The organism is Methylobacterium sp. 391_Methyba4, assembly GCF_029691625.1.
GTDB lineage: Bacteria > Pseudomonadota > Alphaproteobacteria > Rhizobiales > Beijerinckiaceae > Methylobacterium > Methylobacterium fujisawaense.
The window spans coordinates 6,157,734-6,382,278 of sequence record NZ_CP121475.1 but is presented as its reverse complement, the minus strand read 5'-3'; the positions used below and the strand labels follow the sequence as shown (position 1 = coordinate 6,382,278).

The 224,545-nt window shown below is 70.2% G+C and carries 213 protein-coding genes, 1 tRNA gene and 1 other RNA gene (2 of these 215 only partly in view); 115 read left to right on the top strand and 100 right to left on the bottom strand.

The window, feature by feature from the left end; all coding sequences use genetic code 11:
* Positions 1–538 carry the 3' portion of a class I SAM-dependent methyltransferase gene (locus tag P9K36_RS30130; protein WP_043760473.1) on the top strand. It extends 239 nt beyond the left edge of the window, so the window shows 538 of its 777 coding nt (coding positions 240–777); its start codon lies off the left edge, out of view; it ends in the stop codon at positions 536–538.
* An 88-nt stretch (positions 539–626) separates the two neighbouring features.
* Complete coding sequence (locus P9K36_RS30125; RefSeq protein ID WP_043760471.1) at positions 627–1,913, top strand: hemolysin family protein; 1,287 nt, start codon at positions 627–629, stop codon at positions 1,911–1,913.
* 1 nt (position 1,914) lies between these two features.
* On the opposite strand, the gene P9K36_RS30120 is transcribed toward P9K36_RS30125, so the two are convergent.
* Positions 1,915–3,255 carry a glutamate--tRNA ligase gene (locus P9K36_RS30120; RefSeq protein WP_043760469.1) on the bottom strand — a complete coding sequence of 447 codons (1,341 nt, stop codon included), beginning with the start codon at positions 3,253–3,255 and terminating at the stop codon, positions 1,915–1,917.
* Between the two features lie 148 nt (positions 3,256–3,403).
* On the opposite strand from P9K36_RS30120, the gene P9K36_RS30115 reads away from it, so the two are divergent.
* Positions 3,404–4,681 (top strand): FAD-binding oxidoreductase, encoded by a 1,278-nt coding sequence (locus P9K36_RS30115; protein WP_043760467.1) that lies wholly within the window; start codon positions 3,404–3,406, stop codon positions 4,679–4,681.
* 14 nt (positions 4,682–4,695) lie between these two features.
* Here the strand turns inward: P9K36_RS30115 and P9K36_RS30110 are convergent, their stop codons facing one another.
* The gene (locus P9K36_RS30110) at positions 4,696–5,166 is read right to left on the bottom strand and encodes a hypothetical protein (RefSeq protein ID WP_043760465.1); all 471 of its coding nucleotides are present in this window, start codon (positions 5,164–5,166) and stop codon (positions 4,696–4,698) included.
* Complete coding sequence (locus tag P9K36_RS30105) at positions 5,163–5,354, bottom strand: hypothetical protein (RefSeq protein ID WP_236953027.1); 192 nt, start codon at positions 5,352–5,354, stop codon at positions 5,163–5,165. The genes P9K36_RS30110 and P9K36_RS30105 overlap by 4 nt, the downstream gene beginning before the upstream one ends.
* 421 nt (positions 5,355–5,775) lie before the next feature.
* Here P9K36_RS30105 and P9K36_RS30100 point away from each other — a divergent pair, with 421 nt between their 5' ends.
* The 3 genes from P9K36_RS30100 to P9K36_RS30090 are packed head-to-tail and all read left to right on the top strand — an operon-like array spanning position 5,776 to position 8,748.
* Complete coding sequence (locus P9K36_RS30100; RefSeq protein ID WP_078947025.1) at positions 5,776–6,423, top strand: TadE/TadG family type IV pilus assembly protein; 648 nt, start codon at positions 5,776–5,778, stop codon at positions 6,421–6,423.
* Positions 6,402–7,067, top strand: a complete 666-nt coding sequence (locus P9K36_RS30095) for a TadE/TadG family type IV pilus assembly protein (protein WP_043760461.1) — start codon at positions 6,402–6,404, stop codon at positions 7,065–7,067. Before P9K36_RS30100 ends, P9K36_RS30095 begins: the two co-directional genes overlap by 22 nt.
* Complete coding sequence (locus P9K36_RS30090; protein WP_278306328.1) at positions 7,039–8,748, top strand: TadE/TadG family type IV pilus assembly protein; 1,710 nt, start codon at positions 7,039–7,041, stop codon at positions 8,746–8,748. The genes P9K36_RS30095 and P9K36_RS30090 overlap by 29 nt, the downstream gene beginning before the upstream one ends.
* Positions 8,749–8,796: 48 nt before the next feature.
* Here the strand turns inward: P9K36_RS30090 and dksA are convergent, their stop codons facing one another.
* The 4 genes from dksA to P9K36_RS30070 form a co-directional block, all read right to left on the bottom strand.
* The gene (gene dksA / locus P9K36_RS30085) at positions 8,797–9,216 is read right to left on the bottom strand and encodes an RNA polymerase-binding protein DksA (RefSeq protein ID WP_012322444.1); all 420 of its coding nucleotides are present in this window, start codon (positions 9,214–9,216) and stop codon (positions 8,797–8,799) included.
* 182 nt (positions 9,217–9,398) lie between these two features.
* Positions 9,399–10,406, bottom strand: coding sequence for a hypothetical protein (locus tag P9K36_RS30080; RefSeq protein WP_278306327.1), 1,008 nt, complete (start codon positions 10,404–10,406; stop codon positions 9,399–9,401).
* Positions 10,407–10,408: 2 nt separating this feature from the next.
* The gene (locus P9K36_RS30075; protein ID WP_043381714.1) at positions 10,409–11,782 is read right to left on the bottom strand and encodes an MBOAT family O-acyltransferase; all 1,374 of its coding nucleotides are present in this window, start codon (positions 11,780–11,782) and stop codon (positions 10,409–10,411) included.
* A gap of 237 nt (positions 11,783–12,019) precedes the next feature.
* Positions 12,020–13,267 (bottom strand): Hsp70 family protein, encoded by a 1,248-nt coding sequence (locus tag P9K36_RS30070; RefSeq protein WP_278306326.1) that lies wholly within the window; start codon positions 13,265–13,267, stop codon positions 12,020–12,022.
* 155 nt (positions 13,268–13,422) lie between these two features.
* Between P9K36_RS30070 and P9K36_RS30065 the strand changes: the two genes are divergently transcribed.
* Positions 13,423–14,919: an ATP-binding protein gene (locus tag P9K36_RS30065; protein WP_043381719.1), complete on the top strand. Its 1,497-nt coding sequence runs from the start codon at positions 13,423–13,425 to the stop codon at positions 14,917–14,919.
* 109 nt (positions 14,920–15,028) lie between these two features.
* Here P9K36_RS30065 and P9K36_RS30060 read toward each other — a convergent pair whose 3' ends face one another.
* A complete protein-coding gene (locus P9K36_RS30060) occupies positions 15,029–15,457 on the bottom strand; it encodes a flagellar assembly protein FliX (RefSeq protein ID WP_043760456.1) in 429 nt (142 codons plus the stop codon).
* 242 nt (positions 15,458–15,699) lie between these two features.
* Between P9K36_RS30060 and P9K36_RS30055 the strand changes: the two genes are divergently transcribed.
* The 3 genes from P9K36_RS30055 to P9K36_RS30045 are packed head-to-tail and all read left to right on the top strand — an operon-like array spanning position 15,700 to position 17,678.
* Positions 15,700–16,836, top strand: coding sequence for a flagellar basal body P-ring protein FlgI (locus P9K36_RS30055; protein ID WP_043352227.1), 1,137 nt, complete (start codon positions 15,700–15,702; stop codon positions 16,834–16,836).
* A gap of 25 nt (positions 16,837–16,861) precedes the next feature.
* Positions 16,862–17,218: a rod-binding protein gene (locus P9K36_RS30050; RefSeq protein WP_043352229.1), complete on the top strand. Its 357-nt coding sequence runs from the start codon at positions 16,862–16,864 to the stop codon at positions 17,216–17,218.
* On the top strand, positions 17,205–17,678 hold the full coding sequence (locus P9K36_RS30045) for a hypothetical protein (protein ID WP_043352231.1): 474 nt from the start codon (positions 17,205–17,207) through the stop codon (positions 17,676–17,678). Before P9K36_RS30050 ends, P9K36_RS30045 begins: the two co-directional genes overlap by 14 nt.
* An 8-nt stretch (positions 17,679–17,686) precedes the next feature.
* Here the strand turns inward: P9K36_RS30045 and P9K36_RS30040 are convergent, their stop codons facing one another.
* The 5 genes from P9K36_RS30040 to P9K36_RS30020 all read right to left on the bottom strand — a co-directional run bounded on the left by P9K36_RS30040 (position 17,687) and on the right by P9K36_RS30020 (position 23,187).
* The gene (locus P9K36_RS30040; protein WP_043760453.1) at positions 17,687–18,022 is read right to left on the bottom strand and encodes a hypothetical protein; all 336 of its coding nucleotides are present in this window, start codon (positions 18,020–18,022) and stop codon (positions 17,687–17,689) included.
* 1 nt (position 18,023) lies between these two features.
* Positions 18,024–18,284, bottom strand: coding sequence for a hypothetical protein (locus P9K36_RS30035; protein ID WP_043352235.1), 261 nt, complete (start codon positions 18,282–18,284; stop codon positions 18,024–18,026).
* A gap of 151 nt (positions 18,285–18,435) precedes the next feature.
* A complete protein-coding gene (locus P9K36_RS30030; RefSeq protein WP_043760451.1) occupies positions 18,436–20,031 on the bottom strand; it encodes a flagellin in 1,596 nt (531 codons plus the stop codon).
* 2 nt (positions 20,032–20,033) lie between these two features.
* On the bottom strand, positions 20,034–21,890 hold the full coding sequence (flgK, locus tag P9K36_RS30025) for a flagellar hook-associated protein FlgK (protein WP_043760449.1): 1,857 nt from the start codon (positions 21,888–21,890) through the stop codon (positions 20,034–20,036).
* Positions 21,891–21,924: 34 nt separating this feature from the next.
* On the bottom strand, positions 21,925–23,187 hold the full coding sequence (locus P9K36_RS30020) for a flagellar hook-basal body complex protein (protein WP_043352240.1): 1,263 nt from the start codon (positions 23,185–23,187) through the stop codon (positions 21,925–21,927).
* Between the two features lie 298 nt (positions 23,188–23,485).
* Here P9K36_RS30020 and P9K36_RS30015 point away from each other — a divergent pair, with 298 nt between their 5' ends.
* Both P9K36_RS30015 and P9K36_RS30010 read left to right on the top strand, forming a co-directional pair.
* Complete coding sequence (locus P9K36_RS30015; RefSeq protein WP_043352241.1) at positions 23,486–23,953, top strand: BLUF domain-containing protein; 468 nt, start codon at positions 23,486–23,488, stop codon at positions 23,951–23,953.
* A gap of 9 nt (positions 23,954–23,962) precedes the next feature.
* Positions 23,963–24,421 (top strand): response regulator, encoded by a 459-nt coding sequence (locus P9K36_RS30010; protein ID WP_043352244.1) that lies wholly within the window; start codon positions 23,963–23,965, stop codon positions 24,419–24,421.
* A gap of 132 nt (positions 24,422–24,553) precedes the next feature.
* Here P9K36_RS30010 and P9K36_RS30005 read toward each other — a convergent pair whose 3' ends face one another.
* Positions 24,554–26,167: a peptide chain release factor 3 gene (locus tag P9K36_RS30005; protein ID WP_043381739.1), complete on the bottom strand. Its 1,614-nt coding sequence runs from the start codon at positions 26,165–26,167 to the stop codon at positions 24,554–24,556.
* A gap of 185 nt (positions 26,168–26,352) precedes the next feature.
* On the opposite strand from P9K36_RS30005, the gene P9K36_RS30000 reads away from it, so the two are divergent.
* Positions 26,353–27,882, top strand: a complete 1,530-nt coding sequence (locus tag P9K36_RS30000; protein WP_278306325.1) for a DUF1800 domain-containing protein — start codon at positions 26,353–26,355, stop codon at positions 27,880–27,882.
* Entirely contained in the window at positions 27,879–29,066 is a 1,188-nt protein-coding gene (locus tag P9K36_RS29995; RefSeq protein ID WP_043381744.1) for a DUF1501 domain-containing protein, read from the top strand. Before P9K36_RS30000 ends, P9K36_RS29995 begins: the two co-directional genes overlap by 4 nt.
* Positions 29,067–29,325: 259 nt before the next feature.
* Here the strand turns inward: P9K36_RS29995 and P9K36_RS29990 are convergent, their stop codons facing one another.
* Complete coding sequence (locus tag P9K36_RS29990; RefSeq protein WP_043760444.1) at positions 29,326–30,372, bottom strand: low specificity L-threonine aldolase; 1,047 nt, start codon at positions 30,370–30,372, stop codon at positions 29,326–29,328.
* A 222-nt stretch (positions 30,373–30,594) separates the two neighbouring features.
* Here P9K36_RS29990 and rpsU point away from each other — a divergent pair, with 222 nt between their 5' ends.
* Entirely contained in the window at positions 30,595–30,930 is a 336-nt protein-coding gene (rpsU, locus tag P9K36_RS29985) for a 30S ribosomal protein S21 (RefSeq protein WP_043381746.1), read from the top strand.
* Between the two features lie 245 nt (positions 30,931–31,175).
* On the opposite strand, the gene P9K36_RS29980 is transcribed toward rpsU, so the two are convergent.
* Entirely contained in the window at positions 31,176–31,568 is a 393-nt protein-coding gene (locus P9K36_RS29980; protein ID WP_043381749.1) for a response regulator, read from the bottom strand.
* A gap of 321 nt (positions 31,569–31,889) precedes the next feature.
* Between P9K36_RS29980 and P9K36_RS29975 the strand changes: the two genes are divergently transcribed.
* Together P9K36_RS29975 and P9K36_RS29970 are read left to right on the top strand one after the other, a co-directional pair.
* The gene (locus P9K36_RS29975; protein WP_043353480.1) at positions 31,890–32,675 is read left to right on the top strand and encodes a class II glutamine amidotransferase; all 786 of its coding nucleotides are present in this window, start codon (positions 31,890–31,892) and stop codon (positions 32,673–32,675) included.
* Positions 32,676–32,776: 101 nt separating this feature from the next.
* Entirely contained in the window at positions 32,777–34,210 is a 1,434-nt protein-coding gene (locus P9K36_RS29970; RefSeq protein WP_043760438.1) for an NAD-dependent succinate-semialdehyde dehydrogenase, read from the top strand.
* A gap of 44 nt (positions 34,211–34,254) precedes the next feature.
* Here P9K36_RS29970 and P9K36_RS29965 read toward each other — a convergent pair whose 3' ends face one another.
* Positions 34,255–34,461: a SlyX family protein gene (locus P9K36_RS29965; protein WP_043353476.1), complete on the bottom strand. Its 207-nt coding sequence runs from the start codon at positions 34,459–34,461 to the stop codon at positions 34,255–34,257.
* 380 nt (positions 34,462–34,841) lie between these two features.
* On the opposite strand from P9K36_RS29965, the gene P9K36_RS29960 reads away from it, so the two are divergent.
* A complete protein-coding gene (locus P9K36_RS29960; RefSeq protein ID WP_278306324.1) occupies positions 34,842–36,317 on the top strand; it encodes a PAS domain-containing methyl-accepting chemotaxis protein in 1,476 nt (491 codons plus the stop codon).
* A 16-nt stretch (positions 36,318–36,333) separates the two neighbouring features.
* Here the strand turns inward: P9K36_RS29960 and P9K36_RS29955 are convergent, their stop codons facing one another.
* From P9K36_RS29955 to P9K36_RS29945, 3 genes are all read right to left on the bottom strand, one after another.
* On the bottom strand, positions 36,334–37,488 hold the full coding sequence (locus P9K36_RS29955) for a GGDEF domain-containing protein (RefSeq protein WP_043760433.1): 1,155 nt from the start codon (positions 37,486–37,488) through the stop codon (positions 36,334–36,336).
* A gap of 184 nt (positions 37,489–37,672) precedes the next feature.
* The gene (locus P9K36_RS29950) at positions 37,673–41,740 is read right to left on the bottom strand and encodes a Pls/PosA family non-ribosomal peptide synthetase (RefSeq protein ID WP_278306323.1); all 4,068 of its coding nucleotides are present in this window, start codon (positions 41,738–41,740) and stop codon (positions 37,673–37,675) included.
* Positions 41,741–41,851: 111 nt separating this feature from the next.
* On the bottom strand, positions 41,852–42,439 hold the full coding sequence (locus P9K36_RS29945; RefSeq protein WP_274926200.1) for a histidine phosphatase family protein: 588 nt from the start codon (positions 42,437–42,439) through the stop codon (positions 41,852–41,854).
* Between the two features lie 96 nt (positions 42,440–42,535).
* On the opposite strand from P9K36_RS29945, the gene P9K36_RS29940 reads away from it, so the two are divergent.
* Positions 42,536–43,528 carry a polyphosphate kinase 2 family protein gene (locus tag P9K36_RS29940; protein WP_075381404.1) on the top strand — a complete coding sequence of 331 codons (993 nt, stop codon included), beginning with the start codon at positions 42,536–42,538 and terminating at the stop codon, positions 43,526–43,528.
* Positions 43,529–43,544: 16 nt separating this feature from the next.
* Complete coding sequence (locus P9K36_RS29935) at positions 43,545–44,699, top strand: AAA family ATPase (protein WP_278306322.1); 1,155 nt, start codon at positions 43,545–43,547, stop codon at positions 44,697–44,699.
* A 69-nt stretch (positions 44,700–44,768) separates the two neighbouring features.
* Here the strand turns inward: P9K36_RS29935 and fabI are convergent, their stop codons facing one another.
* Positions 44,769–45,593, bottom strand: a complete 825-nt coding sequence (fabI, locus tag P9K36_RS29930; protein ID WP_043381765.1) for an enoyl-ACP reductase FabI — start codon at positions 45,591–45,593, stop codon at positions 44,769–44,771.
* Between the two features lie 130 nt (positions 45,594–45,723).
* On the bottom strand, positions 45,724–46,653 hold the full coding sequence (locus P9K36_RS29925; RefSeq protein ID WP_043381768.1) for a J domain-containing protein: 930 nt from the start codon (positions 46,651–46,653) through the stop codon (positions 45,724–45,726).
* A 240-nt stretch (positions 46,654–46,893) separates the two neighbouring features.
* Between P9K36_RS29925 and P9K36_RS29920 the strand changes: the two genes are divergently transcribed.
* Genes P9K36_RS29920 through P9K36_RS29905 form a run of 4 tightly spaced genes read left to right on the top strand, consistent with a single transcriptional unit; the run spans position 46,894 to position 50,169 of the window.
* Positions 46,894–47,277, top strand: a complete 384-nt coding sequence (locus tag P9K36_RS29920; protein ID WP_043354164.1) for a VOC family protein — start codon at positions 46,894–46,896, stop codon at positions 47,275–47,277.
* Complete coding sequence (locus P9K36_RS29915; RefSeq protein ID WP_043760427.1) at positions 47,277–48,341, top strand: iron ABC transporter substrate-binding protein; 1,065 nt, start codon at positions 47,277–47,279, stop codon at positions 48,339–48,341. The genes P9K36_RS29920 and P9K36_RS29915 overlap by 1 nt, the downstream gene beginning before the upstream one ends.
* Positions 48,338–49,396 (top strand): iron ABC transporter permease, encoded by a 1,059-nt coding sequence (locus P9K36_RS29910; RefSeq protein ID WP_043760426.1) that lies wholly within the window; start codon positions 48,338–48,340, stop codon positions 49,394–49,396. The genes P9K36_RS29915 and P9K36_RS29910 overlap by 4 nt, the downstream gene beginning before the upstream one ends.
* On the top strand, positions 49,396–50,169 hold the full coding sequence (locus tag P9K36_RS29905) for an ABC transporter ATP-binding protein (RefSeq protein WP_043354159.1): 774 nt from the start codon (positions 49,396–49,398) through the stop codon (positions 50,167–50,169). Before P9K36_RS29910 ends, P9K36_RS29905 begins: the two co-directional genes overlap by 1 nt.
* Positions 50,170–50,184: 15 nt before the next feature.
* On the opposite strand, the gene P9K36_RS29900 is transcribed toward P9K36_RS29905, so the two are convergent.
* Together P9K36_RS29900 and P9K36_RS29895 are read right to left on the bottom strand one after the other, a co-directional pair.
* The gene (locus P9K36_RS29900) at positions 50,185–50,967 is read right to left on the bottom strand and encodes a Crp/Fnr family transcriptional regulator (RefSeq protein WP_278306321.1); all 783 of its coding nucleotides are present in this window, start codon (positions 50,965–50,967) and stop codon (positions 50,185–50,187) included.
* A 133-nt stretch (positions 50,968–51,100) separates the two neighbouring features.
* A complete protein-coding gene (locus P9K36_RS29895) occupies positions 51,101–51,985 on the bottom strand; it encodes a GH25 family lysozyme (protein WP_051044925.1) in 885 nt (294 codons plus the stop codon).
* Positions 51,986–52,187: 202 nt separating this feature from the next.
* On the opposite strand from P9K36_RS29895, the gene P9K36_RS29890 reads away from it, so the two are divergent.
* Positions 52,188–52,631, top strand: a complete 444-nt coding sequence (locus tag P9K36_RS29890; RefSeq protein ID WP_043354156.1) for a DUF488 domain-containing protein — start codon at positions 52,188–52,190, stop codon at positions 52,629–52,631.
* A 7-nt stretch (positions 52,632–52,638) separates the two neighbouring features.
* Here the strand turns inward: P9K36_RS29890 and P9K36_RS29885 are convergent, their stop codons facing one another.
* The 4 genes from P9K36_RS29885 to P9K36_RS29870 form a co-directional block, all read right to left on the bottom strand.
* The gene (locus tag P9K36_RS29885) at positions 52,639–53,013 is read right to left on the bottom strand and encodes a catalase (RefSeq protein WP_278306320.1); all 375 of its coding nucleotides are present in this window, start codon (positions 53,011–53,013) and stop codon (positions 52,639–52,641) included.
* 48 nt (positions 53,014–53,061) lie between these two features.
* A complete protein-coding gene (locus P9K36_RS29880; RefSeq protein WP_075381396.1) occupies positions 53,062–53,286 on the bottom strand; it encodes a hypothetical protein in 225 nt (74 codons plus the stop codon).
* A gap of 113 nt (positions 53,287–53,399) precedes the next feature.
* Positions 53,400–54,317, bottom strand: a complete 918-nt coding sequence (locus P9K36_RS29875) for a DNA-binding response regulator (RefSeq protein WP_043381778.1) — start codon at positions 54,315–54,317, stop codon at positions 53,400–53,402.
* Positions 54,310–57,684 (bottom strand): ATP-binding protein, encoded by a 3,375-nt coding sequence (locus P9K36_RS29870; RefSeq protein ID WP_043354168.1) that lies wholly within the window; start codon positions 57,682–57,684, stop codon positions 54,310–54,312. Before P9K36_RS29870 ends, P9K36_RS29875 begins: the two co-directional genes overlap by 8 nt.
* A 285-nt stretch (positions 57,685–57,969) precedes the next feature.
* On the opposite strand from P9K36_RS29870, the gene urtA reads away from it, so the two are divergent.
* The 10 genes from urtA to P9K36_RS29820 all read left to right on the top strand — a co-directional run bounded on the left by urtA (position 57,970) and on the right by P9K36_RS29820 (position 67,867).
* Positions 57,970–59,238, top strand: a complete 1,269-nt coding sequence (gene urtA / locus P9K36_RS29865) for an urea ABC transporter substrate-binding protein (RefSeq protein WP_043381780.1) — start codon at positions 57,970–57,972, stop codon at positions 59,236–59,238.
* Positions 59,239–59,472: 234 nt separating this feature from the next.
* Positions 59,473–60,399 carry an urea ABC transporter permease subunit UrtB gene (urtB, locus tag P9K36_RS29860; RefSeq protein WP_111473195.1) on the top strand — a complete coding sequence of 309 codons (927 nt, stop codon included), beginning with the start codon at positions 59,473–59,475 and terminating at the stop codon, positions 60,397–60,399.
* 13 nt (positions 60,400–60,412) lie between these two features.
* On the top strand, positions 60,413–61,585 hold the full coding sequence (urtC, locus tag P9K36_RS29855) for an urea ABC transporter permease subunit UrtC (RefSeq protein ID WP_043353440.1): 1,173 nt from the start codon (positions 60,413–60,415) through the stop codon (positions 61,583–61,585).
* Between the two features lie 7 nt (positions 61,586–61,592).
* Positions 61,593–62,378: an urea ABC transporter ATP-binding protein UrtD gene (gene urtD, locus P9K36_RS29850; protein WP_043353438.1), complete on the top strand. Its 786-nt coding sequence runs from the start codon at positions 61,593–61,595 to the stop codon at positions 62,376–62,378.
* A 2-nt stretch (positions 62,379–62,380) separates the two neighbouring features.
* A complete protein-coding gene (urtE, locus tag P9K36_RS29845; protein ID WP_164706332.1) occupies positions 62,381–63,145 on the top strand; it encodes an urea ABC transporter ATP-binding subunit UrtE in 765 nt (254 codons plus the stop codon).
* Between the two features lie 10 nt (positions 63,146–63,155).
* Complete coding sequence (locus P9K36_RS29840) at positions 63,156–64,175, top strand: alpha/beta fold hydrolase (protein WP_043353435.1); 1,020 nt, start codon at positions 63,156–63,158, stop codon at positions 64,173–64,175.
* Positions 64,176–64,237: 62 nt separating this feature from the next.
* Positions 64,238–65,467 carry a formamidase gene (fmdA, locus tag P9K36_RS29835; protein ID WP_043353434.1) on the top strand — a complete coding sequence of 410 codons (1,230 nt, stop codon included), beginning with the start codon at positions 64,238–64,240 and terminating at the stop codon, positions 65,465–65,467.
* 200 nt (positions 65,468–65,667) lie between these two features.
* Complete coding sequence (locus P9K36_RS29830) at positions 65,668–65,985, top strand: zinc ribbon domain-containing protein (protein WP_043353431.1); 318 nt, start codon at positions 65,668–65,670, stop codon at positions 65,983–65,985.
* A 230-nt stretch (positions 65,986–66,215) separates the two neighbouring features.
* Positions 66,216–67,271 carry an aliphatic amidase gene (locus P9K36_RS29825; protein ID WP_278306319.1) on the top strand — a complete coding sequence of 352 codons (1,056 nt, stop codon included), beginning with the start codon at positions 66,216–66,218 and terminating at the stop codon, positions 67,269–67,271.
* Between the two features lie 26 nt (positions 67,272–67,297).
* On the top strand, positions 67,298–67,867 hold the full coding sequence (locus P9K36_RS29820) for a peptidase S14 (RefSeq protein WP_278306318.1): 570 nt from the start codon (positions 67,298–67,300) through the stop codon (positions 67,865–67,867).
* Positions 67,868–67,957: 90 nt separating this feature from the next.
* Here the strand turns inward: P9K36_RS29820 and P9K36_RS29815 are convergent, their stop codons facing one another.
* Positions 67,958–69,919 (bottom strand): cytochrome C oxidase Cbb3, encoded by a 1,962-nt coding sequence (locus P9K36_RS29815; protein WP_278306317.1) that lies wholly within the window; start codon positions 69,917–69,919, stop codon positions 67,958–67,960.
* Positions 69,920–70,054: 135 nt separating this feature from the next.
* Positions 70,055–70,807 carry an SDR family oxidoreductase gene (locus tag P9K36_RS29810; protein ID WP_043387002.1) on the bottom strand — a complete coding sequence of 251 codons (753 nt, stop codon included), beginning with the start codon at positions 70,805–70,807 and terminating at the stop codon, positions 70,055–70,057.
* Positions 70,808–70,918: 111 nt separating this feature from the next.
* Here P9K36_RS29810 and P9K36_RS29805 point away from each other — a divergent pair, with 111 nt between their 5' ends.
* Positions 70,919–71,812 carry a LysR substrate-binding domain-containing protein gene (locus tag P9K36_RS29805; protein ID WP_043760413.1) on the top strand — a complete coding sequence of 298 codons (894 nt, stop codon included), beginning with the start codon at positions 70,919–70,921 and terminating at the stop codon, positions 71,810–71,812.
* Between the two features lie 229 nt (positions 71,813–72,041).
* Here P9K36_RS29805 and P9K36_RS29800 read toward each other — a convergent pair whose 3' ends face one another.
* Both P9K36_RS29800 and P9K36_RS29795 read right to left on the bottom strand, forming a co-directional pair.
* On the bottom strand, positions 72,042–72,983 hold the full coding sequence (locus tag P9K36_RS29800) for a glyoxylate/hydroxypyruvate reductase A (RefSeq protein ID WP_274926210.1): 942 nt from the start codon (positions 72,981–72,983) through the stop codon (positions 72,042–72,044).
* A 115-nt stretch (positions 72,984–73,098) separates the two neighbouring features.
* Positions 73,099–73,383, bottom strand: coding sequence for a hypothetical protein (locus P9K36_RS29795; protein ID WP_278306314.1), 285 nt, complete (start codon positions 73,381–73,383; stop codon positions 73,099–73,101).
* 159 nt (positions 73,384–73,542) lie between these two features.
* On the opposite strand from P9K36_RS29795, the gene P9K36_RS29790 reads away from it, so the two are divergent.
* Positions 73,543–75,015 (top strand): MFS transporter, encoded by a 1,473-nt coding sequence (locus P9K36_RS29790; protein WP_043349334.1) that lies wholly within the window; start codon positions 73,543–73,545, stop codon positions 75,013–75,015.
* Between the two features lie 85 nt (positions 75,016–75,100).
* On the opposite strand, the gene P9K36_RS29785 is transcribed toward P9K36_RS29790, so the two are convergent.
* The 3 genes from P9K36_RS29785 to otsB all read right to left on the bottom strand — a co-directional run bounded on the left by P9K36_RS29785 (position 75,101) and on the right by otsB (position 77,440).
* Positions 75,101–76,102, bottom strand: a complete 1,002-nt coding sequence (locus P9K36_RS29785; protein ID WP_043349337.1) for a glucokinase — start codon at positions 76,100–76,102, stop codon at positions 75,101–75,103.
* A gap of 118 nt (positions 76,103–76,220) precedes the next feature.
* The gene (locus tag P9K36_RS29780; protein ID WP_043760408.1) at positions 76,221–76,625 is read right to left on the bottom strand and encodes a DUF4260 domain-containing protein; all 405 of its coding nucleotides are present in this window, start codon (positions 76,623–76,625) and stop codon (positions 76,221–76,223) included.
* Between the two features lie 71 nt (positions 76,626–76,696).
* Entirely contained in the window at positions 76,697–77,440 is a 744-nt protein-coding gene (gene otsB, locus P9K36_RS29775; protein WP_043349341.1) for a trehalose-phosphatase, read from the bottom strand.
* A 114-nt stretch (positions 77,441–77,554) separates the two neighbouring features.
* Here otsB and P9K36_RS29770 point away from each other — a divergent pair, with 114 nt between their 5' ends.
* Together P9K36_RS29770 and P9K36_RS29765 are read left to right on the top strand one after the other, a co-directional pair.
* Positions 77,555–78,064, top strand: a complete 510-nt coding sequence (locus tag P9K36_RS29770; protein ID WP_043760405.1) for a DUF427 domain-containing protein — start codon at positions 77,555–77,557, stop codon at positions 78,062–78,064.
* Positions 78,065–78,115: 51 nt separating this feature from the next.
* A complete protein-coding gene (locus P9K36_RS29765; RefSeq protein ID WP_043760403.1) occupies positions 78,116–79,339 on the top strand; it encodes a serine hydrolase domain-containing protein in 1,224 nt (407 codons plus the stop codon).
* A 13-nt stretch (positions 79,340–79,352) separates the two neighbouring features.
* On the opposite strand, the gene P9K36_RS29760 is transcribed toward P9K36_RS29765, so the two are convergent.
* The 4 genes from P9K36_RS29760 to P9K36_RS29745 all read right to left on the bottom strand — a co-directional run bounded on the left by P9K36_RS29760 (position 79,353) and on the right by P9K36_RS29745 (position 82,899).
* Entirely contained in the window at positions 79,353–79,967 is a 615-nt protein-coding gene (locus tag P9K36_RS29760; RefSeq protein WP_043349347.1) for a DUF2147 domain-containing protein, read from the bottom strand.
* 899 nt (positions 79,968–80,866) lie between these two features.
* Positions 80,867–81,076 (bottom strand): hypothetical protein, encoded by a 210-nt coding sequence (locus P9K36_RS29755; protein ID WP_043386991.1) that lies wholly within the window; start codon positions 81,074–81,076, stop codon positions 80,867–80,869.
* A 412-nt stretch (positions 81,077–81,488) separates the two neighbouring features.
* Positions 81,489–81,689: a glycine zipper 2TM domain containing protein gene (locus P9K36_RS29750; RefSeq protein WP_043349362.1), complete on the bottom strand. Its 201-nt coding sequence runs from the start codon at positions 81,687–81,689 to the stop codon at positions 81,489–81,491.
* Positions 81,690–81,795: 106 nt separating this feature from the next.
* A complete protein-coding gene (locus P9K36_RS29745; RefSeq protein ID WP_043760402.1) occupies positions 81,796–82,899 on the bottom strand; it encodes a helix-turn-helix transcriptional regulator in 1,104 nt (367 codons plus the stop codon).
* A gap of 447 nt (positions 82,900–83,346) precedes the next feature.
* On the opposite strand from P9K36_RS29745, the gene P9K36_RS29740 reads away from it, so the two are divergent.
* From P9K36_RS29740 to P9K36_RS29720, 5 genes are read left to right on the top strand one after another with little or no spacing between them, the layout of a single operon-like run.
* A complete protein-coding gene (locus P9K36_RS29740) occupies positions 83,347–84,501 on the top strand; it encodes a polysaccharide biosynthesis/export family protein (RefSeq protein ID WP_043760400.1) in 1,155 nt (384 codons plus the stop codon).
* Complete coding sequence (locus tag P9K36_RS29735) at positions 84,498–86,030, top strand: Wzz/FepE/Etk N-terminal domain-containing protein (RefSeq protein WP_278306313.1); 1,533 nt, start codon at positions 84,498–84,500, stop codon at positions 86,028–86,030. Before P9K36_RS29740 ends, P9K36_RS29735 begins: the two co-directional genes overlap by 4 nt.
* Positions 86,027–86,668, top strand: a complete 642-nt coding sequence (locus P9K36_RS29730) for a CpsD/CapB family tyrosine-protein kinase (RefSeq protein ID WP_053610503.1) — start codon at positions 86,027–86,029, stop codon at positions 86,666–86,668. The genes P9K36_RS29735 and P9K36_RS29730 overlap by 4 nt, the downstream gene beginning before the upstream one ends.
* The gene (locus tag P9K36_RS29725; protein WP_236961719.1) at positions 86,665–88,305 is read left to right on the top strand and encodes an O-antigen ligase family protein; all 1,641 of its coding nucleotides are present in this window, start codon (positions 86,665–86,667) and stop codon (positions 88,303–88,305) included. Before P9K36_RS29730 ends, P9K36_RS29725 begins: the two co-directional genes overlap by 4 nt.
* Positions 88,302–89,234, top strand: coding sequence for a glycosyltransferase family 2 protein (locus P9K36_RS29720; RefSeq protein ID WP_043354821.1), 933 nt, complete (start codon positions 88,302–88,304; stop codon positions 89,232–89,234). Before P9K36_RS29725 ends, P9K36_RS29720 begins: the two co-directional genes overlap by 4 nt.
* Positions 89,235–89,246: 12 nt before the next feature.
* Here P9K36_RS29720 and P9K36_RS29715 read toward each other — a convergent pair whose 3' ends face one another.
* On the bottom strand, positions 89,247–89,984 hold the full coding sequence (locus P9K36_RS29715) for a class I SAM-dependent methyltransferase (RefSeq protein ID WP_043354823.1): 738 nt from the start codon (positions 89,982–89,984) through the stop codon (positions 89,247–89,249).
* 72 nt (positions 89,985–90,056) lie between these two features.
* On the opposite strand from P9K36_RS29715, the gene P9K36_RS29710 reads away from it, so the two are divergent.
* Positions 90,057–91,199, top strand: a complete 1,143-nt coding sequence (locus P9K36_RS29710; RefSeq protein ID WP_043387006.1) for a DUF1972 domain-containing protein — start codon at positions 90,057–90,059, stop codon at positions 91,197–91,199.
* Positions 91,200–91,227: 28 nt separating this feature from the next.
* Here P9K36_RS29710 and P9K36_RS29705 read toward each other — a convergent pair whose 3' ends face one another.
* Positions 91,228–91,830, bottom strand: coding sequence for a serine acetyltransferase (locus P9K36_RS29705; RefSeq protein ID WP_043386983.1), 603 nt, complete (start codon positions 91,828–91,830; stop codon positions 91,228–91,230).
* Positions 91,827–92,348 carry a serine acetyltransferase gene (locus tag P9K36_RS29700; protein WP_236961721.1) on the bottom strand — a complete coding sequence of 174 codons (522 nt, stop codon included), beginning with the start codon at positions 92,346–92,348 and terminating at the stop codon, positions 91,827–91,829. The genes P9K36_RS29705 and P9K36_RS29700 overlap by 4 nt, the downstream gene beginning before the upstream one ends.
* A gap of 211 nt (positions 92,349–92,559) precedes the next feature.
* On the opposite strand from P9K36_RS29700, the gene P9K36_RS29695 reads away from it, so the two are divergent.
* Genes P9K36_RS29695 through P9K36_RS29680 form a run of 4 tightly spaced genes read left to right on the top strand, consistent with a single transcriptional unit; the run spans position 92,560 to position 97,484 of the window.
* Positions 92,560–94,038, top strand: a complete 1,479-nt coding sequence (locus tag P9K36_RS29695; protein ID WP_278306312.1) for a polysaccharide biosynthesis C-terminal domain-containing protein — start codon at positions 92,560–92,562, stop codon at positions 94,036–94,038.
* A complete protein-coding gene (locus P9K36_RS29690; RefSeq protein ID WP_043760388.1) occupies positions 94,035–94,976 on the top strand; it encodes a glycosyltransferase family A protein in 942 nt (313 codons plus the stop codon). The genes P9K36_RS29695 and P9K36_RS29690 overlap by 4 nt, the downstream gene beginning before the upstream one ends.
* Positions 94,973–96,355 carry a right-handed parallel beta-helix repeat-containing protein gene (locus P9K36_RS29685; protein WP_278306311.1) on the top strand — a complete coding sequence of 461 codons (1,383 nt, stop codon included), beginning with the start codon at positions 94,973–94,975 and terminating at the stop codon, positions 96,353–96,355. Before P9K36_RS29690 ends, P9K36_RS29685 begins: the two co-directional genes overlap by 4 nt.
* Before the next feature lies 1 nt (position 96,356).
* Entirely contained in the window at positions 96,357–97,484 is a 1,128-nt protein-coding gene (locus P9K36_RS29680; RefSeq protein ID WP_043760383.1) for a glycosyltransferase family 1 protein, read from the top strand.
* Between the two features lie 24 nt (positions 97,485–97,508).
* Here the strand turns inward: P9K36_RS29680 and P9K36_RS29675 are convergent, their stop codons facing one another.
* On the bottom strand, positions 97,509–98,822 hold the full coding sequence (locus tag P9K36_RS29675) for an MFS transporter (protein ID WP_043760381.1): 1,314 nt from the start codon (positions 98,820–98,822) through the stop codon (positions 97,509–97,511).
* Positions 98,823–99,002: 180 nt separating this feature from the next.
* Here P9K36_RS29675 and P9K36_RS29670 point away from each other — a divergent pair, with 180 nt between their 5' ends.
* Positions 99,003–100,154, top strand: a complete 1,152-nt coding sequence (locus tag P9K36_RS29670; protein ID WP_043386967.1) for a dimethylmenaquinone methyltransferase — start codon at positions 99,003–99,005, stop codon at positions 100,152–100,154.
* 53 nt (positions 100,155–100,207) lie between these two features.
* On the opposite strand, the gene lptB is transcribed toward P9K36_RS29670, so the two are convergent.
* The 9 genes from lptB to P9K36_RS29625 all read right to left on the bottom strand — a co-directional run bounded on the left by lptB (position 100,208) and on the right by P9K36_RS29625 (position 111,200).
* Positions 100,208–101,002: an LPS export ABC transporter ATP-binding protein gene (gene lptB / locus P9K36_RS29665; RefSeq protein ID WP_085987650.1), complete on the bottom strand. Its 795-nt coding sequence runs from the start codon at positions 101,000–101,002 to the stop codon at positions 100,208–100,210.
* Positions 101,003–101,067: 65 nt separating this feature from the next.
* Positions 101,068–101,727: an LptA/OstA family protein gene (locus P9K36_RS29660; RefSeq protein ID WP_043386965.1), complete on the bottom strand. Its 660-nt coding sequence runs from the start codon at positions 101,725–101,727 to the stop codon at positions 101,068–101,070.
* Positions 101,724–102,443: an LPS export ABC transporter periplasmic protein LptC gene (gene lptC / locus P9K36_RS29655; RefSeq protein ID WP_043350977.1), complete on the bottom strand. Its 720-nt coding sequence runs from the start codon at positions 102,441–102,443 to the stop codon at positions 101,724–101,726. Before lptC ends, P9K36_RS29660 begins: the two co-directional genes overlap by 4 nt.
* Before the next feature lie 229 nt (positions 102,444–102,672).
* Complete coding sequence (gene htpG / locus P9K36_RS29650; RefSeq protein ID WP_043350981.1) at positions 102,673–104,505, bottom strand: molecular chaperone HtpG; 1,833 nt, start codon at positions 104,503–104,505, stop codon at positions 102,673–102,675.
* A 165-nt stretch (positions 104,506–104,670) separates the two neighbouring features.
* The gene (locus tag P9K36_RS29645) at positions 104,671–106,554 is read right to left on the bottom strand and encodes a KUP/HAK/KT family potassium transporter (protein ID WP_278307332.1); all 1,884 of its coding nucleotides are present in this window, start codon (positions 106,552–106,554) and stop codon (positions 104,671–104,673) included.
* A 278-nt stretch (positions 106,555–106,832) separates the two neighbouring features.
* Positions 106,833–107,705, bottom strand: coding sequence for a carboxylating nicotinate-nucleotide diphosphorylase (gene nadC, locus P9K36_RS29640; RefSeq protein WP_043760378.1), 873 nt, complete (start codon positions 107,703–107,705; stop codon positions 106,833–106,835).
* Complete coding sequence (locus P9K36_RS29635) at positions 107,702–109,225, bottom strand: L-aspartate oxidase (protein ID WP_043760376.1); 1,524 nt, start codon at positions 109,223–109,225, stop codon at positions 107,702–107,704. Before P9K36_RS29635 ends, nadC begins: the two co-directional genes overlap by 4 nt.
* Positions 109,222–110,238: a quinolinate synthase NadA gene (gene nadA, locus P9K36_RS29630; protein ID WP_043387528.1), complete on the bottom strand. Its 1,017-nt coding sequence runs from the start codon at positions 110,236–110,238 to the stop codon at positions 109,222–109,224. The genes P9K36_RS29635 and nadA overlap by 4 nt, the downstream gene beginning before the upstream one ends.
* 137 nt (positions 110,239–110,375) lie before the next feature.
* On the bottom strand, positions 110,376–111,200 hold the full coding sequence (locus tag P9K36_RS29625; protein ID WP_043760373.1) for an aldo/keto reductase: 825 nt from the start codon (positions 111,198–111,200) through the stop codon (positions 110,376–110,378).
* Between the two features lie 313 nt (positions 111,201–111,513).
* On the opposite strand from P9K36_RS29625, the gene paoA reads away from it, so the two are divergent.
* From paoA to P9K36_RS29605, 4 genes are all read left to right on the top strand, one after another.
* A complete protein-coding gene (gene paoA, locus P9K36_RS29620; RefSeq protein WP_043760372.1) occupies positions 111,514–112,164 on the top strand; it encodes an aldehyde dehydrogenase iron-sulfur subunit PaoA in 651 nt (216 codons plus the stop codon).
* 10 nt (positions 112,165–112,174) lie between these two features.
* Entirely contained in the window at positions 112,175–113,149 is a 975-nt protein-coding gene (locus P9K36_RS29615) for a xanthine dehydrogenase family protein subunit M (protein ID WP_043760371.1), read from the top strand.
* A gap of 24 nt (positions 113,150–113,173) precedes the next feature.
* Positions 113,174–115,396, top strand: coding sequence for a xanthine dehydrogenase family protein molybdopterin-binding subunit (locus tag P9K36_RS29610; RefSeq protein WP_043760369.1), 2,223 nt, complete (start codon positions 113,174–113,176; stop codon positions 115,394–115,396).
* Between the two features lie 88 nt (positions 115,397–115,484).
* The gene (locus P9K36_RS29605; protein ID WP_043760367.1) at positions 115,485–117,026 is read left to right on the top strand and encodes an AMP-binding protein; all 1,542 of its coding nucleotides are present in this window, start codon (positions 115,485–115,487) and stop codon (positions 117,024–117,026) included.
* A gap of 126 nt (positions 117,027–117,152) precedes the next feature.
* Here P9K36_RS29605 and mgtE read toward each other — a convergent pair whose 3' ends face one another.
* The gene (mgtE, locus tag P9K36_RS29600) at positions 117,153–118,523 is read right to left on the bottom strand and encodes a magnesium transporter (RefSeq protein ID WP_043760365.1); all 1,371 of its coding nucleotides are present in this window, start codon (positions 118,521–118,523) and stop codon (positions 117,153–117,155) included.
* A 435-nt stretch (positions 118,524–118,958) separates the two neighbouring features.
* Between mgtE and pqqA (P9K36_RS29595) the strand changes: the two genes are divergently transcribed.
* The 3 genes from pqqA (P9K36_RS29595) (at position 118,959) to P9K36_RS29585 (ending at position 120,330) form a co-directional block, all read left to right on the top strand.
* Positions 118,959–119,048 carry a pyrroloquinoline quinone precursor peptide PqqA gene (gene pqqA, locus P9K36_RS29595; RefSeq protein WP_007559223.1) on the top strand — a complete coding sequence of 30 codons (90 nt, stop codon included), beginning with the start codon at positions 118,959–118,961 and terminating at the stop codon, positions 119,046–119,048.
* Positions 119,049–119,128: 80 nt separating this feature from the next.
* Positions 119,129–119,218: a pyrroloquinoline quinone precursor peptide PqqA gene (pqqA, locus tag P9K36_RS29590; RefSeq protein WP_007559225.1), complete on the top strand. Its 90-nt coding sequence runs from the start codon at positions 119,129–119,131 to the stop codon at positions 119,216–119,218.
* A gap of 158 nt (positions 119,219–119,376) precedes the next feature.
* Entirely contained in the window at positions 119,377–120,330 is a 954-nt protein-coding gene (locus P9K36_RS29585) for a class I SAM-dependent methyltransferase (protein WP_075381371.1), read from the top strand.
* 4 nt (positions 120,331–120,334) lie between these two features.
* Here the strand turns inward: P9K36_RS29585 and P9K36_RS29580 are convergent, their stop codons facing one another.
* Together P9K36_RS29580 and P9K36_RS29575 are read right to left on the bottom strand one after the other, a co-directional pair.
* The gene (locus P9K36_RS29580; RefSeq protein WP_182591180.1) at positions 120,335–121,582 is read right to left on the bottom strand and encodes a nucleoside transporter C-terminal domain-containing protein; all 1,248 of its coding nucleotides are present in this window, start codon (positions 121,580–121,582) and stop codon (positions 120,335–120,337) included.
* 57 nt (positions 121,583–121,639) lie between these two features.
* On the bottom strand, positions 121,640–122,302 hold the full coding sequence (locus tag P9K36_RS29575; RefSeq protein WP_051044742.1) for a TetR/AcrR family transcriptional regulator: 663 nt from the start codon (positions 122,300–122,302) through the stop codon (positions 121,640–121,642).
* Positions 122,303–122,401: 99 nt separating this feature from the next.
* Between P9K36_RS29575 and P9K36_RS29570 the strand changes: the two genes are divergently transcribed.
* The 3 genes from P9K36_RS29570 to P9K36_RS29560 are packed head-to-tail and all read left to right on the top strand — an operon-like array spanning position 122,402 to position 125,626.
* Positions 122,402–123,247, top strand: a complete 846-nt coding sequence (locus P9K36_RS29570) for an SDR family oxidoreductase (protein ID WP_278306310.1) — start codon at positions 122,402–122,404, stop codon at positions 123,245–123,247.
* Between the two features lies 1 nt (position 123,248).
* Entirely contained in the window at positions 123,249–124,151 is a 903-nt protein-coding gene (locus P9K36_RS29565) for an alpha/beta hydrolase (protein WP_043387506.1), read from the top strand.
* A complete protein-coding gene (locus P9K36_RS29560) occupies positions 124,148–125,626 on the top strand; it encodes an NAD(P)/FAD-dependent oxidoreductase (protein ID WP_278306309.1) in 1,479 nt (492 codons plus the stop codon). The genes P9K36_RS29565 and P9K36_RS29560 overlap by 4 nt, the downstream gene beginning before the upstream one ends.
* Positions 125,627–125,704: 78 nt before the next feature.
* On the opposite strand, the gene P9K36_RS29555 is transcribed toward P9K36_RS29560, so the two are convergent.
* Entirely contained in the window at positions 125,705–126,358 is a 654-nt protein-coding gene (locus P9K36_RS29555) for a protein-L-isoaspartate O-methyltransferase (RefSeq protein ID WP_043349657.1), read from the bottom strand.
* Between the two features lie 317 nt (positions 126,359–126,675).
* On the opposite strand from P9K36_RS29555, the gene P9K36_RS29550 reads away from it, so the two are divergent.
* Together P9K36_RS29550 and P9K36_RS29545 are read left to right on the top strand one after the other, a co-directional pair.
* Positions 126,676–127,950: a PQQ-dependent sugar dehydrogenase gene (locus P9K36_RS29550; protein ID WP_278306308.1), complete on the top strand. Its 1,275-nt coding sequence runs from the start codon at positions 126,676–126,678 to the stop codon at positions 127,948–127,950.
* Positions 127,950–128,540: a c-type cytochrome gene (locus tag P9K36_RS29545; protein WP_043760359.1), complete on the top strand. Its 591-nt coding sequence runs from the start codon at positions 127,950–127,952 to the stop codon at positions 128,538–128,540. The genes P9K36_RS29550 and P9K36_RS29545 overlap by 1 nt, the downstream gene beginning before the upstream one ends.
* 171 nt (positions 128,541–128,711) lie before the next feature.
* On the opposite strand, the gene P9K36_RS29540 is transcribed toward P9K36_RS29545, so the two are convergent.
* The gene (locus P9K36_RS29540) at positions 128,712–129,482 is read right to left on the bottom strand and encodes an MOSC N-terminal beta barrel domain-containing protein (RefSeq protein WP_043760358.1); all 771 of its coding nucleotides are present in this window, start codon (positions 129,480–129,482) and stop codon (positions 128,712–128,714) included.
* Between the two features lie 199 nt (positions 129,483–129,681).
* Here P9K36_RS29540 and clpB point away from each other — a divergent pair, with 199 nt between their 5' ends.
* The 3 genes from clpB (at position 129,682) to P9K36_RS29525 (ending at position 135,053) form a co-directional block, all read left to right on the top strand.
* Entirely contained in the window at positions 129,682–132,318 is a 2,637-nt protein-coding gene (gene clpB / locus P9K36_RS29535) for an ATP-dependent chaperone ClpB (RefSeq protein WP_043760357.1), read from the top strand.
* 185 nt (positions 132,319–132,503) lie between these two features.
* The gene (locus P9K36_RS29530) at positions 132,504–132,848 is read left to right on the top strand and encodes a hypothetical protein (protein WP_043760356.1); all 345 of its coding nucleotides are present in this window, start codon (positions 132,504–132,506) and stop codon (positions 132,846–132,848) included.
* A gap of 258 nt (positions 132,849–133,106) precedes the next feature.
* A complete protein-coding gene (locus tag P9K36_RS29525) occupies positions 133,107–135,053 on the top strand; it encodes a DUF4139 domain-containing protein (protein ID WP_236961723.1) in 1,947 nt (648 codons plus the stop codon).
* 92 nt (positions 135,054–135,145) lie between these two features.
* On the opposite strand, the gene P9K36_RS29520 is transcribed toward P9K36_RS29525, so the two are convergent.
* The 4 genes from P9K36_RS29520 to P9K36_RS29505 all read right to left on the bottom strand — a co-directional run bounded on the left by P9K36_RS29520 (position 135,146) and on the right by P9K36_RS29505 (position 138,384).
* Complete coding sequence (locus tag P9K36_RS29520) at positions 135,146–136,039, bottom strand: inositol monophosphatase family protein (RefSeq protein WP_043760354.1); 894 nt, start codon at positions 136,037–136,039, stop codon at positions 135,146–135,148.
* The gene (locus P9K36_RS29515; protein WP_078947354.1) at positions 136,036–136,611 is read right to left on the bottom strand and encodes an NUDIX domain-containing protein; all 576 of its coding nucleotides are present in this window, start codon (positions 136,609–136,611) and stop codon (positions 136,036–136,038) included. The genes P9K36_RS29520 and P9K36_RS29515 overlap by 4 nt, the downstream gene beginning before the upstream one ends.
* Before the next feature lie 7 nt (positions 136,612–136,618).
* Positions 136,619–137,326: a glutathione binding-like protein gene (locus P9K36_RS29510; RefSeq protein ID WP_043760353.1), complete on the bottom strand. Its 708-nt coding sequence runs from the start codon at positions 137,324–137,326 to the stop codon at positions 136,619–136,621.
* A 107-nt stretch (positions 137,327–137,433) separates the two neighbouring features.
* Entirely contained in the window at positions 137,434–138,384 is a 951-nt protein-coding gene (locus P9K36_RS29505; RefSeq protein WP_043387050.1) for an SMP-30/gluconolactonase/LRE family protein, read from the bottom strand.
* 352 nt (positions 138,385–138,736) lie between these two features.
* Between P9K36_RS29505 and P9K36_RS29500 the strand changes: the two genes are divergently transcribed.
* Both P9K36_RS29500 and P9K36_RS29495 read left to right on the top strand, forming a co-directional pair.
* Positions 138,737–138,813: transfer RNA gene (locus P9K36_RS29500), tRNA-Pro, on the top strand.
* Between the two features lie 25 nt (positions 138,814–138,838).
* Positions 138,839–139,150, top strand: a complete 312-nt coding sequence (locus tag P9K36_RS29495; RefSeq protein ID WP_043761734.1) for an ETC complex I subunit — start codon at positions 138,839–138,841, stop codon at positions 139,148–139,150.
* A gap of 16 nt (positions 139,151–139,166) precedes the next feature.
* Here the strand turns inward: P9K36_RS29495 and P9K36_RS29490 are convergent, their stop codons facing one another.
* Both P9K36_RS29490 and P9K36_RS29485 read right to left on the bottom strand, forming a co-directional pair.
* Positions 139,167–139,625: a nucleoside deaminase gene (locus P9K36_RS29490; RefSeq protein WP_043760352.1), complete on the bottom strand. Its 459-nt coding sequence runs from the start codon at positions 139,623–139,625 to the stop codon at positions 139,167–139,169.
* A 64-nt stretch (positions 139,626–139,689) separates the two neighbouring features.
* Positions 139,690–140,757: a spore photoproduct lyase family protein gene (locus P9K36_RS29485; protein ID WP_043760351.1), complete on the bottom strand. Its 1,068-nt coding sequence runs from the start codon at positions 140,755–140,757 to the stop codon at positions 139,690–139,692.
* A gap of 306 nt (positions 140,758–141,063) precedes the next feature.
* Here P9K36_RS29485 and P9K36_RS29480 point away from each other — a divergent pair, with 306 nt between their 5' ends.
* Positions 141,064–142,977, top strand: a complete 1,914-nt coding sequence (locus P9K36_RS29480; RefSeq protein ID WP_278306307.1) for an EAL domain-containing protein — start codon at positions 141,064–141,066, stop codon at positions 142,975–142,977.
* A gap of 33 nt (positions 142,978–143,010) precedes the next feature.
* Here P9K36_RS29480 and P9K36_RS29475 read toward each other — a convergent pair whose 3' ends face one another.
* The gene (locus P9K36_RS29475; protein WP_043355250.1) at positions 143,011–143,235 is read right to left on the bottom strand and encodes a hypothetical protein; all 225 of its coding nucleotides are present in this window, start codon (positions 143,233–143,235) and stop codon (positions 143,011–143,013) included.
* Positions 143,236–144,079: 844 nt separating this feature from the next.
* On the opposite strand from P9K36_RS29475, the gene P9K36_RS29470 reads away from it, so the two are divergent.
* The 3 genes from P9K36_RS29470 to P9K36_RS29460 all read left to right on the top strand — a co-directional run bounded on the left by P9K36_RS29470 (position 144,080) and on the right by P9K36_RS29460 (position 149,228).
* Positions 144,080–145,669, top strand: coding sequence for a TolC family outer membrane protein (locus P9K36_RS29470; protein WP_051045025.1), 1,590 nt, complete (start codon positions 144,080–144,082; stop codon positions 145,667–145,669).
* Between the two features lie 197 nt (positions 145,670–145,866).
* Positions 145,867–146,397, top strand: a complete 531-nt coding sequence (locus tag P9K36_RS29465) for a DUF2497 domain-containing protein (RefSeq protein WP_043760350.1) — start codon at positions 145,867–145,869, stop codon at positions 146,395–146,397.
* A gap of 113 nt (positions 146,398–146,510) precedes the next feature.
* The gene (locus P9K36_RS29460) at positions 146,511–149,228 is read left to right on the top strand and encodes a valine--tRNA ligase (protein WP_043760349.1); all 2,718 of its coding nucleotides are present in this window, start codon (positions 146,511–146,513) and stop codon (positions 149,226–149,228) included.
* A gap of 85 nt (positions 149,229–149,313) precedes the next feature.
* Here P9K36_RS29460 and P9K36_RS29455 read toward each other — a convergent pair whose 3' ends face one another.
* Positions 149,314–149,679: a hypothetical protein gene (locus tag P9K36_RS29455; RefSeq protein WP_052083777.1), complete on the bottom strand. Its 366-nt coding sequence runs from the start codon at positions 149,677–149,679 to the stop codon at positions 149,314–149,316.
* 328 nt (positions 149,680–150,007) lie between these two features.
* On the opposite strand from P9K36_RS29455, the gene P9K36_RS29450 reads away from it, so the two are divergent.
* Entirely contained in the window at positions 150,008–151,534 is a 1,527-nt protein-coding gene (locus P9K36_RS29450) for a Do family serine endopeptidase (RefSeq protein WP_043355239.1), read from the top strand.
* A 177-nt stretch (positions 151,535–151,711) separates the two neighbouring features.
* On the opposite strand, the gene P9K36_RS29445 is transcribed toward P9K36_RS29450, so the two are convergent.
* The 6 genes from P9K36_RS29445 to hpnA form a co-directional block, all read right to left on the bottom strand.
* Positions 151,712–152,410, bottom strand: a complete 699-nt coding sequence (locus P9K36_RS29445) for a phosphorylase (RefSeq protein WP_043760348.1) — start codon at positions 152,408–152,410, stop codon at positions 151,712–151,714.
* Between the two features lie 222 nt (positions 152,411–152,632).
* Positions 152,633–154,630, bottom strand: a complete 1,998-nt coding sequence (shc, locus tag P9K36_RS29440) for a squalene--hopene cyclase (protein ID WP_043387030.1) — start codon at positions 154,628–154,630, stop codon at positions 152,633–152,635.
* Between the two features lie 42 nt (positions 154,631–154,672).
* The gene (hpnE, locus tag P9K36_RS29435) at positions 154,673–155,974 is read right to left on the bottom strand and encodes a hydroxysqualene dehydroxylase HpnE (RefSeq protein WP_278306306.1); all 1,302 of its coding nucleotides are present in this window, start codon (positions 155,972–155,974) and stop codon (positions 154,673–154,675) included.
* Positions 155,974–156,825, bottom strand: coding sequence for a presqualene diphosphate synthase HpnD (hpnD, locus tag P9K36_RS29430; RefSeq protein WP_043760347.1), 852 nt, complete (start codon positions 156,823–156,825; stop codon positions 155,974–155,976). The genes hpnE and hpnD overlap by 1 nt, the downstream gene beginning before the upstream one ends.
* Entirely contained in the window at positions 156,822–157,718 is an 897-nt protein-coding gene (hpnC, locus tag P9K36_RS29425) for a squalene synthase HpnC (RefSeq protein ID WP_043760346.1), read from the bottom strand. Before hpnC ends, hpnD begins: the two co-directional genes overlap by 4 nt.
* Entirely contained in the window at positions 157,715–158,743 is a 1,029-nt protein-coding gene (hpnA, locus tag P9K36_RS29420) for a hopanoid-associated sugar epimerase (protein ID WP_043346872.1), read from the bottom strand. The genes hpnC and hpnA overlap by 4 nt, the downstream gene beginning before the upstream one ends.
* A gap of 528 nt (positions 158,744–159,271) precedes the next feature.
* On the opposite strand from hpnA, the gene rpsF reads away from it, so the two are divergent.
* The 12 genes from rpsF (at position 159,272) to P9K36_RS29360 (ending at position 168,780) form a co-directional block, all read left to right on the top strand.
* Positions 159,272–159,733, top strand: a complete 462-nt coding sequence (gene rpsF / locus P9K36_RS29415; protein ID WP_020090632.1) for a 30S ribosomal protein S6 — start codon at positions 159,272–159,274, stop codon at positions 159,731–159,733.
* Between the two features lie 3 nt (positions 159,734–159,736).
* Positions 159,737–159,988, top strand: coding sequence for a 30S ribosomal protein S18 (gene rpsR, locus P9K36_RS29410; RefSeq protein WP_007561044.1), 252 nt, complete (start codon positions 159,737–159,739; stop codon positions 159,986–159,988).
* A gap of 127 nt (positions 159,989–160,115) precedes the next feature.
* On the top strand, positions 160,116–161,195 hold the full coding sequence (locus P9K36_RS29405; protein ID WP_278306305.1) for a DUF2232 domain-containing protein: 1,080 nt from the start codon (positions 160,116–160,118) through the stop codon (positions 161,193–161,195).
* A gap of 41 nt (positions 161,196–161,236) precedes the next feature.
* Positions 161,237–161,809, top strand: coding sequence for a 50S ribosomal protein L9 (rplI, locus tag P9K36_RS29400; protein WP_043346875.1), 573 nt, complete (start codon positions 161,237–161,239; stop codon positions 161,807–161,809).
* 372 nt (positions 161,810–162,181) lie between these two features.
* Entirely contained in the window at positions 162,182–163,669 is a 1,488-nt protein-coding gene (locus tag P9K36_RS29395; RefSeq protein WP_043346877.1) for a replicative DNA helicase, read from the top strand.
* A gap of 132 nt (positions 163,670–163,801) precedes the next feature.
* Positions 163,802–164,251, top strand: a complete 450-nt coding sequence (locus tag P9K36_RS29390; RefSeq protein WP_043760345.1) for a cupin — start codon at positions 163,802–163,804, stop codon at positions 164,249–164,251.
* Between the two features lie 10 nt (positions 164,252–164,261).
* Positions 164,262–165,164 (top strand): SMP-30/gluconolactonase/LRE family protein, encoded by a 903-nt coding sequence (locus P9K36_RS29385; protein ID WP_111473211.1) that lies wholly within the window; start codon positions 164,262–164,264, stop codon positions 165,162–165,164.
* A 5-nt stretch (positions 165,165–165,169) separates the two neighbouring features.
* The gene (locus P9K36_RS29380) at positions 165,170–166,057 is read left to right on the top strand and encodes a VOC family protein (protein WP_236961728.1); all 888 of its coding nucleotides are present in this window, start codon (positions 165,170–165,172) and stop codon (positions 166,055–166,057) included.
* 74 nt (positions 166,058–166,131) lie between these two features.
* Positions 166,132–166,365, top strand: coding sequence for a type II toxin-antitoxin system prevent-host-death family antitoxin (locus P9K36_RS29375; protein ID WP_043346886.1), 234 nt, complete (start codon positions 166,132–166,134; stop codon positions 166,363–166,365).
* Positions 166,362–166,745: a type II toxin-antitoxin system VapC family toxin gene (locus P9K36_RS29370; RefSeq protein WP_043760341.1), complete on the top strand. Its 384-nt coding sequence runs from the start codon at positions 166,362–166,364 to the stop codon at positions 166,743–166,745. Before P9K36_RS29375 ends, P9K36_RS29370 begins: the two co-directional genes overlap by 4 nt.
* A 62-nt stretch (positions 166,746–166,807) precedes the next feature.
* The gene (gene lgt, locus P9K36_RS29365) at positions 166,808–167,713 is read left to right on the top strand and encodes a prolipoprotein diacylglyceryl transferase (protein ID WP_043346904.1); all 906 of its coding nucleotides are present in this window, start codon (positions 166,808–166,810) and stop codon (positions 167,711–167,713) included.
* Positions 167,710–168,780, top strand: a complete 1,071-nt coding sequence (locus P9K36_RS29360) for an SAM-dependent methyltransferase (RefSeq protein ID WP_043760340.1) — start codon at positions 167,710–167,712, stop codon at positions 168,778–168,780. The genes lgt and P9K36_RS29360 overlap by 4 nt, the downstream gene beginning before the upstream one ends.
* A gap of 43 nt (positions 168,781–168,823) precedes the next feature.
* On the opposite strand, the gene P9K36_RS29355 is transcribed toward P9K36_RS29360, so the two are convergent.
* Positions 168,824–169,015 (bottom strand): hypothetical protein, encoded by a 192-nt coding sequence (locus tag P9K36_RS29355; RefSeq protein ID WP_043346894.1) that lies wholly within the window; start codon positions 169,013–169,015, stop codon positions 168,824–168,826.
* A gap of 144 nt (positions 169,016–169,159) precedes the next feature.
* Here P9K36_RS29355 and pgeF point away from each other — a divergent pair, with 144 nt between their 5' ends.
* The 3 genes from pgeF to P9K36_RS29340 all read left to right on the top strand — a co-directional run bounded on the left by pgeF (position 169,160) and on the right by P9K36_RS29340 (position 172,014).
* On the top strand, positions 169,160–169,930 hold the full coding sequence (gene pgeF, locus P9K36_RS29350; protein ID WP_043346897.1) for a peptidoglycan editing factor PgeF: 771 nt from the start codon (positions 169,160–169,162) through the stop codon (positions 169,928–169,930).
* Positions 169,931–170,199: 269 nt separating this feature from the next.
* Positions 170,200–171,039 (top strand): porin family protein, encoded by an 840-nt coding sequence (locus P9K36_RS29345; RefSeq protein WP_043760339.1) that lies wholly within the window; start codon positions 170,200–170,202, stop codon positions 171,037–171,039.
* Between the two features lie 198 nt (positions 171,040–171,237).
* Complete coding sequence (locus tag P9K36_RS29340; RefSeq protein ID WP_043346900.1) at positions 171,238–172,014, top strand: DUF2076 domain-containing protein; 777 nt, start codon at positions 171,238–171,240, stop codon at positions 172,012–172,014.
* Between the two features lie 112 nt (positions 172,015–172,126).
* Here the strand turns inward: P9K36_RS29340 and P9K36_RS29335 are convergent, their stop codons facing one another.
* Entirely contained in the window at positions 172,127–172,942 is an 816-nt protein-coding gene (locus P9K36_RS29335; RefSeq protein WP_278306303.1) for a L,D-transpeptidase, read from the bottom strand.
* 278 nt (positions 172,943–173,220) lie between these two features.
* Here P9K36_RS29335 and P9K36_RS29330 point away from each other — a divergent pair, with 278 nt between their 5' ends.
* The 5 genes from P9K36_RS29330 to P9K36_RS29310 all read left to right on the top strand — a co-directional run bounded on the left by P9K36_RS29330 (position 173,221) and on the right by P9K36_RS29310 (position 177,499).
* Positions 173,221–173,937: a protein phosphatase CheZ gene (locus tag P9K36_RS29330; RefSeq protein WP_043382723.1), complete on the top strand. Its 717-nt coding sequence runs from the start codon at positions 173,221–173,223 to the stop codon at positions 173,935–173,937.
* Between the two features lie 73 nt (positions 173,938–174,010).
* Positions 174,011–176,071 (top strand): excinuclease ABC subunit UvrC, encoded by a 2,061-nt coding sequence (uvrC, locus tag P9K36_RS29325; RefSeq protein WP_043382720.1) that lies wholly within the window; start codon positions 174,011–174,013, stop codon positions 176,069–176,071.
* A gap of 73 nt (positions 176,072–176,144) precedes the next feature.
* Positions 176,145–176,744 carry a CDP-diacylglycerol--glycerol-3-phosphate 3-phosphatidyltransferase gene (gene pgsA, locus P9K36_RS29320; RefSeq protein WP_043355549.1) on the top strand — a complete coding sequence of 200 codons (600 nt, stop codon included), beginning with the start codon at positions 176,145–176,147 and terminating at the stop codon, positions 176,742–176,744.
* A gap of 54 nt (positions 176,745–176,798) precedes the next feature.
* Complete coding sequence (gene moaD / locus P9K36_RS29315) at positions 176,799–177,050, top strand: molybdopterin converting factor subunit 1 (RefSeq protein ID WP_043355564.1); 252 nt, start codon at positions 176,799–176,801, stop codon at positions 177,048–177,050.
* A 218-nt stretch (positions 177,051–177,268) separates the two neighbouring features.
* The gene (locus P9K36_RS29310) at positions 177,269–177,499 is read left to right on the top strand and encodes a hypothetical protein (protein WP_043355551.1); all 231 of its coding nucleotides are present in this window, start codon (positions 177,269–177,271) and stop codon (positions 177,497–177,499) included.
* Between the two features lie 120 nt (positions 177,500–177,619).
* Here the strand turns inward: P9K36_RS29310 and P9K36_RS29305 are convergent, their stop codons facing one another.
* Positions 177,620–178,396 carry an SDR family oxidoreductase gene (locus P9K36_RS29305; protein ID WP_278306302.1) on the bottom strand — a complete coding sequence of 259 codons (777 nt, stop codon included), beginning with the start codon at positions 178,394–178,396 and terminating at the stop codon, positions 177,620–177,622.
* A 150-nt stretch (positions 178,397–178,546) separates the two neighbouring features.
* Here P9K36_RS29305 and P9K36_RS29300 point away from each other — a divergent pair, with 150 nt between their 5' ends.
* Positions 178,547–178,960, top strand: a complete 414-nt coding sequence (locus P9K36_RS29300; RefSeq protein ID WP_043355555.1) for a flagellar biosynthesis repressor FlbT — start codon at positions 178,547–178,549, stop codon at positions 178,958–178,960.
* A gap of 13 nt (positions 178,961–178,973) precedes the next feature.
* Here P9K36_RS29300 and flaF read toward each other — a convergent pair whose 3' ends face one another.
* The gene (gene flaF, locus P9K36_RS29295; RefSeq protein ID WP_043355557.1) at positions 178,974–179,345 is read right to left on the bottom strand and encodes a flagellar biosynthesis regulator FlaF; all 372 of its coding nucleotides are present in this window, start codon (positions 179,343–179,345) and stop codon (positions 178,974–178,976) included.
* A 168-nt stretch (positions 179,346–179,513) separates the two neighbouring features.
* On the opposite strand from flaF, the gene P9K36_RS29290 reads away from it, so the two are divergent.
* Positions 179,514–179,759 (top strand): hypothetical protein, encoded by a 246-nt coding sequence (locus tag P9K36_RS29290; protein ID WP_043355558.1) that lies wholly within the window; start codon positions 179,514–179,516, stop codon positions 179,757–179,759.
* On the opposite strand, the gene P9K36_RS29285 is transcribed toward P9K36_RS29290, so the two are convergent.
* The 3 genes from P9K36_RS29285 to P9K36_RS29275 form a co-directional block, all read right to left on the bottom strand.
* A complete protein-coding gene (locus P9K36_RS29285; RefSeq protein WP_139231596.1) occupies positions 179,760–179,981 on the bottom strand; it encodes a hypothetical protein in 222 nt (73 codons plus the stop codon).
* A 4-nt stretch (positions 179,982–179,985) separates the two neighbouring features.
* Positions 179,986–180,309 carry a hypothetical protein gene (locus tag P9K36_RS29280; protein WP_078947352.1) on the bottom strand — a complete coding sequence of 108 codons (324 nt, stop codon included), beginning with the start codon at positions 180,307–180,309 and terminating at the stop codon, positions 179,986–179,988.
* 129 nt (positions 180,310–180,438) lie between these two features.
* Entirely contained in the window at positions 180,439–180,948 is a 510-nt protein-coding gene (locus P9K36_RS29275) for a metallophosphoesterase (protein ID WP_053611129.1), read from the bottom strand.
* Positions 180,949–181,106: 158 nt separating this feature from the next.
* On the opposite strand from P9K36_RS29275, the gene P9K36_RS29270 reads away from it, so the two are divergent.
* From P9K36_RS29270 to P9K36_RS29245, 6 genes are all read left to right on the top strand, one after another.
* Positions 181,107–181,826 carry a cytochrome c biogenesis protein CcdA gene (locus P9K36_RS29270; protein WP_053611128.1) on the top strand — a complete coding sequence of 240 codons (720 nt, stop codon included), beginning with the start codon at positions 181,107–181,109 and terminating at the stop codon, positions 181,824–181,826.
* Between the two features lie 39 nt (positions 181,827–181,865).
* The gene (selD, locus tag P9K36_RS29265) at positions 181,866–182,912 is read left to right on the top strand and encodes a selenide, water dikinase SelD (protein WP_043760332.1); all 1,047 of its coding nucleotides are present in this window, start codon (positions 181,866–181,868) and stop codon (positions 182,910–182,912) included.
* Between the two features lie 104 nt (positions 182,913–183,016).
* On the top strand, positions 183,017–185,029 hold the full coding sequence (locus P9K36_RS29260; protein WP_100794128.1) for a glycosyltransferase: 2,013 nt from the start codon (positions 183,017–183,019) through the stop codon (positions 185,027–185,029).
* The gene (locus P9K36_RS29255; protein WP_043382703.1) at positions 185,026–186,138 is read left to right on the top strand and encodes a glycosyltransferase; all 1,113 of its coding nucleotides are present in this window, start codon (positions 185,026–185,028) and stop codon (positions 186,136–186,138) included. The genes P9K36_RS29260 and P9K36_RS29255 overlap by 4 nt, the downstream gene beginning before the upstream one ends.
* Positions 186,139–186,418: 280 nt before the next feature.
* Positions 186,419–187,894, top strand: a complete 1,476-nt coding sequence (locus P9K36_RS29250) for a GumC family protein (protein WP_278306301.1) — start codon at positions 186,419–186,421, stop codon at positions 187,892–187,894.
* A gap of 10 nt (positions 187,895–187,904) precedes the next feature.
* Positions 187,905–188,750 (top strand): WecB/TagA/CpsF family glycosyltransferase, encoded by an 846-nt coding sequence (locus P9K36_RS29245; RefSeq protein WP_236961732.1) that lies wholly within the window; start codon positions 187,905–187,907, stop codon positions 188,748–188,750.
* Between the two features lie 2 nt (positions 188,751–188,752).
* On the opposite strand, the gene P9K36_RS29240 is transcribed toward P9K36_RS29245, so the two are convergent.
* The 5 genes from P9K36_RS29240 to P9K36_RS29220 form a co-directional block, all read right to left on the bottom strand.
* Positions 188,753–189,328: an NUDIX hydrolase gene (locus P9K36_RS29240; protein WP_043382695.1), complete on the bottom strand. Its 576-nt coding sequence runs from the start codon at positions 189,326–189,328 to the stop codon at positions 188,753–188,755.
* 38 nt (positions 189,329–189,366) lie between these two features.
* Complete coding sequence (locus P9K36_RS29235) at positions 189,367–189,624, bottom strand: sulfurtransferase TusA family protein (protein WP_278306300.1); 258 nt, start codon at positions 189,622–189,624, stop codon at positions 189,367–189,369.
* Positions 189,625–189,753: 129 nt separating this feature from the next.
* Positions 189,754–190,101 (bottom strand): hypothetical protein, encoded by a 348-nt coding sequence (locus tag P9K36_RS29230; protein WP_278306299.1) that lies wholly within the window; start codon positions 190,099–190,101, stop codon positions 189,754–189,756.
* Between the two features lie 97 nt (positions 190,102–190,198).
* Positions 190,199–191,566: a glutamate--cysteine ligase gene (locus P9K36_RS29225; RefSeq protein ID WP_043353108.1), complete on the bottom strand. Its 1,368-nt coding sequence runs from the start codon at positions 191,564–191,566 to the stop codon at positions 190,199–190,201.
* Positions 191,567–191,860: 294 nt separating this feature from the next.
* Complete coding sequence (locus tag P9K36_RS29220; protein WP_278306298.1) at positions 191,861–192,613, bottom strand: 16S rRNA (uracil(1498)-N(3))-methyltransferase; 753 nt, start codon at positions 192,611–192,613, stop codon at positions 191,861–191,863.
* A gap of 220 nt (positions 192,614–192,833) precedes the next feature.
* On the opposite strand from P9K36_RS29220, the gene P9K36_RS29215 reads away from it, so the two are divergent.
* Together P9K36_RS29215 and ubiA are read left to right on the top strand one after the other, a co-directional pair.
* The gene (locus tag P9K36_RS29215; RefSeq protein WP_043353104.1) at positions 192,834–193,313 is read left to right on the top strand and encodes a hypothetical protein; all 480 of its coding nucleotides are present in this window, start codon (positions 192,834–192,836) and stop codon (positions 193,311–193,313) included.
* Between the two features lie 88 nt (positions 193,314–193,401).
* Positions 193,402–194,349: a 4-hydroxybenzoate octaprenyltransferase gene (gene ubiA, locus P9K36_RS29210; protein WP_043353102.1), complete on the top strand. Its 948-nt coding sequence runs from the start codon at positions 193,402–193,404 to the stop codon at positions 194,347–194,349.
* 15 nt (positions 194,350–194,364) lie between these two features.
* On the opposite strand, the gene P9K36_RS29205 is transcribed toward ubiA, so the two are convergent.
* On the bottom strand, positions 194,365–194,820 hold the full coding sequence (locus tag P9K36_RS29205; protein WP_043382683.1) for a DUF6101 family protein: 456 nt from the start codon (positions 194,818–194,820) through the stop codon (positions 194,365–194,367).
* 421 nt (positions 194,821–195,241) lie between these two features.
* On the opposite strand from P9K36_RS29205, the gene P9K36_RS29200 reads away from it, so the two are divergent.
* Entirely contained in the window at positions 195,242–196,057 is an 816-nt protein-coding gene (locus tag P9K36_RS29200; RefSeq protein WP_111473212.1) for a 3'(2'),5'-bisphosphate nucleotidase CysQ, read from the top strand.
* A gap of 35 nt (positions 196,058–196,092) precedes the next feature.
* Here P9K36_RS29200 and P9K36_RS29195 read toward each other — a convergent pair whose 3' ends face one another.
* Complete coding sequence (locus P9K36_RS29195; RefSeq protein ID WP_043353097.1) at positions 196,093–196,329, bottom strand: hypothetical protein; 237 nt, start codon at positions 196,327–196,329, stop codon at positions 196,093–196,095.
* 217 nt (positions 196,330–196,546) lie between these two features.
* Positions 196,547–196,756 carry a cold-shock protein gene (locus tag P9K36_RS29190; protein ID WP_010682786.1) on the bottom strand — a complete coding sequence of 70 codons (210 nt, stop codon included), beginning with the start codon at positions 196,754–196,756 and terminating at the stop codon, positions 196,547–196,549.
* 317 nt (positions 196,757–197,073) lie between these two features.
* On the opposite strand from P9K36_RS29190, the gene P9K36_RS29185 reads away from it, so the two are divergent.
* Positions 197,074–197,463 (top strand): hypothetical protein, encoded by a 390-nt coding sequence (locus tag P9K36_RS29185; RefSeq protein ID WP_043353095.1) that lies wholly within the window; start codon positions 197,074–197,076, stop codon positions 197,461–197,463.
* A 7-nt stretch (positions 197,464–197,470) separates the two neighbouring features.
* Here the strand turns inward: P9K36_RS29185 and P9K36_RS29180 are convergent, their stop codons facing one another.
* Positions 197,471–197,674, bottom strand: coding sequence for a hypothetical protein (locus P9K36_RS29180; protein WP_043353093.1), 204 nt, complete (start codon positions 197,672–197,674; stop codon positions 197,471–197,473).
* A gap of 166 nt (positions 197,675–197,840) precedes the next feature.
* Here P9K36_RS29180 and P9K36_RS29175 point away from each other — a divergent pair, with 166 nt between their 5' ends.
* Positions 197,841–198,419 carry a type 1 glutamine amidotransferase domain-containing protein gene (locus P9K36_RS29175; protein ID WP_043382680.1) on the top strand — a complete coding sequence of 193 codons (579 nt, stop codon included), beginning with the start codon at positions 197,841–197,843 and terminating at the stop codon, positions 198,417–198,419.
* Between the two features lie 36 nt (positions 198,420–198,455).
* Here P9K36_RS29175 and P9K36_RS29170 read toward each other — a convergent pair whose 3' ends face one another.
* Together P9K36_RS29170 and P9K36_RS29165 are read right to left on the bottom strand one after the other, a co-directional pair.
* Positions 198,456–200,111: a calcineurin-like phosphoesterase family protein gene (locus P9K36_RS29170; protein WP_278306297.1), complete on the bottom strand. Its 1,656-nt coding sequence runs from the start codon at positions 200,109–200,111 to the stop codon at positions 198,456–198,458.
* Positions 200,112–200,326: 215 nt separating this feature from the next.
* Entirely contained in the window at positions 200,327–201,625 is a 1,299-nt protein-coding gene (locus P9K36_RS29165) for a L,D-transpeptidase family protein (RefSeq protein WP_043760317.1), read from the bottom strand.
* 229 nt (positions 201,626–201,854) lie between these two features.
* Between P9K36_RS29165 and P9K36_RS29160 the strand changes: the two genes are divergently transcribed.
* From P9K36_RS29160 to P9K36_RS29140, 5 genes are all read left to right on the top strand, one after another.
* Positions 201,855–202,232, top strand: coding sequence for a hypothetical protein (locus tag P9K36_RS29160; protein WP_043760315.1), 378 nt, complete (start codon positions 201,855–201,857; stop codon positions 202,230–202,232).
* Between the two features lie 42 nt (positions 202,233–202,274).
* Positions 202,275–203,249: a DUF1775 domain-containing protein gene (locus P9K36_RS29155; RefSeq protein ID WP_043760313.1), complete on the top strand. Its 975-nt coding sequence runs from the start codon at positions 202,275–202,277 to the stop codon at positions 203,247–203,249.
* Between the two features lie 145 nt (positions 203,250–203,394).
* Complete coding sequence (locus tag P9K36_RS29150; protein WP_043353080.1) at positions 203,395–203,727, top strand: DUF2946 family protein; 333 nt, start codon at positions 203,395–203,397, stop codon at positions 203,725–203,727.
* Between the two features lie 44 nt (positions 203,728–203,771).
* Complete coding sequence (locus tag P9K36_RS29145) at positions 203,772–205,910, top strand: TonB-dependent receptor (RefSeq protein WP_043760309.1); 2,139 nt, start codon at positions 203,772–203,774, stop codon at positions 205,908–205,910.
* A gap of 195 nt (positions 205,911–206,105) precedes the next feature.
* Positions 206,106–206,636 carry a DUF1465 family protein gene (locus P9K36_RS29140; protein WP_043353077.1) on the top strand — a complete coding sequence of 177 codons (531 nt, stop codon included), beginning with the start codon at positions 206,106–206,108 and terminating at the stop codon, positions 206,634–206,636.
* Between the two features lie 12 nt (positions 206,637–206,648).
* Here the strand turns inward: P9K36_RS29140 and P9K36_RS29135 are convergent, their stop codons facing one another.
* Both P9K36_RS29135 and rpmE read right to left on the bottom strand, forming a co-directional pair.
* Positions 206,649–208,010: a diguanylate cyclase gene (locus P9K36_RS29135; protein ID WP_278306296.1), complete on the bottom strand. Its 1,362-nt coding sequence runs from the start codon at positions 208,008–208,010 to the stop codon at positions 206,649–206,651.
* 298 nt (positions 208,011–208,308) lie between these two features.
* Positions 208,309–208,557, bottom strand: coding sequence for a 50S ribosomal protein L31 (gene rpmE, locus P9K36_RS29130; RefSeq protein WP_012322259.1), 249 nt, complete (start codon positions 208,555–208,557; stop codon positions 208,309–208,311).
* Positions 208,558–208,797: 240 nt separating this feature from the next.
* Between rpmE and P9K36_RS29125 the strand changes: the two genes are divergently transcribed.
* Positions 208,798–210,642, top strand: coding sequence for an ABC transporter transmembrane domain-containing protein (locus P9K36_RS29125; protein ID WP_278306295.1), 1,845 nt, complete (start codon positions 208,798–208,800; stop codon positions 210,640–210,642).
* A gap of 40 nt (positions 210,643–210,682) precedes the next feature.
* Here P9K36_RS29125 and P9K36_RS29120 read toward each other — a convergent pair whose 3' ends face one another.
* The 7 genes from P9K36_RS29120 to P9K36_RS29090 form a co-directional block, all read right to left on the bottom strand.
* A complete protein-coding gene (locus P9K36_RS29120; protein WP_278306294.1) occupies positions 210,683–211,198 on the bottom strand; it encodes a methyl-accepting chemotaxis protein in 516 nt (171 codons plus the stop codon).
* A 280-nt stretch (positions 211,199–211,478) separates the two neighbouring features.
* Positions 211,479–212,492: a peptidoglycan -binding protein gene (locus P9K36_RS29115; RefSeq protein ID WP_043352140.1), complete on the bottom strand. Its 1,014-nt coding sequence runs from the start codon at positions 212,490–212,492 to the stop codon at positions 211,479–211,481.
* Complete coding sequence (locus P9K36_RS29110) at positions 212,492–213,472, bottom strand: MotA/TolQ/ExbB proton channel family protein (RefSeq protein ID WP_043382654.1); 981 nt, start codon at positions 213,470–213,472, stop codon at positions 212,492–212,494. Before P9K36_RS29110 ends, P9K36_RS29115 begins: the two co-directional genes overlap by 1 nt.
* A gap of 206 nt (positions 213,473–213,678) precedes the next feature.
* Positions 213,679–214,497: a TIGR00282 family metallophosphoesterase gene (locus P9K36_RS29105; protein WP_043382652.1), complete on the bottom strand. Its 819-nt coding sequence runs from the start codon at positions 214,495–214,497 to the stop codon at positions 213,679–213,681.
* Positions 214,498–214,500: 3 nt separating this feature from the next.
* The gene (locus P9K36_RS29100; RefSeq protein ID WP_043760307.1) at positions 214,501–215,118 is read right to left on the bottom strand and encodes a 5-formyltetrahydrofolate cyclo-ligase; all 618 of its coding nucleotides are present in this window, start codon (positions 215,116–215,118) and stop codon (positions 214,501–214,503) included.
* A non-coding RNA gene (gene ssrS, locus P9K36_RS29095) (6S RNA) lies at positions 215,108–215,264 on the bottom strand. The genes P9K36_RS29100 and ssrS overlap by 11 nt, the downstream gene beginning before the upstream one ends.
* A gap of 69 nt (positions 215,265–215,333) precedes the next feature.
* Positions 215,334–215,588: a hypothetical protein gene (locus P9K36_RS29090; protein WP_043760305.1), complete on the bottom strand. Its 255-nt coding sequence runs from the start codon at positions 215,586–215,588 to the stop codon at positions 215,334–215,336.
* Positions 215,589–216,030: 442 nt separating this feature from the next.
* Between P9K36_RS29090 and P9K36_RS29085 the strand changes: the two genes are divergently transcribed.
* Together P9K36_RS29085 and P9K36_RS29080 are read left to right on the top strand one after the other, a co-directional pair.
* On the top strand, positions 216,031–218,136 hold the full coding sequence (locus P9K36_RS29085; RefSeq protein ID WP_043760303.1) for an exopolysaccharide transport family protein: 2,106 nt from the start codon (positions 216,031–216,033) through the stop codon (positions 218,134–218,136).
* Positions 218,133–219,437, top strand: coding sequence for a VpsF family polysaccharide biosynthesis protein (locus tag P9K36_RS29080; protein ID WP_043760301.1), 1,305 nt, complete (start codon positions 218,133–218,135; stop codon positions 219,435–219,437). Before P9K36_RS29085 ends, P9K36_RS29080 begins: the two co-directional genes overlap by 4 nt.
* A gap of 34 nt (positions 219,438–219,471) precedes the next feature.
* On the opposite strand, the gene P9K36_RS29075 is transcribed toward P9K36_RS29080, so the two are convergent.
* Together P9K36_RS29075 and P9K36_RS29070 are read right to left on the bottom strand one after the other, a co-directional pair.
* Positions 219,472–220,713 (bottom strand): cellulase family glycosylhydrolase, encoded by a 1,242-nt coding sequence (locus P9K36_RS29075; RefSeq protein ID WP_043382637.1) that lies wholly within the window; start codon positions 220,711–220,713, stop codon positions 219,472–219,474.
* A complete protein-coding gene (locus P9K36_RS29070) occupies positions 220,707–221,888 on the bottom strand; it encodes a DUF1972 domain-containing protein (protein ID WP_043760299.1) in 1,182 nt (393 codons plus the stop codon). Before P9K36_RS29070 ends, P9K36_RS29075 begins: the two co-directional genes overlap by 7 nt.
* Positions 221,889–221,994: 106 nt before the next feature.
* Between P9K36_RS29070 and P9K36_RS29065 the strand changes: the two genes are divergently transcribed.
* Together P9K36_RS29065 and P9K36_RS29060 are read left to right on the top strand one after the other, a co-directional pair.
* On the top strand, positions 221,995–223,260 hold the full coding sequence (locus P9K36_RS29065; RefSeq protein WP_100794055.1) for a glycosyltransferase family 4 protein: 1,266 nt from the start codon (positions 221,995–221,997) through the stop codon (positions 223,258–223,260).
* 308 nt (positions 223,261–223,568) lie between these two features.
* Positions 223,569–224,545, top strand: partial view of a GNAT family N-acetyltransferase gene (locus tag P9K36_RS29060; RefSeq protein WP_043352155.1) — the 5' portion only. It continues 22 nt past the right edge of the window; only the first 977 of its 999 coding nucleotides appear in the window; its start codon is at positions 223,569–223,571; the stop codon falls past the right edge of the window.

The window sequence follows — 224,545 nt, the reverse complement described above, 5'->3', positions numbered from 1 at the left end:
AGCGGTCTCCGCCGAGGCGTCCCGGCGGGGTCTCGACCGGATCGAAACCCGGCAGGGCGGCGCCGAGACCCTGCCCTTCCCGGACGCGATCTTCGACGCGGTGCTGACCCGCTACAGCGCCCACCACTGGCGCGACGTCCCGGCGGCGCTGGCCGAGGCGCGGCGGGTGCTGCGGGCAGACGGCCTGCTCGTCGTCAGCGATATCGTCGCTCCGGAGGATCCGCTGCTCGACACGCACCTGCAGGCCGTGGAGCTGCTGCGCGACCCCTCGCACGTGCGCGACTACCGGGTTTCGGAATGGCGCGCCCTTTTGGAAGCGGCCGGGTTCGAGCCCGGCGCCGTGATGGCGAGCCGGCCGCGCATGGACTTCGCCAGCTGGATCGCCCGGATGCGCACGCCGGAGATCCATGTCGCGGCGATCCGCGCCCTTCAGGCTACGGCGCCCGCCGAAATCACCGCCCATTTCGGCATCGAGGCCGATGGCAGCTTCCTGCTCGACGCCGCACTGATCGAGGCGACCCCGAGGCTTGGCCGTTGAACGGTCGCGGACACATCCCCATGTTGCAGGACCGCGCCACCAGAGGAAGCCGTCCCCGCCCAGCGGGGTCCCGGCTCAATGATCCGGTCTGATCGAGCTCCTCGTCGTCGTCCTGCTGATCGCGCTCAACGGCGTCTTCTCGCTGTCGGAGCTGGCCCTGGTCTCGGCTCGCAAGAGCCGGCTGCGCGCCTTGGCCGAGGAGCGCCGCGCCGGCGCGAAGGCCGCCCTCGCGCTGGCCGAGGAGCCGGGGCGGTTTCTGTCCACCGTTCAGATCGGCATCACGCTGATCGGCATCCTCTCCGGCGTGGTCTCGGGCGCGGCTCTGGGCGACCGCCTCGCCCTGATTCTGATCGATCTGGGCTTGGGCAAGGGCTGGGCCGACACATTGGGCTACACCCTGGTGATCGGCGTGATCACCTACCTGTCGGTGATCATCGGCGAACTGGTCCCCAAGCACCTCGCCTTGCGCAACCCCGAACGGATCGCCTGCATGGTGGCGCCCGGCATGCGGGTGGTCTCGCGCGCGGCTCTGCCGGCCGTGTGGCTCCTCGACGCTTCGACGCGGGCGGTGTTCCGGCTGATCGGCCAGGAGACAGAAAGCGCGAGCGCGGTGACCGAGGAGGAGATCCGTAGTCTCGTGGCCGAGGCCGAGACCGCGGGCGTCATCGAGGGCGACGAGCGGGCGATGATCTCCGGGGTCCTGCGCCTCGGCGACCGTCTGGTGCGCGGCGTCATGACTCCGCGCACCGACGTGACCTGGATCGATCTCGCCGATGATCCGGAGACCGTCCGGGCACGCATTTTCGCCAGCCCCTATGCCCGTCTGCCCGTCGCCGATGGCGGCCCCGACGCGATGATCGGCGTGCTTCAGCTGCGCGACCTGATCGGCCCCTTGTCGCGGGGGGAGCCCCTCGACCTGCGCGCGCAGGTCCGCGCGGCCCCGGTGCTTCCGGACACGCTCGATGCCCTCGACGCCCTGGATACGCTGCGCCGGGCCTCGGTGCCCATGGCCCTGGTGCACGACGAGTATGGACATTTCGACGGGCTCGTGACCCCGGCCGACATCCTCGATGCCATCGCCGGGGCGTTCCTGTCGGAGGATACGGAGCCGGACGCGGTACCCCGCCCGGACGGGTCCTGGCTGATCGCGGGTTCGATGCCGGTCGATGAACTGACCGACCGGCTGGGCCTGCGTCTCCCGCCCTCGCGCGACTATGCGACGGTCGCCGGCCTGGTCATCGCGGTGCTCCAGCACCTACCGGAGACGGGCGAGACCTGCGACATCGCCGGCTGGCGGTTCGAGGTCGTGGATCTCGACGGCCGGCGCGTCGACAAGTTGCTCGCGAGCCGTCTCGCCGAAACCGAGGCGTCGTAGCTCAAGCGGTCTCGCCGGACAGACGCCGCGCCGCGCGTGCCCGTCCGATCAGCGGCAGCAGACCCGCGAGGTCCGGGCCGTGCTCCAGCCCGGTCAGCGCGAGGCGGAGCGGCATGAACAGGCCCCTCCCCTTCGCGCCGGTCCGGCTTCGGATCTCCGTCGTCCACGCTTTCCAGGTGTCCGGGCCGTATGGCTCCGGGGGCAGGGTCTCGCAAGCGGCCGAGATCACGGCCGGCTCGGTGAGGACAGGCTCGACCGGGCCGGCGACGACGCGCCACCAATCGGCCGCCTCGGGGACACGGCCGAGATTGGCCCGGACCGCCAGCCAGAAGGCTTCGGCCCGATCCGCCGGAATCCCGAGATCGGCGAGGCGCGCGGCCGCCTCCGCGTACGGCATGGCGTGGATCAGTCGGGCGTTGAGGCCGTCGAGTTCCGCCGGATCGAACCGGGCGGGCGCCCGCGAGATCTCGCCGAGGTCGACGAGACGCGCGAGGGTGTCGAGATCCGGGACAGCCCGCACGGATTCGGCCGAGCCGGTGAGCACGGCCAGCGAGCGGACCGCCGCGGGCTCGTAGCCGGCCTCGCGCAGGCCCCGCAGCGACAGGTGGCCGAGGCGTTTTGACAGCCCTTCCCCGTCGGCGGTCGTCAGCAGGTTGTGGTGGCCGAAGACCGGGACGGTAGCGCCCAGGGCCTCGAAGATCTGCACCTGCACGCCGGTGTTGGTGACGTGATCCTCGCCGCGGATGACGTGGGTGACGCCGAGATCGGCGTCGTCCACCACCGACGGCAGCGTGTAGAGATAGCTGGCATCGGCGCGGATCAGGACCGGGTCCGACAGGGACGCGCAGTCGACATGGGCCGGACCGCGGACGAGATCGTCCCAGGTGACGGTCCGCGCCTCCAGAAGGAAGCGCCAATGCGGGCGGCGGCCCTCGGCCTCGAACGCCGCGCGCTCCTCGGCGGTGAGCCGCAAAGCCGCCCGGTCGTAGATCGGCGGCTGGCCGCGTCCGAGCTGGCGTTTGCGGCGGCGCTCCAGCTCCTCCGGCGTCTCGTAGCAGGGATAGAGCCGGCCCGCTGCGCGGAGGCGGTCGGCGGCAGCGTCATGCTGCGCCTTGCGGGCGCTCTGCTTCGCGAACAGATCGGGCACGATGCCGAGCCACGCGAGATCCTCGGCGATCGCCTCGGCGAAGGCTTCCGTGGAGCGCTCCGCGTCGGTGTCGTCGAGCCGCAGCAGGAAGCGCCCCCCGGTCCGGCGGGCGTACAGGGCGTTGAGCAGGGCCGGCCGGGCGTTGCCGATATGGAGGTAGCCGGTCGGTGACGGTGCGAAGCGGACGAGAGTCATGGACCGCTCTGTAGCCGATCTCTGCGGGAATGTGCGCGGGACTTCATGACGGCCCCGGACCGATGCACCGCTCTGCGGAGTCCCGCTACCCAGGAGGCGGAAAACCCGTCAGAAGGGCGCGCGTGGTGCGGTGCGGGATATGAGCGGCATGGCGACGGACGGGACGGCCGACATCGTGGTGGTCGGCGGCGGGATGGTCGGCCTCGCCAGCGCCATCGCGCTGAAGGATCGCGGCCTCGACGTGGTCCTGTGCGATCCCGGCGAGGCCCGAGCCCGGACCTCCTACGGCAATGCCGGCGTGGTCAGCCGCGGCTCGATCCTGCCGATGTCGAGCCCCGCCCTTTGGGGCAAGCTCCCGGCCTACCTGCGCAACGCCGATTGCGGCCTGCGCCTGCACTACGCGCATCTCCCGCGGATCATCCCCTACACGGCGCATTTCCTGGCGGCCGCCCGCGCATCCCGGTGGCGCCGCGCGGCAGCGGCGCTGCTCCCCCTGACGACCGCCGCCTATCCGGCCCATGAGCGGCTGGCCGCCCGGGCGGGGACCGGCGACCGGCTCCAGCGGACCGGCTGGATCAAGGCCTATCGCACGGAGGCGGCCTTCGCGGCCGCGGCCCTGGAGCGGGAGATCCTGGCGAGCCACGGCGTCGCCTTCGAGATCCTCGATACGGCGGCCCTGCGCGCCCTCGAGCCGGCCCTGGTGCGGCCCTACGCGCGGGGGATGCTGCTGACCGAGACCGGCTCGGTGCGCGAGCCCGGCCGTCTCATCGAGGCCTGCGAAGCCCTGTTCGACGCTCTCGGCGGTCGCCGCCTGCGCAGCCACGTCGCCCGCTTGGCGCCCGAGGCGGGCGGGTGGCGCATCGATCACGACAGCGGCACGGTGCAGGCCCGCCAGGTCGTCCTGGCGGCCGGCGCCGCCTCGGGAGCGATCGCCCGGACCCTCGGCTATCGCTTCGCGGTGGCGGCCGAGCGCGGCTACCATCGTCACTACGCCCTGCATCCGGACAGCCCGCCGCTGACCCGGCCAGTCCTCGACACGGGGGCCGGCTCCATCCTGTCGCCGATGGGCGACCACCGGGTGCGGGTCCTGTCCGGCGTGGAACTCAACGCCCGCCGCGCCGCACCCGATCATACCCAGATCGAGGCGGCATCCCGGGAAGCGGCCGGAACGCTCCGGCTCGGCGGGCCCCTGGACAACGCGCCGTGGCTCGGCTCCCGCCCATCGACGCCCGACGGGATGCCGGTCATCGGCCGGGCACCGCGTCACACCGGCCTGCTGTTCGCCTTCGGCCACGGCCATATCGGGCTGTCCACCGGGCCGATCACCGGCGAGATCGTCGCCGATCTCGCCACCGGCCGCACGCCGGCGGTGCCGGTGGCCGCCTTCGCGCCGGAGCGGCTTCTGCGCTGGCCACGCCTGCTCTGACGGCGCTCCCGCTCTCAGCGCCAGTCGTAGGGGTTGTAGGGCTCGAGCGCAGCCTGGACCTTCCGCAGGACGTCCGGCTGCCGCTGGAGATCGGCCTCCCGGGCCAAAGCCCGGAGGAACGCCTGCGGGCCATGCTCCAGATCCCGCGCCAAGCCGTTGTAGCGGTCGGCGGGCTCGACATGGGGGGGATTCACCGCGACGCGGTACGCGAGGCCGCAATTTGGCGGGTCGATCCCGAGCCGATAGCAGATCCGCACCCGGGCGAAGGGCACGTCAGGGCGATAATCGACCCGGTACCCGCCGAACCGGAAGGCACCTCCGGTCACGCGCTCGGCATAGGCCAGCGTCCGCGCCACCGTGGTGAAGCCGGCGGTGCGCCGGTCACGCACGAGGTCGATCGCCGCGCGCTCCGTCGGGACGAAGGGCTGTGCACAGGCGGTACCGGACACCAGCACGGCCAGGAGAGCGGGAACGACGAATCTCATGGCTTCTTCATGCAGACCGCGACGGGCTCGGCATCCTTGGCCGCCTTGGCGGTCATGTCGAGGCAGCCGACGGTGGATATACCGTCCGTCTGTGTCACGGACGGCAAAACCGCCATGCCCCGGCAATAGGCACCGATCAATTCCTCGTCACGACGACAGGCCACATCCAGGCGCACTTGGCTGCTCATCGACGGCCCCGGCGGACCGGGCGGCCCGGCCGGACCCGTCTCGCCCGTGGGACCGCGTGCCCCGGTCGCTCCGTTCAGGCCCGCAGGCCCCGCTGGCCCCGGAGGCCCCCGGTCACCCGTCGCACCCGGAGGTCCTGCCGGCCCCGGCTTCGGCGCGTCACAGGCGCCGAGCGCGAGCGCCATCGCGCCGAGCAGGAGCGCGGTCGGTGGGCCTCTCATGCGGGTCTCCGGTGGGGCTTGCGCAGAGGGAACTTGGTGCGCAAGCCAATCGGGTCAACGGCGCCTCGTCGATCGCCCGCATCGATACAACCAAAAGTAGTAGTCCCTGGATAAACCAGCTCTCGCCGATCGAATTAAGAGTTTTGCAAAATCTTGGCCTCACATCGACTTGTATGGCCATGTCTGACTGATCTGCTTGCTCATGAACGCCCGAAGACACTTCAGCGCGCGGAGCAAAGCGACGTCAGGTTGTCTGCTGAAGAGCCTGGGGCGTGACGCCAGCGGCGCGGCCGCGGTGGAATTCGCCCTCGTGGCGCTGCCCTTTCTCGCGCTGTGCGGCGCGGTCATCCAGATCGCCTTCCAGATCTGGGCGACGCAGAACTTTGATCGCGCCCTGCAGAACGCGGTCCGGACGATCTTCACCGGCCAGTTCCAGCTCGACACGGCGGGTCAGACCGATCCGGCGATCCTGCTCGCGGCCCTGAAGACCCGGATGTGCGGTCCGGCCAGCACGCCCGTCGCCACGGTCTTCAATTGCCAGAACGTCAAGATCGACGTCGCGACGGCGAGCAGCTTCGCGAATGCCACCGCTGCCAAGCCGATCGATACCGCGACGGGTACGTGGAACACCAGCTTCGGCAGCAACTACAAATGCGCTTCGCCGGGGACGATCGTGATCGTCACCGCGGCGGTGCCGTTCCCGACCTTCTTCAACCTGATGGGTCTGAACACGCGGCAATTCACCAGCGGCTCCGCAGCGGGATCGAGCCTTCTGACCTCCACCGCGGTGTTCCGGACCGAGCCCTACCAGATCGTCGGAGGGAGCCCATGCCCGTCGTCTCCGTCCTAGCCCGCCAGGCAGCGCGGCTGCGGCGCGACGGGCGTGGCGGCGCGATGGTCGAGTTCGCCGTCATCCTGCCGCTCCTGCTCGCGATCTGGGCCGGCATGACCGAGGTGGCGCACGCCATCGACGAGTGGCGCAAGCTCACGCAGCTCGCCCGCACCGTGGCGGATCTGACGGCGCAGGGCGACACGCAGAACCCGATCAGCCCCACCTTGATGAACGACATCATCGCCTCCGCCACGGCGGTGATGCGCCCGTTCGATACGTCGAAGGTCACGATCGTGGTCAGCGCCATGGGCGTCGACCTGAAGAACCCGAGCCCGGTTCCGCTGGTCTGCTCCAGCGTCGCCAACGCCAACGCCACCGCGCGCAGCCCCGGATCCGCGGCCGACCTCACCGTCCCGGACGGCTACCTGACGCCGGGGATGCGCTACGTCCAGGCGGAAGTCACCATCAGCTACGCGCCGATGATCGGCAGCACCCTGGTCAAGCTCGCCAAGGGCGTCAGCGGCACGATCACATTCAAGAGCAGTGCGCCTTGGCCGACCCGCGGCGGAAAGGCCTACGGCGCCAACACGTACACCGAGGTCGTCCTTCCGGACACCAAACACGCGAATTGCGATGGCACAGTGGTTAATCGTGCGTCCTGACAGCGCGCCCAAGCCGCGGCGACCCCGGTTCTTCCACGATCGCGGCGGCAACGTCGCGCTGCTGTTCGCGTTCCTCAGCGTGCCGATGCTGATGCTCGGCGGCGCGGCGATCGATTACGGGTTCGCCACACGGCTGGAGACGAAGCTGCAGGCCGCGACCGATGCCACCGCCCTGCTCCTCTGCCAGACGCCGCTCGCCACGCCGCAGGCCGACCTCAACACCCTCGCCGTGACGACCATGACCGGCGCCATGGGGACCGCGAACCTCGTGGTCGATCCTCTGGCCATCACCAACAACCCCCGCAAGATCACCCTGACCACGCACAAGCTGTCGACGACCTTCTTCGGCGCGCTCACCGGCACCAAGCGGATCAATCCGGGCGCCGTGGCGCAATGCGCCACCCCGCTTCCGAAGACCTTCGAGATCGCGCTGGTGCTGGACAATACCGGTTCGATGGCGGAATCGAGCGGCGGCCAGTCGAAGCTCAAGGCCGTGCAGTCGGCTGCGGCGAACTTCGTGGACTACGTCTACACCAGCGCGGCCTTCTCCAGCGCGACCAAGATCGCGATCGTGCCCTTCGCCGGCGCCGTGGCGGTCGATCCGACGGCCTACCGCTACGCCTCCTGGATCGATCTGAACGGCATATCGAGCTACCACTGGACCAATATTGTCCAGTCGCCCCCCGCGCCGTTCAAGAGCCGCTTCGACGTCTTCGCCAAACTGCAGGCCGTCAACCGCGCCTGGGGCTGGGCCGGGTGCCTCGAAACGCTGTCGTACCCGCTTAACGTGCAGGACGGCGCGCCAACCGCCTCGAACAAGGATTCCTACTACGTGCCCCTCCTGGCACCGGACGAGCCGGGGGATGCCAGTGCGCAGGTCGCTCCCTTCCCAGTCGGCAGCCAGAATCCGACGGCCTACAGCTACAACAGCTACCTCGACGACCGCACCGGCGGCAGCTGCCAGAACAGCAATTCCTACACGACGGCGCTCGGACAGTCGTGCAAGTACGTCAACCCGACGGACGCCGTGTCCGCCTCTCCCCTCGGCATCCCGAACGGTCCGAATTTCGGCTGCACGACTCAACCGCTTCAACGGCTGACCAACAACACATCGACCCTGAAGACCCTCATCAGCAACATGGCGCCGCTGGGATCGACCAATATCCATGAAGGGTTCATGTGGGGCTGGCGCACGCTCTCGCCCAACAGCGTCTTCGCCGACGGACAGCCCTACGCGTCGAGCACGAACAGCTCGAACGCGTCGACGATCAACAAGGTCATCATCCTGATGACGGACGGCACCAACAGCTGGAGCGCCAATCCGTACGCGCCGACCGGATCGCTCTATTTTGCGGCCGCCTACTTCAAGAACGCCAACGGCACGACACCCAATCCGCGCATGCCGCCGAAATACCAGAACATCGCGGACGCGAACACGGCCCGCTCCGCCCTCGACGCCCTGACGGCCGAGGCGTGCAGCAACGCCAAGGCGGTGAACATCTCGATCTACACGATCGGATTCAGCATTCCGTCCGACCCGATCGACGCGGCGGGTCAGACCCTGTTGAAGAACTGCGCCTCGTCGGCCGACCAATACTTCCTCGCCAACACGTCGGACGACCTGATCAAGGCCTTCCAGACGATCCAGGCGAGCATCGGCGCGCTGCGCCTGACGCAGTAGACCGCCCGGTCGGAAAAAGCGGCGCCCCGGCGTTGAGCCGGACCGCGCTCAGTCGTCGCGGTAGACCCGCTCGCGGCGCTCGTGCCGCTCCTGGGCTTCGAGCGACAGGGTGGCGATCGGCCGCGCGTCGAGCCGGCGCAGGGAGATCGGCTCGCCGGTCTCCTCGCAGAAGCCGTAGGACCCGTCCTCGATCCGGGCGAGAGCCGCGTCGATCTTGCCGGTGAGCTTCCGCTGCCGGTCCCGCGCCCGGAGCTCGATCGCCCGGTCCGTCTCGGACGAGGCGCGGTCGGCGAGGTCGGGATGGTTCTCGTTCTCGCTCTGGAGCGCCACCAGCGTATCCTGCGCCTCGCGCAGGATGTCGTTCTTCCAGCTCAGCAGCTTGCGCCGAAAGTATTCGCGCTGCCGGTCATTCATGAAGGGCTCGTCGTCGGACGGGACGTAGCCGTCCTCCAGCTGCACCTTCGCCATGCGTCACCCTCGCTGGATGGTAAACCGCCCACCAGGGGATGGCCGGTGTGCGGCGATAACGTGAGGTGCCGTATAGTCGAGGTGCCTCAGCGCTACAACGCACACAGATGCAGGGGTTGTAACCGGCTGTCACTGCATCGCCGCGTGCGGCAAACAGGCCACGGTACAGATCTTTTACGCTGTCATCGGGTCCGCAGCCGTACGATCGCGGCGGCGATTTCAGCGGTGAGGCTTCGGGCGAGCGGCAGCCTGTAATGGGTCTGATCGAAGAACTGGTCCGGATCTGCCGCCGCGGACCGGCCGTCGCGCCAGTCGACCACCGTGCTCAGGGCGTGCTGCGCGAGCACCGCGCGCACTTCGGCCCGGCAGGCGGCCTCGGCCCGCGCCCGAGGGCTGCCGGGCGGCGGCTCGGCCCGCGCGTAGACCGGGGGAAAGACCACCACGACCGGCGTCCCCGCCGGGATACGGGCCAGCTCGGTGCGCAGCCGCGCTGCGATCGGGAACGGGCCGCCATGATGCGGCTCCGGCTCGGGTCCGACCGGCTTTTCCAGGGCCGCCTTCTTGGCCGGATCGACGCCGAAGCCCTGGCTCAGGTAGTTGCGCTCGTAATCCCACCAGCCGTCGGCCGCGGCGGTCTTGTGGCGCGGATTCAGGAGCCAGCCGAGGCGGTTGACCGTCTCCTGCGCGGCCGAGAAGCGGATGAGCCCCCTCAGATAGGCGGGCCAGTCGCCCACGAGCCAGTAGGGGAATCCATGCTCGCTCGGAAAGGCGGGGTCGTCCGCGCACCAGAATGCGTCGGCCGAGAGCACGATCGCGTCGGGACTCGCATGGTGCTTCAGATACCAGCCGAGCAGGGCGAACTGCTCGGAGGGACCGGTGGCCGGCACCGAGAGCTGCAGGAACGGAATGCCGGTGAGCCGCGTCAGGGCTGCCGGCTCGATCAGCTGGATATGCGAATTGCCGATCACCACGCCTGAATAGGCCGGATCGCGCCCGCGCATGGCCGAGGCGGTGCGGGGTCCCTGCGGCCGCACGGCGCCCCGGGACAGCAGCGTCGAGCGTCCGGTATCGTAGGGGTCGACCAAGACCGCGAGGGCCAGATAGCCTGCGAACAGGCCGACCATCGACAGCGCCAGGGTGCGGGCGAAGGCACGCCAGTCCCGGTCGGTGGTGGGGGGAGCGGGCGCCATCCTCAGAACTGGAAGTAGATGAACTCGTAGTTCGCATCGTCGCCGATCTTCAGCAGGACGAGCACGAACAGCAGCGCGAAGCCGCAGGCGAGGAGCCGCCGCGGCGGCAGGCGGTGCACCGCAGTCCAGGCGGTGGGCCCGACCGTGGCGACCAGGGCGGCGATGGCGATGGTGCGCCACTTGAAGCCCGAGCCTCTGGGCGCCAGCCCGAACAGGCCCTTGAAGATCACGAGGGCCGCCTCGAAGCTCGTCGCCCGGAACAGCACCCAGGTGAGCACGACGAACAGGCTGGTGAGCGCCCAGCCGAGGGGCGCGGGGATCGCGATCCGGGCGCGGCGCGCCAGCACCCCGGCCCCGAGGCCGATCCCGTGGAGCGCCCCCCAGGCGAGGAAGGTCAGGCCCGCCCCATGCCAGAGGCCGCCCAGCGTCATGGTGGCGGCGAGCGCCCCGACCTGCCGCGGCAGCCCGCGGCGGTTCCCGCCCATCGGCACGTAGAGGTAGTCGCGCAGGAAGCGCGACAGGGTCATGTGCCAACGCCGCCAGAAGTCGCGCAGGGAGGTGGCGCGGTAGGGCGCGTCGAAATTCTGGGGCAGGACGAGGCCGAACAGCAGCGCGATGCCCAGCGCCATGTCGGTGTAGCCGGAGAAGTCGAAATAGATCTGGAAGGTGAAGCCCAGCGTCGCCTGCCACGCCTCCACCACCGTGACGGCCTTGCCGGCGGCGGCGGCCTGGAACACGGGATTCACGTATTCCGCGAGCGGATCGCCGAGGAACACCTTCTTGGCCAGCCCCACCGTGAGCAGCATCAGCCCGCGGGCGAAGCGCTCGGCGGCGTCGGGCCGCGCGTAGGGCGCCTCGTCGAACTGGTGCATGATCTCGCTCCAGCGCACGAGCGGGCCGGCGAGAACCTGCGGGAAGAAGGCGATGTAGAGGGCGTATTTCACGAGCCCGAAGCTCGGCGCGCGGCCGGCCCGCAGGTCGGCGAGATACATGATGTGGTGGAAGGTGAAGAACGAGATGCCGAGCGGCAGGGCGAGGCCGAGCCGCTGCGCCTCCAGGCCGGGGATCAGGTTGGCGAGATCGGCTGCGAAATCGAGGTACTTGAACACCCCCAGGAGGGCGAGGTTGGCGGCGATGGCGACCGGGATCAGCCATCGGCCGGGCCTGTGCCGATAGAGACGGGCCACGCACCAGTTCGCCAGGATCGAGCCGGCGAGCAGCGGCACGAACCGGACATCCCACCAGCCGTAGAACACGAAGGACAGGCCGACCAGGAGCGGCAGCCGCCACCCGGGCGCGGCGCGCGCCACCAGCCCGTGCAGGATCAGCGCGGCCGGCAGGAAGGCGAGGAGGAAGACGAAGGAGTTGAACAGCATCGGGCGAGGCGGCGCGGAGGAGCCCGGATGGGCCGCCGTTGTCTCCGAGCGGAAGGGACCGCCTTGTCGGGGATCAGGGCCGGCCCGTCAATCGCAGCCGCGCGGTCGCGGCCATTCGGCAGCGCGGCGCTGCAGCGACCCCGTCTCCGGTCGAAGCGCCCCGGGTGATGCAGCCCTCTAGGTCATCCGGGCGACGCCGAGTGCCTGAGGGCCGGGCGACGTCACCCGGGTGCGGCTTCACGCTCCGCGACGGGCCGCCTCGATGGTCAGGCCGAGCCCTACCGAACCGAACGTGTCCCCCTCCACCACCCGGGCGGCGGGCAGCGCGGCCGTAAGCGCGGCGCGCAGATGCGGCAGGCCGGTGGACCCGCCGGTCAGGAACAGGGCGTCGACCCGGTCGGCCGGCAATTCCGCCTGCGCGAGGCAGCGCGCGATCCGGGCCGCCACGGCCCGCGCGAGGTCACCGGTCTGGGACGACAGGGTCGCGCGATCCACCGGCACGGAGAGGCCGCGCTCCAGAAGGCCGAGATCGAGCACCGTCGCATCCTGCTCGGAGGCCGCGATCTTGGCGCCTTCCACCGCTCCGGCCAGGGCGTGACCGCGCTCCCCCTCCACCGCCTCGCGCAGCCGCGCGAGCAGGTCGGGCCGGGCGCCGTCGCGGATCACCTCGTCGATCTCCCGCAGGGTCTTCTGATTGTAGAGACGGTTGATCGCCGACCACGTGGCGAGGTCGTGGTAATAGGCGTTCGGCACCGCGAGGTCGCCCCGGCGCATCGGGCTTCCGAGGCCGAGGAGCGGCATCACCGTGCCGAGGCTGAGCTGACGGTCGAAATCGGTGCCGCCGATCCGCACGCCGTCATTGGCCAGGATGTCGCCGGCCCGGTCCGGCCGCCCCCGGCGCTCCGGCGCGAGGCGCACGATCGAGAAATCCGACGTGCCGCCGCCGATATCGGCGACCAGCGCGATCTCCTCGGACCGGACCTGCCGCTCGTAGTCGAGGGCGGCCGCGATCGGCTCGTACTGGAACGAGACCTCCCGGAAGCCGACGTCGCGGGCAATGTCCCGCAGCGTGTCTTCGGCCCGGCGGTCCGCCTCCGGATCGCCATCGACGAAGTGGACCGGGCGGCCATGGACCACGCTGTCGAGGCTCTGGCCGCAGGCGGCCTCGGCGCGCTCCTTCACGGCCGTGAGATAGCGGGCGATGACGTCGCGCAGGCGCAGCCGCTGGCGGCCGACCGGTGTGGCCTCATCCATGAGCGGGGTGCCGAGGACGGATTTCAGGCCGCGCATCATCCGGCCGGACCGGCCCTCGACATAGGCCGCCGTCGCGGCCCGGCCGATGATGGGCTCCCGGCCGAGTTCGAAGAAGATCGCGCTGGGGATCGTCCGGTGCGCGCCTTCCAGGGGCAGCAGCGTCGGTCCGTCCGGGCCGTTATGCCCGAGGGTGGTGTTCGACGTACCGAAATCGAGGCCGCAGGCCGCCATCGTGTCGTAGATCCGGGTTCGTTCTGGGAGGCCGGTGGCCGTACAGGGCCGCGGCGTCCGGGTCCAGGCCGGGCGCGGCACGGCTGGTATGGCGGGAAGCGTGGACAGCGCGACGGCGGCGCACCCGGATCCGTCGGGCCGTGCTATGAGGCCTTATGCGTTCCGACATCGATCTCGGCCTGACCGGCGAGCGCCCCGCGCTCCTCGACCTCACCGAACTGCTCGCCACGCGGCTTCTGGTCCAGGGCAATTCGGGGTCCGGCAAATCGCATTTGCTGCGGCGGCTGCTGGAGCAGAGCGCCGGCCTCGTGCAGCAGGCGATCATCGACCCCGAAGGCGATTTCGCCAGCCTCGCCGACCGCTACGGTCACGTGGTGGTCGAGGCGGACGGCGACGACGTCGCCCTGCAGCGCATCGCTGCCCGGGTGCGGACCCACCGGGTCTCGGTGGTGCTGTCGTTGGAAAATCTCGACGCCGACGGGCAGATGCGGGCCGCTGCGGCCTTCCTGGGCGGCCTGTTCGATGCCGACCGCGACCATTGGTACCCGATGCTGGTGGCCGTCGACGAGGCGCAGCTCTTCGCCCCAGCGGCGGCCGGCGAGGTCTCGGACGAGGCCCGGCGCCTCTCGCTCGGCGCGATGACCAACCTCATGTGCCGCGGCCGCAAGCGCGGCCTCGCCGGCATCATCGCGACGCAGCGCCTCGCCAAGCTCGCCAAGAACGTCGCGGCCGAGGCCTCGAACTTCCTGATGGGCCGGACCTTCCTCGACATCGACATGGCCCGCGCCGCCGACCTGCTCGGCCTGGAGCGCCGGCAGGCCGAGACGTTCCGCGATCTACCGCGCGGGCATTTCGTGGCCCTCGGCCCGGCCCTGTCGCGGCGCCCGCTGACCATCGCGGTCGGACCGACCCAGACCGTGAGCCGGAGCTCCTCGCCGGTCCTCGTCCCCCTGCCCGACGCCCTGGAAGACGCCCGCGCGCTGATCCTCACGGCAAGCCCGGAGGAGATCGTGGCGCCGTTGGCCCCGCGCCCGAAGCCGCGCCCCACCCCGGCGCCGGACGTGCTCGTCCAGCTCGCCAATTACCGGCCGCCGGTGCCCGCCGAGGAGCCGGAAGAGGAGCCCATGGACCCGGAGGCTCGCGAGGCGGCCCTCGCCGAGGTTCTGGCCTCCGTGCTGGCAGATGCCGACGCCGCCGCCTGCACGCCCGCGACGCTCTATCAGGACTTCACCGTCCGCTGCCGCATCCGCCGACTGCGGGGCGACACGATGGGCCTGCCCGAGTTCAAGCGGCGACTCGCCGTGGCGCGGGCCGAGGCCGGGGGCGCGGTGGCGGACAATTCCGGCTGGGAGCAGGCCCAGGCGATCGCGGCGAGCCTGCCGGACGATCTCGCCGGCCTGTTCCTGGTGGTCGCCCGGGCCGCCATCGAGGGTGCCCCCTGCCCGACCGACACCATGCTGGCCGAGGCCTACGGCACCAGTTCGGGCGGCCGGGCGCGGCGGATGCTGGCCTATCTCGAGGAGCGCGGCGCCATCGTCACCCGCAAGGACCTGCGCGGCGCGCCGATCATCGCGGTGCCGGATCTCGGCGTCGAGACCGGACCGGGCGAGCCGCAGATGCTGCCGGCGGGACCGAAGCGGCGGGTGGTTTAGCCGGGCCGGGCTCGCGTCCGACGCAAAAGCTATCGCGCACGCCGCGAAGCGGCGCGCGGTGCCGCCGGCCGGCGTGCCGCTGTCCGCGCCGACGGTCGCGGACGCCCGGTCAGACGCCCCGGGCCATCTCCAGCTTGGCGAGTTCCACCGCGGCCCGCAGCTCGATCTCGGCCATCAGGCCGTCCAGCCGCGGATCTCCCGACAGGCCCGCGCGCTCGTTCAGCCGGCCGGCGATGGCGCGCAGCTCCTGCGGTGCGACGCGGCCACCGAGAAGCGCCGCCTTCAGTCGGTCGAGACCATCGAGAAGGTCGTGGCCGCGCTGGGCCGAGCGCCGCCGCCGCTCCTGGGGTGTATCGGCCTCGGACTGGAGAAGCAGGACCGCGTCCAGCCCGGCCAGCGTCGCGGCGGCTGCCGGCGCACCGGCCCCCGTCCCGGGAGCCGGGGCCGCACCGAGGCTGAAGCCGGCGCCCCCCTCGGGCTTCCGGGGAGCCGCGACGCCGCCGGCACTCTGGATCGGCTGGCGAGTCTCGACACGCATGATCCGGTTCGCGTTGCTCCAAGCGCCCCCGCGCAGGACCCGAAACTCGGCCCCTAGGGTTAAGCGCGGGTAAACGAGGCGGCAGAAGCTGCCGGGTCGGCAGGTTCGGTCCCGGTGCGCCGGAACGCGCCGCCGGGGACCCGGAGCGAAAAATACCATTCCTTCAAAGCCTTGCCGCACCGGCTCGACTGGCACGGCCCTGGCAGGATGGCGGCAGGTCCGTTCTTGGTCGAAAATCCGGCATGCGCCCGCGTCACGCGTTCTGTCCCCTCCGGTTTCTGCTCGGTGTCGTCGCGGGCGCCCTGCTGCTCGCCGCCCTGCCCGGGCCGGCGCTGGCCCTGTCGCGCGTCAAGGACCTCGCCTCCATCGAGGGCGTCCGCCAGAACCAGCTCGTCGGCTACGGGATCGTGGTCGGCCTCAACGGCACCGGCGACACGCTCAACAACATCCCGTTCACCAAGCAGTCGCTGCAGGCGATGCTGGAGCGCCTCGGCGTCAACACCCGCGGCGCCACGATGCGGACGCAGAACCTCGCCGCCGTGATGGTGACGGCGAGCCTGCCGCCCTTCGCCGCGCAGGGCACGCGGATCGACGTGACGGTCTCGTCTCTGGGCGACGCCAAGTCCCTCCAGGGCGGCACCCTGCTGGTGACGCCGCTCCTCGGCGCCGACGGCGAGGTCTACGCCCTGGCGCAGGGATCGGTGGCGATCGCGGGATTCTCGGCCGAGGGCGATGCCGCCAAGATCACCCGGGGCGTGCCGACGAACGGCAGGATCTCCAACGGCGCCAATATCGAGCGCGAGATCGCCTTCAAGCTGAACGACGCACGCGCGCTGCGGCTCTCCCTGCGCAATCCCGACTTCACGACCTCGAAGCGGATCGCCGCCGCGATCAACGACTTCATGGGCGCCGACACCGCCGAGCCCACCGACCCGGCAACCGTCACGATCCAGATCCCGACCCGCTACAACGGCAACATGATCCGGCTGATCACCGAGGTGGAGCAGTTGAAGGTCGAGCCGGACCAGACCGCCCGGGTCGTCGTCGACGAGCGCTCCGGCATCATCGTCATGGGCCGGGACGTGCGCGTCTCCACGGTGGCGATCGCGCAGGGCAACCTCACCGTCACCATCACGGAACAGCCGCAGGTGAGCCAGCCGGCGCCGCTGTCCAATGGCCGCACCGTGGTGGTGCCGCGCACCGGCGTGAAGGTCGATACCGGCGACGGCAACAAGCTCGCCCTGGTCAAGGAGGGTGTCAGCCTGCGCGAGCTGGTCGACGGCCTCAACGCGCTGGGTGTCGGCCCGCGGGATCTGATCTCGATCCTGCAGGCGATCAAGGCCGCCGGCGCGCTTCAGGCCGACATCGAGCTGATGTGATCAACCGGACCTGGAGGGTCGAACCATGCTGCAACTCGCCAGTCTCGCGGCCAATGCCGCCGGCATCGGGACCTCGGTCGCCGGGAGCGCCGTCGACGGGGTCATCAAGTCGGCCAGCAAGGCCAAGGCTTGGAAGACCGCCACCGAGTTCGAATCGATGTTCTTGGAGAACAGCCTGGATCGGCTGACCCAATCGGACGGCACCGAGGGACCGTTGGGCGAGAACGGCACCGGCGGCGGTGTCTACCGCTCGATGCTGACCAAGGAATACGCGACCCAGATCGTGAAGAGCGGCGGCGTCGGCATCGCCGATTCGATTTTCCGTGAGATCATGAAGATGCAGGGTGCGGCGAGCGAGGGAGCGACCAATGCAAAGGGCTGAACCGCTGCGCGTCGCGGACCGGGTCACCGCCGAGGCCCTGGTGGCCGGCGTGCTCGGCAACATGGCCGCCCTGGAGGCCGTGCTCGCCGAGGAGGCTGCCTTCGTCCGGGAGGGCCGCCTGCAGGAGGGCGTCGCCGCGGCCGAGCCGAAGGCCGCGCTGGCCGCCGCCTACATGCAGGGCCTCGAGGTCGCGAAGGCGAACGCCGTCGCGCTGAAGCGCTTCCATCCCGACGGGGTCGAGGCCCTGCGCACGGCCCATCGCCGTTTCACCGCGGCCGTGGAGGCCAACCAGACGGTGCTCGCCAGCGCCAAGACCGTATCGGAAGGGCTGATCAAGACCCTGGCGGAGGAGATCGGCCGGGCTCAGCTGCCGTCCGGCTACGGCCGGCAGATTCCGGCCCCCTCCCCGTACGGCCGTGGCGTGCGCAGCGGACCGCTGGTCCTCTCGCGCAACCTCTGAGCCGCGCCTCAACGGCGGCCGGTGCCGATCCGAAGGTAGGTCCGCACCTCGCCGAGATCCGTGTCCGCGCGGTTGTCGATCGCGAGGCGGCCGGCGACGGCCGGCGCCGCCGCCACGCCATGCCCCGCGCCCAGATCCGCTCCCGCCGTGACGCGGCCCGAGATGCGGATGCAGCTGCCGCTCCCCGGCAGGCGCACGAAGCCCGGCCCCTTGGAGGGGCACGGCACAGGTCCGGGCGTCTTGGGCAGGTCCCGGAGATCGAGGGCGGCGGCCGTCCCGGCGCCAGACAGGCCCGCCGCGATGAGAGCCGCCATAACCGCCAGCATGCGGAGCCGGCCGCGCATCTCAGGCGGCCTGGCGCGCGAGATTCCGGTGAAGCTGGTCGATGTACTGCTCGACCTCGCCGATGAACGGATCGAGATCCGGCTCGTGGATGCGCAGACGGGCGAGGTCGCGCAACAGGATGTCGAGGGCGATGGCGCGCTCGCCGGGATGGGCATAGCCCGCAAGATACGCGTCGACGGCCTGTTCCACCATCCCGATCGCGCCGATCCGCGGCGCGATCCCGAGGCGAAGGACGAGTTCGATGGGTCCGGGCAGCGACATGCCGACCTCTCCTCGATCGAATCACGGCGCGTGGGCGCGTCCGCACGCCGCGGTTCAATCCCGGAAAACGGCAGGACTATGGTCGCTCGGGCCGATCGCGGATCTTTCGGATACCGGCCGCGCTCGGTCGGGGACCAATCCCCGTGAACGATCAGCTGATGTAGTTCACCAGTGACAGCTTGGAGAGCGTCGAGGTGACCTGATAGCTGGCCTGGAGCCGGTTCTGCACGTCGAGCAGCTTGGTGATCACCTCCTCGGGGGAGGCCTGCTCGATTCCGTCCAGGGTGTTCTGGACGGTGTTCTGGGTGGCCTTGTTGGTCGTACTGGCGTTCGAGAGGCGCGCCGATGCGATGGTCAGTTGCGTGACCGTGTCCTGGACGCTGGGGGTCTGGCTGGCGGAAGCCAGCAATCCGCCGGCCTTGGTCGCGACGGCCTGATAGGTGTTGTAGGTGCTGGCATCGTTCGTGGTCGGCAGGGCGTAGGCCATGGTCGCCAAGCCCGCCAGCACGTTCTGGATCTCGGCCGTGTTGGCCCGCGCTCCCGTGCCGACGGTGCCGGTCGCGCTGATCTGGACCGACTGGGTGTCGATCGCAGAGGTCGGCTCCGGCGGCGTCTTGGACGTGTCGTAGGTGTTCTCGCCCTGGTACCAGAGCACCGTCGTGTTCGGGTCGGGGCTTGCATATCCGACCGGGTTGGTTCCGGAATAGACGACCCGCTGGGGGATCACGCCGTTTCCGCCCGGCCCCCCGTTCACGGACCCGCTGAAGAACTGCGTCGCCGCGTCGGCTGTGGCCTTCACCGCGAGCGTGCTGCTCGCCGCGCCCGTCAGCGCCTTCGTGAGGGTGTCGGAGAGGTTCTTCATCGTTTCGGCGGAGTTGGCGCCGATCGCGAAGGTGGAGTTCGAGCCCGCAACCACGCTGGTCGCTGCGGTCAGCGTGATGGTCGTGGACGTCCCCTCGGGTGTCACCAGCGAGAAGCTGATGCTGTCGCCGGGGGCCGGCTGAGCGCTCGCGCTCGTCAGATTGACGGTCAGGGTCGCCGGGACCGTGCTCGAGACAGAGGCGGTCAGAGCTCCCGTGGCCGTCGCGGTGCTGCCGAGGGTGAAGCCGAAATTGCCGCGCGTCCCGGGGTTCGATTCCTCCGTGACCTGGATCGGGATCGCCGTCGACGCGCTCTGCGTCAGCCGGCCGTTCCCCTGGGTGCCCAGCTGTGCGCTGACCCGCTCGTTGATGACATCCGTGAGGCCGTCGAGCGTTTGGCCGGTCGAGTCGGTCGATCCGTTGAGGATCGTGTTCGCATCGAGCACCGGCTGGGTCTCGGTGTTGGTCCCGCCGAACAGGTAATTGCCCGCCGCCGACTGATTGAGCGTGTCGAGCACCGTCTGGAGGTTGGCCAGCGCCGTCGCGCGGCCGGACACGGAGTTCGCCGCCACGCTCTGCAGGCCGTTCTGCAAGGTCGACGCGGTGCTCGTCCCGATACTCGCCACCTGTGTCAGGCTCGTCACCGCCAGGTTGGTCCGGGTCTGGGCCGCGGTGATGCCGCTGGCATAGCCGTTGAGGGCGCTCAAAGTGGCCTGAGCCGCCAGCGCTGTGGAGCGACCGGAGCCGAGCCCGCCATAGGTCTGCGAGACCTGACCGCTGGAGAGCTGGTTCGACAGGTCGTTGAGCTGGTTCTTCAGCGTCAGGAGCTGCGAGGCGTTGCGATTCGTGATGTACGAGCCGGCCGCGAAGGGGGTGATCGTCGTCATGATCAGATCTGCAGCAGCTGGTTGAGCATGTCGCGGGCCGCCGTCAGCACCCGGGCGTTGGCGCCGTAGGCGGTCTGCAAAGCGATCAGATTCGACATCTCCTGGTCGATATTGACGCCCGCCCCGGCGGAGAACCGGCTTTGGGCGGTGGAGAGCGCCGTCTGCTGGGTGTCGTCGATCGCCGACGCGTTCGCGGAGGCCGCCCCCTGGGTCGAGACGATGTCCTGCGCGAAGCCGATCACGGTGGCATTGTAGGGCGCCGAGACACCGCCGATGCCACTGGACGACGAGAAGGTCTGCTGGGTGGAGGTCAGCGCCGCGAACAGCTTCTGGGCGCGTGACCCGGAGGCGCTGGGATCGGTGGCGCTCGTCTGGGTGAGCGCCGCCGTGTTTCCGGACAGGGCGGCATTGACCGTGATGCGCTGGGCGAATCCGGTGAGCTGCGAGCCATTGTCGAGCGAGCCGGTGTAGAGCTTGTTGGGCGTACCGTCGACGAACAGGGCGAGCGACGGGTTGCCCGAGGTCAGGTCACTGACCGACGACATCGGGGTGATGTTGGCCGTCGCCGACGTCACCGTGTCGGAACTCCCGGCCGCCGGCCCGATCACCAGAGCGGCGCCGGTGCCCGAAGCCGCAACTTTGGCGGAGAGACCGAGATTCCCGAGGGCCGTGTTGATCGCGCCGGCGTAGTCCGATCCGCTGCTCGGAATCTTGAACGTCTGGACGAGGGCCGTGGAATCCTTGGTCTGGCTCGCGGGGACTGACGTGGCGTCATCGTTGGACGCGACCAGGATGACGTTGCGCACCGTGCCGTTCACCGTCACCGGGAAGGTCAGGGTGTTGCCCGGCTGGATGCCGGTCAGGTCGATGGACGTCTGCGTGCCGTTGGACGTGCCGGTGACGGTCTTGTCGCTGAGCGCGCTGGCCAGGCCGGCCGCGAGGTCGTCCAGCTGACGTTGCGCCTGCGGCAGGGTCTGGTCGCGCAGTTCGATCCCGGCGGCCAAGCTCCCGGAGCGCAGCACGCCGGGGGCGCCGAGATCGATCTTGCCGCCGCCCGGCAGCGTGGCCGTGATGGTGCCGACCGTGCGCTGCGTCGGATCGGTGGAATAGGCGGAATTGGCGTCGAGGATCCCGCGTCCGTCGAAGCTGAGCGTCGCCGCGTTTCCGTGATCCACCAGTGTGACCCCCGACCGGGTCATCACCGAGACCGTTCCGTCCCTCTGATCGGACGTCTGGACATCCATGTAACTGGACAGGCTGTTGATCGCCTGGTCGCGCTGGTCCTGAAGGGCGGTCAGCGTGGTGCTGTCGGTGTTGTTCTGGATCTTGCCGTTCAGGGTCGCGATATTGGCCAGCAGCGTGCTGGCGGCGCTCGTATCGCTGCCCAGTTGCGATTCGATGCCGGTACGCAGGTTCTGAACAGTGCCGGCGGAACTGTTGATCAGGCTCGCGAGCGAGGAGGCGTTGCCCAGCACCGTCGTGCGGGCGGCCGCCGAGGTCGGATTCGCCGCGAGTTCTTGAAGCGACTGCGTGAAGGTGTTCAGCGTACCGTCGAGGGAGGTCGAACTGCCCGGCGTCCCGTAGAGGGCATCGAGCTGGGTGGCAATGCCGGCCTTGGTGCTGGTGTAGGCAGCCCCCGATGTCTCCAGCCGGAGCTGGTTCAGGGCCGCAGCGTCGAAGCTGCGGGTGATCGTCCCGACGGCGACACCCGAATTGTTGGTGCCGGTGGCGACCGTCGAGACCGTCCGCTTGACGTAGCCCGCAGTCCCCGCATTGGCGACGTTCTGCGAGACGATGTTGATGGCCGCCTGCGTGGCGGCCAGACCCGCGGTCGCGGTCGAAATCGCGTTCAGCGACATATCACGGCCTCCGCGTCGCGAGCCCCGGCCTCAATCAGCGAATCACGTTCAGCAGATCAGACATCATCGTCTGCGCCGTCGACATGACCCGCGTGTTCGCAGAGTACGCCTGCTGGGTTACGATCATCTTAGAAAATTCGCTGGCAATGTCGGTATTGGATTGCTCGATGCTGGCACCATTGATCGTGCTGCCGTTGAGACCGGTGAGCGGCGGCCCGGAATCGGCCGTCTGCAGATAATTCCCCTTCCCGTCGGCCTTCAGCCCGTCGGGATCGGCGAATTGCGAGATGCCCACGGTCGCGACGGGAATCACCGAACCGTTCGAGAATGTGCCGTTGATCTTGCCGTCCTCACCCACGGCGACGCTCATCAGGGTGCCGGCACTATTGCCGCTCTGGCTCAGCGCCTTGGTGGTCACGGCACCGCTGGCATCCGCGTATTGGGTCAGCCCGCCGCTGATATCCAGGCTGAGCGACGAGAAGGTATAGTCGCCGATCTGCACGCCGGTCAGCGGTACCGGCGTGGTGGAGGCCGGGCTCGTGAGCTTACCGGTTGAGTCGAACGTGAAGGCCGGCCCGGTCTGCGTCCAAGACGGCGTGTCGGTGGTGCTGCTGTTGTAGTACAAGTCCCACGACGAGGGCGAGGTGCCGGCCGTCGTCGTCTGAACCCAGCGCATGCTGATCGTCACCGGTGCCCCGGTCGTGGTGTAGCCCGTGATCGATGGACCGGCGATGCTGTTGGGTGGCTGAGCCGAGGCGCTCACCGTGGGCGTGGCCGGCAGGTTGGCCGAATACGTGATCGTCTTCGTCTCTTGCGCCGGAAGAGTCAGGTTGCCGATGTTGACGGGGCCCGTGCTGGTGACCTGACCGGTCGTGGGATCGAGGTTGGTCCCGGTCAGGTACCCACCCGCGCCGTTGACCAAATAACCGTCCTTGTCCTGCGAGAAGTCGCCGCGACGCGTGTAGACATTCGCGCCGCTGAAGGTTGGCGAATTGTTCGCGTCACCGGTCTTCTGCACCACGGTGAAGAAACCGGTGCCGCTGATCGACATGTTGGTCGGTACGCTGGACGAGACCACGTTGCCGGCAATCGTGTTCGTCAGCTGCGACTGGGCCAGGACGGATCCGGCGACCTCGCGTTTCGGCGTCGTCTCGGCCATCAGATCGACGAAGCTGGTGTCGATGCGCTTGTAGCCGGTCGTCTGCGAGTTCGCGATGTTCCCGGAGATGTTGCTGATGGCATAGGACTGCGCCTGGAGACCGGAGACCGAGGTCTGCAGGGCGGAAAAAAGATCCATGGCGAACGATCCCAATACGCGCCGCTCTGGCCCGCAGGCTCGATGCGCCGCAACCGGCATGCCAGGGCTAAGTCTTTGATATTTCGGAGCCGCGGCGTTCCGAACCCGGCAGGGTTCGCCGGGCGCGGCGGCGGTCCCGGCAGATCCTGCCGGGTGGGGTCCAAGCCCGGTCAGACGCGATCGGGCCGCGTTTACGCGGTGTTATTCCACACGCGCGAAGATACGGCCGGGCCAGGGCCACGCGCGGTGCGTCCTGACCGGAAGCGTCGAACGGATACGGATTTCGGATCTCGGGATCATGCGGGCGAAACGGACGAGCCTCGTCCACATCATCTACTTCTCACGCCTGAACCTCTCGTCTGAACCGGCGAAGAGGTCCGAGCAGATCAATGAAATCGGCCGGACCGCCCAGAAGAAGAACGAGTTTGCGGTGATCACAAGCTTCCTGGTCATCGAGGGAAATTTCGCCTGCCAGGTGATCGAAGGCGAGCGCTCGTCGGTGCACGAGACCTTCGACCGGGTGAGCGCGGACAGCCGCCACCGGGATGTCCAGATCAGCGAGTGGCGCGAAATCGCCAAGCGCGAGTTCGTCCACTCGTTCAAGAGCGCGCAGCGTACCGCCGGCAACGACACGCTGTTTGCGAAGGCCAACCTTCTGCCGATGCTCCAGCGCGGCACGCCGAAGGCATCCGCGATCCACGGGCTTTGCCTGTCGCTCCAATCCGACGCGATGTCCCGGCAGGGCATCGACCATCTTTTCATCTGAGCCGCGCCGATGTCCGAGAGCGATACGCCCCCGATCCTCATCGTCGACGATCAGGAGAAGCTTCTCCGGCTGATCGTGATGCTGATGACACGCATCGGCTTCCCGGATGTCGAGGGCGTCACAAGCGCGACGGAGGCCCTGGAGCGGATGCGGCAGCGCCGCTACGCCCTGGTGATCTCCGACCTCGACATGGAGCCGATGGACGGGCTCAGCCTGCTGCGCGAGATCCGGGCCGACGACGCGCTGATGAACACGCCCTTCATGCTCACCGAATCGTCCTTCGACTTCGAGGACATCAACCTCGCCCACCAGGCGGGCGCCGACGCCTTCATCCTCAAGCCCTTCGACATGGCGGTGTTGAAGTCGAAGCTGAAGCAGGTGCTCAACCGCAAGCCGCGCAAACGCGAAATGCCGATCGCCTCGGAGTCGAGTCTGAGCGTCGAATTCCCGATGCTCGGCAAGTTCTGACGCGGCCCTGGCGTCGCGGGGGCGGCACAGCGGTCCGGGCAGCGCCGCCGCGATGAGCGTGGCGCCGTTGGATTGTTACGCCGCGCGCGACGACGCGCGGCGCCCGCTGTCGGAGCGGGGCTCCGGACCGGCTCACACCGCCCGCTTCTGATAGTCCTTCACATCGGTGAAGCGCACCGCCGGGTAGCGCTCCTCTTCGTAGCGGAGCGAGAACGCCGTGGTCGCCATGAAGACCGGGGCCCCGTCGAGGTCCTTGGCCATGGCCGAGCCGTGCGAATCGACGAACTTGTCGAGTTCCGCCTCCGAGTCGGACGACACCCAGCGGCAGACCGAGAACCGCGAGGTCTCGTAATCCACCGGCAGGCCGTACTCGGCCTGGAGCCGTTCCTTGAGCACGTCGAGCTGGAGCGCCCCGACCACGCCGACGATCGCCTGGCTGCCGTCCTGCGGCACGAAGACCTGGACGACGCCTTCCTCGCCCATCTGCTGCAGCGCCTCGCGGAGCTTCTTGGCCTTCATGGCGTCGGTGAGCTTGATCCGGCGCAGGATCTCGGGGGCGAAGCTCGGCACGCCGCGGAACACGAGGTCCTCGCCCTCGGTGAGCGTGTCGCCGATCCGGAGGGTACCGTGGTTCGGGATGCCGACCACGTCGCCGGCATAGGCCTCGTCGGCGATGGCCCGGTCCTGGGCGAAGAAGAATTGCGGCGCCGAGAGCGAGATCGGCTTGCCGGTGCGCACCAGCCGGGCCTTCATGCCCCGGTTGAGCTTGCCCGAGCAGACCCGCATGAAGGCGATCCGGTCCCGGTGGTTCGGGTCCATGTTCGCCTGGATCTTGAACACGAAGCCGGTCATCCGCGGCTCGGTCGGCTCGACGAGGCGCTTGTCGGCGTCCTGGCCGCGGGGCGGCGGGGCCACCTTGGCGAGACCGTCGATGAGGTCGCGCACGCCGAAATTGCGCAGCGCCGAGCCGAAGAACACCGGCGTCAGGTGTCCTTCGCGGAACGCGTCGAGGTCGAAGGGCTTCAGGCCGCCCTCGGCCAGCTCCACCTCCTCGCGCCACGCGTCCGCCGCGCCGTCCTCGGTGAGCAGCTCGTCGAACAGCGGGTCGTCCGGGCCGGACACCGCCACCATCCCGGCATCCTCGGCGGCGTCGAGCCGGCGCACGCGGTTGCCGCCGAGTTCGTAAGTTCCCGAGAAGTTGCGGCCGGTGCCGATCGGCCACGTCACCGGGGCGACGTCCAGCGCCAGCGTCTTCTCGATCTCGTCGAGCAGCTCGAACGGGTCCCGGGCCTCGCGGTCGAGCTTGTTGATGAAGGTGACGATCGGGATGTCGCGGAGGCGGCAGACCTCGAACAGCTTGCGGGTGCGCGCCTCGATCCCCTTCGCCGCATCGATCACCATGACGGCCGAATCGACCGCCGTGAGCGTCCGGTAGGTGTCCTCCGAGAAGTCCTCGTGGCCGGGCGTATCGAGGAGGTTGAAGACGCAATCGCCGTACTCGAAGGTCATCACCGAGGTGACCACCGAGATGCCGCGCTCCTTCTCGATCCCCATCCAGTCGGACCGGGTCGAGACCCGGTTGCGCTTGGCCTTCACCTCGCCGGCGAGCTGGATCGCGCCCCCGAACAGGAGCAGCTTCTCGGTGAGCGTGGTCTTGCCCGCGTCCGGGTGGGAGATGATCGCGAAGGTGCGCCGCCGCGACACCGGATCGGCCGGCCTCGCCTCGGTCTTGGTCTGCATCAGCATGGAGCGAACGCTCTGGATCGGCGGAACGTGGTGGTGCGCGGCGCGGCATTCGCGCGGTCTCGGGATCGTGTAGCGGCAAGCCCCGATATTGGCAAAGACGCCGGCAGGATGGGGCTGCCTTTCAGGCACGGTACAGGGACACGACACCACGCTGCCCCGACCGATCCACGCACCGCGAGGCTGCGATGTCGCGCGCCGCAACACGCTGTTGTCTGGTTGCTGGTCTGTTGGTGGCCTGGGCGGGCCCGGGGCCCCGTGCGGCCGACGCGTCGCCGCAGGCCGCCGCGGCCAATGTTGCCTTCCTCGATGCCCTGACCTGGGGCGCCACCCCGTCTGCCTTCGCGCAGCTCACCGCGGAGGGGCGGGCACGGTGGCTGCAGGCCCAGCTCCATCCGCCGGCCGAATCGCGCCTGCCGCCCGCCGCCCAGGCGCAGGTCGACGCGCTGACCCCGCCGGGCAGCCTGTTCGAACGGGCCCAGGCGCTGGATGCGCAGGCCAAGGCGTTCAAGGACATCCAGGACCCCGACGCCAAGAAGGCCGCCCAGCAGGCCTTCCAGGCCGCGCTGAACATGGCCGCGCGGAACGCCGCCTCCGTCTGGGTGCTGCGGGCGCTCTACAGCCCCGATCAGCTGCGCGAGCGGCTGACGTGGTTCTGGTTCAACCGGTTCAACGTGCATCAGGGCAAGTCCACCCTGCGCGCCGCGGTGGGCGACTACCTCGACACCGCGATCCGCCCGCACGTGCTCGGGCGCTTCCGCGACCTGCTGATGGCGAGCCTGCGCCACCCGGCGATGCTGCGCTACCTCGACAACGACGCCAACGCGGCCGGCCGGCCGAACGAGAACTACGCCCGCGAGATCATGGAGCTGCACACGATGGGTGTCGGCTCCGGCTACACGCAGGGCGATGTCGAGGCGCTGGCCCGGATCCTGAGCGGGGTCGGCATCAACATGAAGCCCGAGACCCCGAAGCTTCGCCCCGAGCATGCCGCCGATTTCCGCCGGGACGGCCTGTTCGCGTTCAACCCCAACCGGCACGATTACGGCGACAAGGTCTTCCTCGGGACCCGCATCCAGGGACGCGGCTGGCCGGAGATCGAGGAGGCGGTGGATCTGATCGCCCGCCATCCCGCCACCGCCACCAACGTCTCCCGGGCGCTCGCCACCTACTTCCTCGGGCAGCCGCCCGACGACGCCCTGGTGGCGCGGCTCGCCGCCGTCTTCACTCGCAGCGACGGCGACATCGCCGCGGTGATGGAGGCGCTGGTGCGCGAGCCGGCCTTCACGGCCGAGCGCGGCGGCGCCTTCAAGGACCCGGTGCGCTACGTCTTCTCCGCCCTGCGCATGGCCTACGACACAAGGGTGATCCGCAACGCCGGCCCGGTGCTCGGCTGGCTGAACCGCCTCGGCGAGGGCCTGTTCAACCGGTCGACGCCGGACGGCTACCCCCTCGACGCCGCCGCCTGGAGCGGCCCCGGGCAGCTCGCGACGCGGTTCGAGATCGCCCGGCAGATCGGGTCGGGCTCGGCCGGCCTGTTCAAGCCGACGCTGCCCGATCAGGCCGAGGAGCCGGCCTTCCCGGTGCTCGCCAACGGGCTCTACTTCTCGACGCTGTCCGGCACCCTGTCGGCGGCGACGCGGGCGGCGCTCGCCCAGGCGGTGTCGCCGCAGGACTGGAACACCCTCTACCTCGCCTCGCCGGAGTTCATGCGATGAACCGTCGCGACCTGATCCGCGCCGCCGCGGCTTTCGGCCTGTCCACGGTGGCCGGCCGCGTCTGGGCGGCCCCCAAGACCGATGCGCGCCTCCTCGTGGTGTTCCTGCGCGGCGCCTACGATGCCGCCAACGTGGTGATCCCCACCGGCAGCGACTTCTACTACCGGTCGCGGCCGAACCTCGCGATCGCCAAGCCGGACGCCGCCGACCCGAAGGCCGCCCTGGCGCTCGACGCCGACTGGAGCCTGCACCCGGCGTTGCGCGAGACGCTCCTGCCGCTCTACGCCAAGGGTCAGGCCGCCTTCGTGCCCTTCGCCGGCACCGACGACATGACCCGGAGCCATTTCGAGACCCAGGACACGATCGAGATGGGCCAGACGGTCGGGTCCGGCCGCGACTACAATTCCGGCTTCATGGCCCGGCTGGCCGCGGAGCTGACCCGGGTCCGGCCGATCGCCTTCACGGATCAGATGCCGCTGATCTTCCGGGGCGGCGAGACGGTGCCCAACATCGCCATCAACGGCGTCGGCAAGCCCGGCATCGACGACCGGCAGGCGCGCCTCATCGCCGCCATGTACAGCGACACCAAGCTGGCCGCCGCCGTGACCGAGGGGTTCCGGGTGCGCGACGCGGTCTACCAGACGATTTCCGACCATGCCGGTCAGGCCGACCGCGGAGCGGTCTCGCCCAAGGGCTTCGAGCTGTCGGCGCGGCGGATCGGCCGCCTGATGCGCGAGAACTTCAATCTCGGCTTCGTGGATGTCGGCGGCTGGGACACGCACGTGAACCAGGGTGCCGGCACCGGCTACCTCGCCGACCGGCTCGGCGAGCTGGGGCGGGGCCTGTCCGGCTTCGTCGAGGAGATCGGGCCCGGCTGGTCCGACACGGTGGTGGTCGTGCTGTCGGAGTTCGGGCGCACCTTCCGGGAGAACGGCAGCCGCGGCACCGACCATGGCCATGGCAGCGTCTACTGGATCCTGGGCGGCGGCGTCCGGGGTGGGCGAATCGCCGGACCGCAGGTGCGCGCCGACGAGGCGCACCTGTTCCAGAACCGGGACTATCCGGTGCTCACCGATTACCGGGGGCTGCTCGGCGGGCTGTTCCGGCGCCTCTACGGGCTCGATCAGGCGAGTTTGCGCCGGATCTTCCCGAGCGCGGAGCCGGCGGATCTCGCGCTGCTGTAGGGGGCAAGCAGAAGACTGAGGCGTCGCACCCGGCCCACTTGAGACTGGGTATTCGGGGCCGCCGTCATCGCGAGCGCAGCGAAGCGACCCAGGGCTGCACGACATCGGCAGGCGTCGCGCGAGACGGGGTTGCTTCGCTGCGCTCGCGAGGACGACCGTGCGCGGGCCGCGCCAGCGTCTTGATGCTCCTCAGGAAAACCCGACACCAGCGTGCGAAACACCGTCGGTGGGGCGGCTCCGCACTCCCATGTCCACCCCGTCAGGCCGCCGCGGCGGCCAGCGTGCGCAGGTCCCGGACCAGCTCGTCCACCCGCTCGGGGCGGGCATCCCAGGCGAACATGAAGCGCGCCCCGCCGCCGATGAAGGTGTAGAACCGCCAGCCCCGGGCGCGCAGGCCCTCCATGGTGGAGGCCGGCATCGTCAGGAAGACGGCGTTCGCCTCCACGGGAAACAGCGCCCGCACCCCCGGCAGCCCGGCGACGGAGTCGGCGAAGTGCCGGGCGCAGGCATTGCCGTGGGCCGCATTCCTCAGCCACGCGCCGCTCTCCAGCATGCCGACCCAGGGGGCGGCGAGGAAGCGCATCTTCGACGCGAGCTGGCCGGCCTGCTTGCACCGGTAGCCGAAATCCTCGGCGAGCTTGCGGTCGAAGAACACCACCGCCTCGCCGGCATGCATGCCGTTCTTGGTCCCGCCGAAGCACAGGACGTCGACACCCGACCGCCACGTCATGTCGGCCGGGCTGCAGCCCAGACTCGCGCAGGCATTGGCGAAGCGAGACCCATCCATGTGCAGGGCGAGCCCCAGTTCGCGGCCGGTCGCCGACAGCGCCCGCAGCTCGGCGAGGCTGTAGACCTGTCCCGTCTCGGTGGGCTGCGTGATCGTCACCACCCGAGGCCGCGGAAAGTGGATGTCGCTGCGGTTCTGGGCGAGCCCGCGGATCGCCTCCGGCGTGAGCTTGCCGCCCTCGGTCCGGACGGTGAGCAGCTTGGAGCCGTTGGAGAAGAATTCCGGCGCGCCGCACTCGTCGGTCTCCACATGGGCCGAATCGGCGCAGATCACGCTGTGGTAGGATTGGCACAGCGCGGCCAGGGCCAAGGCGTTGGCGGCGGTGCCGTTGAAGGCGAAGAACACCTCGCATTCGGTCTCGAACAGGTCCCGGAACGCGTCCGCCGCCTTGGCCGTCCAGGCATCCTCGCCATAGGCCGGGGCGTGGCCGCGATTGGCCGCCTCCATGGCTCCCCAGGCTTCCGGGCAGATGCCGGAATAGTTGTCGCTGGCGAATTGCTGCGAGTCGTCGTGTCTCATCCGCGCAACCTAGCACGACGCAGACGCAGATGGATCGCGCGGGCAGGTTGGAACTGGTGCGCGCTTGGTGTAATAGCCCCGTCAAGGCGTGAGCTCCACGCCGATTCGGAAACCGACGTTCCCGTCCCCCTCGGGTTCATCCCGGGCGAGGGACGTTGCCGGTTTCCAGATCGGCGGCGGGCCGCGTGAACCCAGAACTTCAGGTCCAGAGGATCAAGTCCGTTGCAGGTACTCGTTCGCGACAACAACGTCGATCAAGCGCTCCGCGTCCTCAAGAAGAAGATGCAGCGCGAGGGCATCTTCCGCGAGATGAAGCAGCGCAAGGCTTATGAGAAGCCGTCCGTGCGCAAGGCCCGTGAGAAGGCGGAGGCCGTGCGCCGCGCCCGCAAGCAGGCTCGCAAGACCGCTATCCGCGAGGGCCTGATCGCCGCGCCGAAGCCGAAGCCCCGTTTCCCCGCCGGCAGCCGTCGTCCCGGCTTCCCGTCGCCGTCCGCTGCGCCGGCTCAGGGCGGCAACGCCTCGGGTCAGACCCCGGTCAGCCCGGCTCCCGCCGCCTGAGCGACGTCACATCGGTTGTGAAAGAGCCCGGCCCGCGCGAGCGGCCGGGCTTTTTCTTTGCGGCGCGCAGCAGCCGGGCGAGACAGCGGGCCAGCGAAGACGTCGGACGGGCACGTTCCGGCGATGCCGCCATCCTTGCATGCGCCACGAGAACCGGGGCTGCGCCACGTCAGGAGACGTCACGCAGCCCTGGTCGCGTCGCTGAACGCGCGAAGACGTGAAGGGATCGCGTCAGCGCGCCGGGCTCAGGCAGCCTTGGCGGCCATCGTCGCGTGCTCGGCCTGGACCAGCACGTCGAGGGCCCGCCACGGCTTCTGCATGTAGACCGCCTGGTCGGGGAGCCGCGCATCCCGGCCCGCGCCGGAGGTCACGACCACGCGCACGTCCGGCCAGCGCCGCTTGACCGCCTGGGCCAGGGTCACCCCGTCCATCGCACCGGGCAACCGCACGTCGGCGAAGAGCAACGCCACCGTCACGTCGGAGCGCTCCAGCACGGACAGGGCCGCCTCCGCGCTTTCGCAGGCAATGACTCCGAGGTCGGTTTCTTCAAGCACCGCGGTGGCGAGATCGCGCACGGCCGCATCGTCCTCCACGACGAGAGCCACGGGGGCGGATCCGTCGGGCACTGCGCAATCCATAAAAGTCTCCTGCTGTTGGTGCCTTGCCCCGCTTCGGGCGACCGCCTCCTGGGCGGCGTTCTGATTCCCCGATTTGGCCATGCTGACCCTTCATGAGACGGCTCACAAGAGTCGCGTCGCCGCGCCGGCGAATGCCTGCCCTGCGATCAAGCGGCACCGATTTCATGCGGAACGCACGAAAATGGCGCAGTTTCCGACCGGTTAAGAAACTGTTCACCGGAGTGGACCGACTGTTAACGTCCTGCGGCGGAACGTCTCCACCCTCCGAGGGGCGTTGCGCGGGATCGTACGTGGACCTGAGCTGAAGGATCATCGTCCGTCATGTGCCGTTTCCTCGCCTATAGCGGTGAGCCGGTTTTCCTCTCCGACCTCGTCTGCGCGCCGACCCACTCGCTGGTGCATCAGTCCCTGCACGCCGACGAGGGGAAGACCGAAACCAACGGCGACGGCTTCGGCATCGGCTGGTACGCCGAGCGGCCCGAGCCGGGGGTCTATCGCGACATTTCCCCGGCCTGGTCGGACGAAAATCTGGTGAACCTGTGTGGACAGGTGCGGGCACGCACGTTCTTCGCGCATGTGCGTGCGTCGACCGGGACCGCCACGGCCCGGGCGAATTGCCACCCGTTCGTCTACGGCCGGCATCTGTTCATGCATAACGGTCAGATCGGCGGCTACCACCGGATCAAGCGGCGGCTCGAAGCGCTGATCCCGGATACCTATTACGACCACCGTCGGGGCAGCACGGATTCGGAGGCGATTTTCCTGCTGGCACTCGCCAACGGCCTCGAGGAGGATCCCGTCGGCGCGATGGCGCGGACGCTCAAGACCGTGCGCGAGCTGATGGAAGCCGCCAGCGTCAGCGAGCCGCTGCGCTTCACCGCGCTGCTTACGGATGGCGAGACGCTCACCGCCTACCGCTGGGCCTGCGATGGCCGGCCGCCGAGCCTGTATTTCCGCGAGGGGCCGGGGGGCATCGTGGTGGTGTCGGAGCCGATCGATGGCTGTCGCGAGGGATGGCAGGTGGTCCCGAAAGGCGCGACCCTCCGCGCCCGCCACGGGACCGCGACCCTTGTCCAGGCACCGGAGCCCGCCCGCGCCGCCGCCTGAATACAGACGGTTCCAGCTATGCCGCCGCGGGGATTGCCCGGGCGCGCCACATCGGCACAGTCCGCCTGCGGCCGATGGTGCGGCCGAGCGGGAATCGACCGATGTATCCGGATACCGAGCTTCACATCGCCGGGCGCTGGCGCGCGGGTGCCGACCGGGAGACCCTGGGAGTCCTGAACCCGGCTTCGGGTGAGACGATCGGCCTGTGCGCCGTCGCCACCACGGCGGATCTCGACGAGGCCCTGGCGGCCGCGTCCCGCGCTTTCCCGGCCTGGCGCAGCGTCGCGCCCTTCGAGCGCGCCAAGGTGATGCGGAAAGCCGCCGACCTCCTGCGCGCGCGGGTCGACGAGATCGCCCGGACCATGACCCTGGAGCAGGGCAAGCCGCTCGCCGAGTCGCGGGTCGAGACCCTGGCGGCGGCCGACATCATCGATTGGTTCGCCGAGGAGGGTAAGCGCGCCTACGGCCGCGTCATCCCGGCCCGCGCCGACGGCGTGCTGCAGGTGGCGGTGCGCGAGCCGGTCGGCCCGGTGGCCTGCTTCACCCCCTGGAACTTCCCGATCAACCAGGCGGTCCGCAAGATCTCGGCGGCGCTCTGCACCGGCTGCACGGTGATCCTCAAAGGTCCCGAGGACACGCCGGCGAGCTGCGCCGCCCTGGTTCGCGCCTTCCTGGATGCCGGCATCCCGGGGGACGCGCTCTCGCTGGTCTACGGCGACCCGGAGACCATTTCGGCCTACCTGATCCCGCATCCGGTGATCCGGAAGATCTCGTTCACCGGCTCGACCGTGGTCGGCAAGAAGCTCGCGGCGCTCGCCGGCGCGCACATGAAGCGGGCCACGATGGAGCTCGGCGGCCACGCCCCCGCGATCGTGTTCGGCGACGCCGACGTGGAGAAGGCGGTCGCCGTCCTGGCCCCCTCGAAGTTCCGCAACGCCGGCCAGGTGTGCGTCTCGCCGACCCGCTTCCTCGTGCACGATTCGGTCTTCGACCGCTTCGTCGAGGGCTTCACCAATTTCGCCAAGTCGGTGAAGGTCGGCGACGGGCTCGATCCCGAGACCAAGATGGGACCGCTGGTCCACGGACGGCGCCTCGACGCCGTCACGGCGCTGGCGGCGGACGCCGAGTCGAGCGGCGCGACGCTGCGCGCCGGCGGCAAGCGCATCGGCAACCAGGGTAACTTCTTCGAGCCGACGGTGTTTACCGAGGTGCCGCTGACCGCCCGGATCATGAACGAGGAGCCCTTCGGGCCCCTGGCGATGATCAACCGGTTCTCCGACGACGGCGAGGCGCTCGCCGAGGCCAACCGTCTGCCCTACGGGCTCGCGGCCTACGCCTATACCCGCTCCGCCGAGCGGGCGGCGCGGGTGTCGAACGCGGTCGAGAGCGGCATGATCTCGATCAACCACCACGGCCTCGCCTTGCCGGAGACGCCGTTCGGCGGCGTCAAGGATTCGGGCTACGGCAGCGAGGGCGGCCCGGAGGCGCTCGACGCCTACCTGGTCACCAAGTTCGTCACGCAGGCGAACTTCTGACGCGCGGGCCGGCGCGTCGCACCCCGGCGCGCCGGCTCCCTCTGTCAGTAATGGGGCGGCGGCGGCTCCAGCCCCCGCGGCGCCGCCCGGGCGGCCGCCTCCTCGACCTGCTCCCGCAGCATGTCCAGTTGCCGCACCAACCGGTCGATGACGCGCCATTGCTCGGTCACGGTGCGGTTCAGATCCTCGATCGTCGCGTCCTGCTCGGTCAAACGGATCTCCAGGCGATCGATCCGGGTGTCTTCGTCCATGTCCGACCTCCAGTCAGTGCCGTGCCGACAGTCGCCTCGACCGACTTGGATCGGCCCGTCGACGTTCGCCCCGTCCTAGCGCAGACCGCGAGCCGCGCCATCCGGCTGAGTACCTCAGCGCACGATGGCCCGAAATCCGATCGAATGAGCCATTTGCGGCATTTCTCGATCCGAATACACATGAATAACGACCGAAACAAATAAAATTACCAAATGGTCCGCCATCTTTAAGGCGCCGACAAGCCGATTGACCAATGTGAAACAGATTTGCAATACTCTAAGCTAGGCTTTAACACAAATGAGACGGCGCGCCTGCGATCAAATGAATCGCTGTGAGATCAATATAATTCATAAATAAAAACAGACAGGGACGTTTTCAAATGGCGATATTTGGTTCTCGCGACAACGCCCTGCTCGCGGCCATCGATCGGACGATGGCCCGCGTGGAATTCGATCTCGACGGCATGGTCACCGATGCCAACGCGATCTTCCTCGCGCTCGTCGATTACACCCTCGAAGAGGTTCGGGGCCGGCATCACAGCCTGTTCGTGCCGGAATCCGAGCGGTCGGGTTCGGACTATGCCGCCTTCTGGGACGGGCTGCGCGCCGGCCGGCACGAGACCCGCGCCTTCCCCCGCCTGACCAAGTCCGGCCGGATTGTCTGGATCCAGGGGTCTTACAATCCGATCCTCGATCGACGCGGCAAGCCGATCAAGGTGGTCAAGCTCGCCACCGACATCACCGCGGAGCGCGCCCGCAACGCGCTCTACGCCGGCCAGATCGCGGCCCTCGACCGCTCGCAGGCGACGATCAGCTTTGCCCTCGACGGCACGATCGTGGACGCCAACGCGAACTTCCTGGCCACCCTGGGCTACACCCTTGAGGAAATCCGCGGGCGGCATCACCGGATGTTCCTGCCGCCGGCCGAGGCGGCGAGCGCGGATTATGCCGCGTTCTGGACCGCCCTCGGCAACGGCGAGTATCAGGCCGGCGAGTTCCGGCGGATCGGAAAGGGCGGCCGCACGGTCTGGATCTTCGGTGCCTACAACCCGATCCTCGACACCGACGGCAAGCCCTGCGCGGTGGCCAAGTTCGCCACCGACGTGACCCGGCAGGTCGAGGATCGGCAGCGCCGGGCCGAGAGCCAGCGCGCCATCGATGCCGATATCGCGGCGATCCGCGAGTCCATGATCCGGGTCGTCCGGCAGGCCGACGACACAGCGGAGGCGTCGAGCCAGACCACCCAGAATGTCGAAGCGGTCGCGGCCGGTTCGGAGGAATTCGCCGCTTCCATCGAGGAATTGAGCCGTCACGCGCTGCAGGCGAAATCGTCCGTCGACCTGGTCGTCTCCCGCGCCGAGGAGGCGGCCGCGATCGTCGTGGGCCTCACCGGCGCCGCCGACCGGATCGGAGCGGCGGTGAGCCTGATCCGTTCCATCGCCGACCAGACGAATCTGCTGGCGCTGAATGCCACCATCGAGGCGGCCCGGGCCGGGGCGGCCGGCAGGGGCTTCGCCGTGGTGGCCGCCGAGGTGAAGGCCCTCGCCGGGCAGACCGCAAAGGCGACCGGAGAGATCGGCACCCAGATCGCCGCCGTGCAGGCCGAGACCGCGCGGGCGGTCGCGGCGATCGACGGGATCGGCGGGACGATCGAACAGCTGAGTGCGCTCTCGCTGAGCGTGTCGTCAGCCGTGACCGAACAGGCGACGGTGACCCGCGACATGACCGAGAACATGCAGGCCGCCGCGCAGAGCGTCGCGGCCGTTCACGCCGCCATGGCGGAGATCGCCGCCTCGGCGGCCGTCGTCGACACGTCGGTGCGGAAGGTCTCCGAGGCGGCCCGCGCCCTGGCGTGAGCGACCCGGCCGCGCGTCAGGCGGCGCGGACCGCGACCGATTCCGCCACGGCGACCCGGTCGCGCCCCCCCTCCTTGGCGGCATAGAGCGCCGCATCGGCCCGCTGCATCAGCGCATCGAACGCGACCCCGGGCCGGGCCTGCGCGATCCCGATGCTGACGCTGACGCTGAGGCCCGGCAATTCGGGGACGTGAAGCTGCGCGAAGGTCCGGCGCAGTTCCTCGGCCCGACCGAGGGCCTCGGCGGGCGAGACGTCCGGCAGCAGGCAGGCGAATTCCTCGCCGCCCAGGCGGCCCAGCAGCGCCTCCTTGGGCAAGAGCGACGTCGCCATGGCGCAGAAGCCCATCAGGACCGCATCGCCGACCCCATGACCGTAACGGTCGTTCACCGCCTTGAACCGGTCGAGGTCGAACAGCAGCAGGGCGACGTCGGGATACTCGGCCATCGCCCGCTCGGCGGCCCTGGTGAAGGACCGGCGGTTACGCACCCCGGTGAGGGCGTCCGTGGAGGCGGCGATTCGCTGCTCGCGCTCGGCCCGCTCCTTGACCAGCGCCATGAAGGTGAAGGCCGAGGCGATGGAGAACATCAGAGTGACGAAGCACAGGATCGCCACCCAGGGAGAGGCGAGCGGGCTCAGGCCCGGCTGCGGCGGCGCCATGACGGTCGCGGGGATCCGCAGGACGTAGAAGGCGCTGTGCAGGCCGAGAATGGTCGCGGCCGCGATCCGGGAGGCGAGTTGCTCGGCGCGACCGCGCCAGATCTCCGCGGTCGCAGCGCCGCAATAGAGGGCCGCCACGGCCGAGGCGTAGAGGATGCGGGCCTCGATCGCGGCATAGAAGGCCGGGATCAGACACAGGACGCACCATCCGAGGGCACCCGCCATCGCGACGCCCGTCCGTGGCTCGCGATGCTCGAAGGTACGGACTCCGCTCCAGATGAGGCCGTAGGCAGCCAGCACCACCGCGTTGGCCAAGCCCACCGAGATCAGGTCGGGGATCTGATTGCGCAACGCGAGGCCGGCCGACCCGGCCGCCCCGACGAGGTGCGCCGTGCCCCAGAGGGCGAGCGTCCGGGATCCGGGAGCCTGCCGCCATGAGGCCATGAACAACACGCCGACCAGAAAGGTCGTCGCCGCGCTGACGACCAGCAGAGTCGCGGGATCGAGTTGCACGGACGACTGTCGATCCTCGGCTCGAACGATGGCGCCGTCCCATCCCGGCATTGCTGGGGGAACGGCTCGGCATCTCAATCTGTACTAATATCGCAGGCTAGACATTACAATAAGTTAGCTTGGCGGCATCACTCGCTCGTAGACGAGCTAGTACACCGCCAAGATCCGTTGGCCGGGGCCACCGTCAGGCGCGGTGGATCACCGGCACCGCGGGCGCCCCCTCCCACTCGGTGTTGGCGGGGATCGACTCGCCCTTCATGACGATGGTGAGCGGACGCAGGCGCGCGAAATCGCCGACCTTCGTATCGTACAGCACGGTCGAGAACGCGCCCACCGAGACGCCCCGGCCGACGACGACGCGGCCGATCTTCATGATCCGATCCTCGTACAGGTGCGTCTGCAGCGCCGAGACCCGGTTGATGGTGGCGTAGTCGCCGATGGTGACGCAGTCGAACTCGGTGATGTCGGTGGTGAGCATGCACACCCCCTTGCCGACCTTCACCCCGAACAGCCGCAGCACCCAGGGCAGGAAGGGCGTGCCCTGGAGATGCTCGAGCAGCACCTTGCCGGCGAGTCCCCAATAGGCCACGGCGATCGCCTCGGTGCGCATCGCCCACCACGACCACATCGGCTGCATGCCGGGCTTGTAGACGCCCATCAGCAGCCATTTCATCGCGATGACGGCGGAAGACTGGATCAGCGCGATGGCGACGCTCGCCGCGACGAAGCTGAAGGCCAGCCCCCACCAGTCCTGCTCCAGGATGGCCGGGTAGAAGTACCAGTCGATCACCGTGATCGCGAGGGTGATGTAGAGCATCGGCGAGAACGAGGTCGCGAAGGCCTCGAACACGCCGCGCCGGATCTTCGGCCAAGCGCCGGGCTCGTAGGTCTGGGCGGTCGAGCCGAGATCGACCTTCTGGCGGGCCGGCAGCCGGATCGGCGGGGAGCCGAACCACGTCTCGCCGGGGCTCATCGCGGCGTTCTCGGGCGGCTTCGACTTGATGCCGATGAGCACGTCGTCGGGGATGACGGCGCCCGGCGGCACCACGGCATCGTTGCCAACGAAGACCCGCGCCCCGGTGCGGGTCGGCTCCAGGTGCATCCAGCCGCGCCGGATCTCCTCCTCGCCGTACACCACCTCGTCGGCGACGAAGTTCTTCGCGCCGACCTCGGCGAGATCGTAGCGGCCCGCGAGGTTGGTCGAGATCTCGGCGCCGTGGCCCATATTGGCGCCCATCAGCCGGTACCAGGCCCGCATGTAGACGGTCGCGAACAGCGACGAGAGCGTCTCCAGGGTCACCTCGACGGCGAGCGCCAGCGACCATTTCCGCAGGTAGAACAGGGAATGGACCGAGTAGGTGCCCGAGCGCGTCCGCGGCAGCACGATCCAGCGGATGCCGGCGATCAGCAGCACCGTGCCGGCGGTCATCAGCATGGCCGTGGGCCAGGTGAGGATCGGCAGGTACCAGTGGTAGTCGACGTCGGTGATGTCGGAGAACGAATCCGAGATCTGGTCGAAGATGAAGAAGGCCGGGAAGATCGGCAGCAGGCCGACCGCGGGGATCGCGCCGAGCAGGACGACATAGGCCGCCATGAAGGCGCTGCGGCGCGCGAAGGAGGCCTCGGCGGGCGCGGGCAGGTCCGAGGGGGCCGCCATCCCGACCTTGCGGCCGGGTGAACCGTCCCAGCGCTCGGCCGCCCCGACCCGCGAGCCCACGGGGATCGTGGTCAGGTCGGCGATCTCCGCCTGCGGCCCGATCACCGTGTCGTGGCTGATGACGCAGGAGGTTCCCACCGCCGCATCCGCGCCGATCTCGACCCGGCCGATGACAAGCTCGTTGCCGACGATCTCGGCGTTGGCGATGACAAGACGACCGCCGAGCGACGCGCCGTCTCCGATGGTCAGGAGGTCGGGCGCGCCGATCTCAATGTCGGAGATCAGGGTGTCACGCCCGATCCGGGCGCCCATCAGACGCAGGTAGATGGCGATGGCCGGCGAACCCTGGAGCCACTTCACGTGGACCAGCGGGGCCAACCGCTGCGCGAGCCACCAGCGGTAATAATAGGCGCCCCAGAGCGGATAGCGGCCCGGCTTGGTCCGGCCGAGGATCAGCCACTTGCCGGCCACCGCGGCCACTGCGGTCACGCCGTTGATCGCCACGTAGACGAGGAGCAGCACCCCGAGTTCGGCGAAGAAGCTGAGACCGCCGCCGGTGAGCAGCAGGTAGGTCACGAACATGCCGAGCCATTGCGCAGTGGCCAGGGCGATGACGAAGGGCAGCGCGACGAGTTGCGCGAGGCCGCACAGCGCCCGGCGCAGCAGCGGCGGCGGTTCGAAGCTCAGGTCACGGGTCGCGGCCCCGGCGCCCATCCCGCCCGTGCGGGCGATCAGCGCGTCCGCCATGGCCCGCATCGTGCGCAGGGCATAGACGTCCGGCAGGGTGATGCCGGCGAGCGGCGGGTTCTCGCGCACCGCCGAGACGAAGCGGGCGGCGAGCAGGGAATGCCCGCCGAGATCGGCGAAGAAATCGCCCTCGAGGGCGATCGGCTGGTTGCCGAAGATCTGCTTGGCAGCCGCGACGAGGGCCGCCTCGGTCTCATTGGCGGGGGGCTCCTGCTCGCCGTCGGCGGCCACCACCGTCAGCGGGGCGATCTTCAGCGCCTTGCGGTCGACCTTGCCGGAGGTCAGGCGCGGGAGCGACTCGGCCACCTCGAAATGGCCGGGCACCATGTAGGGCGGCATCTGCCCGGCAAGCGTCCGGCGCAGGGCCGCGGCGTCGATGGCGCGGCCGCGCTCCGGGATCAGGAAGGCGACGAGGCGGTCGACGCCGTCGTCCTGCCGGAGCACGACGGCGGCCTGGTTGATGTCGGGCACCGCCCGGATCCGGGACTCGATCTCGCCCAGCTCCACGCGGAAGCCGCGGATCTTCACCTGGTCGTCGATCCGGCCGTGGAACACGATCCGGCCCTCGGCATCGAGGGAGACCGCGTCGCCCGAGCGGTAGAGCACCGGATCGGTCCCGTCGGACGCGAAGGGGTTGGCGATGAACTTCTCCGCCGTCAGCTCCGGACGGGCGAGGTAGCCCCGCGCCACGCCGGGGCCGCCGATCAGCAGCTCGCCCTGCTGGTCGCGGCCGAGCAGGGCGAGGTCCTCGCCGGCGACATAGACGGAGTAGTTCGGGATCGGGCCGCCGATGGTCACCGGCTCGCCGGGCCGCATCTCGGCGGCGGTCGCCACCACGGTGGCCTCCGTGGGCCCGTAGGTGTTGAACAGCTGGCGCCCGCCCGTCGCCCAGCGGGCGATCAGCGGCTCGGGCAGCGCCTCGCCGCCGAGCAGGACGAGGCGGACCCGCGGCAGGTCGCCGGAGATCATCGCCAGCAGCGTCGGCACGGTGTCGAGCACCGTGATCCCCTCCGCCTCCAGGATGCCCGGCAGCGATTCCAGGTCGCCCATCATGGCCGGGCTCGCCACGAACAGGGTCGCGCCCACGAGGTACGGGACCCAGATCTCCTCCATCGAGAGATCGAAGGCCACCGAGGCCCCCTGGAACACCACGTCGTCGGCGCGCATCCCGTAGAGGGCGTTCCCCGACCGGAGGAAGTGGCAGATGTTGGCGTGGCTGATGACGATGCCCTTGGGCACGCCGGTCGAGCCCGAGGTGTAGATCAGGTAGGCGGGATGCTCGGGCGTCAGTCCGGCGGCGCGCGGGTCCGGCTCGGGCGCATCGGCGGGCGTCCCCGCGTCGAGATCGGCGGGCGTCAGGGCGGGCGTCCCGTCGGGCGCCGCGGCCGCCAGCGCCGGCGAGACCAGCAGCGCCTTCGCGCTCGCATCGGTAAGGCATACGCCGACTCGGTCGGCCGGCGCCTCGGCGTCGAAGGGCAGCCACGCCGCCCCCGACATCGTGATGCCGATCTGCGTCACGAGGAGGTCCGGGCCGCGGGCCATCCACAGGCCGACGACGTCGCCGGGGCCGATGCCGCGATGGGCGAGGCCGGCGGCGATCCGGCCGGCCCGGGCGGCGACCTCCGCGTAGGTCAGGTGCGGGTGGACGCCGCCGGCCGCCACGCGGGCGCCGTCGACGAGGCAGGGATGGTCGGGCCGGGTCTCGGCGGCGTGCAGGAAGATCTCGGCCAGGACCTCGTCGCGGATCAGGTCGGGCCGGTGGTCGCCGCGCAGGATCGCCGCGTCCCCGGGACGGTCGCGCTCCCCGGCCACCGGGCCGGGCCGGGTCTTTTCGGCGACGTCGCTCATCCGCTGCTCCGCTGGCCGGCCGCTCGAGCCGGCGCCTGTCCTGGCCGCCGCCCTATAGCCTGCCGATCATGCCGTTATCGAGGCGGCCTTGCACTGCGCAGGCGCACGGGATCAAGCCCAGCGCCAGCCACCGGGCTCGAGGATCAGGACCTCGCCCTGCCGGATTCCGAGGCGGGGCGCGGCGTAGATGTCGAGATGACCGAGGGCGACGAGGGCCGCCCGTGCCACGCCGCCATGGGCGACGACCACCGTATCCCGCTCTAGGGCCGCGATCATCGGGCCGACGCGCTCGACCAGGGCGGCATAGCTCTCGGCGCCGAGGCCGGGCGGACGGTAATGCCAGCGGTCCCGGTCGCGGCCGGCCGCCCCCGCCGGGTCGCGGCGGCGGATCTCCGCCCAGGTGGAGCCCTCCCAGCTGCCGAAACCGATCTCGCGCAGGCGCGGATCGGTCCGGTACGCCGCCGGCGGCAGGCCGAGGGCCGTCCGGAGGATCTCCATGGTGCGCCGGGTGCGCTTGAGCGGGCTCGCGACGAAGTCGGCCTCCGCCAGCGTCGCCCCCGCCACCGCGGCGAGGCGTTCCGCGACGGCCGCCGCCTGCGCCTCGCCCTGGGCGTTGAGGTCCGTGTCGCGCCCGCCCTGGAGGCGTCCCTCGGCGTTCCAGGCGGTCTGGCCGTGCCGGATGAAGTAGATCGTACCCAACCGTCTCAACCCCGTCCTGCGCAGGAATCCGGAACGGCCTGGATCGCCGGCCGTTCTCGCCGTCGGTCGGCAATATCCGGATACAGGTCCTGCCCCATGTCCAAGAAGCACGGCAAGCATCATCGCGGCCACAAACGTCCCGATGACATGACAGGTGAGGCAGACCTGCATGGATCGCCCCGGCCGCCCCGCCCGTCAACGGCCCGCTGGGCGGGTTCCGCGGACACGATCGCCGGGACCGTCCCGGCCGCCCTGGACGGCCACCGCCAGATCCCCATCCTCGCCGCCCCGGGCATCGTCACGGTGGAGCCGGGCGCGGCCTTCGACCTCTCCGCGGTGGAGGCCGACGCCGATGGCGGGCTGGACAAGGCCTGGGCGAAGGAGGCCCTGGCCGGGGAGCGGGCGCGCATCGTCGCCCTCCAGGAGCGCCTCTATGCCGAACGCGCCCGCAGCCTGCTGCTGGTGTTCCAGGCGATCGATACCGGCGGCAAGGACGGGACGATCCGCTCGGTCCTGCAGGGCGTGAACCCCCAGGGCTGCACCGTGGCCTCGTTCAAGGTGCCCTCAAGCGAGGAACTCGATCACGACTTCTTGTGGCGCTACCACGCCCGCGTGCCGGGACGCGGCATGATCGGGGTGTTCAACCGCAGCCACTACGAGGACGTGCTGGTGGTGCGGGTGAAGGGCCTCGTGCCGGATGCGGTCTGGCAGAGCCGCTACGGCCGCATCAACGACTTCGAGCGCCTGCTCACCGAGTCCGGCACAACCGTGATCAAGTTCTTCCTGCACATCTCCCGGGCCGAGCAGAAGAAGCGCCTGGAGGCCCGGATCGCCGATCCGGAGAAGCGCTGGAAATTCGATCCCGCCGATCTGGTCGAGCGGAAGTCCTGGGACGCCTACCAGCAGGCCTTCGCGGACGCCCTCGGCCGCTGCTCGACGCCCCATGCGCCCTGGCTGGTGGTGCCGGCCAACCACAAGTGGTTCCGCAACTACGTGATTGCCCGGACCGTGGCCGATACACTGGAGGCCATGGATCCGCGATTCCCGGAGGCCTCGAAGGGCATCGCGGATCTCACGGTGCCCGACTGACGGGGGGAGGCCCGAGATGCTGGTGGTTCGGGAAATCGCGGTCTCGGGCTACCGCTCGCTGCGGCGGATCAGCTTCCCGGTCGATCGGCTGTCGGTCTTCGTCGGGGGCAACGGCACGGGCAAGACCAACCTGTACCGCTCGCTCGAGCTCCTACAGGCGGCGGCCCGGGGTACGCTCACCCGCGATCTCGCCGCGGAGGGCGGGATGGACTCGGCCCTGTGGGCGGGTCGCCGTCGGCAGGGCGAGGCCGCGCGGATCTGCCTGTCGGCCACCCTGCGCCACGACGGCACCGGCCAGGACTTCCAATACACGGTGGAGGTCGGGCTGGTGCAGCAGGCCGGCGACTCGATTTTCGGCGCGGCCTTTCGGAAGGAGCCGCAGGTGAAGGCCGAGCGCCTGACGGTCCGCACCCGCGGCCGCACGGCCGTACTCCTCGATCGCGACGGGCGCAGCGGCTTCGTCCGCGACGAGGCGGGCGCCAAACGCTCCCTCGGCGGGGATCTGCTGGCGACCGAGACCGCGCTGGGCAGCCTCCTCGACGCCACAGGGCTTCCCGAGATCGCCCTGGTCCGCCTCGCCTTGGCGGGATGGCGCTTCCACCACGATTTCCGGACGGATGCCGATTCGCCCCTACGCCGGCCCTGCCTCGCGGTGACGACGCCGACGCTGGCCTCGGACGGCTCGGACCTCGCCGCCGTCTTCGCCACCCTGGCGCATATCCGGCAGGACACCGCCGAGATCGACGAGGCCGTCGACGCCGCCTTCCCGGGTGCGGGGCTCGTCATCCCCGAGCCGGGCCGTCACGCCAGCTTCGGCCTGCGCTTTCCCGACTTCCCCGTCCGGATCTTCGATCCGCCGGAACTGTCGGACGGCACCCTGCGCTACCTCGCCCTCGCGGGCGCCCTGCTCGGATACCGCTTGCCGCCGTTCATCGCCCTGAACGAGCCCGAGACCAGCCTGCATCCCGATCTCATGGATCCGCTGGCGCGGCTGATCGCGCGGGCCGCAGAACGCACCCAGGTCTGGCTCGTGACCCATTCGGAGCGGCTGGCGGCGGGGATCGCGGAGCACGGGCGCGTCCGGCCGCGCACCGTCATCAAGCGCGACGGCGAGACCTGGATCGACGGGCTCAAGCTCTCGGGGGACTTCGCCGACGCGGATGAGGATTGACCCCGATCCGATCGGATCGTGCGAAGAACCGTCTGGCCGCGCGCGGCGCGTGCGGTGACGGAGCGCGCCTCAATCCTTGTCGAGGGTGAGGTCCGGGGCCTCGGGATTCTTCATGCCGACGACGTGGTAGCCGGCATCCACGTGGAGGATCTCGCCGGTCATGCCCGCCGCCATGTCGGAGACGAGGTAGGACGCGGTCTCGCCGACCTCCCCGATCGTCACGGTCCGGCGCAGGGGCGCGTTGTACTCGTTCCACTTCAGGATGTAGCGGAAATCGCCGATCCCGGAGGCGGCGAGGGTCTTGATTGGGCCCGCCGAGATCGCGTTGACCCGGATGTTCTTCGGGCCGAGATCGGCCGCGAGGTAGCGCACCGACGCCTCCAGCGCCGCCTTGGCCACGCCCATCACGTTGTAATGCGGCATCCACTTCTCGGCGCCGTAATAGGTCAGCGTCACGAGGGAGCCGCCCGGGCGCATGATCTTCTCGGCACGCTGGGCCACGGCGGTGAACGAGTAGCACGAGACCAGGAGCGACTTGGTGAAGTTGTCCTCGGAGGTCTCGATATAGCGGCCGGTCAGCTCGTCCTTGTCGGAGAAGGCGACGCAGTGGACGACGAAATCGATGCCGTCGGGGAAGACCTTCGCGGCTTCCGCAAAGACCGCGTCGATCGTGGCCGCCTCGGTGACGTCGCAATGCCCGATGACGTGGGCGTCGAGCTCCTTGGCGAGGGGCTCGACCCGCTTGCGCAGGGCATCGCCCTGATAGGTGAAGGCGAGTTCGGCGCCGTGGGCGCGGGCGCTGCGGGCGATGCCCCAGGCGATCGAGCGGTTGTTGGCGACCCCGAGGACGATGCCCCGCTTGCCCGCCAGAAGGCCCTGCCCGTGTTCCGCCATGATCGATCCCGAAGCCGCGCGACCCCTTTCGGGGCCGGGGGGCCTCCTTAGCGGAGGCGGCCCGGCGACGGAAGTCCGGGGCGACACCGAGCGCCGTCAAGCCGGCCTCGGTGTCCGGTTCGCGAGGCCGTCAGGCCGCCTTGGCGGCACGCCGGCTGCGGGCGAAGTCCGCCAGGGCCGCATCCTCGCCCTCCGGCAGGACGATCGCCGTGGTGGCGAACAGGTCCCCGGGGGTGCCGTCCTTCTTCGGCAGGCCCTTGCCGCGCAGGCGGAAGGTGCGGCCGGAACTCGTCATCGCCGGGATCTTCATCTCGACGACGCCGGTGAGCGTCGGCACGCGGATCGTCCCGCCGAGCACGGCATCCTCCAGGGGAACATCGACGGTGGTGCGCAGGTCGGCCCCCTCGACGGTGAAGCGCGGATGCGGGCGGATCCGGATCGTCAGCAAGGCGTCGCCCGGCTCACCCCGGAGGCCGCCGCTCTGGCCGAGACCGCGCAGCCGGATGGTCTGGCCGTCGATCACGCCACGGGGGATCATCACGTCGACCTCCCGGCCGGTGGGCAAGGCGAGGCGCAGCTTCTCCTCGCTGGCGACCTGCTCCAGGGTCACCGACAGCTCCGCGGCGACGTCTTCGCCCTTGGCGGGCTGGCGCTGACCGCCCGGTCCGGCCCCGCCGGCGCGGAAGGCCTCGCCGAAGATGTGCGAGAAGATGTCCTCGCCCATCCCGCCGCCGCCCATGCCGCCGCCGCGCTGGGCGCGGGCCATGTGCTCGAAGTCGAAATTGCCCCCGCGGCCGCCGCCGAAGCCGCCGAACCCCTCGAAGCCGGTCGCGCGCGGCTTGCCCTCGGCATCGATCTCGCCGCGGTCGAACTGCTTGCGCTTCTCGGCGTCGCCCAGGATCTCGTAGGCCGAGTTCGCCTCGGCGAAACGGTCCTTGGCCTTTACGTCGTTCTTGTTGCGGTCGGGGTGGAAGTCCTTGGCGAGCTTGCGATAGGCCTTCTTGATCTCGGCCTCGCTCGCCCCCTTGGCCACGCCCAGCACGTCGTAGGGATTGCGCATGGATCTCTTGGCTGTGCGGTTGGCTGTGCGATATCGCTTCGCCAGCCGGATGTGGGATGGATGTTGCATCCCTGCAACGGTCCTGTCGGCGAAAGTCTGCGGGTTCGTGCCGAACGTCAAGCGGCCGATCTCGCCGCGGCTGCGGGCCGGCCCTATCGTCGAAGGCAGCGCCGACCGGCGCCTCCGGCGGGATCGGGCCGGAGGCCAATCGCGCCGGAATCACCCGAGGCCGGAGAGCCGATGCACTACGCCTGCGACCACCTCCACCTGCGCAGCCGCGACGCCGTCGCGGCCGCATCCTTCTACATCGCGACGTTCGGAGCCCGCGAGGTCAAGCGCGTCGGCACGGATCCGGTGCAGCGTGTCGTGCTCGACCTCGGCGGCCTCGCCGTCTTCATCGAGCAGGCCCCGGCCGAGATCGCGCCCGCGGCGACCACGCCCTGCCTCGGGATCGAGCATGTCGGATTGCGCGTCGCCGACATCGAGGCGGCGATGGCCGATCTCACCGCCCGGGGCGTGACGGTGCGGACCGGCATCACCGAGCGCGGGCCCGGCCTGCGGATCGCCTTCGTGGAGGGACCGGACGGCGCGCTGATCGAGATCCTCGAGCGGACATCCGTCTGATGCCATCGAGCCCCGGTCGCCGGGCATCCCTGGCCGCGGCGCTGATCCTGCTGCTGGTGGCATCCGGGGCGGCCGCGGCGCGTCCGTTCACGGATGCGGCCGGCCGCACGGTCGAACTTCCCGAAAGGATCGGGCGGGTGCTCGCCGCGGGGCCGCCGGCCGCCGTGCTGCTCTACACCCTGGCGCCGGACCTGATGGCCGGCTGGGTGACCGCACCGCATCCCGAAGCGCTGCCCTTCCTCGAGCCCCGGACCCGAACGCTGCCGGCCTATGGCCGCCTGACCGGTCGGGGCGGCACGGCCAATGTCGAGGCGGTCCTGGCCGCCAAGCCCGACCTGATCGTCGATTCGGGGAGCCTCGGGCCGACCTACGCGTCCCTCGCCGACCGGATCCAGGCGCAGACCGGGATTCCCTACATCCTCCTCGACGGCAGCTTCGCGAAGAGTCCGGAAGCCTACCGGCAGCTCGGCGCCGCGCTGGGCCGTCAATCCGCGGCGGATGCCCTGGCGGCCGAGGCCAAGGCTCTCGCCGACAGGGTGGACCGCGCCGTGGCGACGCTCCCCGAGGACCGGCGGCCCCGGGTCTATTACGCGCGCGGCCCGCGTGGCCTGGAGACGGGCTTCGCCGGATCGATCAACACCGAGCTGGTGGAGGCCGCGGGCGGCCGCAACGTCGCGCAGGACGGCGGCGGTCGCCTCGGCAACGTCTCGCCCGAACAGGTCCTCGCCTGGAACCCGGACGTGATCGTCACCCTCGACCCGGCCTTCGCGGCCGGGCTGCGCACCGACCCGCTGTGGCGGACCATCAGGGCCGTCCAGACGGGGCGGATCTACGTGGCGCCGCTTCAGCCGTTCCCGTGGTTCGACGCGCCTCCGGGGGTCAACCGCCTGATCGGCCTGCGCTGGCTGGCGGCCCGGCTCCACCCGGACCTGTTCCCGGAACCGATGCCCGACGTGGTGCGCGCCTTCTACCGGGATTTCTACCACGTCGATCTCGACGGCGATCAGGTCGCCGCCCTCCTCGGACCGAGGCCCCCGGGCACGGAACCGGACGCGCCGAAATGAGCGACATCCCGGCTGCGGCCGAGGCGATCGGACTTCGCACCCGCAGCCGCCTGCGGATTTCCGCGGCGCTTTTGTCCGGATTGGCTCTGCTGGCGCTGGCCGTGCTCGCCTTGGCGGTCGGCCAATATCCGGTCGCGCCCGCGGACCTTGCCGCAATCCTCGGGCACCATCTGCTCGGCCTGCCCCTGCGCGCGCCGGCCGCGGCGGAGACCGTGGTGATGCAGGTGCGGCTGCCCCGGGTGATCGCCGCTCTGGTGGTCGGCGCAGCATTGTCGGCGGCCGGGGCGACCTACCAGGGCCTGTTCCGTAACCCGCTGGTCTCGCCCGACATCCTCGGCGTGTCGGCCGGCGCAGGGCTCGGCGCCGTGCTCGGGATCTATCTCGGCCTGCCCGTGGCGCCAATCCAGCTCCTGGCCTTCCTGGGCGGGCTCGGCGCCGTCGCCGCGGTCTACGGCGTCGGCCTCGCCGTGCGGCGGCACGATCCGGTCCTGACCCTGGTCCTGGCGGGGGTGGCGGTGGGCGCGGTGCTCGGGGCGGGCATCTCGCTCCTGAAAGTGCTGGCCGACCCCTACAACCAGCTGCCGGCGATCACCTTCTGGCTGCTGGGGAGCCTGTCCTCGGTCACCCTGGGCGACGTCGCCGCCACCCTGCCGATGATGCTGATCGGCCTCGTGCCCCTCGTCCTGCTGCGCTGGCGCATGAACCTGATGAGCCTCGGCGACGCGGAGGCGCGGACCCTCGGCGTGGAGACGCGGGTGCTGCGCCCGGTCCTGATCGCCGGCGCGACCCTGATCACGGCGGCGGCCGTCGCGATGACCGGCGTCATCGGCTGGATCGGGCTGATCGTGCCGCACATCGCCCGGCTGCTGGTCGGGCCGGATTACCGCCGGCTGCTGCCGGCCTCGCTGGCGCTCGGAGCGGGCTACCTCGTGCTGGTCGACCTGATCGCGCGGAATATGGGAACCGTCGAGGTGCCGCTGGGCATCCTGACGGCCCTGGTCGGGGCCCCGTTCTTCCTCTGGCTGCTGGCGTCCGGGCGCCGGGGCTTCGCGTGATGCTGCTCCACGTGCGGGACCTCGCCTTCGGCTACGGCGGCCGCAGCGTCGGAAGCGGCGTGTCGTTCGACCTCGCCGCGGGCGAGGTGCTGTGTCTCATCGGGCCGAACGGCGGCGGCAAGACCACCCTGTTCAAGACGCTGCTCGGGCTGCTGCCCGCCCGGGGCGGTCGCGTCGTCCTCGGCGGCACCGACCTGTCCCGGCTGTCGCGCAGCGCCATCGCCCGCATGGTCGCCGCCGTCCCCCAGGCGCATGCAGCCTTCTTCCCGTTCACCGTACGGGAGGTCGTCGTGATGGGCCGGGCGAGCCGGATCGGCCCGTTCGCCGCGCCCGGCCCGTCCGACGCGGCGGCGGCCGAAAAGGCCCTCGACGCCCTGGGGATCGGGCACTTGGCCGACACGGTCTACACCGAGATCAGCGGCGGCGAGCGGCAGCTCGCCCTGATCGCCCGGGCGCTGAGCGGGGAGCCGCGGCTGCTGATCATGGACGAGCCGACCGCGAGCCTCGATTTCGGCAATCAGGCCCGCGTCCTCGGGCAGATCCGCCGCCTCGCCCAGGCCGGCATCGCCGTGCTGTTCTCGACGCACGATCCCGGTCACGCCCTGCTCTGCGCCGACCGCCTCGTCGCCCTGCACGGGGGCCGCCTCGTCGCCGACGGGCCGTCCGCCGCCACGGTCACCCCGGCGCTCCTGCGTCTGATCTACGGGATCGACGTGGTGGTGGCACCGGTCCCGGGCCTCGCAGCGCCGGTCTGCGTGCCCGTCGTCGACTGACCGCGCTCCGGCCCCTCAGGCCGTTCGCGACACCGGCCCGGCATCCGCGTCCGGTGCGGCCCGGCGCGGACCATCGGGCCCGTACACCGCGCCGAGCACCGCCTCGCAATGGAGCCGGACGCGGGCGTGGCAGGCGCAGGCGGCGGCCGAGACCGCCCGGCGATCGACGATCGTGATGCGCCCGCGCTCCGCCCGGAGGAGTCCCTGCTCCTGCAGCATCCGCAGGATCCGGGTGAGGTAGGTCCGCTGGACGCCGAGCATCGCGGCCATCAGCTCGTGGGTGACCGGAAGGGTGTCGCCGCCGGTCCGGTCCTGCAACGTCAGCAGCCAGCGGAGGCAGCGCTGCTCGATCGGGTGCACGGCGTTGCAGGCTCCGATCAGGAGCAGCTGAGCCAGGAAACAATCGGCATAGCGGGCGAACAGATCGCGGAACGTCGCGGATCGGCGCTCGGCCTCCCGCAGCCGGTCCGCGTCGAGGCGCAGCACCCGCCCGCCCACCTGCACCAGCCCGCTGACGGCGTTCGGCAGCCGGCCCTGGCCGATGATCCCGCCGACCGCCCCGTCGTGACCGACGCTCGCGGTCTCCGCCATCCGGCCGTCGTGGGTGGCGACGACCAGAGCGACAACGGTCTGGTCACAGGGAAAGATCACAGGGCTCGCGCCGGAGTCAGCCGTGAGGATCGTGTCCCCCCTGGCGACGGTCACCGGTTCCAGATCGCGTTCGATCAGCGCGCGGTCCGAACCCGAAAGCGCGTCGAGGAGCAGGTTGCCGGTGGAGGCGGCAGGTTCGATCGGCATGGGGCGGCGAGATGCGGCAGAGAGGGTCCCGTCGGGACCCTCACGGATGTGCGCCCGTCAGCGTGCGGACTCGCCAGCCATACCCCGCAGGCTGCGCCCTCGAACTAACTTAGGTTTCGTTGCACCCGTTCATCTACTTGTCCGTGCATAGACCCTGCTCCGAGAGTCTCCTGTGTTCGCGCGGATCGCAGTCGGTGGCCAGGAACGAGGCCCAGTCGGACGGGGTCCCGTAGAAGGCGTTGCGGTCGACGTCACCCCGCACGCCCGGGACCCGACCCGTGGAGGTGAACTGCCACAGCATCCACTTACGGTTGACGAACCGCTGCTCCGGCTCGGCCGCGGTGGAGCGCAGCCAGTGCGGATAGTCCGGGAGTTCGCCCTCCAGCACGTCCTTGTGGAAGGTGATGTCGGTGTAGATGATCGGGCGCTTGCCGGTGTAGCGCTCCATCTCCTCCAGCATCTCGGTGACCATCGCCAGGGCCTGGGCCTTGGGCAATTTCTTCGGGCAGGTCTGCGAGTGGCCGTTCCACTCGACGTCGAGGACCGGCGGCAGAGCGGTGGGGTCGTTCGGAACGTTCCGCTTGAACCAGTCCATCTGCTCCCTGGCGGAGCGGCACCAGAACACGAAGTGGTACGCGCCCCGCGGCACGCCGGCCCGCGCCGCGCCGTCCCAGTTGGTCCGGAAGCGCTCGTCGACGTGGTCGCCGCCCTCGGTGGCCTTGATGAAGGCGAACTGCGTTCCGGCGGCCCGGACCGAGGCCCAGTCGACGTTGCCCTGCCACTTCGAGATGTCGATGCCCTGGATCGGGTGGAGCTTGGCCTTGGCCACGCCCGGATGGGGCTTGGCGTCACCCTTCGTCGGATAGAAGTCGTTGTTGGAGGCACAGGCCGCGAGGCCGGCCAGGATGGCGGCGGCGGCGAAGCGCCCGGCGAGGCGCCGGGCCGGCTTCAGACGGTCGGTCAGACTCCGAGCGACTTCCCCGAACGGCGACCGCGAAAGTTTTGAAATCCGCGACATCAGTGTTTAGCCCGCCACCGAAGAAGCGCCACAGTCAGGCGTATTCGATGGCCCCGGCGCGGTTAACGGAGCTTTGCGATCATTGCGGCGGAATTCCGGGACGCGTTGCCTGCCCGCGACATACGGCGCCCATCCCCGGTTGGTTCACAGGGCGAGATCCGGCTAAGTCGCGGTCCCGCAACGCGAGTCCGGACACGGCGCCGTGAGTAAGCAACTCTTTACCATAGGCTACGAAGGCCTCGATTCGGAGCGCCTCGTCGGGGTCCTGCGCTCGGCGGGGGTCGCAACGCTGGCGGATGTCCGGGCGGTGGCGAACTCACGCAAGCGCGGCTTCTCGAAGGGTGCGCTGGGCACATCCCTGCGCGAGGCGGGCCTGGGCTACGCGCATCTGCGCAGCCTCGGGACACCGAAATCCGGCCGGCAGGCGGCCCGGGCCGGGGACGCGGCGCTGATGCGCCGGATCTACTGCGAGGAGGTGCTGGACACGGCCGCAGGCCTCGCGGCCCTCGACGAGCTCGCCGCGCTGGCCGAGGGGGCCCCGATCTGCCTGCTGTGCTTCGAGCGCGATCCGGCCGGCTGCCATCGGCGCGTGCTGGCCGAGCGCCTCGCACCGCGCGGCTTCGTGGTCAGCGACCTCTTCGGCTGAGCCGGTCTCAGCGGCCCGACAGGGAAGGCGCGCGCATGCCCAGCGCGCCCGCGAGACGCCGGACGGGGCCGAGGGCGGCCGTCAGACCCAGCGGCGCGGCCCTGCGCGGCGCACGCGGCCGGCGACGGTCGGCATCCGCGACCGGCTCGACCGGCAGGTACAGCGCGTCGAAGAAGGACATCTCCAGGAGCGTGGCGCCGTCGTCGTCGGTGATCACCATCGCCGCCTCCATCAGCCGCGGGTCGCCGCCGTGCTGGCGCATCAGCCCCTGCACGATCGTGCGCGCGGTGGACCGGGCGGACTCGACATCCTCGACCCACTGGGCCGCCGAGGCCGGGAGCGAGGCGTTGCCGAGGCGGATGGTGAAGTGGGCGCGGACCATGAAGCGCTCCTGGGAGGGGACCGGCGGGGACACCGCCGGCAACGGGTGTCAGGCGGCCTGGGCGTCGTCGACGGCTTCGGCGACGGGTTCGGACTTCTCAGCCGCGGATTTCGGATCGAAGGCGTCCGCGAGCAGGACGAGGCGCCGCGCCATGTCCCGCACCTCGTTGAGCGCGATCGACTTCTGGCCTTCCTTCACCGCGCGGGTGATGTCGCTGACCTGCGTGGTGGCGATCCGCTTCAGTTCGTCGGCGAGCTGCTGGCTGGTCATCATCGCATCCGGACTCGGCTTGTCAGGCTGAGCCGGGACCGTGAGGGAACGGGGCTTACCAAGGCGTTTCGCCGGGCCGCGCAGCCTGTGGACAAGAGCGGGATGCGGCCTTCGGCTCACCCCTCCAGATGGCGTGCGGCGATGATCGAGGCCGCCGTGCGGTTCTCCACGCCGAGCTTGGCGTAGATGCCCTCGAGGTGCTTGGTCACGGTCCGGTGGCTGAGCCCGAGGATCTCGCCGATGTCGCGGCTCGACTTGCCGCGGGACAGCCAGAGCAGAACCTCCGCCTCGCGGCCGGTGACCGGGAGGCGCGCCCGGAGCCGCTCGACCCCCGCCGAGAGCGCGTCCCGCGACAGGCGGAGCAGGATCTCGTCCGGCGTGCGGCCGATGAAGCTCAGGGCGTAGGCGAGACCGTCGCGATCGGTCAGCGTCAGGGGCTGCGCGGCGCCGGCGAGGCATCCGCGCAGCCAGTCGCGCGCCTTGGCGGGCAGTTCGACGGCGCCGGAGCGATCGGCGCCGAGGCCGGCCAGCAGCCGGCCGGCCTGCGGCGTCGACCACAGCACATGCCCGTCCTCCGAGACGGCGAACAGGGTCCGCCCGGCCGTGTCGAGGGCAGCCCGGGCGCTCTGCGCGGCGCGGGCGCTGGCGAGGTGTACGCGGATCCGGGCCAGGATCTCGTCCGGCGCGATGGGCTTCGTGACGTAGTCGATGCCGCCGGCGGAGAGGCCCTTCACGATGTGCTCGGTCTCGCTCAAGCCGGTCATGAAGATCACCGGCACGCCGGCGAGATGCGGCTTGGCCTTGAGCCGCCGGCAGGTCTCGAAGCCGTCGAGCCCCGGCATCACCGCGTCGAGCAGGATCACGTCGGGCGTGATCTCGTCCACGAGGGCCAGGGCGAGGTCGCCGCCGACCGCGACCAGCACGGTGGCCCCGGAGCGCTCGATCGCCTCGGTGAGGAAGCTCAGCGTGTCGGGCGAATCATCGATCACCAGGACGATGTCCCGGTTCGGCTGGAGCTTCGGCGCCTCAGCCATGACGGGCGAGCTCCTGCAGGACCGAGAGGTAGCGGCGCAGGTCGTACCCTTCGACCAGCCCGCGCATCCGGGCGACGAAAGCGGGCGGCACGGTCGCGTCCTCCTCCATCTGGATCAGCTTGGCCTCGATGGCCCGGATATGCCCGATCCGGCCGAGGCGCAGGAGCTCGCCGATATGCTCGGGCCCGGGCCCCGGCCCGTCCGCGAAGGCCGGAACAGGCTCGGGCTGCGTCGGCGCGGGGCTCTCGGTCCATTCGAGGTGCAGGAGCTTGCCGATCCGCTCCATCACGTCGCGCAGGTCGAAGGGCTTGGCGAAGATGGCGTCGTGGGGCGCGTCGTCGCCGCGAACCGGGCTGATCTCGTGGACATTGGCGGACATCATGGCGATGGGGCCGGTATGTCCGGCCTGCCGCAGGGCCGCGGCCGCCGCCCAGCCGGTCATCCCGGGCATCGCGATGTCGAGCAGGATCAGGTCGACCCCGCCCCGCGCGACGATGGCCAGGCACTCCGGCCCCGAGCCGGCCTCCAGGACGGAGATGCCCTGCGGCTCCAGGATCGCCCGCATCAGCGCGCGGTGGGCGCTGTCGTCGTCGGCGACCAGGACGGTGCGTCGCGCGCCCGCATAGACCCTCTCCGGGGCCGCCGCCGGCGCGGGCGGGACAATCGGTGCCGGCTGGGCCACGGAGGCCAGCATCAGCCGCAGACGCGCCTGCGTGCCGCCGCCCGGCGCCGCCGTCACGGTAATCTCGCCGCCCAGCAATTGGGCCAGCAGGTTGGCGATGGTGAGCCCGAGCCCGGTCCCCGGCGTGCTGCGGGCGGCCGGCGTCGAGCCGCGCTCGAACGGCTCGAAGATCCGCGCGAGATCCGCCTCCGGGATGCCGGGACCGGTGTCGCGGATCGTGAAGATCGCGATCTGGCTCCGGTAGCTCAGGTCCAGCGAGACGGTGCCGGTTTCCGTGAACTTGATGGCGTTCGACAAAAGGTTGAGCAGCACTTGGCGCAGCCGCTTCTCGTCGGTGGCGACCACGGCCGGCAGGATCTCCGGCCGCGAAAAGCGGAACTCCAGCCCCGCCTCGCGCGCCTGGAGCCGGACCATGTCGACCAGCTGGTCGAGAAAATCGGCGAGGCGCACCTCGTCGCGGTGAATCTGAAGGCGTCCGGCCTCCATGCGCGAGATGTCGAGGAGGCCGTCGATCAGCCCGGACAGGTGCTGGGCGCTGCGGCGGATCACCCGGAGACCGTTGAGGCGGTGCGCCGGGATCGCCGGATCCGATTCCAGGAGCTGCGCGTAACCGAGCACCGTGGAGAGCGGCGTGCGCAGCTCGTGGCTGATCCCGACCACGTAGCGGCTCTTGGCCTGGTTGGCGGCCTCGGCCCGCTCCTTGGCCTCCTGCAGCTTGGCGTCGGTGATCTTATGGGCGGCGATCTCCGCCTGGTAGAGCGCGGTCTGGCGCATCGTCTCGGCCTGGGCGACGCGCCGGCTCTCCTGGGCGAGCACGAACAGCCACGCCACCACGCCGAGGATCACCACCAGGGTGAAGAACACGCTGGTCAGCGCCGTGCGCAGGAACTCGCGATTCTCCGGGTGGGCAATCGTCGCGCCCGCATGCACGATGCCGAGGATCAGGCCGATCACCGCGCAGAGCGTCAGCATCACCGCGAGGTAGCGGCCGAGCGGCGCGCCGATCCAGGCTGCGGTCCGGCCCGGCAGGATCCGGGCGGCCACGGCTTGCGCCTGCACTTCCAGCCTTCCGTGCGGCTTGCACAGGTCGCCGCAGCGGGCGTCGAGCGAGCAGCAGAGCGAGCAGATCGGCGCGTCGTAGGCCGGGCAATGGGCCATGTCCTCGCCCTCGAAGGGCAACTCGCAGACCCGGCAGGTGACCTCGGCGGTGCCCCAATCCTGCTTGGGCGTCCGGGCGAGATACCAGCGCCCCCCCGTCGCCCAGGCGATCGCCGGCGCGGCGCCGAAGGCGACGGCGAGGGTGAGCAGCGGCGCGAAGGGCTGCAGGATCGGGCCGAGCCAGCCGAGATAGGCCGCGCCGCCGGCCGTCAGCGCCAGCGCCATGGCGCCGGTCCCCACCGGGTTCACGGCGTAGAGATGGGCGCGCTTGAACTCGATCCCCGGAGGCGAGAGGCCCAGCGGCTTGTTCACCGCGAGGTCCGCGGCGAGCGCCCCGACCCAGGCCGAGACCACGGCTCCGTAGAGCGGCAGCGTGCTCTCGATGGTCTTGTCGATGCCGAGCTCCATCAGGAGCACCGCGATGGCGACGTTGAACACGAGCCAGACCACCCGTCCCGGATGGCTGTGGGTCAGCCGGGAGAAGAAGTTCGACCACGCGATCGAGCCGGCATAGGCGTTGGTGAGGTTGATCTTGAGCTGCGACACGATGACGAACAGCCCGGTGAGCAGCAGTGCTGCCCGGCTGCCCTCCCCCGTCAGGTAGCCGAAGGCCACCGCGTACATCCGGGTCGGCTCGGCGGCGTGCTCGGGCGGGACGCCGTGCCCCAGGGCCAGGACCGCGAGGGCGGCGCCGAGCAGGATCTTCAACATGCCGGGCAGGATCCAGCCCGCGCCGCCCGCCAGGACCGCCAGCCACCAGCGGCGGTCGCGCGGACCTGCCGGCTCCGGCACGAAGCGGAGGAAGTCGACCTGCTCGCCGACCTGCGCCAGCAGCGCCAGCAGGACGCCCGTGGCGAGCCCGAATCGGGCGAGATCGAAGCCGGCGCCGCCGCCGTCAAGGCCCGGGAAGACGGTGAGCGCGCGCAGCGGCCCCGCGCCCTGTGCCGCCACGAAGATCAGCGGGAGCAGGCTCAGCCCGATCCAGATCGGCTGCGTCCAGATCTGGAACCGGCTGATCAGACGGATCCCGTAGACGACGAGCGGGATCACCGCCCCGGCGCAGAGCAGGTAGCCGACGCCCAGCGGCAGCCCGAAGCAGAGCTGCAGCGCCAGCGCCATGATCGCCGCCTCGATGGCGAAGAACAGGAACGTGAAGCTCGCGTAGATCAGCGACGTGACGGTCGAGCCGAGATAGCCGAACCCGGCGCCGCGGGTGAGGAGATCCATGTCGACGCCGTGACGGGCGGCGTAGACCGTGATCGGTGCCGCCGTGGCGAAGATGATCAGGCCGACGACCAGGACGGCCGCCACCGTGTTGGGGAGCCCGGCCGTCAGCGCCAGCGTCCCGCCGATCGCCTCGAGCGCCAGGAACGATATCGACCCGAGCGCGGTCTGCGCCACTTCCAGACTGGACCAGCGCCGCGCCTTCTTGGCGGTGAAGCGGAGGGCGTAATCCTCCAGGGTCTCGTCGGCGACGAAGCGGTTGTAGTCCCGGCGGATCGGGATGATGCGCTGCGGCCCGCTCATGGTGCCGGAGACCCGACGACCCGGCCGCCGCCCATGGCCGGCGCGGCGCATGCGACGCCAACGGGCGCGGGCGCGCGCGAAACATCGAGCACCCGAACGGTGCTCACGCTCTTCGCGCTCCCCGTCACCCCAACCTCAAAGTATTCCGCGGCGATGGTGCACCGCATGCAAGAGTACGGCCATACGCAAAATCGCGTATAGGCCGCACCGCAACCCAGGACCTAGCCTGCGCTCGTCGATCCGCGGCCGCCTCTCAAGGCCCCGGACGCGAACAGGGTCAGGCACATGGCAGACGACACCGAGACCGGCGCCGATCACGGCTTACGCTCCCCGCTGCGGCGCAGGCTGCTCATGGGACTGGCCGGCGCTCCGGCGCTGGCGCTGATGCCGCGGAATGCCTGGGCGGCGCCGCCGACCGCAGCGGTGAACACCACCGGCCTCGCGGTGACCGACACCGAGGTGACGGTCGGCATCCTGCACTCGATCACCGGCACGATGGCGATCTCCGAGACCGGCGCCCAGGAAGCGGAAAAACTCGCGATCCAGCAGATCAACGATGCCGGCGGCGTGCTCGGCCGCAAGATCAAGATCATCCAGGAGGACGGTGCCTCCGACTGGCCGACCTTCGCCGAGAAGGCCAAGAAGCTCCTCGTCAACGACCATTGCGCCGCCGTGATGGGCTGCTGGACCTCGGCCTCGCGCAAGGCGGTGCTGCCGGTCTTCGAGCAGTATAACGGCCTTCTCTACTACCCGACCTTCTACGAGGGCCTGGAGCAGTCGAAGAACGTCTTCTACACCGGCCAGGAGGCCACGCAGCAGATCCTCGCCGGCCTCGACTGGGTGCACAAGGAGAAGGGCGGCGACAGCTTCTACTTCATCGGCTCCGATTACATCTGGCCGCGCACGTCGAACAAGATCGCCCGCAAGCACGTCGAGAACGTCCTCAAGGGCAAGGTCGTCGGCGAGGAGTACTTCCCGCTCGGCCACACGCAGTTCAATTCGGTCATCAACAAGATCAAGCTCACCAAGCCGAAGGTGATCTTCGCCGACGTGGTCGGCGGCTCGAACGTGGCGTTCTACAAGCAGCTCAAGGCGGCGGGCATCGACCTGTCGAAGCAGGTGCTGATGACGATCTCGGTCACCGAGGACGAGATCGACGGCATCGGCGGCGAGAACATCGCCGGGGCCTATGCCTGCATGAAGTACTTCCAGTCGATCGACAACGAGAACAACAAGGCGTTCGTCGCCGCCTTCAAGAAGATGTGGGGCGAGAAGACCGTCATCGGCGACGTGACGCAGGCGGCCTATCTCGGACCGTTCCTGTGGAAGATGGCCTGCGAGAAGGCCGGCTCCTTCGACGTCGACAAGGTGGTGGCGGCCTCGCCGGGCATCGAGTTCAAGGGCGCGCCGGAAGGCTACGTCAAGATCGACGAGAACCATCACCTCTGGTCGAAGACGCGGGTCGGCAAGGCCAAGACCGATGGCCAATTCGAGATCGTCTACACCAGTCCCGAGCTGATCAAGCCCGATCCGTTCCCGAAGGGCTACCAATAGCCCCAGGCCCGCACACAGTCCGCGCCGCCGCTCACCGGATGGAACGCGTGTCCCCTCTCCCGTGTGGGAGAGGGACAGGGTGAGGAACCAGGTCCTTCCGGAGAAGGCACATCCCTCACCCCAACCCTCTCCCGAACGGGAGAGGGAGTCCGTCTCGGACTTCAGAACCGGCACCGAACAATCCGCTCGGAGGACGCTCGCCCTCCGCCCCGATCTGCAGCGGAAGACCAAGACATGCTCGGCGACTATTCCCTCGGCGACCTCGGCGCGATCTTCGCCATGCAGGGCTTCGCCGGCCTGATCCTGTTCTCCGTCTACCTGCTGATGGCGCTGGGGCTCGCGATCATCTTCGGCCAGATGGGCGTGATCAACATGGCGCACGGGGAGTTCATGATCCTCGGCGCCTACGTCACCTATCTCTGCTCGACCTTCTGCCAGTCCTACCTGCCGGCGCTCTTCCCGATCTACTTCTTCATCGCCATGGGCCTGGCGTTCCTCGCCTCCGGGGCACTGGGCATGCTGGTGGAATGGGGCCTGATCCGGTTCCTCTACAAGCGCCCGCTCGACACGCTCCTCGCCACCTGGGGCCTCTCGCTGATCCTCCAGCAGGCCTACCGGTCGATCTTCGGCGCCCGCGAGGTCGGCGTCGAGCTGCCGTCCTGGCTGATCGGCTCGGTGCAGGTCACCGACACGATCGAGATCCCGATCAACGGCCTGTTCGTCATGGCCGTGACCATCCTGATCACCGTCTGCGTCGCGCTGCTGATCTTCCGCTCGCGCTTCGGCCAGCAGGTCCGCGCCGTGATGTCGAACCGCGCCATGGCGGGCGCCGTGGGCATCGATACCGAGAAGGTCGACCGCTACACGTTCGGCCTCGGCTGCGGGATCGCGGGCATCGCCGGCTCGGCCTTCACGATGATCGGCTCCACCGGGCCGACCTCGGGCCAGCTCTACATCGTCGACACCTTCCTGATCGTCGTGTTCGGCGGCGCCGCGAGCCTCTTGGGCACCATCGCGTCGGCCTTCTCGATCTCCCAGACGCAGTCGACCCTGGAGTTCTTCCTCTCCGGCTCGATGGCCAAGGTGATCACCCTGCTCGCGGTGGTCGGCATCCTGATGCTGAGGCCCCAGGGCCTCTTCACCCTCAAGGTCCGGCGCTGAGGATGTTTTCCCGATGACGAACCCGGTCCAGACCCTTACCAAATCCGTCACCGTCAACGACAACCCGTTCATGAAGCCGGTGGAGTGGCTGAGCCTCTTCCTCCTGGCCGGGGTGATCCTGGTCGTCCTGCCGCTGATGCTCGACGGCTTCCGCCTCAACCTCGTCGGCAAGTACCTCACCTACGCGTTCGTGGCCCTCGGGCTGGTGATCTGCTGGGGCTATGCGGGGATCCTGTCGCTCGGCCAGGGCGTGTTCTTCGGCCTCGGCGGCTACGGCATGGCGATGTACTTGAAGCTGGAGGCTTCGAGCATCGAGAACACCAAGATCCAGTCCACGCCCGGCATTCCGGACTTCATGGACTGGAACCAGATCACGGCGCTCCCTTGGTTCTGGCAGCCGTTCAAGAGCTTGCCGCTCACCATCGTGCTGGCGGTCGCCGTGCCGGTCCTGTTCGCGATGCTGATCTCCTTCGCGATGTTCAAGCGCCGGGTCGGCGGCACCTATTTCGCCATCATCACCCAGGCCATCGCGGCGATCCTGACGATCCTGATCGTCGGCCAGCAGGGCTATACCGGCGGCATCAACGGCATCACCGATCTGCGCACCCTCCACGGCTGGGACATCCGCACCGACTCGGCGAAATTCATCCTGTACTTCGTCAATGGCGGCCTGCTGATCGCCTGCATCCTGGCGGCGCAATACGTGAAGAAGTCGAAACTCGGCCGCATCCTCGTCGCCATGCGCGACAAGGAGGACCGGGTCCGCTTCTCCGGCTACTCGGTGGCGGGGTTCAAGGTCTTCGCCTTCTGCTTCGCCGCCGGGCTGGCGGCGATCGGCGGGGCGATGTTCACCCTGCAGGTCGGGTTCATGTCGCCCTCCTTCGTGGGCATCGTCCCGTCGATCGAGATGGTGATCTACGCCGCGGTCGGCGGACGCCTGTCCCTGTTCGGCGCGGTCTGGGGCACGCTGCTGGTCAACTGGGCCAAGACCAGCTTCTCCGAGAGCTTCCCGGACCTCTGGCTGTTCGGCCTCGGCGCCCTGTTCATCGCGGTGGTGCTGGCCTTCCCGAACGGCCTCGCGGGGATCTGGCGCGAGCATATCGAGCCGCGCCTCACCCGCCGCGCCAAGAGCCTGCAGGCGCCCGAACCCGCCATCGTCCCGCCCCACGGCGCCCCGGCCGAGTGAGCACGCCATGAACGCCGCGATCCTCCCCTCCCCCGTGGTCGGCGCCGAGGCGGCCCCGCCCGACTACCTCCTCGCCGTCGAGGCGCTCACCGTCTCGTTCGACGGGTTCAAGGCGGTGAACGACGTGTCGTTCTACGTCGATCCCGACGAGATCCGGGTGATCATCGGCCCGAACGGGGCCGGCAAGACCACGGTGCTCGACCTGATCTGCGGGCGCACCAAGGCCAGCGCCGGCTCGATCAAGTACAAGGGCCAGGAACTCACCAAGCTCTCCGAGAGCGCGATCGTGCAGGCCGGCGTCGGCCGCAAGTTCCAGACGCCGTCGATCTACGACGACCTGACGGTGTTCGAGAACCTGGAGATTTCGTTCCCCCGCGGCCGCTCGGTGTTCGGCGCCCTCACGTTCAAGCGGGACGCGGAGGTCCGCGACCGCATCCACGCCATCGCCGAGACGATCTTCCTGAAGGACCAGCTCAAGGAGCGGGCCGAATTCCTGAGCCACGGCCAGAAGCAGTGGCTGGAGATCGGCATGCTGCTGATCCAGGACCCGGAGCTGCTGATGCTCGACGAGCCGGTGGCCGGGATGAGCGTCGGCGAGCGGATCAAGACCGCCGAGCTGCTCAACCAGATCATCAAGGGCCGCTCGGTGCTGGTGATCGAGCACGACATGAAGTTCGTCGAGGACATCGCCCACCGGGTGACCGTCCTGCACCAGGGCAAGGTGCTCTCCGAAGGGTCGATGGACCGGGTCAAGAACGACCCGAAGGTCATCGAAGTGTATTTGGGACATTGACGATGGCGTCGCTCCAGACCGCGCACTCGGCCCCCGTCCAGGCGCCCCCGCTCGCCACGATCCCATCCGCCACGCCGGCGCTCGCCGTCGAGGACCTGCACGCCGCCTACGGCCAGAGCGAGGTCCTGCACGGGCTCACCTTCTCGGTGGCGCCGGGCGAGATCGTCGCCGTGATGGGCCGCAACGGCATGGGCAAGACCACCCTGATGAAGACCCTGATGGGGCTCGTTCCCGTCAAGGCCGGGTCGATCCGGGTCGAGGGGGCGGATGTCGGTGCCCTCAAGAGCCATGCCCGGGTCGCCAAGGGCCTCGCCTACGTGCCGCAGGGCCGGATGATCTTCTCGACCATGACGGTCCAGGAGAACATCGAGACCGGGCTCACGGTCACCGGCACCCGCAAGGTGCCGCAGGACCTCTACGACATGTTCCCGGTGCTCCTGGAGATGAAGGGAAGGCGCGGCGGCAACCTGTCGGGCGGGCAGCAGCAGCAGCTCGCCATCGCCCGGGCGCTCGCGAGCCGCCCGAAGGTCCTGCTTCTGGACGAGCCCACCGAGGGCATCCAGCCCTCGATCATCCGGGAGATGGGCCGGACCCTGAAGACGATCCGCGACGCGCGCGGCCTGTCCATCGTCGTGTCCGAGCAGGTCCTGAGCTTCGCCCTGGACGTGGCCGACCGGGTGATCGTGCTGGAGAACGGCGCCATCGTCCACGAGGCCCCGCGCGACGGCATCGACGAGGCCGCCGTCGCCCGGTTCCTGTCGGTCTGAGGAGCGCGGAATGGCCGATTACGAGATCTTTGAACTCGGCGACTTCGTCCTTCAGTGCGGCAAGACGCTGCGCGCGGCCAAGCTCGCCTACAAGACCTTCGGGACCCTGAGCCACGCCAAGGACAACGCCATCGTCTACCCGACCTGGTACTCGGGCCAGCACACCGAGAACGAATGGCTGATCGGCCCCGGCAAGGCGCTCGACCCGGACAAGTACTTCATCATCATCCCGAACATGTTCGGCAACGGGCTCTCGTCCTCGCCGAGCAACACGCCCGCGCCCTGGAACGGGCCGCGCTTCCCCAACGTCACCGCCTACGACAACGTCCGCGCCCAGCACCGCCTCGTCACCGAGCATTTCGGCATCGAGAAGTTGGTTCTGGTCACCGGCTGGTCGATGGGCGCGCTCCAGACCTACCACTGGGCGTCGATGTACCCCGACATGGTGCCGAAGATCCTGCCGTTTCAGGGCTCGGCCAAGTGCTCGCGGCACAACTACGTCTTCCTGGAGGGCGCCAAGGCGGCGCTCCAGGCCGACGCCGCCTGGGCGGAGGGCTGGTACACGAGCCCGCCGACGCGGGGGCTGCGCGCCTTCGGCCGGGTCTATGCCGGCTGGGGCCTGTCGCAGACCTTCTACCGGCTCGAGGCCGACATCACCCACATGGGCTACGCCTCGCTGGAGGACTTCCTGATCGGGTTCTGGGAAGGCCTCTTCTACGAACGCGACGCCAACAACCTGCTCGCCATGCTGTGGACGTGGCAGCACGGCGACATCAGCGCCAACGACACCTTCAAGGGCGACTTCAAGGCCGCGCTCGGCGCCATCCGCGCCAAGGCGATCCTGATGCCCGCCTCCACGGATCTGTATTTCCCGCCCGAGGACAACGCCATCGAGGCGGCTGCCATGCCGAACGCGGAGCTGCGCGTGATCGACACGTGGTGGGGCCATTTCGCGGGCGGGCCCGGCACCAGCCCGGACGACATCAAGGTCCTCGACGACGCGCTGAACGAGCTGCTCGCGAGCGGGTGAGATTCGCGCACCGGCGCGCGGATGGGGTCCGCCCCAAGGTTCTAGGGAGCTGGAGACAGAACATGCCCGAGACGCTGATCAAGGTCGATCTCACGCAATCGGCCTACGACAACGACATGGTGCACAACCGCTGGCACCCGGACATCCCGATGGTCGCCTATGTGAAGCCGGGCGCCGACTTCATCGTCGAGACCTACGACTGGACCGGCGGCTTCATCAAGAACAACGATTCCGCCGACGACGTGCGCGACATCGACCTGTCGATCGTCCACTTCCTCTCGGGTCCGATCGGCGTCGAGGGCGCCGAGCCCGGCGACCTCCTGGTGGTCGATCTCCTCGACATCGGCGCAAAGCCCGAGAGCCAGTGGGGCTTCAACGGCTTCTTCTCGAAGAAGAACGGCGGCGGCTTCCTCACCGAGCACTTCCCGCAGGCCCAGAAGTCGATCTGGGACTTCGAGGGCATGTTCACCAAGTCCCGCCACGTGCCGGGCGTGCGCTTCCCGGGCCTGATCCATCCCGGCCTGATCGGCTGCCTGCCCGATCCGAAGATGCTGGAGACCTGGAACACCCGCGAGAAGGCGCTCTACGACACCGATCCGGAGCGCGTGCCGGCGCTGGCTACCCTCCCCTTCGGGCCGACGGCCCATATGGGCCGCCTGAAGGGCGACGCGAAGGACAAGGCTGCCGCCACGGGCGCCCGCACGGTCCCGCCCCGCGAGCACGGCGGCAATTGCGACATCAAGGACCTGTCGCGCGGCTCGAAGATCTACTTCCCGGTCTACGTCCCCGGCGCCGGCCTCTCGATGGGCGACCTGCACTTCAGCCAGGGCGACGGCGAGATCACCTTCTGCGGCGCCATCGAGATGGCCGGCTGGGTCCATCTCAAGGTCGAGCTGATCAAGGACGGCATGGCGAAGTACGGGATCAAGAACCCGATCTTCAAGCCGTCGCCGATCACGCCGAAATACGACGATCACCTGATCTTCGAGGGCATCTCGGTCGACGAGAGCGGCGGCCAGCATTACCTCGACGTCCACATCGCCTACCGGCAGGCCTGCCTGAACGCGATCGAGTACCTCAAGAAGTTCGGCTATTCGGGCGCCCAGGCCTACTCGATCCTCGGCACGGCGCCGGTCCAGGGGCACATCTCGGGCGTGGTCGACATCCCGAACGCGTGCGCGACGCTCTGGATACCGACCAAGATCTTCGAGTTCGACATCAACCCGGGCGCCGACGGACCGACCCAGTTCCTCGACGGCTCGATCCAGATGCCGCTCTCGCCGGATCTGTGATCAGGCCGTCTGCTGCGTGTCGCGCCCGCTTTCATCGGACGCGACCTGCCCCCTCTCCCGTGCGGGAGAGGGTTGGGGTGAGGGACCCGGTCTTTCCGGAGAGGTCGCATCCCTCACCCTGTCCCTCTCCCGCACGGGAGAGGGAACCCGCGTTTCGCCCGACAGCGGTCTGATCCGGCAGCCTTTCTGAAAGCGTCGCCATGCCCGTCTATGATTACGCCTGCGAGGCCTGCGGGCCCTTCACGGTAATGCGGCCGATGGCCGAGTTCCGCGATCCGCATGCCTGCCCGGACTGCGGCAGCTCGAGCCAGCGCGCCTTCCTGACCGCGCCGCGCATCGCCGGCATGGATGCGGGGCTGCGGGCCGCCCACGCCACCAACGAGCGCAGCCGCCACGCGCCCCGTCGCTCGGGGAGCCACGGGGCCGGCTGCGGCTGCTGCACCCCCAAGAAGGCGACCGCGGCCCCGGCCGCCGCCAAGAGCTTCCCGAAGGCGCGGCCCTGGATGATCAGCCACTAAGTCGAACGCGCATAGCCCTCCCCCCTCTGCGGGGGGGGGGGGGGGGGGTGCCCTCGCGTCAGCGAGGGTCGGGAGAGAGGAGCGCCGCATCCGGATGTGTCGCGACCGACGCGCGATCCTGCCGCGTCGCGCTGCCCCTCTCCCCCCTGCTGCGCAGGGTACCCTCCCCCGCAGAGGGGGGAGGGTCACGGCGCGCCTCGGCGCAACAATCCTCAGGAGGACATCACGCCATGATGCACGGAGACATCTCGTCCAGCCAGGACAGCGTCGGCGTCGCCGTCGTGAACTACAAGATGCCGCGCCTGCACACCCGCGCGGAGGTGCTGGAGAACGCCAAGGCGATCGGCAAGATGATCGTCGGCATGAAGAGCGGCCTGCCCGGCCTCGACCTCGTGATCTTCCCCGAATACTCGACCCACGGCATCATGTACGACGCCGCCGAGATGTACGAGACCGCCTCCACGGTCCCGGGCGCCGAGACCGAGGTGTTCGCCGCCGCCTGCCGGGAGGCCAAGGTCTGGGGCGTGTTCTCGCTCACCGGCGAGCGCCACGAGGAGCACCCCAACAAGGCGCCCTACAACACCCTGATCCTGATGAACGACCAGGGCGAGATCGTCCAGAAGTACCGCAAGATCATGCCCTGGACGCCGATCGAGGGCTGGTATCCGGGCGACCGCACCTACGTGTCGGACGGGCCGAAGGGGCTGAAGATCAGCCTGATCATCTGCGACGACGGCAACTACCCGGAGATCTGGCGCGACTGCGCCATGCGGGGCGCCGAGCTGATCATCCGCTGCCAGGGCTACATGTACCCGGCGAAAGAGCAGCAGATCGTCATCTCGAAGGCGATGGCCTTCGCCAACAACACCTACGTGGCGGTGGCCAATGCCGCCGGGTTCGACGGCGTCTACACCTATTTCGGCCACTCGGCGATCATCGGCTTCGACGGCCGCACGCTCGGCGAGTGCGGCGAGGAGGAGATGGGCATCCAGTACGCGGCCCTGTCGAAGTTCCTGATCCGGGATTTCCGCGCCCACGGACAGTCGGAGAACCACCTCTTCAAGCTCCTGCATCGCGGCTACACGGGCATGATCAACTCGAAGGAGAACCGGCACGGGATGTCGGAATGCCCCTACGACTTCTACCGGCGCTGGATCGAGGATCCCGACGGAACCCGCGACGCGGTGCGGGCCATTACCCGTCAGAGCGTCGGCACGGAGCAATGCCCGATCGCGGGCATCCCCTTCGTGGGCAAGGGCGAGGGTCCCCCCGACCCGGCACGCTGAACGCCGGTCATTCGATCAGGAGAACCATGGACACGACGCCCCTCGGCCCCACCGCGTTCCGGGCCCCCGCCGTCCTGCTGTCGGGCGCGGTGGACTACGACATGTACCGCGACTTCCGCCGCCAGCTCGGGGCGGCGGCCGACCGCGAGATCGTCGTCGTCGAGCTCACGACGCTCGGCGGCGATCCGGAGGTGGCCCGGATGATGGGCGAGGACATCCGCTTCAACAGCACCATGGACCCGGACCGGCGGTTCGTCTTCCTCGGCAAGGTGGCGATCTACTCGGCCGGCACCACCTTCATGAGCTTCTTCGCCCGGCCGAACCGATACCTGACCTGCGGCACGCGGCTGATGATCCACGAGCGCAAGATGAACAAGCAGCTCCAGATCGAGGGGCCGCTCACCACCTGCATCGCCTCCGTGACGGCAACGCTCAATGAGATCCAGTGCTCGATCGCGATCCAGAACGAGGGGTTTTCGAACCTGATCCAGGGCTCGGACGTGACCCTCGACGAGGTGCTCGAGAAGGCACCGTCGAACTGGTACCTCGAGGCCGAGGAGGCCAAGCGGCGGGGCCTGATCGAGGCGGTCATCTGAACCGCGCGGGATGCGCTGCGCCCGGCCATGCAGCGGGGCGGCGAGGGCTCCCCGATGCAGTGACCCGGACCACCGGTGGCACCGCCCGGATCAGGGCGTCGCGGCCGGCTCGGTCAGACGATCGACCGACAGCAGATAGGCGATCAGCGCCCGCTGCTCCTCGGGCGAGACGCCCGAACCGGCATCCGCCCAGAAGGCATGCCCCTTGCCGGTGACGCGGGCGATCCGCGCCGTATCCGAGGCGGCGTTGGCGGCGATCACCTTGGCCCGGAGATCCCGGTCCACCAGGGCGCGCAGGCTGTTGGCGGGATCGGGGGCGACGCCCCTGTAGAGCGTGCCCGGGACGCCCAGCTGGCCCTCGGCATCGGGCCCGACCGCCACGCCGGAATCGTGCAGGTACGGCGCCGTCCAGGCGAGGCCCACGAGGTTCGGCACCTTGTAGCCCCCCTCCGTGCCCCCCTGCCCCCAGGCGAGTTGCACCTGCGCCAGCGCGTCGCCCGCGAGCGGCACCGGGACGATCACCGGATCGGCCGGGACCGGGAACGGCGTGTCGGTGGCGAACATCGTCGGCGGCGACAGGCGCGCCTCCATCTTGGCGCCCGCCCGGGCCCGGGTCGGCTCGGTGCCGATCTCGGCCTCCGGGACGATCCGGTGGTTGGTGAGCGCCGGCCCGGCATGGCAGGTCCCGCAGCCGGCCTTCTCGAACACCGCGCGGCCGGCGCGCACCGTTTCGGGATCCTGTCCGGCGGCGGGCGGGTGCAGCAGGTTCTGGAACGCCGACATGGCGTTGTTGGCGTGGTTGACCGGCTCCCCGGGCACCGAGGTGAACAGGCCGTTGTCGGTGACGTAGTTGGTCGCCGGATAGGTCGGCAGGACCGCGAAGCTGTTCAGGCCCGGCGAGGCCGGGGTCGGATCGACGCTGCGCAGCACCGCGGACGGGCTCCGGCCACCCTCCGGCTTGAAGCGGAACGCCTCCGTGGCCGCGCCGCGCAGCACGATGCCGAGATACGTCTCGGGATCCATGCCGAACAGCCAGGGCGCGGCGGCGGCGAGCTGGGTCGTGTCGGAATTGGCCGCGTGGACGTTGTTGTTCAGCGAGGACAGGCCCGCGAAGGGCCCGATCGCCTCGCGGCCGCTCCAGCTGTAGGGCTCGCCGTGGGCGGAGAAGCTCGACGGGATCGAGGTCGGGTTGGTGACCCGGTCGGCGGAGGAGTCGAAGCTGCCCGGCGGCCAACTCGCCACCTGCACCTTCGTGGCCGCCTCGACGGAAGCGGCGTCCGGCAGCGCCGGCCCCGTCCCGGTCGCGCCGGTATGCTGCGGGTCGGCGGAAGGCCGGGCATCGGCCTCCGGCACGCTGGCGTGCATGAAGTAGGCCGACGAGTTCTTCGCGAGCGCCATCAGCAGCCCGGCATTGAGGTCGGTATTGGGCGCGCCCTCCACGACCTTGCCGGTGCCGGGATCGACCGCCGCGTGGCACAGGGCGCAGGTGATGCCCATGCGCAGGTGGCCGCGGTCGGAGAAGGTCTTGATCCCGATGATGAAGGCCCCGCCCCTCGGCACGTCGAGCCCGGTCGGGACCAGCTCGCCGGCCCGGTAGACACGGTCGCCGATGCGCACGTCCTTGGCCATGGCGACCTGGAGGTTCGTGGTTCCCTGACCGCCGAGCTTCGCCACCGCCAGGGCGACCGCGGTTGGTGTGAGCCCGCCGTCGAGCATGCCCATGACGTCGGTGAGGAAGACCTCGTTCCCGAACGTCTCCTGGTAGAAGGCCTGCCGCCCGCGCTCGACCATGGCAGGATCGATGGCGACCGCGCCGTTCCCCGGCGCGAGGTCCTTCCGTCCGGCCTCGGTCCCGTTGAGCCGGTCCGCCTCCGCGCGCGAGATGCGCCGTCCGAGTACGTCGAAGGCGGTCTGGATCGGGTAGCGGTCCGGGTTGAGCAGGTCCGCCCGGTCGGGCATCGGCGCGTAGCTGAAGCGGCCCACGCTCAGCGTGACACCCGCCGCGACGGTCACGAGTCCGGCGGTGATCAAGATGCGGCGCGGCCAACCCATGAAATCCGAGCGTCCTTCCAGGCCCCCGCCCGCGGAGATGCGGATCCGGACGGCCGGGCCATCAACCCCCGGATAAAGCCAGGGTTCATCCCGTCGGCCGGGACGGGGTGTCGCGTCCCGGCCGGCGCCGGATCCTCAGATCTGGACCTGCCCGCCATCGGCGAAGAGCTCGATACCGTTGACGAAGCTCGCCGCGTCGGAGGCGAGGAACAGCACCGCCTGGGCGATCTCCTCGGGCCGGCCGACGCGCCCGGCCGGGATCTGGCCGGCGAGGTAATCCTTGGTGGCCGCCGCCTGATCGCCGCCGCCGAACAGCGCGTCGAGGCCCGCAGTCTCGGTGACGCCGGGGCTGATCGTATTCACCCGGATGCGCCGGTCCTTCAGGTCGAGGATCCAGTTCCGGGCGAAGTTGCGCACCGCCGCCTTGGTGGCCGAGTAGACGCTGAAGGCCGGCGTGCCCGCGCTGCCCGTTGTCGATCCGGTGAGCACGATCGCCGCCCCGTCCCGCAGCAGCGGCAGCGCCTTCTGGACGGTGAAGAGCACGCCCTTCACGTTGGTGTCGAAGATGCTCTGGTAGTGCTCCTCGGTGATCGCCCCCAGCGGCGCGAAGGTGCCGCCGCCGGCATTGGCGAAGACCACGTCGATCTGCGCGTGCTTCTGCTGGACGGCATCATAGAGGCGGTCGATGTCGGCGAGGTTCGCCATGTCGCCGCGTACGCCGGTGATCCGGCCGCCGATCTGCTTCACCGCGGCGTCGAGGGCCTCCTGGCGGCGGCCGGTGATGAACACCGCGGCCCCCTCGTCCACGAAGGCCTGGGCGGCGGCGAGCCCGATGCCGCTGGTCCCGCCCGTTACAACCACAACCTTGTCCTGAAACCTGCCGGCCATCGTCGTTCTCCATCGTTCGGCTTCGTGTGCGCCGCTGGTTGGAGAGATGCCGACGGAACGATGATGCCGGTAGTCGCCAGATATGGCACTCAGCGTTCCCCTGGAGGAACGATGAGCCGCGCCGACCTGAACGACTACGTCTACTTCGCCGAGGTGGTGGCGCATGGCGGCTTCGCCGCGGCGGGCCGGGCGCTGCACCAGCCCAAATCGAAGCTCAGCCGCCGGGTCGCGGCCCTGGAGACGCGCCTGGGCGTCCGCCTGATCGAGCGGTCGAGCCGGCGCTTCCGCGTGACCGAGGTCGGCCAGGGCTTCTACGAGCGCTGCAGGGCGATGATGCTGGAGGCCGAACGGGCCGAGGCGCTGGTCGCGGAGGCGCAGACCGAGCCGCACGGGCGGATCCGCATGAGCTGCCCGACGGGCCTCATCGATATCGTCGGCGCGATCGTGCGCGTGTTCCTCTCCCGGCATCCGAAGGTCAGGCTGCAGCTGGTGGCGACCGACCGGCCCGTCGACCTGATCGAGGAGCGGATCGATGTGGCCCTGCGGGTCCGGCGGGATCTGACCAGCGACGCGTCGCTGACCATGCGCTCGCTCGGGCTCTCGCGCTGGATCCTGGTGGCCGCACCGGAAGTCGCGCGCGGCCTGGGCCCCGATATCGCCAGCCTCGGCGCGGCTCCGACCCTCGGGACCCGCGACGATCCGGGCGAGGCGGATTGGCGGCTGGAGCGGGCGGATGGCCGGGTTTTCACCCTGCGTCACGAGCCGCGCCTGACCTGCGGCGACTTCGCCGCGCTCTGCGACGCGGCGGCCGCCGGCCTCGGGGTCGCGTTCCTGCCCGACCATGCCTGCACCGACGCCATCGGGGCGGGCCGGCTTGTTCCCGTCTATCCGGAGTGGCAGGGGCAGCCTGGGATCGTGCACCTCGTCTTCACGACCCGGCGCGGGCTGCCGCCGGCCGTGCGGGTGCTGATCGACCACCTCGCGGCGACATTCCCGACGCTGTGAGGCCACGCGTCGTCCCCACGCATCCGAAGGGCAAAGGTCACGCGGCGCGCCCGTCCACCTGCGCCGTCATTCCGGGCGCCGCAGGCGGGCTCGGACCGGGAGAGGCACGCCGGAGGCGGGCGATCCGGAGCCGCCGCCGGAGCAGGATCCTGGCGCCTCGGCGTGTCAGGATCCCGGGCACCGCTGCGCGGTCCCGGGACGACGGGACGAAGCGGCCGCGACGCGCGACCTAATAACCCCGAGCCGCGTCGACCCCGTCCGGCACCTGACCGGTCCGGCGATAGGTCCTCAGGTTCTCCGCCACCGTGGCGGCGGCCGAGTCCATGTCGGTGGGCCCCGAAATGTGCGGCAGCACCGTCACCCCGGGATGTGACCACAGCGGGGAGTCCGCCGGCAGGGGTTCGACCCCGAAGACGTCGAGCACCGCATGCGCGAGGTGGCCGGAATCCAGGGCGGCGATCAGATCCTCGGTGACGACGATCGGCCCGCGGGCGAAATTGATCAGCGCGGCGCCCGGCTTCAGGGCCGCGAGGCGTCGAGCATCCACGAGGCCCCGCGTCTCGGGCGTCAGCGGCACGAGGCAGACGAGGATGTCGCACCGGCCGAGCATCGCCGGGAGGCTGTCGGTGCCGTGAAACGTCTCGAGGCCCGGCACGGCCTTCGGGCCGCGGCTCCAGCCGACGACACGGAAGCCCGCGCCGGTGAGCCGCTCCGCCGCCGCGGTGCCGAGCGCCCCGAGGCCGAGCAGTCCCACCGTGGTGTCGGACGGCTTGCGGTAGGCGTGCGGGCGCCAGACCCGATCCCGCTGCTGGCGGGCATAGGCCGGCATGTCGCGCTGGAGATAATAGGTCCAGGCCAGCACGGCCTCGGCCATGGTGCGGGCCATTTCCCGGTCGACCAGGCGGACGATCGGCAGCGGCCGGTCGAAGGCGCCGACCAGCTTCTCGACTCCGGCCCAGAGGCTCTGCACCCAGACGAGTCCCGGCAGCGCCGCCACCTCGGCCGGATCGGGATTGGCCACGACGGCGACCCGCGCCGCCGCCCGAGCCGCATCATCCATCGTCCGGAACGGGATCAGCCGCTCCTCCGGCATGGCCGCCGACAGGATCCGCAGGTACTCCGCCTCCTGGCCCGGCCCCTTGCACCCGACCAGGGCGATTGCCTCCGCCATCCGCGCCTCCGCACCGTCCCGACGAACCCGTCCACATGCGGACGAAGCAGGCGCTGTGCCTGACGGGATCCGGATCGTCGAGATGGAGTGGGCGAGAGATCGATTGCAGGCGCGGTCAGCGCGCCTCGACCAGCGCCGGGTAGACGAGGCGGACGTTCCGACGATCCTCGGGGATCGCGGTCTCGGGCCGCCTGCGGACGCTGCCGGTCACCGTCACCACGGGCTCCGTCGGCCGCAGCCGCCAGCGCTCGGCCGCCTGCAGGGCGACGCGCGGCTTGGGCCGTTCGAGATGCCGGTCCGCCCCCTCGGTGGGGACGGTGGCGAGCCCCGCGAGGGTCAGGACGGTCAGCAGGACGAGCCGAGCCCGGGGGCGGCGGGAAAGGGCAGGACGGTAGGACATGGGAAGGGCACCGCGTGGACCTCCCTGTTCTGCGCCGCGCATGTGAAGACGAAATCGAACCGAATCGATTTCCAACCCGTTCCCAACACCTGCCTACAGTCGCGGTAAATGCGCACTGTCCAGGCACAGTAAACGCTTGAGACGGGAGGACACGCGGACATGGCGAGCAAGGTCGAGGGGGGATCCGGGACGCCGGAGCGCGCGGAGATCGGCCGCGTGATCGACACGGACATCTCGGCGCGTCTGGACCGGCTGCCCTGGGGCCGCTTCCACGTGCTCGTCATCGTGGCCCTGGGCATCACCTGGGTGCTGGACGGGCTCGAGGTCACCCTCGCCGGCTCCCTGGTGGGCGCCCTGCGCCAGCCGCCGATGTCCTTCTCCGAGTTCGACGTCGGGCTGGCCGCCTCCTGCTACCTCGTGGGCGCCGTGACCGGTGCCATCGGCTTCGGCTGGCTCACGGACCGGATCGGCCGCAAAAAGCTGTTCTTCATCACGCTGGCCCTCTACCTCGTCGCCACGGCGGCCACCGGCCTGTCCTGGAACATCTGGAGCTTCTGCTTCTTCCGATTCCTCACGGGGGCCGGGATCGGCGGCGAGTACACGGCGATCAACTCGACCATCCAGGAGCTTGTCCCGGCCCGGGTCCGCGGCTGGACCAACCTCGTCATCAACGGCTCGTTCTGGATCGGCGCGGCGCTGGGCTCGTTCATGTCGATCGTGCTCCTCAAGCCCGAGGTGATCGACCCGGCCTGGGGCTGGCGCGTCGCCTTCTTCACCGGCGGCGCCATCGGCCTCGTGATCCTGCTCCTGCGCACCTGGATCCCCGAGAGCCCCCGCTGGCTCGCGACCCACGGCTACGCGGCGGAAGCCGACCGGGTGGTCACCGGCATCGAGAAGCGCTTCACCGACGAGGGCGTGACCCTGCCGCCGGTGGACGAAAGCAAGCGCATGAAGGTCCGCACCCGCGACCACACCCCCCTTTCGGAGGTGTTCAAGGCTTTGTTCGTGACGAGCCGCAAGGAGACCATGGTCGGCCTCGCGCTGATGATCGCCCAGGCCTTCTTCTACAACGCCCTGTTCTTCACCTACGCGCTGGTGCTGGAACGCTTCTACCAGGTGCCCGGCAACCATGTCGGCTGGTACCTGCTGCCCTTCGCGCTCGGCTCCTTCCTGGGCCCGCTGCTGCTCGGGCGGCTGTTCGACACGATCGGACGGCGCAAGATGATCGCCTTCACCTACGGCATCTCGGCCCTGCTGCTGGCCGGCGTCGGCCTGCTGTTCCGCCTCGACGTGCTCGGGCCGGTCGGCCAGACCGGGGCCTGGATGGTGGTGTTCTTCTTCGCCTCGGCGGCGGCGAGCTCGGCCTATCTCACGGTCTCCGAGACCTTCCCGCTGGAGATCCGGGCGCTCGCCATCGCGGCCTTCTACGCGGTCGGCACCGGCATCGGCGGCGTGTCGGGGCCGCTCCTGTTCGGCAGCCTGGTGGAGACCGGCTCGCGGGACTGGGTCCTGTTCGGCTACGGCCTCGGCGCGGTGCTGATGCTCATCGCGGCAATCGTCGGCGGGATCTGGGGCACGGCCGCGGAGGGCAAGTCCCTGGAGGAGGTCTCGAAGCCGCTGGCGGCGGCCTGAGCGCCGGCCCTCACGGGCCGTGCCGCCGCGACCGGGGCGCCGTCGCCGGTCGCCTCGCCCCGTTGGCGGCGACCGCGCCCGTCCGTCACGCCTGCTTGCGCCAGACCTGCCCGTGGTAGACGAACTTGGCGCCCTCGTTCGCCAGCGCCGCCAGACCCCGGAAGGCCGGATCGTGGACGGTGATCACGCTGGTCGGGATCTGGCGCATCATGGCGGCGAAGGGTGCCTTCTTCTCGAAGGCGGCGCGGAAGCCGCTTTCCGCGAGCACCTTGAGGATCCGGGGCGCGATGCCGCCGCCGATATAGACGCCGCTGGTCGCCAGAAAGGTCAGCGCGAGATCCCCGCAGACTCGGCCGAGCACCCGGCCGAAAAGCTCGAGCGTCTCGGCGGCATGCGGATCGGTGGCGTTGAGCCCCGCTTCGGTGACGGCGGCCGGCTCGATCTTCCCGTGCGGCTGCCCGGTCCGGACATGGGCGACCGCCGCGTGCAGCCGCGACAGCCCCGGACCCGACAGCACCGTCTCCACGGTGATGCGGTCCTCGACCCGCTCCAAGACGCGCCAGACCTTCTCCTCGAACGCGTCGACCGGGCCGAGATCGGTGTGGCCGGCCTCGGTGGACACGATGGCGAGATGCGCCGCGTAGGGCACCAGCGCCGCCGCGCCGAAGCCCGTTCCGGGGCCTAGCACAACCCGCGCGCCGCCGGGCACGGGCGGACAGGGCCCCACGGGCGTGAGGTCGTGGGGCTCGATATCGGCGGCACCGGCCGCCACCGGGACATAGTCGTTGACCACCACCGCGGCGGAGAGATCGAAATCCGCCGCGATGCGCTGGCCGGCGATCTTCCAATGCGCGTTCGTCAGCTGGATCTCCGGCCCGTCGACCCGGCCGGCGATCGCCAGGATGGCCGAGCGCGGCGAAGGCCCGCCCCCCTTCGCCAGCGACGCCCTGATGGCGCTCGACGGATCGGGATGGTCGGCGGTGGCCTCGTGGGAAAGCAGGCGGGGCTGTTGGCCGGCCGTCTCGATCAGGCCGAACCGCGCGTTCGTGCCGCCGATGTCGCCGACCAGAACCGGAAACTCGAACATCGCAACAAGCCCCTGCTACCTGTCCCGCCGCCGACGGGATCCGCACCCGACGCGGCTTCGGCGCTACATCGGCCCCGCGCCCCGGCGCGGGCAAGTCCCATTCGGCATCGGCCGCCTCTCAATGCGGCGCGATCGTGGTGTCACGCGGCCGGCCGATGACGCCAAGATGCGTATCGCCAAATCCGCTCGCGTATTTGAGACCATAGCCCAGCGCACGATCGAGGCCGATATGAGCGAGCCAGATCAAGGCCAATCCCACGAGATCGAAGTGGCCGAGGCCAGCCGCCAGACACAGGCCGACCAGCGGCAGGGCCAGGAAGTGAGCAAGGTTGTAGAGCACGGCACCGGCCACCGGGCCGGCCGCGTAGCCCAGCATGCTCACGTCGGGGACGAACAGCAGCGCGGCGAAGATCCACCACGATTGCCCGAGCCAGCCGTAGGCCGACACGGCGCCGGCCAGGATGCAGGCGCCCTCGAGCCGCAGCAGCATCCGCGGCCAGCCGTCGACGGAACGATTCGACATCGCGGCTCCCCATGATCGGCGCGCAGGACGACAGCCCGGGCCGCGGGCCGCGGGCCGACTGGCGAGACGGCTCAAGCCCGCGGAAGCGCGTCGGGATCGATCGCCCCCCCGGCGGCCCAGTCGCGCAGCAGCGCGCGGACGGCGGCGGGGTCGGGCAGGCGGCGGCGGGCGACGGTCTCGCCCTCGCCCACGCGTACCGCGATGCCGCCATCCTCGTTGATCGACGCGAAGGCAATCTCGTCGGTGCGGTCGTCCCCGAAGAAGACGGGTGTCCGGCCGGCATAGGGCGCCTCCGCCATGAAGGCGCGGATCGCGTGCGCCTTCGTCGCCTGCGCCGGGACGATCTCGCCGACCGCCTTGCCGAGTTGCAGGCGGTACGCGAGGCCGAGCGCGTCCGCCGCGTCCTTCACGAGCGTTTCGGCCCGAGCGGCATCGTCGGGATCCGCGAGGCGCCAATGCACCGCCACCGACGCGCCCTTGTCTTCGATCAGGACCCGCGCCAGCGCCGCGGTCTCGGCCTGGAGACGCGCGACCTGCCGGCGCAGATCCGGGTGATCCTCCATCTGGCCCCCCGTGATCGCACCGCCGACCCGGCGCTCGACGCCGTGAAGGCCGGCCGCGTCCAGGCGGGACGGCGTCAGAAAGCCGTCGATCACCGTCACCGGCCGGCCGGTCACAATCGCCAGCGCCCCGTCGAGGCGCGCCCGGAGCCGCTCCAGATCCTCCACCAGCCCGGGCTCGACCTGCACGGCGTCCGGCCGCGGCGCGATCTCGGTGAGCGTGCCGTCGAAGTCGAGGAAGAGGGCGATGTCCATCGCGGGCGATCCCGGGCTCGAGTGTCGGCGACGGGCTAGCACGGGCGAGGCCGACGACAAACGCCGGCCGCGCCGCCCTATCTGTATCCCCAAAGGCACGTCACGAGGTTTCCCATGAGAGGATCGCCCTTCCGGCCCGTTCCGGATCCGGTCAGGCCCGGCGAGGAGAGCGTCTGGGACTATCCGCGGCCGCCGCGGCTGGAGCCCGTCCGGGAGCGACTGCGCGTGGTGCTGGGCGGCGGTGCGATCGCCGAGACCGTCTCCGGCTTCCGGGTGCTCGAGACCTCGCACCCGCCGACCTACTACCTGCCGCCCGCCGACATCGCGGAGGGAACGCTCGTGAATCCGCGGCGCGGCGGGATCTGCGAGTGGAAGGGCCAGGCGGTACTGTTCGACGTGCGGGGCGGCGACCGTCTCGTCCCCGGGGCCGCCTGGGCCTACCCGGACCCGACCCCGGATTTCCGCGCGATCGCCGGCTATGTCGCGTTCTACGCCGGCCCGATGGATGCCTGCTTCGTCGGTGGGGCCCAGGCGACGCCGCAGCCCGGAACTTTCTACGGCGGCTGGATCACGCCCGGCATCGTCGGACCGTTCAAGGGCGGTCCCGGAACGATGGGCTGGTGATTTTCCAGCCCTCCCCTTCTACCTTCCGGACCGTCACGACGAGGAGACCGCATGAGCGCGCTGACCGAGACCGATCCGACCGGCGCCGGGTTCAGCCCGGAAGGTCTCGCCCGGATCGCGCCATGGATGGACCGCCTCGTCGACGAGGGCCGGCTCGCCGGCCTGTCGGTCACCGTGGCGCGGCGCGGCCGTGTCGCCTTCGCGCGCGCCTGCGGTCAGGCCGACCTCGCCCGGGCGACGCCCTTCACCCTCGATACGGTGACGCGGATCTACTCGATGACCAAGCCGCTCACCTCGGTGGCGGTGATGCAGCTCTACGAGCAGGGCCTGTTCCAGCTCGACGATCCGATCTCCCGGGTCCTGCCCGAATTCGCCGAGATGCGGGTCGCCGTGGGCGGCAACCGGGCGAAGCTTGAGACCGAGCCGGCCCGCCGGGCGATCACCGTGCGGGACCTGCTGACTCACACGGCCGGGCTGACCTACGGCTTCATGGAGGCGACCCTCGTCGATGCGCAGTATCGCGAGCACGGCGTCGACTACCTGGCGCGCGAGGGCACGCTCGCCGAGATGACAGCCCGGGTGGCGAAGCTGCCGCTCCTCGCCCAGCCGGGCAGCGCCTGGAACTACAGCGTCGCCACCGACGTGCTCGGCCAGTTCGTGGCCGCCCTGAGCGGTCGTCCGTTCGCCGACTATCTCCGTGAGGCGGTGATCGAGCCGCTGGGCATGATCGATACCGACTTTTTCGTCCGGCCGGAGCTGATGCCGCGCTTCTGCGCCACCTACGCGTATGACCGCGCAAGGCAGCTGCGCCTGTTCGACGATTCCGTGGAGACGGCCTTCGCGAAGCCGCCCGCCATCGCGTCGGGCGGCGGCGGCCTCGTCTCCACGGCCGCCGATTACCAGCGCTTCTGCCGGATGATCCTCAACCGCGGCACCCTTGACGGCACGCGCCTCCTGGGCCGCAAGACCGTGGAGTTGATGCTGTCGAACCACCTGCCGGGCGATCTGGCCGCGATGGGCACGCCGCGCTTCGCCGAGACTTCATACTCCGGCATCGGCTTCGGTCTGGGCTTCTCGGTGATGCTCGATCCGGCCCGCGCCCAGATCCTCGGCACGCCCGGCGAGGTCGCCTGGGGCGGCCTCGCCTCGACGGCGTTCTGGATCGATCCCGCCGAGGATCTGTCGGTGGTGCTCATGACGCAGCTCGTGCCGTCTTCGGCTCTGCCGATCCGGCGCGAACTGCGCGTCCTGACCTACGCGGCCCTGGCCGACTGAAGGCCGGTGCCCCTCACTCCGCGGGGGGCGCCTCGGTGGCGGCGGGCTTCTGGGCCGGTTTGGCACCGGCCTTGGCGGTCGGCTTGGGGGCGGCGCTGGCGTACTCCGGATCGGTGCGCGGACCGTTCGGACCATTGGTCGGGCCCGGGAGCTGACCGGGCGCGAGATCGGTGACCTTGGTCCAGGTCTGCGACTTGCACAGGAACGCGATCAGGCAGCCGCGCACCGTCAGCTCGCCGGGCGTGTCGGTCCAGATGGTGACGTCGTAGGATTTGCCGTCCTCGGAATTGTAGATCTTGCCCTCGAAATGGGCGTCCGCGTTCGGCTTCAGGCCCAGGATCAGCTGGTGACCGAGCGACGGCCGCGCCTGCTTCTTGGGATCGGGGTTCTTGAAGTCGATCCGCGGCTCGCCCTTGTCGTTGAGCGGAACCTTCAGCCAAACCACGTAGCCACAGAGCCGGTCGCCCGCGGTCCCGCACTTCTCGAGACGCACGCGCGCCCGGCCGTCCTCGGTCAGGTAGGTGCCGCTGGGATCAGTGGGCGTCTTGGCCTGGGCCGTGCTCGCCAATGCCGAGAGCGCCAGGATTGCGAGCGGCGCAACCCGGCGACCGATCGATGTAAACCGCATACCTGAACTCCCATCCCTCGCGAGTCGTGATGGAGCCTTGACCGCCCGCCCTCGCGTAAACCGCTTTCGCGCGCGGAAAGACCGCTCTCCCCGCGCCATCGCGCCCGCGCCGAGCCGAGAACCGGACGACGTGCGCATCATGCCCGCCCTGTCCCGCGCGAAGTTGTCCGCATCATGACAACCCAACCGCAGTGTTGGGGCGTAATCGGCCCTGCGAAACGGGGGCTCGCGGTCCGATCCGCGTCGGCGGCAGGCTTCGGTCGGGTCAGAGCGCGCCCTGCATGAGCATCACGGCGCGCCATCGCCCGGGCTTGCGGCCGCCACGCCCGCAAGGATGCGACAGGCGTGAAGCCGAGGCTTTCATGCAATGCAGTCGAGGCGGGAGAGCCGCTGTCGGCGATGATGGCGACCAGAGTTCGGCGGTCGATCTGCTCGCTACCCGCGACCGGGGTCGCAAGCGGGCGGCGCCCGCCGCGGCCCGACCGGGCGCCGTGGATCAAATCCTCGCGGGTCGAGCGGCAGGCGGCGCGCTGGCGCTAGGGACCGGCATCGGCATAGCCCGCAACCGTGTCGGCTCAATCGGCCACGACACGGGATAGCCGCCTCCGCGCAGGACTTCGTAGCCGCGCCTCATTTCCGAGAGCGTCGGCGGCTCCCTCTCGACGCTGGCCGTGCTCGCAGTGACGGCGTCACCGTAGATCGCCGCGATGGCAGAACGATCGGCCCCGGTGGTCGAACGTATCACGTCTGTCACGGCGGCCCGTTAAGCGAAGTCGCCAACCACCGGCAATGGCACGGAGCTATCTCGGGCGGGCACGGCCACCGCAGGCGGGCAACCGTGACGCTGCGGCGGGATGGTCGCCTGGCGACTGATCCCGCAGGCTCGGAGAGCCGGTGGATTACTCGGCGGCGGACATCTCGGCAGTGAAGTGGCCGCACCAGTCTTTGGAGGCGACGACCGGCCAGAGGCCCTTCGACTCCGGGGCGGGCTGGCTGACCGGCGGATTGAAGCGGCAGAGGCCTTCGTCACCCTTTGCCTGGGCGCCGTTGAGCTTGTGATCGTCGAAGAAGCGGCAGCTCTCGCAAGCGGCGTTCGCGGTACCGGCCATCGGGTCTCTCCATCGGCTGACTGGGGGGCGGTGGAACCGTTTCCGGATCGTTCCCCCGCCAGTTCTTAATTAGAATAGCTCGAAAGAGCGGTCAACGGGCAGGCTTGCGCGGAGCTTATGTCGGGCCACGCAAGCTGGTGGTGGCCGAAGGCGCACGGGGCAGCCGCTGCGACGACGGCTGAGCGGCGGTGTTTCGAGATTCCCGCTGTACCCGCGGTGGCTGCAGCCAGGATCTGGGCTGGCCCCGAGGACGCCCGCGCAGACGGCATCGACTCTGTGCGACCGGGTGAGGTTCGAGAATGCGAAGAGGCCGGATTCTCAGGGAGAATCCGGCCTCGGCAATAGACACTTGTCGAATCAGCGTCGTCGCTACGCGATCCCGTCGCCTACGACGGCATCGCGTGCAGACAGGCTAGCCCTGCTTGGCCTTCTTGTTGGCGTTGTGGTGACCGATGGCGCAGCCAGCGGCAGCGCCCATCTTGCCGTGGCCCGCCATATGTCCGGCAACGCCGCCGACCACGGCACCCTTGAGGCAGCCCTTTGCCTCGGCCGGCGCGCCGGTAAGCAGGGCCGCGATGGCCAGGGCAGAAGCGAAGGCGATCCGGTTCGTCATCGACATGTCTCCTTGCAGTCGACCGGAAACGGCTGCGCGGTCCAACCCGTTCCGTCGAGGGCCGGGACCGGGACGCGCCTGTTCCGGTTCACCGCGATGGGCGCGGTCAGCGCGCGAGACTCGCCACCAGTCGCACGAGGTCGGACTGGCGTGTCGCGCCGGTCTTGGCGAAAATCGCCTTCAGCTGCGAGCGGGCGGTTGCCGCAGTGATCGCAAACCGCGCTGCGCTCTCCGCGAGCGAGGTGCCAGTCGACAAGGCCAGGGCGAGACGTGCCTCCGCGGGAGTCAGCCGATAGACCGCCTGGAGAATGGTGGAGGTCGGCACCGTCATGGTCCCGGGAACGCTGCAGAGGAGGAGCGTGCTCGCTCCCCCGAACAGGCCGCGGGTCGGTCCGACCAACGGCACGACGTGGATCACGATGGGCGGCGCGTCCTGTCGCGGCACCACCACGGAGGAGATGGGCGGGCGGCCGAAGGGCCGCGCCAGGGCTTCCAGCTGCCGGGTTGCCTCCGGATTGTCCGCAGTGAGGCGACCGCCCGTGAGCTTCAGGTCGCGACCGAGGAGCGCGCCGAAGGCGTCGTTCCAGCGGAGCGCGCGCCCCTCGAAATCGAGGATCAGGGCGGGCCGGTCGATCAGCTCGAAGGCCTGCGTCAGCCCCGCCAGGCGGGCCTGCTCCACCATCGACGTCAGCAGAGCCGCGCGCTGCAGAAGCGGCGACAGGGTGGCGAGGCGCCGTTGCTCGTGTGCCTCGTACGGCCCCTGCTCCACCGTCCGCTGCAGGGACAGGCACCAGAGACGGCCCTTTACTGCGAAGCCGATGCCGGCGAACCAGCGCAGGCCGCGGGAGGCGAGCAGATCCTGGTAGAAGGGCAGGCGTGCGACTTCCTCAGGGGTGGTGAAGTCCTGATCGACCGCGATCCCGCGCGTCCGCATGAACGGAATTCCGCGCAGGCGGTGGTCGTCGCGGTGCCAGCCTTCGTCGAAGTAGCGGCGCGATGCGTCGGCGAGCGAGGCGGTGCAGAGCGATTCAAGGCTTCTTCGATCGGACCGGAGGAGCAGTGCTCCCTCGCTGCCGGACGCCCGCACGGTGCGCTCGGCCAGATCAGGCCAGCGCGCAGGATCGATGACCGCCTCCTCGAGATCTTCCCGGAACCCTGTCTCAAGATCGTCGCGCAGGCGAGCGAAGAGATCCGGCCTCACGCCCGCCATGCGGCACGCCCTCCTCGCAACGAACAATGCCGTCCGGCACCGCGCCGCAGAGTTTCGACCCGCAGCTCGGACCGGCTTTCACCAGCGAACTATAAATCACGTCGTTAAATCCGAGCAAGCGTCCGGATGTATACAGCTTTCGATCGAGAGTACCGAAGTCTGAGGTGTCGGGATCTCGACGGGGCCGCCTCGTCCAGCGGCTCGAACGTCGGGCCTTTTCATTTCGCGCTATCTCGAAGGTCGCGCCCGCAGGCGAGCCCGACTTCCCACACGGGCGGGAGTCCGCCTCCGCAGTTTGCCACGGCTTGCGATTTACAACCTCTGATAGAATTGGGAAAAGCCGGGTTCAAGCCTCGTTAACCAAGCTTTGCGATTGTATCGCGGTGCGCGGCTCGATCATGGGTTGTCTTCGAGCGAGCGCAGTCGAGCAGGATGCGGCTGAGGTCGATGGCGTTTTCCCTGTCTGGATTCCGCGGCGCGCCGTCCCGGCACGCCGGTCGCCCGGCCGGCGTCCTGGGGGTCGCCGTTGCGCTGCTCGGCTGCGCCCCGCTGCTCGCGGGCTGCATGTCGAGCCGTCCGCAGAGCGCGACGCGCGCGGGAACCGATGTCACCCAAACCGGCACCATCTCGGAGGGCCTGCCGCCCGCGTTGGTCGCCGCGGCGCAGGAGGAGGTCGGACGCACCATGCGCCTCGGGCTGGCGAACTACCGGCTCAATGTCGGCGACAATGTCGAAGTCTCGTTCCTGATCGATTCCAGCGTCGTCCAGCCGACCTACCGGCTGAATCCGAACGATGAGTTCGACGTCGATTTCCGCACCCATCCGGAGTACAACCGGACCGTGATCGTCCGGCCGGACGGCCGGATCTCGCTGCCCGGCAAGAACGGCATCAAGGTCGCGGGGCTGTCGCCGGAAGCCGCGGCCGCGCTGATCAAAAGCACCTACGACGACGTGCTGATCGACCCCGTCGTCACGGTGATGCTGCGCCGGTTCCGCACCGTGACGGACGATTTCCGCGACCTCACCCAGCGGGCCGATATGGGCCGCGTGAAGGTCCTGGCGATCGAGCCGGACGGCAAGATCAACCTGCCGATGGTGCCAGCCGTCCAGGCGGCGGGCCGGACCGTGCATGAGGTCGCCGGCAGCCTGAACGCCGCCTACAAGCACCAGCTCGCCTCGGTCACGACCAGCGTGCGGCTCGCGAGCCTCGTCCCGGCCAACACCATGGTGTTCGGCGAGGTGCGCGCCCCGGGCCCGGTGAGCCTTCAGGGGCCGCGGACCCTGGCTCAGGTCCTGGGCTCGGCCGGCGGCGTCCTGCCGACGGCCGCCGGCGAGGCCGTGCGCATCATCCGCTTCGACGCGGAGGCGGCCGGCAGCGTCCGCATCGTTGATATCAGCCAGCCGGGGCTCGCGGACTCGATCGTCGTGCCGCCCAACGCCACCGTCTACGTGCCGCCGTCGCTGCTCGCGAAGACCGCCCGCGCGGTGGATCTCGTGGTGCGCCAGATCCTGCTCTTCAACGGGACCGGCTTCGGCGTGAACTACATCACCGGGCCGTCCGCCAGCACCTCCAACACCGCCACCGTGAGGTCCGGCACGTGAGCCAGACCGACCTGACCGCCGCCGACGCGGGCGAAGGCCCGGCCTTCGACCTTCGCGACGCCCTCGCGGCCCTGTTCCGGCACATCCGGCCGGCCCTGCTGATCCTGGTCGCGGCCATCGTCGGCGCCGGGATCTACCTCCTGCTGACCCCGGCCGAATACACGGCGGACGCCAAGCTGATCATCCGTCTCGGGCGCGAGAAGGCGGGCGCCCCGCTCCAGGGCGGCGCCAACCAGAACTACATGTTCTCCGAGCGCGCGCAGAACGTGAACAACGAGATCGAGATCCTGCGCGACCCCAGCATCGTGCGCGACGAGTTCGCGGCGCTGAAGCAGATGACGCCCACCGGCGATCCCGGCCCGCCCCCCGCGGACTGGATCGACTGGTTCATCTACCAGGGGCGCCAGGTCCTGCGCAGCGCCAAGGCGGTCAAGACCTGGATCGTCGAGACGGTGCGGGTGCCCTTCGAGGCGGTGGGCCTGCTGCGACACCTCACGCCGGACGAGAAGCTCTACGAGGCCTATCTCGCGTCCTTCAAGGTGGCGTTCGTCAAGGAGACGGACGTGATCGTGACCGGCTTCACCTGGACGGATCCGCACTTCGCCGCGCAGGCGCTCAACCGGCTGCTCGACGCCTACAAGCGCCGGCACGTGGAGGTCTACGCCGACGAGACGCCGGCCTCGTTCTACCAGAGCAAGCTGGAACGCGCCCGGGCCGACCTCGCCGCCATCGACGCGCGGCTCGCGACCTACCTCAAGGGCAACAACACCGCGAGCTTCGAGATCGAGCAGCAGAACGACCTCGGCACGCTGGCCGATCTCGCCAAGCAGAAATCGGCGGCGCAGATCGAGCGCGAGGTGGTCGAGACCCGTCTCAAGCGCACCCGCGAGGCCGGACCCGACCGCTGGCAGCCGACGCCCCCCGACGCCGACCCGACGGTCACCGCTTTCGACCAGCGCTGGGCGGACCTGAAGACGAAGCGTGCCGAACTCGCGGTCCGGTTCCGGCCGACCGCGCCCGAATACGTGAGCCTCGACCGCGATCTCGCCGCCCTGGCGCGGCAGAAGTATCAGTCGCTCCTCGCCGCCGACACGGCGAAGCTCGCCGTGCTGGCCGAGAAGATCCAGAGCATCACGGCGATTGAGCAGACGCGCCGCAAGGCCGCCATCGGCCAGAGCGACGCGGCGCTGGCCTATGGCCGGCTGACCCAGCAGAAGGGCCTGCTCACCGACGAGATCACCGAGACGCAGAAGCGGATCGACGCGCTGAAGACCGGCACCGGCCTCGACGCGCAGGCCGTCACGTCCTCGGCCCTGGTGGCGCGCGCCGTGCCGCCGCGGCTGCCCTCCGGCCCGAACCGGCCGCTGATCCTCGGCCTCGCGGCCGGTCTCGGTCTGCTCGCCGCGCTGGCCTACGTCGCCCTCGCGGAGATCCTGGCCCAGACCTACCGCAGCGCGTCGGAGGTCGCCCGCTCGCTGCGGGTGCCCGTTCTGGCCGCGGTGCCGCTGCAGACAGGAACCGCCGGATGATCGCCGCCGCAGCCGCCCCCCGCATCGATCCGGCGATCCTCGAACCGGCGCTCGTCCAGCTCACCCGGAACGAGGCGCGCGTGCGCCGGGTCGGCATCACCGCGGTCCAGACCGGCGAGGGCGTGAGCACGCTCGCCCGCGAGCTCGCCGGCGCCTACGCCCGGCGCGGCCGCAGCGCCGTGCTGATCGAAGCCAACTGGTCCCGGCCATCTCTCGCCGAGGCCTACGGACTGATCGGACGGCCGGGCTTCGCCGACATCGTCGCCGGGGCGGTAGCGCCGAGCCGCGGCGTCCACGCGGTCGCCGACGGCCTCAGCGTCGTGCCCGCGGGAACCCCGGCGGCGATCCGGAAGGCGACTTTGGACGACGGGCGCGTCGAGGATTTCCTGGCGCTGGTCGACGAGCGCTTCGATCTCGCCCTCGTGGATTGCGAGCCGATCACCGAGATCGGCGACGCCGCGGCGCTCTCACCCTTCGTGGACGGCTTCATCGTGGTGATCGGCGCCGAGCGCACCCGCCGAGCCGTGGCGCAGCAGGCCCTGGCCGACCTGAGGGCCGCCGGGGGTGCCCCGCTGGGCGTGGTCCTCAATCGCACCCGCAGACCGATCCCGAAATGGCTCTACCGGTGGCTCGGGTGAGCGCGGCGCACACTCGCACGCTGCGGGCCCTGCCCATCGCGGGAATCGGGTTCGCGGCGGCGGCTGGCGCGGTCGCACTGAGCGCGGCGCCCCTGAAGTTCGCCGTCGTCGGGTTGGCGGCGGCATTCGGCGGCGTCGGCGCCCTGATCGTCGGGCGGCTCTATCGCCTGACGCCGGTCCTCCTCGTGGCCCTCGCGGTCGGGCTGACGGTCAAGCTCGACGTGAGCTTCTTCCAGCATTTCGAGGCGGTCGGGCAGTACCTGCCGAGCATCGGCGGCGGGGCCGGCCTGACGGTGAGCGTCGCCCTTCTCGTGGCCGTGGCGCTGATCACCGCCAAGCTCACGGGCCTCTGGGAGAATGCGCCCGGCCTGCGGCTCGACCGCCCCCTCGTCCTGACGCAGGTCGGCTTCCTGATCGCGGGCCTGCTGTCGCTCACCAACGCCACCGACCCGGCCTATCTCTGGTTCGACACGTGGCGCTTCGTCGGCCTGCTCCTGGTCTCGGTCGCGGTCTCGAACCTGTCGGAATCCGACATCCGGACCCTGGCGCTGGCGATCTGCGCCCTCTGCCTCGTCCAGACCGCGGTGGCGGGGCTGCAATATGTCTCGGGCTCGGAACTCGGCCTCTCGGTGCTGGGCGAGGAACAGATCGTCGAGGAGAACATCAACTTCTCGGCGCAACGCCGCGCCGGTGGCCTGAAGGTCCACCCGAACATCCTGGGCTATTATTACGAGTTCGTCTGGCCCCTCGCCCTGGCGCTGGCCCTCTCCCGCGGCCCGCTGATCCTGCGCCTCGTCGGAGCAGCGGGCGCCGCGTCGGCACTGGTCGGGGTGGTCCTGACCCTGTCGCGCGCATCCTGGCTCACCTTCCCGGTCTCCGCCGCGCTCCTGATCCTGCTGGTTTATCGGGACCGTCTGTTCTCCCGGGCGAGTCTGATCGTCTTCGGTCTTCTGGCAATCGTCGGCAGCGTCGCGGCCCTCTATGCCGGTCCGCTGATCTGGGAGCGGCTCACCGCCGACGATGGCGGCTCGGCCGCCCAGCGCGGCCCGCTGAACGCGGCGGCCCTCGCCCTCTTCGAGCAGTTTCCGGTCTTCGGCGTCGGCCTGAACAACTTCGGCAATCAGTTCGCGGTCCTCGACAAGACCGGCCTGTCCCGGCTCGCCGGGCTCTTCGACCGGTCGAACCACGTGGTGCACAACCTGCACATCCTGATCCTCACCGAGGTCGGGATCGTCGGCTACGCGGCCTTCGCGCTGGTCTTCGGGATCGGCATCGCCCGGGGGTTCCGCGCGGCCCGCCGCGCGCCGGTGGGCGATCCCCTCGCGGCGATTGCGGCGGCCTGCGCGGTGGGGCTGATCGCGCATCTGCTGCACGGCCTGGTCGATCCGGGCTTCCGCCTGAATCTCGGCATCGCCGAGCTGCTCTACACCGGCCTCGGACTGATCGCCGGGGTGCGTGCCGCCCAGCGGCAAAGGGCCGTTCAGGCGCGCCGGCCGGTCGGGCCGATGGAACCGAGAGGCGCGACACGCGCCCTCCCCGCCCAACGGAAAGGAACCGCGTCCCCCCTCGCCAGCGCCCCGGGAGCGCCCGCGTCCAGGACCGGCCATACCCCCTTCACACGTGGAGACCGATCATGAGCGCCGTCAGCCTCAGCGTCCTGATCGTCACCTACAACGCCGGTCGGGACATCGCGACCTGCCTGGAACTGCTGGCCTCGAGCCGGATCGACCGCCCCTACGAGGTGATCCTCGTCGACAACGCCTCGACCGACGGCACGCCGGAGCGCGTCGCGAAGGCTTTCCCCTGGGTGCGGGTGATCGCCGAGCGCACCAACCACGGCTTCGCGGGCGGCAACGCCGTCGCCCTGGAGCACGCGCGCGGCGAGGCGATCCTGCTCCTCAACCCCGACGCGTTCCTGCGCGACCCGGAGGCCCTGACCGGTCTCCTGGCCCATCTCGACGCGCATCCGGACGTCGGCGCCGTCGGCCCGCGGCTGACCTTTCCGGACGGGACGCATCAGGTCGGCGATGCCGGCTACGAGCCGCGCCCGCTCTCGATCCTGGTGCACGCCGCCGGCCTGTCGGGCCGCCTCGGCCGGCGTGGCCTCTATCTCGCCAGCCGGCAGGCCCGCGGCACCGGAGCCCTCGACGTGGACTGGATCTGCGGCGCCTGCCTGCTCCTGCGCCGGTCGGCGATCGCCGCCATCGGCGGTCTGCACAGCCCGATGTTCCTCTACGGCGAGGACGTGGATTGGGGATGCCGCCTGCGCGATGCCGGCTGGCGCGTCGCCTACCTTCCGGGGATTGCCGTTCTCCATCTCCAAGGGGGCTCGGGAGGTACCCGCTCGCCCCGCTGGCTCGACGGGCTGGCGACCATCTACAGCCTGCGCAACGCCGGCCGGCGCCTCTCGTCGCCGGCCTTCTTCTCGGCCCCGCTGCGGCTCGGCTTCACCCTGCGCGCCCTGGCCTACGGATTCGCGGCCCGGCTGCGCGGGCAGCCGGACCTCGCCCGCAAGGCCGAGGACATGCGCAGATTTGCCAGCCATCTGCGCAGTCTTCGCCTCTGACCGGACCGTCCCTCACGGTCGTTTACGAATGAACACCATGTGGTAGCCCTTGAACGGGCCCGGCGTGAGCCGGAACAGCAGCTCCCAGAACTTGCCCAGGACGATGTTCTCGCCATGATAGAACGGCTGCCCGTCGAAACTGTAGGTGAAGTGCTCGAACCGATCAGTTGGGAAAAGCCGCTTCCGCGCCGCCTCCGTGTTCATCGTGTAGAGCGGCACGAACGAGTCGATCTCGACCCGCCGGGGCTCGACGAGGCGCAGCACCCGGGCGTGCAGCCGCTTCGGGATGAGCCGTGCCCCGATCCCGACATAGCCCCAGCGGTTGGGCGTCCAGGCGCAGAGCCAGCCGCCCGGGGCGAGAACCCGGCCGAGTTCCGCCGCGGTGGGCTCGGGATGCTCGATGTGTTCGAGGACCGAGAAGGCCGAGATCAGGTCGAAGCTCCCGTCCGGGAATGGCAGCATCCCGTCGTGCCCGATCAGCCGGACCTCGTCGGCCGACTTGTTGCCGAGAACCGCCTCGTCGACGTCGCAGGCGACCACGTGGGCGCAGCGCCCGCGGAAGTCGCCGAGGTGTCGGCGCAATGGGACCGGATCATCGCTCCACTTGCCGCGTCCCGCGCCGAACTCCATCACCCGCATGTCCGGGCGGAGCAGCGCGTTGACCCGCACGATGTACTCCATCCGGTGGTCGTGCCGGGAGTAGCCTCCGGCTCCCATCTCCCGGAACAGACGCTGTTCGACCGTGACCATGCCTCAGACTCCTCTGAACGTGTCGCGCCCACGGCGCATGTGAAGGCGGGGGAGCCGGGCGGGCGCCCGGCGGTGGCGATCCTCGGCACACGCGGGGTGCCGGCGGCGCATGGGGGGTTCGAGACCCTGGCGGAGCGGCTCGCGCTCGAACTCGTGGCCCGGGGCTGGCGGGTCGAGGTCTACTGCCAGGTGCGCGAGCCGGCCCCGCCAACGGTGTGGCGTGGGATCCTGCTGATCCCGGTCGCGGTCCGGGGCGACGGTGCCGTCTCGACGATCGTGTTCGACCTGAAATGCACCCTGCGGGCGGCCTTCCGGCCCGCCCTGCCCCTCGTGCTCGGCTACAACACCGCGGCGTTCTCGCTGCTCTACCGGCTGACGGCCAAGCGCAGCGTCATGAACATGGACGGCATCGAGTGGAAGCGCGACCGCTGGTCGAAGCCCGCCAAGGCCTGGTTCTGGCTGAACGAGCGCCTCGGCAGCCTGTTCTCGACGCACCTCGTGGCGGACCACCCGGAGATCGCCACGCACCTCGCCCGCGGGACCTCGGCCGCCCGGATCACCACCATCGCGTATGGCGCCGACCCGGTTCTGGAAGCCTCGACCGAGCCGCTGGCGAAGTTCGGCCTGCGCCCCCGCGATTACGGACTGCTGATCGCCCGGGTGGTGCCGGAGAACCTCGTGCTCCAGGTCGTCCGGGCCTGGAGCGAGGTGCGCCCGGGCCTGCCGCTGCTCGTGCTGGGCAAGCTCGCGGAGTCCGACCCGTATCACCGCGCCGTCCGGGCGGCGGGCGGACCGGACGTGATCTTCGCCGGCGCGATCTACGAGGCCGAGCGCGTGGCCGCGCTCCGCTTTCACGCCCGCTTCCACATCCACGGCCACACGGTGGGCGGGACGAACCCCTCGCTGGTCGAGGCCCTGGGGGCGGGCTCGCCGATCCTCGCCCACGACAACCCATTCAACCGGTGGGTGGCGGGGCCGCAGGCGCTCTATTTCGGCGACGAGACCGAGTTGCGGCGGGGCATCCTGAGCCTGGTGCGGGCCGGGCCGGGCCGCCTCGACGTCATGGGCGCCGCCTCCCGTCGCCGGCACGCCGAGGCCTTCACGTGGCGCGTCATCTTCGACGCCTACGAGCGCGTCCTGCGCCGCCAGATCGCGCCCGCACGAGCCGGCCGCGGCGCGCTGCGGGCGGTCCGCGGGGAGCACGGGCGCGCGTGACAGGCGCCGCGGCCCTGCGCGGCCGGGTCTAGCGCCCATGAATCGTCCCCTGGGGGCGCCGCGGACTGCGAACCTGCCGCTGGGCGATCATCGTCACGGTGCCCGCCGGCACATCCCGAAGACTGCAGACCGCGATGCCGACCGTCGCGCCCGCGCCGATGGCGACCGATCCCTGGATGGCGGCGTGCGCGCCGACGATCGCGCCGTCCCCGAGATCAGGACCGTCGGCGGGAAACGGCTGGTCCGGAAGGACCCAGTCCCGCGGTCCGACCAATGTCCCGGGCAGCAGCGTCAGGTCGGCCCCGGCCGTCGCGCAGAAGGCGACCCGCGCCGGATGCGGCACGAACAGGCCCGGCCCCACGCGCGAGCCCGGATGCAGGCTGGCCCCCGTGAGACGCAGCGACAGGTCCGCCACGAGGGCGGCCGAGCGGCGCCAGCCCCTGCCGTGCAGCAGATGCGCGGTTCGATGCAGGATCGCCACCTGCATGGCCGGAAGCAGGAGGTGCATCAGGCGTCGGAGCCGGGCGGTCGGCTTCCCCCCCGTGGTCTGATGCAGGATGCGGGCGAAGTCGGCCGCCAGGAGGCGCCGCATCCCCGACAGGGTGCCATGGTCCGACATCGCGTTCCTCATGGCGCGACGTTCCGGCCGGGGAGCGGGCGCCAGGGTTGCGGCATGATCTCCTCGTCGGCCTCGACGGACTTCAGGGTGATGGTCCGCGGCCCGATCCGGGCGCGGTCCCCGACATGCACGGCGCCGAGGACGATGGCGCCCGCCTCCAGCATCACGTCGTCGCCCAGCACCGGAAGGCCCGGGCCGCCGCCGATATCCTGGTCCGGCTCCTTCAGCAGGCCGCCGATGGAGGCCTGGATGCCGAAGGCGGCGTCGCGGCCCACGGCGCCGGCGATCACGGTCCCATAGGGCTGCGGCAGGAACAGGCCGCCGGCGATCCGGCTGGAGGGCGGGATGTCGGCGCCGGTCCACCAGCCGTTCACCAGCCACAGCAGCCACGCCGCCATCCGCCAGCCGCGCTCATGGGCATAGCGGGACAGGCGGTAGAGCCAGATCGCGTGGTAGCCCCGGCGAAAGGCCGCCGGCCCGCAACCGCGGCGGCGCCAATGATCCCGATCGGCGGCCAGGGCGGCCCGCACCTCCCCCCATCGGAGGCGCCGTTCCGGCTCCGCTTCTGATCGGCGCGAGAGACACAGGTCCGACCCAGCGGCTGTCTCGGACATACGCAGTCCTCCGGTTTTGCCAACGCGATAACTCTGCAACCATAAATTGAGACACCGGTTGCAAGCCATACGCAGCCTGCCACGATGCAATCGTAGGTCGCAGTTTTCAGTCAGACGTCACCGAGAGATGATCCGCTTGGTAAACCGATTGTCGGGGCGCGGACGGGCCGGCGGGCTCCGTTATGGTGCGAATCTGCTCGGGCAGGCTGCCGGCCGCGGCGTCTACCTTGCGGCAGGCCTCGCAGCCTTCGTGATGGTCGGGCACATGGCCGGGCCGGCGGCCCTCGGTCGCTACGGCCTCGCCCTGGCGATCCTGGCGGTGGCGCTGATCGCGGCGGATTTCGGCACGACCCTGACCTTCGGGGCGCGCCTCGGTGCGATCGAACCCGAGATGCGGGCGGCCGAGTTCGGCCGAATGCTGTCGGCGCGTCTCGTCCTCGGTCTCGGGACCGGCGCGGCGCTGCTCTGCATTCTGCCGATGCTGCCGGACGCCATCCAGCCCGCGCTGGCGCTGGCCGCCCTGCTGATGCCCCTCGCGGCCGCCCGCTTCCTCGACGCCCTGTTCCAGGTCTGCGGGCGGCCCGGCTGGTCCGTCTGGCCGGCGCTCGCCAACGCCGTCATCCTGATCGGCGGGACCGCGCTCGCGCTGTGGTTGCAGCTTCCGGAAGCGGCCCTGAGCCTTGCGGCGATCGGCGCCGGCATCGCCTACGGCGCCGTGGGACTGGCGCTCGCGCTGCGCCTCGTGCCCGCCCGCCTCGCTCCCCTGCCGCAGGCCCTGGCGACCATCCGGGCCGCGGCGGGCGTGGGCGTCGCGAATGCCCTCGGTTCGCTCAACGGCCGGATCAGCCTCATGATGCTGGCCGCCTTCGCGGGCGCGGCCGAGCTCGGCCAGTTCACGGCCGGCTTCCGGTTCTTCGAGCTCGGGGCCGCGGTGGCGATCACCCTGTGTGCGCCGCTCGTGCCGGTCTTCGGACGGGCCGTCGGCCCCCTGGTGGACGGACGGCCGCGGACCGGGACGGCAGCGCTGCGGACCCGGGTTCGCACCGCGCTGGTCCCGATCCTGGCCGCCTCCTGCGCGGGAGCGGTGGCGGCCTGCGCCCTCGCGGAGCCGCTCGTGCGCCTCGCCTTCGGGCCGGACTTCCCCGGCGCCGTCCCGGTGCTGCGCATCGCCACCGGGATGAGCGTCCTGCTGATCGCGGCCACGATCCTGTTCGCGGGCCTCGTGCCGCTGGGGCGGACCGGCTTCGCCGTACGCGGGAGCGCGGCGGCCTGCGCCACCAACCTCATCGCCTGCACGCTGCTGATCCCCTGGAACTCCCTGCTCGGCGCGGCGCTCGCGGCGCTGCTCGCGGAGGCCGCGATGCTCCTCGTGCTGGCCCATGCCTTCTGGCGGCAGGCTGGACCGCCCCTGGCGCTGGCGGACATCCCGATCCTGGCTGCGCCGGGCCTCCTCACCGCCCTCGCCTGGGCGGCCGGCCCCGCCGCGCTGGCGCCCGGGACGGTCCCCGCCGTCGCGGCCGTCTCGGCCGCCCTGGTCGGGTGGCTGTGCCTGCGCCGCCCCCCGACCGATCCCCTCCCCCTCCCGCTTCCGGAAGCCTCGTCATGAGCGATGATCCCGTGCTCTCGGTCATCATCCCGACCTACAACCGCGCCGACACGCTGCGCCTGTGCCTCTGGGCCTTCGATCGGCAGGAGACGGACGCGCCCTTCGAGATCGTGGTCTGCGACGACGGCTCGACGGACGGCACCGGAGCGGTCATCGACCGCGCCGTCGCGACGGCCCGGATCCCGGTGGTCCATCTGCGCCAGGAGAATGCCGGCGCCAACGCCGCCCGCAACCGCGCCATTGCGGCGGCCCGGGGCGAGCGCCTCCTGATCGTCAACGACGACACCATCCCGGTGCCGGGCCTCGTCGAGGCGCACCGGCGCGCCCATGCGCGGCGGGGGGGACGGAGGACCGCGATCCTCGGGCGCATGACCATCGACCCGGCCCTGCCGTTCTCGCCGTTCTCGGCGCTTCACCACGACGCCTCCTACGATGCGCTCGCGGGCCGCGACGAGGTCGGCTGGGACGCGTTCCTGACCTGCAACGTCAGCGTCGACCGGGGCTTCCTGGAGGAGGCCGGGGGCTTCGACCCGAAGCTGTTCTGGCACGAGGATATCGAGCTCGGCGAGCGGCTGGCCCGGCGCGGCATGCGCCTGTTCTACGCCCCCGAGGCGCTCGGCTATCACCATCACCTCCTGGACGAGGCGGCCTATCTGCGCATCGCAGAGCGCGAGGGCGCAGCCCTGGTGCTGTGGTACCGCAAGCGCCCGGACCTCGTCGCGGATCTCGGCCGGCTCGGCCTGGTCGGGCCGCCGCCGCTCGGCGCGGCGGCACGCCACCGGGTTGCCGACCTCGCGATGCCGCAGGCCCTGCTGCCCGGCTGGCAGATGGCGGCCCGCGCGCTGACGCGGATCAGCCCGGAGGCCGGCCGCAGCGTGTGGCGCCGGCTGTTCCAGCGGCGCAAGCGGCTCGCCATCGCCCGGGCGCTCGCGGCATGAGACAGCCCCGCACGATCCTCGGCAGCGCCCTCGCGGCGCTGGTCCTGCCGGTCCTGGCCGCCTGCGGCCCGGCCGGCGCGCAGGTGCAGCAGAACATCCTGGTCGATCCCGCCGGCGGCACGAAGCCCGGCTACACCACGGTGGCGCACCTCGCCGACGTGTCCTTCGCCACCCTCGGCCCCGGCTCGACCGTGCTGGTCCGCGGCGGCAGCTATGGCGACGTCGTCTTCATCGGGTCCCGCGGGACAGAGGCCGCGCCGGTCACGGTGGCGGCCGAAACCGGCACGCAACCGCGCCTGTCCAACTCGGTGGTGTTCGAGAACGCCGCCTACGTGACGGTCACCGGCCTGACCGTGCAGGGCGCGGTGAATTCCGGCTTCATCATCCGCCGGGGGTCGAGCCACGTGACGGTCGCGGGCTCGACCGTGTCCCGGTCCGGCCTCGGCATCTGGATCGGCGACGGCGCGGGCGCCGGGCACCGGATCACCGGCAACAGCCTCGCCGACAACCAGACCCACGGCGTCGCCGTCGACGTCATCAACGCGCCCCCCGAGGACCCGAGCTACATCCTCGACAACACCGTGACCGGCAACGGCATCCACGGGATGGAGATCAACGGCTCCGGCTACGTGGTGGAGGGCAACCGGGTCTCGGGCAACGGCGTCGGGATGTCGGGCACCTCTGGCATCCACGTCTACGCCAAGGACGCCGCCCAGGACGCGGGCGACCGCAACACCATCCGGTACAACATCGTCACCGGCCAGAAGGAGACCACCGGCCAGGACGGCAACGGCATCCAGATCGACCAGTGGTGCGACGAGAACATCGTCGCGTTCAACGTCGCGGCCGACAATGACGGCGCCGGGATCAACCTGTTCGACGCCGGCTCCAACACGGTGGTGAACAATACGACCACCGGCAACATGCGCGATTCCGGCGGCAAGCACGTCTATCGCGGCGAGATCGTACTCGCCTCCGACTATACCAAGCAGGTCGACCGCACGTCGAACAACCGGGTGCTCAACAACATCGCCTACGCGACCCGGCCGAACGTGGCCGCGATCGTGGTCGAGGCGACCACCACCGACAACAACAACGCGATCGGCCCGAACTTCCTCGGCAGCGCCGTCGGCGCCCCGCTCTACCGCTGGGGCAATCAGGCCACCGGCGACGGGACGAGCCTGCCGCTCAACGGCCAGGGGCCCGACCTCACCGGCACGCCCGCCTTCCGCGATCCTGCAAGCCCGATGACCGGCGGCCTCGCCCTGACCGCCGCCCCCGCCCGCGTCGGCATCCCGCTTGGCGCCACCCGCGACATCGCCGGCCGGGCCTACGCCCCCGGGGAGGCCCCGACCTTCGGCGCCTACAGGAGCCCTTGATATGCTTCGCATCGGCGTCGACGCGCACGTGCTCACCGGCAAGCCGCAGGGCAGCCGGACCTGGCTCGTGAACATCATCGGCCGGGCCGCCGCCCAGCACCCCGACGCCACCTACGTGGTCTATTCGGGCGATCCCGAGGCCTGCGCCCGCATCGTCTCGGGGGACAACATCGAGCACCGGCGGCTGCCGCGGGTCCCCGCGACCGTGCGGCTGACCCTGGTCTGGCCGTGGCTGTTCCTGCGGGATCGCCTGGACACGCTGCTCACCACCTACATCGCCCCGCCGCTGGTGCCGGGCGACCGGCAGGTGGTGGTGGTCCACGACATCCTGTTCGAGACCCATCCCGAATTCTTTCCCTGGTCGATGCGCTGGCGGAACAAGATCCTGACTCGGCTCTCGGCCCGGCGCGCCAAGCTGGTTCTGACCATCTCCGACTACAGCCGCGACTCCATCGCCAAGGTCTACGGCATCGAACGCCACCGCATCGCCGAGGTGCGCTGCGGCTCGACCCCGCCGCAGGCGGTCTCGGAGCGGACCCCGCTTGCGGACGGGCGGCCGTACCTGCTCATGGTCGGCCGGCTGGAGCCGAGGAAGAATCTCGGTCTCGTCCTCGATGCCTTCGCGCGGCTGCCGGAGGGCGCGGCGCGGCTCATCGTGGTGGGCAAGGGTGACGGCGAGCGGCCCGAGACCCTGGACCGCCTCGCCCGGACGCCGGACGCGGTGCACATCGCCGGCATCGACGACCGGGGGCTCTCCGACCTCTACGCCCGGGCCGCCGCCCTGGTCTTCCCGAGCCGCGGCGAGGGCTGGGGCATCCCGGTCCTCGACAGCCTCGCCCGGGGGACGCCGGTCATCGCCTCGAGCCTGACGGCCATCCCGGAGGCCGGCGGCAGCGCGGCGAGCTACTTCGACCCCGACGCCCCCGACCGGGTGGATCGGCTCGCCGAGCTGATGGGCGCGGCGATCGAGGGGCGGCTGCCCTTCGACGCGACCGCCGCCCGGGCCCATGCCGCGCGCCACGACTGGGACGGACCGGCCGCCACCTTCGTGGACCTGATGCGCGGCAGCTTCACGGCCCGCACGCATCTCCGGGACCTGATCCTGGCTGCCCCGAACCTGCGGGGGTGACGCCAGCGGAGACCGTCCGCCTGCTCATCGCGCGGCCCTCAATTGACCGACCACCGGACCCTCCGGCGCCTCGTCGGCGATGGGATCCCTGATCAGCGTCCAGTAGCCGAGCGCCGCCACCAGGGCGATCACCGCCCCGGTGATGAAGGCCATCGAGAAATGGCCCGTGCCGCCGACGATGAAGCCCGTCACGGTCGGCGCCAGGGCGCCGCCGATATAGCCGCCGAAATTCTGCATCGCGCCGAGCGACGCCGTGCAGCTGGCCGGCGCCGCCACGGAGGCCATCGCCCAGGCCGACGACGAGCTCACGTAGACGAGGAAGAGCGAGGCCGAGATGCAGGCGATGGCGAGGGTGTCGCTCGGCGTCAGGGCCGCCACGACCGTGCAGGCGGCGGTCGCCACCAGGGATCCGACCATCGGGATCTTGCGGCTGCGGATCGGGTCGACGCCCCGGCGGACCAGCATGTCGACCACGCGGCCGCCCAGGATCCCGCCCAGCACGCCGAAGGCGAAGGGGATCGAGCCGACGAGGCCGGTCTTCTGCAGGGTGAAGTGCCGCTCGATCTCAAGGTAGCTCGGCAGCCACGCGGTGTAGAGCCACGTCATGTAGATGCAGCCGAAATAGCCGACGATCATCCCCCAGCTGGTTCGGAACCCGAAGAGCCGGCGCCACGCGCTCCAGGTGACCGGGCGGCTGGCATTCGGGGCATCGCCCTCTTCCAGGAAGGCGCGCTCCCCCGGCGTCAGGTCGGTCTCGCGCGGGTTGCGGAAGACCCCGTAGACGATCGCGGCGAGCACGAGGCCGACCGCCCCCATGATCACGAACATCGCCCGCCAGCCGAAGCTCACCATGAGGAAGGTCAGCAGCGGCAGGGCCAGGAAGGTCCCGAGCGAGGAGGCGCAGTTCCAGATCCCCGTGGCGGTGCCGCGCTGGCGGATGTTGAACCAGTCGCGGGAGACCCGGGCGCAGGTCGGGAAATGCGGCGCCTCGCCGATCCCGAGCACGATCCGCGCGCTCACGAACTGCCAGAACGACGTCACCGCGCCGCCGAGCATCTGGCCGAACGACCAGCAGGTCAGGCCGAGCGTCAGCGTCAGGCGCGGTCCGAACCGGTCGGCGAGCACACCGGCCGGCAGCTGTGCGAAGGCGTAGGCCCAGAGGAAGGCCGAGAGCAGCAAGCCCATCTCGGGGATCGAGAGGCCAAGATCCTCCCGGATCAGCGGGTTGGCCACCGCCAGGGTGGCGCGGTCGACGTAGTTGACGACGCCCGCCGTCACGAGAAGGGCAAGCGAGATCGTCTGGATGCGGCGCACGCGCGGCGTTGCGGCCAAGGCCATCGTATCCTCCCGGAATGGCGGGCCCCTTGAGGGTCTCCGTGGCCGGCCGGTCCTGTGCGACTCGTGGCGGCCCGGCACCATTCTGCACCGAACGCGGCCGGACGGAAGGTCCGCCACCCCTCGCCTCGCGGCGCCGGGCGTCGTAGACCGGCCGCTCCGTCATCCTTCGAGTCCGGACCGTTGCGCCTGATCCAGATCACCCACCACGACCTCGACGGCTACGGCGCCTCCACGGTCGCCGCCGCCTGCGCCACGGTCGAGCGCGTCGTCCACGTGCCCCGCTACAGCGATGTCGGCCCGGTCTTCGAGGACGAGATCAAGCGTCTCGGCCGCGCGGCGGAGCGCGAGATCCTGCTGATGACGGATCTCGGCCTGGAGGAGCAGACCATCGCGGGCCTGAGGAAGTTCGCCGCGATGAACCGGCGCCGGGAGGACGGGCAGAAGCACCGCCTCGTGGTCCTCGACCACCACGCCTCGTCCCTCGACCAGATGCGCCGGCTGGGCCTGGAGGCGACCGCCGATGCAGCGCGCCCGGCGCTCCACCGGATCGATCTGGGCGATCCCGAGATCGCCGTGCTGATCGAGGACGACATCTGCGCCACGCGGATGACCTTCGAACACCGGGCCCTGTTCGCCACGCACGAACCCGCGACCGACCTGTCGAGCCTGCTGTCCGCGGTCGATGCCGTCGACCTCTGGCGCAAGGAAAGCCCGGCCTTCCGCGGCGGGCTCGCCCTGGACGAGTTGTTCTGGGAAGTCGTGTCGAGCTACGTGCCGGTCGGTCATCCCTGGCACGACCGGTTCGTGTCCGACATCCTGCTCGCGGCCGCCGCGTCCCTGCGGGACGGCGCCAACCCGGCCGAACTCGAGCGGCGCGCCTCGGAGATCCGCACCGGCGTGGTCGACGCCCTGCTGCGCGAGGCGCCCGACGACGATCCGACGCTGACCACGCGCATGCGCCTCGCCCGGGCCCTCGCCCGCTCGGACGCCCTGTTCCGCCCGCTGAAGGACGGCACGCTCCTGTCCTTCGCCCTCGATTCGGGCACCTTCCAGCGGGTCTCCGACCTGATCATGGATGCGGGCCGCGCCAAGCGCGTCGTCAACGTCCAGCGGATGGGCACGCTGTCGTTCCGCTCCAATGACGGCACGGCGCTCGACGGCGCCCGCCTGTTCCGTGGCGGCGGCCACCGCGACGCGGCGGGCGGCCGGCTCCAGAGCGGCTCGGCCTTCTCGATGGCGGACGCGATCGCGCAGGTGGAGCCGGTGCTGAACCCGGAGAAGCCCGCGGGTTCCGACAGCCCGTTCGCGGCGCTCAAGAACTGGAAGGGGTGAGGCGCGGCCGCCTCCGCCCCGTCTTCGCTCCCCTCGTAGGGGCGAAGTCCGGCCTAAAGCCTGAAATCCTCGCCGAGATACAGGCGCCGCGCATCCGGGTTCGCCACGATCTCCTCCGGCGTGCCCTCGGTGAGGATGCGGCCGGAATGGGCGATGTAGGCCCGGTCGATCAGGCCCAGCGTCTCGCGGACGTTGTGGTCGGTGATCAGCACGCCGATGCCGCGCTGCTTCAGGTGCTTCACCAGATCCTGGATGTCGCCCACCGCGATCGGGTCGATGCCCGCGAAGGGCTCGTCCAGCAGCATGAAGGTCGGCGAGGAGGCGAGCGCCCGGGCGATCTCGCAACGCCGCCGCTCGCCGCCCGAGAGCGCGATCGAGGGCGACTTGCGCAGGCGCGCGATGTCGAACTCCTCCAATAGGGAATCGAGCTTGCGGGCGCGCGCCTTGCGGTCGGGCTCGGCCACCTCCAGCACCGCGCGGATGTTGTCCTCGACGGTGAGCCCGCGGAAGATCGAGGCCTCCTGCGGCAGATAGCCGATCCCGAGCCGCGCCCGCTGGTACATGGGCAGGTGCGTGATCGGCAGGCCGTCCAGGGTGATGTGGCCGCGATCGGCCGCCACCAGCCCGGTGATCATGTAGAAGATCGTGGTCTTGCCGGCGCCGTTCGGGCCCAGCAGTCCCACGGCCTCGCCGGTGCGGACGGTGAGCCCCGCCTCGTGGACCACCGTGCGGGCGCCGTAGCTCTTACGCAGGCCGCTCACGCTGAGGATGCCGAGGCCGCCCGCCTCGGCCGCGGACCAGCCCTCGGCCTCGGCCGCGTCCGGCTGCCGCGCGCGCCGGCCGAACAGGCGGCCGAGCCAGCTCGTTCGGCCCGCCGGGTCCTGCGGGCCAGCCTGGAACGCCACGGCGCCGCTCAATCGACCTGCGCCTTCGGCCTGGGCGGCGGCTGCGTGCAGCCCTTCGCCTTGCCGTCCTTGGCGTCGGACTTCTCGCCGGGCACGAACAGGGCCGAGACGCGGCCGCCCGCCACCGGGTCCATGTTCGCGCGCCCGGTGTTCATGTCGTAGACGAGCCGCTGGCCGCGGGTGACGTTCTGGCACTGGCTCAGGACGACATTGCCGGTCAGCACGATCCGCTTGGCGTCCTGATCGAACACCGCATGGTCGCCGGTGGCGACCTGATCCTTCTGCACCACCGTCACCGGACCGGCGCAATCGACCTTCTGGATCCCGTTCTCGGCGGGATTCCGGGGCGCCGCTTCGGCCCCCTCCTCCTTCGCCTCGCCCTTGGCACCCTTGCCGGGCGCGTCCTTGCCGCGCTTGTAGGTGACCGTCATGGTCGAGCACCGGATGGTGCTGTCGCCCTGCACGGCCACGACGTTGCCGGCGAAGATCGCCTTGTTCTCCCGGTCGAACACGTCGAGCCGGTCGGCGTCGATCTTGATCGGGTCCTTGCCCCCGCCCCCGATATTCCCGAAGGGCGAATCTTTCCGCGCGGACTTCTCGGCGAAAGCCGGGCCGGCGAGAACCAGCCCCGCCGCCAGGGCGGCCCAGACGATGCGGGCGGCGCTCATCGCGCACCGTCCGCGGCTTGGGCGTCCGACGTCAGGATGCGGGCCTGCGGCTTCTCGGCCTGATCCTCGTTGAGGATCACCACCTGGACCTTGCCCACGAAGGAGATCCGCTTGCCGTTCTCGACGACGTCCAGGGTGTCGGCCTTCACGGTGGCCCGCGGGCTCGAAACGGTGACAGGCTCCTGCGAGCTGATGGCGCCGGTCTTGAACGCCACGGCGGCCGAGCGCAGGCGCACCTCCTCGCCCTTGTCGGTCCAGATCCGGATGTCGTCCTTCAGGTCGAGCGCCTCGCGGGCCGTGTCGAACAGGCCCGACACCGCCGAGAGCCGGGCGATGCCGCCTTGGTCGTCGGTGGCGATGTGGCCGCGCATCTGCTGCAGCTCAATCTGGCTCGGCTTGCGGACGTCCTGCAGGGCGGCGTCCGCCGTCACCTCGTAGCCGCGCGTTCCCTGGCGGAAGCCCGAGAGCCGCGGATTCTCCATGCGGACCTTCGAGCCCGCCAGCGTCACCGGACCGACCGAGACACCCGGCAGCTGGGCCGCGAAAGGATTGAACAGGTACCCCAGCAGCAGCGCCACCGAGCCCCCGGCGACCACCGGAATCATGCGGCGCATGGTGCGCACGCGTCCGCTGTGGCGATACGCCCGGGCATGGGCCCGGGTCCGCGCCGCCGCGACCGCCTGTCCGTTGCCGGCTTCAGCCTCGACCGGGTTCATGCAGCGTCCGTGAGGCGCGCCTGACGCGCGCGAGAGGGTTCGGCTCAGACGCCTGCGGCCCCCACCGCGCCCGCGCCATCGGCCGGGCAATGATCCCGACCGGTGGCGAAGTTATGGCTCGACCGTTTCCGAATGATCAACCGAACCGACAATCGTCCGGCGCGGATGTGTGTGGAGACACACGCCGCGCGCGGCTTTCCGCCTGCGCCCGGCGCGTGTCTCCGTAGTCCTACGCGCTGCGCGCCGCCGCCAGGGCCGCCGCCACGGTCCGGGCGAAGGCCGCCGGGTCGCGGGGGCTGTCGCCATCCTGGATGCGGGCGAGGTCGAGGAGCGTGCCGGCCGCCTGCGGCACCTCCGATTCGGGTGCCGCGGCCAGCGCCCGAATCAGCGGATGGCGCGGGTTGATCTCCAGGACCGGCTGCCCGGCCCCGGCCCGCCCTGCCCGCCGCATGAGCCGCTGCATCTGCAGGTCTGGGCCTCCGGTCCCGGCGGACAGGACCACAGCCGAGTCGACCAGCCGGTCGGTGGTGCGCACGTCCGAGACCTCGCTGCCCAGCGCGGTCTTCACGGCGGCCACGAACGCATCGATGCCCTCGGGCGCCTCCGGCTGCTCGCCCTCGAGGGCGAACTTCGACAGGTCGAGCCCACCCTTGGTGATCGAGCGGAGCGGCTTCTCCTCGAAGCTGCCGAGCTGGTCGGGCCAGAAGGCGTCGACGTGATCGGAAAGCAGCAGCACCTCGAGGCCGCGCGCCTTGAAGCCCTCGAGCTGCGGCGACGACTTCAGCGCCTCGGCATCGTCGGCGACGAGGTAGTAGATCGCCTCCTGGCCATCCTTCATGCGGGATACGTAATCCGGCAGGGAGGTCCAGCCCTCCACCGCCGAGGAGCGGAAGCGCAGGAGCGGGGCGATCTCACCCCGGCGCTCGAAATCCTCGTAGATGCCCTCCTTGAGGACGGGGCCGAAATTCTCCCAGAAGGCCTGGTAGCCCTCGGCGTCCTTGGCGCGGGTTGCGAGTTCGGACACGACGCGGCCGGTCACGGCGCGGCGGATCCGCGCCAGGGCCGGGGTCGATTGCAGCATCTCGCGGGACACGTTGAGGGGCAGGTCTTCGGTATCGACCACGCCCTGGACGAAGCGCAGCCAGGGCGGCAGCAGTTCGGCCTCGTCGGTGATGAACATCCGCCGCACGTGGAGCCGGACCTTGCTCTGCCGCTCGTTCTCGAGCGCCTGGAAGGGCTTCGAACCGGGGATGAACAGCAGCGCGGCGAATTCGAGTTGCCCCTCGGCGCGCCAGTGGAGCGTCGCCCAGGGCTTGTCGAAGTTCATGCCGATGGAGTGGTAGAACGCCTCGTACTGCTCCTCGGTGACCTCGGACTTCGCCTTGCGCCAGAGCGCGGTGCCCTGATTGGCCGATTCGTCCTTGCCGTCGCGCACGACCGCGATCGGCACGGTGATGAAGTCGGCCCATTTCCGCACGAGATGGTCGAGCCGGTAAGGCTCCAGGTACTCGTCGGCGTCGCCCTTGAGATGGAGCACGATGTCGGTGCCGGGTTCCGCCCGGGTGGCAGGCTCCAAGGTGTAGTTGCCCTGGCCTTCGGAGGCCCAGGTCCAGGCCTCGTCGCTGCCGGCGCGGCGCGACGTGACCGTCACCCGGTCGGCGACCATGAAGGCCGAGTAGAAGCCGACGCCGAACTGGCCGATCAGGCTCGGCCGGTCCTCGGCCTTGGCGGATTCCAGCGTCTGCGAGAACGCCCGCGTGCCGGAGCGCGCGATGGTGCCGAGGTTGGTGGCGAGATCCTCCTTGGTCATGCCGATGCCGGCATCCGACACGGTCAGGGTCCGCGCCTCCTTGTCGGGGGCGATGCGGACCTTGGCGTCCGCCGGCAGGGCGCTCGCCGCCGAGGTCAGGGCCTCGAACCGCCGCCGGTCCATGGCATCGGCGGCGTTGGCCACGAGTTCGCGCAGGAAGATCTCGCGGTCGGAATAGAGCGCGTGCACGACGAGGTCGAGGAGCCGGCCTACCTCCGCCCCGAACTCGTGCCGCTCAATCGTCTCGCTCACGGGTCATGCCTCCGCTGTGGGAAAATCGCGGTGGCGATATGCTGGCGAACGCGGCCGTTTTCAATGCGCCGCGCGGGCTCGGCATCGCCGTCATGGCGGTCCGCCGCCTGTGGAGGCCCTGCCCTTCGGGCGTGCCGCGGCGCGGCCCTGTTCAGGGCCCCCGGTTCAAATCTCGATCTCGGTTCCCACCTCGACGATCTGCCGGGTCGGCAGGCCGAAATGGGCGCCGGTGCGCTCGGCATTGCGCTTCATGAAGCTGAACATCGCCTCCCGCCAGGGCGCCATGCCGGGATGGGTCGGCGACGGGATGACCACCTCGTGGCCCACGAAGTAGGTGATGTCCTCGAGGTATTCCGGAGGCAGGAGGCCGCTCGCCACGGCGCATCGCAGCCCCTCGGGGATCGAGGCGGTCTGCATGAAGCCATACCGCAGGACGACCCGTTCCATGCCGGGCGTATACTTCGAGATCGCCTTGCGGATGCCCTGCGCAACCAGCGTCACCTGCGCCCGCTCGGCGGCGCAAATGACCGGCTCCTCCTCGTAGACGACGGTGATCAGGAGGATCCGCTCGTGGAGGCACCGGCTGCGCTCCAGCAGACGGCCGAGGGCCATCGGGATGCCATCGATGGCGGCGGTCAGGAAGGCCGCGGTGCCGGGGAGCGTCACCGGCGGGTGCGAGGTCAGGCGGGCGAGGAAGGTCGCCTCGGACATCCGCATGGTCTGGCGGACGGATTCGAGAACGCGGTTGCCCGTCATCCATGTCAGCATCAGGAAGGCGACCGCGGCGGCCAGCAGCAGCGGAAACCAGCCGCCCTCGAACAGCTTCACGCTGTTGGCGGCGAAGAACACGGCGTCGAGGGTGAGGAAGGCGCCGTTGACCGCGAAGACCAGGATCGGATTGTAGCCCCAGCGCAGCGCGATGAGCGCGGCGAGCAGGGTGGTGATGCCCATCAGGGCCGAGACCGCGATGCCGTAGGCGCCGGCGAGGGCGTCGGAGGAGCCGAACACGACCACCGCCGTGAGGGTCGCTGCGGCCAGGAGCCAGTTCACCGCCGGCACGTAGATCTGGCCGCGCTCGTCCCGGTCTGTGTGGACGACCCGCATCATCGGCATGAAGCCGAGCTGGATCGATTGCTGGGTCAACGAATAGACGCCCGAGATCACCGCCTGCGAGGCGATGACGGTCGCCATCGTGGCCAGGGCGACCAGGGGATAATGGGCCCAGTCGGGGGCAAGCCGATAGAACGGATTCTCGATCGCACCGGGATCGGCGATGATCAGGGCGCCCTGCCCGCAATAGTGGATCAACAGCGCCGGCAGCACGAGACCGAACCACGCGAAGCGGATCGCGGGGGCGCCGAAATGGCCGAGATCGGCATACATCGCCTCGCCGCCGGTCACCGCCAGGAAGGCCGCGCCCAGCATCAGGAAGCTGACATGCCAGCCGGCATGGACGAGGAAGTCCACCGCCCGCAACGGGTTGGCCGCCGCCAGGATTTCCGGCGCGCGCAGGATGCTGGGGATCGCGAGCAGGACGAGGACGACGAACCAGACGAGCATCACGGGCCCGAACACGCGGCCGATGGCGGCCACGCCCTTGTGCTGGACCAGGAACAGCCCGACGAGGATGACGAGCGTGATCGGCACCACGTACGGGCCGAGCGCCGGCGCATCGACCTTCACGCCCTCGATCGCCGACAGGACCGAGATCGCCGGGGTGATCGCGCCGTCGCCGTAGAGCAGCGCCGCCCCCACCAGACCGACCACCAGAAGCAGCGCCTTCCCCGTGCCCGGCCGGGCCTGCCGGGCGCCGAGCAGCGCCAGCATGGCGACAATGCCGCCCTCGCCGCGGTTGTCGGCGCGCAGGATCAGCACCGCGTATTTCAGCGACACGATCAGGATCAGCGACCACAGGATCAGCGACACCGCCCCCGTGGCCGCCGCCGGCACCGCGGCCCCGCCGGCGGTCGCCGCCTTCACAGCCTCCTTGAACGCGTAGAGCGGGCTCGTGCCGATGTCGCCGTACACGACGCCCAGCGCGCCCAGCATCAGCGCGGCGCCGGGCCCATGTCGGACGGCACCGGGTTTGCGTGCCACCGGCGCCGCCGGAAGATCGACCGCCGGGGCAGCCGCGGAGGGCAGGGCTTGGCTCACGGTCACGTCCGGTCGATGGCGTCGCGGTTGGGCGAAACCTTAGCGAGTCGGTCGCGCGGCGATAGACTTCGGATGTCTCAGCCGCGCTGATGACGAAGACTTGTCACCCGAACGTGATGATCTTCGAGCCCTGCCCGACGGCGGATCTCCGCGGCGACCCGGAGGTCGCCCATTCAGGCCGCGTCGAGACCCAGGTCGATGATCGCCGCCGAGTGGGTGATCCAGCCGCAGGAGATCAGGTCGACGCCCGAGGCCGCGACCGCCCCCACCGTCTCGCGGGTGATCCGGCCCGACGCCTCGGAGAGCGCGCGTCCGTCGATCATCGCCACCGCGCGGGTGAGCTGGTCGGGCCCCATATTGTCGAGGAGCACCGCGTCGACCCCGACCGAAAGGGCCTCCTCCAGTTGCTCCAGGCTGTCGACCTCGCACTCGATCTTCACGAGATGGCCGGCCCGGGCGCGGGCGCGCTCGATGGCCGGCACGATGCCGCCCGCCACCGCCACGTGGTTGTCCTTGATCAGCACGGCATCGTCGAGGCCGAAGCGGTGGTTCGACCCCCCACCCGCCCGCACGGCGTGCTTCTCCAGGGCGCGCAGGCCCGGCGTGGTCTTGCGGGTGCAGACGATCGAGGCCTTGCCGTGCGGGCGGGCCGCCTCGACGAGGCCGTGGGTGGCCGTGGCGACGCCCGACATCCGGCAGAGCAGGTTCAGGGCGACGCGCTCGGCGGTGAGGATGGCGCGGGCCGGCCCCTCGAGGTGCAGCACCACGTCGCCCGGGGCGACGCGGGCGCCGTCGCCGCGCTCGACCGCGACGGTGACGGCCGGATCGACCAGCGCGAACGCGATGGCGGCGGCATCGGTGCCGGAGATCACGCCGTCCTGGCGGGAGGCGATCACGCCGCGCATCCGCTCGCCGGGGGGCACGATGGCGTCGGTGGTGATGTCGCCGGCCCGGCCGAGATCCTCCAGCAGGGCGGCGCGCACCACCGGCTCCACCAGGAGCCGCGGCAGGGGCAGGATGGCGTCGGAGAAGACCGATCGGGTCATGGCGTCAGGGCCTCCTCGGCGACCGTCCGGCCGCTCTGCGCCGCCCGGAGATCGGCCAGCGTGGTCTCGGTATGGGTCGCGGCTGCGAGATGCGGATGATCGCTGCGCCAATGGGCGCCGCGGCTCTCCTGGCGGTCCAGCGCGCCGCGGGCGATCAGCAGCGCCACCAGCGCGGCGTCGCAGGATTCTGCCTCCGGCGTCAGGGCGGCGACCGCCCCCCCGAGGCCGGCGGCGTCGCGAACGACCCCGACCTGGCGCTCCATCAGGCCACGGATCGCCGTCAGGTCACCGGAGGTGCGGGCGGTCACGGCCTGGGGGACGATGGCCGCCGGCGGCGGCGCATCGAGCCCGTCGGCGATGAAGCAGGCATAGGCCAGCCCTTCCAGCAGGGAGTTGCTGGCGAGGCGGTTGGCGCCGTGCAGGCCCGTGGAGGAGACCTCGCCGCAGGCATAGAGGCCCGGCACCGATGTGGCGCCGTGCGCGTCCACCTTCACGCCGCCCATATGGTAGTGCGCCGCCGGGCGGACCGGGATCGGCTGCACGGCCGGGTCGATGCCGGCGGCGGCGCAGAGTCCCGCCACCGTCGGGAAGCGCGTCGGCATCGCGGCGCCGAGCGCCCCGCGGGCGTCGAGATAGACCGTGCGGCCGCGCTGCAGCGCCTGGAAGATGCCGCGGGCGACGACGTCGCGGGGGGCGAGATCGCCGCCGGCGATACCGGCCATGACGGGTGCGCCGGTCTCGTCGATGAGTCGGGCGCCCTCCCCGCGCAGGGCCTCGGTGGCGAGCGGCATCGGGTCGGCGCCGGCCGCGATGGCGGTCGGGTGGAACTGCACGAACTCCATGTCGCGCATGACGGCACCGGCCCGGGCGGCGAGCGCCAGACCGCGGCCGACGGCGCCGGGCGGGTTCGTGGTCGCCGCGTAGAGGGCGCCGACGCCGCCGGTGGCCAGCACCACGGCGCGGGCCGGGATGCGGAACAGGGCGCCGTCGCGCTCGGCGACGATGCCGGCCACGGACCCGCGCGCGTCCCGAAGCAGGTCGCAGGCCCGCGCCGTGACGATCTCGACGGACGGCGCAGCGAGAACGGCCCGCACCAGCCCTTCGAGCACGCGCGCCCCGGTCGCGTCGCCGCCGGAGCGGACGATGCGGCGGCGGCCATGCGCGGCCTCAAGCCCGAGCGCGAGCGCGGCATCGTCGGTCCGGTCGAACGGGACGCCGATCCGCACCAGCCAATCGATCAGGCCCGGCCCTTCCTGAGCCACGCGGAGCGCGACGTCGGACTCGGTCAGCCCGGCGCCGGCCGCTTCCGTATCGGCGGCGTGCAGTTCCGCCGCGTCATCGGCGCCGACCGCGGCGGCGATGCCGCCCTGCGCCCAGCCGGTGGCGGTGCCGAGGCCCAGGGCCGACGCGGTGACCAGCGTCACCGGCCGGGGCGCGAGACGCAGCGCGACGCTGAGCCCCGCGACGCCGCCGCCGACCACAACGACGCGGTCGGCGGTGCTGGGCGAGACGGCGTTCATCGCGTGCGCACCTGGAGCATGCGCTCCACGGCCGCCCGGGCCCGGTCGGCCAAAGCCGGATCGACCGTGACCTCGTGGGTCATGGTCTCCAGCGCGCGGCGGATGTTCGCCAAGCTCATCCGCTTCATGTGCGGGCACATGTTGCAGGGCTTGATGAACTCGATATCCGGGTTCTGCGCCGCGATGTTGTCGGCCATCGAGCACTCGGTGACGAGCACCACCTGCTTCGGCCGCTTCTCCACGACGAAGTCCATCATCATCGCGGTGGAGCCGGAGAAGTCGGACTCGGCCACCACGTCGGGCGGGCATTCCGGATGCGCGATCACCGTCACGCCGGGATAGCTGTCGCGGACCTCGCGGATGTCGGCCGGGGTGAAGCGCTCGTGCACCTCGCAGTGGCCGGCCCAAGTCAGGATCTCGACCTCGGGAATCTCGGCCTGGACGTTCTGCGCCAGGAACTCGTCCGGGATCATCAGCACGCGGGGCGCATTCAGCGACTTCACCACCGCGACGGCGTTGCCGGAGGTGCAGCACAAATCCGACTCGGCCTTCACGGCCGCCGAGGTGTTCACGTAGGTCACGATCGGCACGCCCGGATACTTCGCCCGCAGGCCGCGCACGTCCGCGGCCGTGATCGAATCGGCCAGCGAGCAGCCCGCGCCCATGTCGGGGATCAGCACGGTCTTGGCCGGGTTCAGGAGCTTGGCGGTCTCGGCCATGAAGTGGACGCCCGCCAGCACGATCACGTCCGCGTCGACATTCACCGCCTCGCGGGCGAGCGCGAGGCTGTCGCCGACGATGTCGGCCACCGTGTGGAAGATCTCGGGCGCCTGGTAATTGTGCGCCAGGATCACGGCGTTGCGCTCCCGCTTCAGGCGCAGGATCGCCTCGATGTCGGGGGCGAGCGCCGGCCACTCGATCGCCGGAACGTGCCGGCTGACGCGGGCGTAGAGATCCGGAAGCGGCAGGCCCGGGATGGGCGTGCGGGAGACGGGTGCAACGGTCGCCGCCATGGCGTCCTCCATTATGCTCAGTTTGAGCATTGTGCCGTCTAACTTATGGGCGCCGGACGCGCCTGTCCAGATATGCTAGCTGTGAGCATAAATCTTTTGCGGCGCGATGTTACGCTGCGCCGCCGAAGGGATGCCGGTCAGCAGAAGGACGCCGGGTCGGGGCCGATGCGGCCGTCGGGGCGGTCGAGAGCCGCGATCTCCTCCATCTCGCCGGCACCGAGTTCGAAATCGAACAGCGCGATGTTCTCAAGGATGCGCTCGGGCCGGGCGGTCTTCGGGATCGCCACGCAGCCGATCTGCACCTGCCAGCGCAGCACCACCTGGGCGGGCGTCTTCCCATGGGCCTTCGCAATCGCGAGGATGACCGGGTCGTTCAGCTCCCTGCCCTGGCCGAGGGGGCTCCAGGACTCGGTCACGATGCTGTGACGCGCGTCGTCCGCGCGCGGCGCCTTGCGCTGGAAATGCGGGTGCAGCTCGATCTGGTTCACGGCAGGCGCCACGCCGGTCTCGCCGATCAACGTGGCGATGTGCTCGGCTGTGAAGTTCGAGACGCCGATCGACTTGGCCCGCCCCTCCTCGCGGAGCTGGATCAGCGTTTTCCAGGTCTCGACGAAGAGGCGCCGCTGCGGACACGGCCAATGGATCAGGTAGAGATCGACATACGGAAGGCCGAGCCGCTCCAGGCTCTCGTCGAAGGCACGCCGCGCCTCCTCGCGTCCCTGGCGGTCGTTCCAGAGCTTGGTGGTGAGGAAGACCTCCGCGCGCGGCACCTGCGCATCGCGGATGCCACGTCCGACGCCCGCCTCGTTGCCGTAGGCGGCGGCGGTGTCGATCAGGCGGTAGCCGGCCCGAAGCGCCCGGCCGACGAGGTCCGGCGCCTGAGCGTCGGAGAGTTGCCAGCAGCCGTAGCCGATCTGCGGGATGCGGCGCCCGTCGTTCAGGGCCAAAGTCGGGACGGCCATGGGGTGAGCCTCCGGAAACGCTTTCCGATCTACCCAAACGCCGGCGGTGCGACGCGTTCCGATGATCGCGTCCTTTGCAAGCGGAGCGCGGCGGCCCGGAGGCGCCACGCCCGGCCCTGCCGCGCGGCTGCGGGCCGATTCTCTGCGCCCGTATCGCGGATCGGATAGGGCGGCCCATGGACCAGCGGACCACCTCGGCCCGCGGTGAACGGGCGCAGTCTGGACTGGATCTAATCGGCACGACCGCACGTTGGCGCACCGGATTCCAGGTTGCGCCGCGCCGTCGAGCGCGGCGCACGGACGGGATGGCAGCATGACAGACGCGACTTCGAAGAAGCCGTTCGCCCTGACGCGGCGCGCCGTGGTGGAAGGCTGCGCGGCGGCCGGGGCGCTCGGCGCCCTCGGCTTCCGACCGGCCCCCGCAGCGGCGGCGCCGGGAGATCCCGCCCCGCAGACGATGCCGGTACGGCTCACCATCAATGGGCAGCCGCACGATCTCGTCCTCGACACGCGCACCACGCTCCTCGATGCGCTGCGCGAGCATCTGGCTCTCACCGGCACCAAGAAGGGCTGCGACCACGGCCAGTGCGGCGCCTGTACGGTGCTGGTGGACGGGCGTCGGATCAATGCGTGCCTGACGCTCGCGGCGATGCACGAGGGCGATCAGGTCACCACGATCGAGGGCCTCGCGGACGGCGAGAAGCTTCACCCGATGCAGGCCGCCTTCCTGGAACATGACGGCTTCCAATGCGGCTACTGCACGCCGGGCCAGATCTGCTCCTCGGTCGGCATGTTGAACGAGGCCAAGGCCGGTTGGCCGAGCCACGTCACCGAGGATCTCGCCTCGACCCCGACGCTCAGTGACGCCGAGATCCGCGAGCGGATGAGCGGCAACATCTGCCGCTGCAGCGCCTACCCGAACATCGTCGCGGCGATCCGCGACACCGCCGCCAGCAACCTCTGAGGGGGCGGACATGAAGGCTTTCACCTACGAGCGTCCCGCCACGGTTCAGGACGCGGCCAAGCTCGCGGCCGAGCGGCCGAACGCCAAGTTCATCGCGGGCGGCACCAACCTGCTCGACCTCATGAAGCTGCAGATCGAGACGCCGGCCACGCTGATCGACGTGAACCGGCTGCCCCTCGAGAAGGTTGAGGCCACGCAGGAGGGCGGCCTGCGTATCGGTGCGCTGGTGCGCAACTCCGACCTTGCCGCGGAGCCGCGGGTCCGGAAGGACTACGCCGTCCTGGCGAAGGCTCTGCTGGCCGGCGCCTCGGGGCAGCTGCGCAACAAGGCGACCACCGCCGGCAATCTGCTCCAGCGGACCCGCTGCTACTATTTCTACGACACGGCCATGCCCTGCAATAAGCGCGAGCCGGGTTCGGGCTGCGCGGCGATCGGCGGGTTCAACCGGATCATGGCGGTGGTGGGCGCCAGCGACTCCTGCATCGCCACCAACCCGTCCGACATGGCTGTCGCCATGCGCGCCCTCGACGCCACCGTCGAGACGATGGATCCGGCGGGTCAGACCCGACGGATCCCGATCGCCGATTTCCACCGGCTCCCCGGCGACACACCGCAGATCGAGACCGACCTGCGCAAGGGCGAGATCATCACGGCCGTGACCCTGCCGAAGCCGGTGGCCGGCATGCATATCTACCGCAAGGTCCGCGACCGGGCGTCCTACGCTTTCGCGACCGTCTCGGTGGCGGCGGTGATCGCGGGCGCCGAGGGCGGCAAGCCGAGCGCGGCGCGGCTCGCCTTCGGCGGCCTGGCGCACAAGCCCTGGCGGGTGGCCGAGGCCGAAGAAGCCCTGGTCCGGACCGGCTCAGCGGATGAGGCCGCCGACGCGGTGCTGAAGGGTGCCCGCGGCTACGGCAGCAACGACTTCAAGATTCCGCTGACCCGGCGGACCCTGCGCGCCGTGGTGGCGCAGGCGACCCGCGCTTAAGCCCCCCGATCAAGGACCGTCCCCATGGAGATGAACCAGCCGATCGGCCGGACGCCCCTCGACGACCGCGCCGACGGGCTCGTCGGGAAGCCGCTCGACCGCGTCGAAGGCAAGCTCAAGGTCACGGGCCACGCCCCCTACGCGTACGAGACCCGGGCGCTGAAGAACCCCGCCTACGGCTTCATCGTGCCGGCGACGATCGCGGCCGGCACCATCACGTCGATCGACGCCGAGACCGCCCGCCGGGCGCCCGGCACGATCCTGGTCATGACCCACGAGAACGTCCCCGAGCAGGGCGAGAAGAAGGAGCAGGTCTGGCCGCAACTCCAGGGGACGAAGGTCACGTTCTATGGTCAGCCCGTCGCCTTCGTGGTTGCCGAGACCTTCGAGCAGGCCCGCGCCGCCGCGATGCTGGTGAAGGTCCGCTACGACGCGGCTAAGCCCAAGGGGCTGCTTAAGGACAACCTGGCGGCGGCCTACGAGCCGAAGCCCGTCAATTCGCCGCCGGATTCGAAGCTCGGCGACTTCGACGCCGCCTTCGCGGCCGCGCCGGTGAAGCTCGACGTGGAATACGTCACGCCCAACCAGATCCACGCGCAGATGGAGCCGCACGCCACGATCGCGTCGTGGGAGGGCGACGGCGTTGTGCTCTACACCGCCAACCAGATGCTGAACCGCGGTCAGAAGGCGCTCGGCTCTGTGCTGAAGCTGCCGCCCGAAAAGGTGCGGATCGTGAGCCCCTATATCGGCGGCGGCTTCGGCTCGAAGCTCCAGGCTCAGCCGGAGGCGACGCTCGCCGTGTTGGCCTCGAAGCTGATCCAGCGCCCCGTGAAGGTCGCGCTCACGCGGCAGCAGGAGTTCCACGTCGGGACCCACCGGACCGACACGATCCAGCGGATCAGGCTCGGTGCCGATCAGGACGGGCGGCTCTCGGCGATCAGCCATGAATCCTGGTCCGACACGGCCGAGGGCGACGGGTTCTTCGAGACGTCGGCCAACGTCACCCGGTCGCTCTACGCGGCACAGAACCGGATCACGCGCCATCGGCTCGTGAACCTCAACATGCCCATCGCCTCGTCGATGCGCGCCCCTGGCGAGGCCGTGGGCCAGCTCGCCTTCGAGTGCGCCATGGATGAGCTGGCCGAGCATCTGAAGGTCGATCCGATCGAGCTGCGGGTGCGCAACGAGCCGGTCGAGGATCCCGAGAAGAAAGTCCCGTTCTCCACCCGCCAGCTCGTGCCCTGCATGCGCGAGGGGGCGCGCCTGTTCGGCTGGGACAAGCGGCAGGCGGCGGGCAGCCGCCGCGACGGCAACTGGCTCGTCGGCATGGGCATGTCGGCCGCCGCCCGCCTCAACCCGCTGATGCCCTCCGCCGCCAAGGTCCGTCTCGGGCCGGACGGCGTGCTGGTGGTGCGCATGGCCATGACCGATCCCGGGACCGGCACCTATACGATCCTCACCCAGATCGCCGGCGAGATGCTGGGCCTGCCGCCCGAGCGGGTCCGCGTCGAGATGGGCGACACCGACTTTCCCTTCGCCTCGGGTTCCGGCGGCTCGTTCGGCGCTGCGTCGGCGGGCTCTGCCCTCTACGTCGCCTGCGACAACCTCCGGCAGGCCCTGCTCAAGGCCGGCGACCTTAACCCGGACGGGGCGGTGTTCCGCGACTGCGCGGTGACCTCGGGCAATCGGACGGAGTCGCTGACCGATCTCGCCCGGTCGGGCATGGAGGCCGCCGGTGAGATCAAGCCCGGCGAGATGAAGCAGAAGTTCTCGCAATACTCCTACGGTGCGCACTTCGCCGAGGTCGGGGTCGATGTCGATACCGGTGAGATCCGGTTGCGGCGGATGCTCGGGGTCTTCACCGGGGGGCGCATCCTCAACGCCAAGACGGCGCGCAGTCAGGCGATCGGCGGCATGACCTTCGGGGTCGGGGCGGCTCTGATGGAAGATGCGGTGGTCGATCCGCGCTACAGCTACTTCGTCAACCACGACATGGCCGAGTACCATGTGCCGGTCCACGCCGACCTCCCGGCGATCGACGCGGTGTTCCTGCCCGAACTCGACGACAAGGCGAACCCGCTGAAGAGCAAGGGACTCGGCGAGCTCGGCATCTGCGGCGCCGGCGCCTCGCTCGCCAACGCGATCTACAACGCCACCGGGATCCGCGTGCGGGACTATCCGCTCACCCTCGACAAGATGCTCAAGGGCTTCGAAGAGCAGGAGGGCCAAGCGCAGCGGCGGACCTGACCGGAGGCAAAGGCCTGGGCGGCCGCGGTTGACGGCCGCCCGCGCAGGCGGGACACCCGGCCGAAAGCCCGAATACGGGGAGCGCCCGGTGCCCGACAGCCTTGCCAACGACCGTCATCCGCCCGCGCGGTTCAACGCCGCGCGGTACTGCCTGGCCGAGAATGCGCGCCTGCGCCCCGACAAGACGGCGCTCGTGATGGTCGGGGATGGCACCGCGGAGCGGCTGAGTTTCGGCGACGTCGAGCGGGCGGTGCGCGGCATCGCGGCGGGCCTGCTGGATCTCGGCCTGGAACCCGGCGACCGGGTGATGATCCGCATGGGCAACGAGGCCGACTACGTCCTCCTCTATTTCGGGGCCCTGGCGGCGGGCCTCGTCGCCCTGCCCTCCTCGCCGCAGCTCACCGCGGGCGAGGCGGCGTTTCTCATGGACAATTCCGGCGCCGCCGCGGTGGTGATCGGAGGCGGTTGCACGGTCGCGCCCGAGGCCCTGGGCGGACGCCTCCTGCTCGACGCCGCCGCCATCGCGCGGATGAAGGCGGGGCCGCCCCTGCCGGCCTACGCCGACACCGCCGCGGACGACCCGGCGATGCTGATCTACACCTCCGGCACGACGAGCCGGCCGAAGGGCGTGCTCCACGCCCACCGCGCCACCTACGGCCGCCGGCCGATGCGCGACCACTGGCTCGGCCTCACCGAATCCGACGTGATGCTGCATGCCGGCACCATGAACTGGACCTACACGCTGGGCGTCGGTTTGAGCGATCCCTGGTCGGTGGGCGCGACGGCGGTGCTCTACAACGGTCCACGCGACCCCGCCGTCTGGCCGCGCCTCATCGCCCGGTACGGCGCGACCCTGTTCGCCGCCGTCCCGACGCTCTACCGCCAGATCCTCAAATACGGCGACCTCGGCGCCCAGGACCTGTCGAGCCTGCGCCACGGCTGCACGGCGGGCGAGCCCCTCTCGGTGGAGCTGCTCGATGCCTGGCGGCAGGCCACCGGCAAGCCCCTCTACGAGGCGCTCGGGATGAGCGAGATCTCGACCTACATCTCCAGCGGCCCGACGATTCCCGTGCGTCCCGGCTCGCCGGGCAAGCCGCAGCCCGGTCGGCGGGTGGCGATCCTGCCCGTCGAGGGCGAGCCGGTCCCGCTGCCGGCCGGCGAGAGCGGGCTCCTCGCCGTCCATCGGACCGAGCCGGCGCTGATGCTCGGCTACTGGAACCGCCCCGAGGAAGAGGCCGAGGTGATGCGCGGCGACTGGTTCGTCGGCGGCGATCTCGCCCGGCTCGACGCGGATGGCTACCTCTGGTTCGAAGGCCGCAACAACGACCTGATGAAGGCGATGGGCTACCGGGTCTCGCCCAACGAGGTCGAGGCGGTGCTGTCCGACCACCCGTCCGTGGCGGAGGTCGGCGTGGCCGAACTGCCTGTGCGGGCAGACGTCTCGGTCATCTGCGGTTTCGTGGTGCTCCAGCCGGACGCCGAGCCCGACGCGGAGGGCCTGCTGGCCTGGTGCGCCGAGCGGCTCGCCGCCTACAAGCGGCCGCGGGAAATCCGCTTCCTCGACGCCCTGCCGCGCACGCCCAACGGCAAGGTCCAGCGCAAGCGGCTCGCCGCGACTGCGGCCGGTTGACCGGCGCCGCCGCTTGCTGGCTCGCCCCGGCGTTTCGAGGGCGCCGCAACAGGCCCCCTCTCCCGTCCGGGAGAGGGTCGGGGGGAGGGATCGGGTCTTGCCGAGGCTTGCCGGACCGGACGCCCCCTACAGCAGCGTCCCGCGCAGGATCAGCAGGGCCACCGAGAAATAGATGACGAGCCCGGTGACATCGACCAGCGTCGCCACGAACGGCGCCGAGGCGGTGGCCGGATCGAAGCCGATCCGCTGCAGCAGGAAGGGCAGCATCGAGCCGGCGAGCGATCCGAAGGTCACGATCCCGACGAGCGCCGCGCCCACCGTTGCGGCCACCAGCGGCCAGTGCTCGCCGTAATCGTAGAGGCCGAACTTCTGCCACGCGACGATGCGGACGACCGCGATCACCCCGAGGATCGCCCCGAGCACGATCCCGGTGGGCAGTTCCCGCAGGGCCACCCGCCACCAGTCCCGCAGCCGGATCTGGTGCAGGGCCAGCGCCCGTATCAGCAGCGAGGTCGCCTGAGATCCGGAATTGCCCCCCGAACTCATGATCAGCGGGATGAACAGCGTCAGGACGATCGCCTTCTCCAGTTCCCCCTCGAAGCCCTGCATGGCCGAGGCGGTGAGCATCTCCGACAGGAACAGCGCGCACAGCCAGCCGGCGCGCTTCCGGATCATCGTGAAGAAGCCGATATCCATGTAGGGCTCGGGCAGCGCCTCCATGCCGCCGAAGCGCTGCACGTCCTGCGTCTGCTTCTCGATCATCGCGTCGATCATGTCGTCGACCGTGACGATGCCGATCACGTGCCCGACCGCGTCGACCACCGGCAGCGCGAGAAGATCGTATTTCGAGATCAGTCGGGCCGCCTCCTCGCGGCTGGCCGTCGGCGAAACGGCGAGGGGCCGGCGTCCCGGCGCGACGCTGAGGACGTTGTCGCTCGGATCGCCCGAGATCAGCCGCCGCAGGGGCACCGCCTTGGTCAGCGCGCGGGTGCGCGGGTCGAGCACGAAGATCGCGTAGATCGTCTCGCGGGTCTTCTCCACATGGCGGATGTGCTCCAGGGTCTGGCTCACCGTCCAGGTGCCCGGCACGGTGACGAACTCCGTGGTCATCAGAGAGCCCACGGTCTCCTCGCCGTAGGCCGAGAGCCGGTCCACGGCGCCGCGTGTCTCGGCGTCGAGGCGCGCGCGCAGGTCGGAGCGGCCGGGCTCCTCGATCTCGCGGAACACGTCCGTGACCCGGTCGGCCGACATGCCCGACAGGTAGCCGGCCACCCGGTCCCGGGGCAGCATCTCGATGATGTCGGCGGCGCAGTCGAGTTCCGGCTGGTCCAGCACCTCGATCGCCCGCTCCGTCGGCAGACCGAGCAGGATGGCGGCGGCAACCTCCGGAGCCTCGTCGTTCAGCGCTTCGACGATGTCGGGCGCCCGTTCGTCCGAAAGACGTGCGGCCAAGACGGAGGGATCGACTCGCGTGTCGAAGGGCGCGATCTCGTTCATGGCCTCGCCTCGTGGGTTACGAGGCGACGCGTCGCCGGTCATCCTAGATCAGGGCCGTGGCCGGCCGCCGCGTCGATCGCCCCGCGGCCAGGCCTCTCAGCGGCTCAGGCGGGATGACGACACGGGGCCGGGCACGGCAGGCACGATCGGTCGGGCACGTCGCTTCGCTGGTCGCTGCTGGAAAGGGAACGCGGCACCGTCGAAGACGCCGTCGCGCGGGTGCGTCGTGCGCCCGAGCAAGAGGCCCGTCAAGCCGAAACAGCGCCCATCCGCAGCCGATGCCGAACGACGCTCCGTCGGGTGGCCGCGCGGCCACGGACGGGTGGGCCCCGCCGGCCAGCAACCCAGCCTATGAGAAATATAAGTGTTGTGCTCACTTGTATTGCGTCCAAGATATTGCCTATATGGATCTCACCAACAGCGAGGAGAAACGCCATGGCCTGGTCCGCCCCGATCGTGTCCGAGATCTGCGTCGGCATGGAAGTCACCAGCTACGAGTCGGCTGAGATCGATACGTTCAACTAAGTCGCTCACGGTTCGGAGCGCCCGACGCTCCGGCCTTTGCGGCTTCTTCATCCATCGCATCAATTCACTTGGAGGAAATCATGGCTTGGTCCGCACCCGTCGTGTCTGAGATCTGCGTCGGCATGGAAGTCACCAGCTACGAGTCGGCTGAGATCGACACGTTCAACTGAGACGTCGACATCACGTTCTGGGGCGCCGCTTCATCCGAAGCGGCGCTTTTCTTTTGTGCGCGCATGACATGCTGCGCCTCGGCTTGACCTGCCACACCAAACTGTGCCGCTGAACCGCCACCGGGCCATGTGAGCCTGCAGAGCGAGCGAGGACGGGTTTGGCGGACACTGCGTATTCGGCCGATCAAGCGATCCCACCCTGCCCGATCACCGGTGCCCCCGCCCTGCGCTGCGTCGAGCGCCTGGACGCCGCCTTCCTGACGCTGCTCTGGCACTATTCCGGCCGCGTCGATGTCGGGCCGCTGCTGCGCCCCGCCGGGACGTTCCGGCTCTGGGAATCACCGACCGGGCTGATCTTCTTCGATCCGCCGGTGGCTGGCGATGCGGCCTTCTACCGGGCGTTCTACGGCCGGATCGCCGCGCACGATAAGCTCGCCGGGCCGGAGACGGAGCGCCTGGAGTTCCGCCAGGCCGCCACGCATGTGCCGTCGGGTGCCCGGGTGCTCGACGTGGGCTGCGGCCACGGCGGTTTCCGCGCCTACGTGCCGGAGGCCACCTATACCGGCCTCGACCCGAATTTTTCCGCCGAGGACCCGACCGGGACGATCCTCGCCGAGACCGTGGAGGCGCACGCGGCGCGCCTCGGTCCGGTCTACGACGTGGCCTGCGCCTTCCAGGTCATCGAGCATGTGGCGGACCCGCTGGGATTCGCCCGGGCGCTGGCGGCCTGCGTCAAGCCGGGCGGCCTGATTCTGATCGGGACGCCGCTCTGGCCCTCGCCCAACACCACGATCCCGAACTTCGTCATTAACGCGCCGCCCCACCATCTGACGTGGTGGACGCCCGCCGCTCTCGAGGCACTGGCCGGAACCTTGGGCTGCACCGCCGAGGGGGTCCATGCCATCGGCATGGACCGGCACGATTCGCTGATTCACTGGATGGCCAAGGTCAGCCCCGTCCGCTGCCGCGACCGCTTCTTCCGGCGGACGTGGTCCTGGGCGCTGGCGCTCGCCTTCGCCTACGGCGTCGGGTCGGTCCTCGACCGCTGCCTGCCGGTGCCGAAACGGACGCGCCCGAACGCGCTGCTGCTCGTGGCGCGGACGGGCACCTGATCCCTCACGCCACGAACAGCCCCGCGATCGCCGCGCTCGTGAGATTCGACAGCGTCCCCGCCAGGATCGCCCGCAGGCCGTACCGGGCCACCTCGGCGCGGCGCTCCGGGACGAGGCTGGAGAAGCTCGCGAGCTGGATCGCGATCGAGGCGAAGTTGGCGAAGCCGCACAGGGCGAAGCAGACGATCGCCTGCGCGCGCGGGTCGAGGGTGCCGGCCTTCAGGACCGGCGACAGGTTGGCGTAGGCCAGGAACTCGTTGAAGGCGAGCTTCTGGCCGATCGCCCCGCCGACCAGGGTCGCCTGCTCCCAGGGCACGCCGAGGAGCCAGGCCAGCGGGGCGAGGGCCCAGCCGAGCACGCCCTCGAACGAGGCGGCGGGATACCCGACCCATCCGCCCAGCATGCCGAAGAGGCCGTCCGCCAGGGCGATCAGCCCGACGAAGGCGATCAGCATGGCCCCCACCGAGACCGCCACCGCGAGCCCCTTCTGGGTCCCGTCGGCCGCCGCCTCGATGATGTTGGCCGCCCGCGTCTCGCCGAACTCGACCCGGGTGGTGGTGATCCGGGTCGGCTCCGTCGATGGCATCAGGATCTTGGCGTAGACGAGGCCCCCCGGGATCGCCATCACCGAGGCGGCGAGCAGGTAGGTCATGGGCACGCCGAGGGCCGCGTAGCCCGCCAGGATCGATCCTGCCGTGGACGCGGCGCCGCTCGACATGACGGCGAACAACTCGGCCCCGGTGAGCAGGGCGAGGAACGGGCGCAGCGCGACGGCGATCTCGCTCTGGCCGATGGCGATGGTGATCACCGCCGAGAACGACTCGATGGGGGACGTGCCCAGAATCCGCCGGAGCGCCGCGCCGAGGAGGCGAGCCAGCGCCTGCATCACGCCGAGATGGTAGAGCACGCCGATGAGCGCGGAGACATAGAGGATCTGCGGCAGGACCCGCAGCGCCAGGATGAAGCCCGAGCCGCCGAACAGCTCGAACATCCTCGGCTCGACGAGACCGCCGAACAGGAAGGCGGTGCCGCGATCGCCGTAGGACAGCACGGTCACGACCGCGTCGGCGACAGCCCGCAGCGCGGCCTGCCCGGCGGGAAGAAACAGGACCAGAGCACCGAGCCCCACCTGCAGGGCCAGCCCGGCGAGCACCACGCGGAGACGGATCGCCCGCCGATTGGTCGAGAACAGGATGGCGACGGCGAGCAGCACCAGAAGGCTGAGGCCGGCATGGATCAGGCGGTCGAGCATCGTGTCCTTCGGCTCCGAGCTTGGCCGGAGCGTATGGAAGGTTCAGGCCAGACGCCGTCAATCCGGGCTGTCCGGTGCGAGATAGGGGGCGAACAGGTCGCGGAGCTGCGCGAAGCCCCAGTCCAGATCGGCCTCCGTCAGGGTGGTGCCCCCCTGGAGGCGATGGTTCATCCAGTGGCTGGACACGATCCAGGCATTGTCGATGAGCCGCCCGAGGGCCTCCGGTGCGATCCGCAGCCGTCCCGCCCGCACGGCTGCCTCGAAGACACCGCGGGCCAGCGCCTGGGTCTCGGCCCGCAGGGCATGGATCCGCGGTCGCAATGCCGGGGCGATGTCCACCATGGCGATCCCGTCGCGGTAGATGCAGCGGTAGCGCCAGATCAGGTCGAACCACGCCCGCTGGTAGCCGAGCAGCGCTTCCGGAGCGGCGGGGTCGGCGGGCATGCGGCCGGCCACCGCCAGCGCCTCTGCCTCGAAGGCGGCGAACACGGCTTCGACCAAGCCGCTCTTGCGCGGAAAGTGATACTGCAGATTGCCCTCGCGGATCCCCGCCGCGGCCGCGATCTCCGCCGTCGTGACACGGCCGAGGCCGCGGGCGTTGAACAGCGCGAGGCTGACTGCGAGGATTCGCGTGCGCGTATCCGGGATCGGCACGGCAGGACCAGCCTCCGGGCTGGCCTCCACATCGAAGTCGAACCTGCGGCCCTCGCCCCGCGGCATGATCCCATCCTCGTCTAGGGTGTTCACCCTAGACAATCAGGCCGGCCGGGCCTATCCCCCTGAAGACCGATCCAGGTCGACGATACGGGGAGGCGCGGTTTGGCACAGCGGTTCCAACTCGCGGGCGCGGTGGCCCTGATCACCGGCGCGGCGAGCGGTATCGGTGCGGCCCTGGCCGAAGGCCTCGCCGCGAAGGGCTGCAATCTTCTCCTCGTGGACCGGGACGCGACCGGGCTGGCGGCCACCGCCGGGAAGATCCGCGGTGTCTCGGTCGAGACCCGCGTCCTCGATCTCACGGATGCCGAAGGGATCCGCGCGCTGCCGGACTGGGTCGTAGAACGGTCCGGGCATCTCGACATTCTGATCAACAATGCCGGCGTCGCCCTCGGCGGCCGGTTCGACGAGACGCATCTCGACGATTTCGAGTGGCTGCTCGACATCAACCTGCGCGCCGTCGTGCGGTTGTGCCACGCCTTCCTGCCGATGCTGCGTGCCCGGCCGGCGGCGCAGATCGTCAACCTGTCGAGCCTGTTCGGGCTGATCGCGCCGCCGGGTCAGGTCGCCTACAGCACCAGCAAGTTCGGGGTGCGCGGCTTCTCGGAGGCCCTGCGGCACGAATATGCCGGCACCGGACTCGGGGTGACGGTGGTCCATCCGGGCGGCGTCGCCACCGCCATCTCGCGCAACGCCCGCGGCCGGCGACCGCCGACCGATCCGGAGGCGGCGAAGCGCGCGTCCGTGGAGGACGAGAAGGCGCGAGAGGCGTTCGGCAAGCTCCTGACCCTGGCGCCCGCCGACGCGGCCGCCGCGATCATCCGCGGCATCGAGGCCCGGGCGCCCCGGATCGTCGTCGGCAAGGACGCCAAGAATGCCGCGCTGATCCAGCGGCTGATGCCTGTGGGCTACTGGAAGACGATCGTGCGTCTGTCCGGAGGGGCGCTCTGAGATGGCGAGCCTGCGTGCGTATCTCGGGGCCTACATGGTCCGAAGCCGGGTCCGGGGGCCTCTGGCACGGGCGCGGGACGTGGCCGCGTTCCGCCGCATCTTCGAGGCGCCGGCCTTCCCCGACCCCAAGGGCGTGACCTACGAGCCGGGCATCGTCGGCGGCGTCAAAGGCGAGTGGATCCGGCCGAAGGCGGGTCCCGGCCGGCGGATGCTCTACATCCATGGCGGCGGCTTCATCGCCTGCTCGCCCCGGACGCACCGTCCCGTCACGGGCGCCCTGGCGAACCGGGGCTTCACGATCTTCGCCCCCGATTACCGCCTCGCCCCCGAGCATCCGTTCCCCGCGGCGGTCGACGACGTGACGGCGGTCTGGGCGGCGTTCAGCGCCGAGGGCGCCGCCTGCGTGGCGGGGGAATCGGCCGGCGGAAACCTCGCCCTCGTGCTGATGGGCGAAGCCCGCGCCAGGGGTCTGCCGATGCCCTGGGCGGCGGCCCTCTTCTCCCCGGCCACGGATTTCGTCTCCGAGGACGGGTCACGGGTTTCCAATGCATGGCGCGATGCCATGTTCGACCCGCAGGCCCTCGCGGCGATCCGGCCGATGTATCTGGGCGGCGCCGATCCGGCCGATCCGCGAATCTCGCCGATCTACGGCGACCCGACCGGCTTCCCGCCGCTGCTGTTCCATGTCGGCGCGCGCGAGGTCCTGCGCGACGATTCCGTCCGCATGGCCGAGCGGGCCCGCGCGGCCGGCGTCGAGACCGAACTCAAGCTCTTCCCGGTCGTGTCTCACGCCTGGCAATTCGCCGCCGGCATGCTGCCGGAGGCGCGGGCCTCCCTCGATGAGGCCGCGGCCTTCCTGAAGGCGCACGCGCCCCACGCCCCCTCCGGGAGCCCTCTGCCATGACCGAGACCGCGTCCGAGACCGCGTCCGAGACCCTGGCCGTCCTGATCGTCGGCGCGGGCTTCTCGGGGCTCGCGATGGCGATCCGGTGCCGGCAGGCGGGCATCGGCCCGCTGCGGGTGATCGAGAAGGCCGACGGCATCGGCGGCACGTGGCACGACAACACCTATCCGGGGGCGGCCTGCGATATCCCCTCGCACCTCTACTCCCTGTCCTTCGCCCCGAAGGCCGACTGGAGCCGGATGTACGCGCCGCAGCCGGAGATCCTGGCCTACCTGAAGGACACCGCCGAGCGGAACGGGCTGATGCCCCTGATCCAGCTGGGGACGACCTTCACCGGGGCCACGTGGGACGCGGCGCGCGCCCTGTGGCACGTGGAGACCGACCGGGGGCCGATCACGGCGCGCGCGATCGTCTCCGGGATGGGCGGGCTGCATCATCCCGCCTATCCCGACATCCCGGGTCGCGAGGCGTTCGCCGGGCCCGCCTTCCACACGGCGGCCTGGGACCATGCCGTGGCGCTCGAGGGCAAGCGCGTCGGGGTGATCGGCACGGGCGCCAGCGCGATCCAGGTGGTGCCGGAGCTCGCCGCCATCGCGTCCCACCTCACCCTGTTCCAGCGCACGCCGCCCTGGATCATGCCGAAGAACGACCACGCCATCGCGGAGGGCACCAAGAGCCGCTACCGGCGCGTGCCGTTCAGCCGGCGGCTCGAACGGGCGCGGCTGTTCTGGCTGCACGAGGTGCGTGCGCTCCTCGGCTTCACCAAGGTCTCGAAGCTCACCGGTCAGGCCGAGGCTCTGGCCCGGCGCCATCTCGCCAAGGCGGTCCCCGACAAGACCCTGAGGGCGAAGCTGACGCCGAGCTACCGGCTCGGCTGCAAGCGGGTGCTGATCTCCGACGACTACTACCCTGCGCTCCAGCGCCCGAACGTCACCCTGGAGACGGACGGCATCGCCCGGCTCACCGAGACCGGCGTGACCACCGAGGCCGGACGGCACCACGACCTCGACGTGATCGTCTACGCCACGGGCTTCGACGTGACCGCGACCTTCGCGCGGATGAAGCTCGTCGGCCGCGGCGGCCGGACTCTGACCGAGGCCTGGGCCGACGGCATGGGCGCCTACCAGGGCATCACGGTCGCGGGGTTTCCCAACTACTTTATGCTGCTCGGGCCCAACACCGGGCTCGGCCACAACTCGGTCGTCTCGATGATCGAGATCCAGGTGCAGCACGTCCTCGACTGTCTCAAAGCCCTGCGTCGCGGGACGAAGACCGTCGAGGTCCGGCCGGAGGCCCAGGCCCGGTTCGTCGACCGGATCCACAGCCGCATGGCCGACAGCATCTGGCAGGCCGGGGGCTGCCGCAGCTGGTACCTCGACGCGAGCGGGCGCAACAACACCCTCTGGCCCGACTCGGTCATGGCGTATCGCCGGAGCGCCCGCCGGGCCCGGCTGGGGGATTACAGGCTCGGCTGATCGCGGCCTGCGCGCCCCGTCCCGGATCCGCCCGCTTCGCCCGCGAGGACGGAGGCGGGGGTGATCCGGCGCGCGGTGTCAGAACGCGAAACCGGCTTCCGCCGCGAAGGCCTCGAGACCGGGCAGCGACGCGTCGAACAGCGGACGGGCCCCAAACGCGTCGCCGGCACGCACGAAGAGCGTGACCTTGGCGTTGCGGTGCGGGCCGAACACGCAGACCAGGCGGCCGTCATCCTTGAGCTGGTTCAGCAGCGCCTGCGGCCGGACCTCGACGCGGCCGTTGATCAGGATGACGTCGAAGGGCCCCTGCTTGGGCGCGCCGGCGGCGATCGGGCCTTCGATCACCTGTGCGGAGGCGCCGAGACGGGTGCGCGCCGCCTCGGCGAGGTCGGGCACCGATTCCAGCGCCGTGACCTGCGCGCCGAGCTGCGCCATGACCGCCGCCGCGTAGCCGGTGCCGGTGGCGACGTCGAGGGCGGCGACGCCCGGCCGGATCCGCAGGGCCTGGATCATCCGGGCCACGACCATCGGGGCCGGCATGCAGCGGGTCTCGCCGCCGGCCTCACCGAGGCTCAGGGTCTGGTCGATATACGCGAAGGGCTCGCGGCCCTTCGGCACGAAGTCCTCACGCGGCACGGTGTCGAACGCGTCGAGCACCGTGTTGTCGTTCACGTCGAAGGTCCGCAACTGGCAGTCGACCATCATCCGCCGCGCCTGCGCGTAATCGATCATCGATACGTGTCCTCGAACCGGATCGGAACGCCGCGTCGGCCGGGCTCCGGCGGACGGCCGGCAGCCCCGGCCAAGCCTAAGCTTCCCGGACGGGGGGCGTTTTCGGAGATCATTGCCCAAAACGCAAGGTGAGCCGACACGGCAGCCGACGTCGGTCGCGGAGGACACGGCAGCGCGCGTAATCCCGGGCCGCGTTACGGCGGCCGCGGAGTGTCGCCTCGGCGCCCCCAATCCCGGTCGCGCTCTCCAGCCGACCGTTGAATAAAGAGTGCAGAGCGAGCGGGCGGTCCGTGAGACCGTCCCCACCGGGAGACACCATGACGCCGATCCGCCAGCCGATCCTGATCCGCAGCCTCACCGCGGCCCTCGCCGGCCTGAGTTTCGGCCTGATGGACCACGGCCGCGCCGCGGCACAGGAGACGGCCGCCACCGCGGCCCCGCCGCCCAGCGTCCAGGTCGACCGCGGTTCGGCGCTGTACGGCCGCCCCGAGGGCGGCGCCGCAGCCAAGCTCGCGCCGGTGGCGGGGCCGCCGTTGGCGGCCGCAGCCGCCAAGCTGCCGCTCGACAAGCTGAAGGTGCCGGAGGGCTTCAAGACCGAGGTCTATGCCAGCGGCCTCGCCAACGCCCGTGAGATGACCCAGGCGCCGGACGGCACGCTGTACGTGGGCACCCGGACGGTGGGGAAGGTCTACGCGGTGCTTCCGAAGGCGGATGGGGACGGCAAGCGCGAGGTGAAGACCATCGCGTCGGGCCTGCATCGGCCGAACGGCGTCGCCTACCACGACGGCGCGCTGTACGTCGCCGAGCTCTCGAAGATCTGGCGCTACGACGACATCGCGAACCACCTCGACGGCGCGGCGAAGCCGACCCTGGTCTATGACGACCTGCCGAAGGACGAGGCCCATGGCTGGAAGTTCATCGCCATCGGCCCGGACAACAAGCTCTACGTGCCGGTCGGTGCCCCGGGCAACATCGTGATGCCGCCGGACACCCACGCGCAGATCCGGCGCATGGACCTCGACGGCAAGAACGCCGAGGTGATCGCCCGCGGCGTGCGCAACACCGTCGGATTCGACTGGAACCCGAAGACCAAGCAGCTCTGGTTCACCGACAACGGCCGCGACTGGGTCTCGGAGGACATCCCGAACGACGAGCTGAACGTGCTCACGGAGCCGGGCAAGCAGCATTTCGGCTATCCGTACTGCCACCAGGGCACGTTCACGGATCCGGAATACGGCTGGGGTCATTCCTGCTCGGAATTCACCGCGCCGGCGGCGCTCCTCGGCCCGCACACGGCTTCCCTCGGCCTGCGGTTCTACACCGGCACGCAGTTCCCGGAGGCCTACCGGGACGCGATGTTCGTCGCCCGGCACGGCTCGTGGAACCGCACCGCCAAGCTCGGTGGCGACGTGGTCGTGGCCAAGCCCGGACCGGACGGCAAGACCGCAGCAACGGAGCCGTTCCTGACCGGCTTCCTCCAGGACAACAAGTATGTCGGCCGCCCGGTGGACGTGCTGGTCGCCAAGGACGGATCGCTGCTCGTGTCCGACGACTACAACGGCGCGATCTACCGCGTCAGCTACGGCCGGTGATGCGCCGCCACCTCCGGTCGATCCGCGGGCTGGCCCCTGCCCTCGGCGGGCTGCTCTTGACGAGTGCGGCGCTTGCCGCCCCGGACGCGGCGCTGCAGGAGCGCGTCGCCCCCTGTATCGGCTGCCACGGTTCGGGCATGTCCGCGACGGAGGGCGTGCCCTCGCTCGGGGGACAGCTTCCGGACTACGTGGTGACGCAGCTCTTCCAGTTCCGGGAGAAGCAGCGGGAGGCGCCGCCGATGAACGAGGTGGCCGCCGGATTCTCCGACGACGACCTGCGCAGCTACGCCGACGCGGTGGCGACGCTGCCGCCGCCCGCCTGGTCCGGTCCGCCGGCCGATGCGGCTCTGACGGCACGGGCCCAGGCGCTGGTCGCCAAGCACCAGTGCAATTCCTGCCATGGACCGGATCTCGCGGGTCGGGACGCGATCCCGCGGATCCGGGCACAGCGCGAGGACTACCTCGCCAAGGCGCTCGCCGGCTACAAGTCGAACGCCCGGCCCGGCTACGATCCCGCCATGAACGAGGCGGCGCAGGGCCTGAGCGAGGCCGACATCAAGGATCTGGCGGCCTACGTGTCGCGGCTCTGAGGGCGGGCTCGGGCGCTTCCCCGCCTCCTCTCACCCTGAGGTGAGCGCGAAGCGGGCCTCGAAGGCGTAATCCAGGGATCGCGCGGCCGGCTGAAGCCCCAATCCGAGGCGTGCGCCGCGCTCCGGCCCCTCAGGATGACGGGGGCTTATGGGACCGCTCTTCCGGTCCCGTCACCGCACGACCCGCAGTGCGTCGCCCTTCGCCAGCGCCCCGCCGGCGATCACCTCCGCGTAGACGCCGAGGTCGCGGTGGCCGAGGCGGGCGTCGAGCGTCCAGGGGATGTCGCAGTCGCGGATGCCGCTGGTCGGCTCGACGTTTGTCGCCGCGCACCGCACCGTCCGTTTGGTGATCTTGAGCCGCAGCCCGCTCGGCGCTTCGACCACCTGCCCAACCATCTCCAGTTCGGCGAAGGGGTCGAGCCCCTCGACGAGCAGGTTGCCGCGGAAGCGCAGCGGGTCCACGGGCACGCCAAGATAATCCTCCACCGCCGCCACGCTCGCACGGTTGATGAGCGACACGTAGCCGGTTGGGGAATCCGTGAACCGGTATTGCGGCGGGGCGGCGAGCACCTTCGGTTCGCCCCGCAGGCTCCCGGGAATGAACCGCCGCATCAGATCCGCAAGCCCCTCTCGGCCGGCCTCGGTGTCGAGGTTGAAGGCCTGCGGCTCGCCATGGCCCTCGACGGTGAGAGTCGCCGTAGCATCCTCGTAGCGGGTGCGCAGGCGGGCGAGCGCCTCGTCACGCATGAGCATCAGGTACTTCGTCTTCGGCTGATGGCGGGGCGCCACCGCGTTGAAGCCCGAGGGCCCGTTCTCGATGGCGTAGAGCCGGTCGCCCGGGAAGAAGCCGCTGGTCTTGAGGTCCGCCCGCTCGACGGGTTCGGGACTCAAGCCCTTCACCGGATAGCGGTAGAGAGCGCTGACATGAATCAATGCGGTCATGCGCGAAGCGTGGCCCTGAAATGATCCGTCACGCAAGAGCTTCATCGCCCCTTGTGGTGCCCAATTGCAACACCACATCGGGATCACCGGCGGTCGCCAATGGCGCCGGGGCCCTCGCGCGGCGGATAGCCGGAGGGCGACGTTTCGGTGGCGCCGCGCCTCTCATCGGGCGGCGGATGCCGGTACGGGAGGGTTGTGCATGAACTTCGAAAAGTACACCGAGCGCGCCCGCGGCTTCGTGCAGGCGGCTCAGAACCTCGCGATGCGCGAGGGACATCCCCAGCTTCAGCCGGGTCACCTGCTCAAGGTGCTGCTCGACGATCCGGAAGGCCTCTGCGCCGGCCTGATCGACCGCGCGGGCGGGCAGTCGCGGGTGGCGCTGGCTCAGACCGAGCAGTGGCTCGCCAAGCAGCCGAAGGTCTCCGGCAACGCGGCCGCCCCGCAGGCGACGCGCGAGCTGATGCGCCTGTTCGACACCGCCGAGAAGGCCGCCGAGAAGGCGGGCGATTCCTACGTCACGGTGGAGCGGCTGCTCCTCGCCCTGGCGGTGGAGAAGGATTCCGAGGCCGGCCGCGCGCTCCAGGCGGCGGGTGTCACCCCCGCCTCGCTGAACGCGGCGATCAACGCCCTGCGCAAGGGCCGCACCGCCGACAACGCCTCGGCCGAGAACGCCTACGACGCCCTGAAGAAGTATGCCCGCGACCTCACCGAGGCCGCCCGGGACGGCAAGCTCGACCCGGTGATCGGCCGCGACGAGGAGATCCGGCGGACCATCCAGGTCCTGTCCCGGCGTACCAAGAACAATCCGGTGCTGATCGGTGAGCCCGGCGTCGGCAAGACCGCCATCGTCGAGGGTCTGGCCCTGCGCATCGTCGACGGCGACGTGCCGGAGAGTCTCCGGGACAAGAGCCTGCTCGCCCTCGACATGGGCGCGCTGATCGCCGGCGCGAAGTACCGGGGCGAGTTCGAGGAGCGGCTGAAGGGCGTGCTCTCCGAGGTCACCGCGGCAGAGGGCAGCATTATCCTGTTCATTGACGAGATGCACACGCTGGTCGGCGCCGGGAAGGCGGACGGGGCGATGGACGCCTCGAACCTGCTGAAGCCGGCGCTGGCCCGCGGCGAGCTGCACTGCGTCGGCGCGACCACGCTCGACGAGTACCGCAAGCACGTCGAGAAGGATGCGGCGCTCGCCCGGCGATTCCAGCCGGTCTTCGTGTCGGAGCCGACCGTGGAGGACACGGTCTCGATCCTGCGCGGCCTGAAGGAGAAGTACGAGCAGCACCACGGCGTGCGCATCCAGGATTCGGCCCTGGTGGCGGCGGCGACCCTCTCGAACCGCTACATCACCGACCGGTTCCTGCCCGACAAGGCCATCGACCTCATGGACGAGGCCGGCTCGCGCCTGCGCATGCAGGTCGATTCGAAGCCCGAGGAGCTCGACAACATCGACCGGGAGATCGTCCGGCTGAAGATCGAGGCCGAGGCGCTCAAGAAGGAGACCGATTCCGCCTCCCGCGACCGGCTGGTCCGGCTGGAGAAGGAACTCGGCGACTTGGAGGAGCGCTCGGCGGCGATCACCGCCCGCTGGAAGGCCGAGAAGGACAAGCTCGGCACCGCGGCCACCTTGAAAAAGAAGCTCGACGAGGCGCGCAACGAGCTCGCCGCGGCGCAGCGCCAGGGTCAGTATCAGCGCGCGGGCGAGCTCGCCTACGGGGTCATCCCGGGCCTGGAGAAGCAGCTCGCCGAGATCGAGGCCAAGGCCGATGCCAAGTCGGAGAACGGCCGCGACGCGATGATGGAGGAGGCCGTCACCCCCGCCCACATCGCCGGGGTCGTCTCCCGCTGGACCGGCGTGCCGGTGGACAAGATGCTGGAGGGCGAGCGCGAGAAGCTGCTGGCCATGGAGGAGGCGCTCGCCAAACGCGTCGTCGGCCAGCGCGAGGCGGTGGAGGCGGTCTCGACCGCGGTCCGGCGCGCCCGCGCCGGGCTTCAGGATCCGAACCGGCCAATCGGCTCGTTCATGTTCCTCGGCCCCACGGGCGTCGGCAAGACCGAGCTGACCAAGGCGCTCGCCGGCTTCCTGTTCGACGACGACACGGCGCTCGTGCGCATCGACATGTCGGAGTACATGGAGAAGCACGCGGTCGCCCGGCTGATCGGGGCGCCTCCCGGCTATGTCGGCTACGAGGAGGGCGGTGCGCTGACCGAAGCCGTGCGGCGTCGGCCCTATCAGGTCGTGCTGTTCGACGAGGTCGAGAAGGCGCATCCGGACGTGTTCAACGTCCTGCTGCAGGTTCTCGACGACGGGCGGCTCACCGACGGCCAGGGGCGGACGGTGGATTTCCGCAACACGCTGCTGATCATGACCTCGAATCTCGGGTCCGAGTATCTGGTGAACCAGCCTGCGGGCGAGGACACCGACGCGGTCCGCGACGAGGTGATGGGCGTGGTGCGGGGCCACTTCCGGCCGGAATTCCTGAACCGGGTCGACGAGATCATCCTGTTCCACCGCCTGGCGCGGTCGGAGATGGGGGCGATCGTCGAGATCCAGCTCGGGCGGCTGCAGAAGTTGCTGGACGAGCGCAAGATCACCCTGGACGTCGACGAGGAGGCCAAGACCTGGCTCGCCGACAAGGGCTACGACCCGGCCTACGGGGCGCGGCCGCTCAAGCGGGTGATCCAGAAGAATGTCCAGGATCCGCTGGCCGAGCTGGTGCTCTCGGGCAAGATCCATGACGGCGAGAAAGTGCCGGTTCGCCTGGGCGCGCTGGGCCTGATGATCGGCGACGTCACGGTCGGAGCCGAGCGGCGGCCGGTCAACGCGACGCTGAACTGATCCTGAGACAGACGATCGGGCGGCGCGCCCACACAGGGTGCGCCGCCTTTTCCGTCTCGGCTTCGTTCCACCGGCCCTCGCGACGCGATCGCGATCCCGAGTGACGACGCGTGCCGTATCGGCCGCCAGCGTCACGATGAGCTAGTTGCCTGGACAGCGTGGACGGGCCTGGGGATCCTGGCGGCATGCGTCGCGCCCACGCCGCCCTGATTCTCGCCGAACCCCGCTTCGCTGCGGCGGACCATCACCCGCCGCCCGTCGCGGCTGCCCTCGCCAGGGCCAAGGCCTCCTGCGGATCCGAGGCGGCAACGCACGAGCCCGATGTCATCACGCGGCGGGCCGTCAACGGCAGCGCTATGGCCGACGTCGTCCTGCGTTTGAGTGCCGTTCCGTGCGGTGATGACGCCGCGTCCGACGGCGGCACCGCAAGCTGCGAGATGCGGGTCTCCGCATCGAAGAAAGACGAGTTCGTCGAGGCCTTCGATCCGATCGCCTTCTGGAGCGGGAGCACAGACAGCCGGATACGCTAGCGTGCAGCCGCGGGCCGCAGCATGTCGACGAGGCACTGCGCATTCGTTCAGCGGCATCCGTGCCGCATGGGGGCGTGCTCCGGTCCGGACAGCAGGCGAGCTCCGACCGCGATCGGTTTGCGGCCGCGAGCGTCACGCAGCCTTTGCCGGACGGCGCACGGTCGGCCGGATTGGCCTCGTGCTCGGCGGCGTGCCCCCTGACGGGAGACAGGCGAATTGATCCCATCGCATCTGATCTTAGCCGGAGCCCTGTTGTCCATGATCGCAGCCGCGCCGCCCCTGATGGCAGCCCCCGACGGCATCCGCGCCGTCACCCTTTCGAGCGGCGGCCTTGCCGAAGTGACCCTGGTTCATCCGGTCGACGGCGATACGACGATCGGGCTCAACGTCAGGCCAGAGCAGATCGACGACATCCTCAAGAGCCTCGTCGTGCGTGATCCGCTCGGCACCGTCGGTGCCCTGCGTCTGGACGGGGTGGATCAGGTCGACGAGACGCTGCGGACGATGCCGTTCACCGCGGACGATCTGTCCGCGCCGGCGCGCCTCGTGGGGAAGCTGCAGGGCATTCCAGTCAAGATCCAGAGCGCCGGGCGCACGCTCGAAGGCCGGGTGCTCGGCGTATCCGAGCGCAATGCCGGAACCGAGGCGGGCGAGGTCGCGATCCTGACCGTGCTGACCGGGTCGGGCACGCTCGAATCCGTGCCGATCGAGGACGGCGCGACCGTGACGATCCAGGATCCGGTCATGGCGGCCAGGATCGCCGCGGCCGTCGACGCGGCCGGCAAGGCCAAGGTCGGCGATGCCCACCGGGTCGAGATCGATGTCGCGGGACGCGGCCGGCGCGAGGTCCGGTTGACCTACGTCGTCGCCGCGCCCGTCTGGAAGACGAGCTATCGCATCGTCGACGGCGGCGAAGGCCGGGCGAATCTGCAGGCCTGGGCGGTCCTCGAGAATGCCCTCGGCGCGGACTGGAAGGGCGTCGACGTCACCCTGTCGTCCGGATCGCCGGTGGCGCTGCTCCAGCGCCTGCACCGGCGTTACTGGCGCACGAGACCGGAGGCGCCGGTGATGGTCGACGATGTCGGCATGCCCGATCTCGACCAGGGCACGGTCGCCCCGAAGACGCTGTCCCGTCTGCGTGCCCCCGCGGCGCCCGCTGCCGCTGTGCCCCTTCCGGCTCCGATGGCGCGCCTCGACGCGCGCCTGGACGCTGCGGAATCCGGCTACGAGGCGGCGGCCGCGACGGCGAGTGCCGGGGCCAGCGAGGGAGATGTGTCGGCCAACTTCACGCTGCCGCATCCGGTCGATCTCCGCGCCGGCGGCACGCTGTCCGTGGCGTTCATCGATACCGAGATCGAGGCCGAGCGGATCGCCCTCTGGAAACCGGGTCAGGGGATCCATCCGATCGCGGCCCTCAGGATCCGCAACGGCACCGCCGCGATGCTGCCCGCCGGTCTCATCACCCTCTACGACCGCAAGGCCGGCTACCTCGGGGATGCGCGCCTGCCCGCGACCCCCGTCGGCGAGCAGCGGCTGGCCAGCTTCGCCGTCGACCGGAAGGTCGCCGTCCAGGCGGAGACGAAGCCGAGCGAGGCCTTGACCAAGATCACGGTGGTCGACGGCGTGGCGCGCGCGACGATGATTGCCCGTGAGGTCACCACCTACACGATCAAGGGTGCGCCGGACGCCGCCCGGGCCGTCATCATCGAGCATCCCCGACGCGATGGCTGGACCTTCACGTCCTCCGCCCGCGACAGCGAAACCCCCACGGCCTATCGTCTCAAGGTCGCGGTTCCCGCCGGCGGGTCGGCAGAGACCCAGGCCGTGTTCGAACGCGTTCAGATCGATGCCTACGATCTCGTCGATGCCGATGAGGCGCTGCTGGTCCGCTGGGCCTCCCTCGCCGCCGAACCGGCCCTCGGCGGCAAGCTCAGGACCCTGTCGCAGGTCCGCGCGGAGGTTGCCGCGGCGACGCGCACCGTCGAGGAGATCGGCGAGCGCGCGGCGAAGGTGCAGGCCGAGCAGGAGCGCATCCGCAGCAATCTCGGCGCCGTCCCCAAGGACAGCGAACTGGCGCGGCGCTATCTCGCCCGTATGGGCGCCCAGGAAGACGAACTGGCGAAGCTGGCCGCCGACCGGGCCGGGGCCGAGAGCGAGCTGAAGGCCGCACAGGCGCGGATCCGGACGCTGATCGCGGCGCTCTGACCGCCCGTCCCGGATCCGTTCGCGGTCCGGGCCCGAAGTCCCGTCCGCGAAGGGCGTCCCGCGATCCGGGCGCCCGCCTCCGGGATGATGTCCTAGGCCGGGCGGATCGCCGCGGCCAGATCGGCCGCCTGATCGCGATCCCGACACACCAGCCAGAGATCGTCGTGAGCTGACAGCTCAGCGTCGAACAGGTCGACGAAGGCGGCCGGCGGATCCCCGAGGTCCGGCCAGTGGAACAGGCGGAAGCCCAGCGCCTCGAACAGGGGCAGGATCGGGCCCAGGTCCCACAAGCGGTTGTTGCTCAGGGTCGCGTCGAGGCGTCCCGTGGCCAGGAGCGCGGCATCCGAGATCGCGCCGCCCTCGCTCCAGGGGAACCAGCCGCAGCCGTAATCCAGGGTGTAGCGCTGCGCCGTGACCGACAGCCAGCCGACATGGCCGGTCCGGCGCTCCGGCCGGTGGAGCGGGCGCAACGCCGCAATCATGCGGCCGCCGCGGGTCGGCGCCCAGAAGGCCCGGCCCTCACTGGCCGCGAGCAGGATGCCCTCCGTCGCCTCCGCCGGGATGCTCTGGGCCGGCGCTGAGCGGTCTTCGTTCCAGGCCGGCAGGCTCATCACGCAGCTCCGGGGCCAGCCCGAGCGGCAGGCCGCAACCATCACGCCCCAGCCCGACAGGCCGCCCGCGAAGGGTCGGGTGCCGTCGATCGGATCGCCCACGAAGGTCCAGGCATCCCGGGCGAGCAGCGCCCGGGCCGCCGCCTGTCCCAGATCCTCGGCGGTCTCCTCCTCGATCAAATCAGGGCCGAACCGCGCGTGCATCAGCTGGCTGACGGCGAGGTCGGCCTCGGTTAGGGCCTGGCCGAGATCCGGGCCCTTGTTGGTCATGTCCAGGCCCGTCGCCCGCATGGTCAAGGCCAGAGGTGCGGCCTCCTCGGCGAAGGCCAGCATCTGAGCGAGGACATCGGATTCGGACGTGTCGGACGAGGTCATGCGGCGAACAAGTCGGGGCTTCGGAGCATCAGGGCCTGGACCAGGACCAGCGTCTTGAGATCGGGCAGGCGACCGGCGCGGGCCTGATCGCCCAGCGTGGCGAGGGGCACTTCGAGGGCGAGAACCTGCTCGCCCTCTTCGTGGAGGCCGCCGCCGGATCCAACCCGGTCGGAGGCGCCGTAGGGCGCAAGGTAGAGCCAGAGCCGCTCCGAAGAGATGCTCGGCATGCTGTAGGCATGCGCCACCGGCTCGAGATCCCGAAGGCGGACGCCCGCCTCCTCCATCGCCTCGCGGATCGCGGTCTCCTCCGGCGCGGCGCCGTCGAGGCCGCCCGCGGGCGCCTCGTCGAGATCGGCCGGCTCGCCCCAGAAAGCCGGGCCGACCCGCGCCTGCCGCACGAGCAGCGCCACGCGCCGAACGGGATCGTAGGGCAGCACGCAGGCCGCCTCGCCGTGATCCTCCAGCGCCCGCCGAACGGTGCTCCCGTCCGGCAGCGTCAGCGTGGCGATGCCGAAGGTGTTCCAGCCGCGGTGGATCACCTCCAGCGGCAGGGCAGGCGCGGCCTCGGTCATGTCCCGGTCAGCGCTTCGTGCTGGAAGCGGTCTGGCCGAACATCACCTTCTTGGCGTCCTCGCTCATGGTCTTGCCGTAGTCGGGATTGACCTCCGGGGCGCGGGCATAGGCCGCCTGCGTGGCCGGCCGCTCGGCGATCGCCGTGAACCAGCGCTTCAGGTTCGGGTGGTCATCGAGGTTCTGACCCTGCTTCTCGTAGGGCACGATCCAGGGATAGCAGGCCATGTCGGCGATGGAATAATCAGGGCCGGCGACGAAGGCGCGATCGGCCAGGCGCCGGTCGAGGACGCCGTAGAGCCGGTTGGTCTCGTTGACGTAGCGCTTGATCGCGTAGTCGATCTTCTCCGGCGCATATTGCGAGAAGTGGTGGTTCTGGCCGAGCATCGGGCCGAGGCCACCCATCTGCCAGAACAGCCATTGCAGCACCTCTGCCCGGCCGCGCAGATCCCCCGAAATGAAGCGCCCGGTCTTCTCGGCGAGGTAGAGCAGGATCGCTCCCGATTCGAACAGCGAGACCGGCGCGCCGCCGCCGGCCGGCTCATCGTCGACGATCGCCGGCATCCGGTTGTTGGGCGCGATCTTGAGAAAATCCGGATTAAACTGCTCGCCCTTACCAATATTTACAGGGTGAATGCGGTAGGCAAGCCCCGCCTCTTCGAGAAACATCGTGATCTTATGGCCGTTCGGCGTCGGCCAGTAGTGGAGTTCGATCATCGGCTGGTGTCCCGTTATGCCCCGGCGGACGGGAAGTGGGTCGGCGCGGCGCTCCGGTCAAGCACGCGACCGGCGGCGCGGGCGAGCCGCGATATCCTGGCCTTGCCTCATCCGCCGGCGCAGCCCTGGACCTCGACGTAGAGGGCATAGAGCGACTGGCTCGCCGCCATGAACAGGCGGTTGCGGTGCCGGCCGCCGAAACAGAGGTTGGCACAGCGCTCCGGCAGCCGGATGCGCCCGATCGGCCGGCCGTCGGGATTGAACACCATGACGCCGTCCAGGGCGTCGTCACCCATGCCCCAGCCGCACCAGAGATTGCCGTCGACGTCGCAGCGCAGCCCGTCTGGCGTGCCCGGCCCGGCATCGATCAGCACGCGCCGGCCCGAAAGGGCACGGCCGCCGGCCACGTCGTAGGCGACGATCCGCCGGGTCGGCCGCCCGCGCGATTCCACGAGGTAGAGCACGCGGCCATCGGGGGAGAAGCACAGGCCGTTGGGGCCGGCGAGGTCGGTGGCCACCGTCTCCAGCACGCCGGTGACCGGGTCGAGCCGATACACGTTCTGCGGCAGTTCGGCCTCGGCGCGGGCGCCCTCGTAGAACCCCGCGATGCCGAAGGGCGGATCGGTGAACCAGACCGCACCGTCGGCGGCCGTTACGACGTCGTTGGGGGAGTTGAGCCGCCGGCCCTCGAACGCGTCCGCGAGCACGGTGATCGCGCCGTCATGCTCGGTCCGGGTGACCCGACGGTTCCCGTGCTCGCAGGTGACGAGCCGCCCTTGACGGTCGCGGGTGTTGCCGTTGGCGAAACCGGACGGCTTCCGGTAGAGGCCGACCGCGCCGCTCTCCTCATCCCAGCGCAGGATGCGGTCGTTGGGGATGTCGCTCCACAGCAGGTAGCGACCGTCGCCGAACCAGACCGGGCCCTCGCACCAGCGGAAGCCGGTGGCGAGGCGCTCCACGGCCGTGTTGAACACCCGGTAACGGGCGAAGGCGTCGTCGAGGATCTCGACCGCCGGATCGGGATAGCGCGGGCTCGGTGTCCACACGGGAAGGTCCATGTCGCTCGCGGCGATCGTCGCGGTTTCGGCGCCCGCCGGCAAGGGTCATCAAGGGCCAACAACCGCCCCCGCATGGCCGAAGGCCCGACGGTGGCGACGAGGGCCGGTGTTCCCGGCGCGGCGATCCGTAACGCCCCATCCTCCACCCCCCAGTGATGGTGGACGCTGGTTCGTCAGCAGGGAAGCCCGGCCCTCGTCCCGAATCGGACGCTATCGCTCCGTGAATTGTCTGACAAGTCGGCCGGGCGCTGCAGGCGCGCCGGAAGCACGCAGGCGCTGGAATGGGCCACCGGCGTGCCGCGCCTTGCGGGGGACCGGCGGAACCGCTACGGCATTGAGGCCGTGTGGCAGTCGGGGTGTAGCGCAGTCTGGTAGCGCACCTGGTTTGGGACCAGGGGGTCGTAGGTTCGAATCCTATCGCCCCGACCATTCGATCAGGAGCTTGTCGAGTCCGATGCCGAGCGCCCGCATCTTCCGTCCGTCTCGGGATGCCACGCAGTCTGGCCTCGCCCGGACCAAGCAGTGGGTTCTGGAATTCGACCAGACCAGCCCGCGCGAGATCGATCCGCTGATGGGGTGGAACGGCTCCTCCGACATGCTTCAGCAGGTCCGCCTGGAATTCGACACCGAGGCGGAGGCCGTCGCCTACGCGAAGCGCGAGGGCATCGCCTTCCGCGTCGAGCAGCCGGCCAAGGTGGTCCGGCGCAAGGGCCTGTCCTATTCCGACAATTTCAAATTCAACCGCACGGCGCCGTGGACGCATTGAGTCCGGCGAGTTCGGATCAGGCTGTCCGGCGCGCTTTCCAGGCCGGGTAGGGCGAATCGCCCGGCGGACGGAGCTGGCTGATCCGCATCGGCTGCGCATCCAGGGGCTGGCAGAGTTCGGCGTAGATCGTCGCGCTGCCGGCACCGTAGGTCTCGGCCTCCTCGGCCGAGAAGGCGAAATAGCCTTCCTTGAAGCCGGCAAGCCGCATCGCCGCGTGGCACATGGGGCACGGGCGGCCGCTCGCGTACATCACGCACTCGCCGAGATCGCGCCGGCCGAGCAGGCGGCTGGCTTCGCGCAGCGCAACCATCTCGGCATGGGCGCTCGGATCGTTGGTGGCGTGCACGGTGTTGGCCGCGCGGACCAGCACGGTGCCGTCCTGCACGATCACCGCGCCGTAAGGGGCGCCGCCGGCCTCGACATTGGCCTCGGCGAGGGCGACCGCCTCGCGGATATGATCTTCGTGCATCCCCATGGACGATCCCCTCTGCGCTGGCGCGGCAACGCCGGGCGCGGCGGGAAGTTCAGCGACCGGGGCCTCAGAACGCGTAGCGCACGGTGCAGTAGGGCATGGTCTCGGCCAGCAGGGCCTTGAACCGGACGAGCCACCGGCCCTTCCAGCCGGCCCGGTAGCGCAGGTTCGTGCCCCCGCCCTCGGAAACCTTCGCCTCCTGAATGTCCGGCCGCCAGAGCAGGTCCTCGGCCTTCGGGTGCCAGCCGAGATTGACCGCATGCAGATCCGCATTGTGGGTCAGCATGATGATCTCGCACTTGAGCTGCGCCTTGGCGGCGTCGGACAGGGTCGCGTCGATCTCGGCAAACAGGGCCCGCCAGTCCGCCTCCCAGTCCTCGTAAAGGATCACGGGCGAGAAATTGACGTGGACTTCGTAGCCGGCGGCCACGAAGTCGTCGATGGCGGCGATCCGCTCCGGGATCGGGGCGGTGCGCACGTCCACGATCCGGGCGATCCGCGCCGGCATGAGCGAGAAGCGGATGCGCGTCTTGCCTTGCGGATCGTAGGCCAGGAGATCGCGGTTCACGGCCTTGGTGGCGAAGGAGGCCTTGGCGTTGGGCAGGGTGCGGAACAGCGCGATCAGGGCGCGCACGCCGCCACTGACCGCCGCATCAACCGAGAGGTCGCCGTTCTCGCCGATGTCGTAGACCCAGTATTCCGGATCGATCGGATCCGGCGCCGGCAGGCGTCCCTGACGGCCGGCGTGCCGGGCGATCGCCGCGCAGGCCTGCTCGACGTTCACGAACAGCGAGATCGGGTTGGAGAAGCCCTTGCGGCGCGGCACGTAGCAATAGGCGCAGGCCATGGCGCAGCCGTTGGAGGTCGAGGGCGCGATGAAATGGGCGCTGCGGCCGTTGGGACGCATCGCGAGACCCTTCTTCACGCCGAGGACCAGGGTCGAGCGCTTGATCCGCACCCAATCCTCCACCGATCCCGCATTGCCGTGGAGTTCGGGGATGTTCCAGTGCGACGGCACGACGATGCGCTCGGCGTCCGGGAAACGGGCCAGGATCTCCCCGCCGAGCGGAAAGTCGCGGACGGCAGGCTCGTGGTAGATCGTCCGGATATCGAGCAGGTCGCGGGTGAGGGCCATGGACGATCCGGGGCCCGGGAGCGGCCCGGGTGTCGATATGGTGCTTTCGGGCGCGGCCGGAATGCCCCGCGTGCCGGCGCTTCTGCGCATCCGCAGCGCGAAAAGATCGAGATCGCTTGCGGTGGTCGATGATCGTTCAACGATATCTAACGATTCGCTGTCATGAGTCGCTCAGCTTTGAGTGGACATATGATGATCGCTTGGGACCAGGAGAGATCCGGGCCAGGCTCACCCGGCTCCGGTGAATCTCTCGACCCTGCGGATCCGAGGTGGGACGCGCTAGTCCGGCGGGACCAGCTCGAGGCCATGCGCGGGACCGTGCTGGCGGCCATCCCCGTCAACATGCTGCTCGGGCTGGCGAGCATCCTGGTCGCCTATCGGAGCGGGCACGGCGCCCTGGGGGCCGCCTGGTTTGCGGCATCGACCTGCGTCAATCTCCTGCGGATCGTGCTGTGTCGGATCCCCTGCCTCGGCCTCGCGCTGACCGCCGACATGACGCCGAGCCTGGCCGCGACCGCCGCGCGCTCCGTCGACCGGCACCTGCGCGTCTGCACGCTCGCGGCATTTCTCTCCGGCCTGGTCTGGGCTTGCCAGCCGCTCCTGTCCGCCGGCTACACCTCACCCGAGACCCTGTTCTATCTCACGATCACCTGCGGCGTGACCGCCGGGGCGGTGACGCACGGGATTGCCTATGCGCGCATTCCGATCGCCTTCATCGCTCTACCGCTGCTGTCGGTCTCCGTCTGCCTGACCTATGCGGGTGACTTCGACCGGAACTGCCTTGCGGCCTGCGTCGTCCTCTACCTCGTGGCGCTGACGCACACCGCGTTCCGGAGCCAGGTCGTGTTCCGCGAGGCGAGCCGGCTCAAGAACGAGGCCCATGCCCTCGCCCGGTCGCGGGCCGAAGCGCATGCCAGCGCCAGCGCCCTCGTCGACGAGATGCGGTGGCGCGCCACGCACGACGACCTCACCGGCCTGCTGAACCGCGCGGGATTCCTCCAGGCGGCGGAAAGCAGGCTCCACAGCGGGACGCTCAGCCTGCTGCTGCTCGACCTCGACGGCTTCAAGTTCGTCAACGACGTCTACGGGCACAAGGCGGGCGACCGGGTGCTCGTCGAAGTGGCGCGCCGGCTGAGGGATGCGCTGCCGGAGAACGGCCTTGCGGCCCGGCTCGGCGGCGATGAATTCGCCGTGCTTTACGATCCCGCCACCTCCGGTCTGGCCCACGACGTCATGGCGGCCAACTTCATCACGGCCGTGGCACACCCGTTCGACGGTTTCGACGCGGGCCGGCTCGGGGTCAGCATCGGCGTCCATGCCGGTCCGGAGCCCAGTCTGACCGAGATGCTGAGCTGCGCCGACGAGGCCCTCTACGCCGCGAAGGCCGGAGGCCGGAATCGCTTCCGGGTGTTCGATGCGGGCCTGCGCGAGGGCCTGCAGATGCGGCGCGACCTGGAGCGCGACCTGTCGCAGGCCCTGGTCGAGAACGCGCCCAGGGTCTGGTTTCAGCCGATCTACGCCGCGGATGGCCACACGCTGGTCGGGCTGGAGGCGCTGATCCGCTGGGAGCATCCGCGGCTCGGCTGGATCGCCCCGCCGGACCTGATCGCCGCCGCCGCGATGGCGGGCCTCACCGAATCGCTGCTCCGCTACATCCTTGAGCAGGTCTGCGCGATGCTGGAAATCCTGCGCAGCCGTGGCCTCGATGGGGTCCGCGTGGCGATGAACGTCTCGCCCCGGGAGATGGCGCAGGTTCCGGTGGACGAGATCGTCATCGAGCGCCTGGGCCTGCTCGACCTGCCGCCCACCATGCTCGAGATCGAGATCACCGAGGAGACCGCCCTCGACATCGGCGCGGTTCAGGGGAAGCTGCAGGCCCTGTCGCGCGCCGGCATCCGGATCACCCTGGACGATTTCGGCATCGGCTACTCGTCGCTCTCCTCCCTGCGGCAGCTCAAGGCGGATCGGATCAAGATCGACCGAAGTTTCGTGACCGGGCTCGGCACATGCGACGACAAGCGCGGGCTCGTCCTCGCCGTCCTGGGCCTCGGGCGCCTGCTCGGTCTCGACGTCGTGGCGGAGGGCGTGGAATCGGTCGACGACCTGCACATCCTCCAGGCGATGGGTTGCCCGTTCCTGCAGGGCTATTATCTCGGCCGTCCGATGCCGGTGGAGGCCATGGAAGACACGCTGCTCGTCACGCGCATCGCGGCGGCCTGAAACCCGCAGTCGCCGCGGAGCTTCCGAACCGGATCAGAAGCGCTTCGCGCCCGCCGGCCGGCGGCGCAGGAACCGGCGCGTCGCCGCGCGCCACAGGCGGTCGGGAACTCCGTAGAGCCAGACCAGCCCGGCGACGACGGCGACCGCCAGCAAGAACAGCCACGCCAGACATTCGAGGACGGGACCCGGTGCCGGCCCGGACTCCGCCCGGTCATACCAGAGGGGATCGGTGTCCCAGGGCGGATCGTTCTCGTCCACGATGAAACCCTCCACCACGGCGCCGACCCGCGGACCCGGATGTTCGCACGGCGGTGGCCGACGGATCGCCGGCCGCCCCGGCTTACAGGGCCTTTGGATCCGTTCCGCGAACCGACCCGAACGACCGGCACCGAACCGGCCCGGTGAGTGGACGCTACTGCCGGGGTTCGATTCCATCGAATACTCAATTCGGACGACATCCAGCGCCGGAACACCCTGTTCTGACGGGATCAACCCGTACGCTGTCGTCCCGCCCGCGTGACACGTCCCCTCGGTGGCCGGAATGGTCGCGGATCCTGCGAGATGCGACGACCGTGCGGCGGTCGATGGCGGCCGTGGATGGCGGCCGTGGATGGCGGCTCTGTCGGCCGCCTGTCTTGCGCGCCCGCGAGCCGGTCCCGAACCGGGCGGTGAACGCGACGCCCGACATCCGCTTCCCGCCACAAATCGGGTGCCCGAAACCCGGCTCCCCTCCCGGGTGGCAAAGCTGGCACCGTCTTGGGCAGCGCGCAGACGTTGCTGATCCACAGCCATTTATATTTGCACCGATACCGTATTCGGGACGGCACTTACCGTAACGGCCCAGCACGCGGGGTAACGGAGACCGGATGTGTCACCTTAATGCCCCAACGCCGGACTTTCCGCCGCCATCCCTAAGCCGGGGCGAGCCAAAGCGCCCGGTTTGCGCTAAGCGTGACGGTGGGGCGGGCTTGATCGGAGACGAGCGAAACGCCGTACCTTGGCCGTTTTCGTCTCGGACATCCGAACCGAAAGAGACCGCAAGGGCTTGTTCATCGTGACACGACGTCCACAAGCGAGTTGCTCGACATTCCGTTTGGTCGGGATGGTCTCCGGGCTCGCGATTCTGGCAGCGATGCCGGCGTCTGCCGAGACACTCGAAAGCGCGCTCGCGAAAGCCTATCAGGGCAATCCAAGCCTCAACGCCAGCCGCGCCGGCGTGCGCGCGACCGACGAGAGCGTCGCGATCGCGCAGTCGGGCTATCGCCCCCAGGTCAATCTCGGGGCGCAGATCGGCGTCCAGTACCTTCAGACCCGCAGCTCCAGCACCGCCGCGGCCGCTGCAGGCTCGGCCAGCACCGGCACGTCGGCGACCGGCACAGCCGGTCTCGGGGGCACCACGGGCGGCGTTACGGGCGGCACCGGGATCGGCGTCGGAACGAGCACGACGGGTGTCGGCACGACCGACATCGGGGCGGGCTCGTCCGGCGTGGCCGGCACATCGGCGACCAGCGGAGCCGGGGCGACATCGAGCACGGCTGAGATCGCCTCGGCCCAGACCATCACCTCTAAGCGGACTGTCCGGACCACCTACCTGCCGAGCACCGCGAGCCTGACGGTCTCGCAGACGCTGTTCAACGGCTTCCAGACGGACAACCTGACCCGCCGCGCCGAGTCGACCGTGTACAGCCAGCGCGAGACGCTGCGCTACACGGAGCTGACCGTGCTCTACAACGCCGTTCAGTCGTACATGAACGTGCTCAGCAACACGGCGACGCTGGAACTCAACCGGAACAACGTCGAGGTCTTGGAGGAGCAGCTGCGCCAGACGCGCGACCGCTTCAACGTCGGCGAGGTGACGCGGACCGATGTCGCCCAGGCCGAGGCCCGTCTCGCGGGTGCCCGCTCGCAGGTGAGCGCGGCGGAATCGGCCCTGCGGACGAGCATCGGCATCTACCGGCAGAATATCGGTGTCGAGCCGCGCCAGCTTGCGCCCGGCCGGCCGCTGGACCGGTTCGTTCCGCACAGCCTGGACGCCGCCATCGCCATCGGCCTCCGCGAGCATCCGCAGATCGTGTCGGCGATCCACGCGGTCGACGCGGCCGAATCGCAGGTGAAGGTGCTGGAAGGTCAGCTGGCGCCGCAGGTCAGCCTGCAGGGCTCCCTCAGTCAGGTCTACGACCAGACCGGCCCGAACCAGAGCTTCTTCGTCGGATTCGTGGGCGGCCGGCTGAACATCCCGATCTACGAGGGCGGCCAGACCTACGCGCAGATCCGGCAGGCGAAGGAGACCGTCGGCCAGACGCGCATCCAGGTGGATCAGGTCCGCGATCAGGTCCGCGCCCAGATCGTCGATTTCTGGGGTCGCCTGGAAGCCGCCAAGGCCCAGGTCATCGCCGCCCAGGCCCAGGTCCAGGCCAACGAGGTGGCGCTGAACGGCGTGCGCGAGGAGGCCCGCGTCGGCCAGCGCACCACCCTCGACGTGCTGAATGCGCAGCAGGAATTGCTGAACTCCCGCGTGAACCTCATCGTCGCCCAACGCGACCGCGTGATCTTCTCCTACGGCGTGGTCCAGGCGATCGGGCAACTCACCGCGCGGTTCACGGCACTGCCGGTCGAATATTACAGCGCCAAGGTCCACTTCGATCAGGTCAAGGATCTGTGGTTCGGTCTGCGCACGCCGGACGGCCGCTGAGGGCTTTTCCACGGGGAGTGTGTTGCGGGCACGCTTGCCGCCACGAAACGGCATGGAATACTGATTGAACAACGATCCGATCGGGTCGCGTTCCAGTCTCCCATGCCCGAGTGCGCCTGCCGATGAGTGCAGCAAGCCCAAAGATCCCGGACACGAAATTCCAGGACAAGGCTGCCGATAAGGCGCACGAGCCTTCGATGGAAGAGATCCTCGCGTCGATCCGCAGGATCATCGCCGACGATCAGGCCGCCAAGCCCGCCGAGACGTCGGTCGCGCCGGAGCCCGATGACGTGCTCGACCTCGCTGAGGTCGCCGAGCCGGTGACGCGCCCGCGCGTGGTCGAGCCGGAGCCGGAGCCGGAACCTGCTCCGGACCTGCTCGATTTCGACGCGATCGACTTCGAGGACCCGGTCGCCGCGGCACCGGAGCCCGATCCGATCCCGGAACCGCCGGCACCGCCGCGGCCGCAGCCCGTGCTCCAGGCCGTGCGCGCGCCGGAGCCGGAGCCGGAGCGGGAGGCCCTGGTCTCCCCGGCGACCGACGCCAGCGTCAGCGGCGCGTTCAACCTGCTGGCCCATACGGTGCTGACGCAGAACGCCCGGACCCTCGAGGATCTCGTCAAGGAGATGCTCCGGCCGATGCTGAAATCCTGGCTCGACGACAACCTGCCGGCCGTGGTCGAGCGCCTCGTGCGCGCCGAGATCGAGCGGGTCTCGCGCGGGCGCTGATGCGGCGGCCTGGGTACGGTGGCCGCGAGCCGCCGTCCGCGTGTTGACGGGAGCGGCGTGACGGTCGAAAGCGGGGCCAACCCCGTTTGGACAAGCGCCGGCCCGTACCCGCGATGATGGACAAGACCTTCGAGCCCACCTCCGTCGAGGCGCGGATTTCCGCCGCCTGGGCCGAGGCGGACGCCTTCCGCGCCGGCCGGCCCGAGCGCGCCGGGGCTCCGCCGTACTGCATCGTGATCCCGCCGCCGAACGTGACGGGCTCGCTGCATATGGGCCACGCCCTCAACAACACCCTGCAGGACATCCTCTGCCGCTTCGAGCGCATGCGCGGCAAGGACGTGCTCTGGCAGCCGGGGACGGACCATGCCGGCATCGCCACCCAGATGGTGGTCGAGCGGCGGATGATGGAGCAACAGGAGCCTGGCCGCCGCGAGATCGGCCGCGCCGCCTTCGTCGAGAAGGTCTGGGCCTGGAAGGCGGAATCCGGCGGCGCGATCGTCAACCAGCTGAAGCGGCTGGGCGCCTCCTGCGACTGGTCCCGCGAGCGCTTCACCATGGACGAGGGCCTGAGCCGGGCCGTCCTCAAGACCTTCGTCGACCTGCACCGGCAGGGCCTGATCTACCGCGACAAGCGGCTGGTGAACTGGGACCCGAAGTTCCAGACCGCGATCTCGGACCTGGAGGTCCAGCAGATCGAGACGAAGGGCCATCTCTGGCACTTCGACTATCCGGTCGTCGACGAGACCGGAACCGAGACCGGGGCGGTTATCACGGTGGCGACCACCCGTCCCGAGACGATGCTGGGCGATACCGGCGTCGCGGTCCATCCCGAGGACGAGCGGTATACGGCGCTGGTCGGCAAGCGCGTGCGCCTGCCGCTGGTCGGGCGGCTGATCCCGATCGTCGCCGACACCTACTCGGACCCGGAAAAGGGGACGGGCGCGGTCAAGATCACCCCCGCCCACGACTTCAACGATTTCGATGTCGGCCGCCGCCAGGGACTCGGCGTGATCAACGTCCTCGACCCCGAGGGGCGGATGCTGCTCGAGGGCAATGCGGCCTTCCTCGACGAGACCTCGCCCGAGCCGGAGGCCCTGGCGCTCCACGGCCTCGACCGGGCGCAGGCGCGCAAGGCGGTGGTCGCGCTGATGGAGGCGCGCGGGCTCCTGCGCGCGACCGAGCCGAACACCCACGCGGTCCCGCACGGCGACCGGTCCGGCGTGGTCATCGAGCCCTACCTGACCGACCAGTGGTACGTGAACGTCAAGCCGCTCGCGGAGCGCGCCCTCCAGGCGGTGCGCGACGGGCAGACCAAGTTCGTGCCCGAGAACTACGAGAAGATCTTCTTCCAGTGGCTCACCAACATCGAGCCCTGGTGCATCTCCCGCCAGCTCTGGTGGGGCCACCAGATTCCGGTCTGGTACGACGCGGAGGGCGGCATCTTCGTCGCCGAGAGCGAGGTGGAGGCGCTGGAAGCGGCCGAGGCGAAGCACGGCCGCTCCGTGGCGCTGACCCGCGACGAGGATGTCCTCGACACGTGGTTCTCCTCGGCCCTCTGGCCGTTCTCGACCCTCGGCTGGCCGGATTCGACCCCGGAACTCGGTCGCTTCTACCCGACCAACACCCTGGTGACCGGCAAGGACATCCTGTTCTTCTGGGTCGCCCGGATGATGATGATGGGCCTGCACCTCACCGACCGGGCCCCCTTCGACACGGTCTACCTGCACACCCTGGTGCGGGACGCGTCGGGGGCGAAGATGTCGAAGTCGAAGGGCAACGTCGTCGATCCGCTGGAGCTGATCGATCAGGTCGGCGCCGACGCCCTGCGTTTCACCCTCTGTGCGCTGGCCGTCCAGGGCCGCGACATCAAGCTGTCCACCGACCGGGTCCAGGGCTACCGCAACTTCGCGACCAAGCTCTGGAACGCTGCCCGCTTCGCCGAGCTGAACGGCTGCCGCCTGGATCCGGCCTTCGATCCGCGCTCCGCCACCGGCGCGATCAACCGCTGGGCGCTCACCGAGGCCGCGCGCGCGGTCGACGAGGTCACGGGTGCCCTCGAGGCCTTCCGCTTCAACGACGCCGCGGCGGCCGCCTATCGCTTCGTCTGGAACATCTTCTGCGACTGGTATCTCGAACTCGCCAAGCCCGTGCTCCAGGGCGAGGGCGTCGACCCCGCGATCCGGGCCGAGACACAGGCGAGCGTGGCGTTCCTGATCGATCAGGTCGCCAAGCTGCTGCACCCGTTCATGCCCTTCCTCACGGAGGAGCTGTGGGCGATCAAGGGGGCCGAGCTGCCGGAGCGCGGCCTCCTGACCCTGGCCTCCTGGCCGGACCTCGGCGGCCTTGCCGATGCGGCCGCGGAGGCCGAGGTCGGGTTCGTGGTCGATCTCGTCAGCCAGATCCGCTCGGCGCGGTCCGAGACCAATGTCCCGGCCGCCGCGCAGATCCCGCTGGTGATGGTCGGCGCCGCCCCTGAGGTCCGGGCGCGGGTGGAGGCATGGCGGGACACGCTGCTGCGCCTCGCGCGCCTGTCGGACATCACCTTCGCGGAGGCGCCGCCGAAGAACTCGGTTCAGCTGCTGGTGCGCGGGAGCGTCGCCGCACTGCCCCTGGAAGGCGTCGTCGATCTCGCCGCCGAGGTCGCCCGCCTGAAGAAGGAGCAGGGCAAGGCGCAGGGCGAGATCAAGAAGATCGACGCCAAGCTCGGCAATGCCGACTTCGTGGCCCGGGCGCCCGAGGAGATCATCGAGGAGAACCGGGAGCGGCGCGACAGCGAGGCGGCGCGGCTCGTGAAGATCGAGGAGGCTCTGGTCCGGCTCAGCGGGGACTGAGCGCCCGTCCCGGGCCGCTGAGGCCCGGGCTCGGCGCCCTGCGCCGGCGGGACCGGCAGCGCGCCGTCACCCGGACGGCCCTGCGTCAGCGGCGGGTGCCGAGGGTGCCGGTGAAGGCCCGCGGCCCGGCCCAGTTGGCGGCCGACGCGTCGTTCGGGCTCCAGAACCCGTCCTGCGACGCGGCCCGCGGATGCGTGGAATAGTCCGGCGGAACATAGCCGCCGGCCTGGTTCCAGTAGCCGGGCCGCAGGTGGGTCGCCGACTTGGCGGTGCGATCGTCGCCGGGGCGGCGCGTATCGACGCCGTATGTCCTCTTGGACCCGCCGCGCGGCGCGTGATCTGCCACGGCGGGCTTCGCGTCAAAGTAGTCACGGTAATCCGCGTACGAGTCGGCCGCCAGCGCGCCGACAGTCGGCCCGAAGAACATGGCGGCGGCCAACAGCGTCTTCATTGCAATCCCCTCTGCCTGAACACTGGGATCGAGCAACGCCGAAACTTATGCCGGCCTGCCGAACTCAGCGGGATTTAAGGCCGACCCTCGGAAATCGCGGTGTCGGACAGCACAAGCCTGGGCCTGTCCCGTGCCGCATCGAGGCGTCGCACTCTTCCGATCGCAGGCCACCGCCGGGATCGCGATGGGGCTCCGCGACCGCTCGGCCACCTGTCCAAACGGTAATCTGACCGCCACGCCCGGGTCAGGCGGCGCTCTCTAGACAGATCCCATCGACGGCCGCGACCGCAGGCGTCGTCCCGATCATTTTCGAGAGGTTGAGCCCCCCATGACCGAGACCCGTCCCACTGGCCGCACCTCGCGCCGCGCCCTCGCCTCCGTGGCGGCGGCCGCGCTGATCGCCGGCGGTGCCATCGGCAGTGGCTATCTGCCGAGCGCGACTCCGGCCTACGCGCAGGCCCTTCCGAAATCCCCGATCGAGGCCCCTGAGCATCCGCCGGGCTCGTTTGCCGGCATCGTCAACAAGGTGAAGCCGGGCGTCGTCTCGGTGAAGGTCAAGCTCGACGACTCCGCGAGCAGCGACGACGATGACGGCCCGAGCCAGGGCCGCAACCTTCAGAATGTGCCGCCGCAGCTGCGCGAGTTCTTCAAGCGCTTCGGCCAGAACGGCCCCGGCGGGATGCAGCCCCAGCGCCAGGGTCCGCGCGGCGCGGTCGGCTCCGGCTTCATCATCTCGGCCGACGGCTACGTGGTCACCAACAACCACGTCGTCGATCACGCCAAGACCGTGCAGGTGACCCTGGACGACGGCCGCACCCTCGACGCGAAGGTCATCGGCAAGGATCCCAAGACCGACGTCGCTCTGCTGAAGATCACCGAGGGCTCGAACTTCCCCTACGTGCAGTTCGGCAAATCCGCGCCTCAGGTCGGCGACTGGGTTGTGGCGATCGGTAACCCCTTCGGCCTCGGCGGCACCGTGACCGCCGGCATCGTCTCGGCCCGCGGCCGCGACATCGGCGCCGGTCCGTACGACGACTTCCTGCAGATCGACGCGCCCATCAACAAGGGCAACTCAGGCGGCCCGACCTTCAACGTCAACGGCGAGGTCGTCGGCGTCAACACCGCCATCGCGTCCCCGTCGGGCGGCAGCGTCGGCCTCGCCTTCGCGATCCCGGCCGAGACCGTTCAGGCGGTGGTCGATCAGCTCCGGACCGACGGCAAGGTCGCCCGCGGCTACCTGGGCGTCCAGATCCAGCCCGTGACGCAGGACATCGCCGAGGGCCTGGGCCTCGACAAGGCCAAGGGGGCGCTCGTCGACCATGCCGAGAACGGCACCCCCGCGGCCAAGGCCGGGCTGAAGGCCGGTGACGTGATCGAGAAGGTCAACGGCGACACGGTGGACAGCGCCCGCGAGCTGTCGCGCAGGATCGCCGGCATGAAGCCCGGCGCCAAGGTCGAGCTGAGCTACCTGCGTGGTGGCAAGTCCGACACCGCCACGGTGACGCTGGGCACGATGCCGACCGACGGCACGAAGATGGCGAGCCGTGACGAGGATTCGAGCAACGGCCAGCCGCGGCTCGGCCTGCAGCTCGCTCCGGCCGGCGATGTCGGTCTGTCGGATCAGGGTGTTGCGGTGGTGCAGGTCGATCCCGACGGGCCGGCTGCCGCCAAGGGTATCGAGGCGGGTGACGTGATCCTCGATGTCGGCGGCCAGAGCGTGTCCCGTCCGTCGGATGTTGCGACGCAGATCCGGGCGGCCGAGTCGAGCGGACGCAAGGCCGTGCTGATGCGGGTGAAGAGCGGCAAGGGCCAGACCCGGTTCGTTGCGGTCTCGCTCAACAAGAAGGACGGCTGAGGCCGGCTCCTCCCGGCGCGGTGCCCCTCCCCCGCGCCGCCGCGTGGTGACCTCCGACTGGCGCCGGCCGAACAGGCCGGCGCCTTTTTGTCGTCCCTCACGATGGTCCTGGCGCGCACTGGGAAGCGAGAAACCGGCCTGCTTCGCGTCCGCTGGCAGAAACGGGGCTCTGACGTCTCAGCGCTCCGCAGCCGGTATTCCCAGCCCCGGTCCGAGCCGGGCGCGACAGCGTCCGAGCGACGCGAAGGCCGCATTGGAGTCACGGGCCAACCGCATCAGGTCCCCTAGCCGTGCCCGGCCGCGGGCGAAGGCGAAGAACACCGCCGCAATGTCGGGTTCACCGTCCGCCGTGAGCGCCTGTGCGGCGAAGGCGGGCAACGCCTGACCGGCCGGATCGCAGATCACGCGCAGCGCCGCGAAGGGCACGCCGTGCCGGCCCGCGAAGGACGCAGCCACGTGCGATTCCATGTCGACGGCGGCCGCGCCGGAGGTCGCCCGCAGATCGGTCTTGCCCTCGACGGAGAGCACGGCCGTATCGACACCGGCCAGATCGGCGGCGATCACCCGCGCGCCGGAACTGGACAGGAGATTGAGGAGCGCCGCCGAGAGGTCGAGATCGGCGGCACGCCGCCCGTCTTCGCTCACCACGCCGGTACCGACGACGACGTCACCCGGCTTGAGAGAGGGATCGAGCCCCCCAGCGATGCCGAAGCTCACAACCGCCCGGCAGCCGGAGGAGACGCGCGCGTCGAGGAGGCTACGCAGGCGATGCGGGTTGCCGCCGGCCCCCACCGCCTCGACCCCCTCCCCCGCCGCCATGCGGCGCTCGCGGGCGAGGCCGGTGACGGCCAGGACGGGTGCGGTGGGATCGATCATGGCCCGCTGGTGGACCAGTCCGGCCAGGTCCGCAAGCCGGCGCGGACGTCGCGGCGGCGTCTGGGCCGGCTCCGGCGCGGAACGCGGTTCGCCCGGTCCCGCGGGGTCGCTGTCTGAGGAGGCCACGTCTGGAATACCGGGCTCGCAGATCGGTCGTCGGAACGGTCGAACGCGCTGCGATCCGGCGAGGCGCGGCCGGCCCTGCGGGCCGGCCGCAGGCCGTCACATGCCGAACTGGACGCGCCGGCTGTTGCCGCGCTTGAGGTTGCGGAAGCGCGCCATCGCCCAGAGCGGGAAGAACTTCGGGTAACCATGATACCGCAGGTAGAACACCCGCGGGAAGCCCGTGGCCGTGTAGCGCTCTTCCTTCCAGAACCCGTCCGCGCCCTGCGTGCGGGTCAGGAAGTTGATGCCCCGGGTTACGGCCGGATCGTCGACCGCGCCGGCCGCCATCAGGGCGAGCAGCGCCCAGGCGGTCTGCGAGGCGGTGGACGAACCGGGCTCGAAGGCCGGGTCGATCTTGTACGAGGAGGCGTCCTCACCCCAGCCGCCATCCGGATTCTGGATCCGGATCAGCCAGTTCACCGCCCGCTGGATGCGGGGATCGGCGGGATCGACACCCGCGGCGTTGAGGGCGCAGAGCACCGACCACGTGCCGTAGATGAAGTTCATGCCCCAGCGGCCGTACCAGGATCCGTCCTCTTCCTGGTCGTTCAGGAGGTAGTTCACGCCGCGGTCCAAGGCGCGGGAGGTCTCCCGGGTCTCGCCGAGCTGGGCCAGCATGCCGACCACGCGGGCGGTCACATCCGCGGTCGGCGGATCGAGCAGCGCGCCGTGATCCGAGAACGGGATGTGGTTGAGGTACATGTGGTTGTTGTCGGCGTCGAACGCCGCCCAGCCGCCGTCCTCCGACTGCAGCCCCTCGACCCATTCGCGGGCGCGGGCGATGGAGACCTTGTAGTCCGGCATGCCGGCGACCAGACCGTGCTGGCGCATGGCCCGGTCCATCGCCATCACCACCACGGCGGTGTCGTCGAGGTCGGGATAATGGGCGTTGGCGTACTGGAATGCCCAGCCGCCCGGCCGGACCTTCGGCTTGCGGGCCGCCCAGTCCCCGACGATGTCGAGCACCTGCCGGGGCTTCAGCCAGTCGAGCCCGGCGCGGGCCTGGGCCTCGGCCTCGGGGCCGCCGGCTTCCAGGAGCGCGTGGCTCGCCAGCGCCGTATCCCAGACCGGCGAGACGCAGGGCTGGACATAGGCCTCGTCGGCCTTCTCGACGACGAGCTTCTCGATGGCGTCGCAGGCGACGCGGACCTGCGGGTGATCGGGCCGGTAGCCCATCACCTCGTACATCAGCACCGAATTGACCATGGCGGGGAAGATGGCGCCCAGGCCGTCCTCGCCGTTCAGGCGCTCGCTCACCCAGGCACGGGCCATTTCCATGGCCCGCTGGCGGCTCTTGCGCGGCAGGTGGTTCTCGACCCGCTGGAGCACCCGGTCGATGAAGCCGAAGATCGGGGTCCAGGGCCAGGTGGCATGGGGCGAACCCGGCCACGAGCGGACGCTCTCCGGCGGCGTGATGAACAGCTCCTGCACGCTGATGCCCCGCGGGTTGCGGGCCCGGGGCTTGGTCGCCTGGAGCACGAACAGCGGCACCACGGTGGTGCGAGCCCAATAGCTGATCTTGTCGAGGTGGAAGGGGAACCACTTCGGCAGGAACATCACCTCGACCGGCATCACCGGCACGGCGCGCCACGGCACCTCGCCGTAGAGCGCCAGCATGAAGCGGGTGAAGACATTGGCGTTGGCCGCGCCGCCGCGGGACAGGATGCCCTCGCGCGCCCGGCGCATATGCGGCGCCTCGATGTCGTCGCCGATCATCTTCAGGGCGAAATACGCCTTGACCGTGCAGCTCATGTCGAACGGCCCCTCGTGGACGAGGGCCCAGCCGCCGTGACGGCCCTGGGTGCGCCGCAGGTAGGTGCCGATCTTGGCCTCGAGGTCGCCGGGGACCTGCGTGCCGCGGAAGTGGTGGAACAGGATGTACTCGGACGGGATGGTGGCATCCGCCTCGAGCTCGAAGCAGATATGCCCGTCGTCATGCGCCAGGTCGGTCAGCGCGCGCGTCGCCTGTGCCACGCCGCGCTCGACGTCCTCGAGCGCGATCCCCTGCGTCTTGGAGCGCTGCAGCGCCTCGACTTTGCTTACGGCCTCTCTCATAGTCCTCGCCTCGAACGACCGCCTCGCGGCGGACGCCATGCCTCAAGCTGCGCCGCGCGCTGGGGTTCCAGAGCGCACGACCGATGCCGCGCGCAAGGAACGCGCGGCCGTCTGGCCCGAACGGATCGCTCCCTCGATCGTCGATGGCAGGCCGGTCGCAGTCCAATCGCCTGCCAGGACGAGATTCTCGTAGGCGGTTTCGGCCCCCGAGCGCCGCGCGGCTTCTGCCGGCGTCGCCGCGAAGGTCGCACGCTTCTCCTTTACGATCTGCCAGCTGGGCAGATCCGGTGCAAGGTTGCACAACTGTGCGATCTCGGCCCAAATCTGCCGCGCGAGGTCTTCGCGGGACACATCGAGAAGCCGGTCGGCACCGCTGATCGTGACCGAATACCGGTCCGGATAGGCGAAAAGCCACTCCGTGAGACTGTTGACGACGCCGAGGACGAGGGGGCTGCCGGGCTTCGGAGCGAGCGCGAAATGCGCGTTCACGATGGAGCGGAATTCCGTCGGGGCGAGGAGACCGGGCAACACTTCCCGGGCCACCCACGGGGGCAGCGCCAGCACGACGCCGTCCTCCGGGCCGAGGCTCTCGGCGCCATCCGCGAACACGAGTTGCCCGACGCGACCGTCCACGGTCTCGAGCCCGCGCAGGCGCCGGCTCAGGCGGATCTCGGAGCCGCGCGCGGTGAGATAGCGAATCGCCGGGTCGACGAAGGCGTAGGACAGGCCTTCCACGGCGACGAGGGGTCGGCAGGCCTTCCCGCCGGCGCCCAGGGTCTCGCGGAGGATCCGGGCCGCCAGCCCGACATCGCTGTCGCGGGGCTCGGTGTTGAGGGCGGCGAGCAGCACCGGATGCCAGAGGCGCCGGTAGAGCGGGCCCTCGCAGGCCATGTGCGCGCCGATGGTCCCGCCCGCGCCCTCCGCCTTGCCGGAGGCCGCCCGCAGGATGCCGAGGGGCGCCAGATAGTCCCGCGCCCGGGTGCCGGGAACGCGGCGCGCCGGGCTCATCACCCACCAGGGCAGCCGCCCGGCGTTGGGCCGCAGGCGCCAGCGCTCGCCCGTCTTCAGATCGGCGAAGTCGAACTCCGCCGTGTCCGGACCGGTCAGGGCATCGGCCGGGGCACCGATGGTCCTGAGGAAGCCCAGGGCATCGGCATTGCCGGACAGCAGCAGGTGGTTGCCGTTGTCGATGGTCAGGCCGAGTGCCGGATCGTAGTACGAGCGGCAGCGGCCACCCGCCTGCTTGGCGGCCTCATGCAGGACCACCCGGACACCGGATTCCGCGAGGGCGACGGCTGCGGAGAGGCCGGCCAGGCCGGCGCCGACGACGTGGACGGTGCCCATCAGATCAGGCCGTGCCGGAGGACGACGCCCAGCAGCGCGAGCTTGCCGGGCTTCACCCGCGCCCGGGGCATCGCCCAGCCGCGGTCGACGACCGCCTTGAGATAGAGGTGATAGGCCGCCGCCATCAGCCGGGCGGCCTTGGTGGCCTTGCGGGGGCTGCGGCGGATGATCTCCCAGGTCGCCTCGTAATGCTCCTCCGCCTCGCGGGCGAGGGAGATGCAGACCTCGCCGATGCGCGGGTGGCTGATCGCCTGGACCGGCGTCGGATCTGTGAGGCCGATCGCCTGGAGCTTCTCGCGCGGCAGGTAGAGCCGGCCGCGCTCCGCATCCTCGTCGATGTCGCGGAGGATGTTGGTGAGCTGGAGCGCCCGGCCCTGGTGCCACGCCAGCCGGATGCCGTCCGCCTCCGGCATGCCGAAGATCCGCACCGACAGCCGGCCGACCGCGCTCGCGACCCGGTCGCAGTAGAGGTCGAGGGTTTCGGCGTCGGGGGCGACGATGTCCTCGACGGCGTCCATGGCCATGCCGTCGATGACCGCCTGGAAATCCTCCCGCTTCAGGCCGAAGCGGCGCACGGGCTCCACGAGGTCGCACACGCGCGGCGCGGGCCGGCCGGCGTAGAGCGCGTCGATATCGGCCCGCCAGCGGTCGAGCTCGGCCTGCCGCACGGCGCGAGTGCCGCCGTCATCGGCGACGTCGTCGACGGCGCGGCAGAAGGCGTAGACGGCATACATCGCCTCCCGCCGCTCCTTCGGCAGCAGGCGCATCGCCGTATAGAAGGAGGAGCCGGCGGCGGGCAGCGCCGGGGCGGCGCTCTCTGGGTTCTGGGCGGGCGTGGCGGTGGCGGTCACGAGCGGATTCCTTGAGCCGCGGCCCGGATCGTGCGCCCGCGGAAGGGCCGGCGTGCCAGGGTGGCTGCGACGCCACCCAGAGCCGTCAGGGCGAAGGCGGCCTTGCCGTGATGGACCTTCTCCGAGAGCGGGTCGCGCTCCAGCAGGCCCCGGCTCAGCACCACGGCGAGGCGGTGGATGGCGGCGATCTCCAGCGACAGGCGCAGGTCGTCGATCAGATCCGGCAGGACCGCGCCCTCGTCGAGGAGGTCGAGGCATCTCTGCGCCAGTTCGCGGATCACCGCCCGGAGTTGCGGCGGCGCCTTGGCCTCGCCGAGCATCGCCACCGTGGCGCCGTGCCGATCCAGGCAATCCTGCGGGAGGTAGACCCGGTCCAGGGCGGCGTAGTCCTTGCCGCAATCCTGAAGGTGGTTGATCACCTGAAGGGCCGCGCAGATGGCGTCGGAGGCCCCGTAGACCCGGGCCGGATCCTCGCCGTGCACGTCGAGGACGAAGCGCCCCACCGGCATGGCCGAAAAGCGGCAGTAGTGGATCAGCTCATCCCAATCCGCGTATCGGCTCTTGCGGGCGTCCATGCGGAACGCGTCGAGGAGTTCCAGGGCGTGGCGGGGCGGCAGGCCGCGGGCCGCGAGCTCGCGCTTGAGCGGCTCGGCCTCCGGATCGGACGGGCCGGCGCCGGTCAGCGAATCGGCCAGGCTGTCGAGGAGCGCGATCTTGCGCTCCGGCGACAGCTCCGCGTGATCGGCCACGTCGTCGCCGGCGCGGACGAAATTGTAGAAGGCCAGGATCGCGCCGCGATGGCGGGGATGGATCAGGTGCGAGGCGACGGGGAAGTTCTCGTCGCGGTGCCCCTTGCCGGAACGGGTCGCGGTGGCGGATTCGAGGGTGCTCATGCGAGGTACCCCGCCTCACGGAACCACGTGATCGCGTCCGACAGGCCCTCGCGGTAGGGCCGGGCCGTGTAGCCGAGTTCGGCGCGCGCCTTCCGATCCGAGAAGAACATCCGGTACCGCGACATGCGGATGCCGTCGATCGTCGCGAAGGGCTGGTTTCCGGTGACCCGGGCGGCGAGCTGGGCGAAGAACGCGACGGGATAGACCACGGCCCGCGGCAGGTTCACGGTCGGCGGCTTGCGACCGACCATGCCGGCGATGTCGGCGAGCATCTGCGACAGGAACACGTCCTCACCGCCGAGAATATAGCGCTCGCCCACCCGCCCCTTGCGGAGCGCCAGGAGATGGCCGTGGGCCACGTCGTCCACGTGAGCGAGGTTGAGCCCGGTATCCACGAAGGCCGGCATCTTGCCCAGCGCCGCCTCCTGGATGATCCGCCCGGTGGGCGTCGGCTTGACGTCGCGGGGGCCGATCGGCGTCGACGGGTTGACGATCACCGCCGGCAGGCCGTCGCGGGCGACCATCTCCTCGACCACCCGCTCGGCCACGACCTTGCTGCGCTTGTAGGCGCCGATGGCGGTCTCGGGCGTCAGCGGCATGGTCTCGTCGGAGGGCGTGACGCCGTCGGCCGGCGGCCGGATCGTCGCGACGCTCGATGTGTACACGACCCGCTCAACCCCGGCCTCCAGCGCCGCGCGCATCATCAGGCGCGTGCCGTCGCGGTTGGTGCGGACGATCTCTTCCATGTCCGGCGCCCACAGCCGGTAATCGGCGGCGGCGTGGATCAGGTAGCGCTGGCCGCGCATCGCCGCCGCCACGGCGGCCGGGTCGCGCATGTCGCCCTCGGCGATCTCCACGTCGGTCCAGGTGAGGTTGCGGCGCGGGCTCGACGCGCGCACGAGGATGCGCACCGGGAAGCCGGCCCGGCGAAAGACGTCGACCAGGGCTGAGCCGAGGAAGCCGCTCGCGCCGGTGATCAGCACGGGACCGACCTCGGAGGGGCCGGAAGATGGGGCCTCTGCCATCACGGATCTGGAGAATTACCGAACAACCAGCGCGGCCGGGGATCCCCAGCTGCGCCGCGCTTGTGTCATCGAACCGCCCGAGCGGCAAGCCGCGGTGCCCGTCGACGGATCCGGAGACCGATCGTGGCCGCCCCGCCGTCCGCTCGCAGAATCAGGCCCGGACGGCGCTGCCCCCGCGCGGTCTCCGGCTCGAGCCTTGCCACGAGCCCGGCAGCGTGGCGCGCCAGATCCGATGCCTACTCCGGCGCCGCACCGGGATGCCTGAAGCGCGCGGCGAACTTGCCAGCGCGGCAAAAACCGACTATGCGCCGCCCCTCGCGTTCGCTCCGGCCGGGGGCTGAACGGACAATGCTGCTCGCGGCATAGGGATCTTGTCGGATCCCGTCGTCCGGTGTCTCCGCCTTCGATCAACCGCTCGGGCCTGAAAATCGGCTCGAAGGGCTTGGCGCCGAGCGTCTCGCGAGATGAACCGGCCCGACTCAGCCGCCCTCCGGCGGCCGGGCTCCTTTTGACGATGAAAGGCCCGATATGCCTCTCTACGAGCATGTGCTCTTGGCCCGCCAGGACGTGACGTCCCAGCAGGTCGAGACGATGATCGACACCTACAAGGGTGTGATCGAGCAGAACGGTGGCCGTCTCGAGAAGATCGAGATGTGGGGCGTGAAGTCCCTCGCCTACCGGATCAAGAAGAACCGCAAGGCGCATTTCGCGCTCCTCAACATCGACGCCCCGCCGGCCGCCATCGCCGAGATGGAGCGCCAGATGCAGATCTCCGAGGACGTGCTGCGCTTCATGACCATCCGGGTCGAGGAGCTCGATTCCGAGCCGTCCGCCATGATGCAGAAGCGCGACCGCGACGACCGCAAGGATCGCGAGCGCGGCCGTCGTCGGGATGACGAGGGCTTCGGTGGTGGCGGCTTCGGCGGCGACCGGGGTGACCGCGGCGATCGCGGTGACCGCGGCGAGCGCAGCTTCGGCGGGGAGGGCTAACCCATGGCTTTCGGTGCTGGTGCAGGCGGCGGACGCCGTCCCTTCTTCCGTCGTCGCAAGACCTGCCCGTTCTCCGGCGCGAACGCGCCGAAGATCGACTACAAGGACGTCAAGCTCCTCTCCCGCTACGTGTCGGAGCGCGGCAAGATCGTCCCGTCGCGGATCACCGCGGTCTCGGCCAAGAAGCAGCGCGAGCTCGCCCAGGCGATCAAGCGTGCCCGCTTCCTCGGCCTGCTGCCCTACGTGATAAAGTAGGTCACCGAATCGACCGGCCCGGCTCTCGCCCGGGCCGGTCCTCACAGAGGGCGGCGCGCGCCGCCCGATCGTTGGGGCGTATCCGTGCCTCTAACCCTGCCGCACCGGCAGCGGGACAGCGGAATTCATGGCACAGCATATCGGCATCGGTATCGGCGCGGGCCTCGTCTCGGCACTCCTGTTCGGGGTGCTTCTGAAGGCGACCCCCCTCGCGATCCTGCTCTACCTCGTGGCACCGCTGCCGATCCTGATCGTCGGCCTCGGCTGGAGCCATAAGGCCGCGCTCGTGGCGGCGGCCACCGGCAGCCTCGTGCTGATCCTCGTGATCGCCCCGTTCATGGGGCTCGCCTTCGCGGCCTACATCGCCCTCCCCGCCTGGTGGCTCGCCTACCTCACGCTCCTCGGGCGCGAGACGCAAGCCGGCCTTGAATGGTACCCGACCGGCCGCCTGCTCGGCTGGATCGCCGCCACGGCCGCCCTCGCCTTCATCGCCATCGCGGTCCTGTCCTCGCCGAATCACGCGGCCTTCGATGCGCAGCTGCGCGGGCTCGCCCAGACGCTGGTGCAGACGCGCATGCCTGCAACCCGCAGCCCCGCCGAAACCCGACGCGCCGGTGCGCCGGCGACCGGCTCCGACGCCGCCGGCCAGGACGCCGCCGGCCAAGGCACGGCCGGACAGGACGCGGGCGGACAGGACGCGGCGGTCGCGCCCGAGCCGGCGCCGCAGACCGGTGACGATCAGGCCGACGTGACGCGGACCGAGGTCGCGGATGCCCTCGCCCGGGTGGTACCGGCCTTGGCGGCGAACGGTCTCGCGCTGCTGCTGGCCTTCTATCTTTGGGCCTCGGCCCGGATCGTGAAGATCTCGGGCCGCCTGCCGCGGCCCTGGCCGGACATCCCCTCCACCACGATGCCGCGCTCGACGCTCGCGGTGCTCGCGGCCGCCGTCGCGATGTGCTTCGCCCCCGGCTATGTCGGCGTCTTCGGCGTCGCGCTGGTCGGAGCCTTCAGCGCAGCCTTCGCCCTTCAGGGACTCGCCGCCTTCCACGACCGTTCCCGCGGCCGGCCCGGACGCGGGCTGATGCTGTTCGGCATGTATCTGATCCTGTTCGTGACCCAGGGTATCGCCCTGGTCGCCCTCACCCTGTTCGGCCTCGCCGATACAGCCCTCGACCGCCGGCGTCCCAAGGACAGCCCGGCGACGTGAGACCCCGGCCTCAGCGGCCGACCACCTGAAGGAGAAAGACCATGGAAGTGATCCTGCTCGAGCGCGTGGCCAAGCTTGGCCAGATGGGCGAGACCGTGAATGTCCGCCCGGGCTTCGCCCGCAACTTCCTGCTCGCCCGCGGCAAGGCTCTGCGCGCGACGGAAGCCAACAAGAAGCATTTCGAGGCCCAGCGCGCCCAGCTCGAGGCCCGCAACCTCGACCGCAAGAAGGACGCCGAGGCCGTCGCCGAGAAGCTGAACGGCCAGAGCTTCGTCCTGATCCGCCAGTCGGGCGAGACCGGCGTGCTCTACGGCTCCGTCTCGACCCGCGACCTCGCCGAGGTCGTCTCGAAGGAGGGCTTCACGGTCGACCGCGGCCAGTTCACCCTGAACCAGCCGATCAAGACCCTGGGTCTCCATAAGGTCCCGGTGGTGCTGCACCCCGAGGTCGAGGTCGAGATCACCGTCAACGTCGCCCGCAGCCCCGAGGAGGCCGAGCGTCAGGCCCGCGGCGAGTCGGTCACCGAGCGCGAGGCGTTCAACCTCGACGACCTGGGTCTCGAGGTCGGCATGGCGCTGGCCGATGCCGGCGAGGGTGCCGACGACCGCGGCTGATTTCTTCCGCGGATAGTCCGACCGGCTTCGGGGCCGGTCGGGCGTGCGGGACAGCGGGCCGGGTACCGGACCGGACCGGGCCACGCCCTAGGCCGGGCGCCGGACGCGCCGCGTTCGGGCTCGGCTGGGAACCGTCCCCAGCCCTGTATACCGGTGAACACTGGGGACGATTGCCCCCGAGACTTGACACGTTCCAGTTTTGTTCCAGCATGGACGCCCGCCGCTCGCGAGAGTCGGCGGGCGTCCGCTTTTCCGCGCCCCGGCCCGGGAGAACCGGCCGTCGGCTAAGCTTCGGTAACCATACCGAGGCCAAGGTCGTGCGGTGTGATCCTGGCGCGCCCGCCGCGGCGCCTGATACGGAGTCGTCCGCCGATGGCCCTGCCCAATGCGCTCACGGCCAAGCTCGAAACGGTCCAGGCCGAGTACCGCGTCGCCCCGCACAACATCGACGCGGAGCAGGCGCTGCTGGGCGCGATCCTGGTGAACAACGACGCCTATTACCGGGTGTCGGACTTCCTGCTGGCCGAGCACTTCATGGAGGATGCCCACCAGCAGATCTTCACGGTGGCGGCATCCCTGATCAAGGCGGGCAAGCTCGCCACGCCCATCACCATGAAGACCTATCTGGGCGACGCCGATTTCGGCGGCCAGACGGTGATGCAATACCTCGCCCGGCTCGCCGCCGACGCCACCACGGTGATCAATGCCGGCGAGTACGGCCGCACGATCTACGACCTCGCCATCCGCCGCCGGCTGATCACCATCGGCGAGGATCTGGTGAACGGCGCCTACGAGGCGCCCGTGGAGCAGGCGCCGCGCGACCAAATCGAGGAAACCGAGCGGCGGCTCTACGAACTGGCCGAGGCCGGACGCTACGACGGCGGCTTCCAGAAGTTCTCCGACGCGCTGACCGCCGCGGTCGACATGGCCGCCAAGGCCTATCAGCGCGAGGGCAAGCTCTCCGGCATCGCCACGGGCCTCAGCGATCTCGACGCCAAGATGGGCGGCCTCCAGCCCTCCGACCTGATCATTCTCGCGGGCCGCCCGGCCATGGGCAAGACCTCGCTGGTGACCAACATCGCCTTCAACATCGCCAAGGCCTATCGCGGCGAGAAGCAGGCGGACGGCACGACCAAGACCGTGAATGGCGGGATCGTCGGGTTCTTCTCCCTCGAAATGTCGGCCGAGCAGCTCGCCACCCGTATCATCGCCGAGCAGTCGGGCGTCCCCTCCTACAAGATCCGCCGCGGCGACATCCGGCCGGAAGATTTCTACAAGATCACCGATGCCGCCCGCGACATGCAGACGATCCCGTTCTACATCGACCAGAGCGGCGGCATCTCGATCGCCCAGCTCGCCGCCCGGGCCCGGCGCCTCAAGCGCCAGAAGGGGCTGGATCTGCTGATCGTCGACTATCTCCAGCTGTTGTCGGGCTCCGGCAAGCGCAGCGACAACCGCGTGCAGGAGATGACCGAGATCACCACGGGCATGAAGGCGCTCGCCAAGGAACTGGCGGTGCCGATCATCGGCCTGTCGCAGCTCTCGCGTCAGGTGGAGAACCGCGACGACAAGCGCCCGCAGCTCGCCGACCTTCGCGAATCGGGCTCGATCGAGCAGGACGCCGACGTGGTGATGTTCGTGTTCCGTGAGGAATACTACGTCGGCAACAAGAAGCCCCGCGAAGGGACCGAAGAGTTCTTCGCCTGGGAAGCCGAGATGCAGCGCGTCCACGGCAAGGCCGAGGTCATCCTCGGCAAGCAGCGTCACGGCCCGACCGGCACGGTGGAGCTGCAGTTCGACGCCAACATCACCCGGTTCTCGAACCTCGCGCAGACGGATCGGATCCCCGAGCAGATGTGACGGCGCGGGCCGCTGGCGGGTCCGGCCTCGGGACGGCACGTCGGCCGTCCCGATCGCCGACATCCGCGCGCGAACCATCGCCAAGCCCGGCCGTTGTGGGACAACAAGTGTCCCGCCGCGGCAGGAGCGACGATGAGCGAGCAGACCCCTCCGAAGATGCCGTACTGGCACGTCTACACCGATGCGGAGGGGGTGAGCCGCCAGGAGCTGTTCCAGCTCGAGCGGTTCAAGTTCGAGGGGATCAACCCCGAGACCGCGCCGCAGTGGAACGACAAGATGGATCCGGCCCCGTCGGTCGTGACCTTCACGGTCCTGCCGGTCGGGTGGGTGGGCGAGTGGCACGAGAATCCGCGGCCGCAATGGATCGCCATCCTCTCGGGGCGCTGGTTCGTCGAGACCATGGACGGCCACCGGGTCGAGATGGGCCCGGGCGAGCTGATGATGGGCGAGGACCAGAACACGAAGGCGCGGGACGGCAAGAAGGGCCACCTGTCCGGCACGGTGGGCGACGAGCCCTGCACCATGATCGTGACCGGCCTGCAGGTCGAGCCGACCGTCAATCAGCCCGGCCGCTTCAAGTAGGCCCGGTCTGATGGAGGGCTTCGACCTCACGCAGCCGCGCTTCAAGGCCTACATCCTGCCGAACGCGCCGCTGGAGAAGCTCGCCGAGGGGTTCCGCTGGACGGAGGGTCCAGTCTGGTTCGGCGACCGCGACGAGCTGCTGTTCTCGGATCTCCCGAACAACCGGGTGATGCGCTGGTCCGACTCTGCCGGCCTGAGCGTCTACCGGGCGGCGAGCGACTTCGAGAACGGCCATGCCCGCGACCGCCAGGGACGGTTGCTGTCCTGCTCGCATCGCGGCCGGCGCATCCACCGCACCGAACTCGACGGAAGCATCACCAGCCTCGTGGAGCGCTACCGGGGGCGGCGGCTGAACTCGCCCAACGACATCGTCTGCAAGTCGGACGGGACGATCTGGTTCTCGGATCCGCCCTACGGCATCCAGACCGACTACGAAGGCGGCAAGCAGGATTCCGAGCTGCCCGCCGCAGTCTACCGGTTCGACCCGCGCGACGGCTCGCTGCGGGTGGTGGCCGACGATTTCCAGGGGCCGAACGGGCTGTGCTTCTCGCCCGACGAGCGCAGGCTCTACATCGTCGAGACCGGCCTACAGTTCGACACCGACCCGCTCCAGCACGTCCGCGTGTTCGACGTCGGCGAAGACGGCGGCCTGTCCGGGGGCGCCGTCTTCTGCACGATCGCACCGGGCAATGCCGACGGGATCCGCTGCGACGAGCATGGCAATCTCTGGTCGAGCGCCGGGGACGGGGTCCACTGCATCGACCCGGGCGGCGAGCTGGTCGGCAAGATCCGCGTGCCCGCGACGGTCGCCAACCTGACCTTCGGCGGCCGCAACAACAGCCGCCTCTTCCTCTGCGCCTCGCAGGCGCTCTACGCGATCTACGTGAACGTGCGGGGGGCTCCTCTCCTGTGAGCGGGGTGCGGGCGCTCATCGGGTTCGGCCGCACTGTCGCGGACCTCGCCGTCACGGAAGCCTTCTACCGGGACGGGCTCGGCTTCGCGCGGATCGCGCCGCCGGAACCCCTGCCCCCCGCGCAGGCGGAAGCGATGGGACTCGGGGACAGGCGCGCGACGCAGCTGCGCATGCGGCTCGGCGCGCAGACCGTCACCTTCCTCACGGTGGATCCGCCCGGTGCGCCCTACCCGGCCGATCCGGCGGCGACCGACCCGTTCTTCCAGCATCTCGCGATCCCGGTCCGCGACATGGCGGCCGCGATGGCGCAGCTCGCGCCGCTATCCCCGATTCCCATCAGCCGCGGCGGTCCCCAGCGCCTGCCGGAATCCACGGGGGGCGTGACCGCCTACAAGTTCCGTGACCCCGACGGGCACCCGCTGGAGCTGATCGTCTTTCCCGGCGGCCCCCCGGCCGACCGCTGGCGCGAGGCGCCGGGGCTGTTTCTGGGGATCGATCACTCGGCGATCACCGTCACCGATCTTGAGGCGACCCTGGCCTTCCTGACCGGCCCCCTCGGTCTCACGCTGGCGGAACGCGGCCTGAATCAGGGCCCGGAACAGGCACGCCTCGATGGCCTGGACGATCCGCAGGTCGATGTGCTGGCGCTGGAACCATCGGAGCCGGTGCCGCACGTGGAACTGCTGCATTATCGCGTGCCCGCCACCGAACGGCGGCTCGTCTTCGGGCCCGCCGACCGGGCCGCGACCCGCTACGTGTTTGGAGCAACTGATTTAGATCGCCTGTTCGCGACGGACCGTCCGGAAAGCCCGCGCTTGCGAATCTCCGCCGATCGCACGGCGGCCTACTGTAGCGGGCCGGGTGGCCACGGTTTCCTGTTCCTCCGGAATTGAGGACGCAGCGCCGACTTGCTCGCCATCGTGGAGCAGGTAGGCTCTAGTCTTAGATTCCGTGAGCGAGCGCCATCATGCGCATCAGCGTCGAGGCTGCCGGAGGCCGCCTTCCGCAACTTATCGAAGCCGCCGCACAGGGCGAGGACGTGATCCTTTCCCAGGCAGACCGGCCCGTAGCCCGCATCGTGCCCATTACTACGTCTTCGTTCCGCGTCGGCATTCTGCCTCCGCTTGCCCTGGGGCGAGGACCGGATTGGCTCGAACCGATCCCTGAGGACGAGATCGCGCTCTGGGAAGGCGATCTTTGACCGCCGTTCTCCTCGATACGCATACTTGGGCATGGAGCCTGACCGACGATCCGAGGCTATCGGCCCGCGCGCGGGCGGCGATCACCGGCGCGGGATCGGTTGAAGTCAGTCCCATCTCGTTCTTCGAGATCGCGCAGAAGGTGCGTGTCGGAAAATGGCCCCAGATGGCCGCGTATGTCGATCAGCTCGTCGCTCTCCTCGATCAGCAAGGCGGCCGGGTCGCCGACTTGCTGCCCGCCATCTGCCTCACCGGTGGCACGATGGACTGGCACCATCGTGATCCGTTCGACCGCCTCCTCGCCGCCACCGCACTCCACTACGCGTATCCGCTGATCTCCGCAGACACCGTCTTCGACGGTATCGTGGAGCGGATCTGGTGATCCTCCGCCGGGCTTGACGCGTCGCCCCTCCGGCGTCCAATCCGGCCGCCCCGGAGGTGAGACTGATGCCGTTCCTCGCCCTGCCCTTTCCGGCCATCGATCCTGTGGCGCTCGCGATCGGGCCGATCACGATCAAATGGTACGCCCTCGCCTACATCGCCGGCCTGATCGGCGGGTGGTACTACGCGCGCCGCCTCGTCATGGCCGACAGCCTCTGGGGCGTGGTGAAGCGCCCGCAGGTCGTCGACATCGACGACCTCGTCGTCTGGGTGGCGCTCGGCGTCGTGCTCGGCGGCCGGATCGGCTACGTGCTGTTCTACAATCTCCCGATGTACATCGCCGATCCGATGGAGATCCTGGCGATCCGCAACGGCGGCATGTCGTTCCACGGCGGCTTCATCGGGGCGATCCTCGCCTTCCTGCTGTTCGCGCGCGGCAAGGGCCTTAACGGCTACACGCTCCTCGACATCGGCGCGGTGGTCGTACCGATCGGCCTGTTCTTCGGCCGGATCGCCAATTTCGTGAACGGCGAACTCTGGGGCCGCGTGGCGCCGGACTTCCCCTACGCCATCGTGTTCCCGAGCGGCGGGCCCGTGCCCCGCCATCCGAGCCAGCTCTACGAGGCCGCCACAGAAGGTCTGCTGCTGTTCATCGTGATGGCGGTGAGCGTCCGCCGGTTCGGCTTCCGCAAGCCCGGCCTCCTCGGCGGCATCTTCGTCCTCGGCTACGCCCTGGCGCGGACCTTCTGCGAGTTCTTCCGCGAGCCGGACCGCCAGCTCGGCTTCCTGTTCGGCGACCATTTCGGTCCGATGGGCGGCGGCGTGACCATGGGCATGCTGCTGTGCGTGCCGATGATGGTCGTCGGCCTCACCTACATCGTGCTGGCCGGGACCGGCCGGACGCGTCCGCGCCATCCGGTGGCGACACCCGCCGCCGAGGCGGACCGCAAGGCGGCCGTCGAGGCGTGAGCCCCCTCGGAGCCGAGATCGCGGCGCTGATCCGCCAGAACGGGCCGATCGGCGTCGATCGCTACATGGCCCTGTGCCTCAGCCATCCGGTCCACGGCTACTACCGCACCCGCGACCCTCTGGGCGCCCGGGGCGACTTCACCACCGCGCCCGAGATCAGCCAGATGTTCGGTGAGCTGATCGGTGCCTGGAGCGCCTATGTCCACGAGTTGATGGGACGACCCGATCCCCTGGTTCTGGTGGAGCTGGGGCCCGGCCGCGGCACGCTGATGGCGGACGCGCTGCGGGCGTTGCGGGCGGCGCGCCCGGGAATGCGCGTGGCGCCGCAACTGGTGGAGACCAGCCCGGTCCTGCGGGCCGCGCAGGAACGCCTCCTCGCCGGGACCGGCGCGGCGTGGCACGCCGACATCGAGTCGCTGCCTCCGGGTCCCGCGATCATCCTGGCGAACGAGTTCTTCGACTGCCTGCCGGTGCGCCAGTTCGAGCGCCGGCCGACGGGATGGCACGAGCGGCAGGTCGGCCTCGATCCGCAGGGCGGCCTCGCCTTCGGGCTGTCGCCGGAGCCGACCCCCGGCCTCGACGCGGACGGCCCGGACGGGGTGCTCATGAGTGTGCCGACGGCCGGGCTCGCGCTGATGCGCAGCTTGGCGCGGCGTCTGCGCACCCAGGGGGGCACCCTGCTGGCCATCGATTACGGCCATGTCCGACCGGGCTTCGGCGACACCCTCCAGGCCCTGTCGGGGCATCGCTTCGCCGATCCACTGGCCGCGCCCGGCGAGGCGGATCTGACGCATCATGTCGATTTCGCCGCCCACGCGAAGGCGGCGCAGGCCGAAGGCGCGGCGATCCATGGGCCGGTGGACCAGGGCGACTTCCTGGCCGCCCTCGGACTCGGCGCCCGTGCCGAACGTCTGAAGGCCCGGGCCAATGCGGCGCAATCCGCCGCGATCGACGCGGCAATCACCCGCCTCACGGATCCGAGTCGGGGCGGGATGGGCAGCCTGTTCAAGGTGATGGCGGTGAGCGGCCCGGCCCTCGGACCGCTCCCGGGGTTTCCGGCGGCCTGAGCCGCCGGGCCGATTCCTCGGCCCCGCAGGGGGCCGGATTCGGTCAGCCGAAGGAGCCGAAGCCGGAATCCGTCTGGGTGGACGGCCGCGGTGTCGGCGGTGCAGGCGGGTTGAGGTCGGTCGGGTCGAAGGCGGCGGGCTCTCCCGTGACGGGGTGGGCGGGCGCGCTCGGGATCCGGGGCTCTTCAGCCTCGGGCGTCTCGGGCAGGACGTCGGTCTCGATCCCTCGTGACATTGCGATCCTTCTCAAGGTGGAGCCGGATCGGCTCCATACTGCAATGCAGCAAGAATCTGACGGTTGAACGACATCGTCAAGGGTCCGCCCTTGCGCTATCGGGGCGCGATACGAGCAACCGCGAGGCCGACCGTGACCGCAGGCATGATCATCGAGGCGCCGGAACTCTCCGCGCATGCGGGCGTGCGCCACGCCTTCTTCACCCGCGTCGGCGGGGTTTCGGACGGCCTCTACGCGTCGCTCAACGGGGGGCTCGGCTCCCAGGACGTGCCGGAGCGTGTCGCCGAGAACCGGGCGCGGATGTGCGGCCGGCTCGGCCTGCCGCCGGATCGGCTCGTCAGCCTGTACCAGGTCCACTCGGCCGATGTCGTCACCGTCGAAGCGCCCTTCGCGGCGGCGGAGCGGCCCAAGGCCGACGCCATGGTGACGCGGGTGCCGGGCCTGGCGCTCGGTATCGCCACGGCGGATTGCGGGCCGATCCTGTTCGCGGATCCCGAGAACGGGGTCGTCGGTGCCGCCCATGCCGGCTGGAAGGGCGCCCTCACCGGCGTGATCGGCGCGACGGTGGCGGCGATGGAGGCGCTCGGCGCGCGGCGGCAGCGGATCGTCGCCGTGCTGGGCCCGACGATCGGGCAGGCTTCCTACGAGGTCGGCCCGGACTTCATCACCCGGTTCCGGTCCGACGCCCCCGGCATGGAGCGCTTCCTCGCGGCCGGCACGCGGCCCGGACACGCGCAGTTCGACCTGCCGGGCTTCATCCTGGCCCGGCTCGCCGAGGCCGAGGTCGGGGAAGCCAGCGCGCTCAACCTCTGCACCTACGCGGATCCGGAGCGGTTCTACAGCTATCGGCGGACCACGCATCGCGGCGAGGCCGATTACGGCCGCCTCATCTCCGCCGTGACGCTCGTCCCCTGACGGCACGGTCCGCCATCGGACACCAGAGGTGCGACACTTTGTCGATGCACGGGTGAGAAAAAAGCATAGCCGTGAATGAACCTTGGCCATTCGCCCGCGTTGGGGGGTCAAGGTGCCGGGGATAAACGGCGGGTTGCCATAAGGGGCCGCGAATGCGGTCGGCGACACCGCGGAGCGCAAAGCAGCCCTGGAACCGCTGGAACGCAGCCAGATCCGGTTACGCCCCCGTCCGGCCACGGTCGGGGCGGACCACCAGTGAGGACCAGATCATGAAATCCCTGCTCCGTGTGACCACGGCCCTCGCGGCCGTCGCCTTCGCCGGCTCGGCCTTCGCCGCCGACCTGCCGCGCCGCGCCGCCCCGCCGCCGATCTTCACCCCCGTCCCGGTCTTCACCTGGACCGGCGCCTATTTCGGTATCAACGCCGGCTACGCTTTCGACGCCAGCGACCGCAACACCGGTTCCAGCTTCGGCGTGCCCTTCCCCTACGCCGCCCCCGGCACCGTCGCCACCTTCCGAAACCGCAGCCAGGACGGCTTCTCCGGCGGTGGCCAGGTCGGCTACAACTACCAGTTCACGCCCGGCTCCGGCATCGTCATCGGCGTCGAGGCCGACGCCCAGTACCTCGACTTCGGCCGCAGCCGGAACAACGCCTTCATCTCCGGCGCGCTGGCCCCCGGCTACTACGTCACCGACCCGCGCGGCCTCTCCAGCCTCGACTTCTTCGGCACCGTCCGCGGTCGCCTCGGCTACGCCTTCGACCGCACCCTGATCTACGGCACCGGCGGCTTCGCCTACGGCTCGGGCAGCGCCGACCGCTCCTTCGGCGGCTATGCCGGCAACGACAGCTTCCGCACCGGCTGGGCCGCCGGCGGCGGCATCGAGTATGCCCTGCCCACCGACTCCTTCCTGAACTTCTTCCGCTCGTCGGCCGTGACGCTCAAGGTCGAAGGCCTGTACGTCAATCTCGACCGCGGCACCCGCAACCAGGGCGCGCTCGTCGTCAACGCCGCCAACAACTTCCCCGTCGTCTACAGCGGCGTCGGCCGCCGCTCCGACGAGTTCGCCGTCGTCCGCGCCGGCCTGAACTACAAGTTCGGCACCTTCTAGGATTACGCGACGGCGCGGCTACGGCCGCGTTCGGGATCCGTCTTTGGGAAGCCCGGCCGAAAGGTCGGGCTTCTCGTTTTTCGCAGCCGGCGGATGAAGTTTTCGCAATCCCCCTGACAAAGCGTCGCCGCGCACCCATGTCGTGTCTGCCATGCGGCGCGTTCGGGCCCGCGGGTGAGATTCGAGGAGGACGACTCCATGAACAGCGAAGAACGCGACGTCATTTCGGGCATCTTCCAGCGGCTGGAGCAGGCGCAGACCCAGCCCCGCGACGCGGAGGCGGAGCGCTTCATCGCCGACAAGATCCGCGCCCAGCCCTACGCGCCCTACGCCATGGCGCAGCTGATCTACGTCCAGGAAGAGGCGATCAAGAGCCTGAACCAGCAGCTGGAGCAGGCGCGCAGCCAGGCGGCCTCTGCGCAGCCCTCGGGCGGCGGCGGCTTCCTGTCGAGCATCTTCGGCGGCGGCAGCCAGCGCCAGGAGCCGCAGCCCGGCTACGCACAGCAGCGTCCCGCCGGACAACCCTGGGGCAATCAGGGCGGCGCGCCCCCGCAGGGCTATCCCCAGCAAGGCTACCCGCAGCAGGGGGGCTATCCCCAGCAGGGCGGCTATCCCCAGCAGGGCGGCCCGTGGGGCGGTCAGCCGCAGGCGCCGGCCCGCGGCGGCGGCTTCATGGCGACGGCGCTCCCCATGGCGGCGGGCGCGGCCGGCGGCATGCTCCTGGGCAGCGCCCTGTCGAACGCCTTCGCGGGCGGCCATTCGAGCCTCGGCAGCGCTGCGGCCGCCGGCCTGGGCGGCGGTGCCGGCGAGACCGTGGTCAACAACTACTACGGCGACGGTGGCAACCAGGATCTCGGAGCTGCCCTGGACAACAGCGGCGGCGACCTGGGCAGCTTCCAGGACGCGAACTACAGCGATCCGGGCGGCGATTTCGGCGGCGACCTGGGCGGCGGCGACGACAGCGACTGGACCTGATCGTCCAGCCCCGGCGTCAGCCCCCAAAGAGAGAGGCCCGGTCGCGTCAGGCGCGGCCGGGCCTTTCCGTATCCGAAGGGTCAGCCTGCGTGATGCCGACGGCGTCAGGCGCTCACAGGACTTCGACGCGCGTTCCCACCGGCACGCGGTCGTAGAGGTCGACGACGTCGTCGTTCATCATCCGGATGCAGCCCGACGAGACCGACTGACCGATCGTGTTGGGCTCGTTGGTGCCGTGGATCCGGTAAAGCGATGAACCGAGATACAGGGCCCGCGCCCCGAGGGGATTCTCCGGCCCGCCGGCCATGTGGCGCGGCAGGTCGGGCCGGCGGGCGAGCATCTCCGCCGGCGGTGTCCAGTCCGGCCACTCCGCCTTGCGGCTGACGGTCTTGAGACCGCTCCAGGCGAAGCCGGGACGGCCGACGCCGATCCCGTAGCGGAGGGCGCGCTGGCCGGCCTGCACGAGGTAGAGATGCTTGCCGGCGGTATCGATGACGATCGTCCCGGGCTTCTGCGGCCCCGCGAACGGGACCTCCTGGCGCTGGAATTCCGGCGCGACCGCGCGGGCGATCCGGCCGGGATCCGTCTGGGACGCTCCGTAGGCGGCCGCGGGCGGCGCGCCGTAGGGCTGAGCCGCACCGTAAGCCTGTCCGTAGGATTGTCCGTATGCCTGAGCGGCCTCCGGTTCGGCCGGCACCAGCTCCCCGGAATAGGCCGCGACCCGCTGGGACGTCGCCGCCCGCTGCGGGGCCGCGGAGCGCTGCGGCCAGCCGCGGCCGCCGCCCCCGGCGCTTCCGGTGACGAGGTACTCGATCAGGCCGCCGCCGTAGCCGCCCTCGGCGTAGCGCGCCTGTTGCGCGCGCGCAGGCCCGCACAGCACGAAAGCGGCCGCGGCCGCCGCCATTCCCAATCGGATCGAACCCCGCATCGTTGCATGCTCCCGAGCCGGCGCCCAAGCGCCCGGCCCGCGAACGATCCCGCGGCATTTTACCGAATCAGGTGAAGGAACGTGGTGAATCGCGCCGAGGCCGCGGTCTCTCCCCGGCCCGTCGGCGGCAGCGTGAATCGCCGGTTAACCGTTCATCGCAGCCCGCCGCGCCTTCGGGAAGGAGCCCGGAGCGGTCGGAAAAAGCTTGGCAGTCACAGTCCGCTAACCGATGTGGTAGAGAGTTGCGTCGACGGAACCCGAACGCCCACGCCCGGACGATGACCCAGAAGCGCTATCGCATCGAAGACAGCCTCGGGATTCCCGCGGCTCCCCAGCCTGGTCCGGGCTCGATCGCCTCGAACGAGCGACTCGAAGAAATCTTCAGCGCCATCCAGGACTTGCGCCGCGTCACGCAGATGAGCGCCAGCGAGACGATCGAGTCGTGCCGGCGCGAGCTGCACGAAGCGCTCGCGATGCGCACGGAACTCGACGTGATGAAGGAGGCGATCACCCGCACCAAGTCGGAGCTGGCGACGCTGCATCGGACGGAGAATACCGGCAAGGGCATGCGCCGGGCGGCCGACGAACTCGACGCCGTGGTCGATTCGACGGAGCGCGCCACGACGCAGCTCCTCGGGGCGATCGAGGAGATCGAGAGCCACGCCGGCATGCTCAACGCCGCGACGCTGCCGCCCGGGCTGAAGCAGCACGTCGACGTGATCCTCGAGCGCGTGATCACCGCCTACGAGGCCTGCAACTTCCAGGACCTGACCGGCCAGCGGATCACCAAGATCGTCGGCGTGATGAAGTTCATCGAGGAGCATCTCGACCGGCTGATCGCCACGTGGTCGGAGCTCGACAGCTTCAAGGAGCTCATCACCGTCATGCCGGTGCCGACCTCCCTGGACGACGAGAGCTCTCTCCTGAACGGTCCGAAGCTCGACCACGATCCCGGCCACGTCGACCAGAGCGACATCGACTCGCTGTTCGACTGATCCCCGGTCCGGGCGCGCGATTTTTGTCGCCGCCCCGGTCCCGCTGGCGCTCAGGAACGCTTAGATCTGCGGTATGAGCCGCAGAGCCCTCTCAGACCTGCCCCCGGACACCTTCGACGACGGCCGCGACGCCGAGCGGGACGAAACCGCCGACGCGCCGGAAGCCGGCCTCCCCGACACGGAGGCGCCGGAAATCGATTTCGACTTCGAGCCGGGTGCCGTCCAGGCCGGCACCGAGGTGATCCGCCGGTTCTGGTCGACCCTGCCGTCCTCGCCCGGCGTCTACCGGATGTTCGATCATCGCGGCGACGTCCTCTATGTCGGCAAGGCCAAGAACCTGAAGGCGCGGGTCGGCTCCTATGCGCGGGGTCAGGCGCATTCGAACCGCATCGCCCGGATGATCTCGCAGACGGCGGCGATGGAGTTCGTCACCACCGCCACCGAGACCGAGGCGCTGCTCCTCGAAGCCAACCTGATCAAGCAGCTGAAGCCCCGCTTCAACGTGCTGATGCGGGACGACAAGTCGTTCCCCTACATTCTGGTCACCGACGACGGCCCCGCCCCGCAGATCGTCAAGCACCGGGGCGCCCGGCGCCGGAAGGGCAATTATTACGGGCCCTTCGCCAGCGTCTGGGCGGTGAACCGGACGGTGAACGCCCTGCAGCGCGCCTTTCTCCTGCGCACCTGCACGGACAGCTACTACGAGAACCGCACCCGTCCCTGCCTGCTCTTCCAGATCAAGCGCTGCTCCGGTCCCTGCACCGGCGAGATCGCCACGGAGGATTACGCCGCCATGGCGGATTCCGCCCGGGCATTCCTGGCGGGCAAGTCGAACGCCGTGAAGGACCGGATGCGCACCGAGATGCAGGAAGCCTCGGAAGCGATGGAGTTCGAACGCGCCGCCCGCTTCCGGGACCGGATCGCCGCGCTGTCGGCGATCCAGGGCGTGCAGGGGGTCAACACCCAGGGCGTGGAGGAAGCGGACGTGTTCGCCCTCGACGAGCAGGCCGGCCAGTTCTGCATCGAGGTGTTCTTCTTCCGGAACTTCCAGAACTGGGGCAACCGCGCCTATTTCCCCAAGGCCGACCGGTCGATGACCCCCGACGAGGTGCTCGGGTCGTTCATCGGCCAGTTCTACGACGACAAGCCGGCGCCCCGGACGGTGCTGACGAGCCATGCGGTCGAGGATGCCGAGCTGGTGGCGGCGGCCCTGTCGAGCCGGGTGGAGTACCGCGTCGAGATCCACAAGCCGAGCCGCGGCGAGCGGAAGAACCTCGTCGATTACGCCCAGCGCAACGCCAAGGAGGCGCTCGCGCGGCGCCTCGCCGACACGGCCTCCCAGGGCAAGCTGCTCGCGGCGCTCGGCCAGGCCTTCGGGCTCGACGGCGCGCCCCGCCGGATCGAGGTCTACGACAACTCGCACATCATGGGGACGAACGCGGTCGGCGGCATGATCGTCGCCGGCCCGACGGGCTTCATGAAGACGCATTACCGAACGTTCAACATCAAGTCCGAGGAGCTCACCCCGGGCGACGATTACGGCATGATGCGCGAAGTCCTGCAGCGGCGCTTCAAGCGGCTGGTGAAGGAGTCACCGCGCACCGAACGCGAAGCCGCGGCCGCCGCCGTCGAGGGCGGCGTCCAGGAGCCGGTGCCGGCCGAGGAGAGCGAGGCGTTCCCGGCCTGGCCGGACCTCGTGCTGATCGACGGCGGCAAGGGCCAGCTCGACGCCGCGCGGACGGCCCTGGAGGAGGTCGGCGTCTCGGGCGTGCCGCTGATCGGCGTCGCCAAGGGCCGCGACCGGGATGCCGGGCGCGAGACGTTTTTCGTGCCCGGCCGGCCGCCCTTCAAGCTTCCGCCGCGCGACCCGACGCTCTACTTCGTGCAACGGCTCCGGGACGAGGCGCACCGCTTCGCCATCGGCAGCCACCGGGCCAAGCGGAAACGCGAGATGGTGAAGAACCCCCTGGACGAGATCGCCGGCATCGGGCCCAGCCGCAAGCGCGCGCTGCTCCATCACTTCGGGACCGTGAAGGCCATCGAGCGCGCGGCCTTCGAGGATCTGGCCAAGACACCGGGCGTGAACGCCGCCACCGCGCGGGCGGTCTACGACTTCTTCCATGCCGGCGCCTGAGAACCCGACCGCGATGGCCGAGACCGAAACCAGGACGTTGACGCCCGGGCCCCGCTCTGATTTCACCCCTGCGATGAACGCCGTCCTTCCCCGACGACGGTCGCCGGCCTGGACGCTCGCGAATTGCCTGACCTACGGGCGCCTCGTTGCCGTGCCGGTGATGGTCGCTCTGCTGTTCTGGCCCGAATCCCACACCGCCCGGTGGACGGCGCTGGGCGTTTTCGTCGCGGCCGCGATCACCGACTACTTGGACGGGTACGTCGCACGCACCTACCATCAGAGCTCGGCGCTCGGCCGGATGCTCGATCCGATCGCCGACAAGCTTCTCGTCTCGGCGTGCCTGCTGATGCTGACGGCGGACCACACGATCGTCGGCTCGAATATCTGGGCGGCCATCGTGATCCTGTGCCGCGAGGTGCTGGTTTCCGGCCTGCGCGAGTACCTGGCCGAGCTGAAGGTCGGGGTGCCCGTCAGCAAGATCGCCAAATGGAAGACCACCGTGCAGCTCGTGGCTCTCGGCTTCCTGGTGGCCGGCCCGGCGGGCGAGACCCTGCTGCCGGGGACCGAGCCGATCGGCCTGACGCTGCTGTGGCTGGCCGCCGCCCTCACGCTCTGGACCGGCTGGGACTACATGCGGGCCGGGATCAAGCACGTCATCGACGATCCGCGCTGACGGATCGGCCTGCGGGACGTGCGGTCCCTGCCCTGTCTTCGCTACGGTGATGCGATGAAGCTCGTCTATTTCGCCTGGGTCCGCGAGCGGATCGGCCGCCCCGAGGAGGAGCTGGCACCCCCGGCGGAGGTCGCCACCGTCGCCGACCTCGTCGGGTGGCTCCGGGGCCGGGGCGAGGAATATGCCTACGCCTTCGAGGATCCGGGCGTCGTCCGGGCCGCGATCGATCGGGTCCACGCCAAGCCGGACGCGCCGATCGCGGGCGCCCGCGAGATCGCCTTCTTCCCGCCGATGACGGGCGGCTGAGGCCCGGCCACGCCGCGCACGTAGTCCACCGGGGTTGTCTTGGTCCCGGTTCCGCAGTCATTGGCGCCGTCGCTCCGGCTCTGCTTCGAACCGAACGGCGCGCGGGCCGAGCCAAGTTTTTTTACGGGTTCGGTTCGCCTTCGAGACCGACGGCTCTGCGGAACGCTCAAGCTGTGACCGCCGTTACCCGGTACCGAAACCGGTATTGGAGTTTCAGCATGCGCAAGACCTTGCTCGCGACCGCCGCCCTGTTGAGCCTCGGCGCCGCCGCACAGGCCCAGACCACCGTCATCGAGCGCGACCGGCCGGCCGTCGTCGTCGACCGCCCGGCGACCGAGTCGAAATCCGTGACCGTCCACGACCATGGCGACGGCTGCGTCACCAAGACGGTGCGCAAGGAGAACGACATGGGCGACTCCAAGACCGTCAAGAAGGAGACGTGCGACTGAGGCACGGAAGCGGGCCGGGCCGGAGCGCGGACCCGCGCCCCCTGTCCGGCTGGTCTCATGTCCGGCCGGTCTCATGTCCGGCCGGTCTCATGTCCGGCCGGTCTCCTGCCCGGCTCCCGGTCAGCGCCACCTCGCGTCGATGACGTAGGGGTGGCCTGTACACATCCGGGCATCGTCCGAGGCGAGGCACAGGACCAGCGCGGCGACGTCGGCCGGCTGTATTCGGCCGTCGAGGCATTGCGCGGCGACGATGTCCGCTTCGCCCTCCGGCGTGTACCATCTCTCCTGCCGCGGCGTCTGGACGTTGCCGGGGATGATCGACACCACCCGGATCCCATCGCGGCCGAGGTCGCGGGCCAGGGCGCGGGTCATCCCCTCGATCGCCGCCTTGGCGGTCTGGTAGAGCGGCATCTCCTTCAGCCCGAGATGCCAGCTGATCGATCCGAAATTGAGGATCACGCCGCCGCCCGCACGCCGCATCGCCGGCACCGCCGCCTGGGCGGCGAAGAACAGGTGGCGCAGATTCACCGCCATCCGGTCGTCCCAATAGGCGGGCGTCACCTCGGCGAGGCTGTGGCGGTCGTCGTTGCCGGCATTGTTGATCAGGACATCCAAGCCGCCCAGAACCGTATCCGCCTCGGCGACCAGCGCGCGAACCGCATCGACATCCGTCAGGTCGCAGCGCCGGTAGAGCGGGGCGTGCGCGGCGCCGGGCGTCAGACGCGCCACCACTGCGTTCGCCGCATCATCCGCGATGTCGCAGAACAGGACGCGAGCCGCCTGGCCGACGAAGGCCTCGACCAGACCCGCGCCGATTCCCGAGGCTCCGCCCGTGACCAGGACGCGCTTGCCGGCGAGGCTCGGATACCGTGCGAGCCGATCCGTCTGCGCCGTCATCGGACCTCCCCGACACGTCTCACCCGTTCGTCATTTGTGGGAGTTTATCACGGCACCCGCGTGGTGCAACGGCCGCGCTCGGGGCGGGAATTCTCGAAACGTTAACGGTTCGCGAATGAGATCGCCGGGTCTTCTAGAAAGGAACGCCCGATGCCCCTGCGTCTGGAACTCAAGCCCTTCGAACGGCTGATCATCAACGGTGCCCTGCTGCGCAACGGCGACCGGCGCTCGACCTTCCTGATCGAGACGCAGTGCAAGTTCCTGCGCGAGAGCGAGATCATCACGGAGACCGAGGCCGACACGGCCTGCAAGCGCCTCCACCTGACCCTGACGGTCATCTATCTCGCCGACGATCCGACGCAGGGGATCGACCTGTTCTTCCGGCAGGCGACGGATCTGCTGGGGCTCGCGCCGGCGGCGGCCCCTCACATCGCGGGGATCGCCCAGGCCGTCGAGACCGGCGCGTATTATCGGGCGCTCAAGCTGAGCCGCAAACTCGTCGAGTGGGAAGCCGCCGGCGCGGTGTCCCAGCCGGACCTGCCGGAAACGTCGGCGGCTTCCTGACGGCCCTCGGGCCTCAGCCGGGATTGCCCTGCAGGCCGGCGGCGATGTGGTTGTTGATCGACACGAGCGTCGCGATCTTCTCGGGCGTCGGCGCGATCATCGTGTCGATGCAGCTCTGGAGCACGAACACGCCCAGGCGGCCGACGCCCTGCTTGACGTCCGAAGGGAGCGGGTTCAGGTCCGACGTGGCCTCGGAGGTCAGCAGCGTCCAGACGCGCTGGTTGAACGACAGGGCGTCGTTGAGGCGCCCGGCATCGCCCTCGGAGAGCCCCTGGCTCGCACCGATCAGCTTCTGCGCCGCTTTCAGCAGAACCGCGGATTCGGCTTCGCGCGGCGAGAGGGCGCTGTGGGATGTCTTGGCGTAGGCGTTGGCGGCGTAGTTCATCGGCGGTCCAGCCCCGTCGTCAGGCCTGCCTTGGCGGCAAGCTGGCGCGTAGCTGTCGCAGACCAGGAGTTAAAAGCGCGTGAGCGCCAGATCCGCCATGATGCCGCCGGGTTGCTTATCGACGACGCTGTGTGGCCCAAAGGAATCGGGCCCCGGATCCCAGGCCCGATGTTGAATTTCGTTCTCGGAACTGTTGCCGGCGGCCTGATCGCCTGCGTGCTGACCATCGCGGCGGCGCGGCAGCCCGAGGTTCAGACGCGCCTGGGCCTGATACCCGTGCCGGCCCACACGACGCTCGCGGCCGTCACGAAGCCGGCCGAACCCGATTGCGGGCGGCGGACGGAGCCGGCACCGAAGGTCGGCTCCCAGGACATGTTGTTCAACCGTCAGCGATTCTGGTCGGTCGCGCCCTGATCAGAACGCACCGATCAGCATGAGCAGCATCGTCGTCGCGACGGTGGTGCTGACGAAGCCGCACAGGGCGGCCGCGAAGGACGGGCCGGTGCGGACGACGGCGGGTTCGATGTCGTTCGAAAGCGTGGCGGGGGTCATGGGCGCAGAACCTTTTCGGCGACCGGCGTCGCGCGTGACGGGGTGATGCTGCAGGAACGGGACGTCCGAGGTGCGGATGCGCACCCGATCAATCGCAGCGGTTAATTTTCTTGGCGATCCGCAGGCCCCGCAGTTCACTGCGGAGATCGATCGCCACGACGCCCTCGCCGCATCGCTCGAAGGCGTCGCGGGCATCGTCGTAGCGGTCGCCCACTTCATCGAGCGTGTCGCAGACGCGGTCATGATCGCCCAGACGGGCCTCCTGACGCGCCTGGAAGCGCAGGGCATTCGCCTCGTCGACCTTGCGCTGGGCTTCGATGCAGGCCGGCACAGCCGACGCCGCGGAAGTCATCACGAGGCCTGCCACGAGGCTGGCGAGGCAACGGGTCAGAGTGACCGACATGGCACTCACTTCAACACTCACACACGGTTTGGGATGGCCGCTCCGAAGGCGGACCGGCCGGGTTTCTCGGAGCGGCACGAGTCCACTCCCTTCCTGTCCGCTGAAACGGTGAAGCTGACGTGAAAGTTCCGCCCCGACTCACCGCCCCCGACGCCGGCGGGACGTGAGGATTGCGGAGAGCGGCACGGGTCCCGGCCCCATCGGGTCGACGCCCACATCGTACTGCTTCGGCATTGCCTTGAGCTTGCCGTGGCTGTGCCCGTGGAGATTGAGGGCACCCCGGCTCATGCCGTTCCAGGTGCGGAACGCGTAGTGGCAGAGCACGACCATGCGGCCTTCGACCTCGATTTCCGCGTAGTGCCGAACCGACGTCCAGCCGGGCGCACCCAGAGTATCGGGCCCGTCGTTGTTGCCGACGATCAGGTGCTTCTCGCCGTTCAGCCCGGCGAGGATCTCGCGAATCCGGTCCCCGCTCGGCCCGAGGGCGAAGTCGCCGAGGTGCCAGACCGTGTCGCCGGGCGAGACCGCGGCGTTCCAGGCCGCGACCAGCCCGGCATCGTGGGCCTCAAGATCCGGATAGGGCCGGTGGTCGAAGCGCAGTGCCCGCGGGTCGCCGAAATGCGTGTCGCCCGTAAAGAAGATGGTCACCGGTCTGCTCCGCCTCGCCCGGGAACGCCACCGGACTGCCGCCGAAATCGGCTGGCCGCCGCCTGGTTCCCGCGCGCCCGCGGCCGCCTGGCGCGTTGACCGCCCGCGCGGCACGGAGGAGACCTCCGCAGGGCGAGCGGGATCGGGAGCGCGAGGGCATGCTGGGAACGGTCGGATTCGCCTTCCTGGCCGGGCTTCTGTCGGTACTCTCGCCCTGCGTGTTGCCGCTGATCCCGATCGTGCTCGGCACCGCGGCCGCGGAGCATCGCCTCGGCCCGGTGGCGCTGGCCGGCGGGCTGGCGATCGCCTTCACGGCGATCGGGCTGTTCGTCGCGACGATCGGCTTCACCATCGGCCTGGACGGCGACACGTTCCGGCGTGCCGGCGCGGTTCTCCTCCTGCTGCTGGGCGTGGTGCTGATGCTGCCGCGGTTCCAGGCCCGGGTCGCGACGGCGGCCGGCCCGGTCGGCGCCTGGGCGGAGGAACGCTTCGGCGGCTTCGGCTCCGGCGGATTGTCCGGCCAGTTCGCCGTGGGCCTGCTGCTCGGCGCCGCCTGGAGCCCCTGCGTGGGACCGACCCTGGGCGCGGCCTCGCTGATGGCGGCGCGGGGCGAGCATCTCGGGAGCGTCGCCCTGACGATGCTGGCTTTCGGGATCGGGGCCGCGGCCCCGCTGATGCTCCTCGGCTTCGTCTCCCGCGAGGCGCTGCTGCGCTGGCGCGGCGGCCTTGCCGCGGCCGGCCGGGCCGCGAAGGCCGCGCTAGGCGCCGTGATGGTGGTACTCGGCCTGCTGGTGCTGACGGGACTCGACAAGCAGGTCGAAGCTGCGGCCGTCGCGGCTTCGCCGGACTGGCTCAATGCGCTGACGACGCGCTACTGAGTCGCCATGGTCCCAGGACGTCCGGAACGGAGATCAGCGATGACCGATGCCCCCCGCCTGACCAGTCTTGCCCATGGCGGCGGCTGCGGCTGCAAGCTCGACCCCGCCACCCTGCGCCAGCTCCTCGCCCAGCAGCCGGCGGCCGGGCCGTTCGAGCGGCTCCTCGTCGGCAACGAGACGGCGGACGATGCGGCCGTATGGGAGCTGGAGGACGGCACCTGCATCATCGCCACCACGGACTTCTTCACACCGATGGTGGACGACCCCGTCGATTTCGGCCGGATCGCCGCGACGAACGCCATCTCGGACGTCTACGCCATGGGCGGCCGGCCGCTCTTCGCGCTCGCGATCCTCGGGATGCCCCTGGGCAAGATCGACCCGGAGGTGGTCGCGCGGATCCTGCGCGGCGGCGCAGAGCAATGCGCCGAGGCCGGCATCCCGGTGGCGGGCGGCCACTCGATCGACGCCCCCGAGCCGATCTACGGCCTCGCGGTGATCGGCACCTGCCGCCGGGAGGCGGTGCGACGCAACGCCGACGCGATGGCGGGAGATGCCGTCCTGCTCACCAAGGCCCTCGGGGTCGGGGTCTACTCCGCGGCGATCAAGCGGGAGACCCTGGACGACGCCGGCTACCGCGACTTCATCGCCACCACCACGCTGCTCAACCGGATCGGACCCGACCTGGCCGCCGAGCCCGCCGTCCACGCCCTCACCGACGTGACCGGCTTCGGCATCCTGGGCCACGGGCTGGAGATCGCCCGCGGCGCCGGTCTCACGCTCACCCTCGAGGCCGACGCCCTCCCCCTGCTGCCGCAGGCGGAGGCGCTGGCGCGCGCCGGCGCCGTCACCGGTGCCTCGCACCGGAACTGGTCGGCGTTCGGCGAGGCGGTCGACCTGCCGGAGGGTTTTCCGGACTGGCGCCGCCACATCCTCACCGATCCGCAGACCTCGGGCGGGTTGCTGGTGACCTGCTCGGCCGACCGGGCCGACGCGCTCCTCGCGCGCATCCGATCGGCGGGCTACCCGGCGGCCGCCCGCATCGGCCGGATCGAGGCCGGTCCGGCGCGGATCCGGGTGATGGGCTGAGACGCCGCCGGCCCCGAGAGGCAATCTTCAACCTTCCCGTCCACTCTGTCGCCCCGCACGAGACCCGAGCCGCCGCCAGAGCCGCCGTGACCGAGGCCGCAGACATGTCACCGCCTCCCCACGGCGTCGCCGGCTGGCCGTACGGGCGCAGCCCCCCCGGACCCGCCCGTCCGCGGTCGCTGCCCGACGGGCGCCCCTGGCCGCGGATCCGGATCATCACGGTGGCACACGCGGATGCCGCCCTGGCCGGGACCGTCGCGTCGGTCCTGCGCCAGGATTATCCGGAGTTCCGACACGACGTGCTGGCGCCCACGACCGGCCGCGCGGCCGTGGAGCGGATCCTGACCGATCCCGGTCCGGATCATCTGCTCTGGCTCGCTGCCGGCGACCTGCTCGCCCCGGGTGCGCTGATCGCTCTGGCGCTGGAGGCCTCGCTCGCCGAGGTCGACGCGGTCGCGGGGTTGCGCGTCCTGTTCGACCACGCCGTCCGGGGCCTCGACGGGCCCGATCGCGCGGCGGAAGCCGGTGGCCGCAGGTCTGCGGGGGGCGGGATCCTCTGGCGGCGCGACGGGCTGGCGGACCATGCGGACCTCGACCCCGACGGCATGCTGAACGAAGGGGCCGCCTGGTCGACGACATCCGAGGACCGGCGCAGCCTGATCGGTCGTCCCGCCCTGCTCCACAGGCTGCTTTCGGACCTTCCTCCGCCCGCCAGCGGTCTGTCGATCGTGTCGCTCACCGGGACGGGCACCCAGGGCGGGGCCGGCGTGGCCCAGCGCCGGCTCGCCGAGGCACTGACTCTCGCCGGTCACCGGATCGCGGAGGTCACCCTGAGCGGCCGTCCCGAGGCCGCCGAGTGGCGCGACGTCTTCCCCCCGGCCGAGGCCGCGATCGCGGCGACCGCACCGGATCTCGTCCTGGCCGGCAACCTGCACGGCGCCACCCGCAGCCTCGACGTCGTCGGCCGTCTGGCCCGGCGGGGACCGGTCGGCCTCGTGCTGCACGACCTCTTCCCCCTCACGGGCCGGTGCGCCCATCCGCGCGCGTGCGGCCGCGCCGCGATCGGTTGCGATGCGGCCTGCCCCACCCCCGACGAGTATCCGCAACTGGCCCCCGGCCGGATCGCCGGCATGCACGACCGCAAACGCGCGGTGCTCGCCGGCGCCCCGGTCGGGCCCGAAGTGCGATCCCCGGCCCGATCTCCGGCCCGATCTCCGGCTCCCTGGCTTCTCGCCAATTCCGACTGGACGCTGGCGCGGGCCCGCGAACTCGCGCCGCCCGGCACCGTGGTCGAGCCGATCCGCCTCGCCTTCCCGACCGCCGTCTTCCGGCCCGGCGATCGCGCCGGCCTGCGCGGCCGGCTCGGCCTGCCCCCCGATGACGTGCTGATCCTCGTATCCTCGGTCATCGTCGACGGGCCCGACAAGGGCTTTGCCGATCTCCGGGGGGCGCTTCAGGCCGTGGCAAAACCGGGCGTCGGCGTCGTGGCGATCGGTCGCCTCGACGATCCGGCCCGGCTCGGGATCGCGAACCTGTTCGCGCCCGGCCTCATCGCGGACGAGGCGATGCTGGCGGCGTGGTACGGCGCCTGCGACCTCCACGTCACCGCGAGCCGCCACGAGACTCTCGGACAGACGCCCATCGAGGCCGGCCTGTGCGGGGTCCCGACCCTGGCCTACCGCACCGCCGGGCTGACCTCGGCGGTGATCGACGGCGTCTCGGGCCGCCTCGTGCCGATGCGGCCCGGCGCCCTCGCCGACGCCCTGGCCGCCCTGGTCGGTGACCGGGCGACCCGCACCCGCCTCGGCGCCTTCGCGCGGATCGCCCTGGAGAGCCGCTACAGCCCGGCCGCGGCGGCGCTGTCGCTGGAGGCGGTCTTCCGGCGGCAGGGCCTGGGGGGCGGCGCGGCCCATCCGCGCTTCGCCCCCGCGATGCTCGGGCATTTCCCCTTCGCGGCCGATCTGCGGACGGGCGCGACCGGCACGGTCCCGGCGGTCTCGCCTCCGCTCGTGCGCCGGCTGCGGCGGGCCAAGCAGATGGTGTTCGGCCGCCGGATGCCGCTCTTCGTGCGGCGGTGCCTGTACTTGGCCGGCACGCTGCGGCGCAGGGTGCCATGACGGACCACAAGGCGAAATCCGGCATGGCGCAGCGGCGGATCTACCTGGACCAGACCCATCTGCGGGCCCATGTCACGGGGATCGAGCGGGTCACCCTGGACCTGTTCGCCCCGGAGAAGCTCGCCCCGCACACTGTGCGGCCGGTGACCGCCGGCTCCCTGCCCGGCATGATCGCCGCCCAGCAGATCGGCCTCCCCGCGCGGGCGCTCACGGACAGGGACGCCCTGTTCCTGTTCCCGGGTTTCCCGCCCGGGCCGCTCTGCGCCATCGCGGCGGCACGGTGCCTGCTCTACGTCCACGACACCTTCCTGCTAACGCGGAAGGCGGATCTGAGCCTGCGCAGCCGGATCTACATGAGCCCGAGCTTCGCCCTCGCCCTGCGCTGGTGCCCGAACCTGTTCGTCAACAGCCGCACCACCGGCGCGGCCGTGCGCGCCCTCTGCGCGGAGCGCGCCCGCGTCGCCCTGCTGCGACCCGCCGTCCGCGACGCCTTCGGCCTGGCCGACCTGCCGGGGCCGGCGGCCTACGAGCCCGGCGCGACGCTGCGGCTCCTCGCCATCGGGACCATCGAACCGCGCAAGAACTATCCGGCGACCCTCGCCCTGACGGCGGCATTGATCCGCGCCGGCATCCCGGCGGAACTCCATCTCGTTGGCCGGGTCGGATGGGGGCGGCACGCCTTCCTGGAGGCACCACCGCCGTTCCTGCACCGGCACGGATACCTCGCCGACGCGGAGCTGCGGGCCCTCGCGGGGTCGTGCCACCTGCTGGTCTCGACCTCCAAGGCGGAGGGGCTGGGGTTGCCGCTTCTGGAAGTCCAGCATGGCGGCCTGCCGGTCGTGGCGCCGGACGACCCGGTGTTCCGTGAGGTGCTGGGGACGTCCGGCCTGCTGATCCGGCCGGAGGATCCGGACGGCGCCGCTCGGACCATCGCCGCCTGGCTCCGGGATGGCGGTCTGACCCGCGCGGCGGCGGCAAGCCGGGCCAACGTGGCGTGCTGGAACGCCACAGCGGCCGAGGATGGGCTGCGCTTCCAACGCTTCCTGTCGGGCGACCCGACAGCCTACGCACCGTTGGAGTCAATTGTCGCATGCGACCGCAGCGCCTGAGGCGGCCTGCGTAGTCCCCAACAAATCGGAGACTTTTCACGTTCGATTGTCGTGACAGTTAGGATTACGTCTGTATGCGATATCTGCGGGCTTCCTGAAGCAGGAACCGCAGCGGGGCGATACTACTGGTCCGGTATGCTGATTGCTGGACTCCCGACGAAGACGGCGCCTCGGGCGAGCACCTGTTCCAGACCGGCACGAAGCTGGTCAGAAAGGGAACAGGCGACGAGGTTGGCGGCGGGCGGTTGTCTCCGTCCCGACAGGTCAGGGAGCGAGGCGTATGTTCGACTTCTCGACACGGATGAGCGGTGAGCAGCCCGTCCGAATGGTGCTGCCGCAGGTGAGCCCGCAGACGGACGGTCGCGTGATCCTCCGGCGCCTGTGGCGCGGCAGCGGCTTCATCGTGCTGGGCGGCCTGTTCATGGTCGCAGTGGCGGTGGCGCTGCTCGGCCTGATCCCGCCGCGCTACACGTCCAGCATCCAGGTTCTCGTGGATCCGAGCGATCTGCGCGTCGTCGAGAACGACGTGAACGCGCGCCAGCCCCAGGCCGACAGCGGCGTCTCGATCGCCGAGAGCCAGGTGCGGGTGATCCAGTCCGACAGCGTCCTGCGCCGGGTGATCGCCAAGCTCCACCTCGATCAGGACGACGAGTTCGTCCTGCCGGACGGCAACAACCCGACCCTCACCTGGGTGAAGGGCGCTCTGGGCATGCTTCCGCCGGCGGCGAGTCGCGATCCGGTCATCACCGCTCTCGACACGCTTCAGAACCGGCTCACCGTCCGACGGGCCGAGCGGACCTTCGTGATCGATGTCGCGGTGCAGTCCCGCGATCCCGAGAAGGCCGCGCGCATCGCCAACGCCGTCGGGGACGCCTACTTCGCCGAAGAAGCGGCGGCCCGCACCGAGACCGCGCGCCGCGCGTCCAGCGCCCTGGCCGGACGGCTCGCCAGCCTGAAGCGGGATGTCGAGCAGGCGGAGGGCGCGGTGGTGCGCTACCGTGAGGATCACAAGCTCGTGGCGGCCAGCGGCCGCCTGCTCACCGACCAGCAGCTCGGCGACCTCAATCAGCAGCTCGTCACCGCCTCGATCAAGACCGCCGAGGCCAAGTCGCGCCTCGATCAGGCGCGCCGGATGCGCTCGTCGGATCCCAGCACCGCTTTGCCGGAGATGCTGCAATCCCTGGAGATGCAGGCTCTGCGGCAGCAATACGCCACGCTGTCCCGCAACACCGCGGAGCTCGCCACCCGCCTCGGCGAACGCCACCCGGCCATGGCCGAGCAATACGCCCAGCAGCGCGACCTGCAGCGCCTGATCCAGCGCGAGAAGGAGCGGATCATCGAGACGACCCAGAAGGATTACGACCGCGCCGCCGCGAGCGAGGCGGCGATCCGGACGAATCTCGACCGGGTGAAGACCGAGACGGCGAGCAGCGACCGGGCCTATGTCGGCCTGCGCGAACTGGAGCGGACTCTTGAGGCCCGCCGCGGCATCTACGAGGCCTACCTGAAGCGCGCCCGCGAGGCGAGCGAGCAGGAGCGGCTCAACACCACCAACGTCCGCATCATCTCGGCCGCGACACCCGCGCGCCAGCGGACCTTCCCGCCGTCGCCCAAGATCGTCCTGCCGGTGGCCCTGATCCTCGGCCTGCTGCTCGGCGGCGGCATCGCCCTGCTCCTCGGCGCCGACAGCGACCGTCGCCGCACCCTGCGCGCCGCCACTCGGCCGGCGACCAGCTTCCGGGCCGCCGATGCGTGACATCGGAGAGATGAGCCTCTACCTCGGCGCCATGGATCCGGTCCGCGGGGAAGCACACACGGTGAGCGGCCCCGCCTGCGCGGCGTCCGGGTCGCCGCAGGCGGAGGCGACCGTCGAACTCTTCGGATACCAGTTTCACACCGGACCCGTCGCGGCCCTCGTGGCCGCCGTCGCGGCCCGGCGAGACGGCCGGCCCCGGATGATCGTCACGGCGAATGTCGATCATGTCGTCCAGCTCAGCGAGAATGCCCCCTTTCGCGAGGCCTACGCGCGTGCTGCGGCCAGGACCCTCGACGGGATGCCGCTGGTCTGGCTGGCCCGGAGGGCCTGTCGCCGGCCCGTGCACCGTATCACCGGGCACGATCTCCTCGGCTGCGTCCTCGCCGATCCGCCGGCCTTCGCGCAGCGGGTCTTCTTCGTCTCCGCCCGCAAGGATGCGGCGGACGCCCTGGCCCTTCGCCTGCAGACGGCGGGCCTTCCGGCCGGCGCCGTAGCCAGCGCGGTCCCGCCCTTCGGCTTCGAGCACGATGCGGCCTACAGCCGCGCGCTGGCGGAGCGGATCCGCGCCCACGGTACGACACTGCTGGTGATGGGTGTGGGCGCGCCCAAATCCGAGATCTGGGTGGATCGGCACGGCCAGACGCTCGGTGAACCGGTGGTGTTCTGCGTCGGCGACGCCCTGAACGTCGCGGCCGGGTTCCTGCCGCGCGCGCCCCAGCTGATGCAGCGCCTCGGCCTCGAATGGATCTACCGGTTCCTGCAGGCGCCGCGGCGGCTGTTCCGCCGCTACTTCATCAAGTCCTGGCGCTTCATCGGCCTCGCGATGCGGGAGCAGATGGGGCGGCGCGCCGGCTGATCTCAGCGCGTCGCCTCGAAGAGGTCCGGCCGCCGCAATTGGAGCGCGAACAGCAGCGTCAGCGATTTCATGTCGGTGATCGTGCCGCGGCGGCCCATGGCGGCCAGCTCCGGCAGCGGGATCTCATGCACCGCCACGGCCTCGCCCTCCGCGGCGAGGCCGCCGCCGCTTCCGGTCCGGTCGGCCTCGCCGTAGGCGGCGAGGAACAGGTCCATCCGCTCCGTGGAGATGCCCGGCATCGACCAAGCGCTGGCGACGAAGTCGAGCGCCCCCAGGCGCAACCCCGTCTCCTCCAGGGCCTCGCGGCGTGCCTCATCCTCCGAAGCGCCTTCGTCGAGGAGGCCGGCCGGGACCTCGATATGGCTCGGCGGCCCCCCCGAGTAGAGGACCGGCGCCCGGAACTGCGAGACCAGCGTGGCGACCCGCCGCTCCGGATCGTAAGGCAGCACCGCGACCGCCCGGCCGTGATCCTCCATCTCCCGCGTGAGGCGGGTTCCGTCCTCCTGCATCACCTCGGCCACGAGGTAGCGCGCCCAACCGTCGTGCACGAGGCGCACGCCCCCGATCCGCGGTGCCATACCGATCCTGCCTTGCCCCTGGAAGGCTCACGGATCGTTCAGGAATGCGGCGGCCTTGCGGACACGGTGATGCGGAAGCGCAGGCGTTCCGCGCGCCGCTCGACAGCGTCGAGGCGCGCGCCCTCCTCCCGCACGAGATTCGGGATGTCGAGGGCAGCCAGCGGATCCGTGCACGTCACCACCAGCGTGCGGTCGGCAGGAAGGCTTCGCAGGGCCTTGCGCGTGCGCAGGACCGGGAGGGGGCATTTCAGCCCGCTGAGGTCGAGATCGACGCAATCCGGATCTTCGTCCCGCACGCCGCAAGCTCCCGAACCGGCGCAGCGACCGGCATAGCGACCGGCATAGCGACCGGCATAGCGACCGGCATAGCGACCGGCACCCGGCGCGTCATAGGCATCGCCGGCCCGCGAAGCCAGCGGATCCGCTCACCATTCGTAATAACCGAAGGCAGGCCCGGAATAGCTGTCTGGTGCAGACCAGAGATAGCGCGGACCGGAATAGCCGTAGTCGAAGCCGTGGCTCGGCACCGGCGCGTAGGCATAGCCGTAACCGAAGGGTGCGGGATAACCGTACTCGCCATAGTAGCTGTATTGCGGACGCCCGCGGGCCGCCACGGTTCCGGCAATGCGTCCGCCCGCCCCGTAATGCCAGCGGCCGGGGCCCGGCGCCGGGCCTGGAGCCTCGAACCGTGCCAGATCGGCCGCCTGACCTGCGCCCCCGCTCGCCGGCAAGGAAGCCATCGCCAGAAGGATGACGGCGGTGACACGGGTCATGGTACGATCCTCCAGCGGCAAAACGCCCTGCTGGAACGTTCCAATAGCACGCTCTGGACGTGATTCGCGCCCGGTGCGTCGGTCGATCAGGGAGGCGTCAGAAGACGCATTCGGCGAAGGCCGGCCGCACGCAGGCGCCCCAGCGGCCCTCGTAATCGGCGAGAAGATCCTCTGCCCGCGTCCGGCCGGCCGCGACGATGGCCTCGAGAGGCTGCAGGTAGATGGTCTCGTCCCGCCCCTCGGCGTCGCGGCGGCCCCGTGCCCGCAGACCCGACCGGGCGATCGCCAGGGCCTCGGCGGCGACCGCGCCGAGGGTGGTGTTGGCCACCGGAGTCGCGAGCCCGAGGCGCGGTGCGGTGGCCCGCGCAGCCTCGCGATTGGCCGGGCTCCACCCCTTCACGAGGTCGAGGGCCGCGTCGAGGGCCGCCTCGTCGTAGAGGAGGCCCGCCCAGAAAGCGGCCTGGGCGGCGATCATGCCGGAATCGCCGACATCGGCGCCGCGCATTTCCAGGAAACGCTTCAGCCGGACCTCGGGGAAGGCGGTGGAGGCGTGATTGGCCCAGTCCGAGACCGTCGCGAACTCGCCGGGCAGCTGCGGCAGCTTGCCGGCCATCAGGTCACGGAACGAGGCGCCCGACACGTCGTGGTAGGTGTCGCCCCGCTTGACGAAGTACATCGGCATGTCGAGCAGCCAGTCGACATAGGCCTCGTAGCCGAACCCGGCATCGAAGGCGAAGGGCAGCATCCCCGTCCGATCGGCATCGGTGTCGCGCCAGATCTCGGACCGGCGCGACAGGAAGCCGTTCGGCCGGCCGTCTGTGAAGGGAGAGTTGGCGAAGAGCGCGGTGGCCACCGGCTGCAGCGCCAGGGATGCGCGCATCTTGCGCACCATGTCGCCCTCGGAGGCGAAATCCAGGTTCACCTGCACCGTGGCGGTGCGCAGCATCATGTCGAGGCCGAGCGATCCGACCTTCGGCATGTAACCGGCCATGATCCGGTATCGGCTCTTGGGCATGACCGGGGTCTCGTCCCGGCGCCATTTCGGACTCATGCCCAGCGTCAGGAAACCGATTCCCAGAGGATCGGCCACCCGCTTCGTGGCGGCGAGATGCGTGGCGAGTTCCGCGGCGGTGGCGTGCACATCGGGCAGCGCGGCGCCGGACAGCTCGAACTGGCCACCGGGCTCGATCGAGATCGCACCGCCCGCCTCCGCCGACAGGCCGATGATGTTGCCGAGATCGACAATCGGCTCCCAGCCCGTCTCGCCGGCAAGGCCCTCCAGAAGGGCCCGGATGCCGCGATCCCCGTCATAGGGGACGGGCGCCCGGCTCTCCCGGTAGAACGGGATCTTCTCGTGCTCGGTGCCGATCGCGAAGCGGGCGCGCGGCTTCTCGCCCGCCGCGAACCATTCGATCAGTTCGGCGCGCGTGGTGAGCGGCGTGGTGTCGTTGCTGTCGCGCGCCATGCGCTGCCTGCCCGTGCGTCTGACTTATGCGTTGGAACGGGCGCGCCGAACTGCTTCGGCGGATCCACCCGGTATCGACCCGCTCTCGCGAGCGGGCTCCGGGCGGACACCCGCCCCCGACCCCGATGAGCCCGCGGCGCAGGCGGCGTCCGTTCCGGGACATAATCGAGCCGCCGGGAACCCACAACGCGGCGGCCTCGGCCGGCGCGCCGCTTCACGTCCGATCCGGGGAAACAATCGTCCGGGCTGACGCCTTCATGTGCGCGGGCACACATGGATCGGGCCGGGCCGCCTTCAGCGCGCGTCGCCGAGGACCGCCTGCACCAGGGCCAGCACGGCGACCGCGGCCGTGTCGGCCCGCAGGATGCGCGGTCCCAGGGAGAGCGCGACGGTGTTCGGCCGCGCCCGGATCAGCGCACGCTCCTCCTCCGAGAAGCCGCCTTCCGGACCGACCAGCACGGCGAGCGGTGGGGGATCCTGCGGATCGCCGGCCGCCCGCAGCGCCTGCACGGGATCGCGCACCGGCGCGTCCTCGTCGCAGAACACCAGGAGCCGCTCGGCGGCGAGCCCCGCCAGGGCCGGGGCGAGACGCTCGGGGTCGGGACAATCGGGAATCGTCAGGATCCCGCATTGCTCGGCCGCCTCGACGGCATTGGCCCGCAGCCGGTCCATGTTGATTCGGTCGCCCTGCGTGTACCGGGTGATGACCGGGCGGATCGTCCCGGCGCCCATCTCGACCGCCTTCTGCGCGAGGTAGTCCAGGCGCGCGCTCTTCAGCGGTGCGAAGAGATAATGCAGGTCGGCCGGCTTCGTCTGGGCGCGCGTCCGCGCGGCGACGTGGAGGTCGGCGCCCTTGCGTCCGGTCTGGACCAGATGCGCGCGCCACTCGCCGTCGCGTCCATTGAAGACCAGGACCGGATCGTCCGGCCCCCGGCGCAGCACGTTGAGCAGGTAGTTGGCCTGGGCGCGATCGAGGGGGAGAATCACGCCCGCGGCGAGATCGGCCGCGACGTGAAGGCGCGGGGCGGTGAAGTCATAGGCCGGCATGGCGGCGTGGTCGCCCGGGGCGGCGAGCCTGTCAACGCAGGGCGGGCCGCCGAAAGTGTTGCCGAATGGTTACGAGCCCCGGTTTTCGGCAGCCAGTCCACCGGTGCATGGCGCAGCCGGTTTGCCGCTCGATTGACGCCACAATCCTATGGCGAACCCAGGGGAACGGAAGAAAGCCGGCCGCTCGCGGATTCGGCAGGGGCGTCGAGGGAGTCTCGGAATGGCGAAGGGGAGTCTGAAGCTGGGGGCGGCGGTGCTGGTCGGCACCGTCGTGTTCGGTACCGCCGCGTTCGCGCAGAGCGCGGCACCGGAATGCGGCGCCATCCAGAAGACCCTGGCCGAGCGCAAGGCACTGGTCGGCCGCGCCAATGCGGCGTCGCAGTCCAAGAAGAAGATGACCCCGCAGGAGGCCTGCGCCCTGTTCGGGAAGCTCCAGGCCAACGGCACCGAGGGCATCAAGTGGATCGCCGCCAACAAGGAATGGTGCTCGATCCCGGATTCCTTCGCGGAAGGCTTCAAGGCCGACCACGTGAAGGTCAGCGGCATCCGCACCAAGATCTGCAGCGTCGCCGCTCAGGCGACCAAGATGGAGGCGCAGGCCCGCGCACAGGCCCAGGCCCAGGCCGGCGGCGGCGGCGGCGGCCTGCTCGGCGGACCGGGCTTGACCGGCAGCTTCAAGCTGCCGCAGGGCGCTCTGTAAGATCGTCTGAGAGGATCACGGATCCGGCGCGGGTCCCCCCTCTGCAGCGATGGGGGACGCACGTGTGGCACGACCGGAGATCCGACCGATGAACGGGACGGCGCTTGACGACGGGCGGCCAGCCGATGCCGTCTCCGGTCACTGGGTCGACCGGCTGGCGCCCCGTTCCTGGCGTCCATACCTGCGCCTCGCCCGGATCGATCGGCCGATCGGCTGGTGGCTCCTCCTCCTGCCCTGCTGGTGGTCGGCCGCCCTGGCGGCGATCGCCGCGGATCAGGCCTTTCCCGATCCCTGGCACTGCCTCCTGTTCCTGATCGGCGCGGTGGCGATGCGCGGAGCGGGCTCGACCTACAACGACATCGCCGACCGAGACCTCGACGCGCAGGTCGAGCGCACGCGCCTGCGCCCCCTGCCCTCCGGTCAGGTCCGTCCGCGCCATGCTGCCCTTTTCCTGGTGATCCAGGCTCTGATCGGGCTGGCCGTCCTGCTGCAGTTCAACGCCGAGGCGGTGATCATCGGCCTCTGCTCGCTGCTGCCGGTGGCGATCTACCCGTTCATGAAACGGGTCATGCCGATGCCGCAGGCGGTTCTGGGCCTGGCCTTCGCCTGGGGAGCGCTGATGGGCTGGGCCGCCGTGTTCGCCCGCCTCGATCCGCCGGCGCTGCTGCTTTACGCGGGCGCCCTGTGCTGGATCATCGGATACGACACGATCTACGCGGTGCAGGATATCGAGGACGACGAGATCGCGGGGATCCGCTCGTCGGCGCGCCTGTTCGGCCGGCATGTGCGTCTCGCCGTCGGGCTCTGCTACGCGCTGGCGGCTGCCTTCGTGATGCTGGCGGCGCGCGGGGCCGGTGCGGGATTCGTCGGGTATCTGGGCGTCGCGGCCTTCGCCGGGCACCTCGCCTGGCAGGTCCTGTCGCTGCGGGAACGCGATGGGCGCGGGGCTCTGGCGCTGTTCCGGTCGAACCGGGATGCCGGGCTGCTTCTGTTCGTCGGCCTCACCGCCGACCTCGTGCTGCGCAATCTCGTCTAAGAGCGGTCGGCGCCCTCAGGTGCGGGCGATGATCTCGTTCTCGCCGCGGAAGATCTGCGGACGCGCCGGCAGCCGGCCGGTCTTGCGGCGGGCCAGGAACCGCGGGCGGCGGCGGCCGAGGCCTGCATGACGGCGGCGGATCCGGACCTGGCCGAGAATCAGCCGGCCGATCTGCTGCGAGACCGGGACCAGGAGGCCGTCCTCGCGGACGATCATCCGCGTCAGTCCGGCCCGCGCCGCGATGTCGCGCCACACGGCGACGACGTCGTCCTCCTCGAAGCTGCCGAGGCGCTGGAGCACGTCGCCTTCGGCATCCACCAGGATCAGGCTGAACCGGTCGGCCCCGGTGATCTCCGCATCCTCGGTGGCATAGGCGAGCGCGATCCCGACGGCGCGGCGCGCACCCGCGGCGCGACCGATCACCGGAAGCGGCGAAGCGACGAAACGGGGCGCGGTGTCAGCACCGTGCATCGGGTGTCCTGCGTGGCTTTTGTCCGTGGCCGGGGAAGTGTTCATCAGTCCGAGTCCCTGGAGCAAGTGGCGGTCCCTGTCGGGCCGTCCGTTATGCCAAGCAAAATCGCACCCGAACTCCTCCGCACCGCTTAAGAGCCGTCGTTAAGCGAATCTGGACAGCGCTGTCATTTGCGGAATGCTCAATGCTTCCTTGAATGCTCAACATTTCCTTGCCCAGACCGGTCGTTATCGAACGATCAACCAGCATCCTTGTGGCGCTGCGGGAGGCGCCGTACAACGGAGCGACCGGGCGCGCGATCCTCCGTGCCGGGTCTTCTCAGCCCGAGCGGGTGAGCCCAGGCGGGCCCGGACGTCCGCGTCACCGGACGGACGGGACAGCAAGGCCCTCGCGGGCCGCACGGATTCCACGCGGAGCGCGATGCCCGAGTCTCTCACCGACGATGCCGTATCCGCCCTCATGCCGGAGCTGCGCGCCGTGATGCGCGAGGCGGCCGACATCGCGCGGCCGTTCTTCAGGCTCGGCGGTCAGACTTCGGCCCGCATCTGGTCCAAGGCCGGCGGCTCGCCGGTGACCGAGGCGGACGTCGCGGTGGATGCCTTCCTGAAGGTGCGCCTGAGCGCCCTCGTGCCGCGCGCCGCGTGGCTGTCGGAGGAGACGGCCGACGACCCGGCCCGCCTCGGCCACGACCTCGTCTGGATCGTCGATCCGATCGACGGGACGCGGGCCTTCCTGTCGGGCCATCCGGATTGGTCGATCGCGGTTGCGCTCCTGTCGGGCGGCGAACCGCTGATCGGGTTCGTGCACGCGCCGGTGGGCAACGCCGATTACGAGGCGGTGCGCGGTCGCGGCGCGACGCGGAACGGCGAACCGATCCGCGTCGATGCACGGCAGCACCTGACGGGCGCCCGCATCACCGGCCCGAAGCCGATGCTCGACCGTCTGACCCGCGGCGCCGGTACGGAACCGGATTTCGAGGTGATCGCGCGGATCCCGTCTCTCGCCCTGCGGCTCGCCCGCGTGGCGGACGGAACGGTCGATATCGGGATGATTTCCGGCAATGCCCGCGATTGGGACCTTGCCGCCGCCGACCTCGTCCTGCGTGAGGCAGGGGGCGTGGTCTGCGATTTCGGGGGGGCGGCGACGCTCTACAACCGCCCCGACCCGGTGCACGGCGAGCTGCTCGCGGCACCGGTCGGCCTGCGCGACCCCGTCCTGTCCGCCTGGGACGTCTGAGGACGAGGCCCTGCGCAGACCGGCGGTCCGGCCTCTCAGGCCGCCGCCGCCTCGCGAAGCTTCACCGCGCCGGGCGCGAGCCCGAGGCGCTCGGCGAGATGCCAATGCAGCTCGCGCGGGGAATGGTAATTGTAGGATCGGTCGATCAGGTCGCTGACATCGACCCCGGTCTGCTCCGCGGTCTTGGCCCGGGCCAGCTTGCCCACCCGGAAGGTCGGCGCATCGGTCACGGGGGAACGGACGCCGCGGCGCCGTGTAAACTCGAACAACATCTGTGTCTTTTCTTCTCTGGACCGAACGTTGGCTGCGTCCGGCGTCGTTTCTGGGATATTGCCTCCGACGCGACCCGGACCGGGCGATCTTGCCCGGAATGGCAGCGTCGGAAGGGGGAACCGCTTCGGGCGGCCGCTTCGCGCGTCATGCGAGCCTTTCACCTGTACCGGCTGGCGCAAGGAAAGCCGCGTGAGGCGCCTTCAAATCCTGCGACGGTCAGGCCGCCTGCAGGTTGCCGGCGGCGTCCTTGCCGCTGCGCTTGTCCGTGAGGATCTCGTAAGTGATCCGCTGGCCTTCGATCAGGTTGCGCATCCCGGCGCGCTCGACTGCCGAGATGTGGACGAACACGTCCTTGCCGCCATCGTCGGGCTGGATGAAACCGTAGCCCTTGGTCTCATTGAACCACTTTACAGTGCCGGTATTCACGTAGTGTACCTCGTTCGTCCATAGGCCATCCGCGCGGCACGAGGGCCGCGTGATGCACCACGGTCTTTCTGGATTTGGCCAGTGCGGCGGGGCGCGAGTCGCTGAACCTTGAGCAGCGTCAGCCTCGGTGGAAAAGCCCCCCGAGGACGTATTTAAGCGCAGGCTGCGGCCGCAACAAGGCATGAGCGGCGTATCATCTGCGTCGCAGGCCGGAATCGGGAGGCGGCCGAGAGGCCCCGCCCCCTGTGATTCCGGGCGTTCACGATGCATATACGGAATGCGCTCAAGCAGTTAAGGCGCGTGGCTCTGGACGATACATGGCAGGCATCTCGGTCTCGCTGGACGGTGCGAACATCCAGCTGTCCTTCCAGAAGGACGATCAGGCGACGGCAGTGGTGATGGATGCCCGCGCCGCCCGGGCGCTGGTGCGCGCCGTCGGGCAACTTCTGACGGCGATCGACGACACGGACGAGCCCGACATGGCCGACGAGATGGGCGACGAAGAGGTCGCCATGCTCGACGTGACGTCGTCCGCGATCGAGATCGGCACCGATGACGAAGGCCAGGCCGTGGTCGCCCTTCAGGCTGGCGCGCTACCGCCCTTCCAGCTTCGCCTCACGGACGAAGAGGCCCGCCACGTGGTGACGAGCCTCTCCGAAATTCTCAGCGCGCCGCGCGACGTGCGAACCTCGCACGGCGGTCACTGACAGCATTTCACATGCGGGTGCCGGGATCGGTCGGCGTGCCCGGGAAGACGTCGGGTTCGGAGCCCGGGCCGCCGGGCTCTCCGATCCCCGGATCGTTCACCGGATAAGGCGTGCGCGGACCGGTCGGACCGATATCGGGCTCCTCATCGGGCGCCGGCGGGGGTGGCGGCAGGTCGCCGGGCGTGGGCTCGGGAAGACCGGGATTGGCCATGACGCGACTCCTGGCGGTTGGGGTGGTGACCAACGGGTCGCCCTCGCGGGAGTTCCGTTGACCGCACCGACATCCGGTTTCGGACGCGGCCGGGCGGCCGAGGGCCGCAGGAACAGGGCGAACGACCCTTTGTTAGCCGGGCAGATCCCCAAAGAGGACACCCGCCATGCCCGACATCCGCCAAGCCAAGATCCTGATCCTCGCCACCGACGGCTTCGAGGAGAGCGAATTGACCGTCCCGCAGGCCAAGCTGGCCCAGGCCGGCGCCACCGTGACCGTCGCCGCCCCGCAATCGCGCCAGAGCAAGGGTACGATCCGCGGCTGGGACAAGACCGACTGGGGCAAGGAGGTCGCGGTCGATACCGATCTGGAGCAGGTCGATCCCGCATCCTATGACGCCCTGGTCCTGCCGGGTGGTCAGATCAACCCGGACAAGCTCCGGTTGGAGCCCCGGGCGCTCGACGTGATCAGGAGCTTCCTCACATCCGGCAAGGTCGTGGCTGCGATCTGCCACGCCCCGTGGCTGCTGATCGAGACCGGCGCGGCCAAGGGCCGCGATCTGACCTCGTTCAGCTCGATCCGGACCGACGTGATCAATGCCGGCGGCCGCTGGCACGACAAGGAAGTCGTGACCGATCACGGCATCGTCACGAGCCGCAACCCGGGCGACCTCGACGCCTTCTGCGCGAAGGTCATCGAGGAGATCCAGGAGGGCGGCCACGGCGCCCGCCAGCTGGCGGCGTGACCCGCGCGGGCGCCGCCGAGCACGCGGCGCCCGGATTCAGCCGCGGCTGCGCTCGCCGGTGACTTCCAGCACCGTACAGCCGCGGATCGGGCGGCCGTACTCGTCCGTCCCCTCCACGATCACCCGGTGGGCCCCAGGGGCGAGATCGTCCGGAAGCCGCGCCGTCCAGATATGGGTCGAGGGCGTCGCCTTCACCCAGCTCTTCTTGGTCTCCGGGTAGCGCTCGTAGAGCTCGGTGACGAACGGGTCGAGGCGGCGGGTGCGCGCCATCGGCCGGGCCGGCGCCTCGCCGACCCGGAACGCGAGGTGCGTACGCGGGCCGCCGTCGAACACGTTCACCACCAGGGTCGTGTCGGGGAGCGCGTCCTGCGGCACCGGCGGCCGGAGGCCCTGCACGGGCCGGGTCCAGCGCACCACCTCCGGCGCGCCGGCCCGCAACTCGCTTTCGAACAGGATCCGCATGGTCTCGTCCGGCTGACCCTGCGCGGCGACGTAGCGCGACGTGTAGTCGGCGCCGCGGATCGACAGGACGTGGAACCCGTTCGGCGTGCCGTCGCGGCTGTCGGCGGAGGGGATGCCGGTGCGGGCGTCGGGACCGCTCCACCACGAGCCCGAGACGGCGGTCAGCACGTGATGGTGGTGCCCGTCGGCGAGGTAATGGTGCTCGGTCGTGTGGGTATGGCCGGCGAGGCTCAGAACCTTGCGGCCGGCGAGCAGCTCGAGGAGCGCGGCGCGGTCGGTGGTGGTGTTGCGCGGATCGTCCGGCGCGGTGTCGGTGTGCAGCGGGATGTGCATGGCCAGCACGATCAGGTCGTCCCGGGGGATCTCGGCCAGGAGGTTGCGCAGGAAGGTGAGGCTGCGTTCGCCGATCCGGCCTCGATAGGTGTTGGCGCCCACCGGCACGGGCGGCCCGAGCCACTCGACGTTGTCGAGCATCACGAACCAGGCCCGGCCGTGCCGGAACGCGTAGGTCGGCGCGCCGAACACCCGCTTCCACGTCTCGCGGCTGTAGCGCGCGTCCGGCGCCTGCATGTTGAGATCGTGATTGCCCGGCAGATTGTACCAGGGCAGACCGATCCGCCCGACGATGCGGTTGGACCGCCCGTAGAGCGACAGGTCGTCGAACAGCACGTCGCCGGTGGTCAGGCCGAAGGCCGCGGGGATCGCCATGGCGCGGGCGACCGCCGTGTCCCGCACATGGTCGAGTTCGAACCGGCTCTCGGGCTGGGGATCGGTGAACAGCACGACGTCGAAGTCCGTCGTCTCGTCCACGCGGGTCAGGGTGAAGTCGATCGAGGCCGGGAGCGGCCCGGTGGGCGCGAGCCCGCGATAGCGCAGGCCCAGCTCGGCGGGCGTGCCCCCGGGCTGGTGGATGTAGGAATGGCGCGGCACGTTGTCGGCGTCGCGCGGCAGGGCGTAGCCCGGCGGCTTGATCACGAAGACCGCCCCGTCGCCCGACATCGGCAGGCGGTAGCGGCCCTGATCGTCCGTGCGAACGACCTCGCGACCGTTGGACACCAGCACACCCGGCAACGGGACTGGGTCCCCGCCGGCCGCATCGCGCGCGGAGACGATCCCGGTGGCCTCGGCGGCCTCCTGCGCGCCGGCCCGGCCCGCGACGAGGCCCAGGGCGGCGGCGCCCGCCATGGTGCTCCGGCGGGTCAGGCCTCCGGATTGAGTATCGCGCGACATGGATGGCTCCTGCACGGCTTCGCGGCGCGTCGTCTCGCGGGAGGCCGGCAACCGGCATCCTGGACGTAGCGACCCGCGGCCAAGCAGACGCGTTTGACTTCCGGATGACAGAAGCGGCCCCGAACGCACGAGGCCCGCGCCTCGGCGGAGGTGCGGGCCTCGGATCGGGTTCGATGGGCGGGCGCCGCCGGAGGCGGCCGGCGCCCGCGGAACGACTACTCTTCGTCGCCGGGCTCGAAGGTCTGCGGCATCGGCTCGGCGCTGGCGACCGGGGTCGGTGCGCCGATGGTCGAGGGGACGTTCACGCCGTCGCGCTTGTAGATGTCGTCGCGGAACTGGACGATGCCATCCGGGGTCGACCAGGCGGTGATGTAGGTCCAGTAGACCGGCACCGGCTGGGCGATGTTGGCGTCGACGCGCTTGCCGCTCTCGATCGCCTCCTCGACCTTCTGGCGGTCCCAGCCGGGCGTGTCCTTCAGCAGCCACGTGATGTACTCGCGCACGTTCTGCACGCGCACGCAGCCCGAGGAGATGAAGCGGAAGTCGTCGCCGAACACGCCCTTGGTGTTCGTGTCGTGCATGAACACGCCGTAGGGGTTCGGGATGTTGATGCGGACGATGCCCATCGAGTTGAAGTCGGCGCCCGAATCCTGCCGGTAGGTGTAGCGGGTGCCCTCATCCGAGAACCAGTTCACCGACTTCGGCGAGATCTCGGAGCCGTTCGACAGGATCCGGATCTTGTTGTCCGTGAGGTAGTTCGGATCCTTCTGCATCTTCGGGATCAGGTCCTTCTTCACGATGGAAGCCGGGACCGTCCAGGTCGGGTTGAAATTGATCTGCGTCGCCTTGGTGTTCATGATCGGCGACTGGCGGTCGATCTTGCCGACGCCGGCGGCGTGGAGCGTCACGACCTGACCGTTCTCGACCGTCTCGACGAGCGCGGCCGGGATGTTGGTGATCACGAAGCGCCGGCCGAGATCGCCCGAGTAGGAGCGCAGGCGCACGACGTTGATCTCGAGCTGGCGGAGGCGCACCTCGGCCGGGACGTTCATGGCCTGCTGGGTGGCCATCGTCATCGCGCCGGTCTGGCTGAGGCCGTGACGGGCCTGGAACCGCTTCACGCCCGCGGCGACGTACGAATCGTACACGCCCGAGCCACCGGCGGCCGGATCGAGGTCGCCGGTGACGATCAGGCGCTGGCGGATGGCCGCCACGGCCGGGCCGCGCGAGCCGACCCGCAGATGGTCGGCGCCGGAAACCTGACGCCAGCCGCCGCGGGCGACGATGTCCTTGTAGCGCTCCACCATCTGCTCGGTGGACGTCACGGTCTGCGGCGAGAGGATCGGAACCGTCTCGCGCTGCACCTGCATGCCGGCGGGTGAAGCGTAGTCCTGCGCCCACTCGGCCTGGGCATAGTTGCCCTGATCGCGGGCTTGGGCGGCGCCGAAGCCCAGCGCGCCGAAAGCGGCGACGCTCAGGATTGCGGTGAACCGGTTTTGTGCCTTCTTGCGCATCGGTCGCTGGCTCTGGTCCGGGGTTCGTCAGATCGTGACGGGAGCGGATTGTCTCGTGCGCCACGGTGTCGGGATGGCGTTAAGACTCCCTATCGAAGGGGCCGGAATGTGGCATCGCCGTGCGCCAGCGCACGCAGCGTCCCGGTGCGGCACCCTGGCAACAGCCTAAGGCGGCCCGGTGTGGCAGGGATGCCATAGCGGTCCGGTTCGGACGGTGCGCGGGAGCAGCATGGATTCGGGCGAGGCCCTTTCGGATCGACGTGTCGGGCCGGCCCTGCGGGCCGTGATCGCCGTGCTGGCGCTCTACGCCCTGCTGCTCCAGGCCTTCCTCGGCGGCCTGATGCCGTGGCCGGCGACGACCGACGGCCTCTGCGCGCAGCATTCCAACGCGGCGGCCATACCGGGAGCGCCCGTTCCCCACAGCCATGGCGATTGCTGCACGGCGGCCCAGGCCACCGGGCCGGCGCTTCCGCCGCGACCGGCCGTGACCGCACTCCGGTGGGCCGCGGCCGCGGATCTTCATCCAGCCTGGCCCCTCACCGGCAGCATCGGCGCCCGCGCCCCGCCCGGCACAATTGCCTCCCCCCGGGGGCCGCCGACCGCCTGAGCGATCACCATCTCTCGGATCCCTCAGGACGGATAAACTCCCATGAAGACCCTTGTCTCGGCCGCCCTCGGCCTCGGGCTGCTCGCTTCCGCGGCGCAGGCTCACGCAGTGCTGGAACGCAAGCAGGCCGCCCCCGGCGCCGCGTATCGCGGCGTCGTCCAGATCATGCACGGCTGCAACGGCAAGCCGACCACCCGCGTGAGCGTCAGCATCCCGGAGGGCCTCGTCGGCGCCAAGCCGATGCCGAAGCCCGGCTGGACCCTCGCCACGACGCGCGGCCCCTACGCCAAGACCTACGCGACCCATCACGGCACGGCCTCTGAGGGCGTGACGGCGATCACCTGGAGCGGCGGCTCCCTGCCGGACGACCAAGTCGACGAGTTCACGTTCCTGGCGCAGGTGGCCGGCACGTTCGAGCCCGGCGCGACCGTCTACGTCCCGGTCCAGCAGGATTGCTCGGAGGGCGGCTATTCCTGGTCGGAGATCCCCAAGGCCGGCCAGGACGCCCATGACCTGAAGGCGGCGGCACCGTCCTTCCGGATCGTCCAGGTGGCTCAGGCCGGCGGCGCACCGGCCGCGGCGACGCCCGCCGCCGGCTCGACCGTGAAGGCCGGGGACCTGACGATCGAGACGCCGTGGCTGCGCGCCACGCCGAACGGCGCCAAGGTCGCGGGCGGGTATGTGCGCATCACCAATACCGGGAGCACGCCCGACACACTCACGGGCGCGACGGTGCCCTTTGCCAAGAGCAGCGACATCCACTCCATGTCGATGGAGGGCGGCGTCATGAAGATGGCACCGGTCTCGGACGGCCTGACGATCAAGCCCGGCGAGACCGTGGAGCTCAAGCCCGGCGGCTACCACCTGATGTTCGAGGGGCTCACCGGCGCGCCGAAGGCCGGCGAGACCGTCGCGGGGACGCTCACCTTCCAGCGGGCGGGCGCCGTGCCGGTGACCTTCACGGTGGCCCCGATCGGCGCGGGCGCGCCGAGCGGACAGCATCAGCACCAGCACTAGCCGCCCGACAGGGAGCATCGGCCGCCGGGCGACCGACGTGAGAAGGGAGAACCCACGAGGCCGGGCCGCCACGGCGCCCGGCCTGCGCGGCCGCGCGGATCGTCGGGACGTTCCCGCACGGTCGGTCCGTGCATGCGCTCGGGTCGTGGCGTTCCTCGCCCTCTACGCCCTGGCGCTGCAGGGCATCCTCGGCGGGATCGCCTCGGCCAATGCGGGACCGGACCATATCCTGTGCCTCGACGATGGCGGCCAAACAGATCGGGCACCGGCCGGCAAGCAGTTGCCGGCTCATCACCACGGGGATTGCTGCGTCGCCTGTCACGCGGCGGGGCCAGCCACCCTCCCCGCGCCCTCGACCGTGACGGCCGTCCCCCTCGCCCGTCCGGTCGCGGCCGCCGGCCCGCGGCCGCAGCGCGTCGCTTTCCCGCGGGCGCCGCCACGTCCCGGCCTCGGAGCCCGCGCCCCACCCGTCGTCTGACCGATCGCCGCCCGCCCCCGATCATCAGACACGGATTCTGCCCCATGCCCCGCCTGTTCCGGGCCGGCCGACGCGCCGCGCTCCTCCTCTCCGCCTGCGCGACGCCGGCCGCAGCGCAACCTCAGTCATCGGCCGCCTCGGTCACCCTGTCCGAACTCAGCGTCGTCGGCGCCGCCGCGACGGACGCGCCTTCGGGCGAGACCCGCGGCTCGCTCTCGGTGCCGAGCGTCGACCGCCAGCGGGCCGCCCTCGCGGGAACCGTCGGGTCCGTAGCCTTCGTCGACGCCGCGACGCTCCAGGACCGCTACGCCAACACGCTTCGCGACGTGCTCAAGGACGTGCCGGGCGTCTACGTGCAGGAGCGCTACGGGCAGGAGCTGCGCCTGTCGGTCCGCGGCTCCGGCATCGCCCGCGCCTTTCACCTGCGCGGCATCGAGCTGCTGCAGGACGGGATCCCGCTCAACCTCGCGGACGGGAGCGGCGACTTCTATCAGGTCGATCCGCTCGCCCTGCGCTCGGTGGAGGTCTACAAGGGCGGCAACGCCCTCACCTTCGGGGCAACGACCTTGGGCGGCGCCGTCAACGTCGTGACGCCCACGGCCTACACGGCGCTGGCGCCCAACATCCTGCGGGTCGATGGCGGCAGCTTCGGCACGATCCGCGAACAGGCCCAGATGTCCCGCATCGACGGGCCGCTCGACGTGCTGGTCAACGCGACGCTGACCAATTCCGACGGGTTCCGTGCCCACGAGGCGCAGGCCACGAAGAACTTCAACGTCAATATCGGCTACCGGATCGCCCCCGACATCGAGACCCGCTTCTATCTCGGCACCTATCTCACCGACCAGAAGCTCCCGGGCACCCTGACCCTCGGCCAGAGCCTCACGACGCCGACGCTGGCCAATCCCGCCGCCATCACGGGCAACCAGTCCCGCAAGGTCGAGACGGAGCGCATCGCGAACCGCACCTCGTTCCTCCTCGACGTGGGCAAGCTCGACGTCGACACCTGGGCGATCCACAAGAGCCTGTACCATCCGATCTTCCAGGCGATCGACCAGGATGGCTGGACCTACGGGATCAGCCCGCACTGGGCCGGGACCTTCGATCTCGGCGGCTTCCGCGACGACGTCGTCCTCGGGCTGCGCGCCTTCGCGGGCCAGAACTCCGCGCTGCAATTCGTCAATGTCCGCGGACAGCGGGGGGCGCAGACGCTGAATTCCCTCCAAAGCGCGTCGAGCGTCGAGGCCTATGGCGAGAACCGCTTCTGGTTCCTGCCGGACGTGGCGCTGATGACCGGCGCGAAGGCGTTCTCGTCGAACCGGACCTTCAGCGACAAGGGCGGCCTGCCGGGCAACCCGAGGCCGCGCTTCGCCGATGTGACCTACGAGGGGCTCAACCCGAAGGTCGGCCTGCTGTGGCAGCCGCGGCCCGACATCCAGGTCTTCGGCGACGTCGTCCGGTCCCGGGACGTGCCGGATTTCTCCGATCTCGTTCAGCAGAACCTCCTGAGCACCACCTTCGTACCCCTGCGGGCGCAGCGCGCCTGGACCTACGAGGCCGGCGCCCGCGGGCGCTTCGGCCGCCTCGCCTTCGACGTGACGCTCTATCGGTCGGACCTGCGCGACGAGCTGATCAACTTCGCGACCAATCCCGGCCTCAACATTCCGGCCGCCACCTTCAACACGCCCCGCTCCGTCCACCAGGGCGTCGAGGCGGCCGTCACCCTGGACCTCGTCCGCGATCTCGCCGGGACCGGCGACGGGGTCAGCCTGACCCAGATCTGGACCCACAACGACTTCCGGTTCGTCGGCGACCCGGTCTTCGGCAACAACCGCATCGCCGGGATCCCGGCGGACGTGCTGCGGACGGTCCTGACCTACCGGCACCCGAGCGGCTTCCACGTCGCGCCGTCGCTCGACTGGGTCCCGCAGGGCGCCTTCGCGGATCACGCCAACACCCTGCGGGTGCCGGGCTACGCCCTGCTCGGCGTCGAGGCCGGCATCGATTTCGCCGACGGCGTCGCCCTGTTCGTGGATGCCCGCAATCTCACGAATGCCCGCTACGTCTCGGACATCGCCGTGGTCGCAAACGCCGCCGCGACGGCCGGCGGAGCGGGCGCGCTGGCGGCGTTCTATCCCGGCAGCGGCCGCAGCGTCTTCGGAGGGATCCGGGCCGCGTTCTGAGGCGTTCTCCGCCCCCGGACCCGAAACCCTTCTCCCAACCCTTCTCCAGGCACCGGACGGCGGGTTAAGGTTAAAAAAACATGAACCCTGCTGTTCGGGCCAATCGGCGCTAGGATTGCGGTGTCGTCCGAAAGCCAAGGACGGAGCGTCCCGGATCGGAACGAGCCGGGCCGTCGGACGGCACAGGAGAGGCAGATGAACGGCTTCGATGTCACGTTTCGGGACGATCAGGACTGGATCGATTTCGGCAGGTCCTACGTCAACTCGGACGCCTTCAAGGCGCTGTTCCGCGACGGGATGACCCTGGTCGAGGAGACCGCCGCATATCTCGACGGCGAAGGCCGCGACGAGTCGCGTCTGGTCTCCCGCGACGCGACCCTCAGCTACGCGGCCGAGAGCATGCGCCTGACCACGCTGCTGATGCAGATCGCCTCTTGGCTCTTGGTGCAGCGCGCGGTCGCCGAAGGCGAGATGACCCCGGCGGAGGCCCTTCAGGAGAAGCACCGCGTCAAGCTCGGCACGGCGGAGCCGCCGAAGCAGCAGGATTTCAACCTGCTGCCGATGCGCCTCCAGCAGCTGATCGTGCGCGCCCGGCGCCTGCACAGCCGCATCCTGCACCTCGACGCGCTGATCGCCGAGGACCGGCCGACCCCGGTCCCCGTCGAGAGCCCGGTGGCCCAGCAGCAGGGCCTGCTGCGGATGGCGTTCCGGATGGCCGAGGGCTGATCGCCTGAAGCCTCAGCCCGCGAATCGGAAGGTGTTCCGGCCCTGCGCCTTCGCACGGTACAGGGCGCGGTCCGCGCTGTTGTAGAGGCTCAGCGGATCGTGGCCGTCGGCGGGCGCCAGGGCGATCCCGACGCTGAGGCTCACCGAGAGGGTATGCCCCTCGAGCTCGATGGGCTGCTCCACGGTGCCGATCAGGCGCTCGGCGAGGGCGGAAGCGCTCTCGGGCTGCTCGGCCTCGGTTTGGATGATCACGAACTCGTCGCCCCCGATCCGCGCCAGCATGTCTTCCGTGCGGATGACGGCCTGAAGTCGGGCTGCGACGATCCGGAGCAGCGCGTCGCCGACCGAGTGGCCGTGGGTGTCGTTCACAGCCTTGAAGCGGTCGATGTCCAGGCAGAACAGCGCGAAGGTGGCGCCGTGCCGGCGGACACGGGCAATCTCCGCGTCCAGACGGTCGTGGAACAGCGTTCGATTGGCGAGCCCGGTCAGGGGATCGTGGCACGCCATGTGGGCGATCTTCGCCTCGGCCTCCTTACGGGCGGTGATGTCCAGGCTGAGACCGACGACCGCGGTGACGGCACCGGCCGCGTCGGTCTCCACCTGCCCGAGGCCGGTGATCCAGCGCACCCGGCCATCCGGCAGGAGAACGCGGAAATCCGTGACGACTTTCGTTCGCCCGGCAATGGCCGCCCCGAGATCCCGCAAGGTCCGCTCGGCATCGTCGGGATGGATACGCGGTCGCCAGTCGCGCTCGACGTCGATCTCGATGGGCTGGTCGCCGAAGCCGTGGTGACGCGCCATCTGCTCCGAGAGCTGGGCGCGCCCCGTCCGGACACAGTAGCGCCAGGTTCCGGCATCGGCGGCCTGCAGGGCAGGATCGAGAAGCAGCGTCTTCTCGGCGAGCTGCTCGTTGGCCATGCGCAGGCTGGTCTCACGCTGGAGCTCGACCATGAGCCGCCGCGTGGATTGCGCCAACGCCGCGTTGGCGTCCGAGGCCCGCCGCATCCTCTCGATGAGGATCAGGTTGATGCCCACGACGATCCCGAACAGGATCAGGGCGATGGCGGCCGACGATGCGCCCGTGGCTGGAAGGTTCGACGGCAGCACGGCGTACCACACGGCCACGCCCGATAGGATCGTGCAGACGAGTGCCGGACCGAGACCGCAGAAATAGGCGGTGAGGATGACCGCGGGATAGAAGGTGATGAACGGAAGGCCGGGCGGAAGCGCCGCACGCGCAGCCAGCGCGCAGAGCACCGCGGCAATCGCGATGGCGTAGCCGTAACGTGCCGCCCGCGGCTCGCGGCGCTCGATCGAGAGAGTCCGGTCGACGTTTGCGCGGTCGACATGCTCTATCGACGGAGCCCCACTCATCGTTGCAACCGTTCCCTGACGCAGAAACCCCGCCCGCGACGGCAGCCGCGCTGCCTCTGGTCAGATCGCGCTCGATCTCCCTATGTTTTTCTCCACAAGAAATCAATAATTCTTAAGTCTAAGTACAAAAACAACTTGCGCGAGAAGTCTCCACTCCGAAGTGAAGACCATCCGCCGGACAGGACCACGCGCCCCGCGGTGCGAGGACGTGCGCTGGGCAGCGCGCACGAAAACGGGCGGCCCCGAAACGAGACCGCCCGCCTGATTGCGCGATTCGCGTGAGCGAGGTGTTCGGGACTCAGCGCTTGCCGAGATTGCCGAAGCGCGAGTTGAAGCGCGACACCCGGCCGCCGCGATCGAGCATCTTCTGCTCACCGCCGGTCCAGGCCGGATGGGTCAGCGGATCGATGTCGAGATTGAGGGTGTCGCCCTCCTTCCCGTAGGTCGAACGGGTCTGGTACTCGGTACCGTCCGTCATCACGACCTTGATGAAGTGGTAATCGGGGTGCTCGGTCCCCTTGGCCTTTGCGGCCGCGTCCTTCGCCATGACCTTGGTCCCTGTCTGGCACGCCGGCGGGAAGCGCAGGAGGCGCCGCCCGGCCCGGAATGCGGAAGATATCACCGGTTGCACCGAACCATGGGTTCGTGGCAACGGCACGTCCAAGCCGACCGTGGTGGCGGCCCGCGGCCATTGAACACACGCAATCGGATGAGCGGCGGCCTATACCGCAGCCGCTCCCCGGTCACAAGCGCCGCGGACCGGGACAAAGAAAACACGTGAGGCGTGATGGCCCGTAAGACCAAGGCGGCCGCGGATGGCCGACCCAAAGCCCCGCTGAGCGCCCTCCGGCCGCTCCTCCCCTTCGCCCTGCGCTACCGCGTGCGGATCGCCGCGGGCCTGATCGCCCTCGTCTGCGCCTCCGCCTCGACGCTGGTCGTGCCGATCGCCATGCGTCGGGTCATCGACCACGGGTTCACCGCCGACGGTTCGGGGGTGATCGACGCCTATTTCCTGGCTCTGCTCGGCGTCGTCGCGGCCTTCGCGCTGTCGAGCGCGGCCCGCGTCTACACGGTGGTGTCCCTGGGCGAGCGGGTGGTCGCGGATCTCCGCAGCGCGGTCTTCGCCCGGCTGACCCTGCTCGACCCTGCCTTCTTCGACCGGTCGCAATCCGGCGAGATCGTCTCCCGGCTCACCGCGGACGCGACGCAGATCAAGTCGGCCTTCGGGGTCTCGGTCTCGATCCTGCTGCGCAACCTGTTCCTGTTCGTGGGCGCCACGGCCATGATGGTCGTGACGAGCCCGCGCCTCTCCGTGATGGTGCTGGCCGCAATCCCCATCATCGTCTTCCCGCTGATCGTCTCGGGCCGCGGCGTGCGGCGGCGATCCCGAGCGGCCCAGGACCGCCTCGCCGACGCCTCCGCGTACGCGGCCGAGGCCGTCGGGGCGGTACGCACCATGCAGGCCTTCGGCCGCTCGGCCGCGACGGCGGCCCGGTTCGCCGCAGCCTCCGAGGAGGCCTACCTGGCCGCCCGCGCCTCGATCCGCGCCCGGGCCCTGCTCACGGGGGTCGCGATCTTCCTGATCTCGGCCTCGGTTGTCGGAGTGATGTGGTACGGCGCCCAGGGCGTCCTCAATCACACGATGACGGGCGGCGAACTCTCGCAATTCGTGCTCTACGCCGTGTTCGGCGCGGGCGCCCTCGGCCAGCTCTCCGAGGTCTACGGCGACCTCGCCATGTCGGCCGGGGCGGCCGAGCGGCTCACCGAGATCCTCGCAGCCGAACCCGCAATTCGCGCGCCGTCGCCCGTCATGGCCCTTCCCGAGCCTGCGCGGGGCGCGGTGTCGTTCGAGGATGTGCGCTTCGCCTATCCGACCCGACCGGAACATGCCGCCCTGGGCGGGTTGAGCTTCACGGCCGCACCCGGCGAGCGCATCGCCATCGTGGGCCCGTCCGGCGCCGGCAAATCGACGGTGTTCCAGCTGCTGCTGCGCTTCTACGATCCGCAGAGCGGCCGGATCCTGGTGGATGGCACGGACATCGCCCGGGTCGACCCGGAGCGCCTGCGCTCCCGCATCGCCCTGGTCCCGCAGGACCCGGTGGTGTTCTCCGGGACCGTCACCGAGAATATCCGTTACGGCCGACCGGAGGCCGGCGAGGCGGAGGTCCGGCGCGCGGCCGAACTCGCCAACGCGCACGGTTTCGTCACGGCGCTGCCGCAGGGCTACGCCACCCAGGTCGGCGAGCGCGGCGTGACCCTCTCCGGCGGTCAGAGGCAGCGCATCGCCATTGCGCGGGCGATCCTCAAGGACGCGCCGATCCTCCTCCTCGACGAGGCGACATCGGCGCTGGATGCCGAGTCCGAACGCGCGGTCCAGGCCGCCCTCGCGACGCTGATGCAGGGCCGCACCACGCTGGTGATCGCTCACCGTCTCGCGACGATCCGCGCCGCGGACCGCATCCTGGTCCTCGACGACGGCCGAATCGTCGAGACCGGAACCCATGAAAGCCTTCTGGCGCAGGGTGCGCTCTACGCCCAGCTCGCGAACCTGCAATTCACCGATGCGCTGGACGAAACGGCACGGGGCAAGGAGCCCCGCAGCCGCGGCGAGCGCCTGCCGGTCGCGGACTAGCCGGAGCGGGTCTGGACATCGCCGCGACGGCCGGCGCCGCTCACTGGGCGGAGGCCTGCGCGACGCGGCGATGACGATGCCCAGCCCCGCCCTGCGCCCGCTCCGCCGCGGCCTGGATCAGGCCGACCTGCGCGACGATCGTATCCGTCGCCCGTGCCATCTGACCGGCCAGATCTTTGACGTCCGCGGCGGCGACCGCGAAGCCCTTCCCCTCCCCGCCGTCACGGACAGCCTCGATTGCGGCCCGGAGTGCCATGAGGCTCGTCTGACCGGCGATGCTTGCGAGGAGGCCGGTCGCCTGGTCGGCCACAGCCTCACCCGCGTCCGACGCGCCGGCAACCCTCGCGCTCGCCTGCATTTGCATCAGCCCGTCCTCGAAGACCCGCACGGCCGCCGCGATCGCGCCGGCCTCGTCATGCGGCTCCTGGTCACCCAGACACTTCATCGTATCGCGGCCCACCGGAGGGCGTCGAGCGGCGTGCCCGTCCGTGGCCGGACCGGGCAGATGGCTGACGTCGCGCCGAGCGGCGTTCGGGAACAGGTTGAGCTTCGACATCGATGACACTCCCCGGATCGCCGGCACCCTGGAGCATCAAAGATAACGAGAGGTTAAATCGATGGTCCGTCAAGACGGCCGCGAATGAACCGCAAATACAGGAGGCAAAACACGCTTCGATGATAGCATGTAAAAATCATACAGATTGAATTGGACACAAATTTTGCGTCTTTATAGCCCTCTTCGACCGGGAAGACTGGGCGATCCCGACCTCGCCGGGGGAGCCGGCTCAGATCCTGAGGCCGGATGCGCCTGAGGCCACCGGGTGGGCCGCGCAGCCCTACCGCTCGGTGAGCTTCATCTCGATCCGGCGATTGCGGGCGTAGGCCTCCTCGGTCGCGCCGGCCTCGAGAGGCTGGAATTCGCCGAAGGCACCCGCCAGGAGATGCTGCGGCGGGATCCCCTTGCCGGCGAGGTACTGGACCACCGCGATGGCGCGCGCCGCCGAGAGCGACCAGTTCGACGGGAATTGCGACGTGCTGATCGGGCGCGCATCGGTGTGCCCATCCACCCGCAGCACCCAGGGCAGATCCGCCGGGATCTGCTTGGCGAGATCCGAGATGGCCCCGGCGATGCGGTCGAGTTCCGGCCCGGCCTCAGGCTTGAGGGTCGCGGAGCCGCCCGGAAACAGCACCTCGGATTGCAGCACGAACCGGTCGCCGACCACGCGGATGTCGGGCCGGTTACCGAGGATCTGGCGCAGGCGGCCGAAGAAGTCGGACCGGTAGCGGGCCAGTTCCTGAACTTTCTGTGCGAGAGCGACGTTCAGCCGGCTGCCGAGTTCGGCGATCCGCGCCTGGGATTCCCGGTCGCGGCTCTCGGAGGCCGAGAGGGCGTCCTCCAGGGCGGCGAGCTGCCGGCGCATGGCGCTGATCTGCTCGTTCAGCAGGTCGATCTGAGACAGCGCCCGCTTCGTCGCCCCGCGTTCGGCCTCCAGCTGCTTGTCGAGCGTACCCGCGGCGCCCTGGCTGACGGTCGCGGCCTCGGCCTGCACCTTGGCCCGGTCGCGCTCGGCCTCGACGCCGGCGAGGGTCGTGCGGAGGTTCCGCGCCTCCTCCTCCTGATTCCGGCGGTTCGTCCGCTCCAAAGCGAGCAGATCGGTGAGGTCGGAGATCTGGCGGTTGAGCTTGGCCAGCGTCTCGTCCCGGCCGGTCAGCTCCTGCGACAGGAAGAACTGCCCCACCACGAACACCGTGAGCAGGAAGACCACCGAGAGGAGCAGCGTCGCCAGCGCGTCGACGTAGCCGGGCCAGACATTGAGCGTTCGCCGGGTCCGCGTCGCCGTGGAGGCCACTAGACGCGCTCCCGGCCCAGCCGGTCGAGCACCTGTTTCAGCTCGCGCTCGCGGCTGGCCTGCGCCTCCACCCAGTCGCGGATCATCTGCTGCTCCGCGCGCATGTGCTGGACGAGACCTTGGATGCCCTCGGCGAGATTGGTCATCGCCTGCGTCGCCGCGCGGCTCCCGCCGCCCTCGGCCACCAGTGCCGTCAGGCGGTCGACGGCGTCCTTCAATTCCTGCGTGCCCGCGGCAGGCCGCACCGCCGCGACGGTCGCCACGGCCTCGGGCGCGGTCGCGCCGGACATCAGCCAGTCCTGCAATTCGTTGTGGAACCGGGCATGGGCCTGCCCCGCCTGCAGTTCCAGGAAGCCGGTGATCAGAGACGAGGCCAAGCCGAACAGCGAGGCCGAGAAGGCCAGGCCGATGCCTGAGAGCGGCACCGCAAGACCGGATTTCAGTTCGTCGAACATCACGCCGGCATCGCCGCCACCGCGCATACCCTTGATGACGCCGCCCACCGCCGACAGCGTATCGATGAGACCCCAGAAGGTCCCGAGCAGGCCGAGCAGGATCAGGATGCCGGCAATGTAGCGCAGGATGTCGCGGCCCTCGTCGAGGCGCACCGCGATCGTATCCAGATAGCCGGTGGTGCCCGGCAGGGTGGCGCCTCCAGCCCGCGCGGCGATCATCGGCGCCATCGGCGCCAGCAGGGCCGGCGGCCGTTTCACCGGCCCGCCGTTGGCGACGGCGTTGACGTAGGCGGTCTCGCGGAACAGCCGCACAACCTGACCAAAGGCGATCAGGACCGCGATCAGCAACACCCCGAGGATGAGACCGTTGAGTCCGGGATTGGCCAGGAAGGCCGGGGTGATCTGCCTGAACAGGATGAAGGCCAGGAAGCCCACCAGGATCAAGAAGATGACCATGCGCCCGAGATAGATCCCGGGTTGTGCCAGCGGCCCCTTGTTAACGTCGCCGGTTTCTCGGGCGGCCATCCGTCGCTCTAACCTGATCTCATTACGCGGCAGCCGGATGCCGGCGCCGATCGTGGGCACTGTGGGGGTAGGCCCGCACGCGATCAAGTCTCGCGAAGGTCAGCGGGAAGCTATGCCCACCCCCTTCGGGATCGGCGACGCACAAAAGGCTTAAGACCGCCGCTTCGTCCTTAGCCGAACCGGCATCCGCGGCACCGGACGGGACGCTAATCCCAGAATTGCGGCCAGCTCTCCTCCAGATTCGGCCCGAGGCGGAGGGCTGCGACCCGCGTGGCGAGGCCGCGCGCATCCGTCTCCACCGCGATGCCGCTCAGGGTGCCCTCACCGACCGCCACCTCCCATCGGGAGCCCGGCGTCTTCTGGATCATGCGCCGGATCGGCTCGTCCTTCTGCATGCCGATCACCGAATCGTAATCGCCGCACATGCCGGCATCCGACATGTAGGCCGTGCCACCCGGCAGGATCCGGTGGTCCGCGGTGGGCGTGTGCGTGTGCGTCCCGACGACGAGGCTCGCCCGCCCGTCGAGGTAATGACCGAAGGCCTGCTTCTCGCTCGTCGCCTCGGCGTGGACGTCGACGATCACGGCGTCGGCCGCCGCGCCGAGGGGGCAGGCGGTGAGTTCCCGCTCCACGGCCGTGAACGGATCGTCCATCGGGTCGAGGAAGACGCGGCCCATCACATTGACGACGAGGACGCGAGCGCCTCCCTGCGTCTCCACGACGGTCGCACCGCGGCCCGGCGTACCCGGGGGATAGTTCGCCGGCCGCACCAGGCGTGGCTGGCGGGCGATGAAGACCATCGCCTCGCGCTGGTCGAAACTGTGATTGCCCAGCGTCACCGCATCGGCACCGGCCTGGATCAGTTCGTCGCAGATGGCCTCGGAGATGCCGAAGCCGCCGGCCGCGTTCTCGCCGTTCACCACCACGCAGTCGAGGCGCCACCGCTCACGCAGGCGCGGCAGGCGCTCGCACACGACGGTGCGGCCCGAGCGCCCGACGACGTCGCCGAGAAAGAGCAGGCGCATGGGTCAGGCGGTCCTGTCGCAGCGGATCACGCCGGACTCGGTGATCACGAACTGGAGGGGGCGGTCGTGCGGCTCGGCCGGCACCCGCTCCACCTCCTGGGCGGCGAAGCCGATGCCGACAGTCAGGACCGGACGGGTCCGGGAGAGGCGCGCGATCGCGCCGTCGTAGTAGCCGCGGCCGTATCCGATACGCTGACCGGTCCGGTCGAAGGCGGCGAGCGGGACGATCAGCGCGTCGGGCTCCACCGGCGGAAGCGACGGATCGGGCTCGCTGAGACCGAATCGGCCGGCGATCAGGTCGTCGCCGACGCGCCATTCGCGGAACACCAGGCCATCCGGCGTGACGTGCGGCAGGGCCACGGCCTGGGCACGGGCGCGCAGGCCCTCGACGGCGGGGCGGGGATCGACTTCGCTGCGGATCGGCCAGAAGGCCCCCACCAGACGGGCCTGGGCAAGCTCGGGCAGCGCGAGCAGCGCGCGTCCGATCGCCGCCGAGGCGGCCTGCCGGGCCGCGGGATCGAGGGCGTCGCGGGCTGCGAGCGCCGCGCGGCGGAGTTCCGCCTTTCGGGCGACGTCCGGAGCTTCGGCGCTGGCCTGGGGAGGGGTCGGGTGCGGAGCCACGTGAGCCGTTGGAGGATCGATCCCGGGAAACCTACAGCGTAGGTGGGCGCCGTGTTGGCCAAGTCCAGGGACGAGGCCAGGGACAGCTCCCGAGGGAGTCGATAAGGCCCCGGGGATAGTGCTCCTGACGAACTCTGCAGCCCCGCTGTCATCATGTAGCGGTCCTGACCCGATCCCGCCAGGGCCGTACGTACCAAAAACCGCAGGTCGTCGCTTCAGGCCGGCGCCGCTCCGCCGTCTTTCGCGCCGGCCGCTCGGGCCCGGGCCACCGCGAGAATCTCGATGCGGCCCTCCTCGTCGGCGACCGACTGCCACAGGCGGATCAGCTCGATGAGATCGGCCAGCGGGCGCGATGCCGGAGTCCCGAAGAAGGCCGCGACCGGCACCCCGGTCACGTCCGCGATCCGACGCAGATGGGCACTGACATCGCGCCGCCCACCGGCCCGGTCCTCGAAGCTGGCTGTCTGCATAAGAGCGCACCCAAAATTGGATCGCAGGCCGCGAAGTTAGACAATGCTACGTCGCCACGTGATCAATACAATTTATCCGATGGGATAATAGAGTATGCCGCAGCGGTTATCCACGCCGATGGCGCTCCATATCGGTGAAAGCCGCATCACGGGGGCCGCCGTCTTTGCGAGGCTGGCGAGCCGGCTAGGTCGGCCTGCCGACAGACCTCCGCGATGCGGCGACGTGTGCGAGCCGCGCGCCACCGACATGCTGTAGCAACAATCGGAACGACGCAGTCATCCGGGACCGCGCCGCGTGCCGATTGTTTACCATGCCCCCAGTCATCCGCGCGATTGAGGCGCTGATCGGGGTCCCGATACATTGTCCGCAGACTGCGCGACTCTTGCAGTAGAGAAGGCGCCCGCGAGGGACCGACCCGGATTGAGACGACGGTGACCGATCGTGGCACAGATCGACCATAACATCGCTGTCGCGACGTGGCTCGCCCCCGTGCAGCCGGCTCATCCCGAACGTCCGGGCCCGAACCGTCCGGACACGACGGCCGAGCTGGGCGACCTGTGGCGGATCCTGTGGCGGCGCAAGTGGCTGGTCTTCGGAACGGCGCTGCTGCTCGGACTCACCGTGCTGGCCTATGCCCTGATCACGCCGTCGCTCTACACGGCCACGGGACAGATCCTGATCGATCCCCGGGACCGTCAGGTCGTCACCAACGACGTCAATCCCGCCGCATTGTCGCCGGATGGTGGCATCGCGCAGGTCGAGAGCCAGGTGAAGGTGATCGAGTCGGACGCCGTCCTGGGGCGGGCGGTCGATCAGGCCGGCCTCGAGCGGGTGCCGGGCTTCGGCGTTCCGCAGGAGAGCGGCGTCACCCGTGCGTTGGCGTCCCTTCGCGAGATGCTGACCGGGCCGAGGCCGGAACGCCGCGTCGATGCGCGCGGCCGCGCCCTCGACCAGCTGCGACGCCGGCTCGCGGTCAAGCGCGCCGACAAGGTGTTCGTGATCGACCTGGTCGTCACCACGACCGACCCCGATCTCTCGGCGCGGATCGTCAATGCCATCGCGGGCGCCTACCTGACGGACCAGACCGAGGCCCGCTCGGACGCCGCCAAGCGCGCCGCGGGCGATCTGCGCGGGCGCCTCGACGAGCTGCGGAACGCCGTCAACACCGCCGACAAGAAACTGGAGGATTACAAGGCGCGCAACGGCCTCATCGCCTCCAGCGGCCGGCTGGTGAACGAGCAGCAACTCACCGACCTGAATGCACGGCTTGTCGCGGCACGGGCTCGGACCGCCGAGGCCAAGGCGCGCCTTCAGGGGATCCGCGACGCGCGCGGGCAGGCAATCGGGTCCGGAGCGATGCCGGAAGCCGTCCAGTCCTCAGTGATCGACCGGCTCCGCGGCCAGTACGCGGAACTCGCGGCCAAGGAGGCGGACCTCCGCACCAATCTCGGCGAGCGCCACCCGTTCATCGCCGCCGTGCGCACGCAGATGCAGGACGTCCGCCGGCTGATCGACGCCGAGCTGAACCGGATCGCGGGCGCCGCCGAGACCGAGTCCCAGCGGGCCCAGGCCAACGAACGGACCCTCGCGGCGGAGCTGGAGCGCCTGCAGCGGCAATCGGCGGTCAACGCCCAGTCGTCGGTGCAGCAGCGCGAGCTGGAGCGGGAGGTCGACGCGGCGCGCTCGGTCTACAACGCCTTCCTGGTCCGCGCCCGGGAGATCAAGGAGCAGACCAGCATCGACAGCTCGAACGCGCGGATCATCACCGCGGCGCGGCCGCCGCAGGATCCGAGCTGGCCACCGCGCCTGATCCTGGTCGCCGCCGCCCTCGCCGGCGGCCTCGGCCTCGGCGCCGGTCTCGCGCTGACGCGGGAATACCTCGCGCCGACCGTGCTCTCGTCCCGGCAGTTGGAGCGCCTGTCGAACGCCCCGGTCGTCGCGGTGCTGCCCGGCCTGCGGCCGGGCGGCGCGAGCGCGAGCGCGGCGAGCATGACGCTCGACCACCTCGCCGCGACCTCAAGCAGCCGCGGCCGCTCCCTGGCGCTGCTCGTGACCTCGGGCGAATCCGACGATGCGGAGCGCCGGGCCGTGATCGCGCTGCTCGCCGCCGTGGCGGTCGGGCGCGGCGACCGGGTTTTGCGGATCGATGCCGATCTGCGATCCGACGGCTCCGGCACCGGCGGCCTGCTCGACGTGCTGCGCGGCGAGCAGAGCCTCAACGCCGTGACGCAGACCGACCCGGCCTCCGGTGCCCGCCGGATCGGACTCGGCGATACGGTGAAGCCCCTGCGCGACGCCCTGACACCCGCCAACATCGAGCGCTTCATTGCAGGCGTGAAAGGACGCTTCGACCTCGTGATCGTGGATGGCGGCGTGCTGACCGAGAATCTGCGGCTCGGCCCTCTGGCGGCCGCCGCGGACCGGCTGCTGCTGGTCGCCTGCAACGGTGCGACGCGCCAGCGCGATCTGATCGACCTCGTCGACACGTCGGAGGCCCTCGGCCGACCGGTCTCCGGCTCCCTGCTCCTCACCCGGCGCACCGCGTGAGGACCCTCCGGCAGACCGCCGTCGCGCGCCGCCGCGCCGCGGTGGCGCGCCCGGGTCCGGTTCTGCGGGTCCTCCTGCGGGTGGAAGCGGCGGCGCTGTCGCTCTGGGCCCTCCTCCTCGTCGGGGTCTCCGGCGGCCTTCTGTGGGTGCTGGGGCTCAACTACGAGGGGATCACCGGCTCGGCCGCCTCCAAGATCCACCCGTCCACCTATCTGGCGGTGATCCTGATCGGCTGGACGCTGGTGCGGGCGGGCAATCCCGTGATCCCGGTGGCAGGCGCGCTGAACCGACGGCCGGCCAGCGTGCTCCTGGCCGCCTGCGGCGTGGCGCTCCTCGCGCTGATCGCGGCCCGGGGCGGCGCGGGCCTCGCCGGCTCGATCGATACCTTCGTGCTCGCCGGCCTCATCCCGATCCTGCTGATGGACCGCGACGCCGCCACGCTCGGCCGGCTGGAGACCGTCTTCCACGGGGTCATGCTCGCCAACGCCCTGCTCGGCCTGTTCGAACTGGCGAGCGGCCAGCGATTCTTTCCCTATCGGTTCGACGGCGTCGCGTTCGAATCCGACACCCGCTCGGCGGCGTTGCAGGGGCATCCGCTGGCCAACGCGACCTTGACGGCCTGCTACATCCTGGCGCTCGCCAAGGGTGGTGGCCGGCTGGCGCCGATGGCCCGCGCCGCGATGATCGGCCTCCAGCTGGTCGCCCTCGTCACGTTCGGCGGTCGCTCGGCCACCGTCACGACACTGGTTCTCGGGAGCGGCGTGGGCCTCGTGGCCCTGAACCGCACCCTGCGCACCGGCCGCGTTCCGCTGGCGGCGGCGGCCGGTGCCTGCTTCGCCCTCACCCTGCTGCCGGTTCTGGTCGCTATCCTGGCCGCTGCCGGCTTCTTCGACACCCTCCTGGACCGGTTCGTCTCGGACGGCGGCAGCGCCAAGGCCCGGGTCGACATGCTCTCGGTCTTCGACGCGATCCCGTTCCGGCAGCTTCTGCTCGGCCCCGACTTCCTGCAGGTGAACACCCTGCGCCGGATCTACGGGCTGGAATGGGGCATCGAGAATTCGATCATCTCGGCCGTGCTCTATCACGGCATCCTGGTGACGGCGGTGCTGGTGATCGCGGTGGGGCTCTACCTGGCGGAGATCGCGCGGGACTGTCGGCGCGGGGTCTGGCTGCCGATCCTGGCCTTCGTGATCCTGGTGAACACCTTCGAGGGCTTGGCCGGCAAGACCACCCTGCTCGCCAAGTTCGCCCTGATGCTCATCGTGCTGTTCCCGCCCCTCCCCGCCCGGGGGCGCGTCTGATTGGGAGCGAAGATCGGCCGGATCGGCGGGCGTTTCAGGACCGGCTCCGGAGCCCGAGCGCTGCGACGAGGGCGGGATCGGCGACGTGCGCGTCGTCCATGAAGCCGAGGCCGTCGAAGAGATTCCAGAACGACCAGGCGAACCCATTCGTCTCGGCCGCCATCCGGACGTCGCGGATATAGGCGGCCCGGTCCGGAGCCCGGGACGCCGTGAACCGGGCATCGGTGCGCAGGGCCCCGAACTCGCCCATCAGAACGTGTCCCGGGGCGATGCCGTAGAGGTCCGCCCAAGTCGACACCGGCGCCATCGCGTCGGCGATGTAGGCGGGGCCGGGCGCGGCCTCGAAATAGTCGCGCAGCTTCGCTTCAATCACCGCCCGATCGCGCGCCTTCTCGGCCTGCGTCACCGTGCGGTCCGCGTCCATGCGCGCCTCGACCACCGCCAGCGTCTCCCGCAGCGTGCCGCGCGACCCGGGCCAGGGAACCGCCGTGAGCCAGCGATAGAACGGCTCCTCTGTAAGCCACGTCGCCCCCTGATGGGAGAACAGGTACGGCTCGTAGAAGTGGAACGTGTAGAGCAGCGGCGAAAACCGCGCGAGGGTGCCCGGATCGAGCGCGGTCAGGCCGGCGACGAGACTGCCGCAGGATCCCGTCGCCACCAGGGTCAGCGCCGGTGCCGCCGCCCGGGCCGCCTCGAGGAGCCTGTTCTGGACCCGATTCCAGGCGAGCGCGCCGCAGGCCTGCGGCGGCTCGTTCACCGGTTCCAGGGCCACTTGGCCGGCATCCTTCCGAGCACACAGGCGCGCGAGGGCGCCGACGAGGTCGCGATAGGCGGAGAACAGCAGCGCCCGGTCCGAACCGTAGAACGCGTCGGGCGTGTAATGGTGAGTCGCGGCATTGGCCTGGACATTGACCACGACGCGCAGCCCGGCCGCCAGGATCGCATCGATGGCGGCGGAGAGCGCATCGAACAGTTCGGTGCGCCGGGTGCCAGTGAAGGCCACGAAGGGTCCGGGATCGAGGGGCAGTCGCACGAAGTCGAAGCCGAGATCGGCGAGCTGCCCCAGGTCGCGGGGCGTGGGTATCGGCCGGCCGGCTTGGAAGGGCGGCCAGGCATAGTCGGTCCGCGGAGGCGGATATTCGGTGGTCAGCGAGAACCACGGCCACAGGGCGATGCCCCGACGCAACGCGATCGGCGCAGGCGTCGCTCGGGCGGGTCGCGCCCCCGCCGCTGCGAGGGCACCGACGAGCAGGGAGCGCCGGCTTGGGCCTACCATTCCGGACCGGCTGCGGCGCCGACGAGAACGGCGCCGGGTTCGGTGGCCGAGACGTCCGGCGCCGGCGGATAGCCGCCGACCCGGCGCAGCGTGTCCTCATAGGAGGCCAGCACGTCGTCCCAGCGGAACCGCTCGGCGCGCCGCCGTGCGGCCTTGCGGGCCGCCGCGACCGCGGCCTCGTCGGCGAGGACATGCGCGATCGCTGCGGCGCAGCTGTCCCGATCCGAGAAGTAGAACTGATCGTCGCCGGCCGTGCCCCGGTTGAACGGATTGTCGTGGGCGATCACGGCGTTGCCTGCCCACAGCGCCTCGACCAGCGACGGGTTGGTGCCGCCCACGGTGTGACCGTGGAGATAGGCCCGCGCATGAACCCGAAGGGCCTGAACCTGCTCGGGCTCATAGATGGCGCCGGGGAACAGCACCTCGGGCGAGGCGGCATCCTCCACGGCGCGATGGTACGGGTTGCCGACATTCAGCGTGCCGAGGACGACCAGCCGCATGCCCCGGGCGCGGCGTGAGAACGCCTCGACGAGCGTCAGGATGTTGTTGTCCGGCTCGATGCGAGCGATCGAAACGAGGTAGCGATCGGGCTCGAGCCCGAGGGGCGGCGGTCCGGTTTCGGCCGGAGGGTCGCCGCCATACGGAATGGTCGTGATGGCCGCGCGCGGCCGGCGTCGGGCGAGATGGTCGGCGATCCCGGGATGGTCGGCCACCAACCGCTGCGAGGACCACGCGGCGATCCACTCGCTGACATAGAAGAAGGCGCGGACGGGCAGCGACCATTTCGGACGGCGCCACTCGATGCCGTCCATGTTCGTCACGATCCGTCCGCCGCGCGCCCGCAGGTAGGGCAGGAACACCGCACCGTTGTACCCGAGCACCAGGCACACGCCGCCGCGTGTCGCCGCATCGTGCGTGCAGATGGCGTCGAAGGCGAGAGTCGCGGCAGGGCCGCTCAGGCCGGTCTCCACGGTGATCAGTTCGACGCCGTTCCAGAGGCGAGTCGAAATGCGCTCCCGCACCGTCTCGACGTCGCGCTGACAGTACACCCCGACCTGCCATCCGCGGCCGGCCAAGAACAGCGCCAGACGTTCGGCAAAAGTCTCGAAGCCGCCATGCGCAGCCGGAATTCCGCGCGTGCCAAGAATAAGTAGTTTCGGTGCGCGGTCAGCCATGGACCTTCCTTCCCAATTAAGGGCCCCTATTGTAAAGCCCGAGGATACAGTCACGGCGCCCTGCGATTACAACCGCTAGTTGCTGTAAAAATTCAGAAATAGACTTATGGTTGATAGCCCAGGATTCAAGTCGTGTCGCGTCAGCGACGACGATCGCGCCCTCGCAGCCGCCATGCGCGCGGAGGGCGACGCCGCGTCGCGTCTGCGGATCACCTGCGTCCATCAGGGCTTCGAGTTGTACGGCTCGGATCGCTGCTTCATCGAGACCGTCCGGACCATCCGGGCCGCCCATCCCACCGCGCGGATCGACGTGGTGCTCCCGCGGCGCGGGCCGATCGTCGCCGGGCTGGAGCCGTTCGCCAACGACATCGTCATCGCACCGCTCTGGATCCTGCGGCGCAAGAATCTGGCGCGCCTCGCAACTCTGGGTCTGTTGACGCTGCCCATCGCCATAATCCGTGCGTTGCGTCGCATCCGCGCGAGCGACCTCGTCTACATCAACACCACCGTGGTGGCCGACTATCTGTTGGCCGCCCGGCTCGCGCCCGGCCGGAGCATCGTGCACGTCCACGAGATCCCCGAAGGCGTTGTGCTGAAGGTCCTGCGTGGTCTGATCCGCTGGAGCGGCGCCAACGTGGTGTTCAACTCGCGGGCCACCGAGCGAACCTACGCCCTGCCCCACGGGACCACAGCCCGCGTCGTCTATAACGGCATCGCCGGTCCGGCGGAGCCGAACCGGCCTGCGTATGACGGGTCTCGGCCGCTTCGGGTGCTGATGCTCGGCCGGATCAGCCGGATCAAGGGACAGGACGTCCTCGTGGAGGCCCTCGCCTCGCTGCCCGAACCCGTGCGCCAGCGGATCCAGGTGCGCATCGTCGGCAGCGCCTTCGAGGATGACGCCCGCGAGCAGGCCCTGGTGAAGCGGATCGCCGAGGCGGGTCTCGCCGATCAGGTCACCCTCGCGCCGTTCGTCGCCGATCCCGCGGCGCTCTACCGCTGGGCCGACGTGGTCACGATGCCGTCGCAGCGACCGGAATCCCTCGGCCGCGTGGCGATCGAGGCGATGTCCTACGGCGTTCCGCCGCTCGTCACCGCCATCGGCGGCCTTCCGGAGGTGGTGGAGGCCGGGAAGACCGGTTGGATCGTTCCGTCGGGCGGCCCGGAGCCGATCGCCGCCGTGCTGGCGGATCTGGTCGCTGACCCGGCGCGCTGGCGCGATTTCGGCCGTGCGGCGCGGGCACGCTACGAGAGCCTGTTCTCCGAAGCCTCGGCGGCCGAGGGTATCGAGGCGATCGTCCGGACGACGCTGCGCCGCCCGCGGGCGACGGATGCCGCGCGCGCCGCGGACGTTCCGGCCCGCCCGGCAGCTTAGAGCCGGCGTCCTCGCATTCGCCTCGGTTCCAATCCGGCGACGGAGCCGGTCGTGGGACCGGGCTCGCCCTCAGCGATCGGGGCCGAGCGCCGCAGCCGCGCGGGGCGAACCGTACGGCAACTGACGGTCGTCCACCGCTTCGCGGATCCGCCCCGAGGCCTCGAAGGCCCGCTGGACACGCCGGGGATTCGGCGCGCAGTGCGGCAGTCACCCTGTGGACGATCGGCGGCGCAAGGATGCAATGCGACCGCGCCTGATCGATGAGCGTGCAGCGCGGACAACCCTGCCTGGGCAGGACGAGGAGCGACATGGCAGCCAAGCTCGCAGTTCAGGAGACTGCGGATGCCCTGGACTGGGACAGACGGATCTGGGCTTGCCCGGGCGCCAACATCTATTGCGGCAGTCCCTGGGGCGCCTACAAGGTGCGGCGCGGATTGGCGGTGCGGCGCGCGGTGGTGACCGGCGACGGTGCGGATCTCGCCTTCATCCAGTGGCAGACCCGTCGCAAGGGGCCGGCGCGGTTCATCCACGTCCAGGGCGGCCCCTTGCTGACCCAGGCCGGGACACACCGCGCGGAGGCGGTGTTCGCGGCGTTCATCGATCACCTCGCCCTCGGTCGGCTCGACATCCTCGCCATCGACTACGAGCAGTTCGAGACCCGGGATGCGACGCTGGCTCTCCTGATGCACGGCTTCACCCCGGTGATCGGCGCGCACGATCACACTCTCGAACTCGACCTGACGCAGGATCTCGACGCCATCCAGGCCGGTATGGAGCAGCGCTGGCGCAAGGCCCTGCGCAAGGCGGAGCGCAACACCGAGGTCACGACGCATTTCCTGACAGACCGAGCCGAGCGCCTGTCGGCCTTCGACGATTTCACCGCGATGTTCGCGGCCCTGCGGGAGCGCAAGGGTTTCGCCACGACGCTGCAGCCGAAGGCCTACCGGGACATCGCGGCTGAGGACGAGCACCTGCTCTTCCTCGACGTCCGCGAGAAGGGAGAGCGCATCCTCGTGCGCATCGCGCATCTGTCGGACACGCGCTGCACGGATTTCTACACGGCCTCGAACGCGCGGGCCCGGGCGACGGGCGCCGCCACCCTCGCCGTCTGGCGCTTCGTGGAACGAGCGAAGGCGGAAGGCTGCCGCGTCTTCGATTTCGGCGGCATCGATCCGGCGGTGAACCGTCCCGTCTTCGACTTCAAGCGCGGCCTGTGCACCCACGTCGTCCAGCACAACCCGCTCTGGATCTACAGCAAGACGCCCGCGCTGCGGAAACTGGCGCC

Bases quoted from the DNA above. Each gene is read 5' to 3' on its own strand.
- P9K36_RS30120 (WP_043760469.1), bottom strand. From the start codon at position 3,255: ATGACTCTCGTCCGCTTCGCACCGTCACCGACCGGCTACCTCCATATC.
- P9K36_RS30115 (WP_043760467.1), top strand. From the start codon at position 3,404: ATGGCGACGGACGGGACGGCCGACATCGTGGTGGTCGGCGGCGGGATG.
- P9K36_RS30110 (WP_043760465.1), bottom strand. From the start codon at position 5,166: ATGAGATTCGTCGTTCCCGCTCTCCTGGCCGTGCTGGTGTCCGGTACC.
- P9K36_RS30105 (WP_236953027.1), bottom strand. From the start codon at position 5,354: ATGAGCAGCCAAGTGCGCCTGGATGTGGCCTGTCGTCGTGACGAGGAA.
- P9K36_RS30100 (WP_078947025.1), top strand. From the start codon at position 5,776: ATGAACGCCCGAAGACACTTCAGCGCGCGGAGCAAAGCGACGTCAGGT.
- P9K36_RS30095 (WP_043760461.1), top strand. From the start codon at position 6,402: ATGCCCGTCGTCTCCGTCCTAGCCCGCCAGGCAGCGCGGCTGCGGCGC.
- P9K36_RS30090 (WP_278306328.1), top strand. From the start codon at position 7,039: ATGGCACAGTGGTTAATCGTGCGTCCTGACAGCGCGCCCAAGCCGCGG.
- dksA (WP_012322444.1), bottom strand. From the start codon at position 9,216: ATGGCGAAGGTGCAGCTGGAGGACGGCTACGTCCCGTCCGACGACGAG.
- P9K36_RS30080 (WP_278306327.1), bottom strand. From the start codon at position 10,406: ATGGCGCCCGCTCCCCCCACCACCGACCGGGACTGGCGTGCCTTCGCC.
- P9K36_RS30075 (WP_043381714.1), bottom strand. From the start codon at position 11,782: ATGCTGTTCAACTCCTTCGTCTTCCTCCTCGCCTTCCTGCCGGCCGCG.
- P9K36_RS30070 (WP_278306326.1), bottom strand. From the start codon at position 13,267: ATGGCGGCCTGCGGCCTCGATTTCGGTACGTCGAACACCACCCTCGGG.
- P9K36_RS30065 (WP_043381719.1), top strand. From the start codon at position 13,423: ATGCGTTCCGACATCGATCTCGGCCTGACCGGCGAGCGCCCCGCGCTC.
- P9K36_RS30060 (WP_043760456.1), bottom strand. From the start codon at position 15,457: ATGCGTGTCGAGACTCGCCAGCCGATCCAGAGTGCCGGCGGCGTCGCG.
- P9K36_RS30055 (WP_043352227.1), top strand. From the start codon at position 15,700: ATGCGCCCGCGTCACGCGTTCTGTCCCCTCCGGTTTCTGCTCGGTGTC.
- P9K36_RS30050 (WP_043352229.1), top strand. From the start codon at position 16,862: ATGCTGCAACTCGCCAGTCTCGCGGCCAATGCCGCCGGCATCGGGACC.
- P9K36_RS30045 (WP_043352231.1), top strand. From the start codon at position 17,205: ATGCAAAGGGCTGAACCGCTGCGCGTCGCGGACCGGGTCACCGCCGAG.
- P9K36_RS30040 (WP_043760453.1), bottom strand. From the start codon at position 18,022: ATGCGCGGCCGGCTCCGCATGCTGGCGGTTATGGCGGCTCTCATCGCG.
- P9K36_RS30035 (WP_043352235.1), bottom strand. From the start codon at position 18,284: ATGTCGCTGCCCGGACCCATCGAACTCGTCCTTCGCCTCGGGATCGCG.
- P9K36_RS30030 (WP_043760451.1), bottom strand. From the start codon at position 20,031: ATGACGACGATCACCCCCTTCGCGGCCGGCTCGTACATCACGAATCGC.
- flgK (WP_043760449.1), bottom strand. From the start codon at position 21,890: ATGTCGCTGAACGCGATTTCGACCGCGACCGCGGGTCTGGCCGCCACG.
- P9K36_RS30020 (WP_043352240.1), bottom strand. From the start codon at position 23,187: ATGGATCTTTTTTCCGCCCTGCAGACCTCGGTCTCCGGTCTCCAGGCG.
- P9K36_RS30015 (WP_043352241.1), top strand. From the start codon at position 23,486: ATGCGGGCGAAACGGACGAGCCTCGTCCACATCATCTACTTCTCACGC.
- P9K36_RS30010 (WP_043352244.1), top strand. From the start codon at position 23,963: ATGTCCGAGAGCGATACGCCCCCGATCCTCATCGTCGACGATCAGGAG.
- P9K36_RS30005 (WP_043381739.1), bottom strand. From the start codon at position 26,167: ATGCTGATGCAGACCAAGACCGAGGCGAGGCCGGCCGATCCGGTGTCG.
- P9K36_RS30000 (WP_278306325.1), top strand. From the start codon at position 26,353: ATGTCGCGCGCCGCAACACGCTGTTGTCTGGTTGCTGGTCTGTTGGTG.
- P9K36_RS29995 (WP_043381744.1), top strand. From the start codon at position 27,879: ATGAACCGTCGCGACCTGATCCGCGCCGCCGCGGCTTTCGGCCTGTCC.
- P9K36_RS29990 (WP_043760444.1), bottom strand. From the start codon at position 30,372: ATGAGACACGACGACTCGCAGCAATTCGCCAGCGACAACTATTCCGGC.
- P9K36_RS29980 (WP_043381749.1), bottom strand. From the start codon at position 31,568: ATGGATTGCGCAGTGCCCGACGGATCCGCCCCCGTGGCTCTCGTCGTG.
- P9K36_RS29975 (WP_043353480.1), top strand. From the start codon at position 31,890: ATGTGCCGTTTCCTCGCCTATAGCGGTGAGCCGGTTTTCCTCTCCGAC.
- P9K36_RS29970 (WP_043760438.1), top strand. From the start codon at position 32,777: ATGTATCCGGATACCGAGCTTCACATCGCCGGGCGCTGGCGCGCGGGT.
- P9K36_RS29965 (WP_043353476.1), bottom strand. From the start codon at position 34,461: ATGGACGAAGACACCCGGATCGATCGCCTGGAGATCCGTTTGACCGAG.
- P9K36_RS29960 (WP_278306324.1), top strand. From the start codon at position 34,842: ATGGCGATATTTGGTTCTCGCGACAACGCCCTGCTCGCGGCCATCGAT.
- P9K36_RS29950 (WP_278306323.1), bottom strand. From the start codon at position 41,740: ATGAGCGACGTCGCCGAAAAGACCCGGCCCGGCCCGGTGGCCGGGGAG.
- P9K36_RS29940 (WP_075381404.1), top strand. From the start codon at position 42,536: ATGTCCAAGAAGCACGGCAAGCATCATCGCGGCCACAAACGTCCCGAT.
- P9K36_RS29935 (WP_278306322.1), top strand. From the start codon at position 43,545: ATGCTGGTGGTTCGGGAAATCGCGGTCTCGGGCTACCGCTCGCTGCGG.
- fabI (WP_043381765.1), bottom strand. From the start codon at position 45,593: ATGGCGGAACACGGGCAGGGCCTTCTGGCGGGCAAGCGGGGCATCGTC.
- P9K36_RS29925 (WP_043381768.1), bottom strand. From the start codon at position 46,653: ATGCGCAATCCCTACGACGTGCTGGGCGTGGCCAAGGGGGCGAGCGAG.
- P9K36_RS29920 (WP_043354164.1), top strand. From the start codon at position 46,894: ATGCACTACGCCTGCGACCACCTCCACCTGCGCAGCCGCGACGCCGTC.
- P9K36_RS29915 (WP_043760427.1), top strand. From the start codon at position 47,277: ATGCCATCGAGCCCCGGTCGCCGGGCATCCCTGGCCGCGGCGCTGATC.
- P9K36_RS29910 (WP_043760426.1), top strand. From the start codon at position 48,338: ATGAGCGACATCCCGGCTGCGGCCGAGGCGATCGGACTTCGCACCCGC.
- P9K36_RS29905 (WP_043354159.1), top strand. From the start codon at position 49,396: ATGCTGCTCCACGTGCGGGACCTCGCCTTCGGCTACGGCGGCCGCAGC.
- P9K36_RS29900 (WP_278306321.1), bottom strand. From the start codon at position 50,967: ATGCCGATCGAACCTGCCGCCTCCACCGGCAACCTGCTCCTCGACGCG.
- P9K36_RS29895 (WP_051044925.1), bottom strand. From the start codon at position 51,985: ATGTCGCGGATTTCAAAACTTTCGCGGTCGCCGTTCGGGGAAGTCGCT.
- P9K36_RS29885 (WP_278306320.1), bottom strand. From the start codon at position 53,013: ATGGTCCGCGCCCACTTCACCATCCGCCTCGGCAACGCCTCGCTCCCG.
- P9K36_RS29880 (WP_075381396.1), bottom strand. From the start codon at position 53,286: ATGATGACCAGCCAGCAGCTCGCCGACGAACTGAAGCGGATCGCCACC.
- P9K36_RS29875 (WP_043381778.1), bottom strand. From the start codon at position 54,317: ATGGCTGAGGCGCCGAAGCTCCAGCCGAACCGGGACATCGTCCTGGTG.
- P9K36_RS29870 (WP_043354168.1), bottom strand. From the start codon at position 57,684: ATGAGCGGGCCGCAGCGCATCATCCCGATCCGCCGGGACTACAACCGC.
- urtA (WP_043381780.1), top strand. From the start codon at position 57,970: ATGGCAGACGACACCGAGACCGGCGCCGATCACGGCTTACGCTCCCCG.
- urtB (WP_111473195.1), top strand. From the start codon at position 59,473: ATGCTCGGCGACTATTCCCTCGGCGACCTCGGCGCGATCTTCGCCATG.
- urtC (WP_043353440.1), top strand. From the start codon at position 60,413: ATGACGAACCCGGTCCAGACCCTTACCAAATCCGTCACCGTCAACGAC.
- urtD (WP_043353438.1), top strand. From the start codon at position 61,593: ATGAACGCCGCGATCCTCCCCTCCCCCGTGGTCGGCGCCGAGGCGGCC.
- urtE (WP_164706332.1), top strand. From the start codon at position 62,381: ATGGCGTCGCTCCAGACCGCGCACTCGGCCCCCGTCCAGGCGCCCCCG.
- P9K36_RS29840 (WP_043353435.1), top strand. From the start codon at position 63,156: ATGGCCGATTACGAGATCTTTGAACTCGGCGACTTCGTCCTTCAGTGC.
- fmdA (WP_043353434.1), top strand. From the start codon at position 64,238: ATGCCCGAGACGCTGATCAAGGTCGATCTCACGCAATCGGCCTACGAC.
- P9K36_RS29830 (WP_043353431.1), top strand. From the start codon at position 65,668: ATGCCCGTCTATGATTACGCCTGCGAGGCCTGCGGGCCCTTCACGGTA.
- P9K36_RS29825 (WP_278306319.1), top strand. From the start codon at position 66,216: ATGATGCACGGAGACATCTCGTCCAGCCAGGACAGCGTCGGCGTCGCC.
- P9K36_RS29820 (WP_278306318.1), top strand. From the start codon at position 67,298: ATGGACACGACGCCCCTCGGCCCCACCGCGTTCCGGGCCCCCGCCGTC.
- P9K36_RS29815 (WP_278306317.1), bottom strand. From the start codon at position 69,919: ATGGGTTGGCCGCGCCGCATCTTGATCACCGCCGGACTCGTGACCGTC.
- P9K36_RS29810 (WP_043387002.1), bottom strand. From the start codon at position 70,807: ATGGCCGGCAGGTTTCAGGACAAGGTTGTGGTTGTAACGGGCGGGACC.
- P9K36_RS29805 (WP_043760413.1), top strand. From the start codon at position 70,919: ATGAGCCGCGCCGACCTGAACGACTACGTCTACTTCGCCGAGGTGGTG.
- P9K36_RS29800 (WP_274926210.1), bottom strand. From the start codon at position 72,983: ATGGCGGAGGCAATCGCCCTGGTCGGGTGCAAGGGGCCGGGCCAGGAG.
- P9K36_RS29795 (WP_278306314.1), bottom strand. From the start codon at position 73,383: ATGTCCTACCGTCCTGCCCTTTCCCGCCGCCCCCGGGCTCGGCTCGTC.
- P9K36_RS29790 (WP_043349334.1), top strand. From the start codon at position 73,543: ATGGCGAGCAAGGTCGAGGGGGGATCCGGGACGCCGGAGCGCGCGGAG.
- P9K36_RS29785 (WP_043349337.1), bottom strand. From the start codon at position 76,102: ATGTTCGAGTTTCCGGTTCTGGTCGGCGACATCGGCGGCACGAACGCG.
- P9K36_RS29780 (WP_043760408.1), bottom strand. From the start codon at position 76,625: ATGTCGAATCGTTCCGTCGACGGCTGGCCGCGGATGCTGCTGCGGCTC.
- otsB (WP_043349341.1), bottom strand. From the start codon at position 77,440: ATGGACATCGCCCTCTTCCTCGACTTCGACGGCACGCTCACCGAGATC.
- P9K36_RS29770 (WP_043760405.1), top strand. From the start codon at position 77,555: ATGAGAGGATCGCCCTTCCGGCCCGTTCCGGATCCGGTCAGGCCCGGC.
- P9K36_RS29765 (WP_043760403.1), top strand. From the start codon at position 78,116: ATGAGCGCGCTGACCGAGACCGATCCGACCGGCGCCGGGTTCAGCCCG.
- P9K36_RS29760 (WP_043349347.1), bottom strand. From the start codon at position 79,967: ATGCGGTTTACATCGATCGGTCGCCGGGTTGCGCCGCTCGCAATCCTG.
- P9K36_RS29755 (WP_043386991.1), bottom strand. From the start codon at position 81,076: ATGGCCGGTACCGCGAACGCCGCTTGCGAGAGCTGCCGCTTCTTCGAC.
- P9K36_RS29750 (WP_043349362.1), bottom strand. From the start codon at position 81,689: ATGACGAACCGGATCGCCTTCGCTTCTGCCCTGGCCATCGCGGCCCTG.
- P9K36_RS29745 (WP_043760402.1), bottom strand. From the start codon at position 82,899: ATGGCGGGCGTGAGGCCGGATCTCTTCGCTCGCCTGCGCGACGATCTT.
- P9K36_RS29740 (WP_043760400.1), top strand. From the start codon at position 83,347: ATGGCGTTTTCCCTGTCTGGATTCCGCGGCGCGCCGTCCCGGCACGCC.
- P9K36_RS29730 (WP_053610503.1), top strand. From the start codon at position 86,027: ATGATCGCCGCCGCAGCCGCCCCCCGCATCGATCCGGCGATCCTCGAA.
- P9K36_RS29720 (WP_043354821.1), top strand. From the start codon at position 88,302: ATGAGCGCCGTCAGCCTCAGCGTCCTGATCGTCACCTACAACGCCGGT.
- P9K36_RS29715 (WP_043354823.1), bottom strand. From the start codon at position 89,984: ATGGTCACGGTCGAACAGCGTCTGTTCCGGGAGATGGGAGCCGGAGGC.
- P9K36_RS29705 (WP_043386983.1), bottom strand. From the start codon at position 91,830: ATGAGGAACGCGATGTCGGACCATGGCACCCTGTCGGGGATGCGGCGC.
- P9K36_RS29695 (WP_278306312.1), top strand. From the start codon at position 92,560: ATGATCCGCTTGGTAAACCGATTGTCGGGGCGCGGACGGGCCGGCGGG.
- P9K36_RS29690 (WP_043760388.1), top strand. From the start codon at position 94,035: ATGAGCGATGATCCCGTGCTCTCGGTCATCATCCCGACCTACAACCGC.
- P9K36_RS29685 (WP_278306311.1), top strand. From the start codon at position 94,973: ATGAGACAGCCCCGCACGATCCTCGGCAGCGCCCTCGCGGCGCTGGTC.
- P9K36_RS29680 (WP_043760383.1), top strand. From the start codon at position 96,357: ATGCTTCGCATCGGCGTCGACGCGCACGTGCTCACCGGCAAGCCGCAG.
- P9K36_RS29675 (WP_043760381.1), bottom strand. From the start codon at position 98,822: ATGGCCTTGGCCGCAACGCCGCGCGTGCGCCGCATCCAGACGATCTCG.
- P9K36_RS29660 (WP_043386965.1), bottom strand. From the start codon at position 101,727: ATGAGCGCCGCCCGCATCGTCTGGGCCGCCCTGGCGGCGGGGCTGGTT.
- lptC (WP_043350977.1), bottom strand. From the start codon at position 102,443: ATGAACCCGGTCGAGGCTGAAGCCGGCAACGGACAGGCGGTCGCGGCG.
- P9K36_RS29645 (WP_278307332.1), bottom strand. From the start codon at position 106,554: ATGCTGGGCGCGCTGGGCGTCGTGTACGGCGACATCGGCACGAGCCCG.
- nadC (WP_043760378.1), bottom strand. From the start codon at position 107,705: ATGACCCGATCGGTCTTCTCCGACGCCATCCTGCCCCTGCCGCGGCTC.
- P9K36_RS29635 (WP_043760376.1), bottom strand. From the start codon at position 109,225: ATGAACGCCGTCTCGCCCAGCACCGCCGACCGCGTCGTTGTGGTCGGC.
- nadA (WP_043387528.1), bottom strand. From the start codon at position 110,238: ATGGCGGCGACCGTTGCACCCGTCTCCCGCACGCCCATCCCGGGCCTG.
- P9K36_RS29625 (WP_043760373.1), bottom strand. From the start codon at position 111,200: ATGGCCGTCCCGACTTTGGCCCTGAACGACGGGCGCCGCATCCCGCAG.
- paoA (WP_043760372.1), top strand. From the start codon at position 111,514: ATGACAGACGCGACTTCGAAGAAGCCGTTCGCCCTGACGCGGCGCGCC.
- P9K36_RS29615 (WP_043760371.1), top strand. From the start codon at position 112,175: ATGAAGGCTTTCACCTACGAGCGTCCCGCCACGGTTCAGGACGCGGCC.
- P9K36_RS29610 (WP_043760369.1), top strand. From the start codon at position 113,174: ATGGAGATGAACCAGCCGATCGGCCGGACGCCCCTCGACGACCGCGCC.
- mgtE (WP_043760365.1), bottom strand. From the start codon at position 118,523: ATGAACGAGATCGCGCCCTTCGACACGCGAGTCGATCCCTCCGTCTTG.
- pqqA (WP_007559223.1), top strand. From the start codon at position 118,959: ATGGCCTGGTCCGCCCCGATCGTGTCCGAGATCTGCGTCGGCATGGAA.
- pqqA (WP_007559225.1), top strand. From the start codon at position 119,129: ATGGCTTGGTCCGCACCCGTCGTGTCTGAGATCTGCGTCGGCATGGAA.
- P9K36_RS29580 (WP_182591180.1), bottom strand. From the start codon at position 121,582: ATGCTCGACCGCCTGATCCATGCCGGCCTCAGCCTTCTGGTGCTGCTC.
- P9K36_RS29575 (WP_051044742.1), bottom strand. From the start codon at position 122,302: ATGCCGCGGGGCGAGGGCCGCAGGTTCGACTTCGATGTGGAGGCCAGC.
- P9K36_RS29565 (WP_043387506.1), top strand. From the start codon at position 123,249: ATGGCGAGCCTGCGTGCGTATCTCGGGGCCTACATGGTCCGAAGCCGG.
- P9K36_RS29560 (WP_278306309.1), top strand. From the start codon at position 124,148: ATGACCGAGACCGCGTCCGAGACCGCGTCCGAGACCCTGGCCGTCCTG.
- P9K36_RS29555 (WP_043349657.1), bottom strand. From the start codon at position 126,358: ATGATCGATTACGCGCAGGCGCGGCGGATGATGGTCGACTGCCAGTTG.
- P9K36_RS29550 (WP_278306308.1), top strand. From the start codon at position 126,676: ATGACGCCGATCCGCCAGCCGATCCTGATCCGCAGCCTCACCGCGGCC.
- P9K36_RS29545 (WP_043760359.1), top strand. From the start codon at position 127,950: ATGCGCCGCCACCTCCGGTCGATCCGCGGGCTGGCCCCTGCCCTCGGC.
- P9K36_RS29540 (WP_043760358.1), bottom strand. From the start codon at position 129,482: ATGACCGCATTGATTCATGTCAGCGCTCTCTACCGCTATCCGGTGAAG.
- clpB (WP_043760357.1), top strand. From the start codon at position 129,682: ATGAACTTCGAAAAGTACACCGAGCGCGCCCGCGGCTTCGTGCAGGCG.
- P9K36_RS29530 (WP_043760356.1), top strand. From the start codon at position 132,504: ATGCGTCGCGCCCACGCCGCCCTGATTCTCGCCGAACCCCGCTTCGCT.
- P9K36_RS29525 (WP_236961723.1), top strand. From the start codon at position 133,107: ATGATCGCAGCCGCGCCGCCCCTGATGGCAGCCCCCGACGGCATCCGC.
- P9K36_RS29520 (WP_043760354.1), bottom strand. From the start codon at position 136,039: ATGACCTCGTCCGACACGTCCGAATCCGATGTCCTCGCTCAGATGCTG.
- P9K36_RS29515 (WP_078947354.1), bottom strand. From the start codon at position 136,611: ATGACCGAGGCCGCGCCTGCCCTGCCGCTGGAGGTGATCCACCGCGGC.
- P9K36_RS29510 (WP_043760353.1), bottom strand. From the start codon at position 137,326: ATGATCGAACTCCACTACTGGCCGACGCCGAACGGCCATAAGATCACG.
- P9K36_RS29505 (WP_043387050.1), bottom strand. From the start codon at position 138,384: ATGGACCTTCCCGTGTGGACACCGAGCCCGCGCTATCCCGATCCGGCG.
- P9K36_RS29495 (WP_043761734.1), top strand. From the start codon at position 138,839: ATGCCGAGCGCCCGCATCTTCCGTCCGTCTCGGGATGCCACGCAGTCT.
- P9K36_RS29490 (WP_043760352.1), bottom strand. From the start codon at position 139,625: ATGGGGATGCACGAAGATCATATCCGCGAGGCGGTCGCCCTCGCCGAG.
- P9K36_RS29485 (WP_043760351.1), bottom strand. From the start codon at position 140,757: ATGGCCCTCACCCGCGACCTGCTCGATATCCGGACGATCTACCACGAG.
- P9K36_RS29480 (WP_278306307.1), top strand. From the start codon at position 141,064: ATGCGCGGGACCGTGCTGGCGGCCATCCCCGTCAACATGCTGCTCGGG.
- P9K36_RS29470 (WP_051045025.1), top strand. From the start codon at position 144,080: ATGGTCTCCGGGCTCGCGATTCTGGCAGCGATGCCGGCGTCTGCCGAG.
- P9K36_RS29465 (WP_043760350.1), top strand. From the start codon at position 145,867: ATGGAAGAGATCCTCGCGTCGATCCGCAGGATCATCGCCGACGATCAG.
- P9K36_RS29460 (WP_043760349.1), top strand. From the start codon at position 146,511: ATGATGGACAAGACCTTCGAGCCCACCTCCGTCGAGGCGCGGATTTCC.
- P9K36_RS29455 (WP_052083777.1), bottom strand. From the start codon at position 149,679: ATGAAGACGCTGTTGGCCGCCGCCATGTTCTTCGGGCCGACTGTCGGC.
- P9K36_RS29450 (WP_043355239.1), top strand. From the start codon at position 150,008: ATGACCGAGACCCGTCCCACTGGCCGCACCTCGCGCCGCGCCCTCGCC.
- P9K36_RS29445 (WP_043760348.1), bottom strand. From the start codon at position 152,410: ATGATCGATCCCACCGCACCCGTCCTGGCCGTCACCGGCCTCGCCCGC.
- shc (WP_043387030.1), bottom strand. From the start codon at position 154,630: ATGAGAGAGGCCGTAAGCAAAGTCGAGGCGCTGCAGCGCTCCAAGACG.
- hpnE (WP_278306306.1), bottom strand. From the start codon at position 155,974: ATGGGCACCGTCCACGTCGTCGGCGCCGGCCTGGCCGGCCTCTCCGCA.
- hpnC (WP_043760346.1), bottom strand. From the start codon at position 157,718: ATGAGCACCCTCGAATCCGCCACCGCGACCCGTTCCGGCAAGGGGCAC.
- hpnA (WP_043346872.1), bottom strand. From the start codon at position 158,743: ATGGCAGAGGCCCCATCTTCCGGCCCCTCCGAGGTCGGTCCCGTGCTG.
- rpsF (WP_020090632.1), top strand. From the start codon at position 159,272: ATGCCTCTCTACGAGCATGTGCTCTTGGCCCGCCAGGACGTGACGTCC.
- rpsR (WP_007561044.1), top strand. From the start codon at position 159,737: ATGGCTTTCGGTGCTGGTGCAGGCGGCGGACGCCGTCCCTTCTTCCGT.
- P9K36_RS29405 (WP_278306305.1), top strand. From the start codon at position 160,116: ATGGCACAGCATATCGGCATCGGTATCGGCGCGGGCCTCGTCTCGGCA.
- rplI (WP_043346875.1), top strand. From the start codon at position 161,237: ATGGAAGTGATCCTGCTCGAGCGCGTGGCCAAGCTTGGCCAGATGGGC.
- P9K36_RS29395 (WP_043346877.1), top strand. From the start codon at position 162,182: ATGGCCCTGCCCAATGCGCTCACGGCCAAGCTCGAAACGGTCCAGGCC.
- P9K36_RS29390 (WP_043760345.1), top strand. From the start codon at position 163,802: ATGAGCGAGCAGACCCCTCCGAAGATGCCGTACTGGCACGTCTACACC.
- P9K36_RS29385 (WP_111473211.1), top strand. From the start codon at position 164,262: ATGGAGGGCTTCGACCTCACGCAGCCGCGCTTCAAGGCCTACATCCTG.
- P9K36_RS29375 (WP_043346886.1), top strand. From the start codon at position 166,132: ATGCGCATCAGCGTCGAGGCTGCCGGAGGCCGCCTTCCGCAACTTATC.
- P9K36_RS29355 (WP_043346894.1), bottom strand. From the start codon at position 169,015: ATGTCACGAGGGATCGAGACCGACGTCCTGCCCGAGACGCCCGAGGCT.
- pgeF (WP_043346897.1), top strand. From the start codon at position 169,160: ATGATCATCGAGGCGCCGGAACTCTCCGCGCATGCGGGCGTGCGCCAC.
- P9K36_RS29345 (WP_043760339.1), top strand. From the start codon at position 170,200: ATGAAATCCCTGCTCCGTGTGACCACGGCCCTCGCGGCCGTCGCCTTC.
- P9K36_RS29340 (WP_043346900.1), top strand. From the start codon at position 171,238: ATGAACAGCGAAGAACGCGACGTCATTTCGGGCATCTTCCAGCGGCTG.
- P9K36_RS29335 (WP_278306303.1), bottom strand. From the start codon at position 172,942: ATGCGGGGTTCGATCCGATTGGGAATGGCGGCGGCCGCGGCCGCTTTC.
- P9K36_RS29330 (WP_043382723.1), top strand. From the start codon at position 173,221: ATGACCCAGAAGCGCTATCGCATCGAAGACAGCCTCGGGATTCCCGCG.
- uvrC (WP_043382720.1), top strand. From the start codon at position 174,011: ATGAGCCGCAGAGCCCTCTCAGACCTGCCCCCGGACACCTTCGACGAC.
- pgsA (WP_043355549.1), top strand. From the start codon at position 176,145: ATGAACGCCGTCCTTCCCCGACGACGGTCGCCGGCCTGGACGCTCGCG.
- moaD (WP_043355564.1), top strand. From the start codon at position 176,799: ATGAAGCTCGTCTATTTCGCCTGGGTCCGCGAGCGGATCGGCCGCCCC.
- P9K36_RS29310 (WP_043355551.1), top strand. From the start codon at position 177,269: ATGCGCAAGACCTTGCTCGCGACCGCCGCCCTGTTGAGCCTCGGCGCC.
- P9K36_RS29305 (WP_278306302.1), bottom strand. From the start codon at position 178,396: ATGACGGCGCAGACGGATCGGCTCGCACGGTATCCGAGCCTCGCCGGC.
- P9K36_RS29300 (WP_043355555.1), top strand. From the start codon at position 178,547: ATGCCCCTGCGTCTGGAACTCAAGCCCTTCGAACGGCTGATCATCAAC.
- flaF (WP_043355557.1), bottom strand. From the start codon at position 179,345: ATGAACTACGCCGCCAACGCCTACGCCAAGACATCCCACAGCGCCCTC.
- P9K36_RS29290 (WP_043355558.1), top strand. From the start codon at position 179,514: ATGTTGAATTTCGTTCTCGGAACTGTTGCCGGCGGCCTGATCGCCTGC.
- P9K36_RS29270 (WP_053611128.1), top strand. From the start codon at position 181,107: ATGCTGGGAACGGTCGGATTCGCCTTCCTGGCCGGGCTTCTGTCGGTA.
- selD (WP_043760332.1), top strand. From the start codon at position 181,866: ATGACCGATGCCCCCCGCCTGACCAGTCTTGCCCATGGCGGCGGCTGC.
- P9K36_RS29260 (WP_100794128.1), top strand. From the start codon at position 183,017: ATGTCACCGCCTCCCCACGGCGTCGCCGGCTGGCCGTACGGGCGCAGC.
- P9K36_RS29255 (WP_043382703.1), top strand. From the start codon at position 185,026: ATGACGGACCACAAGGCGAAATCCGGCATGGCGCAGCGGCGGATCTAC.
- P9K36_RS29250 (WP_278306301.1), top strand. From the start codon at position 186,419: ATGTTCGACTTCTCGACACGGATGAGCGGTGAGCAGCCCGTCCGAATG.
- P9K36_RS29245 (WP_236961732.1), top strand. From the start codon at position 187,905: ATGAGCCTCTACCTCGGCGCCATGGATCCGGTCCGCGGGGAAGCACAC.
- P9K36_RS29240 (WP_043382695.1), bottom strand. From the start codon at position 189,328: ATGGCACCGCGGATCGGGGGCGTGCGCCTCGTGCACGACGGTTGGGCG.
- P9K36_RS29230 (WP_278306299.1), bottom strand. From the start codon at position 190,101: ATGACCCGTGTCACCGCCGTCATCCTTCTGGCGATGGCTTCCTTGCCG.
- P9K36_RS29225 (WP_043353108.1), bottom strand. From the start codon at position 191,566: ATGGCGCGCGACAGCAACGACACCACGCCGCTCACCACGCGCGCCGAA.
- P9K36_RS29220 (WP_278306298.1), bottom strand. From the start codon at position 192,613: ATGCCGGCCTATGACTTCACCGCCCCGCGCCTTCACGTCGCGGCCGAT.
- P9K36_RS29215 (WP_043353104.1), top strand. From the start codon at position 192,834: ATGGCGAAGGGGAGTCTGAAGCTGGGGGCGGCGGTGCTGGTCGGCACC.
- ubiA (WP_043353102.1), top strand. From the start codon at position 193,402: ATGAACGGGACGGCGCTTGACGACGGGCGGCCAGCCGATGCCGTCTCC.
- P9K36_RS29205 (WP_043382683.1), bottom strand. From the start codon at position 194,820: ATGCACGGTGCTGACACCGCGCCCCGTTTCGTCGCTTCGCCGCTTCCG.
- P9K36_RS29200 (WP_111473212.1), top strand. From the start codon at position 195,242: ATGCCCGAGTCTCTCACCGACGATGCCGTATCCGCCCTCATGCCGGAG.
- P9K36_RS29195 (WP_043353097.1), bottom strand. From the start codon at position 196,329: ATGTTGTTCGAGTTTACACGGCGCCGCGGCGTCCGTTCCCCCGTGACC.
- P9K36_RS29185 (WP_043353095.1), top strand. From the start codon at position 197,074: ATGGCAGGCATCTCGGTCTCGCTGGACGGTGCGAACATCCAGCTGTCC.
- P9K36_RS29180 (WP_043353093.1), bottom strand. From the start codon at position 197,674: ATGGCCAATCCCGGTCTTCCCGAGCCCACGCCCGGCGACCTGCCGCCA.
- P9K36_RS29175 (WP_043382680.1), top strand. From the start codon at position 197,841: ATGCCCGACATCCGCCAAGCCAAGATCCTGATCCTCGCCACCGACGGC.
- P9K36_RS29170 (WP_278306297.1), bottom strand. From the start codon at position 200,111: ATGTCGCGCGATACTCAATCCGGAGGCCTGACCCGCCGGAGCACCATG.
- P9K36_RS29165 (WP_043760317.1), bottom strand. From the start codon at position 201,625: ATGCGCAAGAAGGCACAAAACCGGTTCACCGCAATCCTGAGCGTCGCC.
- P9K36_RS29160 (WP_043760315.1), top strand. From the start codon at position 201,855: ATGGATTCGGGCGAGGCCCTTTCGGATCGACGTGTCGGGCCGGCCCTG.
- P9K36_RS29155 (WP_043760313.1), top strand. From the start codon at position 202,275: ATGAAGACCCTTGTCTCGGCCGCCCTCGGCCTCGGGCTGCTCGCTTCC.
- P9K36_RS29145 (WP_043760309.1), top strand. From the start codon at position 203,772: ATGCCCCGCCTGTTCCGGGCCGGCCGACGCGCCGCGCTCCTCCTCTCC.
- P9K36_RS29140 (WP_043353077.1), top strand. From the start codon at position 206,106: ATGAACGGCTTCGATGTCACGTTTCGGGACGATCAGGACTGGATCGAT.
- P9K36_RS29135 (WP_278306296.1), bottom strand. From the start codon at position 208,010: ATGAGTGGGGCTCCGTCGATAGAGCATGTCGACCGCGCAAACGTCGAC.
- rpmE (WP_012322259.1), bottom strand. From the start codon at position 208,557: ATGGCGAAGGACGCGGCCGCAAAGGCCAAGGGGACCGAGCACCCCGAT.
- P9K36_RS29125 (WP_278306295.1), top strand. From the start codon at position 208,798: ATGGCCCGTAAGACCAAGGCGGCCGCGGATGGCCGACCCAAAGCCCCG.
- P9K36_RS29120 (WP_278306294.1), bottom strand. From the start codon at position 211,198: ATGTCGAAGCTCAACCTGTTCCCGAACGCCGCTCGGCGCGACGTCAGC.
- P9K36_RS29110 (WP_043382654.1), bottom strand. From the start codon at position 213,472: ATGGCCGCCCGAGAAACCGGCGACGTTAACAAGGGGCCGCTGGCACAA.
- P9K36_RS29105 (WP_043382652.1), bottom strand. From the start codon at position 214,497: ATGCGCCTGCTCTTTCTCGGCGACGTCGTCGGGCGCTCGGGCCGCACC.
- P9K36_RS29090 (WP_043760305.1), bottom strand. From the start codon at position 215,588: ATGCAGACAGCCAGCTTCGAGGACCGGGCCGGTGGGCGGCGCGATGTC.
- P9K36_RS29075 (WP_043382637.1), bottom strand. From the start codon at position 220,713: ATGGTAGGCCCAAGCCGGCGCTCCCTGCTCGTCGGTGCCCTCGCAGCG.
- P9K36_RS29070 (WP_043760299.1), bottom strand. From the start codon at position 221,888: ATGGCTGACCGCGCACCGAAACTACTTATTCTTGGCACGCGCGGAATT.
- P9K36_RS29065 (WP_100794055.1), top strand. From the start codon at position 221,995: ATGGTTGATAGCCCAGGATTCAAGTCGTGTCGCGTCAGCGACGACGAT.